The sequence below is a fragment of the Lunatibacter salilacus genome (genome assembly GCF_009797935.1).
Classification (GTDB): Bacteria; Bacteroidota; Bacteroidia; order Cytophagales; family Cyclobacteriaceae; genus Lunatibacter; species Lunatibacter salilacus.
The window spans coordinates 1-162,126 of record NZ_VOLC01000016.1 but is presented as its reverse complement, the minus strand read 5'-3'; the positions used below and the strand labels follow the sequence as shown (position 1 = coordinate 162,126).

The 162,126-nt window shown below is 41.3% G+C and carries 139 protein-coding genes and 2 pseudogenes; 93 read left to right on the top strand and 48 right to left on the bottom strand.

Features of this window, described 5'->3' with window-relative positions; all coding sequences use genetic code 11:
- Window positions 1-511, top strand: a 511-nt coding sequence (locus tag FQ608_RS20140; protein ID WP_234364290.1) for a hypothetical protein, incomplete at its 5' end; no start/stop codon positions are given.
- A 532-nt stretch (window positions 512-1,043) separates the two neighbouring features.
- Here FQ608_RS20140 and FQ608_RS28140 read toward each other — a convergent pair.
- Both FQ608_RS28140 and FQ608_RS20130 read right to left on the bottom strand, forming a co-directional pair.
- Window positions 1,044-1,223 (bottom strand): winged helix-turn-helix domain-containing protein, encoded by a 180-nt coding sequence (locus tag FQ608_RS28140; RefSeq protein ID WP_158860298.1) that lies wholly within the window; start codon window positions 1,221-1,223, stop codon window positions 1,044-1,046.
- A 73-nt stretch (window positions 1,224-1,296) separates the two neighbouring features.
- The gene (locus tag FQ608_RS20130) at window positions 1,297-1,461 is read right to left on the bottom strand and encodes a hypothetical protein (protein WP_158860287.1); all 165 of its coding nucleotides are present in this window, start codon (window positions 1,459-1,461) and stop codon (window positions 1,297-1,299) included.
- Window positions 1,462-1,687: 226 nt separating this feature from the next.
- Between FQ608_RS20130 and dinB the strand changes: the two genes are divergently transcribed.
- The 3 genes from dinB (at window position 1,688) to FQ608_RS28135 (ending at window position 6,843) form a co-directional block, all read left to right on the top strand.
- Window positions 1,688-2,836, top strand: a complete 1,149-nt coding sequence (gene dinB / locus FQ608_RS20125; protein WP_158860286.1) for a DNA polymerase IV — start codon at window positions 1,688-1,690, stop codon at window positions 2,834-2,836.
- Window position 2,837: 1 nt separating this feature from the next.
- Window positions 2,838-5,777 carry a DNA polymerase III subunit alpha gene (locus FQ608_RS20120; RefSeq protein ID WP_158860285.1) on the top strand — a complete coding sequence of 980 codons (2,940 nt, stop codon included), beginning with the start codon at window positions 2,838-2,840 and terminating at the stop codon, window positions 5,775-5,777.
- Window positions 5,778-6,168: 391 nt separating this feature from the next.
- Window positions 6,169-6,843 carry a nuclease-related domain-containing protein gene (locus FQ608_RS28135; protein ID WP_158860297.1) on the top strand — a complete coding sequence of 225 codons (675 nt, stop codon included), beginning with the start codon at window positions 6,169-6,171 and terminating at the stop codon, window positions 6,841-6,843.
- A 58-nt stretch (window positions 6,844-6,901) separates the two neighbouring features.
- Here FQ608_RS28135 and FQ608_RS27575 read toward each other — a convergent pair whose 3' ends face one another.
- From FQ608_RS27575 to FQ608_RS20105, 3 genes are all read right to left on the bottom strand, one after another.
- Window positions 6,902-7,057, bottom strand: coding sequence for a helix-turn-helix transcriptional regulator (locus FQ608_RS27575; protein WP_234364292.1), 156 nt, complete (start codon window positions 7,055-7,057; stop codon window positions 6,902-6,904).
- 17 nt (window positions 7,058-7,074) lie between these two features.
- Entirely contained in the window at window positions 7,075-7,335 is a 261-nt protein-coding gene (locus FQ608_RS27570) for a hypothetical protein (protein ID WP_234364289.1), read from the bottom strand.
- 107 nt (window positions 7,336-7,442) lie between these two features.
- Complete coding sequence (locus FQ608_RS20105) at window positions 7,443-7,724, bottom strand: helix-turn-helix domain-containing protein (protein WP_158860284.1); 282 nt, start codon at window positions 7,722-7,724, stop codon at window positions 7,443-7,445.
- A gap of 241 nt (window positions 7,725-7,965) precedes the next feature.
- Here FQ608_RS20105 and FQ608_RS20100 point away from each other — a divergent pair, with 241 nt between their 5' ends.
- The 7 genes from FQ608_RS20100 to FQ608_RS20070 all read left to right on the top strand — a co-directional run bounded on the left by FQ608_RS20100 (window position 7,966) and on the right by FQ608_RS20070 (window position 18,874).
- Window positions 7,966-8,367: a helix-turn-helix domain-containing protein gene (locus FQ608_RS20100; protein WP_158860283.1), complete on the top strand. Its 402-nt coding sequence runs from the start codon at window positions 7,966-7,968 to the stop codon at window positions 8,365-8,367.
- A gap of 765 nt (window positions 8,368-9,132) precedes the next feature.
- Entirely contained in the window at window positions 9,133-12,534 is a 3,402-nt protein-coding gene (locus FQ608_RS20095; protein WP_158860282.1) for a SusC/RagA family TonB-linked outer membrane protein, read from the top strand.
- 9 nt (window positions 12,535-12,543) lie between these two features.
- Complete coding sequence (locus tag FQ608_RS20090; RefSeq protein WP_158860281.1) at window positions 12,544-14,013, top strand: RagB/SusD family nutrient uptake outer membrane protein; 1,470 nt, start codon at window positions 12,544-12,546, stop codon at window positions 14,011-14,013.
- A 1-nt stretch (window position 14,014) separates the two neighbouring features.
- Window positions 14,015-15,244: a hypothetical protein gene (locus tag FQ608_RS20085; protein ID WP_158860280.1), complete on the top strand. Its 1,230-nt coding sequence runs from the start codon at window positions 14,015-14,017 to the stop codon at window positions 15,242-15,244.
- A gap of 1,170 nt (window positions 15,245-16,414) precedes the next feature.
- Window positions 16,415-17,137, top strand: coding sequence for an MlaE family ABC transporter permease (locus FQ608_RS20080; RefSeq protein ID WP_158860296.1), 723 nt, complete (start codon window positions 16,415-16,417; stop codon window positions 17,135-17,137).
- A 7-nt stretch (window positions 17,138-17,144) separates the two neighbouring features.
- Window positions 17,145-17,891 (top strand): ABC transporter ATP-binding protein, encoded by a 747-nt coding sequence (locus tag FQ608_RS20075; RefSeq protein WP_158860279.1) that lies wholly within the window; start codon window positions 17,145-17,147, stop codon window positions 17,889-17,891.
- A gap of 2 nt (window positions 17,892-17,893) precedes the next feature.
- Window positions 17,894-18,874, top strand: coding sequence for an MlaD family protein (locus FQ608_RS20070; RefSeq protein WP_158860278.1), 981 nt, complete (start codon window positions 17,894-17,896; stop codon window positions 18,872-18,874).
- Between the two features lie 170 nt (window positions 18,875-19,044).
- On the opposite strand, the gene FQ608_RS20065 is transcribed toward FQ608_RS20070, so the two are convergent.
- Genes FQ608_RS20065 through nirK form a run of 3 tightly spaced genes read right to left on the bottom strand, consistent with a single transcriptional unit; the run spans window position 19,045 to window position 21,946 of the window.
- The gene (locus tag FQ608_RS20065) at window positions 19,045-19,635 is read right to left on the bottom strand and encodes an SCO family protein (RefSeq protein WP_158860277.1); all 591 of its coding nucleotides are present in this window, start codon (window positions 19,633-19,635) and stop codon (window positions 19,045-19,047) included.
- 50 nt (window positions 19,636-19,685) lie between these two features.
- Window positions 19,686-20,474, bottom strand: coding sequence for a formylglycine-generating enzyme family protein (locus FQ608_RS20060; RefSeq protein WP_158860276.1), 789 nt, complete (start codon window positions 20,472-20,474; stop codon window positions 19,686-19,688).
- A complete protein-coding gene (gene nirK, locus FQ608_RS20055) occupies window positions 20,474-21,946 on the bottom strand; it encodes a copper-containing nitrite reductase (protein ID WP_158860275.1) in 1,473 nt (490 codons plus the stop codon). Before nirK ends, FQ608_RS20060 begins: the two co-directional genes overlap by 1 nt.
- 315 nt (window positions 21,947-22,261) lie before the next feature.
- Here nirK and FQ608_RS20050 point away from each other — a divergent pair, with 315 nt between their 5' ends.
- From FQ608_RS20050 to FQ608_RS20020, 7 genes are all read left to right on the top strand, one after another.
- Complete coding sequence (locus FQ608_RS20050; RefSeq protein ID WP_158860274.1) at window positions 22,262-22,693, top strand: c-type cytochrome; 432 nt, start codon at window positions 22,262-22,264, stop codon at window positions 22,691-22,693.
- Between the two features lie 12 nt (window positions 22,694-22,705).
- Window positions 22,706-24,067 (top strand): cbb3-type cytochrome c oxidase subunit I, encoded by a 1,362-nt coding sequence (locus FQ608_RS20045; protein ID WP_158860273.1) that lies wholly within the window; start codon window positions 22,706-22,708, stop codon window positions 24,065-24,067.
- A gap of 146 nt (window positions 24,068-24,213) precedes the next feature.
- Window positions 24,214-24,993, top strand: coding sequence for a CbbQ/NirQ/NorQ/GpvN family protein (locus FQ608_RS20040; RefSeq protein ID WP_158860272.1), 780 nt, complete (start codon window positions 24,214-24,216; stop codon window positions 24,991-24,993).
- Between the two features lie 15 nt (window positions 24,994-25,008).
- Window positions 25,009-26,766, top strand: coding sequence for a nitric oxide reductase activation protein NorD (locus FQ608_RS20035; protein ID WP_158860271.1), 1,758 nt, complete (start codon window positions 25,009-25,011; stop codon window positions 26,764-26,766).
- 11 nt (window positions 26,767-26,777) lie between these two features.
- Window positions 26,778-27,365, top strand: a complete 588-nt coding sequence (locus tag FQ608_RS20030) for a cytochrome c oxidase subunit 3 (RefSeq protein ID WP_158860270.1) — start codon at window positions 26,778-26,780, stop codon at window positions 27,363-27,365.
- 2 nt (window positions 27,366-27,367) lie between these two features.
- Complete coding sequence (locus FQ608_RS20025) at window positions 27,368-27,616, top strand: hypothetical protein (RefSeq protein ID WP_158860269.1); 249 nt, start codon at window positions 27,368-27,370, stop codon at window positions 27,614-27,616.
- Window positions 27,617-28,051: 435 nt separating this feature from the next.
- Entirely contained in the window at window positions 28,052-28,489 is a 438-nt protein-coding gene (locus tag FQ608_RS20020; RefSeq protein WP_158860268.1) for an RrF2 family transcriptional regulator, read from the top strand.
- Between the two features lie 192 nt (window positions 28,490-28,681).
- Here the strand turns inward: FQ608_RS20020 and ccsA are convergent, their stop codons facing one another.
- The 9 genes from ccsA to FQ608_RS19975 all read right to left on the bottom strand — a co-directional run bounded on the left by ccsA (window position 28,682) and on the right by FQ608_RS19975 (window position 39,542).
- Window positions 28,682-31,810, bottom strand: a complete 3,129-nt coding sequence (ccsA, locus tag FQ608_RS20015) for a cytochrome c biogenesis protein (RefSeq protein ID WP_158860267.1) — start codon at window positions 31,808-31,810, stop codon at window positions 28,682-28,684.
- Between the two features lie 4 nt (window positions 31,811-31,814).
- On the bottom strand, window positions 31,815-33,143 hold the full coding sequence (locus FQ608_RS20010) for a hypothetical protein (protein WP_158860266.1): 1,329 nt from the start codon (window positions 33,141-33,143) through the stop codon (window positions 31,815-31,817).
- A 14-nt stretch (window positions 33,144-33,157) separates the two neighbouring features.
- The gene (gene nrfA, locus FQ608_RS20005; RefSeq protein ID WP_158860265.1) at window positions 33,158-34,651 is read right to left on the bottom strand and encodes an ammonia-forming cytochrome c nitrite reductase; all 1,494 of its coding nucleotides are present in this window, start codon (window positions 34,649-34,651) and stop codon (window positions 33,158-33,160) included.
- A gap of 27 nt (window positions 34,652-34,678) precedes the next feature.
- Window positions 34,679-35,311: a cytochrome c nitrite reductase small subunit gene (nrfH, locus tag FQ608_RS20000; protein WP_158860264.1), complete on the bottom strand. Its 633-nt coding sequence runs from the start codon at window positions 35,309-35,311 to the stop codon at window positions 34,679-34,681.
- Between the two features lie 381 nt (window positions 35,312-35,692).
- Window positions 35,693-35,971 carry a Txe/YoeB family addiction module toxin gene (locus tag FQ608_RS19995; protein ID WP_158860263.1) on the bottom strand — a complete coding sequence of 93 codons (279 nt, stop codon included), beginning with the start codon at window positions 35,969-35,971 and terminating at the stop codon, window positions 35,693-35,695.
- A complete protein-coding gene (locus FQ608_RS19990) occupies window positions 35,968-36,219 on the bottom strand; it encodes a type II toxin-antitoxin system Phd/YefM family antitoxin (protein WP_158860262.1) in 252 nt (83 codons plus the stop codon). The genes FQ608_RS19995 and FQ608_RS19990 overlap by 4 nt, the downstream gene beginning before the upstream one ends.
- Window positions 36,220-36,392: 173 nt before the next feature.
- Window positions 36,393-36,881, bottom strand: a complete 489-nt coding sequence (locus tag FQ608_RS19985) for a VOC family protein (RefSeq protein WP_158860261.1) — start codon at window positions 36,879-36,881, stop codon at window positions 36,393-36,395.
- Window positions 36,882-36,940: 59 nt separating this feature from the next.
- Window positions 36,941-38,986 (bottom strand): sensor histidine kinase, encoded by a 2,046-nt coding sequence (locus FQ608_RS19980; protein WP_158860260.1) that lies wholly within the window; start codon window positions 38,984-38,986, stop codon window positions 36,941-36,943.
- A 7-nt stretch (window positions 38,987-38,993) separates the two neighbouring features.
- A complete protein-coding gene (locus tag FQ608_RS19975; RefSeq protein WP_158860259.1) occupies window positions 38,994-39,542 on the bottom strand; it encodes a response regulator in 549 nt (182 codons plus the stop codon).
- 374 nt (window positions 39,543-39,916) lie between these two features.
- On the opposite strand from FQ608_RS19975, the gene FQ608_RS19970 reads away from it, so the two are divergent.
- The 23 genes and pseudogenes from FQ608_RS19970 to FQ608_RS28125 all read left to right on the top strand — a co-directional run bounded on the left by FQ608_RS19970 (window position 39,917) and on the right by FQ608_RS28125 (window position 61,000).
- Complete coding sequence (locus tag FQ608_RS19970) at window positions 39,917-40,249, top strand: PadR family transcriptional regulator (RefSeq protein ID WP_158860258.1); 333 nt, start codon at window positions 39,917-39,919, stop codon at window positions 40,247-40,249.
- Between the two features lies 1 nt (window position 40,250).
- On the top strand, window positions 40,251-42,911 hold the full coding sequence (locus tag FQ608_RS19965; RefSeq protein ID WP_234364288.1) for an ABC transporter permease: 2,661 nt from the start codon (window positions 40,251-40,253) through the stop codon (window positions 42,909-42,911).
- A 619-nt stretch (window positions 42,912-43,530) separates the two neighbouring features.
- Window positions 43,531-44,187, top strand: a complete 657-nt coding sequence (locus FQ608_RS19960; RefSeq protein WP_158860257.1) for a hypothetical protein — start codon at window positions 43,531-43,533, stop codon at window positions 44,185-44,187.
- Window positions 44,188-44,457: 270 nt separating this feature from the next.
- Window positions 44,458-44,910 (top strand): tyrosine-type recombinase/integrase, encoded by a 453-nt coding sequence (locus tag FQ608_RS19955; RefSeq protein WP_158860256.1) that lies wholly within the window; start codon window positions 44,458-44,460, stop codon window positions 44,908-44,910.
- Window positions 44,911-44,925: 15 nt separating this feature from the next.
- Window positions 44,926-45,183, top strand: a complete 258-nt coding sequence (locus FQ608_RS28130; RefSeq protein ID WP_158860294.1) for a tyrosine-type recombinase/integrase — start codon at window positions 44,926-44,928, stop codon at window positions 45,181-45,183.
- Window positions 45,083-45,469: a hypothetical protein gene (locus tag FQ608_RS27565; RefSeq protein ID WP_234364293.1), complete on the top strand. Its 387-nt coding sequence runs from the start codon at window positions 45,083-45,085 to the stop codon at window positions 45,467-45,469. Before FQ608_RS28130 ends, FQ608_RS27565 begins: the two co-directional genes overlap by 101 nt.
- Window positions 45,372-45,851: pseudogene (locus FQ608_RS27560) on the top strand (transposase). Before FQ608_RS27565 ends, FQ608_RS27560 begins: the two are co-directional and overlap by 98 nt.
- Before the next feature lie 388 nt (window positions 45,852-46,239).
- Window positions 46,240-46,731 (top strand): RNA polymerase sigma factor, encoded by a 492-nt coding sequence (locus tag FQ608_RS19935; RefSeq protein WP_158860253.1) that lies wholly within the window; start codon window positions 46,240-46,242, stop codon window positions 46,729-46,731.
- Complete coding sequence (locus FQ608_RS19930) at window positions 46,715-47,371, top strand: hypothetical protein (protein ID WP_158860252.1); 657 nt, start codon at window positions 46,715-46,717, stop codon at window positions 47,369-47,371. Before FQ608_RS19935 ends, FQ608_RS19930 begins: the two co-directional genes overlap by 17 nt.
- Window positions 47,372-47,594: 223 nt before the next feature.
- Complete coding sequence (locus tag FQ608_RS19925; RefSeq protein ID WP_158860251.1) at window positions 47,595-47,942, top strand: hypothetical protein; 348 nt, start codon at window positions 47,595-47,597, stop codon at window positions 47,940-47,942.
- Between the two features lie 112 nt (window positions 47,943-48,054).
- Window positions 48,055-49,461, top strand: a complete 1,407-nt coding sequence (locus tag FQ608_RS19920; protein WP_158860250.1) for an alpha/beta hydrolase family protein — start codon at window positions 48,055-48,057, stop codon at window positions 49,459-49,461.
- 101 nt (window positions 49,462-49,562) lie between these two features.
- On the top strand, window positions 49,563-50,603 hold the full coding sequence (locus FQ608_RS19915) for a serine hydrolase domain-containing protein (protein WP_158860249.1): 1,041 nt from the start codon (window positions 49,563-49,565) through the stop codon (window positions 50,601-50,603).
- Between the two features lie 65 nt (window positions 50,604-50,668).
- Complete coding sequence (locus FQ608_RS19910; protein ID WP_158860248.1) at window positions 50,669-51,922, top strand: alpha/beta hydrolase-fold protein; 1,254 nt, start codon at window positions 50,669-50,671, stop codon at window positions 51,920-51,922.
- 97 nt (window positions 51,923-52,019) lie between these two features.
- Window positions 52,020-52,322, top strand: coding sequence for a DUF4386 domain-containing protein (locus FQ608_RS19905; RefSeq protein WP_158860247.1), 303 nt, complete (start codon window positions 52,020-52,022; stop codon window positions 52,320-52,322).
- 509 nt (window positions 52,323-52,831) lie between these two features.
- On the top strand, window positions 52,832-53,047 hold the full coding sequence (locus FQ608_RS19900) for a hypothetical protein (RefSeq protein ID WP_158860246.1): 216 nt from the start codon (window positions 52,832-52,834) through the stop codon (window positions 53,045-53,047).
- A 471-nt stretch (window positions 53,048-53,518) separates the two neighbouring features.
- Window positions 53,519-53,854 carry a type II toxin-antitoxin system RelE/ParE family toxin gene (locus FQ608_RS19895; RefSeq protein WP_158860245.1) on the top strand — a complete coding sequence of 112 codons (336 nt, stop codon included), beginning with the start codon at window positions 53,519-53,521 and terminating at the stop codon, window positions 53,852-53,854.
- Window positions 53,855-53,858: 4 nt separating this feature from the next.
- On the top strand, window positions 53,859-54,158 hold the full coding sequence (locus FQ608_RS19890; RefSeq protein WP_158860244.1) for a helix-turn-helix domain-containing protein: 300 nt from the start codon (window positions 53,859-53,861) through the stop codon (window positions 54,156-54,158).
- A 1,019-nt stretch (window positions 54,159-55,177) separates the two neighbouring features.
- Complete coding sequence (locus tag FQ608_RS19885; protein WP_158860243.1) at window positions 55,178-55,753, top strand: Crp/Fnr family transcriptional regulator; 576 nt, start codon at window positions 55,178-55,180, stop codon at window positions 55,751-55,753.
- A gap of 213 nt (window positions 55,754-55,966) precedes the next feature.
- Window positions 55,967-56,938, top strand: coding sequence for an NAD(P)-dependent alcohol dehydrogenase (locus FQ608_RS19880; RefSeq protein WP_158860242.1), 972 nt, complete (start codon window positions 55,967-55,969; stop codon window positions 56,936-56,938).
- Between the two features lie 355 nt (window positions 56,939-57,293).
- The gene (locus tag FQ608_RS27920) at window positions 57,294-57,878 is read left to right on the top strand and encodes a carboxypeptidase-like regulatory domain-containing protein (RefSeq protein WP_317168940.1); all 585 of its coding nucleotides are present in this window, start codon (window positions 57,294-57,296) and stop codon (window positions 57,876-57,878) included.
- A gap of 18 nt (window positions 57,879-57,896) precedes the next feature.
- Window positions 57,897-59,687: a TonB-dependent receptor plug domain-containing protein gene (locus FQ608_RS19875; RefSeq protein ID WP_317168939.1), complete on the top strand. Its 1,791-nt coding sequence runs from the start codon at window positions 57,897-57,899 to the stop codon at window positions 59,685-59,687.
- 62 nt (window positions 59,688-59,749) lie between these two features.
- Window positions 59,750-60,694 carry a DUF4249 domain-containing protein gene (locus tag FQ608_RS19870; RefSeq protein WP_158860241.1) on the top strand — a complete coding sequence of 315 codons (945 nt, stop codon included), beginning with the start codon at window positions 59,750-59,752 and terminating at the stop codon, window positions 60,692-60,694.
- 138 nt (window positions 60,695-60,832) lie between these two features.
- Window positions 60,833-61,000 carry a UPF0175 family protein gene (locus FQ608_RS28125; RefSeq protein ID WP_158860240.1) on the top strand — a complete coding sequence of 56 codons (168 nt, stop codon included), beginning with the start codon at window positions 60,833-60,835 and terminating at the stop codon, window positions 60,998-61,000.
- Window positions 61,001-61,089: 89 nt separating this feature from the next.
- Here the strand turns inward: FQ608_RS28125 and FQ608_RS27830 are convergent, their stop codons facing one another.
- Together FQ608_RS27830 and FQ608_RS19860 are read right to left on the bottom strand one after the other, a co-directional pair.
- Window positions 61,090-61,218: a hypothetical protein gene (locus FQ608_RS27830; protein WP_262885528.1), complete on the bottom strand. Its 129-nt coding sequence runs from the start codon at window positions 61,216-61,218 to the stop codon at window positions 61,090-61,092.
- The gene (locus FQ608_RS19860) at window positions 61,211-61,597 is read right to left on the bottom strand and encodes a hypothetical protein (protein ID WP_158860239.1); all 387 of its coding nucleotides are present in this window, start codon (window positions 61,595-61,597) and stop codon (window positions 61,211-61,213) included. The genes FQ608_RS27830 and FQ608_RS19860 overlap by 8 nt, the downstream gene beginning before the upstream one ends.
- A 415-nt stretch (window positions 61,598-62,012) precedes the next feature.
- On the opposite strand from FQ608_RS19860, the gene treF reads away from it, so the two are divergent.
- A complete protein-coding gene (gene treF, locus FQ608_RS19855; RefSeq protein ID WP_158860238.1) occupies window positions 62,013-63,575 on the top strand; it encodes an alpha,alpha-trehalase TreF in 1,563 nt (520 codons plus the stop codon).
- Between the two features lie 189 nt (window positions 63,576-63,764).
- Here treF and FQ608_RS19850 read toward each other — a convergent pair whose 3' ends face one another.
- Window positions 63,765-63,941 carry a hypothetical protein gene (locus FQ608_RS19850; protein ID WP_234364287.1) on the bottom strand — a complete coding sequence of 59 codons (177 nt, stop codon included), beginning with the start codon at window positions 63,939-63,941 and terminating at the stop codon, window positions 63,765-63,767.
- 782 nt (window positions 63,942-64,723) lie between these two features.
- Here FQ608_RS19850 and FQ608_RS19845 point away from each other — a divergent pair.
- The 4 genes from FQ608_RS19845 (at window position 64,724) to FQ608_RS27285 (ending at window position 67,152) form a co-directional block, all read left to right on the top strand.
- Window positions 64,724-65,917: an ImmA/IrrE family metallo-endopeptidase gene (locus tag FQ608_RS19845; RefSeq protein WP_199856424.1), complete on the top strand. Its 1,194-nt coding sequence runs from the start codon at window positions 64,724-64,726 to the stop codon at window positions 65,915-65,917.
- 9 nt (window positions 65,918-65,926) lie between these two features.
- Window positions 65,927-66,478 carry a hypothetical protein gene (locus tag FQ608_RS19840; RefSeq protein ID WP_158860237.1) on the top strand — a complete coding sequence of 184 codons (552 nt, stop codon included), beginning with the start codon at window positions 65,927-65,929 and terminating at the stop codon, window positions 66,476-66,478.
- Between the two features lie 99 nt (window positions 66,479-66,577).
- Window positions 66,578-66,844: a hypothetical protein gene (locus tag FQ608_RS28120; protein ID WP_394351677.1), complete on the top strand. Its 267-nt coding sequence runs from the start codon at window positions 66,578-66,580 to the stop codon at window positions 66,842-66,844.
- Entirely contained in the window at window positions 66,829-67,152 is a 324-nt protein-coding gene (locus FQ608_RS27285; protein ID WP_199856427.1) for a hypothetical protein, read from the top strand. Before FQ608_RS28120 ends, FQ608_RS27285 begins: the two co-directional genes overlap by 16 nt.
- Here the strand turns inward: FQ608_RS27285 and FQ608_RS28115 are convergent.
- The 3 genes from FQ608_RS28115 to FQ608_RS19820 form a co-directional block, all read right to left on the bottom strand.
- Window positions 67,093-67,308 carry an ATP-binding protein gene (locus tag FQ608_RS28115; protein ID WP_394351676.1) on the bottom strand — a complete coding sequence of 72 codons (216 nt, stop codon included), beginning with the start codon at window positions 67,306-67,308 and terminating at the stop codon, window positions 67,093-67,095. The two genes, FQ608_RS27285 and FQ608_RS28115, sit on opposite strands and share 60 nt — an antisense overlap.
- A 408-nt stretch (window positions 67,309-67,716) precedes the next feature.
- Window positions 67,717-68,796 (bottom strand): hypothetical protein, encoded by a 1,080-nt coding sequence (locus FQ608_RS19825; RefSeq protein ID WP_158860235.1) that lies wholly within the window; start codon window positions 68,794-68,796, stop codon window positions 67,717-67,719.
- Window positions 68,797-69,594: 798 nt separating this feature from the next.
- A complete protein-coding gene (locus tag FQ608_RS19820) occupies window positions 69,595-70,653 on the bottom strand; it encodes an alpha-amylase family protein (RefSeq protein ID WP_158860234.1) in 1,059 nt (352 codons plus the stop codon).
- Window positions 70,654-71,287: 634 nt separating this feature from the next.
- Between FQ608_RS19820 and FQ608_RS19815 the strand changes: the two genes are divergently transcribed.
- From FQ608_RS19815 to feoB, 13 genes are all read left to right on the top strand, one after another.
- The gene (locus FQ608_RS19815) at window positions 71,288-73,615 is read left to right on the top strand and encodes a TonB-dependent receptor (protein WP_158860233.1); all 2,328 of its coding nucleotides are present in this window, start codon (window positions 71,288-71,290) and stop codon (window positions 73,613-73,615) included.
- 4 nt (window positions 73,616-73,619) lie between these two features.
- On the top strand, window positions 73,620-74,462 hold the full coding sequence (locus tag FQ608_RS19810) for a DUF4249 family protein (protein WP_158860232.1): 843 nt from the start codon (window positions 73,620-73,622) through the stop codon (window positions 74,460-74,462).
- A gap of 701 nt (window positions 74,463-75,163) precedes the next feature.
- Window positions 75,164-75,829 (top strand): outer membrane beta-barrel protein, encoded by a 666-nt coding sequence (locus tag FQ608_RS19805; protein WP_158860231.1) that lies wholly within the window; start codon window positions 75,164-75,166, stop codon window positions 75,827-75,829.
- 297 nt (window positions 75,830-76,126) lie between these two features.
- A complete protein-coding gene (locus FQ608_RS19800; protein WP_158860230.1) occupies window positions 76,127-77,194 on the top strand; it encodes a hypothetical protein in 1,068 nt (355 codons plus the stop codon).
- A 142-nt stretch (window positions 77,195-77,336) separates the two neighbouring features.
- Window positions 77,337-78,143, top strand: coding sequence for a type II CAAX endopeptidase family protein (locus FQ608_RS19795; RefSeq protein WP_158860229.1), 807 nt, complete (start codon window positions 77,337-77,339; stop codon window positions 78,141-78,143).
- Window positions 78,144-78,286: 143 nt separating this feature from the next.
- The gene (locus tag FQ608_RS19790) at window positions 78,287-79,054 is read left to right on the top strand and encodes a hypothetical protein (RefSeq protein ID WP_158860228.1); all 768 of its coding nucleotides are present in this window, start codon (window positions 78,287-78,289) and stop codon (window positions 79,052-79,054) included.
- A complete protein-coding gene (locus FQ608_RS19785; protein WP_158860227.1) occupies window positions 79,051-80,052 on the top strand; it encodes a S41 family peptidase in 1,002 nt (333 codons plus the stop codon). Before FQ608_RS19790 ends, FQ608_RS19785 begins: the two co-directional genes overlap by 4 nt.
- 362 nt (window positions 80,053-80,414) lie before the next feature.
- Window positions 80,415-80,579: a hypothetical protein gene (locus FQ608_RS27280; protein WP_199856422.1), complete on the top strand. Its 165-nt coding sequence runs from the start codon at window positions 80,415-80,417 to the stop codon at window positions 80,577-80,579.
- A gap of 235 nt (window positions 80,580-80,814) precedes the next feature.
- Window positions 80,815-81,858: a proline iminopeptidase-family hydrolase gene (locus FQ608_RS19780; RefSeq protein ID WP_158860226.1), complete on the top strand. Its 1,044-nt coding sequence runs from the start codon at window positions 80,815-80,817 to the stop codon at window positions 81,856-81,858.
- Between the two features lie 53 nt (window positions 81,859-81,911).
- Window positions 81,912-83,096: an ATP-binding protein gene (locus tag FQ608_RS19775; protein ID WP_158860225.1), complete on the top strand. Its 1,185-nt coding sequence runs from the start codon at window positions 81,912-81,914 to the stop codon at window positions 83,094-83,096.
- Window positions 83,093-84,091 carry a ParA family protein gene (locus FQ608_RS19770; RefSeq protein WP_158860224.1) on the top strand — a complete coding sequence of 333 codons (999 nt, stop codon included), beginning with the start codon at window positions 83,093-83,095 and terminating at the stop codon, window positions 84,089-84,091. Before FQ608_RS19775 ends, FQ608_RS19770 begins: the two co-directional genes overlap by 4 nt.
- A gap of 170 nt (window positions 84,092-84,261) precedes the next feature.
- The gene (locus FQ608_RS19765; protein WP_234364286.1) at window positions 84,262-84,495 is read left to right on the top strand and encodes a FeoA family protein; all 234 of its coding nucleotides are present in this window, start codon (window positions 84,262-84,264) and stop codon (window positions 84,493-84,495) included.
- 3 nt (window positions 84,496-84,498) lie between these two features.
- Window positions 84,499-86,619, top strand: a complete 2,121-nt coding sequence (gene feoB / locus FQ608_RS19760; RefSeq protein ID WP_158860223.1) for a ferrous iron transport protein B — start codon at window positions 84,499-84,501, stop codon at window positions 86,617-86,619.
- A 132-nt stretch (window positions 86,620-86,751) separates the two neighbouring features.
- Here the strand turns inward: feoB and FQ608_RS19750 are convergent, their stop codons facing one another.
- Window positions 86,752-89,160: a penicillin acylase family protein gene (locus FQ608_RS19750; protein WP_158860221.1), complete on the bottom strand. Its 2,409-nt coding sequence runs from the start codon at window positions 89,158-89,160 to the stop codon at window positions 86,752-86,754.
- A 118-nt stretch (window positions 89,161-89,278) separates the two neighbouring features.
- Here FQ608_RS19750 and FQ608_RS19745 point away from each other — a divergent pair, with 118 nt between their 5' ends.
- The 4 genes from FQ608_RS19745 (at window position 89,279) to arfB (ending at window position 92,442) form a co-directional block, all read left to right on the top strand.
- Window positions 89,279-89,764 (top strand): hypothetical protein, encoded by a 486-nt coding sequence (locus FQ608_RS19745; RefSeq protein ID WP_158860220.1) that lies wholly within the window; start codon window positions 89,279-89,281, stop codon window positions 89,762-89,764.
- Window positions 89,761-91,188 carry a CCA tRNA nucleotidyltransferase gene (locus FQ608_RS19740; protein WP_158860219.1) on the top strand — a complete coding sequence of 476 codons (1,428 nt, stop codon included), beginning with the start codon at window positions 89,761-89,763 and terminating at the stop codon, window positions 91,186-91,188. Before FQ608_RS19745 ends, FQ608_RS19740 begins: the two co-directional genes overlap by 4 nt.
- 5 nt (window positions 91,189-91,193) lie before the next feature.
- Window positions 91,194-91,901: a tetratricopeptide repeat protein gene (locus FQ608_RS19735; RefSeq protein ID WP_199856421.1), complete on the top strand. Its 708-nt coding sequence runs from the start codon at window positions 91,194-91,196 to the stop codon at window positions 91,899-91,901.
- Window positions 91,902-92,025: 124 nt separating this feature from the next.
- Entirely contained in the window at window positions 92,026-92,442 is a 417-nt protein-coding gene (gene arfB, locus FQ608_RS19730) for an alternative ribosome rescue aminoacyl-tRNA hydrolase ArfB (protein WP_158860218.1), read from the top strand.
- A gap of 938 nt (window positions 92,443-93,380) precedes the next feature.
- Here arfB and FQ608_RS19725 read toward each other — a convergent pair.
- Window positions 93,381-94,748 (bottom strand): Gfo/Idh/MocA family oxidoreductase, encoded by a 1,368-nt coding sequence (locus tag FQ608_RS19725; protein WP_158860217.1) that lies wholly within the window; start codon window positions 94,746-94,748, stop codon window positions 93,381-93,383.
- A gap of 129 nt (window positions 94,749-94,877) precedes the next feature.
- On the opposite strand from FQ608_RS19725, the gene FQ608_RS19720 reads away from it, so the two are divergent.
- On the top strand, window positions 94,878-96,092 hold the full coding sequence (locus FQ608_RS19720) for a Gfo/Idh/MocA family protein (protein ID WP_158860216.1): 1,215 nt from the start codon (window positions 94,878-94,880) through the stop codon (window positions 96,090-96,092).
- A gap of 31 nt (window positions 96,093-96,123) precedes the next feature.
- On the opposite strand, the gene FQ608_RS19715 is transcribed toward FQ608_RS19720, so the two are convergent.
- Window positions 96,124-96,996, bottom strand: coding sequence for an AraC family transcriptional regulator (locus tag FQ608_RS19715; protein ID WP_394351675.1), 873 nt, complete (start codon window positions 96,994-96,996; stop codon window positions 96,124-96,126).
- A 264-nt stretch (window positions 96,997-97,260) separates the two neighbouring features.
- Between FQ608_RS19715 and FQ608_RS19710 the strand changes: the two genes are divergently transcribed.
- From FQ608_RS19710 to FQ608_RS19675, 9 genes and pseudogenes are all read left to right on the top strand, one after another.
- Complete coding sequence (locus FQ608_RS19710; protein ID WP_158860214.1) at window positions 97,261-98,790, top strand: DUF4955 domain-containing protein; 1,530 nt, start codon at window positions 97,261-97,263, stop codon at window positions 98,788-98,790.
- Between the two features lie 4 nt (window positions 98,791-98,794).
- The gene (locus tag FQ608_RS19705) at window positions 98,795-99,742 is read left to right on the top strand and encodes a glycoside hydrolase family 97 N-terminal domain-containing protein (protein WP_158860213.1); all 948 of its coding nucleotides are present in this window, start codon (window positions 98,795-98,797) and stop codon (window positions 99,740-99,742) included.
- Between the two features lie 17 nt (window positions 99,743-99,759).
- Entirely contained in the window at window positions 99,760-101,664 is a 1,905-nt protein-coding gene (locus FQ608_RS19700) for a glycoside hydrolase family 97 protein (protein WP_158860212.1), read from the top strand.
- Window positions 101,665-102,374: 710 nt separating this feature from the next.
- Window positions 102,375-105,488 (top strand): SusC/RagA family TonB-linked outer membrane protein, encoded by a 3,114-nt coding sequence (locus tag FQ608_RS19695; RefSeq protein WP_158860211.1) that lies wholly within the window; start codon window positions 102,375-102,377, stop codon window positions 105,486-105,488.
- A 30-nt stretch (window positions 105,489-105,518) separates the two neighbouring features.
- Entirely contained in the window at window positions 105,519-107,195 is a 1,677-nt protein-coding gene (locus FQ608_RS19690; protein WP_158860210.1) for a RagB/SusD family nutrient uptake outer membrane protein, read from the top strand.
- A 90-nt stretch (window positions 107,196-107,285) separates the two neighbouring features.
- Window positions 107,286-109,445, top strand: a complete 2,160-nt coding sequence (locus FQ608_RS19685) for a glycoside hydrolase family 31 protein (RefSeq protein ID WP_158860209.1) — start codon at window positions 107,286-107,288, stop codon at window positions 109,443-109,445.
- A 77-nt stretch (window positions 109,446-109,522) separates the two neighbouring features.
- On the top strand, window positions 109,523-110,353 hold the full coding sequence (locus FQ608_RS19680) for an AraC family transcriptional regulator (protein WP_158860208.1): 831 nt from the start codon (window positions 109,523-109,525) through the stop codon (window positions 110,351-110,353).
- Between the two features lie 126 nt (window positions 110,354-110,479).
- Window positions 110,480-110,770 (top strand): annotated as a pseudogene (locus FQ608_RS28110) (ligand-binding sensor domain-containing protein); the annotation flags it as partial.
- A 123-nt stretch (window positions 110,771-110,893) separates the two neighbouring features.
- A complete protein-coding gene (locus FQ608_RS19675; RefSeq protein WP_234364283.1) occupies window positions 110,894-114,691 on the top strand; it encodes a hybrid sensor histidine kinase/response regulator transcription factor in 3,798 nt (1,265 codons plus the stop codon).
- Between the two features lie 334 nt (window positions 114,692-115,025).
- Here the strand turns inward: FQ608_RS19675 and FQ608_RS19670 are convergent, their stop codons facing one another.
- From FQ608_RS19670 to FQ608_RS19645, 6 genes are all read right to left on the bottom strand, one after another.
- The gene (locus FQ608_RS19670; protein WP_158860206.1) at window positions 115,026-116,171 is read right to left on the bottom strand and encodes a radical SAM protein; all 1,146 of its coding nucleotides are present in this window, start codon (window positions 116,169-116,171) and stop codon (window positions 115,026-115,028) included.
- Between the two features lie 12 nt (window positions 116,172-116,183).
- On the bottom strand, window positions 116,184-117,863 hold the full coding sequence (locus FQ608_RS19665; RefSeq protein WP_158860205.1) for a hypothetical protein: 1,680 nt from the start codon (window positions 117,861-117,863) through the stop codon (window positions 116,184-116,186).
- Between the two features lie 370 nt (window positions 117,864-118,233).
- Entirely contained in the window at window positions 118,234-119,292 is a 1,059-nt protein-coding gene (locus FQ608_RS19660) for a carbon-nitrogen hydrolase family protein (protein WP_158860204.1), read from the bottom strand.
- 182 nt (window positions 119,293-119,474) lie between these two features.
- Window positions 119,475-120,611: a hypothetical protein gene (locus FQ608_RS19655; protein WP_158860203.1), complete on the bottom strand. Its 1,137-nt coding sequence runs from the start codon at window positions 120,609-120,611 to the stop codon at window positions 119,475-119,477.
- A gap of 201 nt (window positions 120,612-120,812) precedes the next feature.
- Entirely contained in the window at window positions 120,813-121,109 is a 297-nt protein-coding gene (locus FQ608_RS19650; protein ID WP_158860202.1) for a cupin domain-containing protein, read from the bottom strand.
- Window positions 121,110-121,278: 169 nt separating this feature from the next.
- On the bottom strand, window positions 121,279-121,713 hold the full coding sequence (locus FQ608_RS19645; RefSeq protein ID WP_158860201.1) for a DUF3788 family protein: 435 nt from the start codon (window positions 121,711-121,713) through the stop codon (window positions 121,279-121,281).
- A gap of 920 nt (window positions 121,714-122,633) precedes the next feature.
- On the opposite strand from FQ608_RS19645, the gene FQ608_RS19640 reads away from it, so the two are divergent.
- From FQ608_RS19640 to FQ608_RS19630, 3 genes are read left to right on the top strand one after another with little or no spacing between them, the layout of a single operon-like run.
- Complete coding sequence (locus FQ608_RS19640; protein WP_158860200.1) at window positions 122,634-123,731, top strand: BamA/TamA family outer membrane protein; 1,098 nt, start codon at window positions 122,634-122,636, stop codon at window positions 123,729-123,731.
- A gap of 20 nt (window positions 123,732-123,751) precedes the next feature.
- A complete protein-coding gene (locus FQ608_RS19635; RefSeq protein WP_158860199.1) occupies window positions 123,752-125,260 on the top strand; it encodes a serine hydrolase domain-containing protein in 1,509 nt (502 codons plus the stop codon).
- A complete protein-coding gene (locus FQ608_RS19630) occupies window positions 125,257-127,023 on the top strand; it encodes a C45 family autoproteolytic acyltransferase/hydolase (protein ID WP_158860198.1) in 1,767 nt (588 codons plus the stop codon). The genes FQ608_RS19635 and FQ608_RS19630 overlap by 4 nt, the downstream gene beginning before the upstream one ends.
- 71 nt (window positions 127,024-127,094) lie before the next feature.
- Here FQ608_RS19630 and FQ608_RS19625 read toward each other — a convergent pair whose 3' ends face one another.
- From FQ608_RS19625 to FQ608_RS19605, 5 genes are all read right to left on the bottom strand, one after another.
- A complete protein-coding gene (locus FQ608_RS19625; RefSeq protein WP_158860197.1) occupies window positions 127,095-127,523 on the bottom strand; it encodes a hypothetical protein in 429 nt (142 codons plus the stop codon).
- A gap of 274 nt (window positions 127,524-127,797) precedes the next feature.
- Window positions 127,798-128,547: a CHAD domain-containing protein gene (locus FQ608_RS19620; protein ID WP_158860196.1), complete on the bottom strand. Its 750-nt coding sequence runs from the start codon at window positions 128,545-128,547 to the stop codon at window positions 127,798-127,800.
- A 205-nt stretch (window positions 128,548-128,752) separates the two neighbouring features.
- On the bottom strand, window positions 128,753-129,910 hold the full coding sequence (locus tag FQ608_RS19615) for a methionine adenosyltransferase (RefSeq protein ID WP_158860195.1): 1,158 nt from the start codon (window positions 129,908-129,910) through the stop codon (window positions 128,753-128,755).
- A 119-nt stretch (window positions 129,911-130,029) separates the two neighbouring features.
- Entirely contained in the window at window positions 130,030-131,007 is a 978-nt protein-coding gene (locus FQ608_RS19610) for an NAD(P)H-quinone oxidoreductase (RefSeq protein WP_158860194.1), read from the bottom strand.
- Window positions 131,008-131,017: 10 nt separating this feature from the next.
- Window positions 131,018-131,818: a universal stress protein gene (locus FQ608_RS19605; protein ID WP_158860193.1), complete on the bottom strand. Its 801-nt coding sequence runs from the start codon at window positions 131,816-131,818 to the stop codon at window positions 131,018-131,020.
- A gap of 120 nt (window positions 131,819-131,938) precedes the next feature.
- On the opposite strand from FQ608_RS19605, the gene FQ608_RS19600 reads away from it, so the two are divergent.
- Window positions 131,939-132,475: an acyl-CoA thioesterase gene (locus tag FQ608_RS19600; RefSeq protein WP_158860192.1), complete on the top strand. Its 537-nt coding sequence runs from the start codon at window positions 131,939-131,941 to the stop codon at window positions 132,473-132,475.
- A gap of 132 nt (window positions 132,476-132,607) precedes the next feature.
- Here the strand turns inward: FQ608_RS19600 and gldC are convergent, their stop codons facing one another.
- The 7 genes from gldC to pdeM form a co-directional block, all read right to left on the bottom strand.
- The gene (gldC, locus tag FQ608_RS19595) at window positions 132,608-132,946 is read right to left on the bottom strand and encodes a gliding motility protein GldC (RefSeq protein WP_158860191.1); all 339 of its coding nucleotides are present in this window, start codon (window positions 132,944-132,946) and stop codon (window positions 132,608-132,610) included.
- Between the two features lie 874 nt (window positions 132,947-133,820).
- The gene (locus FQ608_RS19590; RefSeq protein ID WP_158860190.1) at window positions 133,821-134,753 is read right to left on the bottom strand and encodes a bifunctional riboflavin kinase/FAD synthetase; all 933 of its coding nucleotides are present in this window, start codon (window positions 134,751-134,753) and stop codon (window positions 133,821-133,823) included.
- Window positions 134,740-135,414: a tRNA pseudouridine(55) synthase TruB gene (gene truB, locus FQ608_RS19585; protein ID WP_158860189.1), complete on the bottom strand. Its 675-nt coding sequence runs from the start codon at window positions 135,412-135,414 to the stop codon at window positions 134,740-134,742. Before truB ends, FQ608_RS19590 begins: the two co-directional genes overlap by 14 nt.
- A 2-nt stretch (window positions 135,415-135,416) precedes the next feature.
- Window positions 135,417-136,211 carry an undecaprenyl-diphosphate phosphatase gene (locus FQ608_RS19580; protein WP_158860188.1) on the bottom strand — a complete coding sequence of 265 codons (795 nt, stop codon included), beginning with the start codon at window positions 136,209-136,211 and terminating at the stop codon, window positions 135,417-135,419.
- Complete coding sequence (locus FQ608_RS19575) at window positions 136,208-136,420, bottom strand: DUF3098 domain-containing protein (RefSeq protein ID WP_158860187.1); 213 nt, start codon at window positions 136,418-136,420, stop codon at window positions 136,208-136,210. Before FQ608_RS19575 ends, FQ608_RS19580 begins: the two co-directional genes overlap by 4 nt.
- Before the next feature lie 3 nt (window positions 136,421-136,423).
- On the bottom strand, window positions 136,424-137,314 hold the full coding sequence (locus tag FQ608_RS19570) for a cell division protein FtsX (protein ID WP_158860186.1): 891 nt from the start codon (window positions 137,312-137,314) through the stop codon (window positions 136,424-136,426).
- 41 nt (window positions 137,315-137,355) lie between these two features.
- Window positions 137,356-138,036: a ligase-associated DNA damage response endonuclease PdeM gene (pdeM, locus tag FQ608_RS19565; protein ID WP_158860185.1), complete on the bottom strand. Its 681-nt coding sequence runs from the start codon at window positions 138,034-138,036 to the stop codon at window positions 137,356-137,358.
- A gap of 224 nt (window positions 138,037-138,260) precedes the next feature.
- On the opposite strand from pdeM, the gene FQ608_RS19560 reads away from it, so the two are divergent.
- The 4 genes from FQ608_RS19560 to FQ608_RS19545 all read left to right on the top strand — a co-directional run bounded on the left by FQ608_RS19560 (window position 138,261) and on the right by FQ608_RS19545 (window position 143,448).
- Window positions 138,261-140,153, top strand: a complete 1,893-nt coding sequence (locus tag FQ608_RS19560) for an aldolase/citrate lyase/malate synthase family protein (protein WP_158860184.1) — start codon at window positions 138,261-138,263, stop codon at window positions 140,151-140,153.
- A gap of 38 nt (window positions 140,154-140,191) precedes the next feature.
- On the top strand, window positions 140,192-141,886 hold the full coding sequence (locus FQ608_RS19555; protein WP_158860183.1) for an L-lactate permease: 1,695 nt from the start codon (window positions 140,192-140,194) through the stop codon (window positions 141,884-141,886).
- A gap of 243 nt (window positions 141,887-142,129) precedes the next feature.
- Window positions 142,130-142,741 (top strand): transcriptional regulator, encoded by a 612-nt coding sequence (locus tag FQ608_RS19550; RefSeq protein ID WP_158860182.1) that lies wholly within the window; start codon window positions 142,130-142,132, stop codon window positions 142,739-142,741.
- Window positions 142,738-143,448, top strand: coding sequence for a DUF3307 domain-containing protein (locus tag FQ608_RS19545; RefSeq protein ID WP_158860181.1), 711 nt, complete (start codon window positions 142,738-142,740; stop codon window positions 143,446-143,448). Before FQ608_RS19550 ends, FQ608_RS19545 begins: the two co-directional genes overlap by 4 nt.
- Here FQ608_RS19545 and FQ608_RS19540 read toward each other — a convergent pair.
- The gene (locus tag FQ608_RS19540) at window positions 143,435-144,931 is read right to left on the bottom strand and encodes a Gfo/Idh/MocA family protein (protein ID WP_158860180.1); all 1,497 of its coding nucleotides are present in this window, start codon (window positions 144,929-144,931) and stop codon (window positions 143,435-143,437) included. The two genes, FQ608_RS19545 and FQ608_RS19540, sit on opposite strands and share 14 nt — an antisense overlap.
- 125 nt (window positions 144,932-145,056) lie before the next feature.
- Between FQ608_RS19540 and FQ608_RS19535 the strand changes: the two genes are divergently transcribed.
- From FQ608_RS19535 to FQ608_RS19515, 5 genes are all read left to right on the top strand, one after another.
- Entirely contained in the window at window positions 145,057-145,197 is a 141-nt protein-coding gene (locus tag FQ608_RS19535; protein ID WP_158860179.1) for a hypothetical protein, read from the top strand.
- Window positions 145,198-145,882: 685 nt separating this feature from the next.
- Entirely contained in the window at window positions 145,883-146,440 is a 558-nt protein-coding gene (locus tag FQ608_RS19530; protein ID WP_158860178.1) for a hypothetical protein, read from the top strand.
- 171 nt (window positions 146,441-146,611) lie between these two features.
- Window positions 146,612-146,839, top strand: coding sequence for a WCX domain-containing protein (locus FQ608_RS28105; RefSeq protein ID WP_158860290.1), 228 nt, complete (start codon window positions 146,612-146,614; stop codon window positions 146,837-146,839).
- A gap of 357 nt (window positions 146,840-147,196) precedes the next feature.
- Window positions 147,197-147,397, top strand: coding sequence for a hypothetical protein (locus tag FQ608_RS19520; RefSeq protein WP_158860177.1), 201 nt, complete (start codon window positions 147,197-147,199; stop codon window positions 147,395-147,397).
- Between the two features lie 822 nt (window positions 147,398-148,219).
- A complete protein-coding gene (locus tag FQ608_RS19515; protein ID WP_158860176.1) occupies window positions 148,220-148,927 on the top strand; it encodes a glycosyltransferase family 2 protein in 708 nt (235 codons plus the stop codon).
- Here the strand turns inward: FQ608_RS19515 and FQ608_RS19510 are convergent.
- The 3 genes from FQ608_RS19510 to FQ608_RS19500 form a co-directional block, all read right to left on the bottom strand.
- Window positions 148,924-149,277: an iron chaperone gene (locus FQ608_RS19510; protein ID WP_199856419.1), complete on the bottom strand. Its 354-nt coding sequence runs from the start codon at window positions 149,275-149,277 to the stop codon at window positions 148,924-148,926. The two genes, FQ608_RS19515 and FQ608_RS19510, sit on opposite strands and share 4 nt — an antisense overlap.
- A 135-nt stretch (window positions 149,278-149,412) precedes the next feature.
- Window positions 149,413-150,135 (bottom strand): SDR family oxidoreductase, encoded by a 723-nt coding sequence (locus FQ608_RS19505; RefSeq protein WP_158860175.1) that lies wholly within the window; start codon window positions 150,133-150,135, stop codon window positions 149,413-149,415.
- Between the two features lie 88 nt (window positions 150,136-150,223).
- Window positions 150,224-150,535, bottom strand: coding sequence for a YtxH domain-containing protein (locus FQ608_RS19500; protein WP_158860174.1), 312 nt, complete (start codon window positions 150,533-150,535; stop codon window positions 150,224-150,226).
- A gap of 359 nt (window positions 150,536-150,894) precedes the next feature.
- Here FQ608_RS19500 and FQ608_RS19495 point away from each other — a divergent pair, with 359 nt between their 5' ends.
- From FQ608_RS19495 to FQ608_RS19465, 7 genes are all read left to right on the top strand, one after another.
- Window positions 150,895-154,578 carry a two-component regulator propeller domain-containing protein gene (locus FQ608_RS19495; RefSeq protein ID WP_158860173.1) on the top strand — a complete coding sequence of 1,228 codons (3,684 nt, stop codon included), beginning with the start codon at window positions 150,895-150,897 and terminating at the stop codon, window positions 154,576-154,578.
- 339 nt (window positions 154,579-154,917) lie between these two features.
- Window positions 154,918-155,787, top strand: a complete 870-nt coding sequence (locus FQ608_RS19490) for a helix-turn-helix domain-containing protein (protein WP_234364282.1) — start codon at window positions 154,918-154,920, stop codon at window positions 155,785-155,787.
- Between the two features lie 153 nt (window positions 155,788-155,940).
- Complete coding sequence (locus FQ608_RS19485) at window positions 155,941-157,323, top strand: glycoside hydrolase family 88 protein (RefSeq protein ID WP_158860171.1); 1,383 nt, start codon at window positions 155,941-155,943, stop codon at window positions 157,321-157,323.
- Entirely contained in the window at window positions 157,320-158,150 is an 831-nt protein-coding gene (locus tag FQ608_RS19480; RefSeq protein ID WP_158860170.1) for a sugar phosphate isomerase/epimerase family protein, read from the top strand. The genes FQ608_RS19485 and FQ608_RS19480 overlap by 4 nt, the downstream gene beginning before the upstream one ends.
- Window positions 158,151-158,212: 62 nt before the next feature.
- On the top strand, window positions 158,213-159,355 hold the full coding sequence (locus tag FQ608_RS19475) for a Gfo/Idh/MocA family protein (protein WP_158860169.1): 1,143 nt from the start codon (window positions 158,213-158,215) through the stop codon (window positions 159,353-159,355).
- 1 nt (window position 159,356) lies between these two features.
- The gene (locus FQ608_RS19470; RefSeq protein ID WP_158860168.1) at window positions 159,357-160,127 is read left to right on the top strand and encodes a 3-ketoacyl-ACP reductase; all 771 of its coding nucleotides are present in this window, start codon (window positions 159,357-159,359) and stop codon (window positions 160,125-160,127) included.
- A gap of 176 nt (window positions 160,128-160,303) precedes the next feature.
- Window positions 160,304-161,572, top strand: a complete 1,269-nt coding sequence (locus tag FQ608_RS19465) for an MFS transporter (protein ID WP_158860167.1) — start codon at window positions 160,304-160,306, stop codon at window positions 161,570-161,572.
- The last annotated feature ends 554 nt before the right edge of the window (window positions 161,573-162,126 follow it).

Here is a 162,126-nt window from a genome sequence, read left to right as displayed (position 1 = left end):
TGTAAAGAAATTTAATATAACCTTTTTACAAACCTTAAAAGCAATGTCTTCCAACTTTTATTTCATTGATATTGCATCAATTGAAAGTATCATCTCAGTTAATGCTGTAGTTCCTAATTACTGTCATACTGCGATTAGTGATTTAATGCTGGCTGACATTGAATCCAATAAGACTATCATTAAATCTCCTATATTAAGTTTTAGCAACTTTTGCAAAATCTATAATGAAAATGAGGATATAAGGATTTGGTTTTCCTATTTTGATAAACTGCTTGAAAATATTGAATTTCATGAAAACAATTTAAACTGGAATAGATTGCTTATAATATCAATGAATCTAAAAATTTTAATTCACCAAATCGATAAACCCAATAGATTCACAGCTCCATATAAAAACCTCCCTCATTTGAATTACTATAGTCCGCAAGTGCTAATTAAAATAAATGAAGATATTAATTTCTTAAAAAAAAATAAAATTTCAATTCCAAAAGCATTTAATTCCCGTATTTAGTTTTACCTATATAGAGTCTAAATTATTTTAACAAACCCATTTAATTTCTTCATTTGGCCTCTGAAAATGGGAAGACATTTTCCAGAATACCACCAACTTTTCTTCCATGGTATGGACGTATTTACTGAGCGTGATTTCTTTCTTATGTACTACCAAGCCCTTTCAATAGGATTTAGTTCTAGGAAGTAAGACGGCTGATAAACCAGTTCCAGTATAGAGTTGTTCAGAAACCATTTTTCAGAAGATTGGCATGGTGGTTTCTGACATTGACCAGAACCATTATAATCTTCGAGTGATTTCTATATATGAACAGTACCTTCATGAGGTGCTTTTTATACTTTTGTAGTTGCCTTTTTCATTAAAGGAAACAGTGATCTGGCGCGTTCCGAAGTTATAGCTGCCCATTGCGATCATTCTCTTTCTTTCCATCTGTTTTAATAATGATGTTCGGCTGGGTACCCACCTCGCCCCATTTATAGCTTACCCTGGCAGTATTTGACAGTGAAACCTCCCCTCTAACAACAAAACCACGTCATCCGGACTTTCCAGAGGTTTTTTTTAAACAGTCCTTGAATTCATCCTGAGCTTGTTCATCCGCCTCGGGATAAAAACCCTTTGCTTTCTGATAGCTCGCCCAAGCTGCGATTATATTATAAATATGGGCTTTCTTATATTCAATCCCGTAGCTTTTTTTGGTCCAGTCAATTAGAATCGGGCCTGTCTATGGTTCAATGTTGTACCAGTGATCGTTGGGGGACACATCCAGAAAAAGACGCAACAATTCCTCAGCCTGTTCGGTGGAGATAAACGGTTTTCATCCCTTTCTCTATTCCCTCCTGCTCGAACCGGTGAACCCAGTTGGTTATTTGTTTGAAGCTGGTCTGGTACAAATCTTCCAATTTTCGGCTTGGTTGTCCAAGAGAAACCTGATACACGACATATAGCCTCATACCGATCGTATACTATTCGTCTGTTTTTAAAAAGGTCCTTATTCCCTGCCCACTAAAATCTCACGCATCACTTTTACAGTAAACTCACCGCTCCCAATTTCTCCCCTATTCCTGAGCTATTTGCCCCTGCCATCCAAAAATAACTTTGACTTCCCATTTTTATTTGATACAATTAGTGTCATAATTTTGACACTAATTGTATCAAACATACTTCTAATTCTTGAAAATGGAAAGGCATATCGTGCATATGGATTTGGATACCTTCTTTGTATCCGTGGAGCGGCTGAAAAACGATGCCCTGAAAGGCAAACCTGTCATCATCGGAGGCAGCTCCGACAGGGGAGTTGTGTCATCGTGCAGCTATGAAGCCCGCACATTTGGGGTGCACTCGGCCATGCCCATACGCCTGGCCAGAAGGCTTTGCCCAAACGCCCATTTTATAAAGGGGGATTATGACGGATACACCTACTATTCACGGCTGGTAACTTCAGTAATCCAGGAACAGGTGCCACTGGTGGAGAAAGCCTCGATCGACGAGTTTTATCTCGACCTGACGGGCATGGACCGTTTTTTCGGTTGTGACAGGTTTACGGCCGAGCTAAAAGCCTCCATCTTCAAAGAGTCGGGGCTGCCGATTTCCTACGCCCTTGCCGTAAACAAACTGGTATCCAAAGTCGCCACCCATGATGCCAAGCCGAACGGCCGGATGACTGTTCCTTTCGGGACGGAGAAGCCCTATCTGGCCCCGCTTCCCATACGCAGAATGCCAGGGGTGGGCGAAAAAGTCTCGGTGCTGCTGGAACGCATGGGGGTGGAGAATATTAGGCTGCTTTCGGAGATACCCGTCCGCATGATGCAGAATCTGTTGGGCAAATCGGGTATCGACCTGTCCAGAAAGGCCAACGGGATCGACGAGTCCCCGGTGATTCCCTACTCCGAACAAAAGAGTATCGGTACGGAGACTACCTTCGAATCCGACACCATCGATATGCGGTTCCTGCATGCCCAGCTTGTACGCATGACGGAAAAGGTGGCGTTTGAGATGCGGCAGAAGCAGAAACTCTGCGGATGCATTACCGTGAAGCTGCGCTACTCGAATTTCGACACGGTCAGCCGGCAGAGTATGATCTCCTACACCAGTTCGGATGAGCTGCTGCTGCGACGGGCCAAGGAGCTTTTTGCCAAGCTTTACGACAGGCGGATGCTTGTTCGGCTCCTGGGCGTGAAACTGAGCCACCTTGTTCACGGAAATCAGCAGATTGACCTGTTTGACAACACCGAGGAAGAGGTGAGGCTGTACCAGGCCATCGACTGGATTAAGAACCGCTATGGGTCCAACGGCATTGCCAGGGCAATCACCTTAAAAAACGTTTGACATGTTTCTGAACTGCAAAACCTGGTTTAGCTACCGCTACGGTACCTTCTCCACCCGGGAACTTGTGGACACCGCGGCGGAAATGGGGCTGTCCTCACTGGGGCTTACCAATATCAACAGTACGGCGGATCTATGGGATTTTGTGGATTTCTGCCGGGAAAAAGACATCAAGCCCATTGCGGGCGCCGAGATCAGAAACGGCGACAGATTCTGTTATGTGCTGCTGGCAAAGAACGACAGTGGATTGCTTGAAATCAACCGGTTCCTTTCCATACACCTGCGGGAAGACCTGGCCTTTCCCGAACGGCCGGACAGCCTTCCGGATGTTTTCATCGTGTATCCCGTTGGAAAATTCACTCCGGCGGCACTGGCCGAGAATGAATTTATCGGGGTAACGGTAGGCGAGTTGAAGCGTCTTACCGAGCGGGAAGTTAAAGCCTATCCCGCAAAGTGGCTGATCCGTCACCCCGTGACCTTCCAGAACACTGTCTGTTTCAACGTGCACAGGCTGTTGCGGGCAATCGGGAAAAACACGCTGATCACCAAGTTGGGTGAGACTGATTTTGCCTCTCCCGGGGAGATGTTTTTGCCGGAAGCGGAATTGATAGCCGCTTTCCGCCATTTCCCGGTAATCATCACCAACACCCTCCAACTAATCGACCAATGCGGCATACAGATGGCCCTGCATACCGACAAAAACAAAAAACATTTTTCAGCCTCCAAGGAGGACGACCGAATTCTCCTGGAAAAGCTGGCTTTTGACGGACTGGAATACCGGTATGGCAGCAACGCAACCGCTAGGCAACGGGTGGTCCGGGAACTGAAAATCATCAACGAACTCAATTTCAACGCCTACTTTCTTATTGTGTGGGATGTGATCCGTTATGCGCAGAACCGGGGTTTTTACCATGTAGGGCGGGGAAGCGGTGCCAATTCGATCGTTGCCTATTGCCTTAAGATTACCGATGTCGACCCCATCAAACTGGACCTGTATTTCGAGCGTTTTCTAAATCCGCACCGGACATCCCCGCCCGACTTTGACATAGACTTTTCATGGAAGGACCGGGATGAGGTCATTGACTATATCTTCAAACGTTATGGCAGGGACCATGTGTCCCTTTTGGGGATGTACAGCACCTTCCAGCGAAGGGCGGTGATCAGGGAACTGGGAAAGGTATTCGGTTTGCCCAAAGAGGAGATCGACAAGCTGGCACGGGGTAAAGACCAGCCGATGAATGAGGATAAGATCCAGCGAACCATCCTCAAATACGGCCAGCTCCTGGAAAACTTTCCCAACCACCACAGCATCCATCCCGGTGGGATGCTGATTTCCGAAAAGCCAATCTACCAGTACACCGTCAATGAGATGCCCCCCAAGGGATTCTGTACCGCCCAAATAGATATGTTTCTTGCGGAAAAAATCGGTCTGTTCAAGCTGGATATTCTAAGCCAACGTGGGTTGGGACATATCAGGGAAGCGGTACGGCTGGTAAAGCGGAACAGGGGAATTGATGTGGATATACACCGGGTGGATGAATTTATGACAGACCCCAGGGTGGCCGCCCAGATCAGAAGAGCCGATACGATCGGATGCTTTTACATTGAAAGCCCAGCCATGAGGCAGCTCCTGTCCAAGCTGAAATGTGACGATTACCTCACGCTGGTGGCCGCAAGCTCCATCATCCGTCCCGGGGTCTCCCAGTCGGGGATGATGAAGCAGTATATCGAACGCTTTCACGATCCCGAAAAAATCGTCTACCTGCATCCCAAAATGAAGGAGCTCCTGGAGGAAACCTACGGCGTGATGGTGTATCAGGAAGATGTGATCAAGGTCGCCCACCATTTTGCGGGGATGGATATGGGGGAGGCCGACATACTCCGGCGTGCCATGTCCGGGAAATACCGGGGGCATGACAAGTTCAACGAGATCAGGGAAAAGTTCTTCGCAAACTGCCGGGAACTTGGGCATAAGGAGACAGTTGCGGCGGAAGTATGGAGACAGATTGAATCCTTTGGGGGGTATTCCTTCTCCAAAGCCCATTCAGCATCCTTTGCGGTGGAAAGCTACCAGAGTCTGTACCTGAAGACCTATTTTCCCATGGAGTTTATGGTGGCGGTCATCAACAATTTCGGGGGCTTTTACGGCACAGAGTTCTATTTTCATGAGCTTAAGCGTGCCGGGGCAGCCGTTTATCCGCCCTGCGTGAACCGCAGTGATTACCTGACGAACATTTCCGGGGATGTGGTATTTGTCGGGCTGATCCATATTGAGCAGTTGGAGAAAACGCTATGTGAGCGGATCCTGACGGAGCGGGAAAGGTCCGGTGCGTTTCTGGGGCTTCACGATTTTATAGGCCGCACCTATGCGGGCCCCGAAATGTTGAATATCCTGATCAGTGTCGGAGCCTTTGGGTTTACGGGGTTGGGCAAAAAGAAACTGCTTTGGCAGGCCAACTTCCTTCAGAAGAGACAGACGGGGGTATCTGCGGAATCACCCGCCCTTTTTAAGGAACCCACCGTTGACTTTACCCTTCCGGACTTTCCGGATTATCCCCTGGAACACGCTATTGACGAGATCAACCTGCTGGGCTTTGCCCTGACCGACATGTTCCGTCTCTGCGCCGATGACGGAAGGAATACGGTGAACGCAAGCGAAATTATGAGTTTGCTTGGTAAGACGGTGGAAATTCTAGGCAGGTTGGTAACGACCAAGGATGTCCGGACGGTAAACAGGGATTATATGGCGTTTGGAACATTTCTGGATTCCCGTGGAGACTGGCTGGACACCGTGCATTTTCCGAATACGCTTAGGCGTTTTCCTTTTCAGGGCAAAGGCTTTTACAGGTTAAAAGGTAGGGTGGTACAGGAATTTGGGGTATTTGCATTGGAAGTTACTTCCATGAAAAAGGTTGGGTTTAAGGATAAGAAGGCGGGTTTGTAGGTGGTTGGGACATGAGTAAAAAAAATTATCTTATTTGTGTTAGATAAGAAGGTAAGGAAAGGGAGTACTGTAGTTTTGGGTGATTACTATTTATTTTCGCATATTTAGGATGATGTAACAGGCCGGGGGAAAAGAAAGGAAAACAGCCGATAACAGTTGGGCTCAATCTGAACTGAATTGTTCAGGTTTAGGCGGTTCCGATTTTAGACCGAAAGTAACGATATCTTATCCCGAAACTCGAAAAATTTATTTGGTTAGTTAGGGATAACATATTCCGTAGTTAGTTGTATTTCTACACTGTAAATTGGAAAAGTCAATAACAGTTTCATTTGAACTATAGCATTAGGAGGTGTTCAATGCTTCATAAATTAAAGGCTAAGGGTAAAAAGAGATGAATCGATTTCGAGGCTGGATAGGTGAGAAAAAAACCGCTTTTTATTTGTGGTTATCTCTACGTAAAAAATCGTATTATAAAGTCCATAATATCATCTTGCCGTCGGAGAATGGAACTACCCAAATTGACCACCTTATTATTTCAATATACGGATTATTCATTGTCGAGACGAAAAATAAAAAGGGGTGGATTTTTGGATCCAAAGAACAAGCCAGCTGGACCCAATCCATTTATGGTAGGAATTACTCATTTCAAAACCCACTTAGGCAAACCTACAGACAAAGAAAGATTTTATCAGCGTTCCTTGACGTGAAGGAATCCAAGATTCAGACAGTTGTTTATTTTACTGGAAATTGCATTTTCAAAACTTCGATGCCCGATAATGTGATTAAATCCAATTTAGGAAGGTATATAAAACAGTTTCGAAACCAGATCCTCGAAATTGATGAGGTCAATCAGATAATTTCAGCAGTGCAAAAGCATTTACAAGAATCTTCTCTTTCCAGCAAAGATCATTTAAGGTCTCTCAGAAAAAGACATTCATCAAATACCATTTGTCCGAAATGTGGATCTAACCTTATTGAAAGAACAGCAAAACAGGGACCCTATGCCGGAAGGAAGTTTTTAGGATGTGAAAAATTTCCCAAATGTCAATTTACAAAAAATGGTTAATTATAAATGACGGCAGTTCCATACCTATTATCCCTTCCTTTCCCTAATTGCTTCAACCTCACCTCCCCGAAATCGTATTCAGCAGTTCAACTTTATTCTTGCTATTTGTCTTTTTAAAGATGTTCTGGATGTGTTTGTTGACTGTCCGTTGGGAGATAAACAACTTCTCACCAATTTCTTTGTAATTCTTACCATCCCTTACGAGTTCGCATATTTCGATTTCTCTGTTTGTCAGGTTATGTTGAATGCAATGGAAAGCAAAGATATCGTCCGGTGTTTTGGTTTGTATTCCTGTCCCGACGCGTCGGGGAGGTCGAGTGTTTCAAATTCTTTTCTTGATTCTCCAATCAGGTTTCGGATAAACAGGACGGTTATTATGATAAAGCCACCGTTAGTCAGCAAAACCTCCGTCAATTGATCTACTTGAAAATAAGCCATAGGAGGCATAAATGTCCATGGGCAGACGGCCAAATAGGACAAGACTGCATCCAATGAAGTTTTTTTTGGTGAATCGATACAGAAATGGTATATCATCTCATTCAAAGAGGGATACCACTTCCCGATAAGATTTAAGAAAGCGGACCGGGCCTGGTCCGCTTTTATTTTTTTCTGCCACTTTTCTGGTGGCCGGCATTGAGGATATCTGACTTTTTGAAATACACCCGGGTGTTGATCACCTGTTCTTTTAAAAAGCCTTCCCTGCGCCAGTTGTTGATGGTGGTGCGGGAACGCCCTAGCAGTTTCATGGCTTCGGGTATCTGTATTAGTTCGTCTTCCGGAACCGGGGGCTGCAGCTCAGGGATTATTCTGGCTGCTACTTCTTCGGCAATCTCAAGTATAAGTTGCCTCTTGTCGATGGGGGAAAAGATCATGTCGTTCATATTCGTTTTTAGTTTGATTGATGGCCGAATATGCGCACAAATGAGCAGGGGTAGTTAGCTGGGGTAGTACACCAACTTTTCGGAAACCCCCGTTATTGGCTGGAATGGGGGTTTTTGGGGTGAAAAAAATTAGGGTGGTTTGTTTATAACGTGGGTAGAGTTTGAAAAGGTGTGAAAAATTAAAAAAGAAATGAACGGATAAATGTTGGTAAATTGCCAATATATTTGTAATTTAAAACCTATGGATAAGATGATACAGGAAACTGAAAAAAAATGGTTCCTACTGGAAACAGAAGCTGATTATAAGGACGCCACCAGCAGGTATGAGCAAATTAAGTATGCGGAGAAAGGGTCCGAATTGCATAGGGAAAAAATGCTTTTGGGTCATCTGATTGCTGAATACGAAAAAAGGCTTTGGGATTTACCAGACGTGGATCCCGTGGAAATGATCAAGATCCGCATGGAGGATTTTGGCTACAACGCATCCACATTGGCAAAAGTGTATGGTGACAGGGGCACAATAAGCAAGGTGTTGAATTACAAGCAATCCCTTTCCCTGACTATGATTAGAAAATTCAGCCAGTTGTTGAAAATACCGGTGGAGTGGTTGATAAGAGAGTACCCGTTGAAAAAGGCAGTTTAACAAGGTATTGGCACTACCCAGAATTGGGTTAGATTAAAAATCATTCCACATTAGAAATTAACGTATTTATTTCATCGGCTCTCAACCCCAGTTTAGAATGGCGGAAAACTGCTTGATGTTTCTAAGCTGTTGGATTCTTTTTGCAGAGAAAACTTGTAGGGTCTTTATTTCTTTCACAGCCCTGACAATATCCTTTTTGATATTATCCGGTGACGATGTCAGCACTTCACACCACGTACCATCAATTCACACCTAAAACTATAGCAAATTATAGGCTATATAGTCATGGCCATTTTTTTGATTGTAGGTCCAATCTAATGCGAATTTAATTTTTTTCTTCTTACATATCAAGTGCTGCTAGAACTTATATTGGTTTTTAGAGAAGCAGGTGAATCTAATTTCAAACTCCTCGTTTTTTCTTGACTTCTCTGCCTACTGACCCTGATTTACTCACCTTTTTACTTCCCTTTTCTTGTTCGGTTCTTTCATTTTAATTGGTTGACTAGATATACCTTATGGGTTTTTGGTGGAATAATTCGCTTTCTCGATAACGCTAAAAGAACGCTAACTATGGTACAGTCATAAGCTCAAATACCGGTTTCCAAATTGCCATCATCAAACCGATAATCAGTATATATTAAGTTAGGTTAAATTAACCTTAACAGTTAGATAATATCTAGAATTGCCATCATACAAATAGATGTGACATTTTTGTGCCTCTCCTAGCATTTCAATATAAATAATCCCTACCCTTAAAAAAAAGAGATGAAAAAAACCCTACTTAATCATGTCACCTACATGAGCAAACTATTTGCGATTTCACTTATACTCCAATGCCTTACTCCTGTTTTTGTTTCTGCATGGACCGGAGGTGAACAGGACAAAAGTATTGAAAAAGGCTCGATTAACCTTTCGCTAAATGAATTGAATGGAGAAAAGGTCCTCCATGAATCGGCGAAAGACCGCAATTCCAATATCGTGCTTGCTAGTGATGAAATCGATGAATTACCTTCAAATTCTTTTGAATTGCGCGGCAAAAGTCCATCCGATTCACTCGTGGAAAAAGACTCACAGCCAAATGAAAATTTCAAATATGGGGGTCAGAAAATCCAAGCCAAGAAATCTTATCCAATTTTAAATGGCTTGGAAAAAATGGCTATTTCAGTTTCTGGGACTATAATTGATTTTAAAGGTGTGCCAATTCCTGGAGTTACAGTTATGGTGCCGGGAACCGGTATAGGTACTGCCACCGATCTGGATGGGAAGTATACCTTGTCAATACCGGAGGGGTCAACATTGGTGTTTTCTTTTGTTGGGTATGTATCACAGAGTATAGTTGTAGGAAGCCGAAGTATAATAGATGTCACACTTTTGGAAGATCTTTCTTCTATGGAGGAGATAGTCGTGGTAGGATACGGAACTCAGCTAAAGGAAAGTATAACCAGCTCTATAGCCACAATCAGCGGTGATCAGATACAAAAACTTCAGGTTGGCTCATTTACAGAAGCCCTTGTGGGAAAGGTTTCCGGAGTTCAGATAACCCAAACTACCGGTGCGCCCGGATCCGCTCCCTCCATCCGGATAAGAGGTGCGGGATCCATAACTGCAGGGAATGAGCCGCTTTATGTTGTGGATGGTTTTCCGTTGGGAAGAGAAGCGTTAAGTAGTTTAAATGCAGGCGACATAAAGTCAGTAAGTATATTAAAAGATGCCTCCGCTACCTCCATTTACGGTTCAAGAGGTGCAAATGGAGTAGTTCTTGTAACAACAAACCGGGGGGAAACCGGCGGAGCAGTAGTCAGTATCAATAGCTACGTAGGGTATCAATCCATAACCAAGAAGCTAGACCTACTCTCACCAGATGAATATGTAGAATTTGCAGTTGATGCAATTAACAATGCCTGGGAATATTTAGGAAATGACCGAAATGACCCGAACAGCGCACGGCCACCTTTCTATCAAATAACACCCTATTTATATGACAAAGAAAATTGGGTGACTACGGATTGGCAGGACGCAATTTTTCGGACAGCACCGATTTCTGACAATCAGGTATCTATTTCCGGGGGGGCTGAGTCAATAAGGTATGCCATATCTGGAGGGTATTTTTCCCAAGATGGATTAATAAAGAATTCGAACTTCAAACGATACTCATTAAGAACCAATATAGATGCCAACCCCATCGAACGTTTACGTATTAGTGGATCATTAAGTACAACAATTGTAAACAATAAAAAAGCCAGAGATGTGGGCCAATTCGGTCAGGGAATTATTGGCTCCGCTATCAACAGTCCCGGCTTTTATGGGACGGTAAATGAAGACGGAAGTTATCCTTCGTTTGAGGGTTTTCGATACCATAGCTCTTCGGTTCCAAATCCTATGAGCTTTATAAATGAATATGATGATAGGGAAAATCAAAATAGGATAATCTCCAACTTGTCGGCAGAATTGGATTTGCTGAAAGGAATGTACGTCAAATCCATTGTTGGTTTTGATTACAATATTATACGGGAAAATTCCTTTCGAAACAGTTACGTATATGATCTGCCCGCAAACCCAGGTCATACAAGAGGGGAGCAGCCCGCTAACGGAAGTTACAATTCCATTTCAGACTTCAACTGGTTATGGGAGAATACGCTTCACTATGATTTTAATATTGGAACAGATCATGATTTTTCAACCTTGGCTGGCTTCACTTCACAAAAAGCAACTATAGAAACGAGTGGGATAGGGGCCACTAATTTTCCCAATAATCTTGTGCCAACTCTTAATGCGGGACAGATTACGGGAGCAAGTACCACAAAATCAGAATGGTCCCTTATGTCCTATCTTGCGAGAATAAATTATTCATTTGCAAAAAAATATTTTGCCAGTGTTGTTATGAGAACAGATGGATCATCCCGGTTTGGAGCCAATAAGAAATGGGGGATGTTTCCGTCCGCGTCTTTGGGTTGGATGATTTCAGACGAAGGTTTTTTTACTGCCCAGTGGGTGAATTTTTTAAAAGTTAGAACCAGTATGGGACTTTCCGGCAACAATTCAATTCCAAACTTTGGTTCTATCGGACTTTTATCCTACAGCGATTATGTAATTGGTGGAAATTTGGTTTCGGGAATCAACCCGTCCACTTTATCCAACCAGAATCTTGGTTGGGAAAAATCAGAGCAAATCGATTTCGGTATGGATCTGGGTATCTTCGAGGACAGAGTTAATTTGATTGTTGATATCTACCAAAGTATTAATAAGGATTTGCTTTTGAATGTGCCGGTTCCCAGCGTTTTGGGCGTTACTAATACCCTGCAAAACATAGGGAAAGTCAGAAACCGTGGATTGGAGGTGACCCTTAGCACAAAAAACATAACCGGCAAGTTTGACTGGTCATCAGAAATAAACTATTCGTTTAACAGAAACGTGGTGTTGGAGTTAGGGCCAGAGGGAGACCCGATTATTTCTACTTCAAACCAGGCCTCCCATATCACTCAGATTGGATATCCTATCGGAAGTTTCTATGGATATGTGTTTGAAGGTGTTTATAATACACAGGAAGAAATTTCGGCGAGGCCTTCCTTACCTACCGATGATCCGGGATCTCCAATTGTCAAGGATGTGAATAACGATGGTATAATCAATGCTTTGGACCGCACCATCATTGGAAGCCATGAGGCAGATTTTCATTATGGAATCAACAATGAATTTTCATATGGCAATTTCCATTTAGGGATCCATCTCCAAGGAGTGCACGGAGTAGAAGTAATGAATTTGGGAATGAGACAATCCCTGTCTATGACCGGAAGAACAAACAATTTGGGAATTGCGAGGGATCGGTGGAGATCTCCTGAAGACCCGGGAAATGGTGAGGTGTTTAAAGCAAGCTTGGATGTCAGAGGTGTCAGGAGAAACCCATCAACTTTTTATATGGAGGACGGATCCTATTTAAGAATAAGGAATATCACGCTCGGATACACAATTCCCCCTCAAACGATAAATACTATCGGAATGTCCGCAGCAAGAGTCTATTTTTCCGCTCAAAATCCATTGACAATCACAAAGTATTCCGGCTACAATCCTGAAGTTAGTTCTTACCATAATGCGCTAACTCCAGGAGTGGATTATTTTAATTACCCGATAGCTCAAAGCTATTCTTTAGGAATCAACATCACCCTTTAATTAACTGTCATGAAAACTATAAATAAAGTTGTATACATTCTTGCGCTTTTGACATTCAGTCGATGTTCCGGGGATTTTATAGATATTGCTCCAATCTCTAACGCCAACGAACAGAACTTCTACAATACAGAACAGGATTTCCTAAATGCGATTTATGGGGCATATTCCACGTTGAAAATGAGCGGGACTTACAGCGACAATATTCAATTGATCGGAGACCTGAGGTCGGACAATACTGAAATGGGTACAACGGCAAGCGTGAGATTTCCCTTCTATGAACTTTCTGAATTTATGGATCAGGAAACAAGCCCTATAGTTGCAAATGTATGGAATCACCATTACATGGGTATCAGACGTGTCAATACTATATTGGACAGGATCGATGACAGTAACGCAAATGATCAGGTAAGGAGTACTATTGTGGCTGAGGCAAAGTTTTTAAGAGCGCTGTTCTATTTTAATTTGGTGAGAGTCTTTGGAGATGTTCCGTTGACAACTAGCCGCATATTAACGGTGGAGGATGCCTACGAATTTAGCAGAACTGCATCAAATGAAGTATATAACCAGATCATTGAAGACCTGATAGCTGCTGAAGAAGCATTGCCACTTCAAATAGGAAACCTGCATGGCCGGGCCACCAAAGGAGCCGCCGGTTCCCTGTTAGGCAAGGTATATCTAACCATCCATGAGTACGAAAAAGCCAAAATAGTATTGGGAAAAGTGATAGGCTCCGATCAATACGATATCTTGGATAACTTCTCTGATTTATGGAGAGCGGAAAACAAAAACAATATGGAATCCATATTTGATGTCCAATTTGAAAAGAATGTTACCGCATCCACCGGAGCTCCCTTTACCGAAAGGTATACGCCATATCTTTATCCACACCTGCCATTCAGAACTACTGGTGGGGGCTACAATATTCCCACAGAGGACTTAATAGAAGCCTTTGAACAAAATGATTTGAGGAAAGGAGCGTCCTTAAAGGAAAGTTACATCAATACCGATGGAAGTATCGTTTCAGGTTTGGAGGGTCGGTATAATATCAAATTTTATGATATGCCAATCCAGGGTGGCGGGTCTGGAAACAACTGGCCAATTTTGAGGTATGCGGATGTTTTATTGATGTATGCCGAAGCTTTAAATGAAATATCCTTTGATCCGAATGGCCCATCCTTTGATTTATTAAATAGGATTCGGAGACGAGCAGGCTTACCCGAAAAGACATTTAATCATTCCGACCCCTTTTATGCGGTCAATTCCCAGGAAGAATTCCGTCTTGCTATCGAGCAGGAGAGGCGGGTTGAACTGGCATTTGAAGGGCACAGATGGTTTGATCTGGTAAGAACGAACCGTGCCGTTGACGTTATAAATCCTAAAGTGTCTGCGGGAGTACAACCTCATCAGTTATTATTGCCCATTCCGCTGAGCCAGGTTCAGATCAATCCAGAAAATATATCTCAAAACCCAGGATACTAATATGAACGTTACTCCGTGGACATATAGACTGTTGGTGGTGTGTCTTTTTCTTACCGGAAAATTAGAAGGTCAATCATTAAATTTTAATGCGGTGGTACCGTCTTCAACACAGGCTGTATTTCAAGTGGATGTTCCCTACCCCACGGCGGATAAACCTCAATCAAAATTATGGTATATGGAAGGGGCGTGGTGGACAATTTTACCCACCTCAACTGGACCATCTTTATGGAAGAGAGGTAGAAAAGGATGGGAAGAGAAGAAAAATGTCAGAAAATCGTTGGCCACAATACCCGGTAGGGCGGACGTATGGGCTAATGAGGATGCCATAACAGCTGTTTCCGTTGATCCGAAGGAATTGGTGGTATTTAGATTAATCGAAAGAAGAATTTTTTTTCGGAAAACATGGGATGCAGAAATATTGGCCAGATTGCATCCACCCGTTGGAGAAGGGGAAATCGAAACCGCCACCATCGCACAAGATAAAGCAGGGAATTGGTGGGTGGCAGCGGATTTCGGGGATAAAGTATGTGTTTGGAACGCTGATCAAAACTGCCACATATGGAGTAGTCCAATTGTATTGGCAGACGGCATAAATGACGATGACATAAGTTTAATAGCAGTCATGCCGGAGGGAATAGGGGTCGTTTGGTCAGATCAAAATAGGCAATCAGTTAGGATGAGAATTCACCTTGATGGGGATTCAATTGAGGACTGGAGTGAAATAGTCACCATTGAAGAAGGAAATAGGACAGCGGATGATCATCTTAATTCTGCCTTGTCTGCGGATGGGACGCTTTGGCTGGTGTCCAAAAATGGTGTGGATCTCGAAGGAAAGTCGCAATTTGTATTGCGAGTTCGATCCCCGGGAGGGAATTGGACTAACTATCCTTACGCTAATATGAATCCGTCGAAATTACCTAGCCGCCCAATTATTGTCACATCGGAAGATCCTTCCAAAGTGGTGAGTGCCCATAGTGTCTATGACAGCAAAAACCCATACCTGGGGGAGATCGTTTTCGGATTAATAGATACAACTTCCACCGATATTCTAACAAAAGTAACATCCATAGTTTCGCCAGATACTACTGGTTGGGTTGGTGTCAATCGGGTCAATGATGTCACGGGACCGAAAAGACCCTTCAAGATGGGCGTCCCTTGGATTCTCCTATGCTCCGATAAGGATGGAAGAGTTTATGAATTGAATTTGACAATGAAGTTAGAGGACCGGTAAAACTTTTGGGGCTAGTGCTTTTTTTCGATCGAAGAAAAGATCATGTCGTTCATAATCGGCAGTGCCTAGGTTTTTATATTAGAATTTTTATACTTAATTAAATACCTTTTCATTTTGCTTCTTTACCAAGGTAGCTTTTGGACCCGCTCATCCGAAAGAGCATGCGGAAGACCATGTATAGTTTACGTAAAACAACGGAGTTGAATTTAAAAGACAAAAACAATTAGGCGAAATTAAACGTGGGCTTCCAGTCATTGGATTTCTTCAACAACCATAATTTCAATTGGTCTTCAACTTTCTAAGATCAGAATTTCTTAGAGACCAATAAACACCAAACTTATGCCAAAGCCGACTTCTGAACCGTTCTGGAACCAGGTAATCATCCGTTTTATAGTCCAGCCCCAGTTCGCATTTGGTCTTATCGTCTAAATAAAAGTCCAAAAAGGCAACTAAGCGGTTCTCTATGTCGGGCTTTTAAGCCAGGATTGAATACCCTATTTGTTTGAAGAAAAGGAACCAAATCCTCCTTATTTTCAAATATGAAATCGTGCATGCGATTCCATTTTATGATAATTAAAATCTAGCTTTAAAAGATCGTGAAAATATTAAATCTATCAGTTTTTTGTTAAATTGTGGAGATAAGCCTAATTCCCATAGATTTTATATTGTGACATCATTCAATTCGCAGCAGTTTATTGAAAGGGCCAATGTAAATTAAATTGATTAGGACAAGGAAACATTTACTTGGATTGATACTTATAGTTTCATTTGCCTGCAATCCGGAAATTATTAAAGAAGCTAACGGAACCGTTTGAATCAGTGGCTGTTTAGCATTTTGTTCCAACAAATTCATCTTGACCGTGGAGACACGTTAATAATTGCTACGGAAGATAACTATTTATAACAGCTAGGGATAGGGTTAATCTAAGATATAAAGAGAAAGGAGCAAACGAAACATGCACTTCATTTCATGACTGCAGGATTATCAAAATTAAAAAAATCGAATAAAGCGTTTTATTTAGGTTCAAAATATGACAAACATCATGAAATCAATTGATACTCATTGGTATATTTGAAGAATGAAATATCCAATTTTGATCCATCCAAACTGTTGATCAGGTGAACTATCTTAAATTTCTGGACAACCAATTTTTTAAAGAAGCTGGTGAAATGTCCCGTTTTACCGCCCGCTTTTTTAATGAAGCATCTAAACCGAAGCAGGAATACGGGGAATTTTTCAAGCAATGTTATGTGATCGGATACAAGACCCTTACCCTTGTCGGAGTAACTGCCTTTATCATGGGTCTGGTGCTGACCATTCAATCCAGACCTACCTTGTTGGAGTTTGGAGCGGAATCCCTATTGCCTTCAATGGTTTCTGTTTCTTTGATTAGAGAAATTGCCCCCGTCATCACTGCGCTAATCTGTGCGGGAAAAATCGGATCAGGATTAGGGGCAGAGTTGGGCTCGATGAAAGTGACCGAACAAATTGATGCTATGGAGGTCTCCGGAACGAATCCTTTCAAATATTTGGTAGTCACCCGGGTGTTGGCAACCACGTTGATGGTGCCGATTCTATCAAGCTTGGCCAATGCGATTTCTTTGTACGGAGGATTTTTGGGGGTAAACCTCAGAGGTGATGTTAGTTGGAATCTGTATTGGTTTCAAGTTTTCGGGATTTTGAACTTTGGAGATGTACTACCTTCATTGATTAAAACATTTTTCTTTGGATTTGCCATTGGCATTGTAGGATGCTACAAGGGATTCAGTTCCCAAAAAGGAACAGAGGGAGTTGGCAGATCGGCTACTACTGCGGTGATAGTAGCTTCATTGATGGTGTTTATAGTTGATCTCATTGCAGTTCAAATTACAGATTTATTGGGATTGACGTAGTAAAAAGATGGAACAAACAGTCAGAAACCCTGTAATTGAAGTTAAAAATGTCAATAAGTCATTTGGGGATAACCATGTACTCAAAGATTTCAACATGTCGGTTTATCCCGGTGAAAATCTAGTTATTCTAGGAAAATCCGGCTCGGGAAAATCAGTTCTGATCAAATGCATCATCAGTTTGATTCAAGCGGATGAAGGAGAAATCTTGTTGTTGGGCAGTTCCATCCAAGGCTTGGAGCAAGATGAACTTGATATGCTTAGGGCCCACGTGGGATTTCTTTTTCAGAGCAATGCGTTGTATGATTCGATGACAGTACGGCAAAATCTGGAGTTTCCACTTCGTATCCATTGGTCAAAAGAGGAACGTGCCCTGGGTGCGGAAGCTGCCGTGAAAGAAGCATTGGAAGACGTGGGCCTTTTACATACCATTGACATGATGCCATCAGAACTTTCCGGTGGTATGAAAAAGAGAGTTGCTTTGGCAAGATCACTGATTCTAAGACCAAAAGTCATCCTTTATGATGAGCCCACCACTGGCTTGGACCCAATAACTTCACGGGAAATCAGTGAGTTAATGGTGAGTGTGCAACAGAAGTATAATGCCACTTCTGTGATCATTTCTCATGATTTAAATTGTATAAAAATCACGTCAAACAGGGTCATCATGCTGATTGATGGGACATGTTACGCTGATGGAACATATGAAGAGCTTAGTCAATCGGCAGATCCAAAAATAAAAGAGTTTTTTAAATGATTATGAAAACGAAAAAAACAATAGAGAATGCCAAACTTGGAGGACTTGTCATCGCAGGAATACTGTTTCTGGTATTTACCCTGTATATGATCGGCAAAAATCAGAATATGTTTGGTTCCTCCATCACAATCACAGCAGTAGTCGAAAGTGTAAACGGACTCGTACCTGGAAATAATGTGCGTTTTAAAGGTTTAAATGTAGGCACTGTGAAGTCTGTTGATATGGCAAACGACTCTTCACTGCATGTTGTCATGTATATTCAAAAAAAGATGGTTCCGTTTATAAGGAAAAATTCCCTTACGTCTATTGGCACAGATGGTCTGATGGGCAACAAACTCATCCAAATCATACCTCAGGCAGGAGATGCCCAAACGGTCGAAGAAGGTGATATAATTTACTCGATAATGCCGGTAAGCACCGACGATATGCTGCAAAGGATTGGATCAAGTAGTGAATTTATAGAAAAAACCACCGAAAATCTTTATGAAATCACCACAAAACTAAAGAAAAGCGAGACCTTGTGGGGGCTGCTTTCAGACTCTCTTTTGACCGGGGATATCAAAGAAGCGGTAGTTGAGCTCAAACTGGCGGCCACCAACGCGGCTGACATGACCAAAAACGGCAGTAAATTTATGAATGAACTGACAGAAGGGAAGGGGTTGATTCAGAGAATGTTAACAGATGAGGAGCTTTCCCGTGAATTTTCGGCTTCTTTGGGGAGATTAAGAGAATCCAGCGACCAAGCTGCCGAAATTGTCAGTAAGGTAAATTCGGTAATTGATAGTTTGGAAGCAGGGGAGGGGACAATCGGGCTACTGCTTAAGGACCCTTCCTTCAGGGAGGCACTTTCAAACAGCATGCTAAACCTTGAAATGAGTACCGAGAGATTTAATGAGAATATGGAGGCCATGAGAAGCAACTTTCTGTTTAGGAGGTACTTTAAACGACAGGAAAAAGAGAGGAGTAGGGAGCTTGAGGAATAGCTAAAGGGTTTGCATTAACCCAAGAATACACCGGTTAAATTTTTAGTTTGAATGTTTTTCTCTAACGAACAATATCATTAAAGTTAAAAATAGACTTTTCCCTGTTTTTATCTTTTATACGAAAACCAATTATTCGTATAGTTGAAAAACAGACCTCATCTGTAAGGTTGTTACCTTTTAGCTGTCTCAATAATTTCGTTGACTACATCCTGATTTTCCAATCCCAAACCTTCTTTTTGATAGGTCATGACACCTTGGCGGTCAAATACGGAGATGATATTGGAGTGGGAAAAATCTATGGGGCTTATTTTCTTATATTTTACCGCCAGAATATTGGCGAAATCCCGGACACCATCTTCCGTACCCTGAAGAAACAGCCACTCAGGCCCATCCATCCCGTTTTCCTTGGCAAAGGCTTTTAGCCGCTCTGGGCTGTCCGCCACTGGGTCTATACTCACCAATACGTATTTTACCCCACCCGTTTTTTCGGTGCTGACGGCTGTTTCTATAGACCTCATATCAGCAACCAATCGGGGACAGGCTGTGCGGCAAGCTGTGTAAATCATAACTACGGCCAGGGTTTCTCCCTTCAGATCCTTGAATTCAATCTGTTTGCCATCTTGGGTATTCCATACAGACGGCAGTTGATAAATGGACATTTCATGCATGGTGTCATCTTCAATGACGATCTCTTTGGATATATTGTTCTCATTGCATGAGAAAATGAAGATCAGTAGAGGAATTGAAAGAAATAACTTCATAGTAGACTTGCTTTAAATAATTTTGATAGATTAAATGGGCCTGTATGCGTCTATTTTTTGGTTATTAAATCATAGTTTTCGGTATCCGCAACACATCTAAACCCAAGGTTGGTGAGTGAATAATTAGCCTTTAAGCTGGATCGTAATGCATACCGCATAAATGCGGCGTAGTTCATCAAGTCGCTGGCACCAACTGCGCCTGATGCACAAAATAATCCCCTGTCTGTATTGCCATTGTTCCTTGATTCCCCCGTTATGATGATGGAATTAAAATCGAGCGTCCATTCCCACACCAAACCATGCAGGTCTTTTACTCCCCAATAATTTTTTGGACTCTGGCCTACTGATGTAAGGTACGTTTTGGGTTTTTCATAGCTTCTCAGTATACCAACATTGTATAAGCTGTCCCGACGCGCATCAGCTTTATCTTCACTAGCCATAGCGGCGAACTCCCATTCATCCACAGTAGGCAAACGCTTTCCCCGACATTCACAATATGCTTTTGCGGCAAACCAGGAAACATTATTAACCGGTTTATCCTTTAAATACTCGGGGAAACTGGTTGTGCCAGTCCAGTTGTCAAGGTATCTCTCGTCAGCGAAGAGTTTTATGACATTTCCTTTTTGCCATTGGGGGAATTCTCTTACAAATTCAAGAAAATCTCCGTGCGAAACCGGTATTACATCCATATAAAAGGCACTTACACTTACTTGTCCCTCTTCGGCACTTCCGTAAAGAGGGGTATAGATCCCCTCATTTACGAGTACCATTTCCACATGCTGTGCGGACGTATAGGAGGCAAGCAGCGTGCATAACCAAAATGCTAGCAGTTTTCCCATTATCTCCGTCTCTTTTTAACCATTTCGGAAGTGATTTCCGAACCATTGTTGCCCCAACTATTGTACACATAGGTCAAAACACTGGCTACCTCATCATCGGTAAGTTGCTGGGAAGGCATGATACTGTTGTACTTTTTGCCATTGACCGTTATCTCTCCGGAAAGTCCGTGAATAAGGGCGTCGATAGCTCTGTCTTCATCCGCATTTAGGTAGTCGGCCTGAGCTAAAGGTGGGAAAGCATTGGCGATGCCTTCGCCATTTGCCTGGTGACAGGCAAAGCAAGCCTGCATATATAATTTTTTCCCGGCTTCTATTTTTTCAGATTTGTTTAAGTCCTTTGGTACCTCAATAGCGATCCCATCTTTAGGCATGTTTTGAATGATCGAGCCTTCCGGTTTATAAATGCCTTCCATTATCTCACCTGCAAAAATGGTGGGATTTTCGTCTCCTGTGACAGAAATAATCCCCAAAGCACCTTTATTAAATGCCCTGAAAATGGAGTGATCTACCAAAACCAAATTGGAAGGTACTTCTACTTTAAATTCCAATATTGCGGCTCCTCCGGCGGGAATAAGCGTGGTGCCCACATTGTAATTGATCTGATCCCCTCCATCTACATACACCCTGTCAAATATTTCACCAATTACGTGGAAGGATGAAGCCAGATTTGGGCCGCCATTTCCAAAGAAAAGTCGTACTGTTTCTCCCGCAGTGGCTGTAAGGGCATTGTCACCGGTAAGCGAATTGACTTTGCCGTTGAACACTACGTAGTCTGGGTTTTCGTCAATTGCTTTTTGCATGTCAAAGGGCTGATATCCGGGCTGGCCAAATTTTCCCTCGGTATAAAAATCCCCCTGCATGACATAGAATTCCTTGTCAACCGGAGGAAGTCCCCCTTCCGGTTCAACCAAAATCAATCCATACATCCCATTCGCAACGTGCATGCCTACCGGAGCTGTGGCGCAGTGATATACATACAGCCCAGGGTTGATGAGTTTGAAGGAAAATGTCTTCTCATGACCCGGTGCTACAAATGATGCCTCTGCACCGCCACCCTGTCCCGTGACTGCATGTAGGTCAATATTGTGGGGGAGTTTGTTGTCGGGATGGTTTTTGATTTTGAATTCTACCAAATCTCCTACTCGCGTTCGGATAAAAGATCCGGGAACTGTTCCTCCAAAAGTCCAATACATGTAAGTAACCCCGTCGGCCATTTCAGCTTCCTCTTCGATAATCTCCATTTCCATGTACAGCTTCATGGCCGGCCTGTTGCCGATGGGAGCGGGTACAAAGGGTGGGTCAGTTAACTCAGCAATCATCTCGCCGAATACCTTGATCTTACTGGCATCCTTGATGAATTTCCCATTTGTACTTGCCTTATTTTCCTGACAACTGTAGTTCGTTAGAGTTATTAATAAAAAGAGTAAAGGATAAAAAACTCCTTTAAATTGATAAAACTTTTCCTTTTTCATGGTCTGTTTTTCTAAGTTTTTAATTTGAGTTTATTTAACAATCAGATGTTATCTGTTTTTTAGCGAAAAATCAAAATTGATATGGCACAAAATAAAAGTAAAAACCTGAGGAATTTCATGACTTTTATCAGGAATTTGTAGATATTTTATCATACAATTCGCACTTGTAATGTATTAATAATTTTGATTTGCTGTTGAAAATATTTTTTTTAGTCTATTGGTGTTGGTTTTTACCAATGATTCTTATATTAGCGTCATAAAAGATTAACAGGTATTTTAATATTCCTTTTACGATTATTTTAAACCCAAATTCATATGCTATCAAAATCACAAGCAAGGGCATTTTTCTTTGGAGGTACAGCAGTCACATTTCTGATATTTATCGGATTGACTATCTATTCTTTAGCTCCAAGCAATGACCAAACCAACCACCATAACATCACCGAGCAGGTGATAAAAGGCAAGCACCTCTGGGAAGCCAACAACTGTATGGGTTGCCATACCATAATGGGAGAAGGTGCCTATTATGCCCCGGAACTTACCAAAGTAATTGACCGAAAAGGAGCGCCACTTGTCAAAGCTATTCTGCAATCTCCGGTACCTTGGGCACCCAACGGACGTAAGATGGTAGCTTACGAAATGACCGATGAGGAAGCTGATGCCATGGTTGAGTATTTTAAATGGATAGGCCAATTAGATCTCAATGGTTTTGAACGCATCGTTTCCCCTTTAGCTAAAGACAAATAAACCACCAATACTATGAAATATAAATCCCAACAGGTAGCCTACTGGTTTTTCGCCTTGTGTATGCTGCTCTTCGCATTGCAGATTGTCTACGGTTTTATTATGGGTTTTGCCCGTATCGGAATGGACGGACTCCATGACTGGATTCCTTTTAATACCGCACGGGCTGTTCATACCAATCTGTTGGTAATATGGTTGCTGACAGGGTTTATGGGTGCTGCTTATTATATCATTCCTGAGGAAGCGCAGCGGGAGTTGGTGAGTGTCAAGCTAGCTTATGTACAATTGATTTCATTGGCCCTTGTAGGTGTCGCTGCCATTACCGGATACCATTTCAATATCTGGGAAGGGCGGAAATTCCTGGAAATCCCCAGGGAATTGGACTATCTGGTCGTTGTCAATGTCCTACTCTTTTTGGGAATTATTCTGGCAACCTTATTTAAAGGAAAACGGCAGACAACGACGGCCTTGGTCATGGTTATGGGATTGGTGTTTGCGGCGTTGCTCTATCTACCTGGTATGATTTGGTTTGATTCCCAAGTAACGGATTCCTTTTTCCGTTGGTGGGTTGTCCATCTTTGGGTAGAAGGTGTATGGGAACTAATTATGGGCGGTATCCTCGCATTTCTTCTGATCAAACTGACGGGAGTGGACCGGGAGGTGATCGAAAAATGGCTTTATGTCATTGTTGGACTTACCTTTCTTTCAGGAATTCTCGGGACCGGCCACCACTATTACTATATTGGTGTCAATAAAATATGGCTGATAGTTGGGGGTGTTTTTTCAGCCCTGGAACCACTTGCATTTCTTGCCATGGCTTTGTTTGCTGTCTACATGTATAGAAAAGGTGAAAAAAACCACCCAAACAAACTAGCACTTTTTTGGACAATCGGCGCGGCAATTGTGTCCTTTGTAGGAGCGGGATTACTTGGCTTTGCGCATACATTGCCTCAGACCAACCTGTATACACATGGAACCTTAGTCACAGCCATGCACGGGCATTATGCTTTCTGGGGAGCCTACGCTATGATCGTTCTCGCCATTATCAGCTATGCCATGCCCAATATGACCGGAAGAAAACGCTATGACAAGCTAAACGGACACCTCGCCTTTTGGCTTTCCAATATTGGTATGTTGGGAATGGTGGTAGCTCTGGGAGTTGCGGGAGTGGTGCAGGTTTACCTTGAGAGAAGACTAGGTATGGATTTTATGGTGGCACAGGAAGAAGTGAAGATCCACTTTGTAGTGATGCTGATTAACGCCACTGTTTTCGCTACTGGTATCACACTATATATATACGAATTCATCAAATTTGGTCGGCCTACAGATGAGGCTCTTGAGATGAAAGAGGAAGAAGAACATATATTAGTGAAATAATGGATTCACCCCACGCTGTTGGGCCAACATTATGAAGGCCCTTTCAGTAGAATATTAAAACCGGGGGGACGGCAGTAAATTTTAATTAAGACCCAGTTCATCTCAATGAAGACTTGGATTCCAAAAATATTCATCAATCAATAAATATGATTCTTACAGCTCCCTATTACCACGAAACACAAAAAGAATCCGAGGTCTTTTCCCATGCCTTTCAAAACAATTTACCCCTCTTACTCAAAGGCCCCACAGGGACTGGTAAATCGAGGTTTGTGGAGTATATGGCGCATGTGCTTGAAAAAAAGCTGATTACAATTAGCTGTCATGAAGAAACCTCCTCAACGGATCTAATTGGTAGGTTCATCATCAAGGGCGCGGAAACGGTCTGGCTGGATGGCCCCTTGACGACTGCGGTAAGAGAAGGTGCCTTTCTTTACTTGGATGAAGTTGCCGAAGCGAGACCGGATGTTATCGTGGCTATACACTCCCTGACAGACCACAGGAGGGAGCTTTTTATTGACAAATTGGGTGAAACGGTCAAAGCCCACGAGGATTTTATGCTTATCGCTTCATTCAATCCCGGTTATCAACGGGGATTTAAAGAGCTCAAGCCTTCCACAAGGCAGCGATTCATTGCGCTCTCTTTTGCCTATCCGGAAGCCAAAATCGAGACGGAGATTGTGATAAATGAATCTGGAGTAGATGGGGATATTGCCAAAAAGCTGGTAGCCATTGGGCGTAAAATCAGAAACCTGACAGAACTGGGCCTTACGGAAACTGTTTCCACTAGGCTGTTGGTAGACGCCGCTAAATTGATCCATAGCGGGTTGCCCAAAAGACTCTCTGTCAATGTTGCGGTGGTGGAACCACTTACCGATGACCCGCAGACTGTTCAGTCATTAAAGGATTTGGTAGGGTTGATGATATAAATTGAAATATGAACTATGGGACTTGATTTAGATGAGTGGATATATGGCAGCGTAGTCAAATACTTCAGAAGAAGCCGAAAGTCCAGTGAGGAGAAAATGGACCATAAGGTGGATTTGGAAAAGATCAAGCCACGGTTGACGCTCTTAGCACGTGCTATTACTGGGAAGGCGATCGAAATCTTCCCTGCCGAAAGGGAAGGAGGATTTAAAAATAACAACTTTTTTCTACCAATATCCTTTTCCGAATTCCCGTCTTGGGAAGAAAACCTTTCTTTTTACTTTTTCCGCATGCTTTATCTAAGTGCACAACAGGATTTGGGGGCCAATTGGCTAAAGGAGACCTCCGATCTCACTCTTTCCCGACAGATGGCCATGCAATGCGCACCTGCGGTTTTGGATAGGCTAAAGGAGGATTTTATGATAGCGTTCCAGCTGCATAATCGGTTGAGGACATATTTTGAAGAAAAGAAAAAGCCTAACGAGCCGGCGGATTTTTCTTGGCTTTACGGGAAGTGGATGTATGGGGGAGATGTCCCCAATGGTGAAGAATTACGTGATTTCGACGAAAAAACAAAAAAGGGAAAGGATCCTTCACCGACAACAACTGTGAATGCCAAAGCCGTAGAGGAAGTGAAAAACCTTACCATTGACAAAAAGCAACAGGCAGACTATGTGATGACCCACAATTTTGAAAAGGTGGAGACGGCCGAGGAGGCTAACGGAGTGTGGAGGGATTTTGATGGAAAAGATGATTTGGCAGACCACCAGGATGCATTGGAGGAATTGAGCATGAAGTTTACCGTTAGGGTGGATGATACGGCGCATTCCGTCTATCAGGCTGAATTTGTGGAAAACACCACTATTTCAGAAAGCGCTGAATCTGACGAAAAGGGTCTGTTCCTTGAATATGATGAGTGGGATTTTAAAAAAAGGAGATACAAACCTAATTTTTGCAAGGTATATCCGAGGTTGCAGGTAAATGCAGATATTTCCTATTATCAGAAAACCATATCTGAAAATGGGTCAACACTGATGGGACTTCGGAAGATGCTGACCTCAGTCAATAACAAAATGATGCAGCAAAGAAGACAGAATCAAGGAGATGAGTTTGACATTGATGCACTTACTGACCTCTATACCGATGTTTACGCCCGGAAGACACCATCTGAAAATATTTATATTTCAAACCGCAAAAAGGAAAAGGACCTTTCTATTTTGCTTTTGTTGGATATCAGTTTGTCGAGCGACGGATATGCGGCAAATAACAGGGTCATTGATGTGGAAAAAGATGTTTCTATTCTTTTCGGTGAAATATTGGACGAGTTTAATATTGATTTCTCCATAGACAGTTTTTATTCCAAAACCAGAAATTATTCCACTTACCTCACATTAAAGGATTTTGATGAATCCTGGCAAAATGGGAAGCATAAAATTGGTGCGGTAGAACCTCAAGGCTATACCCGGATAGGAGCGGCGCTGCGTCATGCCGGTTCCAGATTGGATAAAAGGGACACTAAAAATAAATGGGTTATTCTAATATCTGACGGTAAGCCAAATGATTACGATAAATATGAGGGGAATTATGGCATTCAGGATGTTAGGCAAGCACTTAGAGAACTGAATGAAAGGCATATCAATTCCTATGCATTGGCAATAGAGGCCCAGGCAAAGTACTATCTCCCACAGATGTTTAATCATTACCAAATCCTGACCACACCTGTGGAGTTGTTACATTCGTTGGTTAGCCTATACGAAAAGATTAAACATCAATAAATTAACAGAATATGGAATTGATACAGGAAAGGCCGGATAACAAAAATATTTTTTACCCGCCAGGTGGGTTAATGATTTGGATTATTATTCTCCTTGAGTTAGTTACATTTGGGTTAGGTTTAATAGGTTTTGCGTACTATGGAAGAATGGAGCCTGCTCTTTTCCACGAATCCCGCTTGCAGCTGAATATTGGCTTAGGTACGGTCAATACGGTTGTACTATTGGTTAGCGGATATATGATGGCAAGTGCAGTTGGTTGTTACAGAGGAGGAGGAAAGAAAAGAGCAATTCACTTTTTGAAATGGACACTGCTTGGGGGTGGGATATTTATCTGTATCAAATCCTTCGAATACTACGAAAAATTCACTTCTTCAATTGATATGGAAGACAATATGTTTTTCACTTTTTATTGGCTACTCACAGGATTCCATTTGGTACATGTCTTAGTAGGAATGGTGATTTTGGGATGGATGCTGTATAAGATGAGACCTGTTGATACTGATATTTCGGTAGACGACCTAGAATCCGGAGCGGCCTTTTGGCATATGTGTGATTTGATTTGGTTATTGTTATTCCCTACACTTTACTTGATATTCTAAGGATGAAAAACCAATTGCTATTGACTCTTACTGGTTTGATTGGGTTAACCTTGTTGACTGGCTTAGTTCTTATTTTTGAATGGAGTATGTTTGGGCTATTGGCTGTGTTTTTTATGACAGTAGCGGGAGTGAAGTTTTATTTGGTAGCTTTTGAGTTTATGGAATTGGCCAAGGCAAACCGATTCTGGAAGGTTACATTGATGGCTATCTGCTTTCTGATTTTAACAGTAGTCAGTTTGTTGGCAATTTGATAATGAAAAATATTCAGTTTACTTTTCAGTAAGATTTTTCAAAGGCATTAGTCCCCATACAGATTTCAACTGGAATTGAGAGCTTGGTTTGAGATCATTAGCCTGTAAAATTGGAAAGAATGGACGTAGCCAAAATTATCAGTTTTATAAAAGATTCTTCCCTGAAAACAACTATAGTCTTCTAAAATGGGTTTATTAATATTGGTGACAAAATAAAAAACTATTAATTAATTGTTCATTGGTTATGTTGGAATCAGCATACCGATCGCCTATTCAGTAGACACCGTGGTACGTCCGAACGGTTTGTAAATTTGTAATCACAATAAAATTATGAGAATATCTAAACAAAATTATCGGATCTTTGTATCAATTGTTACCGATAGAAAGATAAAGAAGTCTTTATTTTGGGGAATATTAAAAAATCAATAAGCATATATGTTTTCTAAAGCCTGTCAATACGGAATAAAATCAGTGATTTATATTTGGAAACAAAGCCAGATAGGCCTAAAGGTGGGGGCAAAGGAGACTGCTGCTTACGTTGATGCACCGGAGCCTTTTACGGCCAAGATCCTTCAGGAACTTGTCAGGAAGAAAATCATTGGGTCGCAGAAAGGGCCCACAGGAGGTTTTTATGTGGGAAAGGAACATGAGGCCTTTTCCCTAAAAGATTTAGTTGTGGCTATCGATGGTGACGGGATTTTTTCCGGATGTGGTCTTGGGTTAAAAGCATGTTCGGAACTTAATCCTTGTCCCCTTCACCATGAGATCAAAAAAATAAGGAGTGAAATGGTAGAGATGCTGACCAAGAAAAGCCTCAAACAACTTGCTGAGGAAGTTGAAAGCGGCGAGACAGTTCTTCGCAGATTGGTTTAATATTAGTTTGTCACACCACAAGTTGTTTTATGTCTAAAATGACCACGAAGGACACAGAGAAGGCACAAAGAGCACAGAGCTTTTTTAAAAACTTCTCCGTGTCCCCTATGTAACCTCCGTGTCCTTTGTGGTTCTATTTAAAAATTAACTTTGGAGGAAGCATTCTTAAGAGGCATGGGAAATCTAATTTGCTCACACCACAAGTTGTTTAACGTCCTCTTCCTTTAGATTTTTATACTTAAAAACCGCAAACACAGAAATTGTCAACAAGACGGCTACCACCCAATATACCCATATGGGAACGGGTACGGGATCTCCCGCTGCATAGGAATGCAAACCTGACAAGTAATAGTTCACTCCGAAAGAGGTCATGATAATGGATGAGAATGCCCAAAGACTTGCCAAGTTAAAAACCAGACCATTTTTGAATTTGGGAATCAACCTAAGATGTAGGACAAAGGCGTAGACAATCACCGATATCAAAGCCCATGTTTCCTTGGGATCCCAAGCCCAATACCGTCCCCAACTTTCATTGGCCCATACACCTCCTAGAAAAGTGCCAACAGCCAACAAAAACAGGCCAATGGTAATTGACATTTCATTGACCATCTGCAATTCCCGGATACTGTTCCACCATTGTTTTCCGGGATTATGGGGTTTGAATATAGTCAGCATCAAACTTAGCAAGGCGATGATTGCAGCAAGTGCCAATGGGGCATAACTGCTTACAATAATTGCCACATGTATTTTGAGCCAGTAGGAATTAAGGACAGGCATCAGATTGGTGATTTCAGGATTGAGCCAATCCAAAAAACCAACGAACAGGAGTGTCCCCGAGAAAAGCAAACCCAAGGGCAGGGTGAATTTTGACTTATTGGAAAACAACAGCCCAAACAATAAAACCCCCCAGGCTACAAAGACCAACATTTCAAACCCATCACTCCATGGGGGATGCTTGGCAATATACCAGCGCAAACAAAGGTGGAACGTGAAGGCCAAGAAGCCGAACCATGCCATCACCTTACCGGCGAACCAGATTTTTTTCCAAATACCTTCCTGATTGAAAAGCATCAAAATCCCCAAAAACAAAAGTGCGCTTCCCAAAAACCAAAAAACACCAAATAGCCTAGTTCCTAAATTCAATTGATTATAAAGTAGTTCGGCTTTGATTTCATTGGGGGTAGGATAGACCTCCGCCCCGATTTTTTCTTGGTACATTGCAATATAGGCCAAGGTCTCTTCGGCATCATCCCAGGTACCTGCTGTCAGGCCTTTGTTGAGTGCTTGGAGATAAAGAGGAGTGATGTTTTTTACAAAAACTGCATCCTCTTCATCAAAACCCTGCAAATACTGCTGTCCGGTATACCAAGTATTGTTTCCGTCCAGTTTGTTCGGAAAGAGCCGTAGAAAATCGCCTGTAAGCAAGCCATAAAAAATATTGAATCTTTCATCCGTTTTGAGAAGCTCTTTATGTCCTTCATTTCTTTCTGACGGTTTGAGCTGATTGGCTTTCTCCACCAATTCCTGTATCCTATAGTTTCCTTCTTCATCCAAAAAGCTACTGAAACTGATCCTGTCCGCTGCTTCTATGCCCAATGCTTGGAAAACCTCAACCGACTTGGCCCTGTCGATTTTAATGATGGGTAGCTCACTAAACACCGATGGATCCATTTGGACTGCCAAGAGGAACTGTTCAGGGCTTAACCTAATCTCGCCATCTCCGGAGGGTAATGCCATGTAAGTTTTCCCTGTTAGTTTTCGGGTTATTTCATTGGCCAATGTATTCAAAGGCTTCATCCTTCCATCCAAATCCTGCACGATCAGTTTACCGTATGCTCTGGATTGTTCCAGAGGAACTATATCGGATTCTAAATTAGGAGGGACATCCTGGGCGGAAATAGTGGCTGAAATCCCCAAGAATAATATAAGGGATGCGACTACTTTTTTGATTTTACCAAGCTTGGTGTTAAGGATGCTGAACCTGCTTCCCTTTGCAAAAAGCGTCAAAAACATTCCAACAGTCAAAAGAAGATATCCAAGATATGTAATATAGGTGCCTGGCCTATCCTGATTTACGGAGAGTATCGTTCCCCTTTCATCCGTGTCATAGGAGGATTGGTAAAATCTAAATCCCTTGTAATCCAATACATTGTTCATAAAAATCCGGTATGGGAATTCGTCCCCTTTGTCCATCACCATTACCTCACTGGCATAGCTGGCAGGGCTTTGGCTACCTGGGTATCTTTCCAGTTCAAATGCATTCAGATATAGTCCAAAAGGCAAGGTAACAGACTTTGGCCCAAAAGTAACGGTGTAATTTTCACCTTGATGGGAAAAGGAAGTCCAACTTGGGTTGAAACTGACAAGCTTCACATACGCCTCGCTGAGAATTTGCCCGGAATTATCCAGGACTTTATACTTGACGACATCCAGCAGGTTTTTGGCCAGTTCGGGGTCTTCCTCCGGGACAAAGCTTAGCTTGGCATCCTCATAGATTCCTTTCACCATAAATGCACCACCATCCCATTGGTAAAGCGTGCGCAATTGGAGGGGCTGGGACTCCCCGGCATGTTGGTTTCCCATACTCTGGGTGGACATTTCCATCAGCTGCAAATGCTGGTCGGTTGCTATTATCCAAGTTCCATTTTCCTTAAAAATCCGTATGGGGTGATTGGAATCATTAGCGGTGCTGAGGGTGATTTCCCCCATTTGTATATACTTCCCCTCGTCCACCAGATAATCTTCTCTGCCAGCCCCCATGGCTACAGCCACATCAACAAAGGTTTCCGTTCCCTCCAAATACTCTTCTTTAGCCCCTTGGATAAATTCCTCAAATACCACCTCGAAATTGGCGGCACCTAATTTGGCAGTAATCGTTTTTGGCTTAAAATCCTTTGGAAGTAACAAGAGTGGTTTCTCGAATGAATAATTGCTTGTTTCACCATGTTTTTTGATCTGCAGGTATTGTGCCGTTGTATGAAAGGTGTTTTCCTCATTGCCCTGCCGGATATGCATTACGCCTTCTTCACTGAAATAGCGTGTTACTCCGGCACCAAAGATAATGATCACAAAAGCAATATGGAAAAGTCCTATTGGCCAACGGTTTTTATGAAATAGGCGGTATTGGTTGACGTGTGCCAAAAAGTTGATTGCCATCCAGATCATGATCACCTCAAACCACCAGGCTTCATAGACCATTCCCCGGGCTACGGGAGTTCCGTGGTCATTTTCTATAAACGTAGCCGCAGCCATGGATGCAGCAAATGCAATAAATAAAAGCAGTGTGACTTTGGTGGACAGCAGCAAGCGGATTATATTCATGTGATTAGAGCAAAATTCCGATAAATCTATTTATCATAGTAGGCCTAAAAATCAACATCAGATACGCCCAGTTTTGTGTTCCTTTTGGATTGGGGTTGTTTTGAATATATGCGAATGTATCGGTATTGAAAAATTGACTGTATCCACTTTGTATTGAAAACGCATCATTAACAATATACCCCAATGAAAAATCCAACTCGGTTCCTAAATATCCATCCAACTGTTCCTGATTTGCCGGTTGCTCTAGCCTGAAAATGCTATTTTGGGCAAAGAACGCATGCACGTCACCTTGCAAGAAGAATTTTTTGCTAAAGGCATACCTGGATCGGAGAAAGTAATCCTCTAAGCCCACGTTGTTTTCATGGACTCCCCCTACATAAAACAAATCCATAAACCCGTTAAACAAGTGGTTTGTGCCGTAAAGTGGGCTGTAGGAATTGTTTTTTTCAGATTCATTGTTTGCAGTACCGCTGATATGTTCTGTGCCGACGGAAAGCGTCCAGACTTTACCTTGTTCGGAATTAATTGGAAACATATGGTTATAGGCTAGGCTAAAGTTGTATGCATTCAGGGTTCTTCCTGCGACATCCTTTCCAAACTGATGGTAGTAAAACCCAGCTAATTGGGAATTTCCGGAATTGTATTTTAAGGTGGGTACCCCCAATGTCGACCTGTATCTAATTCCTTTTTCCAAAAGGGCTCCACTGTTATCAAAGTTTTGCCATTCACGCCCGTCATTCCAGAATAAAGCCGAAAACTGTACCTTTCCCCACTTGTTTTCATATCGGGCCATTTGGGCAATTTTATATTGGTTGGGGATAAGAAAGGGCTGATCGACGAGTGCCTGTGTAGCCTGATTGTATGCTCCACCAAAGTGGAATTTCATGTTTTCCTTCTCATGCATCACCAAAGCAAAATCATGCGCCCGACCTTGCAGGGCCCAATCCAAGTTTCCCAAAAATCTGAAATTGTCGTAATTGAGTTCCTGCCTGCCCAGCTTAAGCTTCCAGGTATCTGAGAGTTTCGCCATGGCCCAAGCCTCATGAACAGAAAGGAAATTATCTGAGGCCTTTACCTGAGGTGTACTTCCCCAAACCCTTATGTCCTGGATGCTCATATAAAATGTAAAGTCATCCATTTCATATGCCGCTTGAAGCCTTGCACGATGGCCAATAAATGAGAACGGTTTTTCATCCTCAGAAATAAGGCTACCGAATCCATTTCTGAACTCTGATCGCTGAACAATCTGTCCATCTACTTTGAATTGCGCATACAAAGTCTGGCAGGATAGGATATACAGCATACCCCAACCCAAAATGAAAAACTTTTTCATAGTCTGTCTAGTGGTTATTTACTGCTGATTACTTTGACTTCCTTTTTTGCTTCCCGAGCTTTCCCCTCCTTGAGCCATTGAGGTACTACTTGCTCCAGAAAGTTGGCTTTGTCCGCATTCTCTGTCTCCATATCAAGCCCGATATAAGTTTGTAGGGCATCCTTGTCGTCGAAGTCAGGCATTTCAACAGGCTCGTTATGCCCTTTTGAAGCCAGCAGTCTTGCAAGTTGGATTCTAGTTTCCTGTATGGTTGACATGGCAGAGGTGATGATCCGACTGGATTCCAGGGGTGCGTGAAATGCCCCACCATGAGAAGCCACGACAAAATCCCAACGCCATTGGGCATGACGGATTCCTGTCAATATTTCCTTCATCTGTTCTTCCGAAGCTCCAAGTTCCCACGCTTTTCCTGCTTCAATATGAGCCTTGGCAAGTTGTTTTTGTATGGCGGAAGAGCCTTCTTTGACCTTTCGTTGGCGCTCATATACGTCCGTCATCAGGTCAGCCTGCTTTTCCCTATGACAGACAAAGCATGAATTTTCCACATTACTGAGCGGAGACCCAATATGGTGGTCCGTAAATTTCTGACCGCCTTCGTTTTTGTAAGGCATATGGCAATCCGCACAGGAAACGCCTCTTTTGGCGTGAACCCCCATTTCAAATAATTCATAATCCGGATGCTGGGCTTTGATCATCTTTGCCTTGCTGATAGGATGTATCCAGTCAGCAAAATCTATGTTGTCATAGTAATTTTCCATCGCTTCCACCGTCATGCCATCTTTCCAGGGGAAGGTAAGGTATTGGGCGTTTTCCTTTCCCGGCTTCGTCTTGTCAAAATAGTATTCCACATGGCATTGGGCACAAACCAGTGAGCGCATTTCCTGATGGGAGGCCTGATTAATATCTTTGCCCATCGCCTCAAAAGCCTCGATAAGTGCGGGCCTTGTTATGGTTAGATTCATTGTTTGAGGGTTATGGCAATCCGCACATCCAATAGGATTGATTACCTCCGAACCCAAACTTGACAATTTGGTGCTGTAATACTCTGTAACCCCCATTTCACTCATCAGCCTGGGTACATCTGGACTTTTACATGTCCAGCAAGTACTTGGCATCACCCCGTCCCCCGGTTCCATCGGCGAGCCAATGCGGACCGAATTTAGCACATCCGTGATGGCGTAGGCATGTCCTCTGGGTTGATTATAGCCTTTACTGAAGGCATATCCCGCCCATAGAACAATCAGTTCGGGCTGATCATCCAGCACATCCATAAATCCACTGGTATTGTACATGCTCTTGAATGTGGTATCCTGCGTTTTCATGTACGATTGATATTGGCGGGGATAATTCAATCCCCATACAGAATCCCTGGGTTCTATCCCCTCAATCTGTACTTTTGGCTGATAGGCAAACCTAGCCTCGGTTTTTCTATCCATAATTGAATAAGCCAACATGGCCAGCAAAAAAACGACTATGGCCGTTAACGCGAAAAGAATCCAATTTTTCATGAGTGTTACATTTTGATGGTTAGGCTGTTATTGCTTAGATTTTTGCATGCTTTCTTTAAGCCATTGGGGTATGATTTCCAAGTCGGGGGGGGCATGGGCACGTATGGGTTCGATTTGATGGCCTACAGATGCAAGGCTTCTTATTTTTCCGTGGGGAACTTCCCGGTGGCATTCCCAGCAGATTCTGTCGGTACGGTGCGGAATATGGTTGTTTACTACACCAACTAACTTAGCGTCTGTTACCTGATCTTCGTGGCAGCGGATACAGTTGTTTTGGATTACTTCAATGGAAGGCTGCCGTGCCTTGATCACCTGTGGTTCTGCCCGGAGGGTAAAAACCGAAGCATGGTATAGGCCATCTTTGGCTTTGAAATAATATTGGTTGAAGACATTGTCATGGGGAACATGGCAGTCATTACAATGGGCAACTTCTCTGTGGGAGCTGTGTGTCCACGTAATGTACTGTGGGGTCATTAGATGACAATTGACGCAAGCCTGTGGGTCATCGGAGAGGTAGGAGGCCGCATTGCTAAGCCGAAATAGGTAGAGGCCCAACCCAAAAATAGCAGCAACCAATATAGTGGCATAGGGGCGCCATTTTCTCGGGGGCACAAGGCTGTACTGAAAAAGCTTTCTTTTGAATTGTTGACGTTTCCCCATTGGCTAGATCTTTAACAAGACAAAATTGTCCAATATTTTTTGACAAACATATGACAAAAGTCATGAAATCGAGCATGACTTACCCCTCACACAGTGGGATGATTATCATAGCGAGATTCCATATGACCGCTGAAAAGACAATTATAAACATATGAAAGTGTTAATTTATCAACTTATTGTCAAAATAGAAAATGTTATTGGAAATGATTCTTTGTATGATGAAACAATAATTTAAATTAGAATTATTACAAAAAGTGATTTTAATTAAGATAGCTAGAAAAGCATAGGGGAACGTTGACATACGTACTATGCGGTTAATTACGATATCAGACGGCGAATTTGTGAGTGTCTGCTTTTAAATGGAATAAACCAAAATTATGGTTAGTCATCATAGTGATGACCATACGTACCAAGTATGGTAACGATAATTCTTTCACCGTCAATTATATAAACCAACCAATGCTTTCTGTCTAGCCTTCGGGACCATGTTCCCAATTCAGAATATTTGAGCTTTTCAGGTTTACCCGTCCCTGTCTCCGGATGTTCTTTAAGCTCTTGGATAAGAACGTAGAGCTTTTTCATAAGGCTCTTATTACCTGTTTTCTTGAGTTTTTCGATGTCTTCCAATGCCTCAGAGGTATACTCGATTTCGAAACTCATAGCTCCAACAGCTCTTTTAACTGATCATCAGACAGCTTGACTGTTTTCCCTTCTTTATAAGACTGAATACTATTATTCAACCGCTCTTGAATTGCCGGATCATCAAAAAACCGGTCATTCTTGATATTTTTGGTTAGTTCATAAGCTTTATCCTTCCCTCTTTGAATAATCACCCGCTCATCTTTATCCACTAAGTCTAGGTATTTTTTCTGGTTTTGGCGAAATTCTCTGGAACTGATTATAATCATAATTGTTTGTTGTGTACACAAAGAGATACACAAATTTACCAAAAATGTTCATGTAAACTAAGTTTTCTAAATTCAATAAAAAGTATAATTTGAGCCTGTTCATGATTATACATTCTAATCCCGGTGGAGGAAAGGATTAATCTTTGAGCAAAGATTCACATACCGCCCTGTTTTTACAACTCTTTCAATAGGTCGTTTAAGTTTAGCGGTTTGGTGAACATTTCCAATGAACCATCTTCTTTCTTTGGCCATTCCTCTTTGGGCCTGTCCCAATAGAGTTCAACACCATTTCCATCAGGATCATCCAGGTAAATCGCAAGAGAAACGCCGTGGTCAGAAAACCCTGTGAAAGGGTATCGGTTAGTTTTCAGTCTATTGTATATCATGGCCAGATCCTTTATGGTAGGGTAGACGATTGCCGTGTGAAATAGACCTACGGTATTTTTTTCCGCCTGAGGGCTTCCTTTACTGAACCAGGTATTCAAACCGATATGATGATGGTATCCGCCTGCCGATATAAAGGCGGCACCGTCACCATACATCATGGTGATCTCAAAACCCAATAAACCGCAATAAAAATCTAAGGATCGCTGCAGGTCGGCTACTTTTAAGTGCACGTGACCGATTCTCGTCTTGGCGGGAATTTCATATTCATTTTCCATTTGTATGCGTTTTAAAGTGAATTTTTAAAAGGTAAAGTCAGTTTGCGACACTATTCCAATTAACTTTCACCAAAAGAATTTTTTGGAAAATAAAGAAAAAACGAAGCACCCTCACCTGGAATCCCTTCCGCATAGATATCCCCCCCATGGCCTTGCATTATTTTCTTGCAGATAGCCAATCCTATACCATTTCCGGAATATTCCTCCTTTGCATGGAGTCTTTGAAACATTCCAAAAATTTTATCGGCAAATTGCTGATCAAATCCAATCCCATTGTCCCTTATGGTAATTTGATGATAAGAATACCCGGCCATGGGATCAAAAAAGGTAATCTGTTCGCTTTCTGTTAGTTGGTAGGAAATCTCTATCTCTGTATTTGTATTTTTATTTGAATATTTGAAGGCATTGCTTAGCAAATTGGAAAATAATTGCTTTAATTGAAATGAGATACCCCAAATTTCAGGCATTTTTCCAATAGAAATCTTAGCGTTTTTTTCTTCAATGGGAACTACCAATTCGCTTAGTACTTCGTCTAAAATTAGATTGACGTTGACGCTTTCGAAATCATGAAAAGCAACTGTAGTCTGGGAGAAGTTTAAAAGGTCTTCGATCAGGCATTTCATTCGACTTATGGAGCTCTTTATTTTACTTAAATATTCAATGGTATCCTCTGGTAATTGCGTTCCGTTTTTTTCTTCGATCCGGTTGGCGAATATCTCAATCTTACGCAGCGGCTCCTTTAAATCGTGGCTGGTTACCTGGTTAAATGAATTTAACTCATGGTTGATAATTTCCAGTTCCGCATTCTTTTTGGCCAAGTGATTTTCTTTTTGTTGTATCTCGTTAATCAGATTGTGTTCCTTGGTGATATCCTGACAGGATCCAATGAGTTGTATAGGTTTTTGATTTGCATCAAAGCGGACATCCCCTTTACCTCTTAATATTTTCAATTTACCGTCTTGGGTCAGAACCCGAATCACATAATCCTCTGTAATGCCAGTTTCGATGGCTTTTTGTATTTTTTGGAGTCTTTGTTCTTTATCTTCGGGATGGATAAATGACAAAAAACGTTCAAGGGTAATCTTTTCACTTTGAGGAACCAAGCCGTAAATTCGGTACATTTCATCAGACCAAAATACGTGATCGGCATTAATGTCCCAAGACCAGTTTCCTAAATGGGTAATGGCCTGAATTTGTTTGTTAGTCGCTTCACTTTCCTTGAGTTGCTGAAGCAATAAATAACTTTTTGAAATGTCCATTACTGTCCCCTTCATTTTTTCAGGGCAACCATCCTTGTCAAATTGAACTTTGCCCTTTGACCAAACCCTTTTCTCCTGGCCGTTGGAAATATAAGAAAATTCACAATCGTAAAGACCATCCGTATTATAAGCTTTCCGGATCGCTTCCGTCACTTTTTTTCTATCCTTCTGATTTAAATTTTCGAGGAAACGGCTAAAGGGTACTGATTCGGTTAAATCAAAAACCTTTTTTACCATCGGGGTAAAAGTAGATTCCTGCGTTCTTAAATCCCACAAAAAACTTCCCACTCCCCCTATTTCTTCTGCCTCCAGTAAGTCCTCATTTTTTTGACGCAGTTCCCTGTTCATCTGACTGGTCTTTTCTTCCTGTATTTTGATGAAAACATTGAATGAGGACATTTCCGACAACGCTACAAACCTGTCCAACTCCTCCATAATATTGCCGAATACTAGGATGTCAGAAGTATAATAATAGAGAAACTTTCTAAAAGTTTTTCTTCTGACCAATGAAACCAGCGTAATGTCTTCTGCCAAAACATCATCCTTTTGGAACAATGGAATAAGGTTCTCCCGGTAATTTTGGGAACTATCATTAATATATTTCCTCAAAGAATTTTGCGCAAATGCCTCCAGTAATATGCGGGATGAATCCATGGCTCGCTCAAAAAATTCTTCTTCCGTAAATCCCTGGAAAAATTTTAAAAGGGGTAGGTTTTCTTCTCGTGAATACTGAATCTGAAAGCTTGTAAATTCCTCCAAATGATTATCCAGTATAAATTTAGCAAAGGCAGGAAAATGCTCTAATATTACTTCGTTTTCAAGTATTACCTTATTAACTACAAGCATCGCAAAATTATTTTAACGAAAAAACATATTGATCTTTGTTTGACTTCGGTTGATACTTCTTCCAATCCAACGCCAATACTGTTTTGGCAATCTGAACCAATTCCCGGAAAGAGGAGGGTTTACTAACAAATAAATTCGCTCCATTCTCATAGGTGAAATCAATATCAATCCGGGAAGAAGACGTCGAATATATGACTACAGGAATATGTCTTAGTTCGGCTGATTTTCTGATTTCAATAAGACAATCTCTCCCATTTTTATTAGGCATGTTCAGGTCCAGAAAGATTAGGTCCGGCAGTTTATTTTTGGATTTTAACAGTTCGATCAACTCCACGCCGTCACGGGCAGTTTCCATCTTTACTTTCGTACCGCTATTTGCCACAGCTTCGGAAAATAGGTCTCTGTCATCGGCATCGTCATCAGCTAAAACGATAAATGTGCCCTCGGTTTTCTCCTCTGACTCATCAAACGAAGCACTTAATTTATTTGCAATACGGCCATCGTCCAATTTATTTGTAATTTCATTCTGATTTTGATGTGCTTTTCCGTCTTTCATCTGGAAATTTATAGTGCTTATGTACATAATTTGGACGTTGATCTTGGGCTGTAATTTAGATAAAAGTTTCGAAGTTTACCATATTTTTAATCGATATCGGTATTCTTTACTGATAAATAGATTCTTATAATGCAAAAAAAAACAAAATTGGTTTCAATTTTCTTCCTTCAAAGTTTTTTTTTAAAATTCTCAGTGTCCTCCGTGTTACCTCCGTGTTTTTTGTGGTTCTATTCGAAAATTGACTTTGAAGGAAACATTATTTGAGGGCAATTTAAGTGAAATGGATCTATTGTTGAGTTTTCATTGGGATTTAATACTGCTTTGTATGTATAATAAAATTATTTTACATACATTTAAGGAATAAAAATGATTACATGAAGGGGACAAATATCGGGGAATTTGAAGAACTTGTGTTGCTCACCGTCGCTGCCTTGCTGGATGAGGCATACAGTGTAGCCATATGCGATGAGCTCTCCAGCCAAACAGGCCGTACTGTCAAATTGGGAGTAGTACACGCGGTGCTTAACCGGCTTGAAGAGAAGGGACTTCTTGACAGTCACCTGGGGGAAGCAACAAAAATGCGGGGTGGCAAACGCAAACGTTTCTATCAGCTCACCATATCGGCAAAAGAGGCATTGGTAAATACAAAATCGGTCCGGGACCAGTTGTGGGAAAGAATACCGACCCTTACTTGGAAAAACATATAGCATGAACCCTCAAAATCAAAACCAGCCTCCCCGGTGGGCACAAAAGTTTATATCCTGGTACTGTAAACCCAGTCTGTCGGAGGACCTTATTGGTGACTTAAACGAATACTTTTACCGGAATGTGCATACCCTCGGGCCGCGTAGGGCGAAGGTAATTTATATTATTGATGCTATTAAGTTTTTGAGAAGTTATACTGTAGGAACGCCACATTTTCTAAACCATATCATAAACCATATCATGATTGGAAGCTATATTAAAACATCTGGTCGCAATCTAATGCGTAACAAATTGTTTTCCCTTATCAATATTGCGGGTCTTGCCATCAGTATGTCTGTAGGTTTGCTGCTGATAGCGTTTGTTTTCGATCTTCATTCATATGACCGGTTTCATGAGGACGGGGAGCGTATTTACCGTGTTAATAGCATTCAAACCACAACCGCTGACGGAAGCAGGAAATTCCCCTCCGCATCCATCAAAACCGGCAGGTTGATCCGGGAAAATGTGTCCGGAGTAGAAGAAGTAGCCGTTTTGCGGGATGGCTTTGCCGCAGATGCGGAGGTAGGAGATCATATTCTGCCAGTCAGGGGCTTTTGGGCGGAGCCTTCCCTGCTCAACGTCTTTACGTTTCCGATGTTGGAAGGAAATCCCCACACTGCCCTGCGGGATCCTTACTCCATCGTGCTGACCGAACTCGCAGCCACAAAGCTTTTTGGCTACGAACCTGCGTTGGGTAAAGCCATTCGAATTAATTCTTCCGAATACTTGGTGACAGGTGTAATAAAGGATGTTCCCTTCTTTTCGCACCTAACTTTCGAAGCACTGGTTTCTTTGTCCACGTTGGAGCGAAACAGTGAAGCCGCTGCGGATTTCGAGGAATGGACAGCTATGTGGCAAAATTATGTATATGTCCTGTTCCAAGAAAATGCTGACATGGTTTCCATACAGTCCCAGCTTAACGCAATTGCCGAGAACGAAAATCTCGGACTGGAACATACCGCAGTCCATCTTAATCTTATTCCTTTACATGATGTGGTAGTGGGTGAGAAACTCCACCGTTCCGAGGGGTTACACATGATGTCACCTAACATCCCACCAAAATTGCTTTGGGCATTTGGGGGCTTGGCACTCATTGTCATTTTATCAGCCTGCTTCAATTATACCAATTTATCCATGGCTCGGTCCATGCGCCGCTTTAAGGAAATCGGACTTCGCAAGGCCATCGGAGCCAACAAGAACCAGGTTTGGCAACAGTTTCTCACAGAGGCGGTCATGATCTCCCTAGCCGCCCTACTTATCTCGTTCCTATTATTTCTTGTTTTGCGGCCTCAGCTAATATATATGGCTCCGGAACTTCAGCAGTTGGTAAAGCTGAAGCTTACTCCGGTGGTTATTTTTTATTTTATACTATTTTCAATATCCGTGGGCATTATAGCCGGCTTTATGCCCGCAATATTCTTTTCCAAAGTCAATGTAATTGATGCGCTCAAGAATTCATCCCCGCTTAAAATTTTTAAAAAGGTTTCGTTTAGACGGGGGCTGGTCATCGTTCAATATACACTTACACTGATTTTTATCACGACTACCGCCGTTGGTTATGTGCAGTATAAAAGCATACTCGCATTCGACTTGGGATTCAACACGGAGAACATCCTCAATATAGATATGCAGGGAAATAATCCCGATCTGTTTATTAAGGAGTTAGGGGAACTCCCGGAAGTAAGCGGACTGTCGCGGTCGACAATTGTTACCAATGTTGGAAATGCCTGGGGTGGATTTATGAAATACAGTAATCCACTGGACTCTGTGTTAGTCATGACAAATGAAGTCGACGAAAACTACCTCGCTTTGCACGACTATGCCTTTATTGCCGGGGGGAACTTTATTACCCGACCCACCGAGGCCAAAGCTGTCAGTGAGGTGATTGTAAACCAGCAGGTATTAAAGAGATTTGACATCGCAAACAACGACCCCGAGCAAGCCATCGGAAAAGAGATCATATTCAGCAATGCTCACGGGAACGGGCGGGTGATGACCATTGTGGGGGTAATCAGTGACTTTCACTATGGAAAGCTTGACAACCTTATTGAGCCGGTGGCTTTTATGTATTGGACACCCGAGGTGCCGGCTACCGTAAATGCCAAAATTCAGAGCAACGATATGCCCGCTACCATGGCCAAGATAGAATCCGCCTGGAAGAAGATTGACCGGGTGCATCCCTTCAAGGCCAAGTTCTATGAGGAAGCGATAGAAGAAGCCTATAGCGAGTTTTCCATTGTCATTAAGCTTATCGGGTTCCTTTCTTTCTTGGCTATTTCCATTGCTTCGATGGGATTGTTTGGGATGGTAGTATTTACCACAGAGTCCAGACTAAGAGAGATCAGCATCCGGAAAGTTATGGGCGCCAATTCGGGGAACTTGGTTTATCTGTTAAGCAGGGATTTTCTTTTATTGCTGCTGATTTCAGCAGGTATTGCCTTACCGGTTACATACTTCACTTTCGAGAATACCATACTTAATAATTTCCCTTACCACACCCCCGTACAGTTGACAGAGCTTCTTGTCGGTTTGTTGGCTGTAATGGTTATCGCATGTATGATGATTGGTTCCCAGACCATAAAAGCAGCCAGGGCTAATCCGGCAGTGGTGCTTAAGAGTGAGTAGGGGTTTGCATACAGGTATTGGTTCCTTTTGCGAAATTTTTTTAAGGTTTCCGTAAAGCAACAAAATCTCGTTATGATCTGGGACATCCCAAGAATTTTTTGCTAAAAGGCTCCATTACCAATAAAAACAAACCCGTTTTAAACAATCCTTTTTCTATTGCAAACAGAATAGTATTAGGATATTCATATAAATTCTGATACTAAAAGAGGAAACGGAATTAAAAATACCCCGATAAGGGTATTTTTTCCGGAAAAAGAAAACCCTATCTTTAAAAACGAGCAAGGTAGTTTCAGGGGGTGGTGATTCTTTTGGGCCTGATTTGAAGTTATTGGGTTTTATTGTTAACTGGAACGGGTTTAAAATATAGTTGGAACTAAAAGTGCTGCAAGTGAACAAAATTAGGAGATAATCCGAACTTAGAGTGGGGAAAAGTGCGGATATAAACGATTAACCGCAATCTAGGGAGCTCCACCTCAAATAGTAATTTTTTTTTGGCTAGATTGCGTTTAAAACTCTTTACGTTAGCGGAAATTTTATGACCGACACCGAAAAAATAGTAACCAAGACAAAAGAGTATATTCTGAATCTTTATTCGGACGGTTATAGCACGCACCAAAATATGGTGAACGGACTAAAAAACGGCATTGACTATTTTGTTGGACGAAAGAACGGGTTTGACACAATTAAAGACGAAATATTGACAACTTGTTTGTCAGAGTTTAACGAACGAACCAAAGTTTTTGACAAGGTTGGACATTTGAAAATGGTTAACAGAATTAAAAACGACTTTATAAAGTTTGTAACTGAACTAAATGTAAATGAACTTTCAAGTGTTTTGCCGATTTCATTCGAAAGAAGATTAAAAGATGAAGAATCTAAAAGCCTTGAAAAATTATTAAAAGACAATTTTGATTTTGGCTCTTGGAAAGACGAAAACTATTATTGGGAACCACTTTCTAAAACTCAAAACAAGATTCAGACAATCCATTTTGAAGACGATTTATTCAAACCTGAAGACGTTCAGAAAATAGTTAGCATATTAAAATTAATTTCAGGGGACAGAATATATCTACTTTCAGAAGAAAATATAAACTACGAAGTTGAGACTTCAACGTTTGACATTGATTGGATTGAATCCGCTTATTGCGACTTCAAAACAAGTTGGTTAATTTATATTTCCCACGAAGGAACAATAACATTTGCAGGTGAAGAACTTGTTACGAGAATAGGAAACGAATTGACAGAAATAATTAAACATAAAAATCCGTGGAATTAAAAACTTCCGCTAACAGCGGTTTGGCAAAAGGCGGGCTGACGTGCTTCGTAGAAACATTTGTGCAAGGTTCAACTTTTGTGCTTCGTATGAACTTTAGTGCTAAAAATCCCGCCCTTCGCCAAGCCGCAAACCGTTGAACAAAACCTCCTACGTCGGTAGTTTTTCACTTTTTCGAAATTAATGCTCTTATTTTCAGATATATAGATATTTTTATTCCATGTATAATCATTAAACTTTATCAATCATGGAAAAAAAAGCCTACGTCAGCAGATGTATGAGGAGATGCAGATCAGAAAATACTCTCCCAGAAGTACCGAGAATTACATTTCCCATGTATCGTTAGTTTCCAGCCATTTTGGAAAAAGTCCCGACCATATCAGCATAGCTGAGCTAAAAGAGTATCTTTTCCACAAAGTCGAGACGAAAAACCTGTCGGTCTCGAGCGTAAACCAGACTATCAGTGCCTTCAAAACTCTTTTCACGGATGTTCTCGGAAGGGACTGGGACCCGGTAAAGATCAAACGGCCGAAACTACTTCCCGACGTCTTTTCAAAAGAGGAGATATCCAATATCCTCGGCGGCATCATAAACAGAAAAGATTATTGCCTGATTGCGCTTACCTACGGCTCAGGACTGAGGCCGGGCGAGGTGGCCGGCCTTAAGTTTGGCGATATAGACGGCGACAGGATGCAGTTGAAAGTCCGCGGGGGCAAGGGAAACTAGGACCGGTATACCCTCCTGTCCAAGGATCTGTCGGAAAAGCTCCGTGAATATTACAGGTACTACCGGCCCGAAACCTATCTTTTCGAAGGGCGGACTATCGGTAAGGCATACAGCGAAAGGGGTGTCCAGGACCTGTTCAAAAAGATCCTTCTGGAAAGCGGGATAAAGAAGGATGCCTCTTTCCACACACTCCGGCATACATTTGCCACACAACTTCTGGAACAGGGCACTAACATCAGGGTCTTCCAGGTACTTTTGGGGACAGATCCCTGAGAACGACCTCGGGTTACCTGCATGTGACCAACTTCGATCCCTCGAAGATCAAAAGTCCCCTGGATGGGCTGTGATGGAAACGGCCAACATCAGGAACGGCGGCGCTGAGCTTTCCGATATTCTGGAATCCCAAAAGGAAAACTTCCTGGGCTCGGGAAAGCTATGTGCCGACCAAGCGAACGCATACAATGACATACTGGACTGCAGGACCGCAAAAATGGGTAGCCATACCCTCACCTGCGTCCACCTGTGGCGAAAGCAGGTTAAGTTACAACAGCTGCCGTAACCGGGTGGCAATCAGCAACAGCCGGATACTGGCCGTTGAAGATGGCACCGTAAAGTTCAGGTGGAAGGATTACCGGGACCGCAAAACCAAAATCATGGAACTACCGGGCGCCTAATTCACCCGAAGGTTCATGCAACACGTTCTTCCAAGCGGATTTTACAAGGTAAGGTATTACGGGATCATGTCATCGGCGAACAGCAAGACCACAATGGAAGACTGTTTCAGGCTGCTGAAAGCGGCAAGGTTCATTTCCTTTTATGAGGGATTGTAGACCTATGAGATTCTGGAGGAAATACTGGGTAAGGACCTATTCAAGTGCCGCTGTTGCGAAACAGGGAAGATGATCTATGGCCTTGCGGAGGGGAAGGGCAAAGAGCCCTGATAGAACCCAAAACAGCGACGTTCTTTGAAATCATGGTCCAAATCAAACGCATCCGGGCGTTAATGGGAGAGGACTGCCCTAACACCATCGAAAGCATAAGGAAGTCAGCGGTTTTGCAGACCAAAATTGAGGTTGCTGGTACAACACACCTCAAAATCACACAAAAAACAAAACATAAATGCCCATAGACAGGCCCCCGGTTTCGTCCAACTAAGTTTTAACCGCAATCTAGGGAACTCTTTCTCAAATAGTAATTTTTTTGGCTAGATTGCGTTTAAAACTCTTTAGGTTGTGCGTCATTATGTAATGTCCTAAAAAATATCTTTAGAAAATTCTAATTTCAATGTAATAATTCAAGATTTGAGCCACTAACTAAAAAAAGGCAGATTTGAGTTCCGATTTTTATAAAACATCTATACTTCCCTTTTCTGGAATAATCATCAAATTGTGTAGGGCATATACCAATTCACAAGAGGATTTTGAAGATTATTACCAGGAAGTATGTTTGCAAATTTGGAGGAGTAAAGAAAACTTTCGTGAGGAATCACAATGGAGTACCTGGGTCTACCGAATTTCGCTGAACGTTTGTTTGACTTTATTGAAGAAAAAGAAAAACAACAGTCAGCATTTTGTATCCGATTCTTTGCCTGCTCAAGAAACAGAAGACAATTATGCATTTTCTGACGAATCTCTAAACCTGCTGTATGATGCTATTCGGAAACTATCAGAAATTGATAGAGCCATTATTATGCTTTATTTAGAAGAAAAGTCAAATCAGGAAATCGCTGATATTATGGGTACAAATCCAAACAATATTGGTGTTCGTGTTCGAAGAATTAAAATGAGATTAAAAAAAATATTAGATGGAAAGATCAATTGAAAATATTTGGAAAGAAGGCTTTCAAAAGAATGATGACTTAACAGCACCGGAGATAGATAACCTTTACAACCAAAAATCAATTCATATCATAGATAAGTTCAAGCGAATGTTCCGCAACAACTTGATCGCAATTGTAGTAGGATCATTTCTCTTTCTGATTATTTCCTATTTTTTGGACATTCCGGTAATGGGAGCACTATTTTTTGTAACGCTGATGGTGCATGTCTTTATTAATAAGAATTTATTGAAAAAGTTGGGAAGGATTGATCAAGGACAAAATAGCTATCAATACCTTAAGGCTTTCAGCCATTGGATAAAAAATCAAATAGCCATTAATAAGCGACTCTCTGAATTTATGTATCCCATTTTCTTTTTGTCTTTTGTTTTGGGATTTTGGTTTAAAGATGCTGAAGGCACTTACCTGGGAGATAGACTTGTTGATGAAATCCTAATACGTTTTCCGGACACCTATTTGATAGTTGGGATACCCTTGATGGCTATAATCATTGCAGTCTTAATTATGGGTCTACTGGCATATTTTGGTGGCCGGATTTATAGGTGGGATTTGAACATTATTTACGGAAGGGTATTGAGAAAATTGGATGAATTAATGACTGATTTAGAAAGTTTACGCAGTTAAAAATCCCTCGTAAGGCTTGATTTAAAAGCTTTTTTAGAATTTTTTTAAAAAAGATGGTTTTGTGTGTAATATTTCCTGCTTCGAGCCACTAAATAAGAAACAATAAAATTAAGTGGTATGACATTACAAGAGGCAACAAACTTTTTCGAAAGTTTAAAAACCGAAACATCTGAAACTTCTGAAAAAAAAAATTTATGAAAGATTTCTCCATGTTCTGCACGAATTGAAAAATAGAGGATTCTCAAAAGAAGAAATTCAATCTATCGAAACTGAATTGGAGAATTTAAATTTTGGATCGAATCCTGGGAATAGGAAAAAGTACTTCGCAAAAGCATTTCGTAAATTTGAGAAATACTTAAAGGATACGTTTTATTTAACTTCAATTGGGCATTATACTAATTTGGGTATAGCTATTGGTCCATCTTTTGGAGTCCTTATTGGAGTTTTGTTTTTATCAAGTCTTGAGCGGTCTTTAGGAATTGCCTTTGGAATTAGCCTTGGTTTGCTAGTTGGTATAGTAGTCGGTCGTTATATGGATTCTCAGGTTAAAGCTGCGGGAAATATGATTTAACAAATACCACTGCAAACATCCTCTATCCCCTGATTACTTAAACTATTATTTTCAAATGAGTTCCTCCAAAAAAAAAATTGGTTAGGATATCTATGTTTAAAATTTAACGAATATGAAATCATTAATAATAACAACACTTTTAATAGCATTCTCAGTCATGAATGTATTTTCACAAGATATTTCCGGGGTGTGGCATGGAATTGCAACCAACCCAAACAATAAAGAAATAACCTTTGTTTTTCTTTTTGAGAGAAATGGTGAAGCTTATATTACAACTATGGCTGTTCCTAATTTTGACGTATCTGGCGTCAAACCAAAAGCGACCACTTTTAAAAATGGAGTACTAAATATTGACGGTTCAAATGTTGGTATGAAATACGAAGGAAAATTAAACGAAACCACACAGCTGATTGAGGGCGAATATACTGAAGGTGGCACTAAGCTCATTTTAAATTTAATAAAAGGAAATCCGAAAAGTGCAGCCCTCAGCAGACCACAAGTGCCTGAAAAGCCTTATCCATATTTTGAAGAGGAAGTTGTTTTTGAAAATTCCAAAGCTGATTTAGTACTGGCAGGTACATTTACACGTCCAATAGGTAGTGAGAAATTCCCAGTGGTTATTTTAATCAGTGGAAGTGGCCGGCACGACAGAGATGGAAGCGTCCCTACTCACAAGCCTTTTTTAGTGCTTTCAGATTATCTTACACGTAAAGGCATTGCTGTAATGCGTTTTGATGATCGAGGCTTCGGAGAGTCTACAGGGGATTTTAGTAAAGCCACCACGGCAGATTTTGCACAAGATGTATTAAGCGCAGTAAACTATTTAAAATCTAGAAAAGATATTGACATAAAACATATTGGGTTAATAGGCCATAGTGAAGGAGGGATCATAGCTCCTTTGGCAGCAAACCAAACTTCAGATATATCATTTATTGTAACCTTGGCAGCTACAGGAATTAAAGGAAGTGAGGTGTCTGTTATGCAATCAAAATCCCTAAGACCTTTTCCTATTGCAGATGAAGAAGCTTTTGAGGACAATGTAAGGGAATCAATAAAAATAGCCTCTTCAAGCAAAGAAATTTCAGAAAAAAGAAAAGAGTTAACAGCGCATAATAACACTTATTTAACTCCAATTTTAAAATCTTTAGATGGACCTGATGAAAATATCAAAAAATTCATTCAAATTGAAACCGAAACTGTTTTAAAACCTTGGAATGTCTATTTCTTAAACTATAATCCAGCTGATGAATTTGAAAAATTAACTATTCCTGTGTTGTCTTTAAATGGAAGTATGGATACACAAGTTAATGCAAGCATCAATCAAAATGCCATACGAAATGCTTTAATCAAAGGAGGGAACAAGAAATATAAGGTGATGGAATTAGAAAACCTGAACCATTTATTTCAAGAATGTAACACGGGTAAAATGAATGAATATAAAGAGATAGAACAGACGATGTCCCCAATTGCCTTGAATGAAATTTCTAATTGGATTTTCGAAATAATTCGGCTAAAATAATAAATGAATAAAAGCAACAGCCAACACATATAGTAAACCATACAAAACACGACTAATAGGCAATTTAACAAAAGTGCACCACCCAGAAAAAGAAGAATAGTTTGAAAAAGAGAAAAATAAAACGAATACTCAGAACCGTATTTATTCTTGCAAGCATAGGCTCCTTATATTTCGTACCATGGATTTTGGTAAAGGCTTGGATTTTACCACTACCAGATACGGTTCAGGAACAACTAAATGAAGCAATTGATTCTGGATTTGATGGTATGATTGTTTACGTGGACCAAGCTGGGAAACCACCGGAGTTTTATTCTGCTGGCTGGCACGATCGAAAAAATAAGATACCTGCTTACCCGCAAGCGTTGTTCAAGATAGCCAGTATCACCAAGCTCTATGTGGCTGTTGCTACCGCCAAATTAGTCAAAGAAGGGCGTTTATCTTTAGATAAAACCCTCGCTGTATACTTTCCGGAACTCGCAGGAAGAATTCAATATTCGGACAAAATTACCTTGAGAATGATGCTGCAGCATCGCAGTGGCATTCCCAATTTCGTAGACCATCCTGAATATTGGACAAACCCTCCAAAAAACAGACAAGAAACAGTTGAATATGCACTGGATTTACCTGCTGACTTTGAACCAGGTGAAGATTATGGTTATTCAAATACCAATTATATGTTGATTGAAGACCTCATGGATAAAACATTGGGCTATCCCCACGAACAATATATCAAGGAGGAAATTTTGAACCCACTCGGGCTGAAAAACACCTTCGGCTCGCTTAGTGAAGTGGATATAGACGAGGTGATGAGTGGCTATTATGTTGGCGTTGATAAAGATTTTAAGTATGAAGATACAGGCTTAATGCTAGCTACGGTAGAGGATGTGGGTAAATTTTTGAGGGCGTTAAACGATGGTTCGGTATTTAAGGAGGGGGAACAGGAGATATATTCTTCTATTTACGTGTACGAACATACTGGCTTACTTGTTGGCTATCAGAGTATTGCAGTATACCACAAAGACTTGGACATGGTTGTCATCCAATTCAATAATACTACCAACTTTGATGGATATGAATGGAGTATAGCGGAAATAATCTATAGCCGAATTGTAAAAATACTAACAAAGCAAAATAGCTCGTAACTATGTCAGCAATTATGGCAATGGTAATAGTAAAAACATAACTCAATGATATTAAAAATAACAAAATGAAACATATCTTAAAAACAATACTGATTTTCGGAATCATCATTCTTATTCAACAATTTGGAAATGCTCAGATAAATCAAAACCAACAGTTTTTAAAAAAAGTAGGTGTTTTGGATAGTCTCTATTCCGAGGTGCTAAACGAGTCAAGAAAAATTTACATTCAACTACCCGACAGCTACAACCCTGAGAAAAAGCAGAAATATCCGGTGGCTTTTATTTTAGATGGTGAAATATTTCTTCCAACACTGAGTGATGTGCATCATTATTACAGTGGCGGATTTATGCCCGAAATGGTACTGGTCGGCATCTCTAATGAAAACGACAGACTAAGGGATTTAACCACATCTATCATAACTACCCAATATGGGATGCCTTTTAATGAAAAAACTGGGGAAGCTGATAATTTTAGAAAATTCATTGTAACAGAACTTATTCCGTTTATAGAAAACAAATATCCTGTCACTAATTACAGGACTTTAATTGGTCATTCTTATGGAGGCTTGTTTACTATTTCTTCGCTAATTAATCAACCCAGTTTATTTGCGAATTATTTAGCCATCGACCCAAGTCTGGATTGGGATGACCAAAAGCTATTAAAAGAGGCACAAGAAATAATTGCTACTCAGAATTATAAAAACAAAGCTTTATTTATGTCATTAAATGGACAATTGCACATGCAAAACTCACAAATAACAACAGACAATGTAATGCAGGATACAACAGATTTTACCTTGTTTGCCCGCTCGAATATTGCATTTTCAAACCTTGTAAAGCAAAATGCTAAAATTGGATTGAATTTTGAATGGAAATTTTACCCCAATGATATACATGGTACAATCCCATTTCCATCTATCATGGACGGTTTAATTTCACTTTTTGAATGGTATCAGTGGGAAAATACCAATAAGTTCAATTCACCTGACACACCAAAAGAAGAGCTTCTCAGCATAATAAAACATCGGGAAAAGAAAGTCAAAGACCATTTTGGATATGCTGAACCTCCTTATCCGGAAGAAATTTTAAATATGTCGGGTTATATGAATATGGATATGAAACAGCTTGAAAAGGCAAAAATGTACTTTGAACTTGCGATGGAGTATTATCCTGAAAGTGCAAATGCCTATGATTCTATGGCAGATTATTATGAAAGAAATAATGATAGTGAGAATGCTATAAAATATGTGACTAAGGCTTTTAAAATGACTGGAGATAATTATTATAAAGAGAGGATGGAAGCAATAAAGAAAAAATAGCAGTTCCAAAAGAAAAAATACAAGTACGAATTAATTTATTTTAAAGGTATATTATTTAAAGAAATTATTAAGACAAAATACTAATTCAAATTACAAAATGAATAAAGATATCTCACTTTCAAAAGCAGCTATAATAGCTGGAATTGGACTGTTAATGATGACTTTAACGGTTCCATTTGCTGAATTTAAAATAATTCCAGATTTGGTAGATCCAAATAATGCATTAGAAACTGCATCAAATATCACAAATAATTCATTATTATTTAATGTTGCCATATTTCTGATCTTTATCACAATAGTAGCCGATATTGTTGTGGCCTGGGCACTTTATATATTTTTAAAGCCAGTAAATAAAAATCTATCATTACTTACGGCTTGGTCTCGGTTGCTATATAAATAAAGTCTGTGTTTAATAGAAATTTTTGATGTGGGGAATGGTATATTACGTCAATAGCTTATTTGTCAGATGAATCAGGGTAAAAAAAAGACCGCACAACATTAAGTGCACTAGAGGAAAGTCATTGCGAAAAAGCCCTGATTGATGCAATAATCTATCAGGGGAAGAGAACGTCTCCGAATGCCCGCCTTCTCCAAGCTGAATCACGTGTGTGACTTGAATCAGCCCCTTGGGGCTGAATGCTTTGAAATGGATGGAGGACTATTGATCAACCAATAGAGAGGCCCTCCGATGGCGGCTTGCGGGCCTGTCCTGATTATTCAGGGCCTGTCCTGAGACCTCAGGGAGCAGCCATCAAAGACGCTGCATCTGGCGGAAACTCCGGTGTGGTGAACGGTTAAGGAAAAACGGGGACAATGATCCCTGTAGGTATGTACTTTGGAGCTGAATGAAAATGAACCAACGATGAAGTCTCGAGAAAGCAAATCATGATGTGAAAAACAGGTAATTACGTGAGTATCTGTGATAAGTGTGGCGGGCGTCCGGAAGATACTGGCCACACCGCATCCGGGGTAAAGTTGGCAGAGCCTGTCCCGCTTGGCGGGAAACGCTGTACAGGCCATTTCAAGGAACAAGTGAACTCTACACCGCTCTGTAAAATTGAAAGAGGAAGCAGACTTTCTGGGAATCCCGATGGAAAATCGGGACAAGTTGTGGAAGAGGTGTAGGGGGTAGACTCATTCGTAGTAGTGTTGAAGCTCCTGAAATGCGTCAGCATTCACGAACACCGATGAGAATAATTACATTGTGAGTAAATGGGAGTGGAGCACGGCAAATGTCCGGAAGGACATTTGAGCGAGGTATGCGGGTAGGAAGCATACCATGTTTCGCCTTCATTTACAACCTTGTTCATTCAGGGGAGGATTTATGGAAAAGAAGCAGAACCACCGTTAATTGATTAAATTAGCGCATTACCTTTAAGTGGTTGTTGGTATGAGGAGCCCCCGATGAATCGGGACAAGCAGTGTGAGGTGAGAGTCTCAAAGTCTATCCCGATCCATCGGGGCACTGCCTGTCCCGTTTTTACGGGAGTTCTGTGGGAAGGTGGGGGTGAGATTCCCCTGCCTGACCCGATTAGAGTGCATTAAAAGAAGCCCATACTTTTGGGAAATGTTATCTTTTGGGATAACTTTGTGATTATGGAAAGGAAGATAATTTTTTATAAAAACCACTTCATTGAATTTTACCAAAATCAAGAAGAAAAGGTAAAAAGTAAGATTCAGTACGTTTTTGAGCTGATCAAGCAAGTGGATAGAGTACCAGAGAAGTTTCTCAAACATCTAGAAGGAACTGAAGGGTTATTTGAAGTAAGGGTGGAATATCAATCAAATATTTATAGAATTTTCTGCTGTTTTGATGAAGTAAGACTTGTTGTCCTTTTTATCGGATTCCAAAAGAAGACACAGAAGACGCCGAAGAAGGAAATAGAGAAGGCAGAAAGATTAATGAAGGAATATTTTCAAACAAAGAAATAAGATTATGAAAGATTATAGCAAAGTAAAAACATTCGATGAACTGATTGAACTGGAACACGGTAAAATTGGAAGTGAAAGCAGGAATAAGTATGAAGAGAATGCCCAGATGTTCATCATCAGCGAAATGCTGAAAGAAGCTAGGAAGGAAGCAAATCTGACCCAAGAACAATTGGCTGAAAAGGCTGGAACAAAGAAAAGCTATATCTCAAAGCTTGAAAATGGAAAAGGAAATATCCAATTATCAACCTTGATCCGAATTTTTGAACAAGGATTGAATAAAAGAATTGGGGTAACATTCCTGTAAGCACTCGAAAGGAATAACGCACTCTAACATCACCTTGGATACAGCGGGCGGTTCAGAGTAAAAAGAAAGTTTAGTATCTTTAAGAAGTTAGGAGTAAGCTTGAAGAGAACGGCTCCGAAAGCCCGCCGTCTCCAAGCTGAATCACGTGTGTGACTTGAATCAGCCCCAAGGAGCTGAATGCTTTGAAATGGATGGAGGACTATTGCGGACCAATAGAGAGGCCCTCCGATGGCGGCTTGCGGGCCTGTCCTGATTATTCAGGGCCTGTCCTGATTATTCAGGGCCTGTCCTGATTATTCAGGGCCTGTCCTGATTATTCAGGGCTTGCCCTGAGACCTCAGGGAGCAGCCATTAAATTTCAATTCGGCTGCGCTCACTGTAAGACCTTACGCTGCATAATTGGGAAAACAATATGTGGGGAGCGGTAAAGAAAAACGGGGACTTTGATCGCAGTAGGTAAGTACGGATGGAGCTGAATAGCCTGTCCCGAACCTCGGGAAAAATAAATCAGTAATAGATATCGCAAATCACGATGCGAAAAATAGGGAGTTACATTTGTACCTATGACAAAGTGTGGCAGACGTCCGGAGGATAGACCGCATCCGGGACTAAGTAGCTATGTGTCTCAATCCTGTTATCAGGGGACTACTCATCTACTATCATAAGCTAAAAGAAGACCTCCCGAAAAAACGGGACAGGCTATGCGGGAAGAATGAAATCAACTCAACCGCAGCTTGTTCAAACGGGTAAAATGGGAGATCGGACCGATCAAAATGGCGGCGGCTAGATGGCACGAGTACCAGTACAAAACTTTTCCGGATTTGTTTGAGTATTGGAAATTGCTTCAACCTTAGGTATATTTAGAACCGGGTGATTTTTAAACCTGTCTGCTGACAGGGAGACATGAAGAGCCCCCGTAAAACGGGACAAGTTGTGGGTTGGTGGGGGTGAGATTCACCTGTCTGATCCGATTGGTGGCAAACGTATCAGAAGGCAATTTCATAACAACATAAAAAATAATGCAAGACCTACTAGTTGGCTTTATCTCAAGATATGTTTCTCTGACAGAAGACGAAAAGAAAGCAATCGTTTCTTTGGACATATTCCGCTCTGTAAAAAAGGGAACGACTTTATTAAAAGAAGGACAACATTCAAAGGATCTCTACTTTGTTATAAAAGGTTGCATTCGGACATATTACATCATAGATGGAGAAGAAAAAACAACTGCTTTCTATACAGAAATGGATGCGTTAACTCCACATTGTGCTATTAGCAATGCTCCTTCTGATTATTTTATATCAGCCGTTGAAGATTCCATTATTTCAGTAGGAGAGATGGAAGTTAATATTTTTGAAAAATTCCCAAAATTCGAAACACTCTGTAGGATATTGTCAGAAGAACTTTTAGCCAAACAACAGATCAATTTCGACGAGTTCAAAACCTCCTCCCCAGAGCAACGATATCTGAATTTATTACAAAAAAGACCAGACCTGGTTCAACGTGTACCTCAACATCAGTTGGCAAGTTTCCTAGGTATCAAACCTCAATCCCTGAGTAGATTAAGAGCAAGAATTCTTGAAAAAAGTAAGCGTTGAACTTCATTTCTTAACTTAAGTGAACGAATTTAGGCATCCCGTCAATGTACATTTGCAATATCATTTAACAACTAATAATTCTGATATGCAAAAGAAAATTTTCTTCACTGGTTCAATGTTGACAAGGTCATCGCAACTTCAAGCTCACTATGCAAAACAAGAAAGCACTTATAAAAAGTGCTTTGTAGGTAGTTCACTGTTTTTGTTCGGCTGATGAAAGCGATAATATTAAAGGAATACGGATTGCCGGATATTCTTGAGATTGGGGAAGTTGCGAAACCGATTCCGAATGACAAGGAAGTACTGGTGAAAATCCACTCAGCATCCATCAATGATTGGGACTGGGGGTTGGTCAGGGGCAAACCATTTGTGATTCGTTGGTTTTACGGTTTCAAAAAGCCAAAAATAAATATTCCCGGGGTAGACATTTCAGGAAAAATCGAAGCGGTGGGCGATAAAGTGAGTTCCTTTAAGATCGGTGATGAGATATACTGCGATCTGGCTGAAAGCGGATGTGGCGGATTTGCCGAGTACGTTTGCGTACCAGAAAACATAGTGTCCAAAAAACCGTCCAATATAAGTTTTAATGATGCCTCTGCCCTGCCACATGCAGGATTGGTTGCTCTTCAGGGACTTGTGAAGAAGGGAAAGGTGAAATCCGGACAGCGTATCCTAATCAATGGTGCCGGAGGCGGTGTCGGAACCTTGGGTATTCAAATCTTGAAATCCTATGAGCTAAAGGTAACTGGCGTTGACAGTGGCGATAAACTTGATTTGATGAAATCGCTGGGATTTGATAGCGTGATCGACTATAAAAAGGTAGATTTTACCGATAATGGAGAAAAATATGACCTTATCCTAGATACAAAATCAAACAGATCCGTATTTAAATATGCTCGATCCCTCAAAAAAAATGGCACTTATATCACAGTTGGAGGATCGATATACAGATTGTTGGAAATATCATTGGTTGGTTTGCTAATATCACTTTTCACCGGTAAAAAACTGAGCGTGCTCATTCATAAGCCAAATGAAGGTTTAGACCAGATTTCTAAACTTGTGGAGAGGGGACAAATAAAACCTGTTGTTGATGGCCCCTACGGATTTGATAAAATCCCTAAGTTGATTCAATATTTCGGTGAGGGCGAGCATCGGGGGAAAATTGTCGTTGAAATAACAAAATAACGAACGCACAACATGAGCTATAAATTGTAGAGCTCTATCGGACCATACCAATTTTAGGGAAAAACACCGACATCAAATTTTTATCGATTAAATCATCGGGTGCATGTGCAACTGACAGACGATGGCATCAATTAATCCATAAGGTATTTAAAACAAGAAACTCTTAAAATCCAATAACATGAAATGAGCATGATTGAGAAACACCAACCGAGGATGAATATCAACATGCGAATTCCATGTGACAAAAAAAAATAAATTATATACACATGAAATCGAGCATGACGAAAACGTCACACAGTGGGATGATTATCGTTGCGAGATTCCATCTGACCGTTAAAAATCAAATTATAAACAGATGAAATCAATTTTTATAGGGGCATTTTGCTCCTTGCTGGCACTCTCATGCCTTGGCCAAAGCAAACATACCATCAGCGGTTATATAAAAGACGCCACCAATGGAGAGGTTTTGATTGGGGCCACAGTGGTCATCCACGAACTCGCAACTGGCACAATTTCCAATGTGTACGGGTTTTACTCCATTACCCTTCCGAATGGCGATTACCGGATTACCTACAAATATATGGGGTACAATGACGTACAAAACACCTTAGATCTGGCGCAGGATATCAGGATGGATGTGGAACTTCCCTTGGCGAAAAACGAACTTGATGAGGTAGTGATCACAGGCCGGACCATTGATGAAAATGTGCAGGGCATTGAGATGAGCACATTGGAAATGGACATCAAGTCTATCGAAAAACTCCCGGCATTTGTTGGCGAGGTGGACATCATCAAGAGCTTGCAGTTGTTGCCCGGGGTGGCCACAGTAGGCGAAGGTGCGTCGGGCTTCAATGTGAGGGGCGGTACAGTAGGCCAAAACCTGATACTGCTTGACGAAGCCCCGGTTTACCAATCGTCGCACTTGTTTGGCTTTTTCTAAGTGTTCAATCCTGATGCCGTGAAGGATTTGAAGCTCTACAAGGGGGGCATACCTGCCCGCTACGGGGGGCGATTGTCCTCCATTCTCGACATCCGCATGAAAGAGGGCAACTACAAAGAATATGATGTGTCAGGAGGTGTGGGCACCATATTCAGCCGGTTGGCAGTGGAAGGCCCCATCAAGAAAGACAAGTCCTCGTTTATCATCGCGGGGCGTAGGTCGTATGGCGATGTGATTGCCAAGGCAGTGTCCGACGTGCTAAATGATGGCGCTGCCCTCTATTTCTATGATCTGACAGCCAAAACGAATTTCAACATCAATGAAAACAACAGGATTTTCTTCTCGGGATATTTCGGTAGGGACGTGTTCAAACTCGACCAGTTCCAAGGATTTGACTGGGGCAACAGCACGGCCACCTTTCGCTGGAACCATCTGTATAGCAGTCGCCTATTTTCTAATGTCTCTCTGTTTTACAGTAACTATGACTATGGTCTACAAATAGGTGAAAATGAGCGCAATACCTATGATTGGAATGCCAGGATAAGTACATTCAACTTCAAGCCGGAATACAGCTATTTCATCAACACCAATAACGAGCTGACCTTTGGCGGGGAGGCCATCCTGTACCGCTTCGAGCCAGCCAACATCAAGAGCGTGAGCAATGGGGAAGCAACCGATATCAGTTTGGACACAAGAAAGGCTCTGGAAACGTCCCTATACATAGGCAATGAACAGCGCATCAGCAGCAAGATGACCTTCCAATATGGATTGCGCTACAGCCACTTTACCTATATGGGCGGCACGGTATATCACTATGGCGATACCCTTCCTGGTATGGTTAGGCCGCTCATTTCAAGGGAGAGCAAAGATGATTGGGGCAAAGTAGCATCTTATGGCAACCTGGAGCCTAGGGCTTCCTTTAGGTACCTGGTATCCAAAAATGCATCAGTGAAGGGCAGTTACAACAGGATGAACCAGTACATCCATTTGATCTCCAATACCACAGCATCCACCCCCATCGATATATGGCAGCCCTCTACCAACAATATAAGGCCACAGCAAGGCGACCAAGTGGCCTTGGGGCTTTTCAAAAACCTTAAGGAAGACAAGTACGAGACTTCCGTAGAAGCCTATTACAAATGGACCCGTAACCAAGTGGAGTATATAGATGGTGCGGAAATTTTTGGAAATGAATACCTGGAGTCACAACTCCTGAGTGGGATTGGCAGAGCCTATGGGCTGGAGTTTTATGCCAAGAAAAATACAGGAAGGTTGACCGGATGGTTGAGCTATACCTTGGGCAAAACAGAAATGCAGGTGGATGGGATCAACTTCGGTACCGACAAAGTAAACCGCAAGGGCAATTGGTACCCTACGCGCTTCGACCAACGGCACAACCTGAAAATCGCCGCATTTTATGAGTTGAAGAAAAGGACAACACTCTCCGCCAACTTTAGCTTCCTTTCCGGCACACCGGCCACCTTCCCTACCGACAGGATCACGGTGGCGGGTTACGTCATTCCCTATATCGACGGGAGCGAAAGGAATAATTTCAGGATACCTGACTACCACCGGTTGGATGTGGCCGTCACGTTCGACAATGTATGGCGTGGTAAAAAAGGGCGCAAAGGGGAGGACAATCTGGTAGTGTCGATCTACAACCTGTATGCACGTCAAAACCCTTTCAGCATTTATTTCTCCCAAGGCACGGACAGACAGGTGCCGGGGATTCCATTGGCTACATCGGCCACACAAATGGCCATCATTGGCACCATGTTACCAGCAGTGGCGTACAATTTTAAGTTTTGAAAAGTAAAAAAACATTCGTTGCCCAAGGCGGGCAGCATCAACATCAAAAACATTAGAATCAAATGAACAAGCTACTTTATATCACGGTTTTGATTGCTGCACTTGGCTGCGAGACCGAAATCAATCCTACGCTCAATAATGCTGCGGAAATAATGGTGGTAGATGCCTGGATCACGCAAAAAATGGAACGCCAAGTGATCAGGGTCACCAGATCGCAGCCCTATTTTGATAATTCCGTACCATCCAAGATCGTCGGGGCCATTGTTCGGATCGAAGACCTTGAGTCTGGTGACAACTATATATTTGAGGAGGGGACCGATGGATACTTTTGGGAACCTTCGGGCTTACCTTTTGGTGAGGTGGGGCATACTTATAGACTTACTGTAACCTCGGGCGGCGAGACCTTTGAGGCGTTTTCCAGGCTGGGCAGGGTAACACCTGTTGATACCATTACCTTCAAGTACAACCCAAAGGACTTTCTCCTAGATGAGCCGTACTTCACTTCGGAGTTCATGGCTACCGATCCTGTGGGTGAAGGGGACGCATATTGGGTAAAAGCATGGAAAAATGATGTTTTCTTGGGCAAACCCGAAGAACTGAACCTGGTATATGATGGTGGGTTTTCGGCCTCAAATTCGGTAGATGGCGAAGTATTTATCCTGCCCATTCGGCGGGATTTTATCAACCCATTGGATAAAGCCGAAGATAAGGATACCCAATTTATCCCTCCTTACCAAGTTGGAGATTCCATCACAGTTGAAATTCACTCGCTCGATCATGCTGCGTTCAACTTTCTTTGGGGGGTTTATTTTAATATCAATAGGCCTGGTGGGTTTGGAGAGTTGTTTGCGTTCCCGCTCGCCAATTCCACCACCAATCTTAAAAGTACGGATAGCAATTCCGTGACCAATGTGGCTGGTTTTTTCAACGTGTCGGCTGTAACCACTAGGGGACAAAAACTTACCCAGCCATTGGCTGATGAAATAATACACTTGACTAACAAGTGATAGTTGAAGTGACCGAAGAACATATCGGTGGGTTTTCCCATATACACGATAACTTAAAAATACAATGAAAAGAACGACCCGCTAACTACTCCTATATTCAAGCTGGTGTTTGGTGCTTCTTAGGGCAGGAAAGAGCAAATGAAGGAATCCTCACTTGTAAAACTTTTTGAAATAGGGAAAGTTTCGTCGGGAACCGCTGCAAAAGTACTAGAAATGACGAGAATCGAATTTTTGGAATTACTGAACAAATATAAAGTCAGCTTTCTAAATGTTGAGAACCTCGAAGAAGATTTGAATAATGCATAAAGTAGTATCAAACACAAAGCCGATAATTTCTCTTTTAAAAATTGATAGAGTCTTGGTGTTAGCGAACGAAAACCAATGAAAGGTAAAGGTTACAACCTTCCACTGAAAGGTTTTTTAACGCTCGGTCCTATGCATAGTCTTGGTCTGCCTTCCTCACTGCCAAACTCATCCCTGCCGACTACAGGCTGCCCTTTTCGGGCAGCCTGTAAGTTAGCCAACTAAATTTTCTTTGTCCTCCGATTTTGATTTATTGGTGGGCATTTTACTGCTTAGCTGTTTTTCGGAGTGGGTTTGGTACCACTCAGGATCATTATCCCGGATAAAAGCCACTGCTTCTTGCAGCCTAATATCCAATTCCCTGTGAAGCAGGTCGTCTTCTGCAATGGCTTCTTCGATAATTATTCTCCATTGATCTTGCACCTCAGGATCGCTTGGGTTATCCTCAAGCTTTTTTAATTGATCAGAAAAGGTAGTGGGGGCCAGTTTATATTTTAACCAATCATAGGTCTTCTCGAGACTTTCTTTTACTTTGTTTTTACCAAATTCCGAATTCAGGTAATGAAGGATAATAGGTAGTTGAGTTGGTAAGGTTTTCATTTCTTTTTTTTTGATGATAGACATAAATTAAAATTCTAAGAAGATTTTTTTAAAAATCCCCCAAAACCAAGGTTAGGGCAAAAAATGAACCAAACGTTTGGTATAAGCCGAAAATATATCATTTCAATTACGAACATCGTCGACCAAGCTTAAATAGATGAGTTTGGCAATTTAATCCCCCCACAACACAGACCTCCTACTGATCTAGAAAGGTTAAAGGAAAAGGGTACCGTATTTGCTTAGCGTAATACAACATCCGAATCAGGATATTTTTCAGGTACAGGGATGATGACGAAAATTTGATCAAACTTAAACGTATAGGTGTTATAAATGCTAAAACGTTCTAAACATCTAGTGTAAAAGGGGCAACACAAAACCTGTAAAGTAAATACGGTTAACCAACAAACAGAAGCGAATGGAAAATGATAAAGTGAAAGAAGCGAAATCTATGGAGGCGCCATATGTTTACAGCGTAGTTCCCGCCATTTTACCCCCTGACCAATTATTTGGACCGCTGTTCCACGATGTGCAGATGAATCATGTCTTTTCAGATTCAATAATTTTTGCGGACTGTTTCCCTAAGAGGGCACCGGAAGAGATTCTAAGTTTATATGAGATTGAAAAGCACAGAATGGACTTCGATTTGAAGGATTTTGTCTCAAAATATTTTGAAATTCCCTCGCCTATAACGACTGAGTATGAAAGCGATCAGCAGTTGCCGGTTACGGAGCATATCAGCAAAGTTTGGCCGCTTTTGACCCGCTCCTCCCAAACGAATTGTTCCATGTTGCCTGTGCCCAAATCGTATGTGGTTCCTGGAGCTAGGTTTAGAGGATTGTATTATTGGGACAGCTATTTCACCATGCTGGGATTACAATGCGCTGGGGAAAATGAACTGATCAGAGATATGGTTGAGAATTTCGCCCATTTAATTGATACCTACGGACATATTCCGAATGCGAACCGCAGTTATTATTTAACGCGCTCCCAGCCTCCATTTTTTGCTTTGATGATACGTCTGCTTGCCGAAATTGATGGGCCGGAAATTTATGCAACCTATCTTTCCCACCTCCAAAAGGAATATAATTTTTGGATGGACGGGTATTTTCGGCTCTCGGACAGGGAATCTTCTTTTCGCAGAGTGATAAAAATGCCCGATGACAGTGTTTTAAACCGTTATTGGGATGACCTCCCGGCTCCCCGGCCTGAGTCTTACGTTGAAGACGTAGACATGGCCCATAATTCCGCTCCAACTGGTATTGAACCCGGAGATCTCTACCGGCACATCAGGGCAGCCTGTGAATCCGGATGGGACTTCACCTGCCGCTGGTTTGGGGAAGAGACTAAAATGGAAACCATTCATACCACCGAAATAGTCCCTGTAGACCTCAACTGCCTACTTTACGATTTGGAGCTAACTTTATCCGAAGCTTACGGGCATAGTTCATTTTCGGAACCTTCCACCTATTTTATGGAAAAGGCGGAGAAGCGGAAAAGCGCAATTCTGGATAATCTTTGGAATGGTGACAGAAATTTTTACATGGATTACGATTCAGCCTCAAATAAGTCCACCAAAATCATGTCGCTGGCGGGAATGTATCCGCTCTTCGTTAATATTGCTTCGAAAGAGCATGCCGAACATGTCCACAAGCATATAACCGATAGTTTTTTAAAAAAGGGCGGTGTCGTTTCCTCTCTCCATACGAGTGGGCAGCAATGGGATTATCCCAACGGATGGGCACCCCTGCAATACATAACCTATGTGGGACTGCGGAATTATGGATTTGATGAAACCGCAGAAGAATTGAAGAAGCGGTGGTTGGACCTTAATGACGACGTTTTCAAAAAAACCGGAAAAATGATGGAAAAATACAATGTGGTAGATCCCGATTCACCAGCGGGTGGGGGAGAGTATCCCAACCAGGATGGTTTTGGATGGACTAATGGGATATATCTTTGGTTTCAAAATGATTCCTAAAAACTTAGGAAAAGGAATCTGATAATATTTTACATTTGTTATATTGTTGAAACCAGACTAAAAAGAGCTTAAGCTTACCGGTCATAGAGCTTTTTCATAAGAATTTGATTCCAGTTTTCTTCAGTTTTTGGATGTATTCCAAAGCCTCTGAAGTATACTCGATTTCAAAACTCATAATTCCAGCAGCTCTTACAACTGATCATCAGACAGATTGACGGTTTTCCCTTCTTTATAGGACTGAATACTATTTTTCAACCGCTCTTGAATCGCAGGATCATCAAAAAACCGATCATTCCTGATATTTATGGTTAGTTCATAGGCTTTATCCTTTCCTCTTTGGATAATCACACGTTCAACATTATCCACTAAGTCTAGGTGTTTTTTTGGTTTTGACGAAATTCTCTGGAACTGATTTTTATCATGATTAAGCCTATTAGTTGTGTACACAATAAGATAGATAAATCTGCTAAAAAATGTTCAAGGATTAAATTGGGTTTCATCCATTTATCAAAATATACTTTATGCCCTTGTGGGGAATTATGGCCTATTGCGTGGATTTAACCCTAAAACCTTTGAGGTTTAAAAAAACCTCAAAGGATATTTCGGTCACCCCTAAACATAAAATACCTTGCAAAACCCCCAATTCCTTAATATTTTCCAAGCTTAATCTTTTAGATGCTTTTTTTATGACTAATGGCCTTTAATGAAAACTCGAGGGTGAAAATCCTTGCTATCCTCCATCTGTTGCGTTTGGGCTATGAGCATATACCTGTCAAACAACAAATTCGAAGAGTAGATACCAATATTTTTGAGAGTGTTTACAAACTATAAATCCCGAAGTAACTAAAGAGGACCTGCTCCGTATTAAAAGACAAAATCAAGAATTATCAGCCCTTCGGGAATGGTTGCTACCGATGCTGATGAATGGGCAGGTGCACATCGATAAACTCAGTGACCAAGTAGGAGGGAAGTATAAATTGGGGAATGGTGAGATGGGGATTGCGGCGGACTCGGGCGAGAGGTAGCGAGAGAAAATGTCGGACAAAAATAGATAAATTGTCTCCAAATAATTTTATTAGAGGGTAAATACCCCTTACTGTTATTTTTTTTTAATTTTTTAGCTTATATTTGAGGGTAAAGTCTCCCTTATGAAAAATATTGACATTGATAAATTACTTCAGGAAATCTTTCAAGATGATTCAGGATTCGATATTAAGGAACGGTTCGAGGTGAAAATCGCCGAATATGGGCTCAGCAAAACCAAAGCTCTCAGGCTATTAAATATCGACAAAGATGTTTTTAGCGAAATTCTAAACGGAAATGCGAAACAACCAAATTTAATTCATGTCATAAAAATTGGTGAGTTCTTGGATGTTGATGTACATGAATTCATAAAAATGGTATTGAAAAACCAAAATACTGAAAACATTGCTTCCATTGATCGGGCAAGAAAGCTGAAGTTTTTGTTAATAAATTTTGACGTCAAAGCATTGACTAAAGAAGGCTTCTTTAGTGCTGAAAATGATGTGGATGATTTAGTTGACAAAGCATTGACCTATTTTGGATATGAAACCATCAGCGAATTTGAAAAACAACTCACAGAACCTTTATACAGCAGATCCAAAAGGCAATTTTCAGATAAAATGAAAGACTTTTGGGTAAGATCGGCATACCAATCTTTCAGATTAATCAACAACGAAAATCTTTATGATCGGGATAGACTAAAAGATATCATTGCCTCTATGAAACCATACACCCAGGACGTTGAAAATGGTTTGTTCATAGTCTGTAGAGCACTCTACAATTCAGGGGTAACGGTCATTTTTCAAAATTATCTACAGACAACACATGTCCGAGGAGCGACTTTTTTTATCAATCAGAAGCCGTGTATCGTAATTACCGATTATTTAAAAAAGTATCCAACGCTTTGGTTTACATTATTGCATGAATTGCATCATGTGCTTTTTGACCTTGAAACGGTCAAGACCAATAATTATCATCTCTCAGATGATCAAGATCTTTTCTTAATTGAGGAAAAGGCAAATAGCTTTGCAAGGGATTTTTTCATGCCGATAGAGAGCTTTAATTATATCAAAAACTATATCAACAATTCTTACATGGTACAGCGATTTGCCAAAGATAATGATGTTCATGTATCTTTGGTTTATTCCTTTTATACTTGGTATCAAAAGGAATTATATGACAAAAATTACCATGCAGCATTTAAAGAGTTTTATCCCAATTGCAGAACTGCAATTAAAAGACTCAACCCCATTTCATGGACTACTAGTACGATTAAAGCATCAAGTGAGAAGATCAAAGCAGTATTCGAATTAAATTAAGAGAATGATATGAAAGACAACAACAAAAAGGAAGATAAAAAGGTAGAAAAACTCAGTGAAGCCGATCTGGAGAGAATGGAGCTGTTGAGAAGAAGCTACGAGAAAAAAGGAAAGCAACTTACAATTTCCAGCACCACAGGGTCTCTCCAGGAGATTGACGAATTGAAACAGATAGTAGGCAAGCAAATGGAAAATGCCGAAGAAAAATACAGTATTTATTATAAAGGGATCAGAAATCTGCTTATGGATCACCTTCCCAAAGGAGATAATTATAAACAGATGCGTGATATTATCTATGATGAAAAGAACATCTTTTTGAATTTAGGAAAACGAAAGTCCGATCACAAAGGGATTAGAGGCTCAGATGGAAGAATGACTTACCAACCCATTATGAATGAAATCCTTGATGTTGTCATCAGTTGGGTAGGAGAGTCACAAAACCCATTTGAGCTTTATAAGGAACTATATCTACTCAACGAAAAGCATGGGTACCCTCATGAAGAATACGATCTCTCGACCAAGGGTGTGGCTAATGCCATGTTGAAATTAGCACAAGATTAACTTTGAATATAATACAAGTGAATGATGGATATTAAAGATTTAGATTTATCAAAGATTACTGTAGATGAATTGCTATAAAAATTTGGAAAAGGTAGTCATATACCCGGATCCGGTAGTGCTGTGGTATTTCAAGGAATGTTAGCTTGTAAACTGTTGGCTACGGTAATTAGCCTTACAATTGATGAAAAAAGAAATAATAAGTATTCTCATGTGTTGCCGGAAATACTTAGATCACAAGAAGAAATAAGTATTTTTTTTCAAATCTTTATAAGTTATTTCATGAAGACTCTATTCAGTTTGAAGAGGTCATTAAATCTCGAAATCTTCGAGATCAATTTAAAGCTAAAGGCTTGGATAAAAATCTAAATCAATATAGATTTTATAAATTTAAAGTCCAAGATGATTTAATTTTAGCCTCAAATATTATCCTTGATATAGCTAATTTATGCAAGAATATAGCAAGCCATGCAATTTTTGTTTTTCAAAATGGATTTAAGGCAGCACGAGGAGATTCAGGGGCAGTGTGGTCGGTAACTGAATATGCACCAAAAATGGTAATTAGGAATGCACCAAAAATGGCAACGGGAGTGCACCACTGTGCTAATATACGCATGTTAGTTTTTGTTATCAAAGAAAGATTTTCTGTTTTCCATTCTATAACTTTTCCCCGATAGGTTTATAATTTCACAACGAAAGAGGAGCCTGTCCATGAGAGCCGTAGCCAAGACCTCATCATCGAGCATTTTTGCCCAATCCACCGCCATTTTATTCATTGTTATGATGATACATGTCTGCTCATATATGGCATTGATAAAGTTGAACAGATCCACCGCGGCTTTTTTTTCCACCGGAAACAGATGATGTCGTCAATAATTATTAGATCGGCTTTTATAAGGCGTTTATATTCTGTCTGCGCGGACCGGATCATTTCCCTTGTTTTGAGCATGTTTACCCCGGAAGCTATGGCCATAAGACTAGAAGAATTAGAACTTCTTAAATACTAAGGTTTGATTTATTGTATTAGAATTAATCAGACAAAAGAAGCGATCAAGATGTTTTCAGAAAACTGACTAAAGGAGCACAACGTACGCTGCAAGGCGCGTTCAATCTGGCTAATGGCACATTTATTTCTCGAAGATTTTCCTAGAGTCCAACATTTTCCAAACATAGCTATTTTATTTTATTTATCCTGATCCGAGTTAAAATACTAAATTTAAATTTTTAAAATCTACTATTTTCTAACGGGCCTGTTTTGCATTCTCAAATACACCAGGTCTTTCAACATTATTACTTTTAAATTTATAAATTGCTTTCAACGAAAATGATGAAACAAATTGATTAGTAAACAATCTTGGTTCTAAATTAGAATGGTCATTAAAAGGATAGTTTTTATTCAAATTTTCTTCCAGATCTTTTCTCAAAACTTTAGTTTGTGTTAGGTCATGAAATATACCCATTTGAAACCCCCCTCCCAAATTTAATAATAAACCAAGACCTCCACTCAATCGCAAATTAAACTGCATATTTGAGGGGTTAATTTCTGCAAAGTTAAATCCCACTGCAATTCCCCACCATGTTGGAGCTCTAAATAACTCACCTGTTGCTTCTTTTTCGTCTCCTTCTCTAAATCTTCTATAATTGATTAATTTATTCCAAGTAACTAGTAAACTTCCTACAAATACAGGACTGTTTATTGTATCACGCCTTAATGTTGAATCATATGGAGAAACGTAATAGTCATAGATTGTTTGATTACTCAAGCTCGGTCCTAACCCGACAGCAAATCCAAAAGCATTTTCTAAAGTTTCTGGTAATGTTTGCTTGAAGGAATTTTCATTTGAGGTGATTTGTGATTTTAATTCTAACCGTTCTAAGAGTAAGGAAAAATCTTGCTTGCAATCATCCGAGAATCGTTTGGAAAAAGCATCATCGAGTTCTTTCGACAAATTATTAGTATTAATTTCATTTAAATTTGCGTATGTTAAGGTGTCTAAAAACTCAACAACGGTTGATTTTGATTCATCTTCAAACTTAGACTCATGAAGAATCGCATTTTCGGTAATATTTATTGCAATCTTCTTAAGTTCTGATATTATTATATCGTTTTTGGTGTCTTGTGATAAGGTATCCCATTCAGTTTTTAATAAATCGACGAAAATATTTTTGGAGTTAAAACCAATAATCTTAATTGTAAATTTTTCTTTGTTTTTTTCCAGAGAAAGATTATAGGTTTTTCCTGAACAGAATAAATCTACTTGGGTTTGAGCAAAAGCGGAGGAAGATATAAATAAAATTAGTGATATTATAATATTTTTCATAAAATAGTTTATTTTTATAAATTAAATTATCCTTATATATTATATAAATGTAACGCCTTAAAGGTTAGGTTTCTGCATTATTCAATTTTAACAATTATTTAAAAAGAGAAATTATCTATTGTATAACCAATAGAAGGATGTGTTTAATCTTATAAGTTGGCCGACATCTAATAATATGACATAATTGGATCCAAGGAATATCAACCCTAAACTTGGAACCATAATACCGCGCAATTTCTGTTCATTGTTAAAATGTTTTAACAAAAAGCTCATATAATTATATTCATAAATGAAATTAACTGATTTTGTTAAATGATTTTAAGATTCATTGTCTAAATCCAAATAAACATAAAAAATTTTGTTTTTGGGTTATTAGGTAGGATTAATTTTCTAAATTTTGATCCGCCTTAAATGTTCGGACAAGAGTTGTTATTTTCAAAGCACTAAATATTTGAATTTACGTCTTGCGAAGCATCGGGTGGGAATGGGGAGCAAAATACAAAGAAAAGGGTTTCAGGGGTGGTCACGAAAAAAGAAGGAGGCTCTGATCACACGGAGGAATTGAAGAAATTGGCTGAGTGTATGAATGAGATTCATTGCAAAAACGTTCCCTTCGACTCCGCTCAGGGAACACCTGACAGCGGCGGCTGAGCGTAGCCGAAGCCACACCATCCGACTCCGCTAACGAAGACTACGCCGACTGAGCGAAGTCGAAGTCAGCGTAGCCGAAGCCCCGCTCAAGGAACACCTGACAGCGGCGGCTGAGCGTAGCCGAAGCCACACCTCTCGACTCCGCTCTCACTTATTCTGATAAAATTCCCGCATCACCTTTATTTTTTTAGGATTATCTAAAAGGGACTGTTCGGAAAACATCATAACGCCGGATGCAGGGGACCGGGAACCTTCCCGCAAGGCGTTACCAAATTCCTGAGGGGAAATGATACCAGGTTTGTCGTGTGCCTGAACAATGGGCCAGACCAAGGGTCTAGGAGTAGGCATGACTTTATCCAACCAATCAAGGTAGTCGCCCGACCAGGTAACAGGCCTTGCCAGCATCCGGTGAAAAAGCATGGGAGACAATACATCCACCCGCTCGGCCAAAGCCGGTACATCGATGCCCAGGGTGTTGTACAAAGCCCCGTCATGGTCTTCGGGAAACCACGCGCTATAGAAGGCTCCCAAAAGGGCCTTGGGTTGATTTTCCTTGAGAATTCTCCCCATATCTTCTACCCAAGTATTCAAAATGCTGTTTCGCCATTTTCTCCAGGCAGGTTCTTGGTTGGCTAGTATCCATTGTGCTTTGCCTGCTTTATCCGATGGTGGGATTTGTATGGCATGGGTATTTTCGAAAAGCCGGGTACATCGGTCACAAAAACAGGTTTCAGGCAGTATGGGTTGGTCCGTTTCAAATTGGGCATGCCAATGTAGGTAGTCCAAAAACACCCCATCTACCAGATAGTTGCCCAGCGTCTCACGTAGCTGTTCGGCCCTATATGTCTGGAAACCGGGATCGGTGGGACAAACCCCCATAAACCAATCCGCAGGCCCGACGGTCTCTCCCTTTTCATTGATGGGCCAGGCTTCAGGATGGTCTTCTATATAGCCTCTTCCATTTAGGGTAGGGAACTCGACAAACACCCGACAACCCTGGGCTTTGGCTTGATTATAAAATGACTGGTTTAGCGAGGATCTTCTGACGAACACGGCATTTACCCCCAACTCGTCAAAAGCAAAGCCTGCATTTAATATCCTTTCAGGATTGCCATAAATCCCCTTGACGAAGGCATCCACATCATTTTCTTGGGAAAAGGCGGCAAAATGGATAAGCAAAAGGAGCAGCCAATAGAGCTTGTTCATGGTTTGGGAAATTTTAATCAAGTATTGTGGCATGGAATGGCGTAAATCTTTTTGTTGGCCAGTGACAAACCACCATTAGGAAAGGAAGGGATGAATTTTAATAGGTCATTCACGTTTTTTCTTACATTCATAAAGTTTAAGACGTGGCTTGCCACCAGCATAAGCCAATTTATAAACCCCATCCAATGCGGCATCTGCTAATGGGACCAACAGCTAAACTACAAATTAACGCCTATCTTCTGCAATTGCAATAAACGACCCAAAGGAACCTGCAATGGCAGACATTATAGGTATTGTAGATAGGATATCGGTAATCCCCTTGATAACACAGATCGAGTCAGTCCAATTTTGGCTGATTTTTTTATGACTGATCTATTATAGAATAATCCGGATGTTAAGCGTGAAAAAGCCATTGATTATTATTTCAGTTCCTTTGGGCTATATAAGTCTGTTTTTTTTTTGGCTAAGTGCCCCTCTTATTTTCTTTCTTAAAGGCCAAAAATAGGTTCGCCTTTCTTAAGTAGAACTTTTAACTGATGTTTTTCCCACAGGTTTGCAGTCTGATCTCTGCGAATGTTTGACACGCTTTGTTCAGATTCTTATAATTCAATTTAAATCATTAAATCAAACAAAAGTGAAAAAGATTACAATTTCATTATTTATGATCTTACTGAACCTCAGCTACTTGATGGGTCAGCAGGAGAAAACAACACTAAGCGGATATGTCCGTGACGGTACCTCAGGAGAGGAGCTTCTTGGAGCAACAATTATGGTTATAGGTAGCCAAAAAGGCGCAATCACCAACTTATACGGTTTTTACTCCCTACAAATAGCGCCTGGAAGTCACCGTATACAGGTCAGCTATATGGGATATGAAAGCCAGGTAGCAGAAGTAATAGCAGAAAAAGCCACCTTTCTTCACATTGAATTGAAGCCGGCTGACTATGCGTTGGAGACGGTGGAAGTTTCCGCAATTGCCAAAGATGAAAAAATCCTTGAGATAGGAAGTGGCATAGAACGGGTCTCCATCGAGCAGATGAAGAAAATGCCGAAGTTATTGGGAGAAGTTGACCTGATTAGAAATATCCAGTTGCTTCCCGGAATATCTACGGTGGGAGAGGGCACGTCTGGTTTTAACGTTCGTGGAGGAGGAGCGGATGAAAACCTTATTTTGCTTGATGAAGCTACTGTATTTAATGCAGCTCATGTCATGGGGTTTTTCTCCGTTTTCAATTCGGATGCGATCAAGGATGTCAAAATTTATAAGGGGGGATTGCCCGCCCAATATGGAGGAAGGTTATCTTCGGTACTCGATGTAAGACAACTGGAAGGCAACTCCAAAAAATTAAACGTCAAAGGTGGTATTGGGTTATTGAGCAGCAGACTTACGGTAGAAGGCCCCATTCAAAAGGACAAAACATCTTTTTTAGTTTCAGGCAGACGGTCTTATATGGACGTATTTACCAGACTTTCAGGTGACGAAGAATTAAGAAACAACAACCTTTATTTCTATGACTTCAATGCAAAAATCAATCATAAGTTATCAGATAAAGACCGGTTCTTCCTTTCTTACTATTCGGGAAACGATGTGATGAAACTGGGAGATCTTTTTAGCAGCAATTGGGGAAACAATACCATGACCTTAAGATGGAACCATGTATTCAATCCCAAATTGTTTACCAATATTACTGTCACAAACAGCAGGTATTTTTACCACATCATTGGGAGCCATGGTCCTGATTCCTGGGATTGGAAATCAAGTATACTAAATCAAAACTTCAAGGCGGATGCCGCCTATTTCGTAAATCCCAATAGAACCATCGATTTTGGATTTCAGACCACTATGCAGGATTATCTGCCGGGAACAATTCTTCCAACGGGTGAAGAATCCGCAGTGAACACCATTGAAATGGCAAAAGAGTATGCCATTGAATCTGGCGCCTATGTCTCTTGGAATGAGAAATTTAACGACCGATGGAAAGTAGAGGCGGGAATCCGCTATGTGGATTTCAGGAGATTAGGTGGACGGCAGTATCTATATCAAGATGGGGTAAAGGAGAGAGAGGCAATTATTGACTCACTTAGTTTTTCCCGATACCAAACTATGGCCAGTTACGATGGAATTGAACCGAGATTCAACGTAAGCTACACCCCAAACAGAACGACTGCCCTCAAGGCAAGTTTTCACAGGGCCAACCAGTTTGTTCATCTAATTTCCAACACCAATTCACCTTCTCCTATAGATGTTTGGAAGCCGTCCAACGCTTATTTGAAACCCGCGCAGGTGGATCAACTATCCCTGTCCTTTGTCAGAGGTATTCTCAATAATAGCTTTGAGCTTGTTGTGGAGAGTTATTATAAAGATTACAGAAGAGTAGTGGATTTTAAGGACGGTGCCAGGCTGGAGTTTAACGAAACCCTGGAGACGGAAGTCTTGGATGGAATTGGAAGGGCATACGGGTTGGAAGCTTCCATAGAAAAGAAGGAAGGAAGATTCACGGGACGGATTAGCTATACCCTATCCAGATCAGAAAGAAAGGTGGAAGGTATCAACAAGGGGGAATGGTATAGGGCCAATTTTGACAAACCGCATGACCTGAGTATATACGGATTGTACAAGCTCAACAAAAAGTGGGATTTCTCGGCCAATTTTGTCTTGGCATCCGGGAGACCATTTACACAACCCGTAGGAAAGTACGAGTGGGATGGCATGGTATTGCCCGTAATGGGAGATAGAAATGCACACCGAATTCCAGTCTATCACCGACTGGATATAGCAGCCAACCTTAATCCCGAGGGAAAAAGGGGCTCATGGAGTTTCGGTTTTTATAATGTCTATGCCAGAAGGAATGCCTACTCGGTCTTTTTCCGACAGCAGGAAAACGCAGCACAGACTGAGGCTGTAAGACTGTCAATTTTGGGATCTGCCATTCCCAGTGTCACCTATAACTTTAAATTCTAATACGATGATAACTGTAAAAAAATTATTGATTTGTTTGTCCTCGCTGTTGATGTTTTCATGCTTGGACAACATAGAATTGGATGTGAAATCCTATGAAGCCATGGTAGTGGTGGATGGGGAGATTAACAATATTGATGAATATCAAACCGTCAAATTGACCATTTCCCAACCTTATTTTCAGAGCTCGTCTAAATCGGTCATTGAGGAAGCTGAGGTTTATTTATTTGAAGATAATGTAAAGGTGGGAGGATATACTTACGCACAGGAAGGGGTGTATAATCTCGATTTTACCGGGGTAATAGATCGGGCCTATAGGATTGAAATTTATTTACCCGATCTGCCTGATTATGGCCATCTAAGTAATAAGGTGATTTCAAGTGAAACTGAGGTGCTTCACCCTGTTTCTGAAATCACAGACCTCAGATATGAATACAAGGCTGAAAGTCTGATATTTGAGGAGGGTTATTATTTGTTGATAGACACTTTTGACCCGGTAGGCAAGGGAAATAACTACAGGTGGAATGTGCAGGTCAATGGAGAGTTGTCCAATGATCCCCGCCAAATAATGGTCTTGGAAGACGAGAGGATTGATGGCAATCTCATTGAGGGGCTTGATCTGAGTTTTGATCCGTTTCTGGAAGGGGATAAAATCGTTGTGTACCAGCAGTCATTGAGTAATACATTTTATCAGTATTTGTTCGATATTTATATGCAGGCATTGACACAGGAGAGTTTCTTCGATTCCCCAGCTTTTAATCCCAAAACCAATTTGGTTTCAGACATTGATGTTGTGGGGTATTTTAATGCCAGTGCCTACCATAAGGCTGAAATTATAATTGGGGAATAGGGAGGGGTTTCCCGCGGATTTCGCAGAAGAACGCAGAAATAGATCTGCGCAAATCAGCGTGATCAGCGGGAGACATTTTTTTGCCACATTTTGCATCAGAAAAAATTTGCGGGAGACTATATTTCCCGCGGATTTCGCAGAAGAACGCAGAAATAGATCTGCGCAAATCAGCGTGATCAGCGGGAGACATTTTTTTGCCACATTTTGCATCAGAAAAAATTTGCGGGAGACTATATTTCCCGCGGATTTCGCAGAAGAACGCAGAAATAGATCTGCGCAAATCAGCGTGATCAGCGGGAGACATTTTTTTGCCACATTTTGCATCAGAAAAAATTTGCGGGAGACTATATTTCCCGCGGATTACGCAGATTAACGCAGAAAGGGTTCCGCGCAAATCAGCGTGATCTGCGGGAGATTTTTTTTTCCCGCGACCTGCATCAAAAAAGATTAGCGGGAGATGTTTTTTTCCCGCGGATTACGCAGATTAACGCAGAAAGGGTTCCGCGCAAATCAGCGTGATCAGCGGGAGACATTTTTTCCTTGACGGTAAACGCTTTGGCAAATTTAACCAAGCAATTCCATGGATACTGATATAGAAATAAGTATAGTTGCTTTAAAAATACCCCGATCGGGGTATTTTTTTGGGAAACAAAAAAACCTATCTTTAAAACTTATAAGTTTAGTTTTAAAATAGCGGCATTATGAAAAAAATTAACGTACTTATTGTATTTCAGTTTCTAATTTGTATTGGATTAGTTAACGCACAGACGGATAAAGGGCGAATGTTGCTGGGAGCATCATCCGATTTGGGTTTAACTGGTGCTGGCCTTTTAGATATTGGCTATTCAAGTACTAAAAGCAAGCTTGATGGAGCCAGTTATGTAGAAGATAATTCTAGTAAAATTACGAACATAAGCCTACTACCAAAAATCGGGTATTTTGTAGCGGATAATCTCGCTCTTGGACTTGATTTTACTTTTGCATCTGCTAAAGCAAAAGGAGGTATTTCAAATTCTGAATCAACTTCAAGACTACTGAGTACAGGACCTTTTGCTAGGTATTACATTCCAACTGCTAAGGTGTTGCCTTTTGTCGAAGTAAATAGCTCTTTTGGAAGGAGGACAAATACGGTTAAATATAAAGACGATCCCAATTTGGAGGATTATAATGCTAAGACCAATATAAGTTCATTTGGAGGTGGGATTGGATTGGCAGTGCCTCTTGGTGAAAAAGTAGCCTTTGATATTCTTGCGGGATTTAATTCATTGACACTAAACAGAAAAAATCAAACCCCTCCTAATTTTCGGCAGGTAACCAACAGTTTGGGATTGAAGGTTGGATTTACCATGTTTCTTGGATCGGAATAAGCATAAAAAAAGCATAGAAGGTTTGATGTTCGTTTCAAATTTCGATTACAGTGACCGGAAACCTTCATCAACTTCCACCTGCGTTTTTCCCGCAGAACTTGTCCCGGCTTTTCGGGATAAACGCAGAAAAAGATCAGCGAAAATCTGCGGTATCTGCGGGAAAACATTTCACCAGCAGATTGCCCCGCCCAATTGTCATAAAATAAAAGATTTAAGTAGCTTTATGAGTCGAATCTGATCGTTTAACCCAATTTCACCATGACCACCCAAATATCAACCTCCAAAATAACACATTTCATGTCCCCTTTTTCTATCGACATTGAACCCATGTCCCGGTTGCTGTTGGTGAATTTTGAAAAGGATCCGGATACAGTTTATGTTGGTTTTGAGCCGCAGGTTTTCGATGACAATGAACACGGTAAGGGGCATTTGGTGATAGGGTGGCGAAAGGATGGGAAAGTGGATGTCTATCACGAACCAACGCTGACATTAAACGCTGACAAATATGATATAGTAGGCAAGGGATTGGAGAACTTGATAGCATGTGATTTTGAGGTCGCTTTTTTTGAAATAAATGAAGCGGGTGTGCAGGCTAACTATATGTTCAATGATCTGCAAAACAGAAAAGTCAGCATTAAAATCAGTGAGAAAAATTCAAAAAAGCGCAGACCCTTTGGTCTTTTGGCTCCGATGGGCAGCGTGGCTGAAAAGCCCTCCGCAATGCCCTTGGTAATGCTTCAAGACTTTTACTTTGTCCGCAGGTTACAAACCGATTTTGAGGTGTTCATTGACAACGTTCAGCATCAGCCGGATAAGCTTCCGGTACCTATGGATTGGACATCCATGTATTTTGCCCGCTACAGCCCAAAGCCGCTTATTGGCCGACTTAATCCGGAATTTGATGGATTAATTTTTCCTGTAGACGTAGATCAGGGAATTAAAACGCTTAATCAAGGGGACTATACGTTTGATTTTTCCTGGAAAAATGACAGCATAGCTATTCAAAAGATAAGTCGGGTAAACGACGTACATCCGGTATCCATAACCTTCGAAGACGCTTTTCCCGATATAGAATCCCTAGCAACCAATACAGCAAAACATGGGGAATTTACAATCGAAGCAGATCCATCTATAGGAACCCTACCTGGAGACTATTCCGTCGAAAACGCCAATGATACGATAAAAATTGAATTGCGTTTTGACGGTTGGAAACCAAGGCCTTCTAAGCTCTCCCTTTATTTTATATATGCCGTGGCAGGTGTTTTCAAAAAATGGCCGGCCACCTACGTTTGGACTGCTTTTATTAATAAAAGTGAGGATGGGAATTATTACATGAAGTCCAAATGGAAACGAATAAAAATTTAGGGAGGAATTTGTCATTACACTTAATAGTATAGTTAACGGTAAATATTTTCAGTACCGCATGGTATTTTGATTTGTATCTCAAGGCGGACTTATAAATTTGCATTCCCAACATAATGTAAAGTTGAAAGAAACTGGTTGACTAATGGAAAAACAAATACCTCTTCGCTTTTTCGCAATCACATTTTTATGGTCATGGCTATTGTGGTTTCCCTTTGTTCTGATTGGGTTGGGCGTTGTGCAAATGAACAATGATTTGCGACCCTATTTGACTATGGCGGCGATCATTTTGGGGGCCTTTGGTCCGGCCGTAGGTGCACTCTATTCCATTAAAACCCTGCAAGGAAAATCAGACGTCAAACCCTTTTTGAAGACCTTTCTTTCAATTAATTTTAGGTGGAAAACTTGGGTTTCCATTATCGGGGTCCTGGGGTTTGCAAACTTTTTAGCATGGTATCTTCCCGGATTTTTTGGTTATGAACGCTTGCCTATGCTCTTGCCAACAATTTTTGTTTTTCCGATATATTGGCTCTTAATGATCTTGTTTGGTGGTGGACAGGAGGAAATAGGGTGGCGGGGTTATATCATGCCATACTTGGAATCCAAATACGGACTGTGGTACGGGAATATTGTTCTTGGAATAGTTTGGGCATTGTGGCATGCTCCGTTGTGGTTTATTACCGATGCCTTTCAAACTTATATGCCTTTTTCAGCTTTTCTAATTGGCTGTATAGGGCTTTCCTTCTTTTTGTCCTGGGTCGTAAAATCATCAAACCACAAGCCCATGTCTGCGTTGGTTGCCCATGGCACATCCAATGCATTTATGCCAGTTTTCCCAAGTTTAGTTATGGCGACTGGTGTTTTTCAACTGCATTTTTGGATACTGGAAATTCTGATGCTGGGAATAGGCATAGTGACACTATTATCAATCAATAAACCTGTTGATTCTTGATTCGGATTATAAATTCAACCTTTCGACGATATAGTGTCCAGCACAATTCCTTTTATAAATGGGATTAAAATTGATGGCGGACTGACCATTGTCATGTTTTTAAACGTTTGAGCTCCCTAACTTTGAAGTCAAACTCCATTAGCATGAAAAACCTACTTTTTTTGATTCCGTTCCTTTTGTCTCAAAGCCTCGTTTTAGCGCAGGAAAATAAACGTACCCTACTATTAAATGCGGGAACGAATAATTCCTGGGAGCGGGATTTTGCGTATTCCCCACTGTTTTACAGTGGAAGTTCCGCCGGATTTACATTGGGGTATTCCAATATTGGAAATAGGAAAACAGATGAGGTTTACCTTCATCTAACCAACCATAACCTGCAAAACCGCTATGGTGCGGATATGCGGGGAACCCATGCCAGCATAATCACCTACACCTTCTATAAGGCCAATTGGCTGCCTGATAACTGGACCATTGGATGGTCGAATAACAATGCTCTGAGTTTAAGAAATTACGAGGATGCACAGAATTTCAGCCCAAGGTTTGATTTTCACACTTCATTTGGGCCGGCACTGCGTTATCAGACTTTTTTTGGCAAAAAACAACAGTGGCGGTTTTCCTCACAAGGACACCTGCAAGTAATAGGATTCGTCTTTTCCGCTTCTTATATAACCAGCCCCCCGGATCATTTTCTTCACGATCAGCCTACTTTCAACGCTTTTCTGCAGTCCATTCGCCTGTTTCAGCCCTTCCGCCAACACGATCTGGGAATACTCAATCAGCTTTTCTATCAATTGTCCAATGGAAATGAAATCGGAATAGGGTATCGCTTCCACTATACCTCTCTGGAAAGTGCCCATAGGTCCCAGCGATCTGCGGGACATTATTTTTTACAGTTAAATTTTCAGCTATGAGAAGTTACCGATATTTTATTTTGATCTCAATGGTGCTCATTAGCAGTTGTGAGTTTATTGCACAGCCAAGTGACCCGCAACAGCGGCCCAGTGAACTGTTTGAACACTTATGGACGGATATCTATAACAGATATACTTTTTTTGAAGAAAAACAAATAGACTGGCAATCAGTAAAGGAACAGTATCGTCCGACGATTCACGATGAATTAACCCCACATGAATTGTTTGACATTTTGGGCGACATGTTAGCCGAATTGGAGGACGGGCATGTAAACCTTAGGAGCACATTTAACCGCTCCCGAAATTGGAGCTGGTTCGAAGGCTTTCCGTTGTTCTATGATGAACAACTGATTAACGATAAGTACCTTGGTACCGACTACAGGATTATAGGGCCACTTCTTGCGCAAACCGTCCAGGGGATGCTGTATGTGAATTATAGGTCCTTTGAGCGCACGGTATCAAGTGAGCACATGGACGAAATTATCAGACTGATGCAGTTCCATGATGGACTGATCATTGATGTTAGAAGCAATGGGGGAGGCAGCTTGCAAAATGCACTCAATATAGCCAGCCGCCTAACAGATGAGGAAATTACCTATGCGAGGCAGCGGTTTAAAACCGGGCCGGGCAGAAATGATTTTACCCCATGGGCACCTTTAAAGATTAAACCCAAACCCGGTGACAAATACCTGGAAAAAGTTGCCGTACTTACCAACAGAAAATCATACAGTTCCACCACATTTTTTGCGCAAATGATGCGGACACTACCCCAAGCCCGATTGTTTGGTGACCAGACAGGGGGTGGGGGAGGCACTCCAGTTTTCGCTGAGCTTTCAAATGGCTGGACTTACCGCTTTTCCGGTAGTCAGACCATTGATTTGAATGAACACCACCTGGAGTTTGGCGTACAAGTAGATCAATTGTTGACTCACCCGATGGACCAGATCAGTGGGCTGGACCATTTTATTGAGGCGGCTATAGTTTGGTTGAAAGAGTAAATTAGGTTTTATGGCCAATTCCAATTTTTGGTGCCTTTTATCCCTCACAATACTATTTTGGATATTTGGTGTTATTCTCAGATAGGTACCAAAGGATTTCACGCTAAGCCAAAAACTGAGAACATTATGATCAAAAAAAGTAAAAAAACATGGAGGAATCTAAAGCGGAAGCGAAATGGCAGAAATATTTAAAATCTAAAACTAATTATTTGTTTAGAGTTTTTTTGATATTTTGCAAAAGAATAATATGATTCAATATGTAAACATCCTATTATAGTAATCTTTGTTTGTTAGGTTTTACAAAGGGATTTACAGCATATTTTACATAATCAAGAATAAAATAATAACTTAACTATTTAATTATGGGCATTTCCGTATTCCTTCCTATTTTGATTGGCCTTATTTATTTCGGCGTACTTGCCGGTATTTTTTACCTGATTTATAAATGGGTAACTAAATTTCTTACTTTGAAGCAGGAACATAATGACTTGTTACGGGAAATTATTCGAAAAATGGGAGATAAATAAGTTTGGACAAAAACCTCAATATTATTTAATTTAATGAATACAACATTTCTGCCGATTGTAGCCATGATAGGTAGGTATAATGTGAAAAGTTAAATCAATTAATTCTACAAGCATCTTGCTTTCGATCCAAAAAGACAGCTTTTCTGGATAGAGATTTTGGCGATAATTCCCTATATTTCCTATAATTTTTAAGAGAAAAACTATATTCACCCACTAAAAAAACTCACCTTATAATATGCTAATCCGATATTCCATTGTTCTGTCACTGTTGATCCTATGTCTCGCTTGTTCGTCCCGATCTAGTTCGGAGGAAAATTTAGGTACGTCCTATTTGGATTATTCAGATAGGGACGACCAGTTTGAAGGCGGCATTCGCATGATCCCCATCCAAACACCCAAGGGTACATTTAAGGTTTGGACCAAACGTGTGGGGAACAACCCCAGTATTAAGGTGCTGTTGCTTCATGGGGGGCCTGGCATGACCCATGAACTATACTCCAGCTTTGACGGATATTTTCCCGCGGAGGGTATCGAATACTATTATTACGACCAACTGGGTTCGTATTATTCAGATCAGCCGTCAGACAACGACCTGTGGACCATAGAGCGCTTTGTGGACGAGGTCGAACAAGTTAGATTGGCCCTGGGATTAAACCAAGATAATTTCTTCCTTTACGGACAGTCTTGGGGAGGGATTTTGGCAATGGAATATGCCCTTAAATACCAAGAGAATTTAAAAGGCCTAGTGATTTCCAATATGATGGCCAGTCTGGATGATTATGAAAAATATGCCAAGGAAGTACTCGGGCCGCAGATGCCGGGGGAAGTATTTGAAGAAATCATGGAGATTGAGGCGACCAATGATTTTGACAACCCCCGGTATGAAGAACTTCTGATGGAGCACCACTATCAATACCATGTTTTGAGAATGCCTCTGGACGAATGGCCGGAAGCGGTGGTTCGAAGCCTTACTCATCTAAACCCGGAAGTTTATGTGTATATGCAGGGACACAGTGAATTTGGCATAACCGCTGGGGCATCTTTAAAAGGTTGGGACCTGACCAAAGAGTTGCCCAAACTTACCGTTCCCACATTGGTCGTGGGTGCGGGTCATGACACCATGGATCCGAAACATATGGAATGGATGTCAACCCAAGTGAAAAACGGAAGGTTTTTGCTATGCCCAGACGGCAGCCATATGGTCCAGTACGATGATCAAAAGGTCTTTTTTAACGGGTTGATTCAGTTTATTAAAGACGTCGATTCGGGGAAGTTTTGAACATTTTAAATATTCCCAAGAATAGGAACTGGAATTGGGTTAAATTTTACAATATGATTACAAAAGATGAATTAGATAAGCTTTTGATAGAAATTGAAAAGGATCGAGTAGAGAAAACAATTTCTACAAATGATGCTAATAAATTTGGGGAGGCTATTTGTTCATTCTGTAATGATTTTCCTGGCCACAATAAACCAGGATATCTTATTGTTGGAGTTGATGATGATGGAAGCAGATGTGGCTTAAAGTCTGAAGAGAGAATTCTTCAGACGCTAATGGATTTTAGAACTGATGGAAGAATTGTCCCTCCACCTATAATTACCGTAACTGGATTTGATTATCCTGGTGGGTATGTTGCAGTAGCTGAGGTTCTGCCAAGTTTTCAACCTCCAGTGCGGTTCAAGGGAAAAGTTTGTATTAGAATTGGTCCAAGGAAAGGAATAGCTACCGATTTAGAAGAAAGGATTTTAAGCGAAAAGAGGAGTTCATTTGCTCATTCCTATGATACATTACCTTGTTACGGAAGCTCCCTGAATGACATAAGTATTGAAATTTTCAAGATAACTTATTTACCTTCGGCTATTGACGAGGAAACATTAAGTCAAAATAGTAGAGATATAAAGGAACAATTAGCGTCACTAAAATTTTATGATTTGAAGGCTAATTGTCCGACTAACGCTGCGATTTTAATGTTTGGGAACAATCCCCGATTTTTTATTCCCGGAGGGTATGTGCAATATGTAAAATTTACTGGCAATGATGAGGTCAGTGAGTTCGAGTATGAGAGAAAATTCGACGGAGATTTAACTACTCAGTTAAGAGTAATGGATGAGTTTATAAAATCTCAAATCGTTACCAAGGTGCTACATAACCTTGGAGAAGAACATCAGTATAATTTTCCCGCATCTGCAATCAAGGAATTGCTATTTTATTCAGTTATCCACCGTGATTATCAATCAAATGCACCCATAAAGTTTTATGAGTTCGATGATAGAATTGAAATATCCAATGCCGGAGGTCTCTTTGGCAAGGCACGGCCGGAAAACTTTCCAAGAGAGAATGATTACAGAAACCCAACAATAGCAGAAGCCGCTTATAATTTAGGATATGTTAATCGGTTTAACTTAGGAGTACAGCGGGCAAGTGCGGCGTTGATAAAAAACGGTAACCCTGAACCAAAATTCATTTTTGACCAGCCTACAAGTTTTTCAGTAATCATTTTTAAGAAGAAACCATGAAGACGATAGCATTCTTTAACAATAAAGGAGGTGTAGGCAAAACAACATTGGTTTATCATTTCTCATTTATGCTTGCAGAATTGGGTTATAGATGCCTGGCTGTAGACTTGGACCCACAAACGAACCTAACTTCAATGTTTTTGAGTGACGATCAACTCTCCGGCATATATGAAAATGAAAAGGAGCGTCCAACTATTTTGGAAGCTATAAAACCTTTGGATAGTGGTATTGGGGATATAAAGCAAGCCATGATACACCCCATAACCGATAATATAGGATTATTGGCAGGTGACCTAGAATTATCTATGTTCGAGGATAAACTCAGCGAAAATTGGGGTAAGTGTAACGATGGTGACGAAGCTGCTTTCCGGATTATTTCCTCTTTTTACCGAATAATTGACGAAGCAGGAAGAAAAATGGATGCAGATTTTTGTGTCATTGATATCGGTCCCAACTTCAGCGCAATTAACAGAGCGACTTTAATAGCTGCTGATTTTGTGGTGGTTCCAATGGCTGCTGATCTATTTTCCTTACAAGGACTTAAGAATATAGGAACTAGATTGGATAAATGGCGAAAGGAATGGAATAAAAGAAAAACTGAAAATCCAGCCTCTGATTTAAAATTGCCTAGTTCATCAATCACCCCTTTGGGGTATGTTATAATGCAGCATGGAATAAAAGAAAGTCGACCTGTAAAATCCTATTTGAAGTGGGCGAATAGAATTCCACGTGTATTTGTTGAAATGGTTTTAAAAGGCCATTTAGATAAGGATTTGACTGTTGAAGTGGATGAAAACTGTCTATCACTTTTGAAACATTACCATAGTCTTATACCCATGGCGATGGAATCGAAAAAGCCAATATTTTTTTTAAAGCCAGCTGATGGTGCAATAGGGGCCCATTTGAGTGCCGTCAAAAATGCCTATAGTGATTTTAAAAATCTGACTGAAAAAATCATAGCTAAAATCAAAGAGTACGAAAATCTCAAAAATTAAAAACAATAATTTTTTGAGATTCAAAAAAGCAACTTTCGACCCGTAAATAAGCAGCTATAGGAAGTTGTTCTTTAATCAATTTAAATTGAATTTTTCCGCACATTGTTGGGTTAAGATAAAGATAAGTTCTAATTTTGACTTAGTCTTGATAAAGATAAAACCCGCACCCATTGATACGTTCAGCAGCATTACTTCAACACGGAGAACAATCCATAATTGACCGAATTGAGGATTCACCGTACGCCATAAATTTTCTGGAAATCGGACTACTTCCCGGAAAGCACATCAGCGTTGTTCAAAAAGCACCATTTGGGGGACCTATTGCATTTCTGGTTGACGGTCATATGATTGCACTCAGGCGGACGGAGGCGGAGTTGATTAAAGTACAACCTATGAACCCCTAAGGAATGGAAATTATTTCCGCAAAACGGACCAAATCCATTGCGTTAATTGGCAACCCGAATGTTGGTAAATCCAGTATTTTTAACAAGCTGACCGGATTAAACCAAAAGATCGGCAATTATCCCGGTGTTACTGTTGACAAAAGTTCCGGTGTAATCAAGAAGGGATCAGCCGTATATGAGCTAGTTGACCTACCTGGGACCTACAGTCTATATCCCAATTCCGAAGATGAAATCATTGCCTATCGTGTCCTTACGGGATTAGATACGCCAAAACCGGATTTTGTGCTGGTAATTCTCGACGCCTGCAATCTGGAACGGAGTCTTTTGTTGGGTACCCAGGTTATGGATCTGGGAATTCCCATGGCCTTTTTGGTCAATATGAAGGACTTGGCTGAAGAAAATGGGATTCATATCAAAGTGGTGGAATTCTATAAGGCACTTGGAGTACCTTTAATCCTAACAGATGGTAGAAAAAGTGAAGGAATAGAAGCGATCCGGGAGCTTATTTTTCAGGAAAAATTCGAAATTGCCAAGCCATTTATAGCTGTAAGCGATTATATGCCGGAACCAATGATTACGGCGATTCGGGGGAAGTACGGCTTCGAAACGGATTATGAGGCTTTTCAACGGATGGTTTTTTCTACCTATAACGATCCTTCAAACAAAGGGGATAAAGCTTGGCTTTTGGAATTGGCGAAAGAGAGTGGCTTCGATACGCAACGTCAGCAACTGAAAGAGACGAACGGCCGATATGCGAAAATCAACCAGCTATTACAGAAGGGATTAAAAAAAGACAAACCTTTAGATAATAAGCTAACCCGCAGGTTAGACAAGATCCTCCTTCATCCCGTCTTGGGTTACACACTTTTTTTCGCGGTGATGCTTTTGATCTTTCAAGCTATCTTCGCCTGGGCAAGTGTACCCATGGATTTGATAGATGTCTTGTTTGCTGGAATGGGCTCATGGGTGTATGAGACTTTTCCATCGGGGGTTCTCACGGATTTGCTTGCGGAGGGGATTATTCCCGGAATTGGTGGGGTTGTTATCTTTATACCACAAATTGCCTTACTTTTCGGTTTCCTAGCTTTTTTGGAAGATACCGGGTACCTGTCTCGGGTTGTGTTTTTGATGGATAGGCTGATGCGCCCATTTGGACTTCACGGCAAGAGTGTTGTACCCCTTATCTCAGGACTGGCCTGTGCAATCCCTGGAGTGATGGCGGCAAGGACAATTCGGAATTCCAAAGAGCGGCTAATCACTATTTTAGTTACACCATGGATGAGTTGCTCCGCCCGACTTCCCGTCTATATTATCCTTATAGGCCTCACCGTACCGGATGAATTGTATTTTGGGATAAACCTACAAGCAATAGCTTTACTCAGTATGTATTTGTTGGGTACAATAGCTACCCTGATGGGAGCATTACTCTTAAGATTTATCCTAAAAACAAAAGAGAAAAGTTTCCTGCTTACTGACTTACCCATTTATAGACTGCCTCGTTGGAAGGCAGTGGCTTTAACCATGTATTCCAAATCAAAGATATTTGTGTTGGAAGCAGGAAAGGTGATTTTGGCTATATCTATTGTCTTATGGGTGTTGGCAAGCTATGGACCCTCAAATAGGATGGATGCCTTGGAAGAACAAATGGAATTGGAAATGGCCGCTGCCCCGGAATACCAGCAGACTGAAATAGAAGAACGCTACGCCTCCCAAAAACTGGAAAATTCCTATATCGGTATCCTTGGGAAAGCCATAGAACCGGCTATCAGGCCATTAGGTTACGACTGGAAAATCGGGATTGCCCTGATCACTTCTTTTGCTGCCCGGGAGGTGTTTGTAGGAACGATTGCCACCATTTACAGTATCGGTGGCGATGTGGAAAATGAACTGACAATTCGGGAAAAGCTCGATCAAGAAGTAGATCCAGAAACCGGCGAAAAGGTGTTTAACCAGGCTACCGGGTTTTCCCTTATGGTATTTTATGCCTTTGCTATGCAGTGCATGAGTACGCTGGCAGTTGTGTATCGGGAAACAAAAACCTGGAAATGGCCCATCATTCAAACCGTGGCCATGACTGTAATTGCCTATTTGGCTGCCTTTTTCACTTATCAAATTTTCTCCTGATATGTGGCAAGAAATCGTTGTTTTCACCTTATTTTTCGGCGTGTTGGCCTATTGGATCTACAATAGCTTTCTTCGAAAAAAGCCGCAGAAATCCGGCTCCTGCGGCTGTGACAAATGTGGGTAAAAACCCTTTTATTTCATTGTAAAAGACGAAACTTGCTTGTTCTTTACCGCTTCCTTTGAATAGGGCACCAGAAAGTAAGCATCCTCAGCCCAAATCGGAAAGAGATTGCCATAGAACGGACTTTCTATATCCCCTGACTGACCGGGATTATTGATCCCCAACGTTTTTTCCCAGTCGCCGGTATCCACTATTATTCTCAGTGAGGCTCCAGTGGTATTGTTATCCCCGTAAGCGTTTGCACCGGGAGTGAAGCTGTATCCTCCGCGGGGAATTGGGCCCAGGTCGGTTTTCTCCCGCCATTCTTCGGATATTGCGGCACTAAGTGGGTGTCGGATAAGGGCATGTTTGTAGTCGGGTTGTCCATACTGCCAGTTGTTCCAATCTGTGCCCAATTTTTTCTCCAGCTCCAGAATGGCCTCTTCCAGACTTTTTGCTAGAAATCCATCTTTACCTCCTTCACCAAAAATGGCAGGGTCGCCCTTCTTGATCCATTCAATGGTCTTGGTCATATTGAGTTCGGTCAGGTAAGGAGCTACTTCCTTCGGTATGACAATTTTGCCAAGGTTTTTCCGCAACGTGCGCTCCCACATCACATAGATACCAGCCTCAATCGAGTTTTTATCCAAGATGAAGTCCCAGGTCAAGAGCATGGATTGAGCCTTTTTACCTTTCCCATTTTGGATAGAAATGGAACTTAATTCGGCTATCAACTGCCTTGCAGGCAAGGAAAGGTAATCATTTTGGAGGTTTCCCATGTCGGCTAAATTGAGTTTTCTACCTGAACTCAGGACTTCCTTGATGCGGTCTCCCCGGAAAGCGTCCGCCCAGGTATAGCCAAGGGCTTCGGGAAACGGATAAGTGTTGTCTACCTGGTTTTCGTTAGCGGTGGCGAAAAAGCCATTCGGAGGGTTGAAACCATGGGGGCGTTCCAGCATAGGCTGATATCCCTCCCAATCCTGGCTACCGTCCCCCAGAGTAGCCACCAAACCGGAATACCCCTTTCTAATGGGGGCAATACCAGTTGCCTGCCAGCCAATATTTCCATTTTTATCCGCCCACACCATATTTTCGGCGGGGATATGATTGTAGCGGCAGGCCTCCCTAAACTCTTCCCATGTGGTGGCTTGCCCCATCCGAAGACTGGCGAGGTAGGGAGCGCCCCCCGGTTCTAGCCAGGCGCATTCGATGGCTACCGCTTTTTCAAGTTCTTCATCTATAAAAGTAATGGGGCCATGCACGGAATAGTAATGGGTTACAATTTCAGGTTCCCGGTTTTTGACTAAAATCGTATCTGAAATTGCTTTCATTTTAACCCATTCTCCTTTGTACTTATATTGTAGGGGGTCATCCGGGTGCAGGTCATAGATCCGCATATCCTCGTTATCTGTTTGAAAAATTGTTAATCCCCAGGCACCTATTTCGTTATGGCCGATGGAGATTCCCGGAATAGCAGGTTCTCCACCTCCCACAACATTCCAGCCTGGTGCATGCAAATGGACCCAATACCTGAGCGAAGGAACTGCCTGTAACCGATGGGGGTCGTTGGCCATTATGGGGAATCCACTTTCAGATAGATCCCCGCTGATTACCCAGTTGTTGCTTCCGATCGAAGATGCGTCGATGGTTTCCATAATTGTCCGTTCTTCCGCAATCTTTTTTATTTCCTTGTCAAAAGCTTCTTTTCTATTTCTATAGGCTTCCTTGATATCTTCTGGGCTGAAAGTGAGGGCAGATCTAAATGCATCATAGGGAGCGATGATGTCTTTGAAGAGCAGGTCTTTCGGTATGGACGGATGAATTTCCAAAGAGGGCTCAAAGGGGTGGAAATGATGGAGTTCTTTTGTCTTTTCCGCCCCGATTAGGGAAACAATTCTAGAGTAATTCAACTCCTGTTTTACATTTTGTAGCAATCCCTGATGCCTCGACACCACGATCTCCCAGCTCCAATAACCGGGCAAAATATCCAACATCTTAAACTCTACGGGTAGCAGTTCCGGTGAGTCAATAACCTCTTTGATGTAGGTATTGATACCGTCCACAAAGGCATCTACGATAAGCTCCCCGCGGGGATGATAATGGTTTAATTCAGTTTTTTTGTCACCTCTGAACTGAAAAAGACGCACTCCTTTGTCCCTTTCCAGTTCTTTTTCCCCAAGTATTTCCGCCAAAGTTCCCGTGGCTTGTCTCCTCCAAAGTTCAAATTGAAAAAGCCGATCCTTCGCTGCCAGATATCCCTGCGTAAAAAATAGATCCTGCTCGTTTTCCGCGTAGATATGGTTTACCCCGTTTTCATCCCGAATAACTTCGACTTGGTCAAGAAGTTGTGGATATTTAGATTCCTGAGGGCAGGAAAAAAGCAACATGATAGGTAATAAAAAGACAGCCAGTGAAATTTTTTTGATATAGCGGATTGTCATGAGTGGTTGATTGTGGAGTATAAATGTCGATTTTAAACTGGTCATGAAATTTTTTCTTGCACGTCCCAACTGGATATACCGCATAATTTATTTCAAAAAACCCTAAATTCCGCTTTCTTTGCAAAAAAAACTCTTGGAAATAAAAACCTTGATCAAAAAAGTAAAAGAAAACGGGAGTGTTTTTTTACAGGCGGGTAGGGGCCTTCCCATGAAGTGGACTAAGCTTTCTTCCTTCACCGACAGGGAAGCAAAGGAGGGTGTTTGCCTCCTTTTTGATCTGTATCAGCTTCGTTCGATCGCCCCGGCCTTTTCTGATATTTCATTGGATATCATAGATTGGGCAGAAGAACCCATCATATTTCATACCCCAGTTTCACCAATGCTTAAAAGTGGCCCTATTTCAAAAGGAATCATTAAATTTGCACTTATTAAAGAACCATTTTGGAATAAAATGCTGTTTGCAAGTGGTCAAATTCTAGTTTGCCAAGAGGTAAACGAAGGGATCGAAACTTTAATTTTGGAAGAACCATTTCCGTTACAGCAAAAAAATGTAAAGGAGATGTATCTTTCGGCAGATGGGCAGGTGAAAATAATCAAGCCATGAATTTTAAAGAAGCACTGCGAGAAGTAGAGGTTTTTCAGCGGGTTAGTGAGTGTGCTGAAGAATTGGGCTTGGAAACCTACGTGGTAGGTGGATATGTACGGGATCTTATTTTAAAACGTCCCAGCAAGGATATAGACTTTGTGTGTTTGGGGAGCGGTATTGATTTAGCCAGAAGAGTGGCGGCTACCTATGGTGCTCATGTTCCCGTTTCAGTCTTCAAAAATTTTGGTACGGCCATGATCAAGTTGGACGATTGGGAGGTGGAGTTTGTCGGGGCAAGAAAGGAATCATATAGAACTGACTCCCGTAAACCCTACGTGGAAGCTGGCACACTACAGGAAGATCAGGAGCGGAGGGATTTAACTATTAATGCGTTGGCTATAGCGGTCAATCCAGAGAATTTCGGCGAGCTTATAGACCCTTTTGACGGGATGAGGGATATGAAGCGGAAAATTATCCGTACCCCCACTGATCCCAACATTACGTTTTCAGACGATCCACTTAGGATGATGCGGGCAGTACGTTTTGCGGCGCAGCTTAATTACGATATCGAGCCGGATACCTTTGACGGAATTACATCCAATGTCCATCGGTTGTCGATTATATCCGGAGAGCGGATTATTGATGAACTGAATAAAATTATCCAAACAGATAAGCCTTCTTATGGGTTTAAGCTGTTATTTATCAGCGGGCTTCTTCAGGAGTTTTTCCCGGAGATGGTGGACTTGCAGGGTGTAGATTCCGTAGGGGATAAGACGCACAAAGACAACTTCTACCACACACTACAGGTATTGGATAATGTAGCTACGGTTTCGGACAATCTTTGGCTACGCTGGGCGGCAATCATGCACGACATTGCCAAACCAGCCACTAAGCGGTTCAACAAAAAGAGTGGATGGACGTTTCACGGGCATGAGGACAAAGGCGCAAAAATGACACCGACTATTTTCAGGCGTCTGAAGCTACCGATGGATGAGCGGATGAAATATGTTCAGAACCTAGTCAAACTGCATCTAAGGCCAATCGCCTTGGTCAAGGATGAGGTTACCGATTCAGCCTTGCGAAGGGTCTTGTTTGAGGCCGGAAATGACATTGATGATCTAATGAAGCTTTGTCGGGCAGATATTACTTCGAAAAACAACACGAAAGTGAAGCGGTTTTTAGCCAATTTTGATAGGGTAGAAGCCAAGTTGCTGGAAGTGGAAGAAAAAGATCAACTGAGAAATTTCCAGCCTCCTGTTTCAGGAGATGAAATAATGACTATTTTTGGCCTAAAGCCATCGAAAGTAGTGGGAGAACTAAAAGAAGAAATAAAAGAAGCTATCTTAGACGGCAAAATACAAAACAATAAAATTGAGGCTTTGGAGTTATTGTTTCAATTGGCAAAAGTGCGTGGATTACAAAAAACTGAAAATAATCGATAGTAGAAATGAAAAAAAGTATTCTGATTTTATTTGTTAATTTAATGTGGTTAGGTGTTGCAGTGGCACAGGAAACTGCTGAACCCAAACCCGAACTTCCTGACAATCTTCGACAGAGGAATGAAACCGACCAGAGAATCTATGAAATGGCAATGCGCTATAACGACGTGTCGGTGGCAAAAATAAAGCTGTATGATTTGATGGAAAGAAATCCCAGGAACCCTAAGTATGCGGAATTACTATCTTCAATTTATTTTGAAATGGAACAGTATAGCTCATCGGCACTATTGGCAATGGATATGCTGGAAAGAGATTCCAAGAACATTACGGCGTTGGAGATAGCAGCCTACAGTTTGGAGCAAATTGGAGCGTTGGAGCGGGCATTGCCGTATTTCGAATCGCTACACTTACTGACAGGCGATACATTCAGTCTTTATAAAACTTCCTACCTTCAATATTCTTTGAAGAAATATGAGGAAGCACTTAACTCTGTGAATATGCTTATTAAGGATAAAAAGGCAGTGGAACAGACATTAAGCTTTCCAACAGAGGGAAATGAGACACAGGAAGTAGGAATGGTAGCTGCTGCACTCAACCTGAAAGGATTGATATACAAGGACCAAGGCAGTAATAACGAAGCCAAAGTGGCTTTTGAAGAGGCGTTAGCCATGAATCCGGAATTTGAACTGGCAAAAAAGAACGCTGCAGAACTATAACAGTTTTGTAGTATAAATCGCTACAGGCGCCAGATTTCATTCCCGGCAACGAATTTAACTATTCTTTGCCGGGAATTCTTCGTTTAAAATCTTACAAGTCGATCGTTTTTTCACTTCAACATCTATGCCCATCTTTGAGAAATTAAGCCGCAGACTGCTGAATCCTGAACTTAAATTTCAGGCAAGCCGTAGTAGTGGACCCGGTGGGCAAAATGTAAACAAAGTAAATTCCAAGGCAATGTTAAAGTTTGACATTCCGAATTCACATGTTTTGGATGAGGCTGAAAAAGAGGTTTTACTACGCAAACTAGCCAACAAGATCGATCAGGAGGGAAATCTTTCCATTCAATCCCAGGAGAAAAGATCGCTTCTTCAAAATAAGGAAATTGCTGAGGATAAATTTTACGCGCTTCTGCATGAGGCATTTCAAAAAAAGAAGATACGAAAAGCAAGCCGACCCGGAAAGGCTGCCATAGAGAAACGAATCAAAGCCAAAAAAGTAAGGGCACAGGTTAAGGAAAACAGAAAGAAAGACTGGTAGTTCCAACCTAATAAAAAAAGACCACGAAGGACACAAAGAAGGCACAAAGACCACAAAGATTTTTTTGAATCTTAAGTACTCGCTTCGCCTAGGTGTAGTATCCACTACACCTTTTAATCCGAGAATTGCTTGTGAGACGCAATCAATTAAAGGCCATTTGCAATGGCCAACTACTATCCAGTTTTACCAAACCTGACATGCCCCGTCAACCTTTTAAACTCGCCTAGGTGTAGTATCCACTACACCTTTTTATCCTAGAAATGCTTGTGAAACGCAATCGATTTATAGGCCATTTGCAATGGCCAACTGCTATCCGATTTTACCAAACCTGATATGTCACATCCACCTATCAAATCCGCTTGATTATCCTAACTCTTCTCTTCGCCTAGGTGTAGTATCCACTACACCTTTTTATCCGAGATTTGTTTGTTAAACGCAATCGTTTAAAGGCCATTTGCAATGGCCAACTACTATCTGATTTTCACCAAACCTGCTATGCCCCCGACTAGGTGTAGTATCCACTACACCTTTTTATCCTAGAAATGCTTGTGAAACGCAATCAATTAAAGGCCATTTGCAATGGCCAACTACTATTCAATTTTACCTAACCTGACATGTCCCATCCATCTATCAAATCCGCTTGATTATCCTAACTCTTCTCCCCATATGGATGCTTCCAATCCCCCCGATAAGGCCCTTTTTATCCGAGATTTGTTTGTGAAACGCAATCGTTTAAAGGCCATTTGCAATGGCCAACTACTATCTGATTTTCACCAAACCTGCTATGCCCCCGACTAGGTGTAGTATCCACTACACCTTTTTATCCTAGAAATGCTTGTGAAACGCAATCAATTAAAGGCCATTTGCAATGGCCAACTACTATTCAATTTTACCTAACCTGACATGTCCCATCCATCTATCAAATCCGCTTGATTATCCTAACTCTTCTCCCCATATGGATGCTTCCAATCCCCCCGATAAGGCCTTTGGAGCAGTTTAGTCGCCTCCGGATCTCCGACCACAATCCGCTTCTCCGGATCGTATACCAGCGGTCGCCCCAGCTCCATGGAAATATTGGCCAATATGCAACTTGCCGTGGAAATATGCCCTTCCTCAATATCAGCTATTGGCCTTCCACCTTCTTCGATGGCTTTCAAGAAATCCAACATATGTAGCCGGGTGGCGGGGGCGGCATTTAATTCAATGTCCTTTTCCGTAAGGTCCTCCGGATATTTTTCCCGCTCATACACAACCTCCCCGTGAACTTTTTCACCTTCTCCCTGTGGGATAAAATCATAACGCATGGTACTTCCTTTTAAGGTGCCTTTATCCCCATAAAGGACAAATGCCCAAGGATATTCCGGGTCCGCAGGTGTTCCCCAAGACCGGTGCTGCCAAACGCAGTTAAGCTCATTGTATTCAAAGGTGGCAGTTTGGGTATCCGCAATGGTGGACCTTCCCCCTTTTTGTACAAATATACCCCCACTGGCATTAATGCTTTTTGGCCATCCCAAACCCAGCATCCATCGTACGGTGTCAAACATATGCACACACATATCACCGGTGATTCCATTACCATATTCCATCATGGTGCGCCACCATCTTTTGTGAGGCAATCCAGTATAGGGAAGAAGTGGGGCTGGTCCCGTCCATTGTTCATAATCAAAAAAATCAGGTATCGGCTCAACATCAGGATTCCCGTTGGCACGCATATGATAGTAGCAACACATATCCACATGGGATATTTTTCCCAAAAGGCCTGTATCCACAAATTTCCTCTTAGCTTCGATCAGGTGGGGGGTGCTTTTGCGTTGGGTACCGACCTGCACCACTTTATTATATTTGCGTGCGGCAGCCACCATGGCCTCTCCCTCCAGCACATCCACGCTGATGGGCTTTTGGACATATACATGGGAACCCGCTTTTAGGGCGTCAATGGCCTGTAAAGCATGCCAATGGTCAGGGCTTCCGATCACCACAATATCAAGGGAATGTTCTTCCAGTAATTTCCTGTAATCAGTATACAATTGTGGTGTTTTTCCCGATTCCTGTCGTTCAGTTACCAATTTGGCAGCCTCTGCGAGCATATTTTTGTCCGGGTCGCAAAGCGCAACAACTTCAACAGAAGCTACCTGTATCAAACGGAACAAATCACTTTTTCCATACCATCCTGCTCCTATTAGTGCTACCCGGTAAGGTTTAGCCGGCTTCGGAATGTTTATCGCACTTGCCCCAAAAGTGGTAAGTGCAAGTAGTGCGGAGGAACCTTTGATAAAATTTCGGCGGTCAATTGGGAGAGGGGTCATGGAATGGAATAAGGGTTTATCGATTGTGAAAATAAGTCATTTTTACTAAGACGATCAATATTACTGATTTTAATAGAAATAATAAAATTTGTCCTTATTTTAGCCACTCATTTATCTTTCTTAAAGTCTATGCCAGATCAAACCCAAGCTAACCGAAGACACTTTCTGAAAACTGCCGGAATTTTAGGCTCTTCCCTTTTAATTCATCCCCGCTTTGCCTTTGCTGGAACTCCTAAATCCGACAGAAAAGTCCGTGTAGGCGTGGTAGGAGGAAGGTTCGGCACCAGTTTTTATTTTCACGAACACCCCAACTGCATTGTGGAAGCAGTCAGTGACTTGCGGAAAGACAGAAGGGAAAAGCTGATAGAAGTGTATCATTGTTCCAAAAGCTATAATTCGCTTGCTGAGTTGTTGAAAGACCCCAAGGTGGAGGCTGTCTTTGTGGCTACCCCTGCACCGGATCATGCCGCCCATGTTATCGCTTGCTTGGAGGCTGGAAAGCATGTACTATGTGCCGTACCCGCAGCGTTAAGTTTGGAAGAAAGCGAAAGACTTTATCAGGCGGTAAAATCTTCCGGATTGACCTATATGATGGCCGAGACTAGCACCTTTCATCAAGTGGTTATTTCCGCCAGAAAATATTATGAAAAGGGAGATTTCGGTGATATTTTTCGAACTGAAGCAGAGTATCACCACCCAGGTTTGGAAGTATTATACTTTGAAGGAGGCAAACCCACTTGGCGGTTTGGACTGCCGCCAATGTTGTATCCCACCCACTGCACCGCCTACCCCATTTCTGTGACTGGGGAACGCCTTACTAGTGTAAGTTGCCTAGGTTGGGGAGATCAAAGTGAGGCGTTGAAAGGCAATCCCTATAATAACCCCTTTTGGAATGAGACTGCGCTATTCAGAACGGATAAGGGAAATGCCAGTAGGATATCCATCTGCTGGAGGGGTGCGCTGATGGGTACCGAGCGTGGGGAGTGGCATGGAAGCAAAATGAGCTTGTATGGCAAAGACCCCAACGGTTTAGGTGAAATCAAAATCAACGGCTCCGAAGAGCTAGGAAGAGATGATGCCGGATTTTTGTATAAACAGGCGCAAAAAGAAAACTACGATCAGCCCGATTGGTGGAATTCGGACCTACTTCCGGAAGCACTTCGCCACAACAGTGGACATGACGGATCTCATACCTTTATCACCCACGAATTTATAGATGCCATCCTAAGCAATAGAAAACCGATGGTGGATATTCATGAAGCTCTGGCCTATACGGTTCCAGGTATAGTTGCCCATCAGTCAGCACTTAAGGATGGGGAGACGATGGAGATACCGGTTTTTTGACTTATCATTTTTTTAAGACTTGAGATCAATTTCAAGGGTCATTTAAATGTTCTTTTTGAAATTCTAAGGGGCTTGTTTTAGTTATCTTTTTAAATGCCTTGTGAAAACTTGTCATATTATTGAAACCACTTTGAGAGCATATTTGCTTTAAATTCATTTTTTTCTCCAGGATTAGGCTACAAGCATGCCGAACACGAATTTCAGTAAGGTACTCCACAAAGGTTTTACCTGTTTGGGATTTAAAATAACGGCAAAAATAATTTTGGTTCATAGTTAGCAAAGCAGCTACCTCCCGCAATGTAATCGTGTTTTTGAATTTATTCTGAATATATTGAAGAGCCACTTCGATTTTTGGTAATCTGGTAGGGTGATCCTGAGTATTGTGTTTGTCCCCTTTTAATAAATATTGCAAACCGTTAGTTTTTGACAGTAATATTAAAATTTCAAGTAACCCGATGATTTTGCTGCTCTCCGATGAATTTAAGGTATGGTCAAATAGAATTGAAAATACTGGTTCGGATTCGATTGGAAGTTTAATCACGCAATCAGCTAAATTCAATAATTTCTTTATTGCATTATTTTCGGGAAGATTAAGAAATCCCTTTCCCCAAAATTCAGGAGAAAAATGAATTAGGTTCATTTCCTCCTCGACAATATCACTAATATGCCAGCAATGTGAAAGGTTAGGTCCAAGAATAAAAACATTGCCTGCTGTGTAATTGACCTTTAAATTTCCAACCTGAAGCTGTCCCTCTCCCTGGTTTATTTGGACAATTTCGATTTCGGGATGATGATGTAAAATCACATGGGATCCGGATATTATCTCCGTTTGAATGGTAAAAGAGGCGGTGGGGTTACTTTCGAATGGCTTTTGTTGAGTGATGGGTTCGCTTTTTTCATTCATTTGATAGTGACCTAATTCAAATAGTTTTGACATACAACTTTACTTGCTTCAATCCAACGTCCCAGAAAGTTCCATTGGTTCGGTGAATGGGAATCATTTTTAATTGGGGTCTATTTATTTATTAAACATATGAAAAATATGAAAAGGTTAAAATTGCTTAGTTCAAAGTTAAAATCGTTTACAATTCTAGTATGTAATCTAACTAAATTGCACGTCATATAATCTAAATCCAAGAAAAATTACCGCAAATTTCCTAAAACATATATGCGACGCAGAAAAAGTATAAATTCTTTATTCCTATTGTTAAGTTGTTTTTCGGCATATGGGCAGCAGGTTGCTCCGCTTTGGACAGAATTTAAACTTGCCCAAGATGACCAACGGGTAGTTGCTACCTTACCGGATTTTTCCTATGCCGGATATCATTTTTCAGAAATTGACCTTCCTACAACCTATAAACAGAAAGTGTTTGATGTTACCGATTATGGAGCGATCCCAAATGATGATACATTTGATGATGAGGCAATTCAGAGGACTATTGATGCAGCACAATCGGATGATGATGGAGGAGTAGTTTTTTTTCCACCTGGCAAATACCTGATTGCACCGGACGAGAATAAAGATAAGTTTTTTTTGATTACGAAAAGCAATATTATTCTTAAAGGTAGTGGAAGTGGAGAAAATGGGACTGAAATCTTTCAGGAAAATATGCGGGTGGGTAGTAGGCAATTTAGGTTTCAGCCCCCAAATTTGGAGAGCAAAAAGTTAACAAAAATAACTGAAGACAGCCAAAGAGGAAGTTTTTGGGTAAGGGTTGAAAATACTTCCACACTGAAGGAGGGTCAGGACGTAGTATTGATGCATAAAAGTGAAGCTTTTACCAGACAGTATTTCGGGACAAAGGCACTCTCCAGTGCATGGACAAGACTATTTGGCCCAAATGGGGGAATGCAAATTAAGGAAATCCATACGATAGAAAGAATTGAAAATAATAGTGTAAAATTTAAAAACCCACTACACATAGCTATTTCGATGGTGGAAGACTATGATTTTGAACTATTTAGTTTTACAAGTATAGAAGAATGTGGAGTCGACGATATTTTGTTTACAGGTAATTGGGCAACCTATCCGGAGGAATTTTATCACCATAAAGATGCCATCCATGACCAAGGTTGGGTTGCGATAAACTTCGAAAATGTAAAAAATTCATGGATAAGAAATTGTGCGTTCAAAGATTGGAATGAAGTGATCAATATAAGAAATGGGTATCAAATCACTGTAAAGGATTTAAATATATATGGCAAAAAGGGGCACACTTCTATACATGCCAGATCCGGATATGGGGTTTTAATCAAGAATTGCGATTTTAATGGAGCTCATCACCATGGACCGGGTACAGGATATGGTGGAGTCGCAACCGTGGTAACCCAATGTAGGATGGGCGAAGATCAAATTATAGACAGTCATTCGGGGCAACCCTATGCTACTTTATTTGATGATATTCACGGTGGCGTATTTTATAACTTGGGCGGTCCCCTGCCTGGTCTTCCCCATCATGGAAAGCACCTCGTTTTCTGGAATTTTATGTATTTGTCAGAAAAGGACTTTCATTATGATTTTTGGTCCCTGGAAAGAAGACGGAATTATACCATTGCGGATCCGATTTTTGTAGGTTTTAGGGCAAACAGAGAAATCACATTTGAAAATGTTGGGATTGATCAGTTACGGGGTGAGGAAGTTTTTCCCAAATCCCTTTTTGAGGCTCAGCTTGATTTGAGATTGAATAAACCTTTTTGATTCTATGCTCGTGGATGTATTGATAGTATCTAGAAATATATTTGTTCTAATTTTTGCTTTCCTCATCGGACATTTAAATGTATTCGCAGGAAATAACGACAATTTCGAAAACACCTATACTGTAGAGAGTCCCAGTGGGAATCTGAACCTAAATTTGATGGTCATCCAGGAAACTTTACAATTGGAGGTAAGACTTGGAGAAACGGTCGATTTAAAACCATCTCCCCTTATCATGAAGATAGATGGTTCTGTGATTAATAACGATGTTTCCCTGGGAGATATAGAGAGATTCACTTTAAATGCAATTTTTATCAGCAGGGGTATTCAATCAACTGGGACAAACCAATATAACGGTGCTTTAATTGAAATCAAAAGCATTAACAAATCCTATAGCTACACCCTAGAAGCTAGGGTATTTGATGACGGCATAGCATTTAGATTTAAAATTCCGGGAGAGGGATTAAGAAATCCTGAGGAGTCTACCACATTTCAATTTACTACTGGAAGTAAAGTTTGGTATCACGATCTATATTGGCATTATGAAGGCATTTATGAAGAAAAGCTGATCCAAGACATTGGAAAAGGGGAGTGGGCAGCTCCACCTTTAACATTAAAATTACCCGACGATGCCGGATATGTTTCCCTATCTGAATCGGGTCTTAGAAATTATGCGGGACTTTCTTTCCAAGCTGACGGGAATGGAGGCCTGGTTAGTAGGCTTGGTCACGAGGCCCCCTTAGGATATCCATTTGCACATGATTATACCATTGAGGATGCTAGCAGACTCACAATTCCCGCTAAATTAGAAGGGCAAATTACCACACCATGGAGAACATACGTATGGAAAATGCGCTTGCAAGAAGCGGAGACACCTTTCCCGTTCACATGTTGCCGGGAGGAGGATATGTTGTACAGTTTACCAAAAGATAGTTTTACCAAAATATTTAAATAAACAATAAACCCATAATTATGATCCATTCGAAATTTAATTTAATCCTATTAGGTATGATATGCGGATTGTTAAGTTGTTCTAGCGCTGCTGACGAAAGAATATTTAACAGTCCCGACGGTTTGGTTGTTTTTGAACTGGATGATGAATCGGACACGCTAAATTTTTCTGTGTCCTTTGATGGAAACCTCGTCGTGGAGAATTCTCCTATGGTGATGACAATAGATGACAGGGAAATTACGAGTGACCTAAAGATAGTTGATATCGAAAAGGCATCCTTCCAAGAAAATTATGATCGGCATGGATCCCATCTTAAAGCTGATAATCATTATAACGAGGTCACACTCCACCTCAAAAACATCGCTGATAATCAGGAGGTAGATTTTGATTTAGTTTTGAGGCTTTTTGACAATGCCGCTGCATTTCAGTTAATTATTCCAGGAGATGAAGGGACTGAGCAAGTTCCTGACGAGATGACATCATTTACTATCCCGGAAGGAAGTACGGTTTGGCACCATGATTTGCGAATGCATTATGAAAGTGTGCACAAAGTGGAAAATATTTCACAAATCAACCCGGGTGACTGGATGGCTCCGCCAGTGACCTATAAATTGCCGGGAAATGGAGGATTTGCTGCAATTACTGAAGCATGTTTGAAGAATTATAGCGGTATGGCTTTCCAGATGGATAATAATCGCAAGTTTAAGATTCGATTGGCCCACCATCAACCAACCTCTTATCCTTATGAGTTGAGATATTCGGAAGAAGATGTGGAAAGGCTTTCAAAACCTGCCCGTGTGAGTGGCACAATTACAACTCCCTGGCGGGTTATATTGGTTGGCAAGGATCTAAATAGTATGGTAAATAATGATGTAGTTCATCATCTTAATCCAGCTCCTGATAAAGATCTTTTTCCAGATGGTATCAATACTTCTTGGATTAAGCCTGGTAGGGCCGTTTGGAAATACTTAGATGGTGGTGGTGATGGTTCCTTAGAAACCATGAAGAAATTCACCGACCAAGCAGCAGAGTTGGGCTTTGAGCATAATATTTTGGAGGGTTTTTGGAGAAATTGGTCAGAGGAAGAGATCAGAGATCTTGTTTCGTATGGAAATGAAAGAGGAGTGGGGACTTGGTTGTGGAAACATTCCAATACGATTCAAAACAAGGAGGATAGGATGGCATTTTTTAGACACTGCAGTGAGTTAGGAATTGCCGGTGTAAAACTTGATTTTTTTGATCATGAGGCCAAAGACGTTATTGATCTTTATCAAAATATTTTAAGGGAAACTGCGGAATTGAAATTGTTGGTAAATTTTCACGGTGCAAATAAACCTACGGGAGAGTCCCGAACATGGCCCAATGAACTGACTAGGGAAGCGATAAGAGGCATGGAGGCTAGAAAAATTGATGATAAGGCTACTCACAACACCACGGTTCCATTTACCAGATTTTTAGCTGGACATGCGGAATATACTCCTATGCATTTTGGGGAACGCAGGGAAAATACTACATGGGCACACCAGATAGCCAGTGGAGCCATTATGAATACTCCCCTGCTTACCTATGCAGCCAATCCGGAAAGGATGCTTGAAAACCCCGCGGTAGAAATGATAAAAAGTATTCCTTCTGTTTGGGACGAAACCATAGTGCTTCCTCCGTCGGAAATTGGAGAAATGGCAGTCTTTGCAAGACGATCTGGCAATACATGGTTTTTGGCTGTAATGAGTGGAACTACCGCCAAAAGCATTGAAGTACCTTTGTCATTCCTGAAAGGAAAAGAATATACTAGTTTGATAGTAAAGGATGATCCGGAAGATGATGGGTCAGTTTCCGTAGAAAATGGGACACTGGAAGGAGGACAAGAGACACTCCGAATTGATTTAAACGATGGAGGGGGATTTATAGCGAAATTTTCAGAATAATGTAAATGCGTAACCTTTTCAATCCCATGCCATAATTGGAAAAACCCCTTATGAAGGGGTTTTTCCATTTTCAAATGTAAGAAATGTATTGATTAAAATATTTTAGAAAGATTCTTGAAACGATTTTTTCGAATAGTGAGAACCACTTAGAATTTATTTTCGGATCAAAATAAATTTAATTCGGGTTTTTAGAGTAATAACCTTCATATTTTATTTTACCACCAGAATTGTTTCGGAAGACTTTTTGACTTATATGAGGGGATTAAAATGGAAATTCAGAGCTTGCCGAAAAGTGGAAAATTTCATATGCTACTATTTTTTCTACCGCCAAGATTCTTTATTTGGCAAGTTTCCGGGAATACTTTCTTTAGTCCGATTTTTGAAACATCAATTCATTATTTGTTCATTCATTAGATTTTGATCTGTACATCAACCTACCCTTAATTGATTAAATATGTTGGATGTAAAAATCTTTCAATCAAGTAAAATATATGGAGATTATTCTTTTAGCATAATTCATTTTTAGTATATTATTTCAAAAAAAATCCCGTGAACATTTTTTACCCCCTATTTGAACATTTTTTACCTAATTAAATTTTGAATCATTACGTAAAATTGTGAATTCCTTCAGATGAAATTTACACTACGTTTTGGTGATACAGATTTTATAATGGGGGCATTAAAGTTTCATTAACATAAATCCAAAAATTATGAGAAAAAGCTTACGTACTTCACTTAGGAAGTTTTCAGGTAACCTAATTCCACTTATTGTGGTGTTTTTTGCTTCTGCGTCTATTGTGCTTGGGCAACAAATAAGTGGCGTGGTTACAGATGAAAATGAGATTACATTGCCGGGAGTCACCATATTGGAAAAAGGCACTTCCAATGGAACCGTGACAGACGTTGATGGTAAATTTACCATTCAAGTAGGTGATGGGGCTGTTTTGGTTTACAGTTTCATCGGTTATAAAACCACTGAAATAGTTGTCGGAAACAGAAATGAAATCAACCTTTCTTTGTTGCCTGATGTAGGTCAATTAGAAGAAGTGATTGTCACGGGTTATAGAACTCAGGCAAGAGGCATGGTGACAGGATCGGTAGCATCAGTCAATGCGGCGGATTTTCAAGATGTTCCCACTGATAACCTTTCTAATGCCTTAGCGGGAAGATTGGCAGGGACTACGATTACGCAAAATGCCGGTACGCCCGGTCGGGAATCGAATGTTCGAATTAGATCCCAAGGGACATTCAACAATACCGCTCCGCTATATGTCATTGATGGAATGATCAATGACAAATTTGCATTTGATGGCCTTCATCCTAGTGAAGTGGAAAGTGTCACAATCCTGAAGGACGGCGCATCAGCAGCCATATATGGATCTAGGGCAGCAAACGGTGTTATATTGGTAACCACAAAAAGAGGAAAGGAAGGCAAACCGAGACTGAATTACAATGGAACTGTTGGTGTCCAAACACCCACCCGACTACCACGGAGCCTTAATGCGTATGAGCATGCTTCAGGAATTAATAATGCATACGATTATATCAATACTCCACCGAATAATGTCAATTACTATACTCAGGATGAGTTAGATTATTTTAGAAACAATTCTTGGGACTGGGTGGATGAAATGTGGCAAAATCCGGTGACTACACAACATGCGTTGAACATTAGTGGCGGTACAGACAGGGTTAATTATTTTTTGGGAGGTGCATATACCCATAGCACTGGATCCTTCGATAACTTGGATTTCACCAAGCTTAATTTAAGGGCCAACGTTGATGTGAAGGTTACCGATAACCTTTCACTGACGATGGATATAAATACAGATAATAGGCAAACCAATGGCCCAAGTTGGGGTGGCAATGATTGGGGACATGAGGATTTATATAAGGCATTGGTTTTGAGACCTAATATGGTGCCTCCATACATTGATGGACAGCCTGTAGGAAACTGGGTCGAATGGCATCCAGGGGCCGTAATAGACCAGATGGCGGGGTATGACAATAGAGCTTGGAGAGCATTTGAGACCAGGGTTGGCTTGAAATACGACGTACCTTTCGTAGAAGGACTAACCGCAAAAGTAACCTATAATATTTACAGGAGAGATGAACAACGGAAGCAATTTAATCTTCCCTATGATATGACATTATTCAATTTATTGGGAGAACACAAACATATTGTAGGTAATGAACCAGTTGGTATTAGACCGAGAGCAGCCCAAGATTTTCTGTTGCGGAGAAATGACCAAAGGAGCCGTTATCAGTTGAATGGACAGATTAATTATCAGAAATCCTTTGGAAATCATACTATTGACGGATTGTTCGTTTACGAGCAAGCTGAAACTGATCATGAGTGGTTTCAGGGACGACGGGATAATTTTATCTCTCCCACCATGGATCAGTTTATAGGTGGAAGTGCCGCCCCAGAGCATTCCCAGGTAAATGGAAGTCAACTTCAGACAGCTAGAGTTTCCTATGTGGGATTAATGGGTTACAATTATGATGACAGATACATGCTTGAAGGTTCTTTCAGGTATGACGGATCGGTGGTTTTTGCGCCGGAAAACAGATGGGGCTTTTTCCCTTCAGTATCCGGTGGTTGGAGACTATCCAATGAAGACTTCTTCGACAGCAACTTTTTTGACAATATCATGATAAGAGGGTCATACGGAATTTTGGGAAATGACCAAGTGGGTACCTTCCAATGGCTTCAGTCCTACAATATTAATAATGGAGCCATATTCAATACAGCTTCTCAGGGTCTTACGCCCGGTCGTCTAGTAAATAGGGACATTACTTGGGAAAAATCAAAGTCCTACAATCTGGGCCTAAACACAACTTTCTTGAATAACAGCTTAAATTTGGTTGTGGATGTTTTTCACAGGAATACCATTGATATTTTAGGATCAAGGCAAACCGCAATACCTAGCACCTTTGGTGCTATTATGCCAGATGAAAATTATCAGCAAATTGATTCTAAAGGATTTGAGGTGGAATTGGGCTATAATAGAAGTTATGGTAGTGGCGACAATCAATTCACCTATCGGATTAGGGGAAATTTCGGTTACGCCACAAATAAAATCATTCAATTAGACGAGGCTGAAAACCTCCGGCCTCATCAATCTCGGATTGGAAGACCAGTAGGTGGACATTTTGGATATGTCGCTACGGGGATTTTAAAAACTCAAGCTGATTTGGATGCGCTTCCGGAAGGATACAATATCTTGGGCATTAACCCCATGTTGGGAATGTTGAATTACCAGGATAATAGGGGCCCGGTTTCTGAGGAGGCAGATGGCCGAGTGACCGGGGATGACCGGGAGTGGTTGTCCAGATACAGTGCTCCGCCCATGAATTTTGGATTGTCTTTTGGAGCATCCTATCGCTCCTTTAGCTTCGAAGCGCTTTTTCAGGGAGTTGCCGGTCATCAAGTTATGATGCATACCAATGGAAGGGATTTTCAAAGAAGGGCAGAGGAGTCTTCTTACGCATATTGGGCTGATAGTTGGACGATTGATAATCCCGACGGATCATATCCTGGCTATAGGGGAACTCATTACCGGACCCGGTTTGACGAGTCTTCTTTTTGGTTACGGGATGGCTCATTTCTTAGACTCAAAAACGTGAATATTTCTTATGGTTTACCGAAGCCACTTCTTAATTCTGTAGGAGTGGACAATATTCGCATATTCTTTTCTGGTACCAATCTCTTTTTGCTCCATGATTCTATTGGAGATTGGGGATTTGATCCTGAGGTAAACAATATCCGGTCCTACCCAAATATGAAGACCTATTCCGTAGGTTTGAATATCATCATATAATCGGCTGAAAAAATTTAAATCAAAAATCAAATGAAAAAAATACATTTAATATTGATAGCAGCTATAGGTATTATGATGACCAATTGTCATGATATCCTCGACTTGGAAGATTTAAGTGCTGTGAATGAAACCGATGTTTGGAGTGACCCATTATTGGCAGAGGCTTATATTAATAGAGTTTACTCAGATAATCTTCCTGGTTGGTCTGCAGGGGAGTCAAACATTTCCGATGAATCGAATGGAGGAGGAGGACACATGTATGGTCAATTGACCGAAAACTCTGTTAACTACTGGCCCTACGCCCAGATTAGGAACATCAATATCCTTTTAACTAATATTGATGAAGGTAGTTTAAATGAAAACCTGAAAAACAGATTGAAAGGAGAAGCCTACTTCTTTAGGGCTTGGAGGTATTTTGAAATGGTAAATAGGTATGGAGGCATTCCTCTGATTCTTTTCCCACAGGAACTGGAAGATAATTTATTAGTGGAGCGAAATCTTACCTCCGAATCTATGAGTCAGATTATCTCCGATATTGATCAAGCCATCAATTTATTGCCGGAAATTTCTTCAGGATCCGGTGCAAATGATGGGCATGTGCATAAAGGTACCGCTATGGCGGTAAAAGGAAGGTTTTTGTTGTACTACGCAAGTCCACAGTTCAATCCGGAAAATGACAATGGTCGTTGGCAAGCCGCTTACAACGCTAATAAGGAAGCCAAAGAATATCTGAGTGAAAGAGGATTTGGGTTGCATGATAATTTTGAAAATCTTTGGTTTGATGAGATGAACCGGGAAGCCATTTTTGTTCAGCGCTATGAATTTCCGCTAAATGTGCATCAATGGGCAGCAGCTACAAGGCCCTTGGATGAATCTCAAAATGCTACTGGAGGAAATTGGCCTACTTGGGAGATGGTAAAATCATTTCCTATGGTGGATGGAACGCCCATAGAGAATCATCCTGATTATGATGAAATGTTTTTCTGGCAAAATCGGGATCCCCGCTTTCAGGCTACCATCGCCTATAATGGTGCACTTTGGGAACTAAGTGGTAAAACAGGCAGGAGACAGTGGACATATGCAGGTGGAGAAGCAAATAACCCTACCCAAACCGGATTTTATACGAGGAAAGCGATAAATGAAGCAGATGACCCATTTGCAGCTCATCAGGGGACAACCATGTGGATAGAACTACGGTTTGCTGAATTGATGCTAAATCTTGCAGAATGTGCCAATGCAGTCGGATTAGGGGAAGAGGCCTATGCGGAATTGGTTGCCATTAGGGCAAGGGCTGGCATAGAACCAGGAAGTAATTCCCTTTTTGGACTTAGCCCCTCAATGAACCGGGAAGAAATGCACGATGCAATTCTTCAAGAAAGAAAAATTGAATTGGCTTTTGAGTCAAAGAGACATTGGGATTTGAGAAGAAATAAGCTTTTTGAGAGCGAGTTGAATGGGACAAGACGACATGGACTGAGAATAGATCTGAAAGATGGAATTACACGCGAAGATGTGGAAAACGCCAATTTGGAGGAGGACTATGATCAGTATTTCACCCATGAAGAGATCTTGGTAGATTTCCAGTTCGACATCAATTGGCGGCCGGAGTATTACTTCTATGCCATTCCATTAAGCCACCTACAGCTTAATAGCAATTTGGAACAAACTGCAGGATGGCCTGGTGGAACGTTTGATCCGTTACGTTAATTCCGAAATAATCATCTGGACCTTGATGTAAAAAGCGTCCAGATGATTATTTAACATATTTAATCATACCGAATTACCAAATCCCAAACGATGCTAAAGCACTTGAATATATTAATAATCTTTATTTTTTTTATTTCCTCCAGTTTACTAAAAGCGCAAGATATCCAATGGGAAGAGATTGCCCCTGGAGTATGGAAGACAACGGTTGGCCAACCTGATGAATATGATTTATTAAAGGCTTCAGATGTTCCTCCAAAATGGGATGCGCTGAAAAAACGAAAGGGAGGTGATTTCCCCTTTGACATTTCTGAATTTAAGGCCGAAGTAAGCGGAGACAACACACATTTAAGGTTACCCCTTGAGGTAGAAGAGCAGATTTTCGGGTTTGGCCTTAACTTTAAAACTGTTCACCAAAGGGGCCAAATATTACAGTTGCATGTGGATCATTATGGTGGTAGGGATAATGGTAGAACCCATGCGCCTGTGCCCTTGTATATTTCATCGCTAGGCTATGGCGTATTCGTGAATTCAGCCAGATATATTGATGTCTACGCAGGAACTGCGGCGCGCAAAGACAGCGATCAGGCACCGGAGGCCAGAGATAGAAATACAGATAGAAATTGGACCTCCAGGCCATATTCTGACGCGGTTGAAATGCTGGTTCAATCAAAAGGCGTTGAGGTGTATGTTTTCGCGGGTCCAACGCCTTTGGAGGCCATGAGTAGATATAATTTGTTCACGGGCGGTGGGCCGCTGCCTCCCAGGTGGGGTTTGGGCTTTACCCAACGAGTTCATAAATTATTTACTGCGGACCAGGTAATTGAAGAAGCTAAAACTTTCGAGGAAAAGGGTTTTCCACTTGATTTCATAGGTCTGGAACCGGGTTGGCAAAGCAAATCCTATCCCAATACCTTCGTATGGGACGAAGAAAGATTTCCTGAACCAGAAGCCTTCTTGAATGAATTAAAAGATATAGGGGTAAGGGTAAATCTTTGGGTAAATCCCTTTGTTTCTCCAGAATCTCCTGTATATAAAAAAATTCTACCCTATACCGGTACGCACACGGTATGGGCTGGAATTGTTCCTGACTTTACTATTAAAGAAACCCAGGATATTTTCTGGGATCATTTTGAGAAAGAACATGTGGGCATTGGAGTAAGTGGATATAAAATAGATGAAGTAGACGGCTATGACCGATACTTGTGGCCGGACGTTGCCAAATTCCCATCTGGAATAAGTGCGGAACAGATGCGGCAAACGTATGGTCTGCTGGTCCAAAAACAAAGTGCTGAAATTTTCCGAAAAAACAATCAGCGAACTTATGGCTTGGTGAGGGCTTCAAACGGTGGAGGCACCTCGTTTCCTTATGTGATTTATAATGACTATTACAATCACGAAGATTTTATTACCGCATTGATTAATAGCAGCTATAGCGGGGTTCTTTGGACTCCTGAAGCTAGGGCATCCAAGACTGCGGAGGAGTGGCTGAGAAGAATGCAATCTGTAGTGTTTTCTCCAATGGCAATGATTAATGCGTGGTCAAGTGGGACCAAACCATGGTCTTATCCAGAGGTAGAAAAGGAAGTTAAGGATATGGCACTTCTTAGAATGCAGATGATGCCTTATTGGTACAGTGAGTTTGCGAAATATCATTTTCATGGTATCCCTCCAATCCGGGGAATGGATCTTGAGGATGGATTTTCAATGAATTTCGAAGAAAAAGTACTTTCGGACGATGATGTGGATTTGGAAGTTAACCCCTATGCTGAAGCAGTTAGAAAAGAGATAAAAGACCAATATATGACGGGAGAGTATTTACTGGTTGCACCAATGTTTACTGGGCAAACCACAAGAAAGGTCATCCTTCCAAAGGGAAAGTGGTATGATTTCTACACAGGGGATTTTGCTGGGGAATCAGAAATAATAACCGTAACTCCAGGACTGGATAAAATACCCGTTTATGTAAAGAATGGAGCCATTATTCCATTTACAGACCCCATATTACATGCGCCCAAAAAGGGAGAAAAAATAAATATTGAGTTTAGGTTCTACGGTGATAAAAACGGGAAATATCATCTGTATGATGATGATGGAGAGACGTTCGACTATGAAAATGGAGATTTTTCGTGGCGAGAGGTTCAAGTAGTGAAACAAAATAATGGAAAGTTTAAGGGTAGCCTATCACCTGCTGAAAAAGGGAAACCGGATAATCTCGGAAAGATTACCTGGAAATTCATGACCTCGCAATAATTTCATAACAAAATAAAGAATGTATTGAATGATTTAAAAAGTCGATTCCAATGTTCCCTAGCAGATTGAATAACTCCTTGCATTCTATTGATGTAATGGATGTTCCAATTGTAAGAAATTGTAACTTTCCCTACTCTAATACCGCAGTCGAATTGATCCATATTCATAATGTTGGGGGACGTCAGATTATAGGAAACAGAATAGGTAATTTCCGAAAGGGTAAAATGGTATTAATAGGCCCTGGGTTATCCCATTTTTGGAAATTTGATGACATTCCCCCAAAAGAGAAAAGCTCTAAATACAAGCCAAAGATTACGGTTTTGCATTTCAAAGAGGATTTTTGGGGGAATGATTTCTTAAATTTGCCTGAAAACAAGGCTATCAAGTCCGTTTTATTGCATTCTCGGAGAGGTATTGAAATAACAGGTACTACAAGACGAAAAATCGGGCAGTCAATGCAATTGATTAATAATTCTGTGGGTACAAAAAGGATTGTTATTCTCTTAGAAATCTTAACGCTAATATCTTGTTCTAAGGAAATTAATATGTTGTCAACATTAGGCGTTTTTAAAAATTTTAACTTAACTGATCGAAGAATTCAGCTGATTTATTCTTTTATTCGGGAGAATTTCAAAAGAAAAATTGAACTTGGGGAAATAGCGGATGTGGCCAACCTATGTCCTAATTACTTCTGTCGATTTTTTAAGTCCAATACAGGAATCACCTATACAGAAATGGTGAATGACATCAGAGTGAATCATGCTTGTCATCTGTTAATTAAGAACCAAACCAATATTCAGATGGTGGCGTTAGAATCCGGATTCAATAATTTTGCTTCATTTTTCAAATCCTTCAAAAGAATTATTGGAATAAGCCCATTAAAATATCAACAGCTCTATTTTGATTAGTGGAGAGAAGCATCGTACCCCCAGTTAAGCATACCATTGAAGGAATAAATCATTTCAATTTGAAGTAAAAGAATTATTGACTAAATTCATAATGTGATAAAACCCAAAATTTCCGATTATATTTTGATGTCCATTCTGATTTGGATGATAGCTAGTTGGGATCAGGAGGCATGTTCCCAATTAAGAACATTCAAATTCACCGATTTAACTGTCGAAGACGGATTATCCCAAGGTAGCGTGTTTTCAATTTTCCAAGACCATAAAGGATTAATTTGGATCGGTACACGGGACGGGTTAAACAAATACGACACGAGAAATTTTACAATATACAGGACAGAACCTGGGGATTCTCTTTCACTGTCTGACAACTATGTAATTTCATTATTTGAAGATAGCAAGAAAAATTTTTGGGTAGGGACCTACACAGGTTTAAATCTGTTTGACCCAAAATCGGAAAAATTTAGACTGATTACTTTACCTGATCCACCCGGATCGGAAAGCAAAGGAGAACCGATAATTTTTTCTATAAGCGAGGACCGAATGGGCAGGGTTTTCGTCGCAAGTAGTTTCGGATTGTTTGTTATTGCAGATGAGAGTCTGACACCAAGATTGATTTTTCATCAAGATCTTTTTGAGAAAGCTGATGTCCCGAGTAGTTCCGTTCAATGCGTTTATGAAGATAAAGATGGCTACCTTTGGTTAGGAAGTGAAATTGGTTTATTTCAAACCAAACTGAAAATTGTTGACCAATATAATTTTACCCTGGAATTTGAAAATGCTTTTTTTAACGGTCCCCAGGGAACGGCATTAAATGACGAAAATATCACTGCTATTCAGGAAGTCGGAGAAAATGAATATTGGATAGGCACTAAAAATGGTGGAATTAATATTTATGATCAAGAGAACCATACATTTTCCTACCTAACGGTGGATTCAAAATCATCCACCTGTTTGGCAGATAATGAAATTAGGTCTATCTTAAAAGATAGGAACGGAGGGTATTGGGTGGGCACTTTCAAAGGTTTGAGCTATTTTTCAGAAAATAAAGAATGCTATCAGTTTTTGGCAGATCAGGATGATCCGAATTCTATTTCCCATAATTCGATAAGATCCATTTATCAAGACAAGAATGGAGGCATTTGGATAGGGACCTATTTTGGCGGAGCAAATATTTATTATCCTCACCACCCTAACTTCGAAAACTACACCTATTCTTCTTATACAAATAGTATAAGTCATCAGGTTGTAAGCTGTATTGCAGAAACAGATTCTAATAAAATTTGGATTGGAACAGACGGTGGAGGACTCAATTTACTTGACAGAAAAACTGGTTTTATTACATCTTTTGTGCACGACCCTTCGATGCCTAACAGCCTCAGCCATAATAGCATAAAAACATTAGAGCTAGATAAAGAGGGAAATTTGTGGGTAGGAACCTATTTAGGTGGATTAAATCTGCTAAAAAAAGATGCTGATAAATTTATTCAAATTAAAAATGAACCTTCAAATCCCCATTCATTATCCGATAATAGTATATATGCCATTGAGGAAGACAAAGACGGGGGCATATGGTTTGGCACACATGGTGGTGGACTAAATTATTTGCAAAGTCCGGAATCTAATGAATTCATCCTTTACAATACTTCAAAAAACATTGAAAGTCGCATTAGTTCTGATTACGTGCGTTGCTTGCTGATGGATAGCCAAGAAAACCTTTGGGTAGGTACAGAAAACGGTGTCAATGTTAAGTGGAGGGGTGAAAATAAATTTGAAGTTTTCCGATTTTCTTTATCAGACTCAACTAGGATCAGCGGGGATATGGTTGTAAGTATTTTTGAGGATAAATCCCGAAGGATATGGATAGGTACTTATAGTAATGGGCTAAATTTATTTGAGCCAAAAAATAAGAAATTCACCCATTTCTCATCAAAAGATGGACTGCCTGGTAATAACATTTTTGGGATCACAGAAGATATGCATGGAAATTTATGGTTGAGTACTAACAATGGGATCTCCAAATTCAATCCAGGTTTAGGTCTGGTGAAGAATTATGAAAAAATGGATGGCATCATTGGGAATGAATTTGTAGTTGGATCATACGCGAGTTTAAAGGGTGGGGAAATTGCCTTTGGTAGCTCACAGGGCTTAACTATATTCCATCCAGACAGTTTAAAAACCAATTTATTTAGGCCGCCCGTGGTGATGACGGATCTTAAGTTATTTAATAAATCTGTTATGCCCCAAGAATCCGGTCTACTAAAGCAACACATTTCGGAAACAGAAAGTATTACTTTATCCCACAGTCAAAATATTTTTACGGTGGATTTTGCGGTATTAAACTACATGTTCCCGGATAAAAACCAATACGCTTTTAAATTGGAAGGATTTGAGGATGATTGGAATTATGTTAACCATCCCTCAGCTACTTACACAAACTTAAACGCAGGCAACTATACTCTTTTTTTGAAAGGCGCGAATAATGACGGTGTTTGGAATGAGAAGCCTACAATTCTAAAAATAAAAGTACTTCCTCCTCCGTGGAAAACGTGGTGGGCGTATACGATTTACGGTTGCATCGTTCTAGGGTCAATTTTAATCTTATTGAATTTTATAAAAATTAGGACCAAGCTGGAACATGATCTACAACTGGAACACTTGGAGAAATTGCGCCAGGATGAACTTAATGAAGTTAAATTAAATTTTTTCACCAATATTTCTCATGAATTTAGAACCCCCCTAACACTGATTTTGACTCCTATTCAACAGTTAATTAAAGAAAATACATTTTCAGAGGAAGGTCGCTTTTTATTAAACACTGTGAAAGATAATGCTAATAGGCTACTAAAATTAGTTAATCAATTGATGGATTTCCGAAAGCAGGAAAGTGGGCTGTCACCGCTAAAAATTTCCTCTCAAAACATAGTTGAGATGGTTGAGGACGTGACAGTCAGCTTTAGTTATTATTCTAGAAAAAACAAAATATCCCTAATATTCACTTCAATTGAAAATAATATTGAAGTTTTTGTTGATCGTGATTTGATTGAGAAGGTGATTGTTAATTTGCTTTCCAACGCTTTTAAATATACAGCTGAAAATGGTAAAATTGTCGTGGCATTAGATAAAGGTACGCCAACAGATCAATATGTAGAAGGATATGTGAAAATCAATGTTTCCGATAACGGTGTAGGCATCCCGCCAAATGAAATTGATAAAATTTTTGAAAGCTTTTATCAGGCGGGTAATCTTAAAGGAAATAGTAGCGGTTCAGGGTTGGGTCTCGCTTTAGCTAAATCGATTGTGAACTCCCACGGAGGTGAAATTTATGCCAAAAGTTTAAATATTAAGGCAAAGGAGATTAAAACAACATTTACAGTCATTCTCCCATTAGGGACTCGGCAATTGGATTCAAATCCTTCGTTTGGTGGGGTTAGTGAAGAAAACTATCAGAGGGATAAAGGCAATATTGAGGGAATGATTGATGTACAAACTGCTATGCAGTGTTTCCCAAACAATACAGTATTAGATATTAATCAACCTAAAACAATTCATGAGATCACTATTTTGGTGGTAGAGGATAATAATGATTTAAGGCGAATTATAGTTAACAGCCTTAATTCATATAACATATTAGAAGCCCAAGATGGTGAAAAGGGATGGGTAATGGCCCAAAAATCCTTGCCTGATATCGTTATCAGCGATGTCATGATGCCTAACCGGGATGGAATTTCGCTGTTGGGTTTGATTAAAGGGGACATTCAGACCAACCACATTCCAGTAATCTTGCTTACTGCAAAATCTTCCCATGACAACATGGTACTTGGATTGGAAAGCGGAAGTGACGATTATATTACCAAACCTTTCCAATTAGAAATATTGAAGCTAAAAGTTGCCAATATTATTCGTAATCGGGATAACTTTAAGAAGAAATTCATGCGTGATTATTTACTTCATCCGACACTGGAAACCCAGGAATCACCAATAAGTAACTTTTTAAGACAAGTTGTAGAAATCATCGAAATCAATGTTGGCGAAGATGATTTCAATGTCAATAGGCTAGCCCACCTTTTGGGATTAAGTAGACCTGTGCTTTACAGAAAATTAAAACAGCTGACCGATTTGAATGTTATTGAAATTATTAATAGGGTAAGGCTGAAAAAAGCATCGTTGTTATTATGCGAGAGAGAAGCAACGATAGCCGATGTCGCCTATCGGGTTGGTTTTAGTGATCCTAAATATTTCAGCAAATCTTTCAAGCTTTTTTTCGGCAAGTCTCCACGGGAGTTTATGGCTGAGAGTGAAAATGGCACTACTATGAAAAATGAAAGTACAATTTTATGAACTTTGAAAACTTACTAATATTTAATCCTAAAGAGAACTAACCTACCCCTTGAAACAGTTTATTTTCTTTGCAAAATGAACATTTATGACTAACTATTTGAACAATTTCAACCCCAATAATCGCAATATTATTTTGATTTTTAGAGTTCAATAGTCTATTAAATTATGAGTCTTCAAAAGTTTTTTCAATTTAAGGGATGGGATTGGGCCTTAATGATTTTTGTTGTGATCATGGTATTATTTATCATCTATCTTACTTAATTTACCTGTTTTTATGTTTGGCAGAATGCCTTGAAGAGTCCCTAAAGTATACACCCGTCCACATACATGAAATTCAATACGAAGGGCATGCAGATATTTTATTCATTTTTGGATCGGCATTGTTCAGCCAGTCCATAATTTGATAATCAGAAGAGTGGCAGAATGGACATGAATGAACCATCCCTCTGCTATCTACATAAAAACTGGACTTGCCCGCAGAAAGACAACCAAGCCTCCGTTGATAATATCCGTGGTACATGATGGGGGCAATATGAAGGTATTGGGCATCATGATTCAGGCTTAAAAATGACTTTTCCATTTCGATTATCTGCTCTGTGCTTAAGGTAACATCTTTTCCCCTGAAATTTCCTTCTGCTTTGGGTTCCAACCATTGTATAAAATCTGCACCCATAGCAGTGGCTGCTTCGGCATGTGAGGTCAAAAAAGCGGCGTTTGCATTTTCACGTAATACGCAAACCGATATTGCCAGCATCAATCCTGCCTGATTTGTTGCCTGGGCAGCCTTGGTAGCCAACTGATACGCCTGATTGTGTCCTCTAAACCTATTGTGTTTTTCAGGAGTAATATCATCCAGACTTACGATTACGCCGGTAGCCCCTGCTTGTTTTAATTTTTGGGCACGTGAGAAATCGAGGTTAAAACCCGATGTAAGAACCCAAAATGCTGTACTTTTATCCGCATCCCCAATTAATTCAAGCATATCATTGAACCGGACCATGGGCTCACCTCCGCTTAATGAAATATGGCCCAAACCTCTTGCCTGCAGTTTAGAAATTACATTTTTGAGTTCATCCTTCGTGAATGTTTCGTGAAGGTTCAAGTTGTCCCACTCAAAACAATGTTCACAGCGCATGGGGCACTTTGTGGTTATCGCAAAATTCACTTGTTGAAAATTGTTGACGGCAAATGTATGGGGGACGAATCGATTCATCTCTGAAAGGATATACCGGTCAAAATTTTTGGATGGAAACGCAGGCATGTATAGCCCTATCCAGTATTTTCCGTTTTTCAAAACATATTTCCGCTTGCCTCCCGAGATTTTTCGGTCAATTTTCATAATCTCGGAAAAAACCAATTTCACCTTTTTTATTGATCGATACACTTTAAAGGCCAAGAATACTATATGCATCCTTACCCGCATTCGTAGGGCGATTTGAATGAAATAGGAAGGTCTTGACCTGTTTATAGAATCCGCCATATTGGAAAAGCTTTAATTTGAGTTTCGTTTTTTTATTGATCTCCACGGACTTCCATTCGACGATTCTTCAGTTAGGTACTGACCTTGGCTTATTTCCAAATAACGTTGCAAACTGAAGGTTGGCAGCATTCCGTCGTTTCTGAATTGAGTCAAAAATTTCCGGTCTGCCTTGCCTGTAAATTCCCGGATAGGTTCATAGTATCCTTTTGTGTGTAAAAAGGCAGAATAAGTTTTATCAGGGTTATAATTATCAAACCGATACGTCAAATAGGCTCTATTTCCTACTTCAAATTGTTCCATATAAATTCCATCTTTTTCCAATATAGGTGACAGCACATTTTGGTCTTTTTCATCTAAAGCAGTGATTGGTTTGATAGTTTCCATATTTTCGGTTGATATTGGCACCAATTCTGTCAGTGCAATTTTGTCCAATTCCCAAAACATAAACCCTGTCCTCAACCTTACCTCCAACTCATCATCATAAATTGCAATATTTTCCAACGGTATTAGAACTTCCCGATTCATCAAAGGCCCTATGGTCTTAATTTTTTGTGCTACTTCCCAACCGTCTTCCGTTTTTACCTCAACAGTAAGCATCATTTCCTGCTTATTCATCCATTCGAGGATTTCTTCACCCGACCCTTTTCGCTGTTTAGCAACAAATTTGGAATACCTGTCTCCGAAAGCACTGTAGAATTCCGCAACCACATATTCCAACCAATAGTTGTTTTTAAGCGAAAGAAGCAATCCTTGGGGATATTGTGATTCAGGATTGTCAAATTTTACATAGAGTTCATTTACGGGATCATGGTTGACATCATTGAATGTACAGGATACATTATCCACTTCGGAAAGAGGGAAGAGCATATCCAGGTCATGGTTTAATCGTGCATGGGAGGGTTTATGAAAGGTGTTTGATTTAAACAGGTTTCCGGATGGATCTATAAATATTTTTTCATCCCGATTATGGGTTACCACCATAAGGTCCGCCATATCGGTATATTGCCTTTCTTTTAATTCATTGCTGATCATCAGTTTTAAATCCTTATTGATAGAAAGGTCCGGAAGTGGCAAAAAATCCTCACGAGCCAATGCGGGTATAATAGCCCCCCCAAAAGTCTCTCCTTGTAAAACGTATTTCTCACCGTCATACACACTGATAAACGGACAGGAACTCTTGGTAAGTAATGCAATTACAATAATGAGGGCGAATACTCCAACGGTAATTCCCGCAACTGCCAAGATGGTAGTCGTTGTGCTTCTTGCCCGGTCCCGTTCGACTACTTCGATACTTTGAATATCGCTCATGGAGATATCCACCCGGTCACCAAAATCCCCCATATTTCCAAGATCCGTATGAAGGTGGATCTCTTCTAATACTTCTTTATTAGCTGGGCGGTAGCGGTATCTTTGCATGTAATCAGAAAGATAGATAGTGTTTTCCGCTGGGACTTTTGCAAGCGTAGCGTGCAGCTTTTCCTCTTGTTGATTGAGGTTGAAGTCTGTCAAAAGGTAATATCCCTGTGCAGTCCGTAAAATTAACGTTCTATTTTCCCATTTTTCTACATTCGCCTCTGTGGCATAGGAAGGAACGGATTGGGCTACGGGTTTGTAATAATAACAACTGTTGGTCAATAGGATCAAACTTAATCCAATCGACAGGATACTTGGAACAAAAGCACGGCGTTTCATGGTAAATCAGGTTTTACGTAAAGAAATAAGACGTATTTGGGCATTTACTGCCACTAATTGTTGTCCATTGTCCTTGGCAGTCCAATCATCCACTACCAGCCGTCAACCAAGTGAAACCCAATAGGTTTTGTCTAAATTTAAAAATTTTTTATAGAAAAAAATAGACTTATTTTTCCACCTTAATAGAGCTTAAAAATGTTTTCGATGTTCTTTATGATGTTTTTTTATTTATTTATATATTCAAAAATAAATAATGAAATTAATCTACCTTTTATTGGAAATATGATATAAAAAATTTTACCTGTTACCGGAATTCCATACTTTCCCGATGCAATTTTTGGAGTACCAGGAAGTGACTTTTATAACCCAATCAACTTTTCTTCAGAACCTGTGAATCCCGGGCTTTGATTTGAGCAGCCTCCGAATCATTCCGGTGCTGATCGTAGGTTTTAAGGTTAAATTCTTTCAAGATATCCGCAATAACCACATCAGGGGAAAGACTCTCAATAACTGACCATTCTTCTTCATGATAATTAGTTATACGAACTTTTCGGCCATATTTGGATTTAATTTTGTCAAAGTGCTGGACAAAGGGCCAGGTATGTAAAAAAGCCTTTTCAAAGTTTACCGGCGCACAGTACCAGTTGTTTTCCCAGAAGCCCGTATTTACTACTTCCTTTCCGGAAATGTCCCAAATTTTGGAACTCCCTTTTCTTGTACTTGTAGCGAGCACATATCGGTGTTGTAGGGCTTTTAGCTGCAGGCTCTGTCCACCGCCATAGGCTGAAGGCCAAAAAACGATTTCTGCCCCCTGATCTTTCAGTTTTTTCCATCCGTCGTCCCACATTATGTCAAAGCAGATTTGAATACCCACTTTGCCAAAATCAGTCTGAAAAACCGGCGGATCGAGTGGGCCGGGAGTAAGCCCGTTGCCAATTTCATTTTCGGTCAAATGGATCTTTCGGTATTCACCAACGGCGGAACCGTCTCTGCCCAATAATACTGCCGAGTTAAAGGTTTGGCCGTTTTCGGTTGTATTTACTGCCACTACAAGATAACAATGATGCTTCTTGGCGAATGCAGCCATTTTAACAAGTATGTCATTTGAAATGGCTACTTTTTCGTTGATATTGTATTTCTTTTTGACATTTGAGGTGTGAAAAACCTCCGGTAAACAAATGATGTCCGGCTGATAAACAAGCGTTTGTTCCATGATTTGGAAAATCCGGTCAACCATATCTTCTGCTGTTTCCGCAGACAAATTCTCCTGGGATATACCCGCCACCCAGACTTCCCGGGGAAGCCTTTCATTCACTTCTTCCGGTTGAAGGGGTTGGCTGTTAACTGACATTACTCCAATGGAGGAAATACCGGAGGTCAATGCTGCGGTCTTTAAAAATTTTCTACGGGATTGGGGATTGTTTTTCATGGTACTAGTAAGGTAGTGTTTTAAATGCAATTTTCTAAACAGTAGCTTATTTACATGACATTTTCCCGTCCCTAGCCAAGCCACTATAGAATAATTCAAAATTTTTGTCCCTATCCACATTGACACATCAAAGTATCTTTCCGGTGGATCAAGATTTAATTGAATGTTTTATCAAATTTCAATTAAATCCTTTTCCAACCTGACTGCATAGTTGGACGGCTTTTCTCATCCAAACTTATCTTTGCGTTCCAGACATAGCTTTTGGGCCATTCCTTGAAGATCTTAACAAAAAAGAATAAAAGATTCAGTATACATCTGCTTTCATTGGGTTCCCAACCTTTGTTGGGATTAATTTCAATCTCAATTTCGTTTCCCTGCCGTTTAATTTGGTAATAGCCACTGACCGCACCTGAAGAATTATCGGTTGTAATCGAAAAGTCCCCAACAATATCCATCTCATCCCTAAGACAGACAATATCTGGTATTGGAGGATAAAACTCAATGACAATCTTATGTTTTTTATTTTTCGCACTCATCCGCTTTATTTCATAATGGCCACTTTTCTCTACCATTTCGTAGGTTACCCCCAAGTTTTCAATTCTTTGATTGTTATCAGGGCTTAGTGGGGATAATTGACCATTGAAATTTTTATTCCAATCAACATTAAACGTATCTGCAGAATAGCGGGTAAAGTAGTTTCTAGACCAATCTATCGGTATTGGAAAGGTATCTGGTTTATGGGTTACTTTATTTATTTCTATACTAATATCAGTATGTTTTATCCTTGTAAAGGACATCTCATAAAGCGAATAAATGGGTAAGGATTTCGGCTTTTTGGAATTTGATCCCACAGGTGCCAGCAAAAAGAATGGGGTCTTTTTCTCTCTTTTACGTTCGTTGACAATTACTTTAATCTCACGGCCCATTTTGTCTTCGAACAAAAAATATACTTCCATAAGATCTGAATTCACATTAAATTTTGCATTGTCTAAGCTTCTTTCAAAAAAGCTGGCATTATTCAGAACACTATCTTGGGATCCAAAAGGAAAGCCTGCTTGATGATAAACATCTGTTGAACCGTCTTTTCGGTAAGCTATAACCAATATATGCTTTATACCCCTATTATCACGGGATTGCTGGAATTCAAGAATATTATAAAACTCATCCGGATCCTTTTCAAAATTTACCAGCATAAGTTTTTCCATGGGATCAATATCAAAACCAAATGGCGAATAAACAGTTCCGTTCGATGGTTTTGAGTAAATATCAATATTATCTATGGCGTCCCTCTTTCGTTTCCGGATTATGTCTGATTTCAAATTCATTCTATTTAGAAACTTAGTTATATACTAAACATCCTCATAATCAGGTTAAGGAGGAAATCTCACCCCTAATTTCTGTTTAACACAGCGCCCTGTCATCAATAATAAATAATACCCAATTTACACCCACCAAGGCCTCCGAAAAAATGGAAACTACTGTAAGTGACAAATTAAAAAAATTGGCTCTTGGAGGTGATTTCAACCCTGTGTCAATATACAAAGACTATCCTCAAGTGCTTCCACGGCATGTGTTACTTCCACTGGTATTTCAACTTCATCATATTGCCGCAGCTCAACAACTCTATTTTCTTCCTGGTAACTTACCGCACCTTCCAAGACGGTCAATTTAGCCGGACTATGAGCTTTGTGCTCTCTTAAAATCATTCCTTTGTTGAATCCTATAAGTAGTACTTTAATTCCATTGCCGTGATGTAGAGACTTTGCCACCGGATGGCTTGAAGATTTAAGTTCTTCCTTTATTTTTTTGATAGTCATAACTTGTCTTTCTCGTTTTTTGGATGGTGATCGGTCTGATAAAATTACCTGTCAAAGTATCAAGTCTTTGCGTTATACTGTGAATATAGGTTAAAAAGTTGACTGGTGCAAAAGCTAAAGCAATAGAACTTGCCTCTCCCTTTCCAAGATCCCAATAATCGCAATAATACTAACAAAGATTCTTTTTGTAGACTAATATTAGGCTAAAGTCCTTCAATCTTTCTTCATCTTCTATATCAACAAGCAGCGGAATAAGTTTTCCCACAGGTTTTGTGACAGCAAATGAAGATTTAATAGCATATCCGAAATCTAAATCCATAACACCCGGACGGGTTTTTTCGGTAAAGTAGAAACCGGCTTTAATAAATTCGTTCCAAACAGATAGCCAAACGACAGTTTTTTTCTTGTGAGTAACCTTTCCCAGCCAAGCCTTACCATCATTATAATATCTCCATTCTAGTACGAGCCCTGCTGCCAGAATGGTTTGGTCAATTTTTTTCATAATTTCATAGACCTGCTCGTCAAGAATACTCCGAAATAGTTTGTCGGTAGGTTTTTGATTTGGATCACCGAGAAGCTGCTGTGGCTTTTTATCGTTCATCATATCTTCGGTTGCTACATGGGATAGGCATCTAAAATCATTTGTTCTTTTAGATTCTTTCTCAGCCGTATCTTACCTACTTTTGCTGGCGTTAAAGAATATAACGCTATCTAGTACTTATTTTTGTTACAGTTTTTTTAAAGTTCTTTACCATCTTCCCAAAATCCTTATCCCTTTCTCGTCTTTCTACCACCGATGATTCAAAATGAGCTTTCTTTCTTTCTTTCTTTCCATTTAATTCCTTAATTCTTTAGTTTATCATTATATCCCAATTCTTCTTATGCCATTTCGAGGATGGCTTCCGTGTTAAGTATAACGCGATATAGTTGGTTATATGGCAATTTTCAGAATTTAGGTGTTAATTTTTTTGCTTTTTATTTTGTCAGGGAAATTTTTCCTGATCATACCAAATATAATTCTACTTCTTAAAATTTCAAATCAAAAACGTTGGTTTGGGGGGAATGTTGTGAGACCTTTTTTCAAATACTCATACTAAAATATGACTAGGTGAATTTTATTTTCATTTGCTTAAATCTCTTTTCAGAATCTTCGGGTGAGATGAACAGCAGCATAATCATCAATATTCTCAGGTCCCTGACACTTGGAAGGGGCAGTTTATTTCGTTGGCCATCCTTCTGTCATTAGTAAGAGAGTGGCCAAGAAGAGCAGGGAATGATGGTTGTGCCATCCGTTCCACTTCCTTTTTGGTAATCTGAAAGCCCCGGCTCGTTTAAACAAATATTAATCTAAAAAAAGTTATCTTTTTTCTTTCAATTTAATTATTTTTATAAGCACTTATTGGAACTGAATCCTGAATTAGAAAAAGTTATATTATTGGAAAAATTACGTGCTTGATTGGGTCTAAAGTCTGATTTCTAGGTCATACTTATTTTAAAACAATCATTTTGAAATCCGCCAATTTTATGTTCAAATATTTGTCTTTGTTAATTCTCTCTATAGGATATTTGATTTCCTTTCCTTTGCACGCACAGAAAAACATAGATTCTGCTTATGTTAACAAATTTATTCCTTTACCTTTTGCCAGTTATTCACCAGAAACTAGACTTATGTTTGGTGGGTTGTTGATTTACCAATTTAAACCACAAAATGCTGGACACGAAACCAGGGCATCCCAGATTCTAACCTCGGCTATTTATACCTTAAATAAGCAGATCATGTTTGAGGTGATTCCAGTTGTTATTTTAAGAAATGAAAACTGGATTTTGGAAGGAGCTTTACAATATCAATATTTTCCCAATAATTACTGGGGCATCGGGCCGGAAACTAAGAAAGAGGACGTATTAAATCTCGAATACAGACAATTCAATGTAAGGCAAGGGGCCTTCAAAAAATTAGGAGAAGGTCTCTATTTTGGACCGACGTTGCGTTGGACCCGAATCTCTCGTTTTGAAGCGGAAGCTCTAAATAATTCCGCCAGTGCAATGGATATCCCGGGTCAGGAAGGCAGCAATTTAACCGGGCTCGGTATTTCTCTTCGGTGGGATAAAAGAAACAGCATCACCGCGCCAACATCGCATCACTATGTTGACTTTTCCGCTTTCTATTACTCCAAGTTTTTGGGTTCTACGCATCCACATCTCCAAATGCAGCTGGATGGGAGGAAATATTTTGATTTAAAAGAGAATAAGAAGACTGTCCTGGCCCTAAATGCCAGGATTAGGATTACCGAAGGAACATTGCCTTTTCAGGAATATTCTATGATCGGCGGCTGGGAAATGATGAGGGGGTACTTTTTGGGGAGGTTCAGGGATTATAATTCCCTGCAGGTACAGGCCGAACTCAGACAACACCTTTTCGGCAGATTTGGATTTGCCGCATTCATGGCTGCCGGGGAGGTTTGGAACAATCAATGGGATATCTCTTTTGACAATCCTAAATATGCAGGAGGTGTCGGCATCAGATTTAATATAAATCGGGATGATACCAACAACATTCGATTGGACTATGGAATCGGTCGTCATGATCGAGGATTTTACATCAAAATTAGTGAGGCTTTTTGAGCAAATAAACTCCATGTAGAATGAAGAGATTATCTCATCTGTTTATTTTAAGTTTGTCGGTTCTGTTTTTTTCCTCGTGCCTGAAAAAGGCAGAAAAGAATTCAGAGGTTTTCCAATCTCAATATCACCTAGAAGATGGAGATCAGAAAACGGTTGATTTTATTAAAACTTTAGAAACCAATGTTCCTGCTTTGTTAAAAAAAAATAGAATCCTAGGGGCCGTAGTTGCAGTGATTCATCAGGGACAACCCGTTTGGTATGGAGCCTTTGGTTATGCAGATGCTGAAAATAATAATCCGATGAAGTTGGATAATATCTGCAGGGTGGAATCCATTTCAAAATCTGTGACCACTTGGGGGGTACTGAAACTTGTTCAGGAGGGTATGATTGATCTTGATGTACCGGTGATAACTTACCTTAAAAACTGGTCCTTTCCACCATCGAAATATCATACAGAAAAGATTACTGTAAGGCATCTCCTTGCTCATTCATCCGGATTGAAACTGGGCACCATAGGTATGCGGTACCTTCCGGAAGGAGAAAGACCATCTTTGCATTCGACCTTGACGAAAGACGCAATTTTATTTCAAGAACCTGGTAAATCTTTCTCCTATTCCAATGTCGGATTCAACCTGTTGGAGTTGCTTATTGAAGAAGTATCCGGCAAAGATTTCGGGACCTACATGAGAGAGGTGGTTTTTAATCCGTTGGGAATGATCGATTCTGAATTTGGTTGGTCCGCAAGGTTTGAATCCAGAGTGCCAAACGGATATGATTTAGAGAATCATTCCATTCCACCTTACATATATCCCGATAGGGCAGCAGGTGGAATGTTTGCTACCATTGGAGATTTGACTACATTCGCTGTGGCAGGTATGCCCGACTTTTCTGATTCTGGCCGCAAGATTCTTCACGAAGACATGATTCTTAGGATGTATCAAGTGCAGGCACCGATATCTGGAGTGTATTCCATTGCTTTTCCCTCATACGGTTTGGGCCATTTTTTGGAAGATTTGTCTAATGGCAGAAGAGCCGTTTCGCATGGTGGACAGGGCTCAGGATGGATGACACATTTTCATTCAATTCCGGAATCTGGTGACGCCATAATCATCCTTACAAACAGCCAAAGGAGTTGGCCTTTTTTTGCGGAAATTCTTTCGGTATGGGGAGACTTCCTGGGAGTGGAGAAAGTCGGTATGTCTGTGATTTCATTCGGCAATTCATTGGTTTGGATACTGTTGTTTTTAATTGGTTTAGGAAGTCTTCTTTTTCTTTTTTTGGTTTTTTATCAGTTGAAACACGGTAGGAGACAACTTAAACTTAGGGGAATGGGAAATCGCTGGCCATCAATTTTCAAATTTTCACTGGGCTGGCTCCTAATTGGTGGTTTGATTTGGGCCAATTCACAACCCTATTTATTTATTGAAGCTGTATTCCCGGGCCCATCTCCCTGGCTTGGTGGTTCCATTCTATTGCTTGCCTTTGCGTTTATTTCTGTTTCCATTTTGCCCAAAAATGTCATTTCATGAGATGGTGGAAGCAAAAATATAGTCTAGTATTTCTATTGGCCCTGGGCATTCTTTTGATCTATCTGGCAAGCGATTTTTTTGTTTTAAAAGGGCCGAAAGACAACCCAACATTTGCCTATATACAAGAAAACAATTACCACTCCTTTAATAAGGGGAGGATTTATCGTTTTGACCAAGCTCCTCCCATGCTGGAATTAGAGGGGAATCATTATGAAATTGGATTGCAGTATGGCGTGCTATTATACCCTGAAATCAAAAGTGCTGTTCTGGAATATAAAAAAATATTTAAAGTCCTGGCGAAAGATCTCGGAATACCCCAACCCTTTTTACTGGCATATCTCAAATTTAAGGCATTAGGATTATACATGAAGCTTCCAAAACGGTTTCAGGAGGAAATAAAAGGGGTATCCGAAGGTTCTACTGTACCAGAGATTACAATAATTGCTGTCAGTTTACTTTATGATGTTTTGGGATCGAATGGCTGTACGGGTTTATTGATGAGATCTGAAGATGGATCCATCATTCATGGGAGATCCCAAGAACCTTTTGGTTTTGGATTTGGTGGACTGTTTTCCAATCATACAGTGGTGGTGAAACAGAAAACTAAGGGATTTCATGAAATAGTCCGCATGGAAATCCCTCTTTTTATGGGTGTTGAAACCGGCTATAATCAGGCGGGAATTGGATATTCCGAAGAGACCTATGCTATCTCCGAACCCTACGATGATGGTTTTCCAATTGTTTACCTTGCCAGATTGATTCTGGAGGAGGTATCCGATTTGGAGAAGGTAGTTCAGATGGCAGAAAAATATACAATTGGAGTGGGGAGCGGAATGATCTGGAGTGATCGAAAGGCAGGCAGGGGATTACGATTGGAAAAATCCCCAAAGGGTCAGGTTTTTCAGCCAATGGAAAATTCCATACTTTGGAATTTTAACAATTTTGTGGACTCTGCTTTTGCTACTCAGGAACCTTCCTATGTGAAGTTACTTTCATTCAACCGGGACAGAGAAAAATTGGCAGCAGGCTTCCCAAAAAAACCATCTTATGATATCTCGGATGCCGTTTCATTTTTCCGTCTACAAACAGATGAGACAGGAAGTAATTATTCCTGGTCGGGATCCAAAAGTGCCATCGCAAATGCTTGGGGGCAACAAACGATAATATTCGATCCCAAAGGGTATGGGTTTTATATGTCTCTGAGAGATGTGTATTCCGCAATGGGCACGTTTTTATTTTATTCCGAAGATTTCAGCATTCCCCCAAAACTTTTCATGACCAGTGAATTGATGGACGCAAAGGTAAAAGAAGCCGGCCGCATTCAAACTGGGTTATTTTCAAAGGAGGAAAAACTGGAGGAATTGGAGCAATTTGCAGGCAAATACCCAGATGACCCAAATGCACAATTTTTGGTCGCAGAGGAAGCTTTCAAACAGGAAGAGTGGGAAAAACTGGACACTTTTGCCTCTCGATGTATTTCATTAGCCCCCGAAGTAAATGAGTATCGGTTTTACGGGGGAATGGCCGCTTATTTGAGAAGTGATTTTTCTGCATCCAAGGAATCTCTCAATTTTGCGGAGGACCTTAGTCCCATACAGGAAATTTATCGATTAACTTTTCTAAAGAAAATGCATGAAAAAGGTACAAAGCAAAAAGAGATGGAAAACGCATTGGTTACACTAATTGAAAATTATCAGGCAATGGACTATTATGAATCCACTGTTTTACCAAAAATTCAGCGGATCGAAAAAGCAAATCGTTGACGGCAGGGTATCCTATACCTTCCAATTTCGCATGTACCCATATATTCAATTGGGTTATTCAGCGTTTGTTCTTATCTTATTCGCACATGATCTATGTCTCCTACAGGCAACCAATCATCCATGTTGCCAAATGAACTCCTATCTATTTTAAAGGCGTCTGTTTCAGTGAAATCTTTGATTGATATTAAAACCAAATATCTTTTTCCGCCAAATCTTTTTTTCAAACGAATGTCCAAATGCAGTTTATCCTGATTTTGTTCCAGAATCTTTAATGATTCTTCTTTTGTCAACTGTTCTGAATTAATGACATTAGAAACAAATGCATATGCTTTGATAAATCCATCTCCATTGTTTTCAATAAAGAAAAGTTTGTCACCGGGTTCAACTTTTCCATAAGGAATTTTACGTCCCATTGCACCCCTTATAATCATCGATTTAATACCTTTTTTCAGGTTTTCAAATTCTCTCGCTTTATAGTCCAAATATACTACATGATCCATATTTATGAGTGTTTTATTATGGTTGTTTTCCCGGAAACTATCCCTGCTCTTTCCAAATATAATCTCTATTCTTAAACTTTCAAATCAAAATAGATGAGGTTCTATTTTTCACATGTGTGGAAAAGGTTTGGAAGAGGATACTGAAATGTTCTTTAGAGAAAGGCTATTTTAAAATACCTCCGAGTGCCCACCTCTTTGACTGGTATGGCCGTAACCTCCTTCACTGAAAAAAAAATTGCAGCAAGCTATTTGGGAGGGGATTTGGTCCACCTTTTTATTTAGCTATGTTAGTCAAGCTAATTAACAACTTGTTAAATTGTCTTTTTTCTTTTTCTACCAACTTCATTATATACTTGGATGTCTGCGCAGTAAAATGTTCCTGGGAAAAAAAATAAATTGCGGAATTCGTATCATGCCAATTCCCCAGCTTCTTTTGTTGCTTGTTAATTTTTACTTCATTCAATTCAATTTTTTTTTGTATTGTTTTTGGCAAAGAATTGTATATATACAATATTTTTTTTAGTTTTTTTCTAAATTTATGCATGCCTCCTCTGTCAATATGTTCGAGTATTCCATCTGCATTTTTTAGCTCGCTTTTAAAATATTCCTTTATTGCCTTTTTATGGGGCAGTATTTCGGGCAAACTGGTTTTTTTCTTAAAATCTTTTATAAGCTTGAGATATTGAGATCTCTTTTTAATAAACTGTTTAATGAGAATATTTTCTTTCTTTTCTAACCGAGAAATTAATTCTTCGGGAGGATCATGAACAGAATTCAAGAGGCGAATGTTGATTTGAATTTCCCGTATTTGTCCTGCATTACGAAACAATGGTTTGAGTTTAATTGTATTGTATTTTGTCTTATATATATGTTTTGCAAAGGAAAATATGGCTTTTAATTTTTTAATATCCACCCTCAACTGGTGGATATGTTTTGGCTTTTTGTGTATCGTATAGGCAGAAAAATTCTGCTCGAGTGATTCAAGGAGGTCAAGAACATATTTATTCAATAAATTCTTTTCCATTAATATTTTGTCTTTGATAGTTGTTGAAAGCCTATTTTGTCTATGTCCTTTTTGGGCGCTACATTGGGTGGGTGTTGAAACCGTAGACTGTACGCCAGCATCAAAGATATTTAAATGATCGAATTTTTCTGCACACTGTACACCCTATAATGCAAAACCCATTTATTGGTGAACATTTCATTCTATCATCTTAATTTTCGCCTTACTATGCTTGATTGACTATTTTTTTCCAGAAATGTGGAAGTTCATTTAGCTTATCGGCAGCAAATTTGGCAATTCTCTCGTTGTCTCTAGAATCATTTTTTACTTTGATATTCAACAGTTGAGGCTGTGTTATCGGTTTCCCAATTTGAGAGACGATAAACACATTTGCTTCTTCGGAAAATTTATTTTCAACAATTGCGCGGCTTAAATCAAAGGCAAAGTGATTGTAGATTTTCCCGATGTGGCTCACAGGGTTTTTGCCTGCGAATGCCTCTAAACTCATGGGGCGGTATGGAGTAATTAAACCGTTCACCCGGTTTCCCCTACCTACTTGTCCATCATCGCCTGCTTCGGCACTTGTGCCTGTAACAGTAAGGTAGACACTTTCTGTTTTGAAATTATCGGCTGTGTTAATTTGAATTTCGGCATTAAGATTATCGAAATGTGTATGGATGAATTCTCTTATTGAATTTATTTTTTTCACATAGTCGTCAATGCTGGATATGAATTTGTCGATGATCGCAATTGCAACCGTGAATTGATTTTTTTGACTATTCTGCACGCCCATTACCTTTATATCCTCTCCAATGAATGGAAATTTTTCCTTTGTGTTTTTTTCGTTCAAAAGGGATTCAAGGTCTAGTACATTTTTTTCAGTAGCAGAATAGGGATAATAACCTACACCAAAAGATGTGTCATTGGCAAGAGGAATCTCACCTTTACCAAACCGTTGAAAAAGTTCAACTAAATCGTTGCTTCCTGCCCTAATTTTCGGAATGATCCGGATGTGATTTTCAACGTCTAAAAAGCGTATGTTTTGGGAGAGCCAAAACTTGGCGGCATTGATAGCAATTTCCTCCACGGGAACGATTTTTCCTTTTACTTCAGTGGTTGCTCTTCCCGCAATATATAATTCTATCGGTTTTAAAATTTCCCCGCCATTGTATATGGGAGCAGACTTCCCTCCAACAAGCAGTGCTTTGTCAACATTATAATGCAGTATACTCCCAAAATTCTCAAGATAATAGGTACAAAGAGCTATGGAAACCTGTTCTGCTATGTGATCACATATGGTATCGGGATGGCCAATACCTTTCCGTTCCACCATTTCACTAGTTGAAATCTCCGCAATGGATTGTATGTTAATGAAACTGCTCATTTAACAGATTAAATAGTTCCTGTTTAATGGCCATATAAACCAATATATGGAACTTTGACTTTTTTATTTGGGATTTTGCTATAGCCGAGCTATCCTCGCCTAAAATGATTTCTTTCCCGCTACGGCACCAGCAAAATCTTTCCAATATGCGAAGATCTTTCCATCAACGCATGTGCTTTTGCGGCATCGGACAGCGCAAAACGGGTATGGATTATGGGCTTGATTTTTTCAGGGAAAAATGGCCATATTTCGTTCATTAACGTTTTGGCCAAGTGCCCTTTATATGCAATTGACTGGGGGCGAAGGGTGGATCCGGTTATTGTCAGGTTGTTTTTCATAATGCGGATCAGGTCCACCGATCCCATCTTTCCATCCATGGCATTGATCATAATCAGCCTTCCCTGATACCCCAAAAGCCGTATGTTTTTTGCGGCATAGCTTCCGCCTACCATATCGAGGATAATATCAACTCCTTTTCCTTCGGTTACGGAGAAGACTTCCTCCTCAAAATCAGAGGTACGGTAATTAAAAGCATGTGCGGCACCCAGCTGCTCGCAGAACCGGCATTTTTCATCCGACCCGGCAGTGGTATATACGATCCCCGCCATTGCCTTTACCATCTGTATAGCCGCCACTCCTATACCGCTGCTTCCCCCATGGATGAGTACCCTTTCCCCAGGCTTGAATTTTCCAATATGAAAGACATTGTTCCATACGGTAAAAAATGTTTCGGGAAGGGAGGCCGCGTCTTCTAAGGAAACACCTTCGGGTATAATAAGACACTGCTCAATAGGGGCGGTAACGTATTCGGCATACCCGCCTCCGGAAACTAATGCGCATACCTCATCCCCTGCTTCCCAGGTTTTCACATCGTTTCCCACTTCTACAACTATTCCCGATACTTCCAAGCCTGGAATATCTGCAGGAGCTCCAGTAGGGGGAGGGTAGTTGCCCTTACGCTGGGATACGTCAGGACGGTTTACTCCTGCGGCAGCAACTTTGATTAGCACCTCCAAGGGTCCGGGAGTAGGGGTTTCCCGCTGCTTGAGTTGGAGAACTTCCGGCTCTCCCGGTTCTGTAATGACAATAGCTTTCAAAAGAATTTAATTATTTTACAATTAAAAGAGGCACATGGGTATGATAGGCAAATTCGACGCTTTGGCTCTTGTTAAACAAAAACTCAAAAAAAGTTTTGTTCTTGGAAAGCATCACCAGCATGGAATTCGGATGGTCCTTCAAATAGGTATTTGTTCCCTCCTCAAATTCCTTGGCCTGCACCTTGACGAAATCAAATTCACAGTCCGGATAAGTCTCGGAGAGAAATTCTTTTAGACCTTTAAAGGAAATATCTTTGTTAAAATCATGCTTGTTTTCGACGTGCATTACGGTATATGGCAGATTCCAAGATTCAGTTAGCTGCATAAATTTCTCAAAGAGTTTCTCGTCTTCGTTGTTCAGTTCAACCGCTACGATAATTTTTTCGACCCCGGCAAAAGTTGCTTGGGCTGGAACGGCAATGACCGGCACCTCACATTCCTTGATGACAGTGGCAGTATTGGATCCCATTAAGGTCTTCTTTATTCCACTGGCACCTTGGGTACCCATAATAATCATATCATAATCTCCTGCCAAGACTGTGGCGTTGATGGCAGTGGAGATGGTCCCCTGCACAATCTTGTAGTCAATGGCGATTCCTTCGCCACTGTCTACGATTTCCTTTTTGAGGGCAGCTTTTGCATCCTTTTCTATAGCTGCTATGATCTCGGCGGCTTGTGCTGCAAAGTCATATACTGCATAGTAGGCATAAAGGAGGGTAATGGTGGCATCTTGATTGGTGGCATAGCTTTTCGCAAACTGCAGGGCGTTGCGTGCATTGTCTGAAAGATCCGTAGGTACGAGAATTTTCATGGGTTCCAAAGGTTAGTTAATCATTAAAAAATGAATTTAGGGAATTATTCAGAAACTAACCATGATTTAAATCACTAATATTCCCGTAATTTAGCAGTTCTATACCAACGCAGTATAACTATGTTTGAATTTGATCCAGAGCGCCATTATCCCAGGGAGACGGAAAGCAGGGTAGTTATCCGCTTTCAGGACTGTGATCCGCTGCAACACCTTAACAATGCCAAGTACTTCGATTATTTTTTCAATGCCAGAGAAGACCAGGTACCTAAGTTGTACGGAGTGGAGATGATTGATTTTATCCGGAAGTACAATGCCGCCTGGGTGATCTACAACCATAATATTTCATATATCCGGCCGGCAAAAGTGGGGGAGTGGGTAAGGGTGATGAGCCGGGTTATCTGGCACGACCACCAATCGGTAGTCGTGGAATATTATATGACCGATGACAGCAAGGAGGAACTGAAAACCTTAATGTGGACAACTATGCGCTATGTGCATATCAAAGACGGCAAATCCACCCCACACGAAGGAGCAGTGGCCGATTTTCTAAAAGCAGTATCAGAATCACTGGATATTTCCAACCTTGGTATCCGTGAGCGGATAAAAGAAATCAAGGCTCAACTCGGGAAAGGAAAGCACAATAAATTAGATATTTAAGTTGGATACTTTATCTAATCACATTTCCAACCTAAAACTTGCTTTTAAAACAGAATTTAATTAATATCTAATCGCCTAATTTATTATGTTTAATGAAATTTCATTAGATAGGTGTACCTTAAACAAAAATACCTATTGCTTTTTATTCTCCTCATTGACATGCTTTACAAGCCTGTCGCATAGTTCCTTGATCTCTTCCGCATAATATTCGTCCCCAGTACTATTCAGCACCGTCTGCGCCATTCCTCCCAGAATATCGATATAAAAACGCTTCATTTCCACGACCGACATGTCGGATGTCCACAAATCTATTCGGAGGGTACTTTGATTGAGGTTGTCCCAAATGTTCAGGCTGATGCTTCTTGTGGATTCCGTACCCTCTGCTTCTTTGTCCGTCGCATTCCATTCGATCGTTTTGGGAAGGTTTTTCTCATCCAAATTAACCGTGAAACTGATTTCTGATTTTTTCATAGGTGTAAGCGTTGCTTTCGATAGTTAGCAGGCAATCCGCAAATTGGATCCTTTTCTATAAACTCTTTTAATGCCTGTTTTTTTCAGCCTGCAAAGGTACAAAAGAAAAGGGATATTGCCTAAGGCGGAGATCTTGTAGAAATATGGCCTACCGCTGAAATAGGGTAGAAATATGGCCTACGGACGAAATACAGTAGAAATATACCCTGCGGCTGAAATATGGCCTACGGCCGAAATATGGTGGAAATATTAAATTTGATATTTATAGATTTAGATTTTGGAGTGTAGTGGAGATTACGGAGAGCGCTAGCGTTTGCAGAAGATAGCGGATATAAAGTTGGATTTGTGACAGTCATCGATGGCGTATAGATATGGTGTTTTAAATAACCTCTAGGTGATTGTCGATTTAGTTGCCCGCGGTTTCGACCAAGGGATTGAAAGGTCACATTTTTTCTCCTGTTTTGGCCGATAGACCGGTAATTCCTCCAACTCCTACCCGCCAAAGCCCCTAAATGGTTGGTCTGGCGTTTTAAAGTTGTGACATTGTTTACAAAGTAATAAATTTAATTCTCCATCAAATTTATCTTAAAATTAGACAGGTGTATTAGATCCTAATCGAAGACGAATTGGGCATTTAAGTCCCCCTTCAAGGCCATTTAGGGGGCTGCATCCGGAGCCAATTTCTAGTTTTAAAAAAATCTAATCAAACTATTTCGTCACTTTCCTTATTTTTAGATGCCGGGATTTGAAACGGATCAACTCCGCTAGGATTCTATTTCCACCAAAATAGGTTTTATAATATATCGGCCGTAGGCCTTATTTCTACGAAATTTCAACCATATTTTCACCATATTTCTACAATATTCCCCAACCATCATCTAGCATCAAAAAAACCTCTCGCCCTAATTCTATCCCTATCCAGCTGATCCTTCAACTCATCCAAACCGGAAAACTTAATCTCCGGCCTTAAAAATTCCAAAAATGAAATGTCGATATCCACCCCATAAATAGTCCTGTCAAAATCGAACAAATGGACTTCAACCGTTTTATTCAGGCCGCTCAGGGTAGGGCGATGGCCGATATTCAACATACCGTTGACGGTCCTCCCTTCCACGGAAGCCTGTACAATATAGGAACCGTCACCGGGGATAAGCTTATTTAGGTCTGCGATTTCGATATTGGCGGTGGGGAATCCGATAGACCGGCCTATCTGCTTACCTTGGATGACCTCCCCCCTGAGGGCATAGGGTCTCCCCAAAAAATTATTGGCGGAAACAATGTCCCCCTTTTCAAGTGCCTGTCTGATTTTGGTGCTGCTGATTCCGATGGAGTCAATGTCTTCCCGGGGAATCTCCTCCAATACAAATCCGTATTTTTCCTGATTGGCATGCAGATGCTCAAACCCTCCTTCCCGTCCTTTGCCGAATTTATGGTCGTACCCAATGACCAAAATTTTGGTCTTGATTTTTTCTATTAAAATATGGTGTATAAACTCCTCCGAGGAGGTCTCCGAAAACGCTTTTGTAAAGGGTATGCTAACCAGATGATCCACACCATATTCCTCTAAAAGCGTGTTTTTTTCCTCAAATGTAGAAAGGAGCTTGATATTGTGGCTATCCGGACGAAGTACCATTCGGGGATGGGGCCAAAAGGTAATCAGTACCGTCTCTCCCTGAGACTGATCCGCAAGGATTCGCAGCCTATTTAGGATTTTCTGGTGGCCAAGGTGTACTCCGTCAAAGGTCCCAATGGTAACCACGGCATGGGGGATGGGTTGAAAATCATTAAAGTTATCATAGATTTTCATGAAGTCCACCTTTTATTTTTTCAATCAACTCAGGAAGGTTATCCGCATCCCCCAGTTTGTACTTTCCGATGCGGGTTCTGATTAATGCAGACAAATAGGCACCTACTCCCAATAATTCGCCCAGGTCCCGTGCCAGGCTTCTGATGTAGGTACCCTTGGTACATACGATTCTAAAATGAATCTCAGGCAGAGAAATACCGGTGATTTCAAAGGTATTGACCGTCACTGTTCTTGCATCCAGCTCCAGTGTAATGCCTTTCCGTGCAGATTCGTAGACACGCTTTCCATCTTTCCGAATGGCCGAATGCATGGGTGGAATTTGTTGGATTTCCCCGGTCAGTTGTTTAACGGCTGCAAGAATATCCGACTCGGTGATATGGGAGATATCCGCTACATCCACAACCTCCTTTTCCAGGTCAAAGGATTCGGTGGTTTTACCAATCACAAAGGTACCCGTATATTCTTTTTCCTGCTGCTGGAAGGTATCAATTTGTTTGGTCATCTTTCCGGCACAGATAATCAAGAGACCCGTAGCCAACGGATCAAGTGTACCCGCATGACCAACTTTCTTAATTTTTAGTGCGTTCCTTATTTTTTTGACTACGTCAAAAGAGGTCCATTCATAGGGTTTATCAACTAAAAATACGATTCCTTCTTCCATAATTACATCAATAGTCCCGCAACGATCGCAATCAATCCTACGATGGTACAATAAACGGCAAAAATAGTCAACTTACTCTTTTTCACTAACTGAATCATCCAAGTACAGGCCGCAAGTCCAGCAACAAATGCTGAGACAAAGGCAACAGATAACGGAACGAATTCCGCACTGGTATAAGTCAGTCCACCATCCAATAAATCCTTGCCGATTTTACCGATGATTAGAGGCAAGACCATCAAAAACGAAAAACGGGCAGCTTTTCCCTTGTCTATGCCCAGAAGCACGGATGTAGAAATGGTGGCTCCGGAGCGTGATATGCCTGGCAGCATCGCCACAGCCTGTGCAAACCCGATAATAACTGCTTTTAGCGTCGTCACAGGTTTTCCCGTATCCTTGGCCCTATCCGCCAAGAAAAGCAGTACCGCAGTAATCAGCAGCATGGAGCCAACAAAGACGATTTTACCGCCAAAGAGTTGCTCAAGTTCTTTTTCAAAAAACAGACCGATAATCACAGCCGGTATCATAGATAAAATAATCCGGAATGAAAAGACTGTTTCTTCGTTCCATTTAAATTGGAACAAGCCAATTAAAATTGCCCCGATATCCCTTCTAAATACCACTATGGTACTCAAGGCAGTGGCAAAATGCACCACAATGGTAAACATTAAATTTTCTTCCGGAAGGGAGCTAGATCCCAATAAAACTCCTGCTATTTCGAGATGTCCGCTGGACGAAACTGGTAAAAATTCTGTCAATCCCTGGACGATTCCAAGGATAATTGCTTCAAATACTGTCATTTATTTTGATGCGGTCGATAAAAGATGGCGTAAAATTGGAAAAGAAATCCCGCTAAGGTCACGATGGGACCCAAAGTCAGGCCCATAAAGCCAAACCCATGCTGCTCTCCATCCAGACCGATGATAGTAAATCCTGCTACGATGATGGCTAGGCCAATCAACATTAACTGATAGTTTTTTCTGTTAAAAGGGAATGAATCTTTTTGCATATGTTAATAGAGTTCGTCCAAGGACATGTTGAGGTATTTATTTACTGATTTTAACGTACTGAAAAAAGAAAGGAAGGCACCCAAAAACACCAATCCCCCAAAAAGGATAAGCAGCCATTTTAAATTATACAGCAGGTTGAACCCATCGATAACCTGTTTTCCGTATTCCATCAGGCCAAACAGCATGGCAGAAGCAAGAAGTCCGCCTAATGCTCCATAAAGAAATGCACGTAACAAAAAGGGTTTTCGGATAAACCCTTTGGTGGCTCCCACCAGTTGCATGCTTCTAATCAGAAAGCGCTGGGAAAACAATGCCAGCCGTATCGTATTGTTTATGAGTATAATTACAGTGACCAATAAGATCAGTATAAAGGCACCAAGCACCATGCTTACTTTCAATAGGTTTTTATTGATGGACTCAACCAAATCGCTCATGTAGGTGACTTCAAAAACTCCGTCAATAGCCTGGAGTTCGGCGACGATATCTTCGATTAGCTCCGCTGTTTGGTAATCCTCTGCGACTGAGAAAGTAAAGGTATCCCTGAGTGGATTGTCGTTGATAAACTGGGTAAAATCCTCGCCTACTTCATCCATAAAAACCGCCGCGGCTTCCTCTTTTGAAATATAGGTAAAGCGTTTGGTTCCCTCTTTGTCCAAAATGTAAGGTTTTTGCTGAAGGAGGTTGGTTATTCTTTCTATGTCTGCTTTTTGGAGGTTTTTGTTTAAAAAAACCTGGATTTCAATATTTTCCCGGATAATGGATGTGAGGGTTTTGGCTTGTATAATGATCAATCCGACCAATCCCGTAATGAATAAGGACAAGGTGATGCTGAACAGCACACTGACAAATTTGTAGCTTCCCAACCGTGTCTTTTTTCGATGGATCTTACTCATGGTACCGGAATTTGAAGTCAAAATTAAACAGGTATCGCAACTTAACCAACCTTATCTGGTAAATTCAGTGGAATAACTTCGTTGGGGGTAATGGCATAGATACGGTCTCCCTCCATTACCTGCACTGAAGAAGCCCCGGTAAATCGGCCAAATGCAGGTAATATCAGCCGGTCTTTTCGGAGAAAAAAGCAGGGAAGACATAGGTGTTGCCGTCCTTTACCGCGAAGCCGGATTCCGGGGTGAAGGTGCCCACACAGATTTAATTTTCCCTCCGGTATAGCATGCAACGGCTCGTGGCTAAGGATAAATTCATCCACTACCAAACCTGTATCATGAACCTGCAATACAGACTGGCGGTAATGAAATGGTTTTAAAATATCGTGATTCCCCAGAATCAAATGGAAGTGGATGTTTTTATAGGAATGAAAAAATGCATTGACGGCATCCCACTCCCCGTTCCAGTCACTGTGAAACAAATCTCCCAAAATATATACCTCACGCGGCTGAAGGTTGGCCAACAGCCTTCCCAACTTTTGGAAATCAGACGTATGAATTTCCTCAGGTATGGGAATTCCAGCCTTTCTAAAGTGTCCCGCCTTTCCAAAATGGGTGTCTGCTAGAAACAAACGTTTTTTGGCAGGCATCCAAAGCGCCTTTTCCTTCAATAAGGTCAGTGAATCAAGTAATGAGTCAAGCTGTATGGTTAGGAACGTTGAATTCATCAATAGGCTTTAAAAACAGTTTGATTGGGATTAGTTAGTAAGAGGAAAACACTGTTTTTTGGATTCCTTTTACCTAAGGCAGCAGGCAACTTATTGCGTTTATTTTTTTCGTTTTTGTAGGCAATGAGAGAGTAAATCATCCAATATCCGGTGTAATACCGACAAATTTATTATAAATTGGAATCCAAAATCAATTTCTTTTTTAAAACAACTTAATAAACCCCATGAGTAATCCTTCAATCATCATCAGAGACAATTTGACAGAAAAATATTCAGATGTGTATACGCCTAAGGTTCAGGCGGCTCTCGAACATATGGTTCGGTTCAACAAGGAACTGAAAAATTTGATGAAAAAGCGAATGGATAGACGTCTAGAGCGGGCGCAATCTCGAGAGCGCATTAATTTTTTGGATGAATCCAGCAGCATTGAGGGAACAGACATCCTTGTTGCTGATGCCAGATCTGGAAACTTTGTTGGATCTGTGATTCCCAAAGACCTTCAGCGGCAGTGGATCCAAGGAACCGGACCGGGAGCCAAGCCCAATGCTCCAGTTGCGGACAGCATTCGCAATGTAGCTTATGCGTTGCTTTCTGGCGCGGATGGGTGGATGTTTGACGGGGAAGATGCCTTGGGGCAGATCACCACCATGTCTTTGGATAATCAACGAAACCTAAAACTTGCCATCCATAGGGATCAGTTGTTTTTGGATGTGGCGGAGAAAGTAGCCCGTCAAATGAACGCCTGGTCCGTGAATTTTTTTGGTAAGGAAAAAATCGCAGACTGGAGGACCCAGTTGGATTTTACTACCAAAATATTCCGGGCAAGGGGATTACATTTGGATGACAGGCATATACGGGAATCCAACGGGGCGTCAGTTGCGGCATCCATTGTGGATCTCACGCTTTATGTGGTGAATAACTATCAGGCTCTAGCTGATGCGGGATCATCCATTGTCCTTTATCTTCCGAAAATTCAGACTGCGGAGGAAGCCGGATTCTGGAATAAGATGATTTCCGAGCTGGAACGTTTTCTCAAGGTTCCGGAAGGTACAATTAAAGTATATGTGTTGGTGGAGCAGCTTGAGGCAACCTTTCAGTTGATGGAAATCAGAGCGGCATTAGGAAAGCATTTTGTAGGCTACAATACAGGCCGATGGGACTATATTAACAGTGTATCCGATGCTTTGGCATGGGATTCATCTTTTGTCAATCCCAATATAGAATCCATTGGAATGACCTATGGCTATATGCGAAATTATGAGGACCGGGTGAGAAGGGCGGTAAATACCCCTGACAGAAATGGGAATTTTGCTCTATGGCAGGGAGGCATGGAACCGAATATCCCTGTTGGTTCGGAAGCGGGCGTCTCCTCCAGCATGGAAAAGGCCATAGGCGGTGCAGAAAGGGAACAGCGCGAAGGAGCAAGCGGCAAGTGGGTGGCCCACTGGAAAATGGTCCACATCGTCAGACCAGTATGGGGAAAAGTGGGTGAGGCGAATCAAATGGGTAGAAAATTTCCACAGCTTACCTATTCAGATAAGGATGCTGACGGATTGATCCTATTGGAACCAGCTCCAAGGAATATCCGGGGAGCCAGAAACTTAATCAGTGTGGCCCTACAGTACGGGAATGCATTCGGTCAGGGAATGCAGGCTGCGGCCCTGAAGCCCGCCGATTTCTTTGGCAACGATGATGTCCTTTACCTGATGGAGGATATGGCTACCGGGGAAATCCGACTGAGCATCCTATGGGAATGGGTGCATAAAGGTGCCAAACTTACCGAATCAGATGCGGAAACCGGGATTTCCGAAGGCACTGTATTTTCTTTTGCTATATTTCAACAGTTGCTGGAAGAAGAGTATAATAAACTATTGAAAGCTAACAGTAAGGACGTCCATGATTCATCCAAGCATACCACGCTTCCGATTGCAAGGGAAATAGCACATGTTTATGTGTCCGAAGAGCAAAAGATTCCCTGGTTTATAGATTTGTTAAATATCAATTTGAACAACGAAGATTTGGATACGGCTAAGGAGAGAATTGCGAAGTATTTGGAAGTACTGAGAGAAAATAACGACAGGGTAACTGAAAACTTGGATTTCACCTTACGGGGTTAGGGTATTTTCTTTCACAATAACTGCTTTCCCAAAATACCATGTCATTAAATCTCCTTTTCTTTCTGGCCTTTCTTCCAATTCTAGTAGCGGCAGTCATGTTGGTGGGTTTCCGGGTATCGGCTAGGAAAACCATGCCCGTTACCTTTTTATTGACCGCAGCTATCGCCCTTCAGTTTTGGGAATTCTCTTGGCTCAATGTGGTGGCGTCCACCATTCAAAGTTTGTTTATTACTTTTGATATCCTCTACATTATTTTTGCTGCCATCCTTCTCCTGAATCTGCTCAAGTACTCCGGAGGGGTTAGTGCCATTCGACTTGGCTTTGCGGGCATCAGTTCCGATCGGAGGGTACAGGTGATTATTATTGTTTGGTTGTTTGGATCCTTTATAGAAGGTGCTGCCGGATTTGGTACGCCGGCGGCTATTGTGGCACCTTTGTTGGTTGCCTTGGGATTTCCTGCCCTTGCCGCTGTCATCTTGGGGATGATGGTCCAAAGTACGGCCGTCACCTTCGGGGCGGTCGGCACACCCATTTTAGTGGGGTTACGGGGTGGAATTCAACACCCTGAGTTGGATGCCCAGCTGGCTGCCAATGGCTTGGAATATGCCGATATACTTCATGTGGTCACCGCCAATGCCGCTATTACACATGCCATCGTGGGTTCATTGATGCCTTTTTTGATGGTGCTGATGCTTACCCGCTTTTTTGGAAAAAACAGGTCGTGGAAAGAAGGGCTGGAAATGTTTCCGTTTGCGCTATTTGGGGGAATTTCCTTTACCGTCCCTTATGCGCTCACGGGGATATTCCTGGGACCGGAGTTTCCATCTCTGTTAGGTTCCTTGGTAGGGTTGAGTATTGTCGTGACCGCCGCCAAAAGGGGCTTTTTGCTTCCCAAAAAGCAATGGGCAATGGAAGATAAGGCCGCATGGCCGGAGGAGTGGTTGGGGAACCTCTCTTTTTCGTTGGATGAGGATCAAAAACGGATTCCGCTGTGGAAAGCGTGGACTCCCTATTTCCTCCTGGCTATACTGTTGGTCTTGAGTCGGCTGCCTCAGTTGCCCATCAAAGGGTTTCTTACTGGTATAGTCATTGGGGTGCAGCATATTTTGGGTACGGAGATCTCCGCAAGCAGTACACCACTCTACTTGCCGGGCTCCATTATTTTGTTGGTTTGTCTGATTACTTTTTTTCTGCATAGCATGCAGGGAAAGCAGGTAAAGTCAGCCTTTAAGGAAAGTTCCCGCATGATTTTCAGCGCCGGCACGGTATTGCTGTTTGCGGTAGCCATGGTCCGGGTATATATCAACTCCGGGGAAAACGACCTTGAGCTCGCCGCCATGCCCATCGTTATGGCCGAATGGGTTGCTCTGAAGGTGGGGTATATCTATCCGGTATTTGCTCCGATGATAGGTGCGTTGGGAGCTTTTATCGCCGGCAGCAATACGGTCAGTAATCTGATGTTTGGCCTCTTCCAATACGGGGTAGCGGAGAGTCTTTCCGTGTCTACCACTTGGATGTTGGCGCTGCAGGCGGTGGGAGCTGCCGCGGGCAATATGATAGCCATCCACAATGTAGTCGCCGCATCCGCCACAGTGGGGCTTCTTGGAAAGGAGGGAATGGTGTTGAGAAAGACAGTTTTGCCCACCATCTATTACCTGCTGCTGACTGGTCTGATTGGATTCCTTGTAATAGGGGTATGGGGGGTATCCGACACGTTGCTTGTTTTGCGATGAGTGAAAGTAGGGGACTTAGGGACGGGAGATCGGAGACTTAGGGACTTAGAGATTAGGAGACATTTATCCATCAACCTATAAACTTATAAACTTATAAACTTATCAACCCATAGACCCATCAACTTATAAACTCATCGACCCAAACTATCATCTAATTCATTGATATTTACAATTATCATCGATTTCAATGATATTCTTGCATATCATCGAATTCATTGATATATTTACCATTCATTCAAATTTATGGAAGCAGTCATCACAGGAGATATTATTGGCTCTACGAAGATTTCCCCCGAAAATTGGCTGCCGGTCCTAAAGGCGGCACTCAAGACCTGGGGAAAGGAACCCGCAGACTGGGAAATTTACCGGGGAGACAGTTTTCAACTGAAGATAAGCAACCCCATGCAGGCAATAGAGGCCGCTGTGTATATAAAGGCGGCCATAAAGACAATTTTAGAACTTGATGTCCGCTTGGGGATTGGGCTAGGTGAAATCAACTATACTGCCAAAAAAATCACCGAATCGAACGGAACGGCTTTTATCCATTCTGGCGAAGTATTTGAACAATTGTCGAAAATGAACCAGGAAATGGCCATCAAAAGCCCCTGGGACCAATTTGACATGGAAATGAACCTTATGCTAAAACTGGCCCTAATCCCGATGAATCAATGGACTGTCAGCGCCGCAATTGCGGTTTGGGAGGTGTTGAAAAAGCCGGACCTAACCCAAAAGGAATTGGGAGCTAAGTTGGGAATCACCCAGCATGCCGTCAGCGCCCGCCTCAGCCGGGCCCATATGGAGGTCATACAGGAATGGATGGCATATTATCCCATCAAGCTAAAAACGTATTTATGATCCTCCTGATAAAATTAATTTTTGCGCACATTTTGGGCGATTTCTTTTTTCAGCCCGACAAATGGGTTGCGGCAAAGGAAGAAAGAAAGCTGGGAGCCTATCAATTTTATCTGCATCTATTAATACATGCTGCCTTAACCCTTATCCTACTTTGGGATCTGAGTTTTTGGCCATATATGTTAATCATCGTGATATCCCATGGAATCCTGGATGCCGTGAAGATTTATTTCCAAAACGAAAAGACTAAGCGCACCTGGTTTTTTGCCGATCAGGCAGGACATCTGCTTGTAATAATAGGAGTAGCTTATTGGATAGCGGGAGCCGGGTGGATACCTTGGCACACGTTGGGCTTGGGGTTTTGGACTTTCCTGACCATAGCCGCTTTTCTTACTATTCCCTCGGCCATTATCATCAGAACCGTGATGTCGAAGTGGACCCCCTTTACCAATGTAGCTGAATCCGATTCCCTGGCAGAAGCCGGCAAATACATCGGAATTTTAGAGCGGCTGTTCGCCTTCGCCTTTATTATCAGCGGAAGATGGGAAGCCATCGGTTTTTTGGTGGCGGCAAAATCGGTGTTTCGCTTTGGCGATTTGCGGCAGTCCAAGGACAGAAAGCTAACCGAATATATCCTTATCGGCACCTTGCTCAGTTTTGGCATTTCGATTTTGTGCGGATTGATTTACACCGTCATTACACAGGCATAGCAGGTAGGTTCCAACCCTCCCTATAGGAATGCCGGATATATTCCGTGGCAGAGGCAAGGGCGTCCAGTTCCACGTATTCGGTATTAAAGGATGGCTTCCCATTTTTAATCGAAAACTGATCGGTTTGAATAACCCGGAGTTTTTCACCGGCCCGGATGTTTTTGAATTCCATCGCTTCACCGTCCCATTCCAAGGTCTTGTGCAGGCTTTGCAGCCGGACTGCCAGTACACCAAGCAGCACCATCTCATTAAATGGCCCGGAATAGCCGAAATGGGAAGTCGCTTCCACCCGGCTTCCCGGAGATTCCTTGCAGGCCCGGATCCAATCCTGTTCGTGCGGTCCGTCCTTATAGCCCTTGGCTTCTGGAATCCGCCTAAGGGAAGGGGAGACATTCGGTTCCCTGCCGGAAAGAAGCCGTCTTCCCACTCCGCCGCAGCCACTGTATAAGGTATCCTTGGTACCGACAAAAATACAACCTCCCAGCCTGTCGGCCATCAGGTCTACCCCCTCGGGAAGCAGATCCGGCCGATAAGGCAGCAATCCACCATCATACCAATACACATCCACGGCAGGCATGGCAAGGTTCCCCATGGGTTCCCTAGCGGGAAAACTGAATTTCACCTGTTCGGACTGAGGGGCACTTTCAGTATTAATAGGAGAGGAGCTCCCTTCTATGTGGGATGGATATTTTAATTTCAACGCAGCATACACGGGGTCCAAGACATGGCAGGCCATATCCCCAAAGGCACCTGTGCCAAAATCCCACCAACCCCGCCAGTTCCATGGCGTATAAATTTCATGAAAAGGACGATGCGGTGCAGGGCCCAAAAACAAATCCCAGTTCATGGTATCCGGTGTCGGCATCCCGGTGGCCGGACGTTCCAATCCTTGGGGCCAAATAGGGCGGTTGGTCCAGGCATGTACCTCTTTTACCTCCCCAATCTCCCCATTCCAAATCCACTCACAAACTTCCTTTGCATCTATGCCTGAATTTCCCTGATTTCCCATTTGCGTGGCTACGGGGTATTTGGTGGCTAACTTTGTCAACAATCTGGACTCATAGATAGAGTGGGTGAGGGGCTTTTGACAGTAGATATGCTTGCCAAGGGTCAGTGCATGGGAGGCCACAGCGGCATGGGTGTGGTCGGCGGTAGCCACCATGACCGCATCGATGTCTTTTCCCATTACATCCAGCATCTCCCGCCAGTCCCAAAACTTTTTTGCCGAAGGAAAATCTCCAAAACAGCCCTTTGCCGTAGCCCAGTCCACATCGCACAAGGCCACAATATTTTCGCTTTTCATGGCATTCAGGTTGGGCCTGCCTTTTCCTCCTACACCTACTCCGGCGATATTTAGCTTGTCACTGGGGGGTATATGGCCCAAACCGCTAACCACATGGCTAGGAACAATAAAAAATCCGGCAGCGCCAAGTGAGCTTTGTTTTATAAAATTCCTGCGGTTTTTGGGGTGGTTTTTTGACATGGTGGGTTTTGTTAAATTGGGTCACTGATCCGAAACAAATTGCTATTGGGAGTGAGGTACAAATTAAGCGGAATTGGGGGTAAAAGCAATTTGCCATATCAAAAAATTGAACCTAAATTTCTGGCATGCCCAAAAACAAAGATTTCGATATTCGACTGAGGGTGCTTGACAGGTGCCTTCGTAGACACAAGGACAGATATGATTTAGATGTACTTACGGCTGCGGGTGGGATGATGTCGTATCGAATAGGTATATTGGAAGGATAACCGGATAGGCTAATCCACTAGGTTAGACATATGGACTAGACCTTCGGGGTCTGAAAAACCCCAAAGGTCTGATGCCTAGCAGACCAACAGGTTGGTCTGGCGCAATGAAACGTTATAAGAGAAATTTTATAATTTATCTAGATTCCTTGATCTAGTCCCTTCATTATTCCTACTTATCAATATCACCCAATAAATCGCTGTAAACAAAAAGACTGTCGCACTAACAACTAGCCCCCAAGAAGATATCGATGAATCAAATAAAACTTTCACGGCAGCAAAAATAATTACTCCCACCGAAGAAAGTAACAATAAATACATTGTTCGCTTCATAATTATTCTATTATTTCTTTAATGGCACACCCAAATCCAGCTCAAATTACACAAAGTGGGCTAAAAATGCAACACCCGAAAGTTGCGTTCGGTTTCTCTTCTCAATCAAATAATTTATCCATCGATACCTTCATGCATTTACCCCATTCTCTGATGCTTGCCCTGTCCGAAATTAATTCAGGATTACGGGTATTGTATAAGTACCTTCCCCTGTATATATTGACCGAAATGATATCGAAGGTTTATTTTTGTCTATGGGATTATAGCTAACATAAACTGAGGAGAATTCCTCTACGCTTAGATTGTTTTCGGATTGATACTTTGCCAAATCAAAAAATTGAAACTAAATTTCTGAATGGCAAAAAACAAACATTTGGATGTTCGGCTGAGGGTGCTTGACAGGTATCTTCGCAGACACAAGGGCAGATACGATCTAGATGCCCTTACCGCTGCGTGTGCGGAAGCATTGTTTGAGTATGATGGAACCATGGGTATTTCTTCCCGGCAAATTCGAAAGGATCTCGAGTACCTCGAAAGTGAACAAGGTTACAAGGCTCCGCTGGAAAGGTATAGACATCCCGGGCACCCTAGAAAGATTCTTTTCCGCTATCATGATCCGGATTTCTCGATCAGCCAGCAGCCGCTTTCAAGTGAAGACGCCCGACAACTTCAGGAAACCCTGTTAACCCTGCAACGCTTCAAAGGCTTGCCCCAGTTTGACTGGATTCAGGAGTTATCGGTAAAGCTACAGAAACTGATTGATACCAAAATCTCGCAAATCCCGATAATTAGCTTTGACAACAATACAGAAATAAAGGGCCTGGAATGGATAGATCCGATTTATAAGGCCATAGCAGTCCTTTTCAAGAGCCCTAAAGGCCAATCCACTACAACAAGGAGGACGGAGCGTTAAGAAAAGTGCCGGGAGGGGCACTTTTTAGCGACGGGCCGGGCAGCTTATAGGGACAGACTGCAGGGAGCCAATTTTCTCAAAAAGTTTAATTAAATAAAGAGCGACACCTTTTTGCGTTCTACCCCCCTGCTTATGATTTCAACCCAAAAATAAGGGTTATGACAATAGAAACTGTCACCCTTTCAGGGAAAGTATATTAAGACATTGCCTCTTCATCATACACAGGAAATTATCGTGGACAATGAAGCCGAATTGCAGGTCAAATTGAAACTCTTCCTGACGCATGATCTGCTAATGGAACTTCTTTCCTATGGTGAAAATATGAAAGTTATTAAACCAAAATCTCTGGCCGACCAAATAAGGCAAGCCCATGAGAACGCTTTTAATCAATATGGATAAAAGTTGACTTGAATGGGCATGCGAAATTCACCCGCCATGCTTTCAACCGAAGGAGAATGCTCTCCGAACCTATGATGGGTGTCCAATCGGCATTATGTCCCGGAGGAAATGGGTGGGGGCTATTGACATTGTGTCGGCCAAAACCGGGAACTGCGGGTCGCAATTAACCCGCGGTTGAACCTCCGGGCTATTGAATATTGGCATTCTATCGCTGGTCTTCTGGTTTAAAAGTATCGATGAATGAGGTGAGCATTCATACTGAGCTCCAAAACTGGAATAATTGCCTAAATTTTAATTTAAATCATATTGTCAAAATTTTGTTTTAAATTGATGGTTAAACAAAAAATAACCTTCACAATGAAAACAGTTGGAATAGTATTATTGATTTTAGGAGCCATTGGCACCGTAGTTTTTGGAATTCAGGCCATGCAAGATTCAGAAAGCTTTAGCCTTTTGGGTGTGGATATTGCGGTCAGCTCAGCTAATTGGACACCGGTGATTATCAGCGTAATACTCTTGGTTGTTGGTTTGGTCATGACTTCCCGTGGTAAAAAATAGACCATTAAGGGATTTCCTTATGGAAGTCCCTTTTTGTTTTTTTCTTAAATTAACAATCAAATATGATATATGGATAAAACTGGCGTCCCTAAAAGAACTTCAGGCGTTGCTTAAGTCTAAAAATATTCATTTTAAATGCTTTTTTAATACGTTAATTACGCCAGACATGAGAGGCAAATCAACGCTGGGAAGACTCTTTTGAAAAGCGCCCGAATCTAATATTACAAAGAAATTTTTTGAAAACCCCAACTAACGTTTTGCTTTAGGATTTTCCTAACCAAGAACTTAGATAGGGCTAACCTTTTAAATGACGTATAATCGATATTGAAAAAAATCTACTTTATGGGCTTGGGCATTTGCGACATACATACGATCCCGGATCGCAATTGACCAGGAACTTACGCTCCTGTCTATTGAATCGGTAGTCGCTCTGGGTTTTTTTGGAAAATTCCTATATTTCTACTTTCTCCCGCCAATCGCTGCCCTCATCGAATTTTACGTTTCACCCTGAATTCCAATATCAATTAATATCAAGTATCTACCAATATCCGCCCCCGATATCCCTAACAGCTCCTATTTCTATTATATTTCCACCATATTTCAGCCGGAGGCTATATTTCCACTATATTTCGGCCTCCGGCCATATTTCACCTTTATCCCCCCAAATAGCAGCCCTCACCAATATTTACGTTTCACCCTGAATTCCAATATCAATTAGTATCCAATATCAATAAATATCAAAAAACTGAGTCTCAGACACCTTCTTATTTCAACTATATTTCCACTATATTTCGGCCTCTGGCCATATTTCAAATTTAAATAATGAAAACAGAAAACCAACCAACCTCACCCATAATCGATGTATTGATCCCAGCCTTTAATGAGGAAAATTCCGTGGGAAAAGTCATTAAAGATCTCCCTTCTTTGGTCCGAAACATCATCGTCGTAAACAACAATTCAAATGATGCCACACGCAATGTAGCCAAAGCGGCAGGTGCCATTGTCTTGGATGAACCGATTAAGGGGTACGGTAGGGCATGCCTTACCGGCATGGATTTTATAGATCAGTTACCTGAGCCGCCTGATATACTGGTGTTTTTGGATGCCGATTACAGTGATTATCCAGAACAGTTACTAGACGTTATTGAACCCATTTTAACCTCGGATATGGATATGGTAATCGGATCCCGTGCGCTCGGAGCCAAGGAAAAAGGATCCATGACTCTTCCCCAGGTTTTTGGAAACTGGCTGGCAACTACGCTTATGCGCTGGATTTTTCATACATCCTATACGGATTTGGGACCGTTTCGGGCTATTCGGTGGAAGGCACTCAAAGCAGTCGGGATGGAGGACCAAGATTATGGCTGGACCATCGAAATGCAGATTAAGGCAGCCAAGTTGGGGCTGAAAACCACGGAAGTTCCGGTGGATTACCGCAAGCGTATAGGGGTGTCTAAAGTCAGCGGTACCGTTAAGGGTGTTTTCGGTGCGGGCTATAAAATCCTGTATACCATTGGGAAATACAGTTAGGAATATTTTGCTTTATTTTCAGCCATCCTAAAAAGTACGATTTCACGAATTAGATCATAGGGGATGGGTTGGTTCAGGGGAAACTGCACCGACCCTTTTCCCTGTTTATATCCAGCCAATCGTTCTTTGAATGCATCATGCCCGGTGGGAGTGGCATATAAACCGATGTGATTTTTAAATGCCGCAAAATAAACCAACGGCTTTCCGTGAGTTTTGAAAGAGGGCATCTGATAAGCAAAGCCTTCCTCGGCATCCGGGACGGTTTCTAGAATGATTGTTCTTAATTGAGTTAGAACCTCTTGAACCTCGGTGGGAAAAGCTGCAATATAATCGGAAATGGATGTCATCATTACCAGTCAAAAATAAAAAATTAATGCCATATTGGCATAGGTGCGGAACAAAAAAACGTTTTTTTACAAAAAAGGTCCACTATCCACTATAGGGAAATAACCGCCCCAATTTTTGGGACGGTTAAAATTCCATGGTTATTTGGAAGGAGGTTGGCTAGGCCTTACCTCGATTTTACTGGGGAGAGTTCTGGGATTAAGTTTGAACAACCCAACTACCATTTCTCCAATATCTTCGATCTGGATCTTCCAAGCATCCTTTTCGCTTACCGTATGATCATTAAAACCAGTAGCCACTGACCCCGGCATAATTGTGCTTACACGAACTCCTTCTTGTCTAAGGTCCAGCATGATTGCCTGTGAAAATCCGGTCAGCCCAAATTTACTTGCATTATAGGCCGATCCTCCCGCAAAGAAGTTTGTTCCGGCTAAACTTGATATTGTCAAGAAAAAGCCTTTAGATGATTTTAGAGATTCAAGGCTTGCCTTTATTCCGTAAAAAACCCCAGTCAGGTTGGTGTCTATGGTATCTTGCCATTGATCTAGAGATAATTCCTGAATTGGGGCAAAATGGCCTACGCCTGCATTCGCTACAAAAAAATCCAAACGGCCCCATTTGTCTATGATGGTATTTATGGCCGTTTCTTGCGCAGCATAATCTTTAACATCTACCTCCAAGGGCAATACTTTCCCGGTTACTCCGTCTGAGGATTCGATCTTTTTGGCGGCTTCCCGAGCTCTTTCCAAAGATCTGCTGCTTATGGCGACGTGAACGCCTTCTTGCGCTAATGCTAAGGCAATTCCATATCCTATTCCCGTGTTACCACCGGTTATAAATGCGATTTTGTTTTCTAATGACATAGTAGTGGGGTTATCTTTTAAACATAGTAAAAAACACAAAAGGGCCAATGAAATGTTCCATTGGCCCTTTGTACTTTAACTCGATTTTTTAATTGAACTGGTCTTTTGCCTTTTCAACCTGGTCTTTTCCTTTGCTTTTAGCCTGACCCAACCACTCGTTACTTTTAGCTTTGGTTTCCTCAGCCACGCTAGCTATTTCTTTGTTGATTTTGTCAAACTTCTCAGAAAATCCTTTGACAAGTTGGTTTAATTGTCCGTTGAAATCGTTCAAATACTCCTCGCCTTTTTTAGTTAACTTTTTGCGGGTGTCCGCACCCTTCTCAGGAGCAACTAAAAGTCCTATTTGAATCCCTATGGCAACTCCTGCTAATGCACCGAAAATTATTTTAGCTGATTTCATTTATATACTAATTTAAAGGTTAATAAAATGGTTTTATAAAACGACAAGGGGTAAACCCTTTTGTTTCCTTAATTCGGTACAACTACCATACCACAAAGCTGTTTTTTTCTATAAATATTAAAATAAATGTCAAGACATTTATGCTATTTTAACGATAGCCGCTTAAGGTTTTTCACCCCCTCTTTATTTAATTCTAACGTGAATTTCGCAGGAGATGTTTGCGTATCTGACTGTTTACTTTTAATATATCACCCCTTTTAAGTATCTTGGAGTAAATTTAATATTAATAATATCTTAATATATCCTAACCCTGGCAAATGTACTTTTGTGCATCGGATTCTATTTATACAAAAGCATCAATGAAAACCTTTGTCCTCTCTTGTATTTCCATTTTTTTGGTCCTGCATGTATCAGGTCAAAACATAAAGTTTAAGACGTTTACGGCAGAAGACGGTTTATCGAACAATTCAATCAACCAAATAATGAATGATCCCTCCGGCGGGATTTGGGTTGGAACATGGGATGGATTGAATTTTTATGACGGCCACAGTTTTAAGGTATACAAGCATGATCCACAGGACAGTAGCAGTTTGAGGGGTAATTTCATTTCAGAAATTTTGTTAGATAATAAGAGGAAGGTTTGGGTTAAATCAAATTCAAATTCCATAAGCCAATTCGTTGATGGATATGGTTTTATTAATTTCCTTTTTGACAAACCGATAAGCAAAACAGGTGTAACTCCTGACAAACAACTACTTGTGGAGTTAGATGGTGAAAAATACCTGTATAAGGGAGAACGATTTGTGAGTTGTGGGGCATGCGGCTTTTATGAGGAAATTAAACCTGATTTTGAGAAAATAATTACCAAACATTACCCAGACCTAATTATAAAAGACCAATACAGGGATAATAAGGGAAATATTTGGTTTGCCACGATTACTACCGGACTATTTATTCTTCCTTATGACACAGAACAAGTTAAGAAAGAAAGTTTCCATAACTATACGGTGGATGGTTCCGACGGATACAGTTTGCGGAGCAATGAAATATATGCCATCCATGAAGACCTATTTGGTAATATTTGGCTGGGACTAAAGGACGGAGGTCTCAGCATGGCTTACAAGAATTCTAATAATATCTTTACCATTTCTGCCCTTACTAAAAAGCACGCTGAGCTTCCTGCGGAAACGGTACGGGCCGTTCACCAAGAGCAAAATGGAAATATCTGGTTGGGGTATTATAATTCTGGAATTTATTACAGCAACCCATCCAACCATAAATTCGAGGCCCTTGCTATTTCACCACCAACCAATCCCTCAGACTGGAAAAGAATCAGAAGTATCTTTCAGGACTCCCAAGGGTCAATTTGGGTGGGTACCTATGGAGGTATTGTTAGAATTTATCCTTCAAAGAAGATAGAATATTATCAAGCGGAAGTAATTCCCCACCTGCTTACAAGCCGTAACTATGATATCATGGAAGATGTGGAAGAAAACGCACTATGGATAGCCTGTTGGGGAGGAATGTCCAAGTACAGTCTCGGCCAACAGCAGTTTATTCCTTTTGACGGACAGGAGAAATTGCGGCACTTTAAAGTAAGGAAAATCGTGAAAGGGAATGGTGGACTTTGGTTGGCCACCGAGAACGATGGGGTGGTCCAGTTTGAAGATGGAAATATTACGGTCTTAGATAACACAAAAGGCTTATTAGACAACAGCGTCTATTCCATTCATCTGGATGAACCTACCGGAAACTACTGGTTTTCGACATTGGCGGGGATTAGTATCTATCACCCGGAAAAAGGTTATGTGCACCAAATTACAGAAAAGGATGGGCTGATGAGTCAACTGGTCTACGGGCTTTTGCAGGGAGATCAGCATATTTGGGCAAGTACAACGAAGGGGATTGCTGCTATCGACCGAAATACTTATCAAGTTAGGGTGTTACCACCCGAAGAGGGATGGCAGTCCGTGGAGTTCTCCGAAGGTTCTTATTTTCAAAATGACCGGGGAACACTTTTCTTTGGTGGTGTAAAGGGGGTCAACTTTTTTAACCCCAAAAGCATGGAGCTCACCTACGACTTGCCAAAGTTGAATTTAAAAGTGAAAGATCAAGACCAAACCTTCGTGTCAGGATATTATAAAGGTGATTTGGACGTATCCGTTAGCCCGGTGATGTTTACAACAAACCCGATAAATAAAATTATATATCGGCTCGACCCATTGGAAAAAGAATGGAAATCACTTTCTGAAACCAATTTCATTCATTATGAAAGTCTGGCTCCCGGTGAGTACACCCTTTATGTGAAAAATCAGTCTGACGAAACCGGAAATGAGATAGCAAGTATGCCGGTTGTAATCCCCATGCCTGTATGGAGGTCACCATACCTTCAATTTCTGGCAGTTTTTGGCGCTTTTGCAGGCTTTTTATTTATAAGGCATAGAAGCAATAGAAGGCATCGGCATAAACTTCAAACCTTGATCGAAGAACGAACCAGAACCGTTGAGGAGCAAAAGACGGCCTTAATGCTTATCAACGCTGATTTGGACAAGAAGAATAAGGAAATCCTCGAACAGAAGGCCAACCTTTTGGCCTTGCACCACCAACAGAAGAATCCGGATTTTGAAATAGAGAAGTTCAAAAATTTTGTTCTAAATCAGTTTCAGGGACCCTTGGCTTATGTCCGCTCTGCCATCGATGCGCAATCCTTACAGGAAGTTAACGAAAAAAAGCAGATTCTGGGGCAGTTGGATGGGTTAATTAAAGAACTTAAAGACTGGGAAAACCTATCTTTGCTAGACCACTTGGAAGACTCCAAAGAGTCTATGACTATACTCTCCAAGCTTTTTGAAAATCTAACCTTCGAACTCGGTACCCAGCTGAAAAAGCGGGATATATTTCTCGTGTGTGATTATCAGCTTATAGATGAGTGGGTTGAGATTGATGTGTTGAGAACAAAATTATTTTTTCACTGTGTATTTAGGGAGCTGATCAAATTTATCGAAAGCAACTCAGAGCTGATTATTGAAGCATGGATTTCCGGGAACTGCACCTACATCCGAACACGGACGAACAGTGACATATTGGCTCAGAATTTTTCCCAAATCATGCATTCCAGCCCGTATATTAAAAGCGCTGAGAAAATTTTGGTTGATTTGGGCGGAACTATGGAGTTTGAAACCGATCCTTCAGTTACCCTTAAAATATCCTTGCCGTTCAAGAACGCCAACCATCCCAAACCTCTTCTCAGTTGGGAAGCTGTTGAATTTGGTGAGCGGATAGACCCAAATAGGTTTAATGTTGTAATTCTGGGCAAGCCCTTTGAAACGGATAGTTTGGTAAAGATGATCGATCATGAGCTAATCAACCTGTTTGTAGCGGAAGAGTCGGCATTGGTGTTATCTGTTATCCAAGAGATGGACATTGATGCCCTGATTATTTACAATGAAAAAATTAATCAGGGACTCTTTGATTTAATGACAACTCTTCACGCTTCACACGAACATCGTGTTGGATTGCCAATTATCTATATTTATGAGTTTATTGCCTATGGGTTTCAGGAAAAATTGATGGATCTGGGTATAGACACCTTTATCCAACTGCCAAGTAGCAGTGAATTTATTCGAAAGAAATTATTGGGACAACTTCAGCACAGAAAAAAGTACTTGAAAGAAAAGCGACTTCATACATTGGTCGGTGAAGAAGGAGAGGAGACCGTACACCTAAGCCCCAACGAAAAATTGGTTCGACTGGCTATGCGGATAATTCGTGAGCAATACGCCAATCCCAATTTTCGGGTTGAAATGCTAAGCCAACAGCTGGGTATTTCCAAAATCAAATGTTACCGGCTTTTTAAAGATGTCTTGGATACTTCCCCTTCCGATCTAATAATAAAATTACGGCTACAGAAAGCAGAACAACTTTTGGTAAGGAAGAAGATGAATATCTCTGAGGTGGGCTTTGAATGCGGCTTTAATGACCCCAAGTATTTTAGTAAACTTTTCAAGAAACACTATGGAGCTTCGCCGAGGAGTTTTGTTTGATGGAATAGGGGGGTAGAGGGGAGACCGAAGCTGGAAGACTGAGAGACTTAGGGACGGAGGGACTTAGAGACGAATAGACTTAGGGACTGAGTCCCATCAACCGAACCCCATCGACGAGTCAAACTTGTCAAACCCATCAACTATCGACCTATCGACCAATCAACCTATCGACCCATAAACCCACTAACTTACTTCTAGACTGAGACTGGAGATTGGCAGATCCGCATTTGAATACGGAGAATAACTTTGCTAAGTGCGCAAATTCCTTTTCTTTTGTAAAGTATATACTCAACATGCGTATCTGACTTTTCTATGCTGGACCCAATCAAAACGTATGAAATGCCCCACAGCCCTCAGCAACAGGCCTTTCAACTCTATGAGGTTCAGGGTAAAACGATCACTAACAGTACCTATCCACATGAGACCGACCGACCGCACCGTCACAAGTATTATGAAATATGCGTATTTGTCAACGGGGCGGGTAAACATGAGATTGATTTCGCCACACACACGATTCAATCTCAAAGCATTCATTTTTTATCTCCGGGGCAAGTTCATTTAATATCAAGGGAAAAAGATTACCACGGATACCTGATGGTTTTTTCGAAGGATTTCTATGCCTTGGATACCTTTCATGAGGATTTGTTGTTCCAATTGCCTTTTTTTAATAATCCCACCATGGTTCCCATACTAAATTTGGATGGGGTTGATTTTCAGGAAATTATCTTATTGATCCAGACCATAAAAAAAGAGTATACCGCAAGGCAACAACTGGGTAGGGAAATTTTAAGAAGCTATTTGCAGGTCTTTTTGTTGAAATGCAAACAATACTATGTGGATTACTTTGCGGAGAAAAAAAAGATGCTGGATCCCCATTTCAAGATTGTTCAGCAGTTTAATGCACTTTTGGAACAACAGTTTATACAGAATCACCTGGTGCAGGACTATGCCGACCAATTAGCCCTTTCTCCGGCAATCCTCAACAAATACGTAAAAAAAATAACAGGCAATACAGCGGGAGAACTGCTTATGGAGCGGTTGATTCTTCAGGCAAAGAGATATCTTATTTATACCGATCTGTCAAATAAGGAAATCGCTTATCGGCTGAATTACGAAGATCCTTCTTATTTTAGCCGCATTTTCAAAAAGAAAACGGGGCTTACCCCATCGGAATTCAGGCATACAGAAAACGAAAAGTACCAGTTATAAATAAAAAAATGCCTTTAAATATAGCTTGGGACAAGTTACCTTTATCATCAAGTTAAAAAGTGCAAGACTTTTATAGTTTGAAAAGCCATTGATTATTTGGCGGAAGTATAGCATTTGAATTTTAATCAAAATAATTCTTATCCCCTAAACAAAATGATTACTATTGATTTCGACATTAAGCCCAAAGACCTGAAAGGATCACTGGACAAATTTTGGCAGCTATCAGGCGAAAAAATCGAGGCCATTGAAAGAGAATATCCACAGGATAAAGGGTCACCGGTATTTACCGTAAACGGAAAATACGACACCCGTGGTTGGACAGAATGGACGCAGGGATTTCAATTTGGCTCTTCTATCCTGCAGTTTGATGCCACCGGAGAGCAGCGGTATTTGGACAAAGCCAAAGAAGAGACGCTAAAGCTTATGGCTCCCCATATTAGTCATACCGGTGTACACGACCATGGCTTCAACAATGCCAGTACCTACGGCAATCTACTCCGCCTGATGGTGGAAGGTAAAATTCCCCATAATGAATGGGAGAAGAATTTTTATGAGTTGGCCCTTAAAATATCCGGAGCTGTACAGGCAAGCCGATGGACTAATATTAAAGACGGTGGCTATATTTATTCGTTTAACGGCCCCCACTCCCTATTTGTAGATACCATCCGGACTGTTAGAATTTTGATGTTAAGTCACAGCCTAGGCCATGTTTTGCAGGAGGAAAATGACCTGCGGGTAAATCTTCTGGTTAGAGGTTTGCAACATGCCAAAGCCACAGCGGACTATTCCGTATTTTATGGCAAAGGTAGAGACCGATATGATCTCTGGGGAAGGACGGCCCATGAGAGTGTCTTCAACACAAACGACGGCAATTTCCGTTGCCCAAATTCCCAACAAGGGTATACAGGTTTTTCCACCTGGACCAGGGGTTTGGCTTGGGCAATGTGCGGATTTGCTGAGGAACTTGAATACATACAGACGCTGTCGGACGATGACTTGGCTGCATATGGTTCTAGGGCTGATATCGAAAAATTTATGCTACAGGCTGCAAAGGCTACCTGTGATTTTTATATAGAACATACACCAACCGACGGAGTACCTTATTGGGATACCGGAGCACCGCAGCTTCATAAACTTGGCGATTACCTTTCCAAACCGGCGGATCCTTACAATGCCTATGAACCGGTAGACAGTTCAGCTGCTGCCATTGGTGCCCAGGGTTTGCTGCGATTAGGCAAGTACCTGAAAGAAAATGGCGATACTGAAAGCGGTTCCAAATACTGGCAGGCGGGCTTAACAGTTCTTAAAACCATTCTTCAGGAACCGTATCTCAGCACCAATCCAAATCATCAGGGAATCCTCCTGCATTCGATTTACCACCAGCCAAATGGTTGGGACAATGTCCCTAAGGGACAGACTATAGCTTGTGAGGAATCCAGCATGTGGGGTGATTATCATGCACGGGAATTGGCACTGTATGTTTCCCGAATTATCTCCGAAGAGAAATACTACACCTTTTTTAATTGCCTGTCATGAGCGTAGGACCTATTCAAGACCTGAGCAAACTCTGCATCCATACGATCACGACTAAGTCGTGGTCCCTGGAAGAGGCGGGAGAAAACTATGAAAAGGCGGGGGTGAAAGGCATCTCTGTATGGAGACAATACCTCGAAGGCCGCAACATAGCTGCTTCCGGTGACCGGTTGAGAGCTCACGGATTGGGAATTGTTTCTTTGGTGAGAGGTGGATTTTTTCCTTCCATCTCATCGGAAACCCGAAAAAAAGCCATTGATGACAATCTTAAGGCGGTGGATGAGGCCGCAGCCCTTGGAGCTGAAATGATTGTCTTGGTTTGTGGGGCGGATCCGGGACAGTCTTTGGAAGTATCCCGTTCCCAAATTCAGGAAGGGATCGAAAAAGTGTTGCCTTATGCCATAGATAACGGAGTAAAACTGGCCATAGAGCCATTACATCCCATGTATGCGGACACCCGCTCAGCAGTAAATACAATGGAGCAAGCCAATGACATGGCCGAAGCTATAGGTTCCGACCATGTGGGAATAGCGGCCGACGTATATCACCTTTGGTGGGATCCACACTTGGAAAAGGAAATCAAAAGGTGCGGTGCCAACGGAAATCTTATGGCATTTCATATCTGTGACTGGGTAAGCCCGACGGTGGATATGCTCAATGACCGGGGACTGATGGGAGAAGGCTGCATACCCATACAAAAAATCCGGGGATGGGTGGAGGAGGCCGGATTCAGTGGCTACAATGAGGTGGAGATTTTTTCTGACCGTCACTGGGCGACCGACCAACATGACTTCTTGAATAAAATAGTCAAAAGTTACAAAGGCTGTTAATACCAGTCAGCATGGAATATCAATTATTGTATGACCGAATAACCAAAACTTAAACGCATACCATGGAACACAAAATAGGTATAATAATGAACGGGGTGACCGGAAGAATGGGCACCAACCAACACCTGATGAGAAGTATCGTAGCCATTATCAAACAGGGTGGCGTTAAGCTACCTAATGGCGACACCATAATGCCAGACCCTATTTTGGTTGGAAGAAACCAATCAAAACTGGATGACCTTACGAAGATGTCAGGCGTAACCAAAACTACGACCGATCTGGGTTCGGTAATGAACGATTCTTATTACAGTATATATTTCGATGCACAGACTACCGGAAGAAGAGCCGATGCTGTAAAGCAGGCGATTAAAATGGGTAAACATGTCTATTGTGAAAAACCAGTATCCGTGGATGTCAAAACAGCCCTTGAGTTGCATGCGTTATGTGAAGAAGCAGGGGTGAAGCATGGGGTAGTGCAGGATAAACTTTGGTTACCTGGTCTTAGAAAAATACAACGCCTTATAGAAAACGGATTTTTTGGGGAAATTCTATCTGTTAGAGGAGAGTTTGGGTACTGGGTCTTTGAAGGACACACCGTACCCGCACAGCGTCCATCTTGGAATTACCGCAAGGAAGATGATGGCGGTATCATCGTAGATATGCTTTGTCATTGGAGATATGTGTTGGATAATTTATTCGGAAAGGTTAAGGCAGTTTCCTGTTATGGTGCTACCCATGTAAAGGAGCGAGTAGACGAAGCAGGAAAACCATACAAATGTACAGCAGATGATTCGGCTTATGCCACTTTCGAGCTGGAGGGAGGCGTAGTTGCCCATTTCAATTCGTCATGGACTGTCCGAGTTCGAAGGGATGACCTTTTGACTGTACAAGTGGATGGAACCAAAGGTTCAGCGGTTGCTGGACTTAGGGAGTGTTATATCCAACACTATGGCAATACGCCGAAGCCTGTATGGAACCCGGATATTGTTCAGCCAATAGATTTTTATGAAGGCTGGTCAAAGGTGCCGGAGCAAGAGGTATTTGACAACGCTTTTAAAGTTCAGTGGGAATTGTTTCTGAAGCATGTGGTATTGGATGAGCCTTTCCCTTGGGGAATGAAAGAAGGTGCCAAAGGGGTACAGTTGGCAGAGAAGGGCATAGAAAGCTGGGAAAAAAGAAGTTGGGTAGATATACCGGAACTGTAAGATGAAGAAAGTTGCCTTAGTGACCGGAGGATCCCGGGGAATAGGATTGGGGATAGCGAAGTGTCTGGCCAATAATGGATTTGACTTGGCTATCAATGGTATGCGGGCGGAGGATGATACATCCGACAGTTTGGAAGAATTGAGATCGCTTGGGGCAGAAGTTGTTTATTGTCGGGGAGATGTATCTGACGCTTCCCAGCGACAAGGTATCTTCGACACCATTTCGGAAAGGTTTGGTAGGTTGAATGTTTTGGTGAATAACGCCGGAGTAGCTCCTAAAGAGCGGAAGGATATATTGGAAGCTACAGAAGAAAGCTTTGACTATGTGCTGAAGACAAACCTGAATTCGGTCTATTTTCTCTCACAGACGGCTGCCAACTGGATGATTTCCCAAAAGAATTCTGACCCGGATTTTCAGGGAGCGATCATCAATGTCTCCTCCATTTCAGCGACTATTGCTTCGGTGAATAGGGGAGAGTACTGCGTCGCAAAAGCTGGCATGAGCATGGCTACTCAGCTTTTCGCTGTACGGTTAGGCGAATATAATATACCTGTCTATGAAGTTCGGCCGGGCATAATCGCCACGGATATGACTTCGGGTGTAAAGGAAAAATACGACAAACTTCTAGCTGAAGGATTGTGTGTTACATCCCGATGGGGTCTTCCCGAAGATGTAGGGCTTGCGGTCGCTTCTTTGGCTACTGGTAATTTTCCTTATTCCACAGGTCAGGTTATCATGGTCGATGGGGGATTGAGTATTCCACGATTATAATGGGCAAATCCCTACCGGATTTATTTGGTAGGGATTTCTTTTTTCTAAACTGGATTGTTTACCATTGGTGTGATCAGTTTGGGGATCCGTATAAAATATAAGTTGAGTTACAATGTATTTAGACCGAAAAGCCATATTATTATGGCACCATAAAATTTATAAATCATAGCCTGAGAATGGATAAAAAGACAATATCACCCGAAATAGAAATTAGTGCACCTCAGAGTTCGCAAACATATATCATTGTTACGGCGTTTTTGGCGCTTTTTGCTGTCGTCGGATTCGGGATCTATGGACTGCCTTTCTTTTTTGACTTTATCATGGAAGAGAGAGGCTGGTCAAGGACACAGATCACTTCCGGCAATGCGGTGGGAAAGCTTATTGTAGCTCCTTTATTTGGGTTTTTTGCGGGATGGTTGATTGACAAATATGGCCCCAGGAGCCTGATGATGACTGGGGCAGTGATGTTGGCCATTGCTTTTGTCGGTATTGCCTTTAGCAGTTCGCTGGAAATGTTTTATGTGTTTTATGTTTTCAATGCTTTGGGATATGTTTTTGCAGGTCCTTTGCCTTCACAGGTTTTAATATCCCGCTGGTTTGACAAAAACAGGGGCAAAGCCATGGGAATCGCCTATCTGGGTATTGGTGCGGGGGGAGCAGTCGTTCCCATATTGGCTGCCAAGCTGGAAGCGATGTTCGACTGGAACACAGCGCTCGCAATTTTGGGGGGAATTGGCTTTGTGTTGATCTTTGGGGTGGCGTTTTTTATCCGGGACAACGCCCATAAGGAAAGGGCCAATCCCAGCAAAAAGCAACTGGCCATACCGGCGATTAAAGGGGTTACCATGCGCGAGATCCTCAGGGACCGCAACTTCTATCTGCTGGCCATAGGCAGTATGTGTTCCATTGGGGTAGTAGGTGGGGTCAGCCAGCACATCAAATTATATCTCAGTGATCTGGACTTTTCCCAAACCGATGCGGCGCAGGTCATGTCCTTTGTTTTGCTTTCGAGTTTGATCGGACGGGTATTGATGGGCTTTTTGGCGGATATTTTTAACCGAAAGTACGTGATGCTGGCGATTTACCTGATCGTGGCGTCCGCGATCCCCTTGCTTCTTGTGCCTGATTTCACCGGGAGGATCTATATTTTTGCCGTGATTTTTGGTATTGGATTGGGCGGAGATTATATGATTATCCCATTGATGGCTGCTGATTTATTTGGGATCAAGGCTTTGGGAAGGACGATGGGGATTATCCTCGTGGCCGATGGAGTCGCCGAAGCACTTTTTCCCGTCTTGTTGGGCGTGTTGTACAGCGAAGCGGTTGGCTATACTATTGGTTTCTCGGTATTGATCGGCGTGGCCCTGCTCGGCGCAGTATTCATTGCCTTCCTGCGCAAGCCGGAGCAGCACAAAGGACTGGAGGGCATCGTAGAAGCCAAGTAGGCCTTAGGTAATCCTCCGCTTAAAAAAGGGACCACATTGGCACCTTGGAGGGGAAGGAGAGATTATGGACTTAGAGGAGACGGAGGGACTTAGAGACGGAGGGACTTAGAGACTTAGAGAACACAGAGGACTAAGGGACTCAGAGAACATAGGGATTTCTAATTTCGAAGTACCCGTTGCGGCCGTTGCGGGAAACAAGAAAGGGAACCACTGAGGAGACGGAGAGACTAAGGGACTCAGAGAACATAGGGATTTCTAATTTTGCAGTACCCGTTGCGGCCGTTGCGGGAAACAAAAAAGGGAACCACTGAGGAGACGGAGAGACTAAGGGACTCAGAGAACATAGGGATTTCTAATTTTGCAGTACCCGTTGCGGCCGTTGCGGGAAACAAAAAAGGGAACCACTGAGGAGACGGAGAGACTAAGGGACTCAGAGAACATAGGGATTTCTAATTTTTCAGTACCCGTTGCGGCCGTTGCGGGAAACAAAAAAGGGAACCACTGAGGAGACGGAGAGACTAAGGGACTCAGAGAACATAGGGATTTCTAATTTT

Coding starts and splice junctions, on each gene's coding strand:
- FQ608_RS19500 (WP_158860174.1), bottom strand. CDS start 150,535: ATGAAATCAGCTAAAATAATTTTCGGTGCATTAGCAGGAGTTGCCATA.
- FQ608_RS19985 (WP_158860261.1), bottom strand. CDS start 36,881: ATGGAAAATGAATATGAAATTCCCGCCAAGACGAGAATCGGTCACGTG.
- FQ608_RS19860 (WP_158860239.1), bottom strand. CDS start 61,597: ATGAAAACCTTACCAACTCAACTACCTATTATCCTTCATTACCTGAAT.
- FQ608_RS19625 (WP_158860197.1), bottom strand. CDS start 127,523: ATGGATCATGTAGTATATTTGGACTATAAAGCGAGAGAATTTGAAAAC.
- FQ608_RS19930 (WP_158860252.1), top strand. CDS start 46,715: ATGGAAAGATCAATTGAAAATATTTGGAAAGAAGGCTTTCAAAAGAAT.
- FQ608_RS20030 (WP_158860270.1), top strand. CDS start 26,778: ATGGAATTGATACAGGAAAGGCCGGATAACAAAAATATTTTTTACCCG.
- FQ608_RS19590 (WP_158860190.1), bottom strand. CDS start 134,753: ATGAAAATCTATGATAACTTTAATGATTTTCAACCCATCCCCCATGCC.
- FQ608_RS20060 (WP_158860276.1), bottom strand. CDS start 20,474: ATGGGAAAACTGCTAGCATTTTGGTTATGCACGCTGCTTGCCTCCTAT.
- FQ608_RS20025 (WP_158860269.1), top strand. CDS start 27,368: ATGAAAAACCAATTGCTATTGACTCTTACTGGTTTGATTGGGTTAACC.
- FQ608_RS19510 (WP_199856419.1), bottom strand. CDS start 149,277: ATGATGACATCCATTTCCGATTATATTGCAGCTTTTCCCACCGAGGTT.
- FQ608_RS20095 (WP_158860282.1), top strand. CDS start 9,133: ATGAAAAAAACCCTACTTAATCATGTCACCTACATGAGCAAACTATTT.
- FQ608_RS27565 (WP_234364293.1), top strand. CDS start 45,083: ATGCCTCTTTCCACACACTCCGGCATACATTTGCCACACAACTTCTGG.
- FQ608_RS19580 (WP_158860188.1), bottom strand. CDS start 136,211: ATGACAGTATTTGAAGCAATTATCCTTGGAATCGTCCAGGGATTGACA.
- FQ608_RS20010 (WP_158860266.1), bottom strand. CDS start 33,143: ATGAAAAAGTTTTTCATTTTGGGTTGGGGTATGCTGTATATCCTATCC.
- nrfA (WP_158860265.1), bottom strand. CDS start 34,651: ATGAAAAATTGGATTCTTTTCGCGTTAACGGCCATAGTCGTTTTTTTG.
- FQ608_RS19980 (WP_158860260.1), bottom strand. CDS start 38,986: ATGCTTGTAGTTAATAAGGTAATACTTGAAAACGAAGTAATATTAGAG.
- FQ608_RS19995 (WP_158860263.1), bottom strand. CDS start 35,971: ATGAGTTTCGAAATCGAGTATACCTCTGAGGCATTGGAAGACATCGAA.
- FQ608_RS19615 (WP_158860195.1), bottom strand. CDS start 129,910: ATGAGCAGTTTCATTAACATACAATCCATTGCGGAGATTTCAACTAGT.
- FQ608_RS20040 (WP_158860272.1), top strand. CDS start 24,214: ATGATTCTTACAGCTCCCTATTACCACGAAACACAAAAAGAATCCGAG.
- FQ608_RS19490 (WP_234364282.1), top strand. CDS start 154,918: ATGCCCCACAGCCCTCAGCAACAGGCCTTTCAACTCTATGAGGTTCAG.
- FQ608_RS19975 (WP_158860259.1), bottom strand. CDS start 39,542: ATGAAAGACGGAAAAGCACATCAAAATCAGAATGAAATTACAAATAAA.
- FQ608_RS19660 (WP_158860204.1), bottom strand. CDS start 119,292: ATGAAAAACAATCCCCAATCCCGTAGAAAATTTTTAAAGACCGCAGCA.
- FQ608_RS19890 (WP_158860244.1), top strand. CDS start 53,859: ATGAAAGATTATAGCAAAGTAAAAACATTCGATGAACTGATTGAACTG.
- FQ608_RS19845 (WP_199856424.1), top strand. CDS start 64,724: ATGAAAAATATTGACATTGATAAATTACTTCAGGAAATCTTTCAAGAT.
- FQ608_RS19795 (WP_158860229.1), top strand. CDS start 77,337: ATGGAAAAACAAATACCTCTTCGCTTTTTCGCAATCACATTTTTATGG.
- truB (WP_158860189.1), bottom strand. CDS start 135,414: ATGGAAGAAGGAATCGTATTTTTAGTTGATAAACCCTATGAATGGACC.
- FQ608_RS20100 (WP_158860283.1), top strand. CDS start 7,966: ATGGATAAGATGATACAGGAAACTGAAAAAAAATGGTTCCTACTGGAA.
- FQ608_RS19920 (WP_158860250.1), top strand. CDS start 48,055: ATGAAATCATTAATAATAACAACACTTTTAATAGCATTCTCAGTCATG.
- FQ608_RS19775 (WP_158860225.1), top strand. CDS start 81,912: ATGATTACAAAAGATGAATTAGATAAGCTTTTGATAGAAATTGAAAAG.
- FQ608_RS19570 (WP_158860186.1), bottom strand. CDS start 137,314: ATGAGTAAGATCCATCGAAAAAAGACACGGTTGGGAAGCTACAAATTT.
- FQ608_RS19550 (WP_158860182.1), top strand. CDS start 142,130: ATGGAAGCAGTCATCACAGGAGATATTATTGGCTCTACGAAGATTTCC.
- FQ608_RS19555 (WP_158860183.1), top strand. CDS start 140,192: ATGTCATTAAATCTCCTTTTCTTTCTGGCCTTTCTTCCAATTCTAGTA.
- FQ608_RS20085 (WP_158860280.1), top strand. CDS start 14,015: ATGAACGTTACTCCGTGGACATATAGACTGTTGGTGGTGTGTCTTTTT.
- FQ608_RS19685 (WP_158860209.1), top strand. CDS start 107,286: ATGCTAAAGCACTTGAATATATTAATAATCTTTATTTTTTTTATTTCC.
- pdeM (WP_158860185.1), bottom strand. CDS start 138,036: ATGAATTCAACGTTCCTAACCATACAGCTTGACTCATTACTTGATTCA.
- FQ608_RS19695 (WP_158860211.1), top strand. CDS start 102,375: ATGAGAAAAAGCTTACGTACTTCACTTAGGAAGTTTTCAGGTAACCTA.
- FQ608_RS19650 (WP_158860202.1), bottom strand. CDS start 121,109: ATGACTATCAAAAAAATAAAGGAAGAACTTAAATCTTCAAGCCATCCG.
- FQ608_RS19535 (WP_158860179.1), top strand. CDS start 145,057: ATGCCCAAAAACAAAGATTTCGATATTCGACTGAGGGTGCTTGACAGG.
- FQ608_RS19885 (WP_158860243.1), top strand. CDS start 55,178: ATGCAAGACCTACTAGTTGGCTTTATCTCAAGATATGTTTCTCTGACA.
- FQ608_RS19785 (WP_158860227.1), top strand. CDS start 79,051: ATGAGAAGTTACCGATATTTTATTTTGATCTCAATGGTGCTCATTAGC.
- feoB (WP_158860223.1), top strand. CDS start 84,499: ATGGAAATTATTTCCGCAAAACGGACCAAATCCATTGCGTTAATTGGC.
- FQ608_RS19575 (WP_158860187.1), bottom strand. CDS start 136,420: ATGCAAAAAGATTCATTCCCTTTTAACAGAAAAAACTATCAGTTAATG.
- FQ608_RS19780 (WP_158860226.1), top strand. CDS start 80,815: ATGCTAATCCGATATTCCATTGTTCTGTCACTGTTGATCCTATGTCTC.
- arfB (WP_158860218.1), top strand. CDS start 92,026: ATGCCCATCTTTGAGAAATTAAGCCGCAGACTGCTGAATCCTGAACTT.
- FQ608_RS19700 (WP_158860212.1), top strand. CDS start 99,760: ATGATCCATTCGAAATTTAATTTAATCCTATTAGGTATGATATGCGGA.
- FQ608_RS28135 (WP_158860297.1), top strand. CDS start 6,169: ATGAATCGATTTCGAGGCTGGATAGGTGAGAAAAAAACCGCTTTTTAT.
- FQ608_RS20035 (WP_158860271.1), top strand. CDS start 25,009: ATGGGACTTGATTTAGATGAGTGGATATATGGCAGCGTAGTCAAATAC.
- FQ608_RS20070 (WP_158860278.1), top strand. CDS start 17,894: ATGAAAACGAAAAAAACAATAGAGAATGCCAAACTTGGAGGACTTGTC.
- FQ608_RS19790 (WP_158860228.1), top strand. CDS start 78,287: ATGAAAAACCTACTTTTTTTGATTCCGTTCCTTTTGTCTCAAAGCCTC.
- FQ608_RS27920 (WP_317168940.1), top strand. CDS start 57,294: ATGAAATCAATTTTTATAGGGGCATTTTGCTCCTTGCTGGCACTCTCA.
- FQ608_RS19505 (WP_158860175.1), bottom strand. CDS start 150,135: ATGTCATTAGAAAACAAAATCGCATTTATAACCGGTGGTAACACGGGA.
- FQ608_RS19705 (WP_158860213.1), top strand. CDS start 98,795: ATGCTCGTGGATGTATTGATAGTATCTAGAAATATATTTGTTCTAATT.
- FQ608_RS27280 (WP_199856422.1), top strand. CDS start 80,415: ATGGGCATTTCCGTATTCCTTCCTATTTTGATTGGCCTTATTTATTTC.
- FQ608_RS19540 (WP_158860180.1), bottom strand. CDS start 144,931: ATGTCAAAAAACCACCCCAAAAACCGCAGGAATTTTATAAAACAAAGC.
- FQ608_RS19620 (WP_158860196.1), bottom strand. CDS start 128,547: ATGGAAAAGAATTTATTGAATAAATATGTTCTTGACCTCCTTGAATCA.
- nirK (WP_158860275.1), bottom strand. CDS start 21,946: ATGAAAAAGGAAAAGTTTTATCAATTTAAAGGAGTTTTTTATCCTTTA.
- FQ608_RS20020 (WP_158860268.1), top strand. CDS start 28,052: ATGTTTTCTAAAGCCTGTCAATACGGAATAAAATCAGTGATTTATATT.
- FQ608_RS19750 (WP_158860221.1), bottom strand. CDS start 89,160: ATGACAATCCGCTATATCAAAAAAATTTCACTGGCTGTCTTTTTATTA.
- FQ608_RS19960 (WP_158860257.1), top strand. CDS start 43,531: ATGGTGAACGGACTAAAAAACGGCATTGACTATTTTGTTGGACGAAAG.
- FQ608_RS19810 (WP_158860232.1), top strand. CDS start 73,620: ATGATAACTGTAAAAAAATTATTGATTTGTTTGTCCTCGCTGTTGATG.
- gldC (WP_158860191.1), bottom strand. CDS start 132,946: ATGAAAAAATCAGAAATCAGTTTCACGGTTAATTTGGATGAGAAAAAC.
- FQ608_RS19800 (WP_158860230.1), top strand. CDS start 76,127: ATGTCCCCTTTTTCTATCGACATTGAACCCATGTCCCGGTTGCTGTTG.
- FQ608_RS20105 (WP_158860284.1), bottom strand. CDS start 7,724: ATGAACGACATGATCTTTTCCCCCATCGACAAGAGGCAACTTATACTT.
- FQ608_RS19910 (WP_158860248.1), top strand. CDS start 50,669: ATGAAACATATCTTAAAAACAATACTGATTTTCGGAATCATCATTCTT.
- FQ608_RS19630 (WP_158860198.1), top strand. CDS start 125,257: ATGAGATGGTGGAAGCAAAAATATAGTCTAGTATTTCTATTGGCCCTG.
- FQ608_RS19715 (WP_394351675.1), bottom strand. CDS start 96,996: ATGAATGAAAAAAGCGAACCCATCACTCAACAAAAGCCATTCGAAAGT.
- FQ608_RS19735 (WP_199856421.1), top strand. CDS start 91,194: ATGAAAAAAAGTATTCTGATTTTATTTGTTAATTTAATGTGGTTAGGT.
- FQ608_RS19600 (WP_158860192.1), top strand. CDS start 131,939: ATGTTTGAATTTGATCCAGAGCGCCATTATCCCAGGGAGACGGAAAGC.
- FQ608_RS19770 (WP_158860224.1), top strand. CDS start 83,093: ATGAAGACGATAGCATTCTTTAACAATAAAGGAGGTGTAGGCAAAACA.
- FQ608_RS19675 (WP_234364283.1), top strand. CDS start 110,894: ATGGGCAGGGTTTTCGTCGCAAGTAGTTTCGGATTGTTTGTTATTGCA.
- FQ608_RS19520 (WP_158860177.1), top strand. CDS start 147,197: ATGAAAACAGTTGGAATAGTATTATTGATTTTAGGAGCCATTGGCACC.
- FQ608_RS20075 (WP_158860279.1), top strand. CDS start 17,145: ATGGAACAAACAGTCAGAAACCCTGTAATTGAAGTTAAAAATGTCAAT.
- FQ608_RS19880 (WP_158860242.1), top strand. CDS start 55,967: ATGAAAGCGATAATATTAAAGGAATACGGATTGCCGGATATTCTTGAG.
- treF (WP_158860238.1), top strand. CDS start 62,013: ATGGAAAATGATAAAGTGAAAGAAGCGAAATCTATGGAGGCGCCATAT.
- FQ608_RS19640 (WP_158860200.1), top strand. CDS start 122,634: ATGTTCAAATATTTGTCTTTGTTAATTCTCTCTATAGGATATTTGATT.
- FQ608_RS19805 (WP_158860231.1), top strand. CDS start 75,164: ATGAAAAAAATTAACGTACTTATTGTATTTCAGTTTCTAATTTGTATT.
- FQ608_RS19820 (WP_158860234.1), bottom strand. CDS start 70,653: ATGAACAAGCTCTATTGGCTGCTCCTTTTGCTTATCCATTTTGCCGCC.
- FQ608_RS19515 (WP_158860176.1), top strand. CDS start 148,220: ATGAAAACAGAAAACCAACCAACCTCACCCATAATCGATGTATTGATC.
- FQ608_RS20065 (WP_158860277.1), bottom strand. CDS start 19,635: ATGAAGTTATTTCTTTCAATTCCTCTACTGATCTTCATTTTCTCATGC.
- FQ608_RS19710 (WP_158860214.1), top strand. CDS start 97,261: ATGCGACGCAGAAAAAGTATAAATTCTTTATTCCTATTGTTAAGTTGT.
- dinB (WP_158860286.1), top strand. CDS start 1,688: ATGGAAAGGCATATCGTGCATATGGATTTGGATACCTTCTTTGTATCC.
- FQ608_RS19720 (WP_158860216.1), top strand. CDS start 94,878: ATGCCAGATCAAACCCAAGCTAACCGAAGACACTTTCTGAAAACTGCC.
- FQ608_RS19690 (WP_158860210.1), top strand. CDS start 105,519: ATGAAAAAAATACATTTAATATTGATAGCAGCTATAGGTATTATGATG.
- FQ608_RS19605 (WP_158860193.1), bottom strand. CDS start 131,818: ATGAAAATTCTCGTACCTACGGATCTTTCAGACAATGCACGCAACGCC.
- FQ608_RS19970 (WP_158860258.1), top strand. CDS start 39,917: ATGAAGGGGACAAATATCGGGGAATTTGAAGAACTTGTGTTGCTCACC.
- FQ608_RS20130 (WP_158860287.1), bottom strand. CDS start 1,461: ATGAGGCTATATGTCGTGTATCAGGTTTCTCTTGGACAACCAAGCCGA.
- FQ608_RS20050 (WP_158860274.1), top strand. CDS start 22,262: ATGCTATCAAAATCACAAGCAAGGGCATTTTTCTTTGGAGGTACAGCA.
- FQ608_RS28125 (WP_158860240.1), top strand. CDS start 60,833: ATGAAGGAATCCTCACTTGTAAAACTTTTTGAAATAGGGAAAGTTTCG.
- FQ608_RS19635 (WP_158860199.1), top strand. CDS start 123,752: ATGAAGAGATTATCTCATCTGTTTATTTTAAGTTTGTCGGTTCTGTTT.
- nrfH (WP_158860264.1), bottom strand. CDS start 35,311: ATGGGGAAACGTCAACAATTCAAAAGAAAGCTTTTTCAGTACAGCCTT.
- FQ608_RS19955 (WP_158860256.1), top strand. CDS start 44,458: ATGTATGAGGAGATGCAGATCAGAAAATACTCTCCCAGAAGTACCGAG.
- FQ608_RS19480 (WP_158860170.1), top strand. CDS start 157,320: ATGAGCGTAGGACCTATTCAAGACCTGAGCAAACTCTGCATCCATACG.
- FQ608_RS19740 (WP_158860219.1), top strand. CDS start 89,761: ATGAATTTTAAAGAAGCACTGCGAGAAGTAGAGGTTTTTCAGCGGGTT.
- FQ608_RS19670 (WP_158860206.1), bottom strand. CDS start 116,171: ATGGCGGATTCTATAAACAGGTCAAGACCTTCCTATTTCATTCAAATC.
- FQ608_RS19965 (WP_234364288.1), top strand. CDS start 40,251: ATGAACCCTCAAAATCAAAACCAGCCTCCCCGGTGGGCACAAAAGTTT.
- FQ608_RS19645 (WP_158860201.1), bottom strand. CDS start 121,713: ATGATGAACGATAAAAAGCCACAGCAGCTTCTCGGTGATCCAAATCAA.
- FQ608_RS20080 (WP_158860296.1), top strand. CDS start 16,415: ATGTCCCGTTTTACCGCCCGCTTTTTTAATGAAGCATCTAAACCGAAG.
- FQ608_RS19470 (WP_158860168.1), top strand. CDS start 159,357: ATGAAGAAAGTTGCCTTAGTGACCGGAGGATCCCGGGGAATAGGATTG.
- FQ608_RS19560 (WP_158860184.1), top strand. CDS start 138,261: ATGAGTAATCCTTCAATCATCATCAGAGACAATTTGACAGAAAAATAT.
- FQ608_RS19465 (WP_158860167.1), top strand. CDS start 160,304: ATGGATAAAAAGACAATATCACCCGAAATAGAAATTAGTGCACCTCAG.
- FQ608_RS20090 (WP_158860281.1), top strand. CDS start 12,544: ATGAAAACTATAAATAAAGTTGTATACATTCTTGCGCTTTTGACATTC.
- FQ608_RS19475 (WP_158860169.1), top strand. CDS start 158,213: ATGGAACACAAAATAGGTATAATAATGAACGGGGTGACCGGAAGAATG.
- FQ608_RS19495 (WP_158860173.1), top strand. CDS start 150,895: ATGAAAACCTTTGTCCTCTCTTGTATTTCCATTTTTTTGGTCCTGCAT.
- FQ608_RS19485 (WP_158860171.1), top strand. CDS start 155,941: ATGATTACTATTGATTTCGACATTAAGCCCAAAGACCTGAAAGGATCA.
- FQ608_RS19840 (WP_158860237.1), top strand. CDS start 65,927: ATGAAAGACAACAACAAAAAGGAAGATAAAAAGGTAGAAAAACTCAGT.
- FQ608_RS20045 (WP_158860273.1), top strand. CDS start 22,706: ATGAAATATAAATCCCAACAGGTAGCCTACTGGTTTTTCGCCTTGTGT.
- ccsA (WP_158860267.1), bottom strand. CDS start 31,810: ATGAATATAATCCGCTTGCTGCTGTCCACCAAAGTCACACTGCTTTTA.
- FQ608_RS19530 (WP_158860178.1), top strand. CDS start 145,883: ATGGCAAAAAACAAACATTTGGATGTTCGGCTGAGGGTGCTTGACAGG.
- FQ608_RS19665 (WP_158860205.1), bottom strand. CDS start 117,863: ATGAAACGCCGTGCTTTTGTTCCAAGTATCCTGTCGATTGGATTAAGT.
- FQ608_RS19990 (WP_158860262.1), bottom strand. CDS start 36,219: ATGATTATAATCAGTTCCAGAGAATTTCGCCAAAACCAGAAAAAATAC.
- FQ608_RS19870 (WP_158860241.1), top strand. CDS start 59,750: ATGAACAAGCTACTTTATATCACGGTTTTGATTGCTGCACTTGGCTGC.
- FQ608_RS19725 (WP_158860217.1), bottom strand. CDS start 94,748: ATGACCCCTCTCCCAATTGACCGCCGAAATTTTATCAAAGGTTCCTCC.
- FQ608_RS20120 (WP_158860285.1), top strand. CDS start 2,838: ATGTTTCTGAACTGCAAAACCTGGTTTAGCTACCGCTACGGTACCTTC.
- FQ608_RS19825 (WP_158860235.1), bottom strand. CDS start 68,796: ATGAAAAATATTATAATATCACTAATTTTATTTATATCTTCCTCCGCT.
- FQ608_RS19895 (WP_158860245.1), top strand. CDS start 53,519: ATGGAAAGGAAGATAATTTTTTATAAAAACCACTTCATTGAATTTTAC.
- FQ608_RS19905 (WP_158860247.1), top strand. CDS start 52,020: ATGAATAAAGATATCTCACTTTCAAAAGCAGCTATAATAGCTGGAATT.
- FQ608_RS19545 (WP_158860181.1), top strand. CDS start 142,738: ATGATCCTCCTGATAAAATTAATTTTTGCGCACATTTTGGGCGATTTC.